General features: G+C 48.4%; 163 protein-coding genes and 2 tRNA genes. 74 read left to right on the plus strand and 91 right to left on the minus strand.

Features of this window, described 5'->3' with window-relative positions; genetic code table 11:
• The 14 genes from BMW93_RS35405 to BMW93_RS10235 all read left to right on the plus strand — a co-directional run.
• The coding region (locus BMW93_RS35405; protein WP_177194061.1) for a hypothetical protein at positions 1 to 182 on the plus strand (182 nt) is incomplete at its 5' end.
• A gap of 269 nt (positions 183 to 451) precedes the next feature.
• The gene (tnpA, locus tag BMW93_RS10175) at positions 452 to 925 is read left to right on the plus strand and encodes an IS200/IS605 family transposase (protein WP_090376201.1); all 474 of its coding nucleotides are present in this window, start codon (positions 452 to 454) and stop codon (positions 923 to 925) included.
• Between the two features lie 45 nt (positions 926 to 970).
• Positions 971 to 4,720, plus strand: coding sequence for a PVC-type heme-binding CxxCH protein (locus tag BMW93_RS10180; protein ID WP_090375133.1), 3,750 nt, complete (start codon positions 971 to 973; stop codon positions 4,718 to 4,720).
• A 277-nt stretch (positions 4,721 to 4,997) separates the two neighbouring features.
• Positions 4,998 to 8,195 (plus strand): TonB-dependent receptor, encoded by a 3,198-nt coding sequence (locus BMW93_RS10185; RefSeq protein WP_090375134.1) that lies wholly within the window; start codon positions 4,998 to 5,000, stop codon positions 8,193 to 8,195.
• Positions 8,196 to 8,204: 9 nt separating this feature from the next.
• Positions 8,205 to 10,088 carry a RagB/SusD family nutrient uptake outer membrane protein gene (locus BMW93_RS10190; RefSeq protein WP_090375135.1) on the plus strand — a complete coding sequence of 628 codons (1,884 nt, stop codon included), beginning with the start codon at positions 8,205 to 8,207 and terminating at the stop codon, positions 10,086 to 10,088.
• 5 nt (positions 10,089 to 10,093) lie between these two features.
• Complete coding sequence (locus BMW93_RS10195) at positions 10,094 to 10,783, plus strand: DUF3823 domain-containing protein (RefSeq protein ID WP_090375136.1); 690 nt, start codon at positions 10,094 to 10,096, stop codon at positions 10,781 to 10,783.
• Entirely contained in the window at positions 10,783 to 11,766 is a 984-nt protein-coding gene (locus BMW93_RS10200) for an arabinan endo-1,5-alpha-L-arabinosidase (protein WP_090375137.1), read from the plus strand. The genes BMW93_RS10195 and BMW93_RS10200 overlap by 1 nt, the downstream gene beginning before the upstream one ends.
• A 98-nt stretch (positions 11,767 to 11,864) precedes the next feature.
• On the plus strand, positions 11,865 to 12,737 hold the full coding sequence (locus BMW93_RS10205) for an AraC family transcriptional regulator (RefSeq protein ID WP_090375138.1): 873 nt from the start codon (positions 11,865 to 11,867) through the stop codon (positions 12,735 to 12,737).
• Between the two features lie 118 nt (positions 12,738 to 12,855).
• Positions 12,856 to 16,647, plus strand: coding sequence for a hydantoinase B/oxoprolinase family protein (locus tag BMW93_RS10210; protein ID WP_090375139.1), 3,792 nt, complete (start codon positions 12,856 to 12,858; stop codon positions 16,645 to 16,647).
• An 8-nt stretch (positions 16,648 to 16,655) separates the two neighbouring features.
• Positions 16,656 to 17,813: an NRAMP family divalent metal transporter gene (locus BMW93_RS10215; RefSeq protein ID WP_090375140.1), complete on the plus strand. Its 1,158-nt coding sequence runs from the start codon at positions 16,656 to 16,658 to the stop codon at positions 17,811 to 17,813.
• Positions 17,814 to 17,839: 26 nt separating this feature from the next.
• A complete protein-coding gene (locus BMW93_RS10220; protein WP_090375141.1) occupies positions 17,840 to 19,408 on the plus strand; it encodes a glycoside hydrolase in 1,569 nt (522 codons plus the stop codon).
• A 42-nt stretch (positions 19,409 to 19,450) separates the two neighbouring features.
• Positions 19,451 to 20,497: a hypothetical protein gene (locus BMW93_RS10225; RefSeq protein WP_090375142.1), complete on the plus strand. Its 1,047-nt coding sequence runs from the start codon at positions 19,451 to 19,453 to the stop codon at positions 20,495 to 20,497.
• 201 nt (positions 20,498 to 20,698) lie between these two features.
• Positions 20,699 to 21,025 carry a helix-turn-helix transcriptional regulator gene (locus tag BMW93_RS10230; RefSeq protein ID WP_090375143.1) on the plus strand — a complete coding sequence of 109 codons (327 nt, stop codon included), beginning with the start codon at positions 20,699 to 20,701 and terminating at the stop codon, positions 21,023 to 21,025.
• Positions 21,015 to 21,509, plus strand: a complete 495-nt coding sequence (locus tag BMW93_RS10235; protein WP_090375144.1) for an SRPBCC domain-containing protein — start codon at positions 21,015 to 21,017, stop codon at positions 21,507 to 21,509. The genes BMW93_RS10230 and BMW93_RS10235 overlap by 11 nt, the downstream gene beginning before the upstream one ends.
• Before the next feature lie 280 nt (positions 21,510 to 21,789).
• Here the strand turns inward: BMW93_RS10235 and BMW93_RS10240 are convergent, their stop codons facing one another.
• The 7 genes from BMW93_RS10240 to BMW93_RS10270 all read right to left on the minus strand — a co-directional run bounded on the left by BMW93_RS10240 (position 21,790) and on the right by BMW93_RS10270 (position 32,423).
• The gene (locus BMW93_RS10240) at positions 21,790 to 23,208 is read right to left on the minus strand and encodes an APC family permease (protein WP_090375145.1); all 1,419 of its coding nucleotides are present in this window, start codon (positions 23,206 to 23,208) and stop codon (positions 21,790 to 21,792) included.
• Between the two features lie 134 nt (positions 23,209 to 23,342).
• Positions 23,343 to 24,602, minus strand: a complete 1,260-nt coding sequence (locus BMW93_RS10245) for an FAD-binding oxidoreductase (RefSeq protein ID WP_090375146.1) — start codon at positions 24,600 to 24,602, stop codon at positions 23,343 to 23,345.
• 52 nt (positions 24,603 to 24,654) lie between these two features.
• Entirely contained in the window at positions 24,655 to 25,656 is a 1,002-nt protein-coding gene (locus tag BMW93_RS10250) for a 4-hydroxyproline epimerase (RefSeq protein WP_090375147.1), read from the minus strand.
• A gap of 19 nt (positions 25,657 to 25,675) precedes the next feature.
• Positions 25,676 to 27,145 (minus strand): aldehyde dehydrogenase (NADP(+)), encoded by a 1,470-nt coding sequence (locus tag BMW93_RS10255; RefSeq protein WP_090375148.1) that lies wholly within the window; start codon positions 27,143 to 27,145, stop codon positions 25,676 to 25,678.
• 230 nt (positions 27,146 to 27,375) lie between these two features.
• Positions 27,376 to 28,314, minus strand: a complete 939-nt coding sequence (locus BMW93_RS10260) for a dihydrodipicolinate synthase family protein (RefSeq protein WP_090375149.1) — start codon at positions 28,312 to 28,314, stop codon at positions 27,376 to 27,378.
• A gap of 109 nt (positions 28,315 to 28,423) precedes the next feature.
• Complete coding sequence (locus tag BMW93_RS10265; RefSeq protein WP_090375150.1) at positions 28,424 to 30,367, minus strand: DUF3857 domain-containing protein; 1,944 nt, start codon at positions 30,365 to 30,367, stop codon at positions 28,424 to 28,426.
• A 16-nt stretch (positions 30,368 to 30,383) separates the two neighbouring features.
• Positions 30,384 to 32,423 (minus strand): DUF3857 domain-containing protein, encoded by a 2,040-nt coding sequence (locus BMW93_RS10270; RefSeq protein WP_143061629.1) that lies wholly within the window; start codon positions 32,421 to 32,423, stop codon positions 30,384 to 30,386.
• A 216-nt stretch (positions 32,424 to 32,639) separates the two neighbouring features.
• Here BMW93_RS10270 and BMW93_RS10275 point away from each other — a divergent pair, with 216 nt between their 5' ends.
• The 5 genes from BMW93_RS10275 (at position 32,640) to BMW93_RS10300 (ending at position 42,515) form a co-directional block, all read left to right on the plus strand.
• Positions 32,640 to 33,731 carry a Gfo/Idh/MocA family protein gene (locus BMW93_RS10275; RefSeq protein ID WP_090375152.1) on the plus strand — a complete coding sequence of 364 codons (1,092 nt, stop codon included), beginning with the start codon at positions 32,640 to 32,642 and terminating at the stop codon, positions 33,729 to 33,731.
• 695 nt (positions 33,732 to 34,426) lie between these two features.
• The gene (locus tag BMW93_RS10285; RefSeq protein WP_090375154.1) at positions 34,427 to 37,657 is read left to right on the plus strand and encodes a TonB-dependent receptor; all 3,231 of its coding nucleotides are present in this window, start codon (positions 34,427 to 34,429) and stop codon (positions 37,655 to 37,657) included.
• A gap of 26 nt (positions 37,658 to 37,683) precedes the next feature.
• Positions 37,684 to 39,267, plus strand: a complete 1,584-nt coding sequence (locus BMW93_RS10290) for a RagB/SusD family nutrient uptake outer membrane protein (RefSeq protein WP_090375155.1) — start codon at positions 37,684 to 37,686, stop codon at positions 39,265 to 39,267.
• 100 nt (positions 39,268 to 39,367) lie between these two features.
• On the plus strand, positions 39,368 to 41,416 hold the full coding sequence (locus tag BMW93_RS10295; protein ID WP_090375156.1) for a T9SS type A sorting domain-containing protein: 2,049 nt from the start codon (positions 39,368 to 39,370) through the stop codon (positions 41,414 to 41,416).
• A 103-nt stretch (positions 41,417 to 41,519) separates the two neighbouring features.
• Positions 41,520 to 42,515 carry a two-component regulator propeller domain-containing protein gene (locus BMW93_RS10300; protein WP_090375157.1) on the plus strand — a complete coding sequence of 332 codons (996 nt, stop codon included), beginning with the start codon at positions 41,520 to 41,522 and terminating at the stop codon, positions 42,513 to 42,515.
• A 144-nt stretch (positions 42,516 to 42,659) separates the two neighbouring features.
• On the opposite strand, the gene BMW93_RS10305 is transcribed toward BMW93_RS10300, so the two are convergent.
• From BMW93_RS10305 to BMW93_RS10330, 6 genes are all read right to left on the minus strand, one after another.
• On the minus strand, positions 42,660 to 43,439 hold the full coding sequence (locus tag BMW93_RS10305) for a TIGR00266 family protein (protein WP_090375158.1): 780 nt from the start codon (positions 43,437 to 43,439) through the stop codon (positions 42,660 to 42,662).
• Between the two features lie 46 nt (positions 43,440 to 43,485).
• Positions 43,486 to 43,743, minus strand: a complete 258-nt coding sequence (locus BMW93_RS10310; RefSeq protein WP_090375159.1) for a hypothetical protein — start codon at positions 43,741 to 43,743, stop codon at positions 43,486 to 43,488.
• A gap of 106 nt (positions 43,744 to 43,849) precedes the next feature.
• Positions 43,850 to 45,400 carry a glutamate--tRNA ligase gene (gene gltX / locus BMW93_RS10315; protein ID WP_090375160.1) on the minus strand — a complete coding sequence of 517 codons (1,551 nt, stop codon included), beginning with the start codon at positions 45,398 to 45,400 and terminating at the stop codon, positions 43,850 to 43,852.
• 218 nt (positions 45,401 to 45,618) lie between these two features.
• On the minus strand, positions 45,619 to 45,987 hold the full coding sequence (locus tag BMW93_RS10320) for a Rid family detoxifying hydrolase (RefSeq protein WP_090375161.1): 369 nt from the start codon (positions 45,985 to 45,987) through the stop codon (positions 45,619 to 45,621).
• 53 nt (positions 45,988 to 46,040) lie between these two features.
• Positions 46,041 to 46,559 (minus strand): acyl-CoA thioesterase, encoded by a 519-nt coding sequence (locus BMW93_RS10325; protein ID WP_090375162.1) that lies wholly within the window; start codon positions 46,557 to 46,559, stop codon positions 46,041 to 46,043.
• Between the two features lie 19 nt (positions 46,560 to 46,578).
• On the minus strand, positions 46,579 to 47,424 hold the full coding sequence (locus tag BMW93_RS10330) for an outer membrane beta-barrel protein (RefSeq protein WP_090375163.1): 846 nt from the start codon (positions 47,422 to 47,424) through the stop codon (positions 46,579 to 46,581).
• A 126-nt stretch (positions 47,425 to 47,550) separates the two neighbouring features.
• Between BMW93_RS10330 and BMW93_RS10335 the strand changes: the two genes are divergently transcribed.
• Positions 47,551 to 48,660: a hypothetical protein gene (locus tag BMW93_RS10335; protein WP_143061630.1), complete on the plus strand. Its 1,110-nt coding sequence runs from the start codon at positions 47,551 to 47,553 to the stop codon at positions 48,658 to 48,660.
• Positions 48,661 to 48,749: 89 nt separating this feature from the next.
• Here BMW93_RS10335 and BMW93_RS10340 read toward each other — a convergent pair whose 3' ends face one another.
• The 3 genes from BMW93_RS10340 to BMW93_RS10350 form a co-directional block, all read right to left on the minus strand.
• Complete coding sequence (locus BMW93_RS10340) at positions 48,750 to 49,445, minus strand: head GIN domain-containing protein (RefSeq protein ID WP_090375165.1); 696 nt, start codon at positions 49,443 to 49,445, stop codon at positions 48,750 to 48,752.
• A gap of 69 nt (positions 49,446 to 49,514) precedes the next feature.
• Positions 49,515 to 52,049 (minus strand): PspC domain-containing protein, encoded by a 2,535-nt coding sequence (locus tag BMW93_RS10345; RefSeq protein WP_090375166.1) that lies wholly within the window; start codon positions 52,047 to 52,049, stop codon positions 49,515 to 49,517.
• Between the two features lie 29 nt (positions 52,050 to 52,078).
• Entirely contained in the window at positions 52,079 to 52,453 is a 375-nt protein-coding gene (locus BMW93_RS10350) for a PadR family transcriptional regulator (RefSeq protein ID WP_090151757.1), read from the minus strand.
• A gap of 382 nt (positions 52,454 to 52,835) precedes the next feature.
• On the opposite strand from BMW93_RS10350, the gene BMW93_RS10355 reads away from it, so the two are divergent.
• The 4 genes from BMW93_RS10355 to murA are packed head-to-tail and all read left to right on the plus strand — an operon-like array spanning position 52,836 to position 58,334.
• Complete coding sequence (locus tag BMW93_RS10355) at positions 52,836 to 53,339, plus strand: dihydrofolate reductase (RefSeq protein ID WP_229240327.1); 504 nt, start codon at positions 52,836 to 52,838, stop codon at positions 53,337 to 53,339.
• Between the two features lie 46 nt (positions 53,340 to 53,385).
• Entirely contained in the window at positions 53,386 to 56,163 is a 2,778-nt protein-coding gene (locus tag BMW93_RS10360; protein WP_229240329.1) for a C25 family cysteine peptidase, read from the plus strand.
• Between the two features lie 14 nt (positions 56,164 to 56,177).
• Positions 56,178 to 56,981 (plus strand): DUF4290 domain-containing protein, encoded by an 804-nt coding sequence (locus BMW93_RS10365; protein ID WP_090375169.1) that lies wholly within the window; start codon positions 56,178 to 56,180, stop codon positions 56,979 to 56,981.
• A 45-nt stretch (positions 56,982 to 57,026) separates the two neighbouring features.
• On the plus strand, positions 57,027 to 58,334 hold the full coding sequence (murA, locus tag BMW93_RS10370; RefSeq protein WP_090375170.1) for a UDP-N-acetylglucosamine 1-carboxyvinyltransferase: 1,308 nt from the start codon (positions 57,027 to 57,029) through the stop codon (positions 58,332 to 58,334).
• A 90-nt stretch (positions 58,335 to 58,424) separates the two neighbouring features.
• Here murA and BMW93_RS10375 read toward each other — a convergent pair whose 3' ends face one another.
• Complete coding sequence (locus BMW93_RS10375) at positions 58,425 to 59,291, minus strand: DUF1080 domain-containing protein (protein WP_090375171.1); 867 nt, start codon at positions 59,289 to 59,291, stop codon at positions 58,425 to 58,427.
• Between the two features lie 177 nt (positions 59,292 to 59,468).
• Here BMW93_RS10375 and BMW93_RS10380 point away from each other — a divergent pair, with 177 nt between their 5' ends.
• A complete protein-coding gene (locus BMW93_RS10380) occupies positions 59,469 to 60,797 on the plus strand; it encodes a deoxyribodipyrimidine photo-lyase (protein WP_090375172.1) in 1,329 nt (442 codons plus the stop codon).
• Position 60,798: 1 nt separating this feature from the next.
• On the opposite strand, the gene BMW93_RS10385 is transcribed toward BMW93_RS10380, so the two are convergent.
• The 13 genes from BMW93_RS10385 to hisH all read right to left on the minus strand — a co-directional run bounded on the left by BMW93_RS10385 (position 60,799) and on the right by hisH (position 72,655).
• Entirely contained in the window at positions 60,799 to 62,079 is a 1,281-nt protein-coding gene (locus tag BMW93_RS10385) for a pitrilysin family protein (protein WP_090375173.1), read from the minus strand.
• A 78-nt stretch (positions 62,080 to 62,157) separates the two neighbouring features.
• On the minus strand, positions 62,158 to 63,315 hold the full coding sequence (gene porV / locus BMW93_RS10390) for a type IX secretion system outer membrane channel protein PorV (RefSeq protein ID WP_090375174.1): 1,158 nt from the start codon (positions 63,313 to 63,315) through the stop codon (positions 62,158 to 62,160).
• 103 nt (positions 63,316 to 63,418) lie between these two features.
• A complete protein-coding gene (gene porU / locus BMW93_RS10395; RefSeq protein ID WP_229240333.1) occupies positions 63,419 to 66,796 on the minus strand; it encodes a type IX secretion system sortase PorU in 3,378 nt (1,125 codons plus the stop codon).
• Entirely contained in the window at positions 66,774 to 67,388 is a 615-nt protein-coding gene (locus tag BMW93_RS10400) for a hypothetical protein (RefSeq protein WP_229240335.1), read from the minus strand. The genes porU and BMW93_RS10400 overlap by 23 nt, the downstream gene beginning before the upstream one ends.
• A gap of 68 nt (positions 67,389 to 67,456) precedes the next feature.
• Positions 67,457 to 67,645 carry a hypothetical protein gene (locus tag BMW93_RS10405; RefSeq protein WP_090375175.1) on the minus strand — a complete coding sequence of 63 codons (189 nt, stop codon included), beginning with the start codon at positions 67,643 to 67,645 and terminating at the stop codon, positions 67,457 to 67,459.
• Between the two features lie 149 nt (positions 67,646 to 67,794).
• Positions 67,795 to 68,568 carry a geranylgeranylglyceryl/heptaprenylglyceryl phosphate synthase gene (locus BMW93_RS10410; protein ID WP_090375176.1) on the minus strand — a complete coding sequence of 258 codons (774 nt, stop codon included), beginning with the start codon at positions 68,566 to 68,568 and terminating at the stop codon, positions 67,795 to 67,797.
• A complete protein-coding gene (locus BMW93_RS10415) occupies positions 68,565 to 68,969 on the minus strand; it encodes a hypothetical protein (RefSeq protein ID WP_090375177.1) in 405 nt (134 codons plus the stop codon). Before BMW93_RS10415 ends, BMW93_RS10410 begins: the two co-directional genes overlap by 4 nt.
• 96 nt (positions 68,970 to 69,065) lie before the next feature.
• A complete protein-coding gene (locus tag BMW93_RS10420; protein ID WP_090375178.1) occupies positions 69,066 to 69,404 on the minus strand; it encodes a phage holin family protein in 339 nt (112 codons plus the stop codon).
• 60 nt (positions 69,405 to 69,464) lie between these two features.
• Complete coding sequence (locus BMW93_RS10425) at positions 69,465 to 69,800, minus strand: phage holin family protein (RefSeq protein ID WP_090375179.1); 336 nt, start codon at positions 69,798 to 69,800, stop codon at positions 69,465 to 69,467.
• Between the two features lie 13 nt (positions 69,801 to 69,813).
• Positions 69,814 to 70,455: a bifunctional phosphoribosyl-AMP cyclohydrolase/phosphoribosyl-ATP diphosphatase HisIE gene (hisIE, locus tag BMW93_RS10430; protein WP_090375180.1), complete on the minus strand. Its 642-nt coding sequence runs from the start codon at positions 70,453 to 70,455 to the stop codon at positions 69,814 to 69,816.
• A gap of 92 nt (positions 70,456 to 70,547) precedes the next feature.
• Positions 70,548 to 71,321, minus strand: coding sequence for an imidazole glycerol phosphate synthase subunit HisF (hisF, locus tag BMW93_RS10435; protein WP_090375181.1), 774 nt, complete (start codon positions 71,319 to 71,321; stop codon positions 70,548 to 70,550).
• Between the two features lie 3 nt (positions 71,322 to 71,324).
• Positions 71,325 to 72,047 carry a 1-(5-phosphoribosyl)-5-[(5-phosphoribosylamino)methylideneamino]imidazole-4-carboxamide isomerase gene (hisA, locus tag BMW93_RS10440; RefSeq protein WP_090375182.1) on the minus strand — a complete coding sequence of 241 codons (723 nt, stop codon included), beginning with the start codon at positions 72,045 to 72,047 and terminating at the stop codon, positions 71,325 to 71,327.
• A 17-nt stretch (positions 72,048 to 72,064) separates the two neighbouring features.
• Positions 72,065 to 72,655 (minus strand): imidazole glycerol phosphate synthase subunit HisH, encoded by a 591-nt coding sequence (gene hisH / locus BMW93_RS10445; protein WP_090375183.1) that lies wholly within the window; start codon positions 72,653 to 72,655, stop codon positions 72,065 to 72,067.
• Positions 72,656 to 72,936: 281 nt separating this feature from the next.
• Here hisH and BMW93_RS10450 point away from each other — a divergent pair, with 281 nt between their 5' ends.
• From BMW93_RS10450 to BMW93_RS10475, 6 genes are all read left to right on the plus strand, one after another.
• On the plus strand, positions 72,937 to 74,430 hold the full coding sequence (locus BMW93_RS10450) for a M14 family zinc carboxypeptidase (protein ID WP_090375184.1): 1,494 nt from the start codon (positions 72,937 to 72,939) through the stop codon (positions 74,428 to 74,430).
• Between the two features lie 220 nt (positions 74,431 to 74,650).
• Positions 74,651 to 75,277, plus strand: a complete 627-nt coding sequence (locus BMW93_RS10455; RefSeq protein WP_090375185.1) for a HupE/UreJ family protein — start codon at positions 74,651 to 74,653, stop codon at positions 75,275 to 75,277.
• A gap of 28 nt (positions 75,278 to 75,305) precedes the next feature.
• Positions 75,306 to 77,687: a M1 family metallopeptidase gene (locus BMW93_RS10460; protein WP_090375186.1), complete on the plus strand. Its 2,382-nt coding sequence runs from the start codon at positions 75,306 to 75,308 to the stop codon at positions 77,685 to 77,687.
• A 169-nt stretch (positions 77,688 to 77,856) separates the two neighbouring features.
• Positions 77,857 to 79,011, plus strand: a complete 1,155-nt coding sequence (locus BMW93_RS10465) for an ATP-binding protein (protein WP_090375187.1) — start codon at positions 77,857 to 77,859, stop codon at positions 79,009 to 79,011.
• 10 nt (positions 79,012 to 79,021) lie between these two features.
• Positions 79,022 to 79,969 carry a D-2-hydroxyacid dehydrogenase gene (locus BMW93_RS10470; RefSeq protein ID WP_090375188.1) on the plus strand — a complete coding sequence of 316 codons (948 nt, stop codon included), beginning with the start codon at positions 79,022 to 79,024 and terminating at the stop codon, positions 79,967 to 79,969.
• Between the two features lie 153 nt (positions 79,970 to 80,122).
• Positions 80,123 to 82,288, plus strand: coding sequence for a glycosyltransferase family 39 protein (locus tag BMW93_RS10475; protein ID WP_090375189.1), 2,166 nt, complete (start codon positions 80,123 to 80,125; stop codon positions 82,286 to 82,288).
• Between the two features lie 3 nt (positions 82,289 to 82,291).
• Here the strand turns inward: BMW93_RS10475 and BMW93_RS10480 are convergent, their stop codons facing one another.
• The gene (locus tag BMW93_RS10480) at positions 82,292 to 84,727 is read right to left on the minus strand and encodes an ABC transporter permease (RefSeq protein WP_090375190.1); all 2,436 of its coding nucleotides are present in this window, start codon (positions 84,725 to 84,727) and stop codon (positions 82,292 to 82,294) included.
• A 227-nt stretch (positions 84,728 to 84,954) separates the two neighbouring features.
• On the opposite strand from BMW93_RS10480, the gene BMW93_RS10485 reads away from it, so the two are divergent.
• Both BMW93_RS10485 and BMW93_RS10490 read left to right on the plus strand, forming a co-directional pair.
• Positions 84,955 to 86,289, plus strand: coding sequence for an alginate export family protein (locus tag BMW93_RS10485; protein ID WP_229240336.1), 1,335 nt, complete (start codon positions 84,955 to 84,957; stop codon positions 86,287 to 86,289).
• Between the two features lie 96 nt (positions 86,290 to 86,385).
• The gene (locus tag BMW93_RS10490; protein ID WP_090375191.1) at positions 86,386 to 87,528 is read left to right on the plus strand and encodes a glycosyltransferase family 1 protein; all 1,143 of its coding nucleotides are present in this window, start codon (positions 86,386 to 86,388) and stop codon (positions 87,526 to 87,528) included.
• Between the two features lie 13 nt (positions 87,529 to 87,541).
• Here the strand turns inward: BMW93_RS10490 and BMW93_RS10495 are convergent, their stop codons facing one another.
• The 6 genes from BMW93_RS10495 to BMW93_RS10525 form a co-directional block, all read right to left on the minus strand.
• Complete coding sequence (locus tag BMW93_RS10495) at positions 87,542 to 89,257, minus strand: GMC oxidoreductase (RefSeq protein WP_090375192.1); 1,716 nt, start codon at positions 89,255 to 89,257, stop codon at positions 87,542 to 87,544.
• A 13-nt stretch (positions 89,258 to 89,270) separates the two neighbouring features.
• Positions 89,271 to 89,879 carry a gluconate 2-dehydrogenase subunit 3 family protein gene (locus tag BMW93_RS10500; protein ID WP_090375193.1) on the minus strand — a complete coding sequence of 203 codons (609 nt, stop codon included), beginning with the start codon at positions 89,877 to 89,879 and terminating at the stop codon, positions 89,271 to 89,273.
• 276 nt (positions 89,880 to 90,155) lie between these two features.
• Positions 90,156 to 91,895 (minus strand): S41 family peptidase, encoded by a 1,740-nt coding sequence (locus tag BMW93_RS10505; RefSeq protein WP_090375194.1) that lies wholly within the window; start codon positions 91,893 to 91,895, stop codon positions 90,156 to 90,158.
• A gap of 983 nt (positions 91,896 to 92,878) precedes the next feature.
• Positions 92,879 to 93,247 carry a hypothetical protein gene (locus BMW93_RS10515; RefSeq protein ID WP_090375195.1) on the minus strand — a complete coding sequence of 123 codons (369 nt, stop codon included), beginning with the start codon at positions 93,245 to 93,247 and terminating at the stop codon, positions 92,879 to 92,881.
• On the minus strand, positions 93,244 to 94,104 hold the full coding sequence (locus BMW93_RS10520) for a nucleotidyl transferase AbiEii/AbiGii toxin family protein (RefSeq protein ID WP_090375196.1): 861 nt from the start codon (positions 94,102 to 94,104) through the stop codon (positions 93,244 to 93,246). Before BMW93_RS10520 ends, BMW93_RS10515 begins: the two co-directional genes overlap by 4 nt.
• Positions 94,101 to 94,742 carry a hypothetical protein gene (locus tag BMW93_RS10525; RefSeq protein ID WP_090375197.1) on the minus strand — a complete coding sequence of 214 codons (642 nt, stop codon included), beginning with the start codon at positions 94,740 to 94,742 and terminating at the stop codon, positions 94,101 to 94,103. Before BMW93_RS10525 ends, BMW93_RS10520 begins: the two co-directional genes overlap by 4 nt.
• Before the next feature lie 396 nt (positions 94,743 to 95,138).
• Between BMW93_RS10525 and BMW93_RS10530 the strand changes: the two genes are divergently transcribed.
• The 3 genes from BMW93_RS10530 (at position 95,139) to BMW93_RS10540 (ending at position 101,712) form a co-directional block, all read left to right on the plus strand.
• Positions 95,139 to 98,111 carry a DEAD/DEAH box helicase gene (locus BMW93_RS10530; RefSeq protein ID WP_090375198.1) on the plus strand — a complete coding sequence of 991 codons (2,973 nt, stop codon included), beginning with the start codon at positions 95,139 to 95,141 and terminating at the stop codon, positions 98,109 to 98,111.
• Positions 98,112 to 98,163: 52 nt separating this feature from the next.
• Positions 98,164 to 101,307 carry a DUF3427 domain-containing protein gene (locus BMW93_RS10535; protein WP_090375199.1) on the plus strand — a complete coding sequence of 1,048 codons (3,144 nt, stop codon included), beginning with the start codon at positions 98,164 to 98,166 and terminating at the stop codon, positions 101,305 to 101,307.
• 102 nt (positions 101,308 to 101,409) lie between these two features.
• Positions 101,410 to 101,712, plus strand: coding sequence for a helix-turn-helix domain-containing protein (locus BMW93_RS10540; RefSeq protein ID WP_090375200.1), 303 nt, complete (start codon positions 101,410 to 101,412; stop codon positions 101,710 to 101,712).
• 66 nt (positions 101,713 to 101,778) lie between these two features.
• On the opposite strand, the gene BMW93_RS10545 is transcribed toward BMW93_RS10540, so the two are convergent.
• The 3 genes from BMW93_RS10545 to BMW93_RS10555 form a co-directional block, all read right to left on the minus strand.
• Positions 101,779 to 102,171: a hypothetical protein gene (locus BMW93_RS10545; protein WP_090375201.1), complete on the minus strand. Its 393-nt coding sequence runs from the start codon at positions 102,169 to 102,171 to the stop codon at positions 101,779 to 101,781.
• Between the two features lie 282 nt (positions 102,172 to 102,453).
• Positions 102,454 to 103,053 (minus strand): Imm27 family immunity protein, encoded by a 600-nt coding sequence (locus BMW93_RS10550; protein ID WP_090375202.1) that lies wholly within the window; start codon positions 103,051 to 103,053, stop codon positions 102,454 to 102,456.
• A gap of 143 nt (positions 103,054 to 103,196) precedes the next feature.
• Positions 103,197 to 104,312 (minus strand): serine hydrolase, encoded by a 1,116-nt coding sequence (locus BMW93_RS10555; protein ID WP_090375203.1) that lies wholly within the window; start codon positions 104,310 to 104,312, stop codon positions 103,197 to 103,199.
• A gap of 422 nt (positions 104,313 to 104,734) precedes the next feature.
• Between BMW93_RS10555 and BMW93_RS10560 the strand changes: the two genes are divergently transcribed.
• Both BMW93_RS10560 and BMW93_RS36055 read left to right on the plus strand, forming a co-directional pair.
• The gene (locus tag BMW93_RS10560; RefSeq protein WP_255372345.1) at positions 104,735 to 105,127 is read left to right on the plus strand and encodes an antirestriction protein ArdA; all 393 of its coding nucleotides are present in this window, start codon (positions 104,735 to 104,737) and stop codon (positions 105,125 to 105,127) included.
• Entirely contained in the window at positions 105,022 to 105,291 is a 270-nt protein-coding gene (locus BMW93_RS36055; RefSeq protein WP_255372348.1) for an antirestriction protein ArdA, read from the plus strand. The genes BMW93_RS10560 and BMW93_RS36055 overlap by 106 nt, the downstream gene beginning before the upstream one ends.
• A 103-nt stretch (positions 105,292 to 105,394) precedes the next feature.
• Here BMW93_RS36055 and BMW93_RS10565 read toward each other — a convergent pair whose 3' ends face one another.
• From BMW93_RS10565 to BMW93_RS10580, 4 genes are all read right to left on the minus strand, one after another.
• Positions 105,395 to 106,609 carry a site-specific integrase gene (locus BMW93_RS10565; protein WP_090375204.1) on the minus strand — a complete coding sequence of 405 codons (1,215 nt, stop codon included), beginning with the start codon at positions 106,607 to 106,609 and terminating at the stop codon, positions 105,395 to 105,397.
• A 251-nt stretch (positions 106,610 to 106,860) separates the two neighbouring features.
• Positions 106,861 to 106,934: transfer RNA gene (locus BMW93_RS10570), tRNA-Arg, on the minus strand.
• A gap of 89 nt (positions 106,935 to 107,023) precedes the next feature.
• Positions 107,024 to 107,803, minus strand: a complete 780-nt coding sequence (locus BMW93_RS10575) for an enoyl-CoA hydratase/isomerase family protein (RefSeq protein WP_090375205.1) — start codon at positions 107,801 to 107,803, stop codon at positions 107,024 to 107,026.
• Between the two features lie 18 nt (positions 107,804 to 107,821).
• Positions 107,822 to 108,460: a hypothetical protein gene (locus BMW93_RS10580; RefSeq protein ID WP_229240337.1), complete on the minus strand. Its 639-nt coding sequence runs from the start codon at positions 108,458 to 108,460 to the stop codon at positions 107,822 to 107,824.
• A 192-nt stretch (positions 108,461 to 108,652) separates the two neighbouring features.
• On the opposite strand from BMW93_RS10580, the gene asnS reads away from it, so the two are divergent.
• The 5 genes from asnS to BMW93_RS10605 all read left to right on the plus strand — a co-directional run bounded on the left by asnS (position 108,653) and on the right by BMW93_RS10605 (position 116,349).
• Entirely contained in the window at positions 108,653 to 110,092 is a 1,440-nt protein-coding gene (gene asnS / locus BMW93_RS10585) for an asparagine--tRNA ligase (protein WP_090375207.1), read from the plus strand.
• A gap of 84 nt (positions 110,093 to 110,176) precedes the next feature.
• Positions 110,177 to 111,328: a T9SS type A sorting domain-containing protein gene (locus BMW93_RS10590; protein WP_090375208.1), complete on the plus strand. Its 1,152-nt coding sequence runs from the start codon at positions 110,177 to 110,179 to the stop codon at positions 111,326 to 111,328.
• Between the two features lie 96 nt (positions 111,329 to 111,424).
• Complete coding sequence (locus tag BMW93_RS10595) at positions 111,425 to 112,636, plus strand: serine hydrolase (protein ID WP_090375209.1); 1,212 nt, start codon at positions 111,425 to 111,427, stop codon at positions 112,634 to 112,636.
• A 33-nt stretch (positions 112,637 to 112,669) separates the two neighbouring features.
• Positions 112,670 to 114,652, plus strand: coding sequence for an NADH-quinone oxidoreductase subunit L (nuoL, locus tag BMW93_RS10600; protein ID WP_229240339.1), 1,983 nt, complete (start codon positions 112,670 to 112,672; stop codon positions 114,650 to 114,652).
• A gap of 29 nt (positions 114,653 to 114,681) precedes the next feature.
• Positions 114,682 to 116,349: a NuoM family protein gene (locus BMW93_RS10605; RefSeq protein WP_090375211.1), complete on the plus strand. Its 1,668-nt coding sequence runs from the start codon at positions 114,682 to 114,684 to the stop codon at positions 116,347 to 116,349.
• Positions 116,350 to 116,480: 131 nt separating this feature from the next.
• Here the strand turns inward: BMW93_RS10605 and BMW93_RS10610 are convergent, their stop codons facing one another.
• A complete protein-coding gene (locus tag BMW93_RS10610; RefSeq protein WP_090376211.1) occupies positions 116,481 to 116,927 on the minus strand; it encodes a hypothetical protein in 447 nt (148 codons plus the stop codon).
• Positions 116,928 to 117,159: 232 nt separating this feature from the next.
• On the opposite strand from BMW93_RS10610, the gene BMW93_RS10615 reads away from it, so the two are divergent.
• The 9 genes from BMW93_RS10615 (at position 117,160) to BMW93_RS10655 (ending at position 130,924) form a co-directional block, all read left to right on the plus strand.
• Entirely contained in the window at positions 117,160 to 118,275 is a 1,116-nt protein-coding gene (locus BMW93_RS10615) for an acyltransferase family protein (protein ID WP_090375212.1), read from the plus strand.
• Positions 118,276 to 118,423: 148 nt separating this feature from the next.
• Positions 118,424 to 119,134 carry an ATP-binding cassette domain-containing protein gene (locus BMW93_RS10620; protein WP_090375214.1) on the plus strand — a complete coding sequence of 237 codons (711 nt, stop codon included), beginning with the start codon at positions 118,424 to 118,426 and terminating at the stop codon, positions 119,132 to 119,134.
• Between the two features lie 183 nt (positions 119,135 to 119,317).
• On the plus strand, positions 119,318 to 122,377 hold the full coding sequence (locus BMW93_RS10625; RefSeq protein WP_090375216.1) for a glycoside hydrolase family 3 N-terminal domain-containing protein: 3,060 nt from the start codon (positions 119,318 to 119,320) through the stop codon (positions 122,375 to 122,377).
• A 77-nt stretch (positions 122,378 to 122,454) separates the two neighbouring features.
• Positions 122,455 to 127,098, plus strand: a complete 4,644-nt coding sequence (locus BMW93_RS10630) for a T9SS type A sorting domain-containing protein (RefSeq protein WP_090375218.1) — start codon at positions 122,455 to 122,457, stop codon at positions 127,096 to 127,098.
• Positions 127,099 to 127,169: 71 nt separating this feature from the next.
• Entirely contained in the window at positions 127,170 to 127,622 is a 453-nt protein-coding gene (locus BMW93_RS10635) for a nucleoside deaminase (RefSeq protein ID WP_177194062.1), read from the plus strand.
• Positions 127,623 to 127,687: 65 nt separating this feature from the next.
• Positions 127,688 to 128,296 carry a superoxide dismutase gene (locus BMW93_RS10640; protein WP_090375221.1) on the plus strand — a complete coding sequence of 203 codons (609 nt, stop codon included), beginning with the start codon at positions 127,688 to 127,690 and terminating at the stop codon, positions 128,294 to 128,296.
• Positions 128,297 to 128,410: 114 nt separating this feature from the next.
• Positions 128,411 to 128,486: transfer RNA gene (locus BMW93_RS10645), tRNA-His, on the plus strand.
• A 251-nt stretch (positions 128,487 to 128,737) separates the two neighbouring features.
• Positions 128,738 to 129,958, plus strand: a complete 1,221-nt coding sequence (locus BMW93_RS10650) for a site-specific integrase (protein ID WP_090375223.1) — start codon at positions 128,738 to 128,740, stop codon at positions 129,956 to 129,958.
• A 195-nt stretch (positions 129,959 to 130,153) separates the two neighbouring features.
• Entirely contained in the window at positions 130,154 to 130,924 is a 771-nt protein-coding gene (locus BMW93_RS10655; RefSeq protein ID WP_090375226.1) for a hypothetical protein, read from the plus strand.
• Positions 130,925 to 131,049: 125 nt separating this feature from the next.
• Here the strand turns inward: BMW93_RS10655 and BMW93_RS10660 are convergent, their stop codons facing one another.
• From BMW93_RS10660 to BMW93_RS36240, 5 genes are all read right to left on the minus strand, one after another.
• Positions 131,050 to 131,859, minus strand: a complete 810-nt coding sequence (locus BMW93_RS10660; protein WP_090375228.1) for a TIGR02391 family protein — start codon at positions 131,857 to 131,859, stop codon at positions 131,050 to 131,052.
• Between the two features lie 144 nt (positions 131,860 to 132,003).
• On the minus strand, positions 132,004 to 132,597 hold the full coding sequence (locus BMW93_RS10665) for a hypothetical protein (RefSeq protein WP_090375230.1): 594 nt from the start codon (positions 132,595 to 132,597) through the stop codon (positions 132,004 to 132,006).
• Positions 132,598 to 133,159: 562 nt separating this feature from the next.
• Positions 133,160 to 138,997 (minus strand): DUF3320 domain-containing protein, encoded by a 5,838-nt coding sequence (locus BMW93_RS10670; RefSeq protein WP_090375232.1) that lies wholly within the window; start codon positions 138,995 to 138,997, stop codon positions 133,160 to 133,162.
• Positions 138,998 to 139,050: 53 nt separating this feature from the next.
• Positions 139,051 to 140,529: a DNA recombination protein RmuC gene (gene rmuC / locus BMW93_RS10675; protein ID WP_090375234.1), complete on the minus strand. Its 1,479-nt coding sequence runs from the start codon at positions 140,527 to 140,529 to the stop codon at positions 139,051 to 139,053.
• Positions 140,530 to 141,150: 621 nt separating this feature from the next.
• Positions 141,151 to 141,381, minus strand: a complete 231-nt coding sequence (locus BMW93_RS36240) for a helix-turn-helix domain-containing protein (protein ID WP_090375236.1) — start codon at positions 141,379 to 141,381, stop codon at positions 141,151 to 141,153.
• 135 nt (positions 141,382 to 141,516) lie between these two features.
• Between BMW93_RS36240 and BMW93_RS10685 the strand changes: the two genes are divergently transcribed.
• Positions 141,517 to 142,308 (plus strand): RNA polymerase sigma factor, encoded by a 792-nt coding sequence (locus tag BMW93_RS10685; protein WP_143061631.1) that lies wholly within the window; start codon positions 141,517 to 141,519, stop codon positions 142,306 to 142,308.
• Positions 142,309 to 142,311: 3 nt separating this feature from the next.
• Positions 142,312 to 143,403, plus strand: a complete 1,092-nt coding sequence (locus BMW93_RS10690; RefSeq protein WP_090375240.1) for a hypothetical protein — start codon at positions 142,312 to 142,314, stop codon at positions 143,401 to 143,403.
• Between the two features lie 163 nt (positions 143,404 to 143,566).
• Here BMW93_RS10690 and BMW93_RS10695 read toward each other — a convergent pair whose 3' ends face one another.
• The 10 genes from BMW93_RS10695 to BMW93_RS10745 all read right to left on the minus strand — a co-directional run bounded on the left by BMW93_RS10695 (position 143,567) and on the right by BMW93_RS10745 (position 150,423).
• Positions 143,567 to 144,040 carry a hypothetical protein gene (locus BMW93_RS10695; RefSeq protein WP_090375242.1) on the minus strand — a complete coding sequence of 158 codons (474 nt, stop codon included), beginning with the start codon at positions 144,038 to 144,040 and terminating at the stop codon, positions 143,567 to 143,569.
• A gap of 55 nt (positions 144,041 to 144,095) precedes the next feature.
• Positions 144,096 to 144,941, minus strand: coding sequence for a relaxase/mobilization nuclease domain-containing protein (locus BMW93_RS10700; RefSeq protein WP_090375244.1), 846 nt, complete (start codon positions 144,939 to 144,941; stop codon positions 144,096 to 144,098).
• A complete protein-coding gene (locus tag BMW93_RS10705; RefSeq protein WP_143061632.1) occupies positions 144,938 to 145,597 on the minus strand; it encodes a plasmid mobilization protein in 660 nt (219 codons plus the stop codon). Before BMW93_RS10705 ends, BMW93_RS10700 begins: the two co-directional genes overlap by 4 nt.
• A gap of 262 nt (positions 145,598 to 145,859) precedes the next feature.
• Complete coding sequence (locus BMW93_RS10710) at positions 145,860 to 146,384, minus strand: hypothetical protein (RefSeq protein WP_090375248.1); 525 nt, start codon at positions 146,382 to 146,384, stop codon at positions 145,860 to 145,862.
• Entirely contained in the window at positions 146,377 to 147,075 is a 699-nt protein-coding gene (locus BMW93_RS10715) for a hypothetical protein (protein WP_090375250.1), read from the minus strand. The genes BMW93_RS10710 and BMW93_RS10715 overlap by 8 nt, the downstream gene beginning before the upstream one ends.
• Positions 147,072 to 147,443 (minus strand): hypothetical protein, encoded by a 372-nt coding sequence (locus BMW93_RS10720; RefSeq protein ID WP_090375252.1) that lies wholly within the window; start codon positions 147,441 to 147,443, stop codon positions 147,072 to 147,074. Before BMW93_RS10720 ends, BMW93_RS10715 begins: the two co-directional genes overlap by 4 nt.
• Positions 147,430 to 147,753, minus strand: a complete 324-nt coding sequence (locus BMW93_RS10725) for a hypothetical protein (RefSeq protein WP_090375254.1) — start codon at positions 147,751 to 147,753, stop codon at positions 147,430 to 147,432. The genes BMW93_RS10720 and BMW93_RS10725 overlap by 14 nt, the downstream gene beginning before the upstream one ends.
• Positions 147,750 to 148,019, minus strand: coding sequence for a helix-turn-helix domain-containing protein (locus BMW93_RS10730; RefSeq protein WP_090375255.1), 270 nt, complete (start codon positions 148,017 to 148,019; stop codon positions 147,750 to 147,752). Before BMW93_RS10730 ends, BMW93_RS10725 begins: the two co-directional genes overlap by 4 nt.
• A 106-nt stretch (positions 148,020 to 148,125) precedes the next feature.
• Positions 148,126 to 148,884: a hypothetical protein gene (locus BMW93_RS10735; RefSeq protein ID WP_090375257.1), complete on the minus strand. Its 759-nt coding sequence runs from the start codon at positions 148,882 to 148,884 to the stop codon at positions 148,126 to 148,128.
• A 1,032-nt stretch (positions 148,885 to 149,916) separates the two neighbouring features.
• The gene (locus BMW93_RS10745; protein WP_229240340.1) at positions 149,917 to 150,423 is read right to left on the minus strand and encodes a toll/interleukin-1 receptor domain-containing protein; all 507 of its coding nucleotides are present in this window, start codon (positions 150,421 to 150,423) and stop codon (positions 149,917 to 149,919) included.
• Positions 150,424 to 151,234: 811 nt separating this feature from the next.
• Here BMW93_RS10745 and BMW93_RS10750 point away from each other — a divergent pair.
• Complete coding sequence (locus BMW93_RS10750; RefSeq protein WP_090375262.1) at positions 151,235 to 151,783, plus strand: recombinase family protein; 549 nt, start codon at positions 151,235 to 151,237, stop codon at positions 151,781 to 151,783.
• 136 nt (positions 151,784 to 151,919) lie between these two features.
• Here BMW93_RS10750 and BMW93_RS10755 read toward each other — a convergent pair whose 3' ends face one another.
• The 7 genes from BMW93_RS10755 to BMW93_RS10790 form a co-directional block, all read right to left on the minus strand.
• On the minus strand, positions 151,920 to 153,350 hold the full coding sequence (locus tag BMW93_RS10755) for a hypothetical protein (RefSeq protein WP_143061633.1): 1,431 nt from the start codon (positions 153,348 to 153,350) through the stop codon (positions 151,920 to 151,922).
• Positions 153,351 to 153,354: 4 nt separating this feature from the next.
• A complete protein-coding gene (locus BMW93_RS10760) occupies positions 153,355 to 154,608 on the minus strand; it encodes an ATP-binding cassette domain-containing protein (RefSeq protein ID WP_090375267.1) in 1,254 nt (417 codons plus the stop codon).
• Positions 154,605 to 155,669 carry a caspase family protein gene (locus tag BMW93_RS10765; protein WP_090375269.1) on the minus strand — a complete coding sequence of 355 codons (1,065 nt, stop codon included), beginning with the start codon at positions 155,667 to 155,669 and terminating at the stop codon, positions 154,605 to 154,607. Before BMW93_RS10765 ends, BMW93_RS10760 begins: the two co-directional genes overlap by 4 nt.
• On the minus strand, positions 155,669 to 155,992 hold the full coding sequence (locus BMW93_RS10770) for a hypothetical protein (RefSeq protein ID WP_090375270.1): 324 nt from the start codon (positions 155,990 to 155,992) through the stop codon (positions 155,669 to 155,671). The genes BMW93_RS10765 and BMW93_RS10770 overlap by 1 nt, the downstream gene beginning before the upstream one ends.
• 335 nt (positions 155,993 to 156,327) lie before the next feature.
• Positions 156,328 to 156,945, minus strand: coding sequence for an SOS response-associated peptidase (locus BMW93_RS10780; protein ID WP_090375274.1), 618 nt, complete (start codon positions 156,943 to 156,945; stop codon positions 156,328 to 156,330).
• A 13-nt stretch (positions 156,946 to 156,958) separates the two neighbouring features.
• Positions 156,959 to 157,435: a hypothetical protein gene (locus BMW93_RS10785; RefSeq protein ID WP_090375276.1), complete on the minus strand. Its 477-nt coding sequence runs from the start codon at positions 157,433 to 157,435 to the stop codon at positions 156,959 to 156,961.
• Positions 157,436 to 157,448: 13 nt separating this feature from the next.
• Positions 157,449 to 158,285, minus strand: a complete 837-nt coding sequence (locus BMW93_RS10790; RefSeq protein WP_229240342.1) for an OB-fold nucleic acid binding domain-containing protein — start codon at positions 158,283 to 158,285, stop codon at positions 157,449 to 157,451.
• 220 nt (positions 158,286 to 158,505) lie between these two features.
• Between BMW93_RS10790 and BMW93_RS10795 the strand changes: the two genes are divergently transcribed.
• Both BMW93_RS10795 and BMW93_RS36245 read left to right on the plus strand, forming a co-directional pair.
• On the plus strand, positions 158,506 to 159,237 hold the full coding sequence (locus tag BMW93_RS10795) for a hypothetical protein (RefSeq protein ID WP_090375278.1): 732 nt from the start codon (positions 158,506 to 158,508) through the stop codon (positions 159,235 to 159,237).
• 66 nt (positions 159,238 to 159,303) lie between these two features.
• Entirely contained in the window at positions 159,304 to 159,525 is a 222-nt protein-coding gene (locus BMW93_RS36245; protein ID WP_090375280.1) for a hypothetical protein, read from the plus strand.
• Between the two features lie 1,021 nt (positions 159,526 to 160,546).
• Here BMW93_RS36245 and BMW93_RS10810 read toward each other — a convergent pair.
• Positions 160,547 to 161,458, minus strand: coding sequence for a formylglycine-generating enzyme family protein (locus tag BMW93_RS10810; RefSeq protein ID WP_090375284.1), 912 nt, complete (start codon positions 161,456 to 161,458; stop codon positions 160,547 to 160,549).
• A 363-nt stretch (positions 161,459 to 161,821) separates the two neighbouring features.
• Between BMW93_RS10810 and BMW93_RS10815 the strand changes: the two genes are divergently transcribed.
• Complete coding sequence (locus tag BMW93_RS10815) at positions 161,822 to 162,160, plus strand: hypothetical protein (RefSeq protein WP_090375285.1); 339 nt, start codon at positions 161,822 to 161,824, stop codon at positions 162,158 to 162,160.
• Positions 162,161 to 162,308: 148 nt separating this feature from the next.
• Positions 162,309 to 162,671, plus strand: coding sequence for a hypothetical protein (locus BMW93_RS10820; RefSeq protein ID WP_090375287.1), 363 nt, complete (start codon positions 162,309 to 162,311; stop codon positions 162,669 to 162,671).
• Between the two features lie 793 nt (positions 162,672 to 163,464).
• On the opposite strand, the gene BMW93_RS10830 is transcribed toward BMW93_RS10820, so the two are convergent.
• The 7 genes from BMW93_RS10830 to BMW93_RS10855 all read right to left on the minus strand — a co-directional run bounded on the left by BMW93_RS10830 (position 163,465) and on the right by BMW93_RS10855 (position 168,616).
• The gene (locus tag BMW93_RS10830; protein ID WP_090375291.1) at positions 163,465 to 164,661 is read right to left on the minus strand and encodes an IS256 family transposase; all 1,197 of its coding nucleotides are present in this window, start codon (positions 164,659 to 164,661) and stop codon (positions 163,465 to 163,467) included.
• Positions 164,662 to 164,711: 50 nt separating this feature from the next.
• Positions 164,712 to 165,317, minus strand: a complete 606-nt coding sequence (locus BMW93_RS10835) for a hypothetical protein (protein ID WP_090375293.1) — start codon at positions 165,315 to 165,317, stop codon at positions 164,712 to 164,714.
• Positions 165,314 to 165,472 (minus strand): hypothetical protein, encoded by a 159-nt coding sequence (locus BMW93_RS35410; RefSeq protein WP_177194063.1) that lies wholly within the window; start codon positions 165,470 to 165,472, stop codon positions 165,314 to 165,316. Before BMW93_RS35410 ends, BMW93_RS10835 begins: the two co-directional genes overlap by 4 nt.
• On the minus strand, positions 165,469 to 166,245 hold the full coding sequence (locus tag BMW93_RS10840; protein ID WP_090375295.1) for a relaxase/mobilization nuclease domain-containing protein: 777 nt from the start codon (positions 166,243 to 166,245) through the stop codon (positions 165,469 to 165,471). The genes BMW93_RS35410 and BMW93_RS10840 overlap by 4 nt, the downstream gene beginning before the upstream one ends.
• Complete coding sequence (locus BMW93_RS10845) at positions 166,235 to 166,612, minus strand: MobC family plasmid mobilization relaxosome protein (protein WP_177194064.1); 378 nt, start codon at positions 166,610 to 166,612, stop codon at positions 166,235 to 166,237. Before BMW93_RS10845 ends, BMW93_RS10840 begins: the two co-directional genes overlap by 11 nt.
• Positions 166,613 to 166,866: 254 nt before the next feature.
• Positions 166,867 to 167,679, minus strand: a complete 813-nt coding sequence (locus tag BMW93_RS10850; RefSeq protein ID WP_090375299.1) for a toprim domain-containing protein — start codon at positions 167,677 to 167,679, stop codon at positions 166,867 to 166,869.
• Between the two features lie 241 nt (positions 167,680 to 167,920).
• Positions 167,921 to 168,616, minus strand: coding sequence for a primase-helicase family protein (locus BMW93_RS10855; RefSeq protein ID WP_143061635.1), 696 nt, complete (start codon positions 168,614 to 168,616; stop codon positions 167,921 to 167,923).
• Between the two features lie 288 nt (positions 168,617 to 168,904).
• Between BMW93_RS10855 and BMW93_RS10865 the strand changes: the two genes are divergently transcribed.
• The 5 genes from BMW93_RS10865 (at position 168,905) to BMW93_RS10885 (ending at position 173,559) form a co-directional block, all read left to right on the plus strand.
• Complete coding sequence (locus BMW93_RS10865) at positions 168,905 to 169,429, plus strand: hypothetical protein (RefSeq protein WP_090375306.1); 525 nt, start codon at positions 168,905 to 168,907, stop codon at positions 169,427 to 169,429.
• An 844-nt stretch (positions 169,430 to 170,273) separates the two neighbouring features.
• Complete coding sequence (locus BMW93_RS36130) at positions 170,274 to 170,402, plus strand: SDR family NAD(P)-dependent oxidoreductase (protein ID WP_310590234.1); 129 nt, start codon at positions 170,274 to 170,276, stop codon at positions 170,400 to 170,402.
• 6 nt (positions 170,403 to 170,408) lie between these two features.
• Positions 170,409 to 170,573 carry a hypothetical protein gene (locus BMW93_RS36135; protein WP_310590235.1) on the plus strand — a complete coding sequence of 55 codons (165 nt, stop codon included), beginning with the start codon at positions 170,409 to 170,411 and terminating at the stop codon, positions 170,571 to 170,573.
• Between the two features lie 386 nt (positions 170,574 to 170,959).
• On the plus strand, positions 170,960 to 171,760 hold the full coding sequence (locus tag BMW93_RS10880; RefSeq protein ID WP_090375310.1) for a hypothetical protein: 801 nt from the start codon (positions 170,960 to 170,962) through the stop codon (positions 171,758 to 171,760).
• A complete protein-coding gene (locus BMW93_RS10885; protein WP_090375311.1) occupies positions 171,757 to 173,559 on the plus strand; it encodes a T9SS type A sorting domain-containing protein in 1,803 nt (600 codons plus the stop codon). Before BMW93_RS10880 ends, BMW93_RS10885 begins: the two co-directional genes overlap by 4 nt.
• Here the strand turns inward: BMW93_RS10885 and BMW93_RS10890 are convergent, their stop codons facing one another.
• The 5 genes from BMW93_RS10890 to BMW93_RS10910 all read right to left on the minus strand — a co-directional run bounded on the left by BMW93_RS10890 (position 173,560) and on the right by BMW93_RS10910 (position 178,683).
• Positions 173,560 to 175,272, minus strand: coding sequence for a tetratricopeptide repeat protein (locus BMW93_RS10890; RefSeq protein WP_090375313.1), 1,713 nt, complete (start codon positions 175,270 to 175,272; stop codon positions 173,560 to 173,562).
• A 104-nt stretch (positions 175,273 to 175,376) separates the two neighbouring features.
• Positions 175,377 to 175,664: a hypothetical protein gene (locus tag BMW93_RS10895; protein ID WP_143061636.1), complete on the minus strand. Its 288-nt coding sequence runs from the start codon at positions 175,662 to 175,664 to the stop codon at positions 175,377 to 175,379.
• A gap of 338 nt (positions 175,665 to 176,002) precedes the next feature.
• Complete coding sequence (locus BMW93_RS10900; protein WP_090375317.1) at positions 176,003 to 177,067, minus strand: hypothetical protein; 1,065 nt, start codon at positions 177,065 to 177,067, stop codon at positions 176,003 to 176,005.
• A complete protein-coding gene (locus BMW93_RS10905) occupies positions 177,057 to 178,079 on the minus strand; it encodes a nucleotidyl transferase AbiEii/AbiGii toxin family protein (RefSeq protein WP_090375319.1) in 1,023 nt (340 codons plus the stop codon). Before BMW93_RS10905 ends, BMW93_RS10900 begins: the two co-directional genes overlap by 11 nt.
• Complete coding sequence (locus BMW93_RS10910) at positions 178,072 to 178,683, minus strand: DUF6088 family protein (RefSeq protein WP_090375321.1); 612 nt, start codon at positions 178,681 to 178,683, stop codon at positions 178,072 to 178,074. The genes BMW93_RS10905 and BMW93_RS10910 overlap by 8 nt, the downstream gene beginning before the upstream one ends.
• 448 nt (positions 178,684 to 179,131) lie before the next feature.
• Here BMW93_RS10910 and BMW93_RS36250 point away from each other — a divergent pair, with 448 nt between their 5' ends.
• Positions 179,132 to 179,215 carry an HNH endonuclease signature motif containing protein gene (locus BMW93_RS36250; RefSeq protein WP_090376217.1) on the plus strand — a complete coding sequence of 28 codons (84 nt, stop codon included), beginning with the start codon at positions 179,132 to 179,134 and terminating at the stop codon, positions 179,213 to 179,215.
• Between the two features lie 133 nt (positions 179,216 to 179,348).
• Here BMW93_RS36250 and BMW93_RS10920 read toward each other — a convergent pair whose 3' ends face one another.
• Both BMW93_RS10920 and BMW93_RS10925 read right to left on the minus strand, forming a co-directional pair.
• Positions 179,349 to 179,588, minus strand: a complete 240-nt coding sequence (locus tag BMW93_RS10920; RefSeq protein ID WP_090375323.1) for a nucleotidyltransferase domain-containing protein — start codon at positions 179,586 to 179,588, stop codon at positions 179,349 to 179,351.
• 12 nt (positions 179,589 to 179,600) lie between these two features.
• Positions 179,601 to 180,710, minus strand: a complete 1,110-nt coding sequence (locus tag BMW93_RS10925) for an EVE domain-containing protein (RefSeq protein WP_090375324.1) — start codon at positions 180,708 to 180,710, stop codon at positions 179,601 to 179,603.
• A 91-nt stretch (positions 180,711 to 180,801) separates the two neighbouring features.
• Between BMW93_RS10925 and BMW93_RS10930 the strand changes: the two genes are divergently transcribed.
• Together BMW93_RS10930 and BMW93_RS10935 are read left to right on the plus strand one after the other, a co-directional pair.
• The gene (locus BMW93_RS10930) at positions 180,802 to 180,954 is read left to right on the plus strand and encodes a hypothetical protein (protein ID WP_229240344.1); all 153 of its coding nucleotides are present in this window, start codon (positions 180,802 to 180,804) and stop codon (positions 180,952 to 180,954) included.
• Between the two features lie 18 nt (positions 180,955 to 180,972).
• Positions 180,973 to 181,554 carry a bifunctional 2-polyprenyl-6-hydroxyphenol methylase/3-demethylubiquinol 3-O-methyltransferase UbiG gene (locus tag BMW93_RS10935; protein ID WP_090375325.1) on the plus strand — a complete coding sequence of 194 codons (582 nt, stop codon included), beginning with the start codon at positions 180,973 to 180,975 and terminating at the stop codon, positions 181,552 to 181,554.
• 45 nt (positions 181,555 to 181,599) lie between these two features.
• On the opposite strand, the gene BMW93_RS10940 is transcribed toward BMW93_RS10935, so the two are convergent.
• The gene (locus BMW93_RS10940; protein ID WP_143061638.1) at positions 181,600 to 182,199 is read right to left on the minus strand and encodes a hypothetical protein; all 600 of its coding nucleotides are present in this window, start codon (positions 182,197 to 182,199) and stop codon (positions 181,600 to 181,602) included.
• Positions 182,200 to 182,509: 310 nt separating this feature from the next.
• Between BMW93_RS10940 and BMW93_RS10950 the strand changes: the two genes are divergently transcribed.
• Entirely contained in the window at positions 182,510 to 182,881 is a 372-nt protein-coding gene (locus BMW93_RS10950) for a nucleotidyl transferase AbiEii/AbiGii toxin family protein (protein WP_229240346.1), read from the plus strand.
• A 36-nt stretch (positions 182,882 to 182,917) separates the two neighbouring features.
• Here BMW93_RS10950 and BMW93_RS10955 read toward each other — a convergent pair whose 3' ends face one another.
• On the minus strand, positions 182,918 to 183,403 hold the full coding sequence (locus BMW93_RS10955; RefSeq protein WP_090375331.1) for a cupin domain-containing protein: 486 nt from the start codon (positions 183,401 to 183,403) through the stop codon (positions 182,918 to 182,920).
• A gap of 97 nt (positions 183,404 to 183,500) precedes the next feature.
• Between BMW93_RS10955 and BMW93_RS10960 the strand changes: the two genes are divergently transcribed.
• The 5 genes from BMW93_RS10960 to BMW93_RS10980 all read left to right on the plus strand — a co-directional run bounded on the left by BMW93_RS10960 (position 183,501) and on the right by BMW93_RS10980 (position 189,206).
• A complete protein-coding gene (locus tag BMW93_RS10960; RefSeq protein WP_090375333.1) occupies positions 183,501 to 183,923 on the plus strand; it encodes a MarR family winged helix-turn-helix transcriptional regulator in 423 nt (140 codons plus the stop codon).
• A 197-nt stretch (positions 183,924 to 184,120) separates the two neighbouring features.
• The gene (locus BMW93_RS10965) at positions 184,121 to 185,365 is read left to right on the plus strand and encodes a hypothetical protein (protein ID WP_090375335.1); all 1,245 of its coding nucleotides are present in this window, start codon (positions 184,121 to 184,123) and stop codon (positions 185,363 to 185,365) included.
• A 39-nt stretch (positions 185,366 to 185,404) separates the two neighbouring features.
• Positions 185,405 to 186,706, plus strand: a complete 1,302-nt coding sequence (locus BMW93_RS10970; RefSeq protein WP_090375337.1) for a glycosyltransferase — start codon at positions 185,405 to 185,407, stop codon at positions 186,704 to 186,706.
• Between the two features lie 56 nt (positions 186,707 to 186,762).
• Positions 186,763 to 188,562: a 7TM diverse intracellular signaling domain-containing protein gene (locus BMW93_RS10975; RefSeq protein ID WP_177194065.1), complete on the plus strand. Its 1,800-nt coding sequence runs from the start codon at positions 186,763 to 186,765 to the stop codon at positions 188,560 to 188,562.
• Positions 188,563 to 188,564: 2 nt separating this feature from the next.
• Positions 188,565 to 189,206 carry a response regulator transcription factor gene (locus BMW93_RS10980; protein WP_090375340.1) on the plus strand — a complete coding sequence of 214 codons (642 nt, stop codon included), beginning with the start codon at positions 188,565 to 188,567 and terminating at the stop codon, positions 189,204 to 189,206.
• A 35-nt stretch (positions 189,207 to 189,241) separates the two neighbouring features.
• Here the strand turns inward: BMW93_RS10980 and BMW93_RS10985 are convergent, their stop codons facing one another.
• The 6 genes from BMW93_RS10985 to BMW93_RS11010 form a co-directional block, all read right to left on the minus strand.
• Positions 189,242 to 189,652: a nuclear transport factor 2 family protein gene (locus BMW93_RS10985; RefSeq protein WP_090375342.1), complete on the minus strand. Its 411-nt coding sequence runs from the start codon at positions 189,650 to 189,652 to the stop codon at positions 189,242 to 189,244.
• Positions 189,653 to 189,891: 239 nt separating this feature from the next.
• Positions 189,892 to 191,550, minus strand: a complete 1,659-nt coding sequence (locus BMW93_RS10990; protein ID WP_090375344.1) for a hypothetical protein — start codon at positions 191,548 to 191,550, stop codon at positions 189,892 to 189,894.
• 102 nt (positions 191,551 to 191,652) lie between these two features.
• A complete protein-coding gene (locus BMW93_RS10995; protein WP_229240348.1) occupies positions 191,653 to 192,693 on the minus strand; it encodes an SGNH/GDSL hydrolase family protein in 1,041 nt (346 codons plus the stop codon).
• A gap of 303 nt (positions 192,694 to 192,996) precedes the next feature.
• Positions 192,997 to 195,384, minus strand: a complete 2,388-nt coding sequence (locus BMW93_RS11000) for an ABC transporter permease (RefSeq protein ID WP_090375348.1) — start codon at positions 195,382 to 195,384, stop codon at positions 192,997 to 192,999.
• Between the two features lie 172 nt (positions 195,385 to 195,556).
• Positions 195,557 to 197,272 (minus strand): PQQ-dependent sugar dehydrogenase, encoded by a 1,716-nt coding sequence (locus tag BMW93_RS11005; RefSeq protein ID WP_090375350.1) that lies wholly within the window; start codon positions 197,270 to 197,272, stop codon positions 195,557 to 195,559.
• Positions 197,273 to 197,431: 159 nt separating this feature from the next.
• Positions 197,432 to 198,598: an AIR synthase related protein gene (locus tag BMW93_RS11010; RefSeq protein WP_090375352.1), complete on the minus strand. Its 1,167-nt coding sequence runs from the start codon at positions 198,596 to 198,598 to the stop codon at positions 197,432 to 197,434.
• A gap of 131 nt (positions 198,599 to 198,729) precedes the next feature.
• Here BMW93_RS11010 and BMW93_RS11015 point away from each other — a divergent pair, with 131 nt between their 5' ends.
• On the plus strand, positions 198,730 to 199,248 hold the full coding sequence (locus BMW93_RS11015; protein ID WP_090375354.1) for a C40 family peptidase: 519 nt from the start codon (positions 198,730 to 198,732) through the stop codon (positions 199,246 to 199,248).
• On the opposite strand, the gene BMW93_RS35685 is transcribed toward BMW93_RS11015, so the two are convergent.
• Positions 199,217 to 199,409 (minus strand): hypothetical protein (locus BMW93_RS35685; RefSeq protein WP_218147685.1); only part of this gene is annotated, 193 nt, incomplete at its 5' end. The two genes, BMW93_RS11015 and BMW93_RS35685, sit on opposite strands and share 32 nt — an antisense overlap.

The following is a 199,409-nucleotide window of genomic DNA, read 5'->3' on the forward strand; positions in this document are numbered from 1 at the left end:
GCACCGCAAGATTTGTAGAACAGAATGATTTACGTAACGCGAGGCAAAACAACAAAAACGCCAAAGTGCAGCGCACCGCAAGATTTGTAGAACAGAACGATTTGCGTAACGCGGCGCAAAACAACAAAAACGCCAAGGTGCAGCGCACCGCAAGATTTGTAGAACAGAATGAGTTTGTGTAACGCGAGGCAAAACAACAAAAACGCCAAGGTGCAGAGCACCGCAAGATTTGTAGAACAGAACGATTTGCATAACGCGACGCAAAACAACAAAAACGCCAAGGTGCAGAGCACCGCAAGATTTGTAGAACAGAATGATTTGTATAACGCGACGCGAATCAACAAAAACGCAAAGGTGCAGAGCACCGCAAGATTTGTAGAAAGCGGTTTATGGCGTAAACGAAATTCGCCGTATGCCGAATGATTTTTCCACCACAACACACATTATCAAAATGGCAAATACCTATACACAGCTATACATACATATTGTTTTTTCGGTGAAGGGCCGTGAAAGCCTGATCAGCAAAGCATGGAAAAACGATTTGTATGCATATATCGGAGGAATAATCCTCAACCATCGCTCGAAGCCACTGGCAATTAATGGAATGCCCGATCACATTCATATTCTGATCGGCTACAACCCATCCACGCCGTTGCCGACCCTGGTTGAAGAAATCAAGACCTCTTCCAATAAATGGATTAAGGAGCATTTTAATCTGATGAATTTCAATTGGCAAAAAGGCTACGGTGCGTTTTCATATTCCCGGAGCAGTATCGACCAAGTGATCCGTTACATTGTCAGCCAGGAGGAGCATCATAGAAAAAAGACGTTCCGCGAAGAATACCTTCAAATGTTGCGAGACTTTGAAGTTGAATACAAAAACGAATATCTGTTTGATTTCCAGGAAATTTATGCGTGGAATTGACAGATTTTACCTAGTCCCAAATACAACAAAGAAAAATTAACCTCAATGAAAACCAAAGCGTTATCCTTTATCTTAGGTATTGTCCTGCTGGGATGTGCCTCTCAGCAAAACTCCCAGAACGCGTCGGTTAAAACTGCTTCTTCCAAGGGTGAAGCGAAGGCCCGCCGACTGGAAATCCTGTTTCTGGGCGACAAGGGCCATCACAAGCCCGCCGAACGCGTTCCGCAGATCATGGCTGCATTGGGTCCCAAAGGCTTCAACTTTACCTATACGGATAACCTCAACGACCTGAACCCCGAAACGCTCAGCAAGTACGACGCATTGATGCTGTATGCCAACTGGGACTCGATCGCGCCGCAACAGGCGAAGTCGCTGCTCGACTATGTGGCCAGCGGCAAAGGCTTTATCCCCATTCACTGCGCTTCCTACTGCTTCCGCAACAATGCAGAAGTGGTGAAGCTGATCGGAGGGCAGTTCTGGCGCCATACCTGGGATACGATCCAGCCGGTATGGACGAAGCCCGACCACCCCGCCATCGCAGGCGTGAAACCATTCAAAACGGTGGATGAAACGTATTTGCACACGCTGCTGCAACCCGATAACATCGTGCTTACCGAGCGCCTGATCCAGAAAGACCAGGAAAAAGATCGTCCTGGACAGCAGAAAGAGCCTTATACCTGGGTGAGGACTCACGGCAAAGGCCGCATTTTCTACACCGCATATGGCCACGACGAGCGCACCTGGGGTACGCAAGGCTTCCAGGATATGATCGAAAAAGGTATTTTGTGGGCTGTGAACGACGATGCACGCAAAGCATTGGCCGCATTGGCACCTAAGCCATTCGAATACCGCGAGGCGAAGCTTCCTAACTACGAACAACGCCCGGGTGCCCAAATGCAGCAGTTGCCGCTTTCGCCGGAAGAATCTGTAAAGCATATTCAAATCCCCGTCGACTTTACATTGAGCGTCTTCGCGCACGAGCCGGACGTGATGCACCCGATCGCGATGACCTGGGATGAGCGCGGCAGACTATACGTGTTGATCACCAAAGATTATCCGAACGAACGCAAAGACACCGGCGGTAGCGACTACATCCTCATCTGCGAAGACACAAACAATGACGGCAAGGCCGACAAATTCACCAAATTCGCCGATGATCTGAGCATTCCTACCGGTATGGCTTTCGCAAACGGCGGTCTGGTTGTTTCACAGGCTCCGCACATGCTGTTTTTGCAGGATACCAACGGCGATGATAAGGCTGATGTAAAGAAAATTCTCTTCTCCGGCTTCGGTACGGGCGATACCCATGCCGGTCCTTCCAACCTGCATTACGGTTTCGACAACTGGGTTTACGGCTCGGTAGGTTACTCGGGCTTCAAAGGCAAGGTAGGCAACAGCGACCAACTCGATTTCGGTCAGGCATTGTTCCGTTTCAAACCGGATGGTTCGGACATGGAAATCGTTGCCAAAACTTCTAACAATACCTGGGGATTGGGCTTCAATGAGGCTGGTGATTTGTTCGGTTCCACTGCCAACAACTCGCACGGCTGGTACAGCGCCATTCCTAACCGCTATTTCGGAGCAAGCAAAGTCGATAACGGTAGCCGCAGCACCGATACCCACAAGGATATGCAGCCTATTACCCCAAAAGTGCGCCAGGTTGACGTTTTCGGTGGATTTACCGCCGCAGCAGGTCATAACTTTTACACCGCCCGCGCCTATCCGAAACAATACTGGAACAAAGTCGCATTCGTTTCCGAGCCTACCGGCCACATTCTGCACCAGAACGTGATGGTGAAAAAAGGCACCGATTATGAAGATCAGCTTGGTTTTAACCTCCTCGCGGGTGCCGATGAATGGGTTGCTCCCGTGTTCGCGGAAGTAGGCCCGGACGGTGCTGTGTGGGTGGCGGACTGGTACAGCTACATCATTCAGCACAACCCGACACCCAAGGGTTCCGAAAACGGAAAAGGTAACGCCTATGAAACGCCATTGCGCGATTTCACACACGGCCGTCTCTACCGCATCGGCTGGAAGAATGCGCCGAAATACACGCCGATCACGCTGAGCAAATCGCGCCCGGAAGAGCTGGTAGCAACGTTGAAAAACAACAATATGTTCTGGCGCCAGCACGCGCAACGCCTTTTGGTGGAACGCGGTAATAAAGATGTAGTAGGCAAACTGGTTGAACTCGTTAAAGACAAATCAGTCGACGAAATAGGCCTGAATACCGCTGTGATCCACGCATTGTGGACGCTGGAAGGCCTGAACGCGATCTCCGACCCGCAAGTACTGCCGGTCGTGGTGGAAGCATTGAAACACCCATCCAACGACGTACGCAAAACAGCTGTAAAAGTGCTCCCACGCACCGCCGCAACCGGCGAAGTATTGCTCACCGCCGATGCATTGCACGACAAAGAGCCATTGGTTGTGCTGAACACGCTCCTCGCTTTCTCGGAAATACCTTTCACGCCGCAGATCGAGACCGCTGTACTGGCATTGCTGGATAACTATTCCAACGCGGAAGACCGCTGGATGCCGGATGCATTTGCCGCTATCCTCAATTCGCACGACGGTGCATTGCGTACTAAATACCTTGCGCAGCGTGTTGCCAAAGCCGGTTCGGCCAATGCTTCTGCTCAGCAAACAGCGTCTGCTAACCATGCAGATCATTCGGCGATGAATCACGAAGGTCATGGCGCAAGCAAAGTCACCGTCCAGGGCGCTGCCGACCTTGCGATTACCAACATCGTGATCGAGCCGAAAACGCCTTACGTACGGGAATACGCACGCGTGGTGATCGAGATTACCAATATTGGCTCCGTACCTGTAACCAAGGACCAGGTGCCTGTCGTGAATGTGGGCATCCGCAGCCGTTCTTTGAATACCAACTACATCAGCCGCCAGCTCACCAACGGCATTGCGCCGGGAGAGACCGTAAAGCTAGTAGAAGGTAACAACGGCCCGTGGAAAACGGCATTCGGTTTCACTTCCGATGAAGCGGGTAAAGTGAATGTAACGGCGACTGTCGATGTGGATAATGTGGTCCCTGAAAAAGACGAGAACAAAAACAACACGATGAGCAAGTCGTTCGAAGTGCGTCGCCTAGACCGCCTTTCCGACTTCGCGCTGGAACGTACCGTACGCGGCTACACTTCCTATGCAAGCGGCGACGATGTGCTGAAACTCATCCAGACCTCGCAATCACTCGACCCGCAAGGCCGCAATGCGATCGTAAAAGGTATTCTCGGCGCATGGAACCCGAAACGCAAAGAAACCGCTAACGACGAAGGCAAAAAACTGCTGGCAAGCGTTAAAAGCACAATCCCCGACGATCTAAGCAGCCGCTACACCACCTTGCTGGAATCTTACGGCATTAAAGAGGAAGTGGCAGCCGATCCGAATGTACAGGTCGTGACGATCAAGGCGATCCGTGAAGAAATGAAATTCACCGTGACCGAATTCACCGCGATTGCCGGTAAAACGGTTGAAATCGTGTTCGAAAACCCGGATGCGATGCAGCATAACGTTGTGGTAGGACGTCCCAAGTCTACCGAGATCATCGGCGCTGCTGCCGACAAGATGATCACCGCCAAAGACGGCGCAGAGAAGAATTATGTACCCAATATCCCCCAGGTCCTGGCTGCTACACCGCTCGTAAACCCCGGCCAGACTTACCGCTTGAAGTTTGTAGTACCGGATCAGGTAGGAGACTATCCGTATGTATGTACGTTCCCTGGCCACTGGCGCCTGATGACCGGGGTCATGAAAGTTGTAAAGGAAAAAGGGTTATAATTCTAAACTGCTGAGCCTATGGTTTCAAAACCCATTTCAATTTAGCGTATAGTTGTCAACGTTCAGATTCGCAGAGCATTCAAAATGCCTTCTGCGAATCTGGATGGCTGGATTTTAAAGCACAAAATGTGCGACGGGTTGTCGAATCCGCCGGAGGGTTATTTTTTTACCATTTTTTAAATAGTATTTATTCAATAATTTTTATTAATAAATAATTAGAAATACCAATAAATAACATAATGCTGTAACAACTACTCACATCTAACCCAGGTTAACAATGAACAACCAAAACAGACGAAACCCCCTCTCGGGGCTTCGCAGGCCTCTTTTTGCCCTTTTGGCAGCAGGATGCCTGTCGCCCCAGGAGGTCTGGTCGGAAAAATTGCGTTTTGAGCCGGCCGTCACCTACCGAAAACCCGTCGACAAAACCATCACCGGAAAGGTCGTCGATGAAAAAAGCAACCCGCTTCCCGGTGTAAGCGTGGTCGTGAAAGGCACCACTACGGGAAGCATTACCGGTGCCGACGGTTCCTACTCACTCAACGTGGCCGACAATGCGACCACGCTCTCCTTCTCCTTCATCGGCTACACCTCGCAGGAAATCGCGATCGGTAACCAGTCGAATATCCAGGTAACCCTGCTCCCCAGCAGCGAGGAACTGACGGAAGTAGTCGTGGTAGGTTACGGCACGCAATCACAGGCGACGCTTACCGGCGCGGTGAGCAGCGTACAGGCCAAAGATCTGATCAGGACCCCCGCTATCGGAACGGCCGATGCATTGGTGGGCCGCGTGCAGGGTATCACCGCCCGGAAGGCCGATGCCCGTCCCGGTGCAGCCACTACCATCCAGATCCGGAACATGGGTACACCCTTGTTTGTCATCGACGGCGTGCCTTCCGATGTCGGCAGTTTCAACAACCTTGGGCAGAACGACATTGAATCCGTTTCAATCCTGAAAGATGCTTCGGCCGCCATTTACGGTCTGCGGGCTGCCAACGGGGTGGTTTTGGTTACTACCAAAAGAGGTAAGGCAGGCGATGGTACGAAGATCAGCCTGTCGGGATATTATGGTCTGCAAAATTTCACCCGCTACCCCAAGCCCGCTAATGCATACCAGCACATGCGCGGGCTCGTGGAATCGGACGTAAACCAGGGCCGCGTGCCTTCCATTACCCCCGTCGAACTGGAAAAATGGCGCGTGGGTACTGAAAAGGGTTACCAGAGCTACGACTATTACGATATGGTAATGCGCCCGAATGTGCCCCAGTACTTCGGTAATGCGAGCGTGCAGGGCGGCAGCGAGAAGATGAATTACTTCCTCTCGATCAGCCACCTCAACCAGGATGCATTGATCCGTGATTATAATTTTAAACGGACCAACATTCAGGCCAACCTCGAATCGAGCCTTACGAAAGGTTTGAAAGTAGGAACGCAGATCAGCGGCCGGATCGAGAACCGGTTCCAGATCGGTGTACCGGGTTTGGACGATTATTTCAACCCCTTCCTAAGTATTTTCACCATGTGGCCTACGGAACGTCCTTACGCCAACGACAATCCTAAATACATCAATCAAACACACAATGTGAACGTCAACCCGGCTACTTACAAGCGCGACGTGACGGGTTATATCGACGAAGTCTGGCGGAATGTGAAAGGTAACTTTTACGCGGAATATGACTTCAAATTTGGCCTGAAAGCGAAAGGAACCTACTCCTATGCATTCACCAATTTCGATTTCGACGGTTTCGAATATACGTACGACGCCTATACCTACGACGAAAAGAACGATGCGTACAACGTGGTGCCCGGCGGCGGTAACCAAAACCCGTGGCGTGAGCGCCGGAAACGCAATATCGTCGACCGGTTTGCCCAGTTCCAGCTCAGTTATGCAAAAGCATTCGGTAACCACGACATTTCGGCCGTTGCCGCTTACGAGCGCTCCGACAATGTGAATACCTACCTCGTTGTCCACACCGTACCACCGAACAACTACATCCCGCTGATGTCGTTCGCGAACCAGGATATCCTTATCGACGAGTGGAGCACCGAAGCGCGGGCGGGTTATGTGGGAAGGATCAATTATGATTTCAAACAAAAATACCTGCTTGAACTCGTGGGCCGCTATGACGGATCGTTCCTCTATGCGCCCGGCAAACGGTACGGTTTCTTCCCGGGCGTTTCGGCCGGATGGCGTATTTCGGAGGAGAATTTCTTCAAAGGCAAACTCGAAAATGTATTCAGCAACCTGAAACTCCGTGCTTCCTATGGCCGTACCGGTGCCGACCGCATCAACAATGCCAACAACGATTTCGTAGTAGCGCCTTTCAGTTACCTGCCGGGTTACAACTTCTTGCAGGGAAGCGCGATTTTTGATGGAAATTACAACATTGGTGTGCGCCCGAGAGGCTTGCCGATCACTACGCTCTCATGGATTACCAACATTTCCACCAACATTGGTCTGGACTTTGGATTAATGGACGGAAAGCTTTCCGGTCAGTTCGATATTTTTGAAAGAAAGCGTACCGGCCTGCCCGCTGCCCGCTATGACGTGTTGCTGCCGTCCGAAGTGGGTTATACCCTTCCCAACGAAAACCTGAACTCCGACGTTAACCGCGGTCTGGAAGGGGTATTGACGTACAAAAGCAATGTAGGACAAATTGACTACACATTGAGCGCCAATGCTACCCTTTCCCGCCGCCGCGACCTTGATTTCTACAAACCGCGCTTTGGTAACTCCTACAATGAATACCGCGACTCATTTGTAGACCGTTGGGGCAATATCAACTGGGGTTACGAGGTAGTAGGCCAGTTCCAATCCATGCAGCAGATCGAAAGCCATACCGTGGACAACGACGGCCAGGGCAACCGCAGCCAGCTTCCGGGTGACTTCATTTACAAGGATACCAACGGCGACGGCATCATCAACAGCCTCGACGAACGTCCTATCGGTTATGCGGAAGGTGCTAACCCGTACCTGAGCTTTGCATTGAACGGCAGTGTTTCCTACAAAGGTTTCTCGATGTTCTTCGACTTTGCGGGTGCGTCGCTGCAAAGTTTCCAGCGCAACTGGGAATTGAAAATCCCTTACCAGAACAACGGTACATCGCCGGGCTACATGCTCGAAGACCGCTGGCACCGCGAAGATCCGTTCGACCCGAACAGCAAATGGATCCCCGGCACGTACCCGGCCATCCGCAAGGACAATACAAGCCACGTGAACTTCCGCAAAAGCGATTTCTGGATCACCAACGTGCGCTACATCCGCCTGCGTAACATCGAGTTCGGCTATTCATTTGACCAAAAAATCTCCAAAAAGCTCGGCCTTTCCGCATTGCGCATTTACGTGAACGCTTCCAACCTCTTCTCGATCGACAATGTGAAGAAGTACCAGATCGACCCGGAAATTTCATCGGGTAATGCGCTCGTGTATCCGCAGCAGCGATTGTTCAATGCAGGCTTTAACCTCACTTTCTAAAAACTGGTTATGAAAAAATTATCACTGAAAATATGGGTCGGAGCTTCTATGCTGGTCTTTGCCGGTTGCAACGACTGGCTCGAACGTAAGCCGCAGAATATCATTCTTGAAGAACAGGTCTGGAACGACCCGAAGATGATCACCGGGCTTTTGGCCAACTATTACGATCGCCTGCCCTACCATACCGACCTCAGCCACGGCTCCAATGGCGATGTCAATGCGAACAACCGGGAAGGCTGGCAGGATTTTGCGGCGTATGACGAAGCAATGTGGTCCAACAACGACGACGCGCGGAACAATATCATCAATTATGGTTTCGATCGCTGGCGTCTTTGGGATTATAGCCTGATCCGCGACATTAACCTCGCTCTGGAAAACATCCAGACCTACGCCGTGAAGCTTTCGGATGCTCAAAAGACCCAGTTCTCGGCAGAACTTCGCTTTCTGCGTGCTTATGTGTATTTCGAGCACGTGAAGCGGATGGGCGGCGTTCCGCTGGTAACCAAGCAGCTGATCTACAATTTCGATGGTAACCCGTCGGCCTTGCAGCAGCCCCGCAACAAGGAAGAAGAAGTGTACGATTTCATCGCCAGCGAGCTGGATGCGGTGAAAGATGTGCTCGGCAATGGTACGAGCAACACCCGTGCGAACAAGTTTACGGCGCTGGCCGTGAAAAGCCGTGCGATGCTGTACGCGGCGTCCATTGCGAAGTATAATAACAAAATGGCGTCACCCATCACCACGCCCGGCGGCGAGGTAGGCATTCCGGCGGCCAGGGCTAATGATTATTATACCAAATCCCTGGCAGCAGCGGAGGAGATCATCAGCAGCGGCAGTTATGAGCTCTACAAAACCAATCCGGACAAGGGTACCAACTTCTACGAGGCCATTACCAAAAAGAGCGCCAACCGGGAGGTGATATGGGCACAGGATTTCCTGGTTAGTAAAGACAAACGCCACGGTTTCACGTACGACAACATCGCGCGTAATGTTCGCGAGGATAACCTTTCGTCCTCGTCCATTACCCCGTCGCTCAACCTTGTGGAAGATTACGAGTACCTCGACGGCTCTTCCGGTGAGCTCAAAAACCGCAACGCCGGCAACACCGACTATGTTTACTACGACAAGTTGCAGGACATTTTCGCCAACAAAGACGCGCGTCTTTACGGAACGATCATTTATCCGGGCACGAGTTTCCGCGGTTCGGAAGTACAGATCCAGGCGGGTGTAAAAGTGTGGGATAATGCGACCAATGCATTCAAAACCGTCGAATCCAACGTCCTGGGCTCTGCATATGACGACGGCGGCCTGCTTACGGGCGCTTCCGGCCCGCAGCGTTCGCAAACGGAGGTTTCCAACACGGGCTTCTATCTGCGCAAATATGTGGATCAGACGGCCATGTCGAGCACGCGCGGTATCCGCAGCGATATGTGGTGGGTGCGTTTTCGCCTGGGAGAAATGTACCTGAATGCGGCCGAAGCGGCTTTCGAGCTGGGGCAGAATGCCAATGCATTGAAATATGTAAACACCCTGCGCGAACGTGCCGGCTTCCCCGCGAACAGCCTGAAAACGCTGACGCTCGAAAAACTCCAGAACGAACGTCGCGTGGAACTTGCATTCGAAGACCACCGGGTATGGGATGTGAAAAGATGGCGTATCGCGCACGAAATATGGAACGGCAACGCCTCGAACCCCGACGCGGTGATGTATGCCCTGTACCCGTACCGTGTCGTGCGCCCGGGTCACGCGACGCACGGGAAGTATGTTTTTGACAAGCTTGTAGCGCCCCGTTTCAGAGCGCCAAGATTTTTCCAGATGGGCAATTACTATTCTTCCATTTTGCAGGCCATCATCGATAACAACCCGAAAATCATCCGTAACCCATTCCATTAATCGCAATGAAATCAAAAATCATCCAATGCATTCCCGCGTTGCTGCTGGCATTCATGGTCGGCCTGTCGGGTTGCGAAAAAGATAACCGCACCGAGCCGAAGTCGGTGCTGAAAGGCAGAGTCGTATTTGAAGGACAACCCATTGGCCTGCGCTCCAATGGCGTCCAGCTCGAACTCTGGCAGTATGGCTACCAGCTTTTTACCAAAATACCCGTGCATATCGATCAGGACGGTAAATTCTCGGCCTCGCTTTTCGATGGCAACTACAAACTCGTGCGGCTGCGCGGCAACGGTCCCTGGGCGGACAATACCGACTCCATCGACGTCGAACTGCGTGGTTCCAAGGAGATCGACGTGCCGGTTAACCCCTATTTTGTACTTAAAAATGATGTGTATGCCAAAGGAGAAGGCAAGGTTTCGGCCACTTTCAACGTACAGCAAGTTGCTACGGGCCGCACGATCGAGCGCGTGAACCTCTACATTGGCACCACTACTATTGTCGATCCGAATAACAATGTCGGTAATGCACAGGAAGTAGCCGCAAACCTGACCGATCTGTCGAAACCGGTTACGCTGACAGCCACCATTCCCGCTGGCCTCGCGTCACGCGAGTACGTTTATGCGCGTATAGGCGTGAAGACTTCGGGCGTCGGCGAAATGCTGTTCGGCATTCCGCAGAAGATTATGTTGAAATAATGAGGCACTTCATTTTCCTACTACTCATCCTGGGCGCGCAAACCGGTCGCGCCCAGGATTCTTTGCAAACGAATATCCCTGTCCACGATCCGGTGATGATCCGGCAGGACGGGGTTTATTACGTTTTCGCCACCGGTCGGGGTATCAGCATGTGGTCGTCGAAGGATATGCAAAACTGGAAAAAGGAGAAACCGGTTTTTGGCGCGCCGCCTGAATGGGCCGTCAAAGCCGTTCCCGGTTTCAAGGGGCATATCTGGGCACCGGATATTTCACATCACAACGGGTTGTATTACCTCTATTATTCGATTTCCACATTTGGCAAAAACCGCTCCTGCATTGGCCTAACGACCAACAAGACCCTGAATCCCGCCAGCCCCGACTACCTTTGGACAGATCACGGACAGGTAATCGAATCCGTTCCTGGCCGCGACGAATGGAACGCCATCGACCCTAATCTGATCGTCGACGAACAGCGGCAACCCTGGCTCGCATTCGGGTCGTTTTGGAACGGTATCAAACTCGTAAAACTGAATGCCGACGCCCGCGGCATTGCCCAACCACAAACCTGGTTCACGCTCGCAAGCGTCCCGCGCACGAGGCCGGGCAGCGATTCGACAGCCGGTAACGGGGCCATCGAGGCGCCATTTATTTTCAAAAAATTTGATTATTTCTACCTCTTTGCCTCCTATGATTATTGTTGCCGGGGCGAAAAAAGTACCTACAAAATGCGCGTAGGCCGCTCCAAAACACTCGCCGGCCCCTACCTCGACAAGAATGGCGTGCCGATGACACAAGGCGGCGGGACATTGGTTCTGGAAGGCGATGCAGATTGGCACGGAGTTGGGCATAATGCGGTCAGCACGTTCGACGGGGTGGATTACCTGGTTTTTCATGGGTATGATGCCAGGGATAAGGGTCGTTCCAAGTTGCGCGTGGAGCAGCTGGATTGGCAGGACGACTGGCCTGTGCTGCGTTCGCATTGATGTTACATCGCCAAGCGCAACCGAAAAAATGCAAATCTACTCCCAAAATCCAAACCCGCATAAGGCATTAACCAACCTTCCTGCGTATATTTAGTATTATGAAAGTCGTACAATTCACCATACCCGTTTCCCGCGAAAGTACAATTGTTGTTCAGGAAGAAAAGCTACCCCATTACTACCCGCATTTGCACCGCCACCGCGAGGTGCAGATCGAGTGGGTGGTGGAAGGTTCGGGTATCCTGGTCGCGGGGAATTATATGCAGCGATTCGAATCGGGCGACATTTACATTATCGGGGCCAACCAATCGCATATTTTCAAGAATGACGAATCTTATTTCAACCCCGACGAACCCAGACAAATCCACTCCGTTTCCATCTTTTTCGATCCTAATTATTTATCCCAGAATATCCTGAGCTTACCGGAAATGGTCAATATCCGGAAGTTTGTCCACGGGGTACACAACGGGTTCCAGATTCCGGAAGAAGCGCGGGAGGCGGTACAGAAAATCATTTCCGAAATTATTCATCATAAGGAGAGTCAGCGGGTCGCCGCATTTATCAAGCTGCTCTACCAATTTTCAACAACCCGCGACCTGAAACCGCTCGCGACGAGTAACAGCGAGCAGGTGATTTCCGAAGTCGAGGGTATCCGCATGGACCGCATTTTCCAATACCTCGTCACGAACTACAAACGCCACATTTCCCTCGCCGAGATCTCCGAAGTCGCCAACCTCACGCCCCAGGCTTTCTGCCGGTATTTCAAAAAGCATACCGACAAAACCTTCGTGAGTTTCCTGAACGAAGTGCGCATCAACGAGGCTTGCAAGATTATCCTTTCCGGTAAGTTCGATAGCTTTTCGGACATCTGCTACCAGACCGGCTTCGACCATGTGACGAATTTCAACCGGGTTTTCAAAAAAACGACCGGCATGTCGCCCGGAGAGTACCAGAAGGGGTTTAGGGATATTTAAGCGTCGTGGGGTTGTGAGGAATGGTCAGGAGTAGTCAGGCGTGGCCAGGCGTTGTAGGGCGATATGCCACGAATTGGCTAAATTGGGGACTGATTAGCTATTCTCTTAAACCGTTCTTTTGAAAACCACACCTGAAACCGCCTGGAAAATCTGGATCGACACCGGCGGGACTTTTACCGACTGCCTCGCCATTGATCCGGCCGGAAACAAAACGCGCATCAAAGTACTCAGTTCCAGCTGCCTTCGTGGCCGCATTACGGATAAATTGAGCCCCGGCACCTACCGTTTCGAAGCGTCATGGCAGTACGATAGCGCCATCTTCAAAAACTATACATTCAAACTGCGCGGCACCGAAACGCATAGCCGCATCGGAAGTGTCGACGCGCAGCAGCAAACCATTACGTTAACCGACGATCTTCCCTTCGGTCAACCCGTCGATTTTGAAATAACCACCGGTGAAGAAGCTCCTGTCCTCGCGGCGCGGTTGCTTACCGGAACTCCGCTCGATCAACCGCTTCCACCCATTAACATGAGATTGGGTACAACCAAAGGTACCAATGCATTGCTCGAACGAAAAGGCGCCAAAACACTGCTGGTTGTTACAAAGGGTTTTAAAGATTTGCTTTATATCGGCAATCAGCAACGTCCGTCGCTTTTTCAGCTTGATATTCCTGAACCGAAATTGCTTTACAGCGAAGTACTGGAAGTCGATGAAAGGCTCGATTCGGGCGGGAATGTGCTTGAAACACTGGATTTGACTGATTTTAAACCCAAAGAAGGACCTACTGATTACAAGTCAGTTGCTCTTTCCCTTTTGCATTCCTACCAAAACTCCGACCATGAAAAACAACTGGCAGATTGGTTTGCCGGAAATGGAGCCCGATATATTTCAACATCTTCCGAGCTGTTTCCCTTCTCTCATTACCTGCGAAGGACGCAAACTGCGGTCGTGAATGCCTACCTCGACCCTATTCTGGATCAGTATTTAACCAATATTCGTACAGTACTGGGTAGTGCCGCACAGGATAGTGCCGCACTGAACGGCGGCAGCCTGCAAGTCATGACCAGCACTGGCAGTCTCGCCGAAGCGAGCGGTTTCCGGGCGAAAGACAGTTTGCTGAGCGGCCCGGCCGGTGGGATGGTCGCAGCCACCAATTTTGCCCAAAAACTGGGCTTTTCGAAGGCCATTACCTTCGACATGGGCGGTACGAGTACGGATACCGCGCTGGTCGACGGCCAGCCTGAACTGAAATACATTACCGAAATCGACGGTATCGAATTCCATAACCCTACCCTGGCTATCGAAACCGTGGCGGCGGGCGGCGGTTCGGTGTGCTGGTTTGATGGTTTTTCGCTGCAAGTAGGCCCAGAAAGTGCGGGGGCATCGCCTGGCCCCGCCTGCTACGGTGCGGGCGGACCATTGACGGTAACCGACCTAAATCTGCTGCTTGGCAAGCTGGAAACATCGAAATTCAGCATTCCCATCGACGCCGGGGCTGCCATTTCAAGGCTAGACGAACTACGTGCCGATATTGAACGCAAAACCGGCAATCTGCTAGGCCATCACGAAATCCTTACCGGCCTCGAAAGCATTGCCAACGAAAAAATGGCCGACGCGATCCGTAAGATTTCGGTAGAAAAGGGCATTAATCCCAATGCATTTGCCCTGGTAACATTCGGCGGCGCGGGGGGCCTCCACGCATGCCAGCTAGCCGAACTGCTGGACATGGACACAGTGCTACTGCCCTACGACGGCGGGCTTTTCAGCGCGGCGGGCATCGGCGAGGCATTGATCAGCACCATTGTTTCGAAACAAATCCTGCTGCCGTGGAACGAAGCCTCGGGAAGCATTGGCGAATGGCAGGAGGTTTTGGAAAAACAGGCCACCGCTATTTTGGAAAAACAGGGCATCACGACCTTTGAAACAGTATTTTACCATGTTTACCTTCGGTTCGCAGGCCAGGAAAATACCGTTGAAATTCCTTATTCGGGCGATGCTACCCTATCCGTCTTTGAAGAAACTTACCGCGCGCAATTCGGTTATTTCCCTGCCAATGCGGTTGTGGAGCTGGAAAGCGTGAAACTGAAAATGCAGGAACAGGGCCCCCGTATTGAACCATTATCGGTTATTCAAACTGGACAGAGCGCACAGCATTTGGCTTACAGCAAGCCATTTTTAAGTGATTTACATTTGCCCGAAACTCCTGTCTTCGAATGGGACAACCTTCAACCCGGTGATGAGTTGACAGGACCTTCCATTTTGCTCAACAATACTTCCACAACCTATTTACCGAAAGGTTGGAAGCTGGTTATCCAACAAGGCCTGGACGCCATAGCCTGGAAAACGCAGACTGCCCAAACCCATGCCGAAGCGCAAAGCGAGGAAGTCGCATTGCAGCTTTTCACAAACCGCTTCAAGGCCATTGCCGATGAAATGGGTGTCCAATTACAGCGGACGGCCTTTTCCGTCAATGTTAAAGAGCGCCTCGATTTCTCCTGCGCCCTGCTCGACGCCCACGGCGAGCTCCTCGTCAACGCGCAACACATACCCGTACACCTGGGTAGCATGGGCATATGCGGGCGCCTGGTGCGCGAGGCCATCGCGATCGGCCCTGGCGATGTGGTGATTACCAACCATCCGCGCTACGGTGGCTCGCATTTGCCGGACATTACGTTGATTGCCGGGGTATTTACCGGGGATGGAACGTGTACAGGTTACGTGATCAACCGGGCACACCATGCCGAAGTCGGCGGTAAAACGCCGGGTTCGATGCCACCCGATGCGACCTGTCTGGCAGAGGAAGGCGTCGTAATCATACCGCAATACCTGGTGAAGGCGGGCGAGTTTCAATGGGAGGCGCTGCGGGCGCTCTTCCAGGGTGGCCCCTACCCTACGCGGTCGTTCCTTTCCAACGAGGCAGATATTATTGCCGCACTGTCGGCTTTAAAAAAAGGCAGTACGCAATTGCTGAAACTCGTGGAAAACCACGGACTGGAAACGGTGCAAAAATACATGGGTATGCTCAAACAAACCGCCGTTTTACAGCTTCGGAATGCATTGCGACCGTTGCAAGGACAGGTTTTCGCAGCTTCGGAATTGCTGGACGACGATCATCGGATTGCCGTAAAAATCAGCATATCCGATAATAAGCAAATATTCGACTTCACGGGAACATCCGGCGCTCATCCGAATAATCTGAATGCGAATATTTCGATTTTGTACAGCGCCATTTTGTACGTTTTAAGGCTTTTAGTCGATAAGGAGATTCCTTTGAATGATGGCTTAATGCAAGATGTGGAGATCCAATTGCCTGAAAACAGTTTCCTGCACCCCCAATTTTCCGACGACCCGTGGCAATGCCCGGCGGTGGTAGGCGGGAACACGGAGGTGAGCCAGCGGTTGGTCGATACTTTGTTGAAGGCATTCGGTCTGGCGGCTTGCAGCCAGGGAACGATGAACAACTTCCTGTTCGGCAACGAGCAGTTTGGGTATTATGAAACCATCAGCGGCGGCGTGGGTGCAGGCAATGGCTTCAATGGCCGTTCGGCGGTGCATCAGCATATGACCAATACGCGCATTACCGATCCCGAGCAACTGGAAAGGAAATATCCGGTGCGGTTACTGGAATTTGGTATTCGCCGTGGCTCCGGCGGCGCCGGGCGTTGGCGCGGCGGGGATGGGATTGTGCGGAAGCTCCAATTCCTGGCGCCGTTGCAGGTGACATTACTCGGACAGCACCGGCGGTATGCGCCTTATGGAATGCAGGGCGGTGCGGACGGCCTTTGCGGGCGGCATATGCTTTTTTCAAATGGATCTGACAGTGAACTGCCTGGAATTTGTAGTCTGAAAGTGAATGCGGGGGATGTTTTGACTATTGAAACTCCGGGAGGTGGTGGTTTTGGAGCTTAAACTTTAATATGTCAAAAAACAAAAACGCCCTGCTAGGCGCCGCATTCCTGATGGCCACCTCCGCGGTAGGCCCCGGCTTCCTGACCCAAACGACCGTTTTCACCGAAAAGCTGGCGACCAGCTTCGGCTTTGTCATTTTACTATCGATATTGATCGACCTGGCGGTCCAGTTCAACATCTGGCAAATCATTACCGTTTCCGGTAAACGCGCCCAGGACCTCGCCAACGACCTCTTCCCGGGCCTCGGTTACCTGCTTGCATTCCTCATCGTGTCGGGCGGGCTCGCATTCAACATCGGCAATGTGGCCGGCGCAGGCCTTGGCATCGAAGCCATGACGGGCGTCAGCGTCCAAACGGGCTCCGTCATCAGCGCAGCCATGGCTATCGGTATTTTCCTGTTCAAAGAAGCGGGTAAGGCCATGGACAGTTTTGCCAAAATACTGGGCTTTGTCATGATCGTACTCATTCTGTACGTCGCATTTACCTCGCACCCGCCGCTCGGCAGCGCCATTCAGCATACCTTTTTCCCCGAAAAATTTGATGCCATCGCCACCCTCACGCTCGTAGGCGGGACCGTGGGCGGGTACATTTCGTTCGCGGGCGCGCACCGCCTGCTCGACTCGGGCGTACGCGGCGAGAGCGCATTGCAGGAAGTGAACCGCGGCGCATCCACCGGCATCCTCATTACCGCTTTAATACGCTATTTACTCTTCCTCGCCACGCTTGGCATTATCCTTGCCGGTACGAGCATTAACCCTGACAACCCGGCCGCTTCGGTATTCGAAAATGCGGCCGGAACGTTCGGCAAGCAGCTTTTTGGATTGATGATCTGGGCGGCAGCCATCACGTCCGTCGTCGGCGCGGCTTATACCTCTATTTCCTTTTTGAGGTCGTTTCACCCTCTTATAGAGCAATATCAGTCCTACATTACCATTGCTTTTATCCTCATTTCGACTATCATTTTTCTGCTCGTCGGCCGGCCCGTGAGAGTACTGATTTTTGTAGGTACTTTAAATGGTTTTGTCCTGCCGATTGCCCTTGCCATTTTGCTTATCGCGAGCCGGAAACAGCGGTTAATGGGTGGTTATAAACATCCGGTACCGCTTCAAATCGCCGGCTGGGCTGTTGTGCTCATTCTGCTTGCGATGGGTTTTAATATATTCTAAAACCGGGCAATGCCCATCCTTTAACCATGAAGAAAATACTTCTCCTGACTCTTTCCTTAGTTGCAGTGCAAACGATCCACGCTCAGAAACCGCGGGAGCTGGTCATTCAAATTAATCCAAAAAATAAAGCACAAAAGATCGACAACTTCGGCGCCGCCGGGGCGTGGTTTACCGAAGGCATCGCTAAAAGCTGGCCTACCCAAAACCGCGAACAAATGGCCGAATGGCTTTTCAGCAAGGAACTCGACACTAATGGTAATCCCAAAGGCATCGGGCTTTCCGCCTGGCGCTTCAACATAGGCGGCGGCACGACCGAACAGGGCGACAGCAGCGGCATTACCGACTTCCGAAAACGTGTGGAATGCTTCCTGAGGCCGGATGGTACGTACGACTGGTCGAAACAAGCGGGTTATGTATGGTTTACCAAAAAAGCGAAGGAATACGGCGTCGAAAACCTGATCGCATTCTCCAACACCCCGCCGGTGCAATTCACGAAGAACGGCCGGGGCTATAAAACGGACAAAGACTACATTTCAAACCTCAAACCCGAGCATTACGGCGACTATGCCCAATTTTTGGCCACGGTTTTAAAGCATTTCGATGATGAAGGTTTGCATTTCAAATACATCAGCCCCGTCAACGAACCGCAATGGGACTGGTACCACGCTCCCGGCCAGGGCGCCAAGCAGGAAGGCAGTCCGTGGCGCAACGACGAGATCGCCCGCGTAGCCAGGTCCCTCGACAGCGCATTGACCGTCCATCGCTCGACCTCACAAATCCTTCTCTCCGAAGCTGCACAGCTCGATTTTCTGTACACCAGGAACGGCAACGCTACCCGACAAACGCAAGCTTTCTTTAACCCGAAAAGTAAGCTGGCATTAACCAACCTGAAACACCTCCCACCCCTCATAGGCGGCCACAGCTACTTCACCGACAAAGGCGACAGCGCCCGGATCGCCATCCGCCGCCACGTGGCCGACACCACCGCCAAATACGGCGTCACCTTCTGGCAAACTGAATATTCCATGCTCGCCGACGGCTACCGTGAGGGCAAAACCGGGCGCATCCCGGCCATCGACTGCGCGTTGTTCCTCTCCAAAGTCATCCACGACGACCTTGTATACGGCAACGCCTCCGCCTGGCAACTCTGGAACAGCTGGGAACCCGGCAACCCCGACTTCGACACGCGGTACTACCTCATCGCGCTCGCACCTTCCTCGCGCGAGTACGTGGACGGCAGCATTACTGCTACCAAAAATTTGTGGGCATTGGGCCATTACAGCCGCTTTATACGCCCCGGCATGCACCGCCTGAACGTCGAACGCGGCGACAAACTCAGCAAAGAGCAAATCGCGCAGGATATGATGGTTTCGGCTTATGCGAATGAGAAACAGGTTGTTTTGGTAGCCATTAACTATGGGAATGAAGAACGGGTTTTGAGGCCGGAGGTTAACGGGTTTAATGTGAAAGGCGCGGACGTTTATTTGACTACCGGGGAGAAGGGGGTGGATATGCGGAAGGGGAAGGTCGGGAGTTTGAAGGGCGGGGTGATGATCCCAGGGCGGGGGATCGTGACGATTGTCTTAAACAACTAATAGTGTGTATCTTAGCCTTGAATTCTTTCCAAAGGCAAGGCAATGGAGTATGAAAGCGTAAAATCCGATGATGGCCGAACATTGCTATTCAGTGTCGGGGAATTTTATGAAAAAATTGTACTCCAGAACCATTGCTTTATTTGTGGAGCGCCGCCTCATTCGAAAGAATTCAACAATGAGCACATTCTTCCCGATTGGCTTCTGGCAAAGTATCAGCTGCACAGCCAGATCATAAACCTGCCAAACCAGTTAGGTCAACTTTACGGCAAATACACCATTCCATGTTGTAAAGACTGCAATTCGGAACTTGGAGACAAAGTGGAGATTCCGATGAGCAGGCTATTAAAATTGCCATTTAATGAATTTACAGGCGCACTGGCTAATTCATATGAAACATTCGGTCTTCTGTTCCAATGGCTCAATCTGATCTTTTTCAAGACGCATCTTAAAGATATGCATTTTGATTGGACCATGGACAAAAGGCAAGAGAGTGCCAAAATTGGCGCATCTTATACATGGGAGGCTATGCATCATATTCACTGTATCGCCCGATCGAAATACACCCACGCATTCATCGCCCCGGAAGTTATGGGCTCTATTTTTATCCTGCCGGCCATTCGGCATGGTTCAATTCCGCAGTTTTATTTTCACGATAACACCGCCGCCCAGACAATCCTTATTCACCTGGATGAAATAGTCATAATAGGTGTTTTAAACGACTCATGTGCCGTTCTCAGCACCCTCAGCAACACGCTCGGCAGAATTACCGGGCCTTTGACGCCCTTCCAGATGTGCGAGTTATTTGCAATCGCGACCCATTGCAACCTGAGTTTAAAAAACAGGCCCGTGTTTTACTCCGAGATATCCGGAAAAGATGGCTATCAGATAAAAGCCGATCTTCCCACACTCGAATTTGATCAGGACAAGGCAGGTACCACTGTTGGAGAGTTGCTTTATTTTCAGGTGAAGGAAATGATTACCAAAACGCCCGACACGGAAAGGATACTGGCAGAAATAAAAGACAACAAACGGACCTATCTCTTCAACCGGAATGGCGAGTTTGCCGATCATCGAAGCGATTTACGATAATTTCCGAGCAAAGAATAAATGGCTGGTTTCGCTTATCAGGTAAGTTGACTTGGACTTCCGTAGCCGTTCCCACTCTCCGAAAACTTCCTCCCGAAATTTGAACGCCTAACTTTCTTTTCAAAAATTTTTCGAAAAAAAATTTGCGCAACTCAAAAGTTGCATATATATTTGCAACCATCAAGTTGCATATTTCGATCGTGTATGAAAGGAGATATATTTCAGGCTATTGCGGACCCTACGCGGAGGGCGATCCTCGTGTTGATCGCGACGCAGTCCATGACGCCTAATGCCCTGGCAGAACATTTTGATACTTCCAGGCAGGCGGTTTCGAAGCACATTAAGGTACTCGCCGATTGCGAACTGCTGACGCAGAACAAAGTCGGGAGGGAGATTCATTATTACTTCAATCCGGTTAAAATGAAAGAGTTCGACCACTGGTTGACACAGTTCAAAAAACACTGGGAAGACCGTTTTAATCAATTAGATCAACTTTTAATCAACCTAAATTCCGATTCCAATGAAAAGTAACCTGTTAATGAATTTTTCGGTAGACAAGGAGAACAACCGTGTCAATGTAGAACGTGAATTTGCCGCCCCAGTGGGGAAAGTATGGGCAGCCTGGACACAAAGTGAGCTGCTCGACCAATGGTGGGCGCCGCGCCCATGGAAGGCACGCACGAAATCGATGGATTTCCGCGAAGGCGGCACCTGGCTTTATGCGATGGTAGGTCCCGAGGGCGAAGAGCATTGGGCAAAACTCGATTACAAGACGATCAATCCGGAGAAAAACTTCTCGGGTATCGACGCATTCTGTGATGAGAACGGCAAGCTCAATGAGGAATTCGCGCGGTCGACCTGGACAAATACTTTCACAGAAGCCGATGGCAGCACAACAGTTTCCGTCGTGATTCAGTATGACAAATATGAAGACATCGAGCAGATTATGCAGATGGGCTTCAAGGAGGGTTTCACGATGGCCCTGGGTAACCTGGACGAGTTGCTGGAAAAGTAATTAATGCATTTCATCAACAAACAGAAGTTATAGGTTGGCGCTAAGTACGTCGGGAATATAACCGGCGTGGTTTAGAGAATAGTCTGGATAGTATGAAAAAAGTTGGGCGTAGTTTCTAACTACGTCTGAGCGAGTGCCGGCCTCCGACCGGCTGGTGCAATGTCGATTTTGATGTTGCCTACTGGTCAGAGACCAGTTGTCGCTCGGACGTAGTCGGAGACTACGCCTAACTTTTGCGACTACGTCCAACTTTTGGCTACGCCAACTCTTTTCTAAACCTTTATTCCTGGGCGGTTACTTCCTTCCTGGCCACCATGTAATAGACCGGGATCCCCAGTAACACAATGATCAATCCCGGCCAGGTGTATTCAGGTTTATAGATAATCAGCAGCACGCAGAATGCGATACCCATAATAATGTAAATGATAGGCAAAAACGGGTAGCCGAATGCCTTGTAAGGCCGCGGCGCGTCGGGGCGCTTTTTCCGGAGAATGAATATCCCGATGATGGTGAGCATATAAAACACCACTACCACGAAGGAAATCATATCCAGCAAGTTGCCATACTTGCCGCTCAGCGCCCACAATGAGGCGATCACGCATTGCAGCCAAAGGCCGATTTCCGGCACGGCATTCTTATTCAGCACACCTACTTTTTTGAAAAACAGTCCGTCTTTCGCCATCGAATAGTACACACGTGCGCCGGACATGATCAGGCCATTATCACAACCGAAGGTGGAAATCATGATCATAACCGCGATCACGATCGTGCCGGAATTACCGAAAATAACGTGTGAAGCGGAAACTGCTACGCGGTCTTTGTCCGATGCGGCGATTTCCTGCAACGAGAGCACGCCCGTGTACATGACGTTCGTGAGCACGTAAATGACCGTCACAATGATGGTTCCCAATGCCAGACTAAGGCCGATATTGCGCTGCGGATTTTTGATTTCACCGGCGATGAATGTCACGTTGTTCCAGGAATCACTGCTAAAAATAGACCCTACCATCGACGCGGCAATGGCGCCGAATGCAGCGATAGTAGTATAGGACTCGATGCTGCCGTCCGGAGCGAGTTTGTGCAGGTCCCACATCCCTTCACCCCAGTTGGCGGCCCATACTTCCGGTTTCATGTAAATCAATCCGAAAACAATGAGGCCGAGAAGGCTGAGAAGCTTCGTTAAGGTGAATGTGGTCTGAATGATCTTTCCGCTATTCACACCACGTGTATTCGTAAACGTCAGCACCACAATGACGACAATAGACAGTAACTGGGCGGGACTTATTTTGAGAAAACCGAGATCCAGCGCGACGAGGTCTTCACTGAATTGCGGGATCAGGTAAGCCGTGAATTTGGCAAATGCCACAGCTACGGCGGCGATTGTGGCGGTTTGAATGACCGTAAAGAAGCTCCAACCGTACAGGAAACCGATCAGCGGATTATATGCTTCTTTCAAATAGATATACTGACCACCGGCCTTAGGAAACATCGCGCTTAGCTCGCCGTAGCTCAATGCGGCTGTGAGCGTCATGAAACCGGTGATGAGCCACACGAACATCAGCCAGCCCACACTGCCCGTATTGCGCATGATGTCGGCGCTGACAATAAAAATGCCCGATCCGATCATACTGCCGGCAACGAGCATGGTGGCGTCAACAAGACCCAATGAGGGCTTGAAAGAGGTGTTTTCTTGTGGCATAAAGGGTAATAGGTTATTAGGTCAGGTTTTAAACTGTGTAAACTACGAAGTATTTGGACTACTCACAATATCCCGCCCTCTCCACTCGCTAAAATGGCCCTAAAATGCCTCTTTGTCCGACTTGGGCAACCCAATTACTGGTACCGCTCCGGATCGTAAAGCGCCACATCCACGGAAGGTTTCATACGTTCCGCCAGTTCGGCCACGATTTTACCGGTTCCCGGTCCAAGGCTTATACCCATCATTCCATGCCCGCCGGCGACAATCAGGTTGCTCAGTTTTTTGGAATAACCCAAATACGGCAAGCCATCAGGCGAGCATGGCCGGAAGCCATACCAGATGCGGTCCTTTTGCGGAACGGCTACATTCAACTCAGGGTAATATTGCGGGATGGAGTTAACAATCCCCTCTACCCTGTTCATATTGATCCGGTTGTTCAACGGCGCGAGCTCCATAGTACCGCCAAAGCGCACCTGCCCGTTCATAGGCGTCACGGCAACGCGGGCTTCGAGGAGCAATGCGGGGTGAATAACAGGATATGCTGAATTAGGCTCCATGAACGAGTAGCCTTTGCCTGGCATTACCGGAATGGACAATCCGGCTTGTTTGGCCAGTTGTGGAAGCCATGAACCGCCGGTCATCACCACCAGATCGCCTTTGAAGGTTTTGGCAGCCGTTTTGACTCTTTTGATTTCGCCATTTTGAATATCGAAACCTGTTACTTCTGTGTTTTTAACGATTTCAGCGCCGAGATTCTGAATGCTTTTGATCAGACCAGTCACCAATGCTGCCGGGTACAAATGTGCGTCGCAACGATAATGCACTGCGCCGGCAACGTCCAGTTTAATGCCCGGTTCCAATGCCTGTACCTGCTCGCGGTTGAGCATATCGATATCCAGGCCCAATTGCCGGCCCTGCTTGCCCACGTGAATCTCCTCTTCGCCGGTTTTGTCGGATTTATAGAGCATTAATATACCCTTCTCTTCAAGCCCGAAGTCGAGATTTTCGTCGCGGACGAGGTCCTCGTAAAGTTTTTTACTTAATAAATGATAATCCCTGAGATGCGGGGCCGCACGCTCGACATTGGCTTCGGTAGCGGCTTTCATGAATTTCAAGCCCCATGAAATCAGTGAAAAATCAAGGGATGGTTTTACATAAAAAGGGCTCCGGCTGTTGAACATCCATTTGATACCCTTCGAAACCATGCCCGGGGCAGCGAGCGGGATAAAATGGCTCGGCACGATCATACCCGCATTGCCGATAGAGCAATTGTCGAACAAATCGCCCTTGTCGAGCAATGTCACTTTCCATCCGCTTTTAAGCAAATAATAGGCCGAAGCCAAGCCCGAAATTCCGCCACCAATGATGACCGCGCTGCCTTTTTTTGTAGTCATTTTAACTTAAAACTTTCAACCACTCTAAACTTTCAACTCTGAACGCTCAACGCTATATCACCTGAAACCCGAATGCATAAGGATCTTCCTCGTCGTCAATGAAGATGGTATTGTGGCCGGTGATCACAGCCCAACCTTCGATGCCGGGGATCATTGCGGGTTTATCGCCGATGGTCGTTTCTTCTTCTACGGTGCCAATGAATTTGGAACCTATAATGCTTTCGTGCACGAAACGGTCGCCCTTTTTAAGCTTGCCCTTCGCGTGCCATTGCGCCATACGCGCGGACGTACCGGTACCGCACGGGGAACGGTCGATCGCCTTGTCGCCGTAGAATACTGCGTTGCGCGCGGTGGAGGTCGGGTCTAATGGCGCGCCGGTCCAGAGGAAGTGACTCAGGCCTTTGATATGCTCGTTTTCGGGGTGAACAAACTGGTATTGCTCGTTCATCCGCTGGCGGCACACGCGGCTCCAACTGATCAGTTGGTCTGCCGTGTGGTTTTCAATGCCTTTGAAATTCTCCTGTGGATCCACGATGGCGTAAAAGTTGCCCCCGTAGGAGACATCGACAGTCAAAGTTCCCAGGTCGGGACATTCCACCGTCAACTTTTCGGCTGCGAGGAATGATTTGATATTGATCAGCTTGACGGACTTCACCTTCCGGCCTTCTTGTACATATTCCACCAATACCAGGCCTGCCGGCGTTTCAAGGCGCAGCTTACCCGGAACTTTGGGCGTTACCAGCCCTTCTTCAATGGCAATCGTAACCGTACCAATCGTTCCGTGGCCACACATAGGCAGGCAACCGCTGGTTTCAATATACAATACACCAATGTCGTTCGCCGGATCGATGGGCGGGTAGAGAATGCTGCCACTCATCATATCATGACCACGTGGCTCGAACATCAGGCCCTTGCGGATCCAGTCGAATTCCCTCAAAAAATGGAGCCTGCGCTCCATCATGCTGTTGCCCTCAAGGAGCGGCCCGCCACCTGCGACTACGCGGACGGGGTTGCCGCAGGTGTGGGCGTCGATACAGAAAAAAGTTTTACGCATAAAAGCTCCCGGGCTGCATTTACAGCGCCGCTTTGGTTATTTCGTTATCCACCGTCCGCCAGATTCCAAGCGGGTTGGCGTTTTTCAATTCGTCAGGTAAAAATTCGTCGGGCCAGTTCTGGAAGCTCAACGGGCGGGTAAACCGCTTGATCGCGTCCGGACCCACCGATGTAAACTGGCTGTTGCTCGACGACGGGAATGGCCCGCCATGGTGCATCGATTTGCACACTTCGACGCCCGTCGGGAAGTTGTTGAAGATAATGCGGCCGCATTTGTTCTGAATGGCAGCCACCAACCCGCGGTGCGAAGCCAGATCTTCGCTGGTCGCCAGCAATGTAGCCGTCAGTTGACCGTGCAATTTTTCGGTAACCGCCAGCACTTCTTCCGCATTCCGGCATCTGACGATCAATGCAAATGGTCCGAAAACTTCGGTTTGCAGTTCATCATTAATCAAAAAGTCGACGCCCGAAACGGTTGCGACGGTCGCCGCACCCTGGCCGTCGGCAGCTTCGGTAGCAGCTACTGCAACCAACTCCACCCCTGACTGGCCGATCACTTTTTCGCGATTGCCACGGTAAGCAACTGCAATACCGGCATTCAGCATTGGCGCAGGGAGAATATTGACGATCTCCTGGTTTAATGCTTCGATGAAGTCATCCAATGCAGGATTGTCCTCTGTGATCAGCAAACCGGGATTTGTACAGAACTGTCCAACGCCCAATGTCAATGAGCCCGCATATTGTTTTGCAAGCTCAGCACTCGCAGTGCTTAGCTTGCCCGGTAAAAGGAACACAGGGTTAATGCTTCCCATTTCGGCAAATACCGGAATGGGCTCCATACGCTTACTAGCAACTTCTACCAACGCCAATCCGCCACGGTTCGAACCTGTGAAGCCAACGGCCTTGATATCGGGATGGGCCACCAACGCCTGCGCTTCTTCGATGGTATCCGTAAAAATATGCGCAAATGTTCCTTCCGGAAAACCGCTTTTCGCCACCCCGCGACTGATGGCATCTGCCATGATCTGCGACGTTTTCGGATGGCCGGGATGCGCCTTCACCACTACCGGACAACCTGCCGCGATCGCGCTGGCCGTGTCTCCGCCCGCAGTCGAGAATGCAAACGGAAAGTTACTCGCTCCGAAAACCGCCACAGGACCTAATCCTACATTCGTTTTGCGAATATCGGGCTTGGGCACAGCACGTTGCGGATTGGCGGTATCGATACTTGCGTCGAGCGAATACCCCTTTTCAACCGCATCGGCATAGCTTCTCCATTGGAACACCGTCCGTGCTTTTTCGCCGTTCAGACGTGCTTCGGGCAGGTTGGATTCCGCCATGGCCGTCTGTACGAGTTCCGGACCGAGTGCTTCAATCTCGTCGGCAATCGCGTTCATCAACGCAACCCGGCGGCGCAATGCGTAGGCGTTCATTGCTACGAATGCCTCCCGGGCTTTTTCAAGAATAAGGTCTAAATCGGACAATTTCATAATGAATGGTTTTGACAAAAACAGAACAATCCTAGCCTCGAAATCTAACGACCATCGAAGGCTTTTTTGTCAATATTACGGCATTTGGTCATGTTACGACCATCGTGGAGCCGTTAATTGCGATGCGTTACGCAAATGTTGCGGTGCGCTGCACCTACAATTATTACGGCGCTCTGCGTCTTTCGCGTATGGCGATGTGCAGAGCACCGTAATAATTGTGGAATGCGTAATTATGCCACCGAGGTATCGGCGGTCAGATTCAAATAATCGGGCAATTCAGGCTGCGTAGCAATGGCCTGATCGATGATCGCGAGCACTTTCTCGCGCTCGGCACCTTGAAGCGGCAGGCGCGGTGCGCGTACAAATTCTGAGCCGATACCCATTTTGGCGGCGGCCAGTTTGATGTTTTGTACCAGTTTGGGATGAATATCCAGTTCCAGTAAGGGCAGGTACCAGCGGTAAATCGCCAATGCTTCTTTATACTGACCTGCTTTTACCAGGTTGAAGATCGCTACGGTTTCTTTGGGGAATGCATCTACGAGGCCGCCGATCACACCGTCGGCACCGAGCATTACTTCTTCCATGATCAATGTGTCCACACCGCAGAATACACGGAAACGGTCGCCAAACTTGTTAAACAGGCGCGTAACATTGCTCACATCGCGGGTCGATTCCTTAATGGCGTGAACATTTGGAACTTTCGCGAGTTCTTCGAACATAGCCAGCGTTACCTCGATTTTGTAATCGTAAGGATTATTATAGATCATGATCGAAAGCGAGACGCTTCCGGCGATGGTCTTGAACCAGTTCACAGTTTCATCGTCGTCGGCCTTGTAACGCATCGGCGGGAGGATCATCAGACCGTCGGCGCCAATGCTTTCGGCTTCCTTCGCGATACTTATCGCTTCGGCAGTGGATTGTTCGGCGATACCGAGTACCACGGGCAGACCAGCAGGAAGTGCCTGTTTAGCATATTTCACCAGCTCCATTTTCTCGGCGCGGGTGAGTGTGCTGGCTTCCCCGAGCGAACCACCAACGATCACTCCGGTAATACCTGCTTCAACCTGCGCTTCGAGGTTCTTGCCGAACAGCTCAAAATCAATTGTATCATCTGATTTGAATGGCGTCACCAACGCTGGGAAAATGCCAGACCATGCTTCTTTGTTCATATCCTGCTTATGTTAAAATTTTAGTCCAAAATTAATCCATGCGTCCATGCGGATATTCACATGTTTTAATCAATTCCTTACATATTTTAACATACTCCCCAAAATCGTCTCAAAGCTTGTTTTCGACGAACACCACCTGCGCCCTGTCGGCCTTTCTGATCTTTTTCAGGAAATCGACCCAGGCCGCAAAATCCTTCGATCCGTAGCGTCCGCCGTTCATTACCACTTTCCTCGCGCAAATGAGCTTGTTGTTCTCATAGGTTGTTTTCAGTTCATAACTACCGAATGCGGAAGCAATCTGGAATGCGGGTAATGTGGTTTCCAATTTATAGCTGGCCGGAACTTCGTAAGATACGGTATCAAGATCGGTAAAGTTGTACTCCGAAACAGGCAGGTAGAAATCGGTCGTGCGGTCGGTGGTAGCCGGCAACTCGAATGGCCGACTCAGCAGGCTCGGCTTGATGAACAGGCGCGTACCCGTTTTGGTAGCACAGTTACGGACGTTCAATGTCAGCTTTTCGGTCACCGACGGTTCAGGTTCCGCACCTTCCGCAAGCTCGAAGTGGTTCAAATCCATACTCGGCAGGTTAATATGGCTTACCAGCCATTTCTCCTGCTCTTCCTTGGTGCGGTACTGGATCAGTTGCACCCGCGGCTCGTGCTGCAAGCCCGTGTACCGCGACCGTGCCTCGATCTGGCCGTCACCCGTTTCGGTCAGCTTCACACTCGCCCGGCTTTCCTTCACATTCTGCGGCGCTTTGTAATCCGGCGTCATCACCAGTTTTCCGCCGGTGGGCAATACCAGCAATGCCGGGCGGCTGCCGGTGAAGCTGCCCATGAAGTTGGGTTTCGTGTTGGGACTTGTGCATTCGAGCCACACGGTATCCTTTCCCGCAATTGCGCAGGCGATCACGTGGTTGAATTTGCTGCTCGGGAAATCCGGCTTGATCTTCGCTTCTTTCCCGGCGCGGATCAATGCGGCGCAGGCTGGCACACCGGCGACTTTCAGCGCGGCGAGGGTGAAGTTCGTCAACGCTTTGCAATCGCCGTAACCGGTTTTGGAGACCGTCATTGCGTCGATGGTCTGCCATCCTCCTATCCCCAGCTGAATGCTCACGTACCGCGATCGTCCCTGCATCCATTTGTAAATCCTATCTATTTTCTCCCGGTCGGACTTGGCACCTTTGATCAACGTTTTCACTTCCTCCTGCATATTAGGGGGCAAAATATCCCGGCCCGCATTCAATGTGTAGTAAAAGCGGCTCAGATCTTCCCAGGTGTTGAAATTCCCTTTGTAATCCTGCACCTCGAAATCCGAAGGCGCAGTAAATACCAATGGAATCCGGTCGTAATGCGGTAATGGGTACGCATCGTCTGACCGGGGTCTGGCGTAATCTTTCTGGGTCCATTCATAAATATCCGAACCTTCGGCGTCTTTCGATTTCTTCACCGCCGGCGCACCATTGCATTCCTGGTACCTGAATGCAAAACCGGCCGGTGTCTTAACCCTGAAATAGGAATATTCCACCGCCGAACCCTCGGCCGGGGCGGGCGTCCAGTCGGGGAAAGCCATCATATTCCGCGTGCGTACTTCGGTGATAAACTCGATGGTATAAGGATACGGGTAGCTCTTCTTGCCAAAACTGGCAGTCTTCACCCGGTTATCCGAAATATCGTCCCCGGCAGTGCCATCCCCGCGATCGTCGATATCGGAATTCTTAAGACGCTTCACCACCTTGCCGTTGGCATCGTACAAAGTCCCCGACAGCTCGGTCAGTTTCCTGAACTTGTCGTACCACTCCTGCGTCGATCCGTACTGGTCTTCTCCTTTTTCATTAAAAATAGTGACCACCAAACGGTTGCGCTGGACACCCTCGGCCTGTGATTTGATATCCCAGAACAATTCGTCGACGCGGATCACCGCATCGGCATCTTTCGCAAGCGCCGGGCTGATTTTCGCGACGCTGTAATCGGTCTGGGCCAAAACGGGCGCCGATCCCGACAGCGCGGTACATATTATAGTTTTCCAAAAAAGTGACTGAAACTTTTGCATGAAACGGGGGGTGGTATTAGATGGACTTCTTTTTGATCACCAGCGGCTGGGCATGCTTCTGTACGACACGCTCAAAAAATTCTTTCAGATCCGCATATTCTTCGGGCATGAAGCGCGTCCGGCTCACCTGTACCATGCTGTTGACCTGGATCACATTGCCCACCTGGCGTACCTGGTAGGAGAACTTACCGCCTTTGTCAGGCAGCATAATGATTTCCGCCTTGGGCATTTCTTCCAGTGCATATCCCTCGGGGAGCGTGAAATTCCCGATAAATGAGTTGGATATACCGGTGGCCAGATCGATCGGGTAAATGCGCTCCTTCGATTTCAGCGGGTTCTTGACCCACCGGCCGGCCATGATCGGGTTGAAATAGAATACGCCCGGCGACGCATTCTCGTCTTCGATCTCAAAATCGCAGCTCACATTCACGGTACCTTTGTAATCGTCGGCCTTGTTTTTGATCGCCAGGTTCTGGATTTTCCATTCGGGAACTGTTTTTTTCAATACATCCTGGTACACATTATCCGCCTGGGCAGCATAGGCCGAGCGCCAGTCGAGTGCCTCGTAGCCACCGTAGGAAATGCTGTAACTACCTTTGATCACGCCGTCCTCGGGCAAAATATTCGCAGTGATCATTTCCAGTTTGCTATCCGAGTCGACCGGGTTGATCTCCACAAACCGGCCCACGCCTTTCTTGGGGATCAGCCTTCCGTAACCATTCAATGCACGCTCCGGAAGCAACCCCGGCTTCGCAAACGGTTCCGACGCATCGAGGAAGTAGGTCTTCTCGCCGATTTTCGCGTGCGCGATCACATAATTGAACCCTTCGAGCATCGGGATATGCTGGTGCAGGTAACCGTGCGCGCGGGTACTGAGAAGGATCGGGTCGCATTCAAGGCCCAGCTCCCGCAGCAGCACCGTCAGCATGAGGTTAATGTCGCATGCATTACCCTTACGGTTGTCATAAGCTTTTTTAATACCGTCTCCCGAGTAAAGGCCCGAGGTGCCATCCCATTTCATATGTCCCTGCACGTGCTTGTAGGCGAGCGTCATACGTTCCAGCGGGTCGGTGGTTGTCTTCGCTATTTCATCCCGGACTTCCTTCAAAAAACCGCTCCGTCCCAGTTCGACGCCAAACCATTTGGCTTCGTCGAGCGTGCGGTCGACATTCTCCCAGGTCTGTGAATAATTCTTATGGATCTGCCCCGGCACATTCACGCTCGCCAGCTCGAAAGCGATTTTGGAAAGGTAATCCATTTCAGTGGTGATGAACGGCTCGTTCACGAATGCGGGCGCATCTTTCACGACAAACCGGTAGGATATTCCCGGACCATCGAAGCTCGCATGCCCTACACTCACATTCACCGGCTCCTGCTTGTTCATATGGAGCGCAAGAAATCCGCCCATCGTCATTTTATAGTCCAGGAAATTGGGAACGACGATATTGTAATCGCTCCATTTAATGGGGACCGAGCTCTGGAACGTCCACGTTTTCGGTTCGGTACGCACGTTGAACGGCGAGACCAATGAGTACGAGTACTCGATCACCGAACCTTTTTTGACGTTTGCAAGGTTAAACTTGGTAGTACTGTGGTAGTCGGTGGACTTCTCGCGACGGACGGCTTTACGTTCCAGCTCGGTTTTCACGATCTGGTTGTTTTCCAGGTTGTAGGTGTAGCCTTTCAGGTCTTCCACCCATTCCTGTTCCTTGTAGCTCTGGCCCTCGTAATAAGGAATGCCCACCGAAGCCCGATCGAGCGCCGATTCTTTAAGGATTTTAATCCTGACCCAGATATTGGTGGTCATGAGCAGGCCTTTGAGGTTGTCGTAGCTGAAAGTCACTTTACCATAATCGTAAAGTACCACGGCGTCGGCGGTACTGTCGCCGGGATAAGCAGTCATTTCAAGCGAAGCACGGTCGATCAGACCCAGTTTGGGTTTAAAATCATCTTGTGCGAAAGCATTAAAAGTGAAGAAAAATAACAGGAAATGGATGGACAAAACATTCCTGCGGCACAGACCGGACAGTCTGATAGGAAGTAAAGAGTTAGTCATGAACAAGTAGATGAGGAGTAACAAAATTCATGCATTATCGTACAGTTATTTCGATTTTCAAAGAAAATTTTATCACCGAAACGGGATTTTTTTTCACTTAGGTCGAAACGGGCCGAATACGGATTTTAATGCCTAATTTTGACACACAAAGCGGCATGCAGTGTTGCATGTCACTTGTTCCTGCTAACCCATAATCTTAACATTTATCTTTAATCTATGTCATCTTTTGAAAACGAAAGCCCCATCCGCGTACTGGTAGTCGGTTGCGGGAACATGGGTGCTTCCCATGCCTTTGCGTACCAGCTTCTGGATGGTTTCGAGATTTGCGGGATCGTTTCGACCGGCAAAAGCAAAGAAGTCCTGAATGAAAAACTCGGCGGCGGTTATGCCCTTTTCAATGACTACGAAACTGCATTGAAAGAAACGAAGCCCGACGCGGTTTGTATTTCCACCTACCCCGATACGCACGAGGATTTCGCGATCAAGGCCCTCGAAGCCGGAGCGCACGTGTTTATCGAAAAGCCGCTCGCCGACAGCGTTGAAGGTGCGAAGCGCGTGGTAGAAGCCGCCCAAAAAGCCAATAAAAAAGTAGTAGTGGGTTACATCCTGCGCGTACACCCCTCGTGGGAGCGCTTTGTGACCGAGGCGCAAGGCCTGGGCAAGCCGCTGGTTATGCGTATGAACCTCAACCAGCAAAGCCACGGCTATATGTGGGGCGTTCACCGCAACCTCATGAAAAGCCTCAGCCCGATCGTGGATTGCGGCGTGCATTATATCGACGTAATGTGCCAGATGACCCGCTCGAAACCGCTCCGCGTGAATGCGATCGGCGCCCGCCTTACCGAGGATATTCCGGCAGGAAACTACAACTATGGCCAGCTGCAAATCTGGTTTGAAGATGGTTCCGTAGGCTGGTACGAAGCCGGCTGGGGCCCGATGATCAGCGAAACGGCATTCTTTGTGAAGGATGTGATCGGGCCAAAGGGTTCGGCGTCGATTGTGGCCAAAGATGCGGGCGGTACCGGGAAATCATCTTCCGTGGAAGCACATACCAAGACCGAATCGATACGTGTACACCATGCCGATCTGAACGGCTCGGATGAATTTGTGAAAGAAGACACGTGGATCAACCTCGAAGACGAGCCGGACCACCAGGAACTTTGTAACCGCGAGCAGCGCTACTTCCTGCGCGCGATCACGGAGGACCTCGACCTGACCGACCATTTGTCGGACGCTGTGACGAGCTTACAGATCGCATTCGCGTGTGACGAGTCGGTGAAGACCGGCCGAACCGTGGATCTTGTCTGATCCTTCCACTTATTTTTCAAGCCCTGTTCCGGATTTTCGGAGCAGGGCTTTCTTATAGAATTTTAGCTCCAAACAGGTCACATTTTGCCAATACTTATAGGATTTTTGCAAAAAATAACCCTCTCCTATGAGGTTCATAATGGCCTCGTTTTTATCCGAAATTAACCTGTAACTGGTTGATATATCGTAAGAAAAGGGTAATTTCATATAATCAGAATGCAAACGTTTGCATAAATAATTCTGCATTTTTCCTCCCGCTTTATTCGAAATCTATTGTTAAATATTATAATATTGCAACGCGTTTTCTTAAAGACTTTTACGAATACAGCACTGACGCCACAGACTATTTGAAGCAAAATACCAGGCAGGTGATCGGTTGCAGTCCCGAACGTCCGCCTTCCATTCCATCCTCCGTCAGAGAAAACGTAACATTATCTTTTGCCTTTTGACATAGTGTCAGGACCTGTGATCATGATTTGATTTCAAAACCTTGGCGAGGATAGTTGCGGCCTTGATGGAATGTGATTTATTGAATACCAACTATAATTTTTTAACTACTCTACCGAAACATTTTAACTGTAAACCGCAAACTATGATTAAACAAAAAACGCAAAAGCCTAACGAACAGAGATCTAAGACTAAAATTCTACGTGTTTTCCAAGACTGCATGAAAAACGTTTAACAAGCCTTACTACATGAAAATTTCCGATACCACATCATGGTTGTTCCAAATGCGGAGCATCCGTAACTCTTTATTGCTCCTGCCCGCGCTCGCAAGCCCATTGCTCGTGAACGCAGCCCTCGCCAACTCCGGCATTGCCACTACAATCCGTGCTGATAAACCAATCAAAGGAAAAATTACCGACAAGGAAACCGGCGACGGTCTTCCAGGCGTAAACGTGGTAGTGAAAGGCACCAGCAGTGGTACTACCACCGACGGAGAAGGTAACTATTCGCTTTCAGTGCCTGATAATGCCACGCTGGTTTTCAGCTTTGTGGGTTATGTCAGCCAGGAAGCAGTGGTGGGCAACCGTACTTCCCTGGATATTTCACTTTCCCCCGACTCCAAGGCGCTTAGCGAAGTAGTCGTGATCGGGTACGGTACCGCGAAGAAATCCGACCTTACCGGTTCCGTGGGTTCCGTGAAAGAAGAACAGCTGAGAGAACGTCCGGCTCCGTCATTGAACCAGGCATTGCAGGGTAAAATCTCGGGTGTGCAGGTGAACGTAAACTCGGGTCGTCCGGGTGGCCGCGCCAACGTACGTATCCGTGGTTTCAGCTCCATCAACTCGTCCAACAACCCGTTGTACGTAGTGGATGGTGTAATGCTCCCGCAAGGTAACCAGAACCAGCAGAGCCAGGCGATCGACTTCATCAACCCGAACGACATCGTGTCTGTGGAGGTATTGAAAGACGCTTCGTCGACGGCGATCTATGGTGCGCGTGGTGCCAACGGGGTTATCATGATCACCACCAAAAAAGGTAAATCAGGTGAAAGCCAGATCACTTACGGTCTCGACCTGAGCGTACCGACCGTGGGTCCGAAAAGAGCGAAAGTTCTGAACGCCCAACAATATATGGACGTGGAAGACCTCTCTTACAAGAACATGGAGAAGTTCGACAAAGCAGGCTGGGATGCGGGTAAATACAAAACCCACGATCCGCTCGTACGTCGTGCGCAGTTGTTTGCAGCCCACCCGGAAGTTTTCACCAAACGCGCGGATGGTACTTTTGCCCCCAACTTCGACACCGACTGGTTTGACGAATCTACCCAAAACCGTGTCTCTCAAAACCACCAGCTTGGTTTCAGCGGCGGTAACGAGAGAACGACCTATTCATTGTCGCTCAATTACCGCGACGACCAGGGTCTGATCAAAACGTCTTACCTGAAACGCTATTCTACCCGTTTCAGCATCGACGACCAAGTGAAGAAATGGTTGCGCATTGGAGGTACTTTGAGCTACAACAACCAGGCTGAAAACCTTGTCGATATCAATGACGCCGTACCTCGCCAGATGGTGGAAGATTTCCCTTTCCTTCCAGTGAAATGGGCGGATGGTTCATACGCCAACAACCGCGACTATCCAGGTGCTGAGGGTTCTTTCAGCTCAGTACACCGTTTGATGGGACGTAAATTCAACCTGAACACGCAAACTACCCTGGGTAGCCTTTACGGAAACGTTACGCTTGCCAAAGGACTTGAATTCCGTTCGGTATTGGGTGTGAACGTCATCAACCAGGAAGTGAACCAGTCGCAAACGCGTACACTCACACCAGGTGAACTGGGTACAGCGAGAAAAGAAACCAGAAAAGAGACTTTCTGGTCGTGGGAGAACTTGTTAACCTATAACAAAACCTTCGGTATCCACTCGATCAATGCCCTTGCCGGTATTTCATGGCAGGAAACGAATGTAGCTACAACCGGTGTAGGTGCACAGAACTTCTCTACGGATTACTACACATTCGATAACCTCGGTGCAGGTTCAGTAGCCCCTTCATCCAGCCCGTACGTATCAGGTGCATCACGTTTTGCATTTAACTCGTACTTCGGTCGTTTGAACTATACCTTGCTCGACAAATATCTTGTGACCGTAACAGGACGTGCGGATGGTTCTTCCAAATTCGGTGATAACCACAAATTTGCATTCTTCCCGTCGGCGGCTTTGGCATGGAAAGTGTCTGATGAAGAGTTCCTGAAAGGCAACCCGATCATTTCAAGCTTGAAACTTCGTACCAGCTACGGTTTGACAGGTAACTCGGAAATTCCTCCGTACTCGTCACTCGGCTTGCTGCGGTCTAACTATGCTACGGTTTACAACGACACCCGCGCCGGTGGAACTGGTATCAACAGACTTGCAAACAACGATTTGCGTTGGGAAAAAACAGCTCAGACAGACGGTGGTTTGGAAATCAGCTTCCTGAAAGGCAGAATCTCACTCGAAGCGGATTACTACTATCGTAAAACTACCGACATGCTCCTCGATGCGCCCGTACCACGTACCAGCGGTTACGCGACGATCAGAAAGAACATAGGTTCGATGGAAAACAAAGGTTTCGAATTCGGTTTGAACACGACGAACATCGAAAAGGAGAACTTCTCATGGAACACCAGCTTCAATATCTCGTTCAACAGAAACAAAGTATTGTCATTGGCGACACCTGCGGACATCTTCGGAGTGGGCGGTCCTTCGATCACCAACCAAACCAGCGTTATCCGTATCGGCGAACCGGCAGGTGCATTCTGGGGATTGACCCGTCTGGGAACTTGGAGCGAAGCTGAGGCTGACCAGGCTGCCAAATTCACCAGCTACCGTGGTAACCTGAAAATGCTTCCGGGTGATATCAAGTACAAAGACGTAAACGGCGACAATGCGATCACCGACGCCGACCGCGGCATTATCGGTAACGGTTCTCCAAAAGGATGGGGATCTCTTTCGAACAGCGTCCGTTTCCATGGCTTCGACCTGACTTTGGACCTGCAATTCTCGTACGGAAACGACCTGATGGACATGAACCTGCACGCCAGCGAAGACCGCCAGGCATTGGCGAACAGCTACGCTACCGTATTGGATGCATGGACTCCTCAAAATCAGAACACGCCGATCGCACAAATCCGCGATACCAAGGCTGGTTACGTGACCAACGTGGATACCCGCTGGATCTTCGACGGTTCATTCATTCGTGGCCGCAACCTGTTGTTGGGATACAACTTCCCAGCGGAAATTGCCAGCAAGCTGAAAATGAGCAAACTGAGATTGTATGTTTCCGCTCAGAACTTCTTCCTTATCAGCAAATATCCGTTCGGCGATCCTGAGCAGACTCCAATCCGCGGTGGCGATGCCGACAACGTATTCTCGCAAGGTATGATCTGGCACAGCTATCCGAAACCAACCACATTCCTGGGAGGTATTCAGGTTGCATTCTAATCGACGGGACCGTTGTATCATTCAAAATGACATTCAGCATGAAACTTAATAACAAAAAATTCTATCAAATTTTGCTCTGCGGAGCGATCCTGCTGGGACCGACTGCTTGCTCCGACTTCCTCGACGAGCAAGATCCGTCGAACTTGCAACCGGATACATTCTATACCATCCCTGACCACGCGGAAGCGGCTATTGCAGCTACTTATGCAGAAATGCGTTTCTTCGGTGATGGTGCCGGTATCTTCTCGGCCAACTGGCAAATGCTCGAAGCTCCTACCGGTACCGCCACTACCGAAACAGGCCAAAACTCCGACCTGAACAACCTGTACGCCCTCATTTACGATGGCAACACAGGCCATATCAGCAACTGGTGGAACGGCTTGTACCGTGTGATCGCGAATGCGAACCTGGCGATCGAAAAGATCCCGGGCATTCAGTTCCCTGCTGCCAATGAGGCTCAGAAAGTGCGCCTGATGGGTGAAGCTCGTTTCCTTCGCGCATGGGCTTATTTCTATGCAGTGAGATTGTGGGGCGATGTACCTTTGGTTACCAAGCCGCAAACGACGGAATCCGAAGATTTCTTCGCTTCCAGAACACCGCAGGAAGAAGTTTACAAACTGATCGTGGAAGACCTTCAAGCTGCGGAAGCTGCCGGTTTTGCGGATTTCAACGCCAACGGACGCGTGTCTAAAATGGCTGTGAAAGCTTACCTGGCGAAAGTGTACCTGACCATGGCGGGTTTCCCACTGTCGAAAGGACAGTCGCATTATAAGCTGGCTGCCGACAAAGCACTTGAAGTGATCACTTACGCCAAGGCTAACCCTTCTACCGTAGGTTTGTTCCCAACTTACAAGGAGCTGCACGACGAGAAGCTGAAAAACCGTATGGAGCATTTGTTCCAGATCCAGTACAACACCGTCGTGGCAGGTTTCCCGCTGAACGACTTCTTCCCGAACTTCAAAGCGGTAACCTACTCAGGACCTAGCGGAACGGGTAGCACAGTGCCAACGAAATCGTTTTACGAGTCGTACGAAACAGGCGATCTTCGTACCAAAGATCAGGAAGGCTGGTTCTATACCACCTACTACACCAATGGTACCGGCGAGAAATTCGAGCTGGGCGCTCCTTACGTGTTCAAATACTTCAACATCGCGGCATTGGGCGGCCCAGGCATTACCCCTACGCGTTTGAACAACCTGAACGTAAACCAGATGCGCTATTCAGACGTGTTGCTGATGTACGCAGAAGCGCAAGCTGAACTGGGTACTGTGAACCAGGACGCTTACGACGCTTTCAAAGCCATCCGCGACCGTGCAAAATTGAAAACACCTGCAATCGGTACTTACACGCCTGCTACCTTCAAAGAAGCGGTATGGAAAGAGCGTTGGCATGAATTCGCTTACGAAGGCATTACCTGGTTCGACATGGTACGTCTGCGTAAAGTGTTCAATGAAGAAACCAAGAAGTTCGACAACTTCGTAGGCCACAGAAACCTGAACGTGAGCGGTGGTGCTCCACTGTTGGAAAAACACCTGTTGTTCCCGTTGGGTATCCAGGAAATGAGAAACAACCCGAACCTGAAACCTCAGAACCCGGGTTATCAACAATAATTTCTTATCTGTTTTGCAAAAGCCGGCCTTCATCTGAGGGTCGGCTTTTTTCGTTAGTTCCCTTATATTCACAACCTGAGTTTATCAAAGCCATTTGCAGATGTTGGAAAGGATATATTTTGCTGCCGGTCGCCGCGCATATGGATGGAAAATCCTGTTTTGTATGCTAATGGGCATCGTGCAGGCGAATGCGCAGTTGGTCATCACAAGCCCTGTTTCAAACCAGGTCATGCAACGCAACGCGACCGGTACCGCTTCCGTTTCGGTCACCGCCTACGCGCATTATCCGTACACACAGGTCAGCGCGGCGTTGATTCCCATCGAAGGCAATGCAAATGCCGCACAGGAACAGCGCTTCGACGCCAATGAGCTTACTCGGGGATTTTTGCACACTACATTCACCGCCCACACCGGTTGGTACCGTCTCAAACTCACCGGTACCGCCCCAAACGGCGTGACCGACTCGGCGATAGTCACCCGCGTGGGCATAGGCGAAGTTTTCCTCATTACCGGCAACTCCAATGCAATGGGCCTGCCCGGCCTCGGTGCCAAAGACGCTTCCGCCAATGTGATTTCCTTTCATGCATTGAACAAAACCCTCAATAGCGAAAACATTACCATTGCACCCGACGGCCCGATGCCCGCGCCCGTTTTCGAGCCACTCGAAAGCGGCAACAATATTTTTCCAAACGGCGAAACATCGTGGTACTGGGGCGAGTTGGGGGATTTACTATTTCAAAGGTGGAAAACGCCGGTACTGTTTTTCAATACCGCCTGGGCAGCCGCCAATGCAGAAAACTACCGCGACGCGGCTTCCGGAAAGGACGCATACAATTTATACGTAGGCAAATTCTGGCCCAACCGCCAGCCTTACAGCAATATCGTGAATACCATGCGTTACCTGACCTCACTCACGGGCGTCAGGGCGGTACTGTGGTCGCATGGGGAGAATGACGCGCAGCTGGGCTTCAACGAAACCCAATATTTCGATGGCATCCGAACGCTCATTCAGAACAGCCGCAAGGATACGGGCTACAACATTCCCTGGTACATCGCCCGCAATTCGGCCAGTAATCAATTAAAGGACCCTTACCTGCCCGTATTGAATGCTCAAAACCGGCTGATAGCATTACCCGGTTTCAATGCTTTCCAGGGACCTTACCTCGACACGATTCAGATTCCGCGCCCGGCTTCCGCGCATTTTGAAAATGTGCCCGGCGGCGTTCAAGGGCTTACGCTGGCCGCCGCAGCATGGAACAGAAGCCTGGCCGACACCGCCATTGCCAGAACTACTCCCCTGCAACCCGCATACGCATTACACACCGGCGTAACGCCCGCACGCGTATACCCGGGCGCGACGTTCGGGCTGCCATTTACGGTCACCGGCAGTGCGCCTTCCGCATTGCAGCTCACCGCGGAGCTGCTGGATGCGCAGGGGCAGTTCGTCGCCAATGTCGGTACAGGCAGCAGTAATCCATTCCCAATACAAATGCCCGCCGAACTCGCCGACGGGCCCTACCACATACGGCTCACAGGGCTAAATCCCGTGCTGCCGGGCAGCGTTTCCCAACCGGTTTACGTGGAGCGCTCTCCGCGTACGATCGAATATGTCAACACCATCGGCGTGCGAAATGCCGGCAGTAGCATCCATCTCGCCTGGGTCATCGCGCCGGTACCCCGACTCGCCTCTATGACTGTCCAGAAAACAACGGACGGCCTGCATTACAACGATCTCGAAAGTTTTCCTGCCCCGCCATCGGGCTCATCAGCCGTATTTGGCTTTACAGATAATAGCCCCGGTAGCGGGACGGTCTTTTACAGGATCAAAATGGTGTATAACAATAATATTATCGGCTATTCGACGATTGTCACATTGTTCCGCGACGGCGCTCCGGCTCCCTGGACGGTCTTCCCAAACCCGGTAACACAGCAGCAGTTTTACATTTTACCCGCAGCCGAAACCCCGGAAGCCGACCTTACCTGCCGCCTTTTCGACGCAGCAGGTCGCGAGCATCCTGTTCAAACTTCTGCGCGTGAAGCGGTAGGATTGCTCTCCGTTCGTCCGCGTTATCCGTTGCCAGCCGGAAAATATATCCTTCAAGTGACATCGGCTGGTCAAAGCAGGACACAAAGCGTTGTTTTCTATTAATACAACTTATATCTTGCTAACAATCAACAGCTTCCAACGATCACCTAACCCGGCGTGTCCACAGGAACGATACTCCGTTCCTTAAACCGCAATTTCTTACGCTATGAAAAGATTAATACCCATTCTGTTCTTTGCATTCCTGATGAATGCCTGCACATCGGGCGACAGCCCCGTCCCACTGGAAATTACGGACGCCAGGCTGAAAGACTACCACATCATTTCCATCGCTTTCGACAAATCGGGCACCGCGTGGCTCGGCACGCTGAGCCAGGGGCTTATCCGGCACAGCGGCACAAGCATCGCCGTTTTTGATTCTTCCAATTCCACTTTGAAAAAAGCACCGATCTGGGATATTGAGGTCGACAAAAAAGGCAACGTCTGGCTTGGAACCGACGCTTTGATCAAATACAATGGTTCGAAATTCACCCGGTACGAATCGGGCCTGTACAATCTGCCGCGTAATGCGGTGCGCGCGGTAGCCATAGACGGCGCCGACAATATCTGGTTTTCGGCAGGCGCTTCACGCCAGGGTGGATTGGTGAAATATGACGGGGAACGCTTCACTACCTTCACGCCCGAAAATTCCCAACTTCCTGGTAACCTGGTAGCAGGCATTGCCATCGATCAGAACAACACCGTCTGGGCGGCCCTCAACGACGGGGTCACCGCTACTTCGATGGTCCGTATTAAAAATGATCAATGGGATGTTTTCAGCGAAAAGGAACTTGGTTTCAGCCCTTACTACTACGGGAATATCGTCACCAACAAAGACAATGAATTGGTGGCTTCGATCAATTACGGGCTTTCGAGCAGCATTACACCCGGCCGGCCGCAGATATTCCGGTTCAACGGGCAATCGAGTCAGGTGATCAATCTCCCGGAGGACGACAAAAAGGTGTACATGACCCAAACCGTCTTCGTTGACCGCGACAACCGCATTTGGGCCGCATTTTGGTGCGACAAGGAATATGGCGTGTTTCGGAATGGTCAATGGGAGCTGAAAGACCTCGACGAGAGCGGGGGCGTATTCGCATTTGGCCAGAGCCCGACCGGTGAAATATGGCTGGGCGGCGGGAAGGGGATTTATATATTGAAGTAAAAACAAATGTCACGCAGAGCGCAGTCAAATGTCAAGCTGAGTGCAGTCAAATGTCAAGCTGAGCGCAGTCAAATGTCAAGCTGAGCGCAGTCGAAGCTCGGTATCGTACCGCACTTCGACTGCGCTCTGCGTGACATCAACATTTTAATCCTCGAACAAACTTCCCAAACCTCCGATCACCGAACCGCTTTCTTTTCTGGCATTAGGCCCGTAAGCGGAAAGACGCTGGATGAGTTTGGAAATCGGCATCGACTGGACCCAGCAGCGGCCTGTGCCACGCAACGTAGCCAGGAACATCCCTTCCCCACCAAATACCATCGATTTGAGGCCACCCGAACGCTGGATATCAAAGCTCAGCGATTGCTCGAATGCTACCACGCACCCGGTATCGATCCGCAAGGTCTCGTTGTTAAGCTGCTTTTCCATCACGACACCGCCCGCGTGCACGAATGCCATTCCGTCGCCTTTCAGTTTTTGGAGGATAAAACCTTCTCCGCCAAATAAACCCGATCCGAAACGCTGGTTGAAATGGATTTTCATGCTCGTGCCCATAGCCGCGCAAAGGAAACCGTCTTTCTGCACGATCAGCTCGTTGCCGTAGATTTTCGACAGGTCGATCGGCATGACCGTTCCGGGGTATGGCGCTGAAAAAGCGACTTTCTTCTTACCCACACCACGATTGGTAAAGTGCGTCATAAACAGCGATTCACCCGTAAGCAAGCGCGTTCCGGCCTGGAATATCTTGCCCATCATGCTCTGGTTCGCTTCGGAGCCGTCGCCCATTTTGGTTTCGAACTGAATGCCGTCTTCCATAAAAAGCATAGCACCCGCTTCGGCGATCACGGTTTCGTTCGGATCTAATTCGATTTCAACGACCTGAATGTCGTCGCCGATGATTTTGTAATCGATTTCGTGTGAGATCATTTTTTCGTAAAAGGTTTTATAGGTTGGTCAAAACGAATGCAGCCTGCTATTCTTCCTCCTCTTCTTCTTCCCCGGAACTCTTTTTCTTCGATTTCCGGGTTTTCCGACCAGGAATATCCTCCCGGTCGCGGAGTTTTTTGTCATCCACATTTTTATTCAAAAATTCATTGATACGGTCCATATCAAAGCTCGTGGTGATCTCACCGAACGAGTTGATCTGGATATCAAAACCTTCCAGGTCTTTGTGCACGCGAGGTTTTTCGGGCGTAGGCTTGGATGTTTCCGACTGTTTTTTCTTAGCCATGTGTTTGATGCCAATGGGCCGCCGTGCGGTCCGTTATTCACTTATTACGAAAATATGCAATGATCCCAACCATATCAATGGGATTTGATCCTGCGGTCGACCCGACCTACGCCAGCCTGATTTGCGCTGACAAACGGCTGAGCGCTGTTTCGAGCCTTTTCACGACTTCGTCTTTTCCAAGTATCTCCATGATGATCATCAGATCCGGCCCGGCGCCTGCTCCGGTCACTGCCAGGCGTAATGCCTGCATGATCTTGCCCATCTTGATACCCAGCGATTCCATCGTCGCCGAAAGTACTTCTTTAATATCGTGTGCCACGAAGTTTCCTTCAAAACCAGCCAGTGCCTCCTTAAATCCACCGATCGCATTCACCGCCTCCTCGTTCCACTTCTTCATCACCACATCCTGGTCATACTCTTCCGGGGCCGCAAACAAAAAGAGCGATTCCGAAACGATCTCCTTAATGAAATGCACGCGGTCTTTCAGCAAATGCACGATTTGCGCAAGCTGGTCGTGGTTAACATTAATGCCTTTCGCCGCGTACAAAGGTTTCAGTTCTTCGATGATCGCAGCGTCGTCCAGCTGTTTGAGATATTGTTGGTTAAACCAGTTTGCCTTCTGAATATCGAACCTCGCACCCGCCTTATGCACGCGCTCGAAGCTGAACGAGGCGATGAGTTCATCCATACTGAAAATCTCCTGCTCGGTACCTGCATTCCAGCCGAGTAATGCGAGGAAGTTGGCGGTAGCACCGGGCAAATAGCCTTCTTCGCGGAAACCACGTGCCTTATCGCCGGTATTCGGGTCTGTCCATTCCAACGGGAAGATCGGGAAACCGCCCAGGTCCGCGTCGCGTTTCGAAAGTTTTCCATTACCATCAGGTTTCAGGAGAAGCGGCAAATGCGCAAACTGCGGCATGGTACTTTCCCAACCCAGGTAACGGTATAGCAACACGTGCAACGGAGCCGATGGCAGCCATTCCTCCCCGCGGATCACGTGGGTAATGCCCATCAAGTGGTCGTCCACGATGTTCGCCAAATGGTAAGTCGGCATTCCATCCGATTTTAAAAGCACTTTATCATCGATCTGCGACGAATGCACCACCACCCAGCCGCGGATCAGGTCGTTGAAACGGACATCCTCTTTCGGCATGATTTTCATCCGGATCACGTAAGGATCGCCGCTTTCGAGTCGTGCATTGGTTTCCTCAGCCGACAGCGTCAACGAGTTAGTCATTTCAGTGCGCGTGATGGCATTGTATTGCACCGCGGCTACTTTCGCAGCTTCCAAACGCTTGCGCATTTCATCCAGCTGCTCGGGCGTATCGAAAGCATAATAGGCCTTCCCTTCCTGAACGAGCCTTTCCGCATATTCGCGGTACATTTCTTTTCTTTCCGATTGCCGGTAAGGCGCGTGCGGGCCGCCTTGCTGCGGGCCTTCGTCGATGCCGATACCCAGCCATTCCAACGCTTCCAGAATGTATGCCTCCGCTCCCGGAACGTAACGGTTCTGGTCGGTATCTTCTATGCGAAGCAGCATCTGGCCGCCTTGCTGACGTGCAAACAGGTAATTATACAGGGCCGTACGCACACCGCCCGCATGCAACGGACCGGTAGGACTAGGCGCAAAACGCACCCTGACAGGTTTGTTATTCATTTATTCAAAAAATTAAGTTCAATGGTTTTGTCAGAAGTAGTCATTGATAGTCAGGTATTGTCATTCGTTGCCAGGTACTGTTATTGAGAGCCAAGTGTTGTCATTGAGCGTCATTAATTGTCAGAAATCGTTCATCAGTTTTCCCTCAATACTTGACTCCTGACTACACTTGACCAAACATGACTATGAATGACTACATCTGACCATTTCCTACATCGTTACTCCACCGCAATAACCGATATTTCAACGTTAACGTCTTTCGGCAGGCGTGCTACCTGTACGGTCTCGCGTGCGGGAGGTTCTTTGGTGAAAAAGCTGCCGTAGATTTCGTTGACGGACGTGAAGTCGTTCATATCGCGAAGGAAAATACTGGCTTTCACCACATTCTGAAACCCAAGGCCGGCAGCTCCCAGGATATGCCCGATATTCTGCATCACCATCCCGGTTTCTGCCTTGATGTCCCCGGATTTCGCCAGCTCAGCGGCGATTTGTCCTGAAACATAAACAGTACCATCTACTTTAACAGCCTGGCTGTAAGGACCAATGGGGGCCGGTGCTTTATCTGAAAATATGATTTGCTTGGGCATAAGTGACAAGAGTTAATGCCGCAAAATTACCAAATTATGCCGTGCCTACCGCCTTATTCCACCTTAAAAAGCGCTTTCAACTCGGTGGCTTCGGCCGCATTCAATCGTCCGGCCAGTACAAGGCGCAGCTGACGGCGGCGAAGGGCACTCAGGTATAACTCGTTTTCCTCGTCGGTTTCCGGTTCAAGCGGCGGCACTTCGATGGGCCGGCCATTCTGATCGACGGCTACAAAAGTGTAGAATGCGCGGTTGGTACTCACCCGCTGGCCTGCCGGAATATCCTCCGCCCATACTTCGAGAAAAACCTCCATCGAAGAATTGAATGCGCGGGTAACCTTGGCGTGCATGGTGACGATGTTACCCAGGCGAATGGGCTCCGTAAACGACACATTATCCACGGAAGCGGTCACCACAATGCGGTTCGAATGCTTTTGCGCCGAAATCGCCGCGCAAATGTCCATCCAGTGCAGCAACCGTCCTCCCATCAGGTTATTGAGTGTATTGGTATCGTTGGGAAGCACCATTTCGGTCATGGTTACCTCGGATTGATGGGGCTTTTTCGGTTTCAGCATGTTGGTATGTTAATGTATTTTAAAACTTGGGGCAGCGGGTCTTTTTCCGTTCCTGGTTCTGGGCGCGGTTGCCGATCAGGTAGGTTCCGCGTACCTGAAAAAAGAGGTAACTGTCTTTGCTTTTCGCACTTCCGCGGTTCCATCCCGGCTGGCGCAGCGGTTCTCCGATTTCCGGCGCACGGTCCGAAAGCGCGCGGGCAATGTCGCTCGGCAGTTGGTCGGGATTGGGATAAACCGTGCTTACATCGTCCAGGTAATCGGACCTGACGAAGTTGTTGCAGAGTTCAAGGCCAAGGCTTAGCCTTTGTGTGGTTTTAATGGAAACGCCGATGCCTGCCGTGAATACCAAAGGCATTCGTTTGTATTTTACGCCTTCCGTCGTCAGCTCCGGCAGGCTGTACCAGGTGCCATTGAGTTTCGCTTTCGGGCTCAGATAGGTAACTCCGACCCCTCCGAAAAGGTAAGGATTAATGGGCGACTGCCGGTTATAGGCAAACAAATCCGCCTGCAAACCCAGGTTAATGTCCGGATTTAATGTCTTGAAAGAAAGGTTGTTCTGATAATTTTTGGAATACTTCTGATCTCCCGAAACCTGGTAGAAACGCAACTCTCCGCGCGCGCTCACATGCTCGGTAAGGCGGTACAATGCGCCCAGCGAGATCGAAGGCCCGAGACCGAGATGCTTCATATTGACGCCGTCATTCAAATCACCCATATAGTAAGCCACACCCACGCCGGCCGTCACGCTCAACACGCCGAAAGGATCGGTGTACCGGCCGCCGAACTTCGAGCGGCCCTGCGCAACGGCAAATTGCTGGCAGATCGTGAGGAGAAATACAATGGATAGTAGATATTTTCGGCCCATGTGTGATGTCAGGAATGCAGGTTGAGTGATGCAAGTTGTAAAAGAAACTGATTTATCCCAAATTAGTGAAGTTAATAGGAGTTACACCACACTTCTTATTTTAACCTTAATTAGCCACACATGTTTATGATGAAAAACTTACGGTTTTATTTGCAGGTCATCTTCACCGTTGCAACCGCAGCTTCCTGCTCGCTAGAAGATCATCCCCCCCAACCTTCCTGCACTTATCTCGGGTATTTCCTGGTTCAGCAAGCCCACAATGGCGCTGTTAAAAACGTATTCAACGACGACTATAACATCGATCAAACCAGCGACCACCACCCGAAGAAAACAACGGCCCTGCGAACCAACGTAACGCGTGACACCGTCAGAGGGGTTGACACGTACACCAGCGCGGATTCCGATCAGTCTCTGTACACCTATGATGACGGTTATCTCATCCAAATTGCTAGAACGGACATTACCGACCAGCAATCGGAAAAGGATAATATCTTTTTCTTGCAATCGCGGACTAAAAAGCTGCACACCGAAACCTCCGAAATAACCGACTTCAAATACGAAAACGGTATGTTACAGGAGGCCAACTTCAAGCAGACCATCACATATACGCCCAGTAATATAGCCGCCGCAACGACAATCCTAACAAATAAAAAGGAGTATCAATATGATTCGCAAGGGCATTTAAAGGCGGTTGTTTTTACGGAATCAGCCGGCGCCAATTCGATAACCTATTACGACAACGGGTTGATTACCTCCATAACTGGCGTGGATCAATATGGCCGTTCCTTTACCGAAACTTTTGAGTACAAAGACGGTGTAACAAAAAAGATAACAAACTCCGACGGTGGAGCTCAGGAATTTACCTATGATCAGAAAGGAAATATGACTTTGATCGAGATAACGTGGAACGGCGTTAAGAAATCGCAGTATCAGTTTTGGTACGACGACAGTCCAAAACCCGGCAGCTCCATTTCCATTACTTATAAAGGCATTCCGACACCTTTGTTCATAACCGGCATTCCTCAAAACCGGCAACGGTATGACGAAGTCAACAATACCGTGAAAAACGAGACAACAAGTTGGGAGACGCAGACAACCCTTATCGCAACCATCGATTTCACCTACACTTACAACGCCAATAAATACCCTGCAACTAGGATCGATAGCTGGAACAACGACAACGGCGTAAATCGCGGCTTTTCAAAGCTTGCCTATAAATATGGAGGTTGCCAGTAAATTAACAATCTTTAAAAAATGAGAAACTACAAAAAAGGCCCGCAATGCAGGCCTTTTTTGTAGTTCATGGTGTATATTAATGGTTCTCTTTAATCTCTTTTAACCGAACTGGCGCCGGAGGTGCTGGAATGGATGTCCTTCGCTCCGCCCGAATAACGGATGCTGCTGGCTCCGCTGGCTTCGGCATTGACTGTGTTGCTGGCCAGTACCGCGGCACTGCTGGCGCCTGAGGCGTCGATATTGACGGTTTTGGCGGAGAAGTCGCGGCCTTTGAGCGATGATGCGCCCGAAACGTCGCCGGTCAGGACGTCGCCTTCGCCGGTGAGCGTGAGCGACGATGCGCCGGAAAGATCAACGGTTACCTTCGGAGAAGCCAGGCTCATAGTCACCTGCGATGCGCCGGAAACTTCAATATCCATATTCTTCACACCGGTGAAACGGGCCACATTGGCTTTGGAAGCACCTGAAAAGTCGACGCCTTCGAGGGCCGGCATAGTAATGGCGATCTCGACGGTCTTGCGGTTTTTGTTCCAGCCATTGTTCTTATATCCCAAATGCAGGGTACCGCTTTTCACGGCCGATTCCATATCGTCGAGATCCTCGGAACGACCGGTTGCCGTTACGCTGAAACTGCCCCCCTGCTTCACATCTATTTTGAATGCGCTGCCCATCGATAGCTTGTCGAAGCCCGACACGGAGAATTTGCGGGATTCCTGTGCAGATACCTGGCACGACAATGCGGTGATTAAAAGGGCTGCAATAAGGAATAGTTGCGTTCTTTTCATGGTTTAACAAGTTAGATTTTTCGAAAAGATGAAAAGAATGCCGGCGATGTTGCACCGGCATTCAAAATTTTACTGCACATTGATTTTGCTCGCGCCGCTGGCGTGTTTGTTCAGGTTAGGCACGTGGCTTAGTTCCACTTTCGAAGCGCCCGACGCATTCACATCCGCATTCTGGATATTCATTTCGGTAGCCGTCAGCTTGCAGGCCCCGTGTGCATCCAGCTTGGCCGATTTGGCCGAACCGCGCAGCGTAGCTTTCGAAGCGCCCGATACATTCACCGATAATTGGTCCGCGAACACATTCAGCTCGGTTTTGGAAGCACCCGAAATATCCACATTCAGCTTCGGCACATCTTTAAACTCGGTTACCAATGTCTTGTTAGCTCCTGAAAGCGACAGACTTTCGATGGCCGGCATGGTGATCACGATGCCGACGCGCTGCCAATCCTGGTGGTCGAAGAGGTTGAAATCGCGGGTACGCTTCACACGCAGTACGCCGTCTTCCACCACTACATTGATATCGTCGATATGCTCCTGGTTATCCGAATCGGCGGTCACGCCATATTCGGTACCCTGGCGGATGATGATCGAGTAAGCACCGCCGATATCTACTTTTTTGAAGTCCGAAACCGGGAATTGCTTGCTGTAATTGCCCCGCTCGCCCAGTTCAAGGTCGCTATTGTCGTTGTATTCGAAAGAATAGCCATCCTGGTCGCCTTCGCTGCTTTCGCTGCGGATGTATTTCAAAGGAATATTAGTACAAACCAGGCCCGAATCGCGGCGCATGACCCATATCAGCTGGTTCCAGGTAATATCATCTGCATTGCCGAAGTCATACTTCTTAATATTCTGCTGATCTCTGTTCCAATCGTTCAACTGGTGGTAGAAGTCGCGTTTCATTTTAAACGGTTTATTATAAGGTATGCTCAGCGTCAGATCGATCTGCTGGTCGCGGAACCGTGAACGGGTTGAAAGCGTCGGACCTTCTGTGAGCACGAAAACCGAGTCGCGGAACTGCGGATCGTATTTGATCTCGCGGGCATTTTTCTGAGCGTCCTCACGGGACCGGCCTCTTGCGTGGAGTGTTTTTTCAAGCTTGATACTGTCGCCCGCATTTAACCCGGCCAGTCGTACATCTACATCAATATTCTCTTCATCATATATATAATTGTAATCCAAAGTCAGCGTCCCACGCGGCACCGCGTAGTAGGTGGTTTCAGTCACTTCCCCTCTTTTGGCAAAATTCCGCTGGTAGTTAACCCCGCCCACTGTAGCGCCGATCACACCTACGATCCAGAGACCGAGCAACGTCAGCCATACGCTTCCGCCCACGATCCTTTTATTCGAAACTAATGTAAGCCCCAGTAAAAGGAAGGTTACCAAAGGAATAGCGGCCACCAGAATACCTGAAAGAATCAATATTTCAGGCAATTCCTGGTAAATCAGCATCGGGATCGGCAGGTTATCGAATACCCCCGCGCTGGTGAGGCCCAACGCTACGCCCGCTGCGATCACAATCCCCAATAAGCCCATCGCCGACGTACCGATCAGGAATGCGCCGATCAGCACCCTCAGGACAGGCCCGAGGCCTTTAAGCAACTTCCCCAGCGCCGAGAAAACCAACCCGATCGCGCGAAAAGGCAATAACAATATCTTGGTAACAATGTGTTCTTCTCCCCCTCTTTCTTCCAAATTGAGACTCTGCTTGATGTTCGACTCAATATTGGAGAGGGTAATAGGCTCCCCCTGCATTTCCATTTTTTCGGTCAGCGTATTGGCAGTCGGCGCGATCACCCACAGCACGATGTAGATCAGAAAGCCCGTACCGAACAAAAGGATCGACAATACCCACAGAAAGCGTACCACACCCAGGTCAACCCCGAAATAGGAAGCCACACCCGCCGCCACACCGCCGACAACCTTGCGGTCCGGATCGCGGTAGAATTTCTTGATATGCGCGTCCTCTTCGAGTGTTACGGAGCCGGGGAATGCTACCCACATGGCAATGTAAACCAGCACGCTAAACCCTGAAATAGGTCCGAAGATTTCCTCCGCATTCATATCCAGCATTCCCGAGCCGGCAGGTAGTCCGACCACGGCGAACAGAAAGGCAAGCCTTACCCAAATCGCGTCGATCGTAAAATAATGCGCGAGACCTGCCGCTACGCCGCCCAGGAGCTTTCTGCGTAAGTCTCTGTAAAGTTTCCGGGGTGCGCCGGGCTTTGCAGGTTCTGTTTTGGGCGCATTCGGCGCCGAAGTATAGGTTTCTTGTCGTGGTGCGGAAGCTTGCGCAGAAGCCGTTTCCAGTGGGTCGGCCAGGATATCTTCAGCCTGCTCGATCGCCTCGAAATCGGCCACGGTACCCATTGCTGCGATCAGTTCGTCGACGTCCGAGAGCGAGATCACCTGCTTGTTCTCCACCTTCTGTTTGTTCAAAAACCGCTCCGCAATCCTGCCCTCAATGTCCGAAAGAATCTCTTTGCTATCCGCGAACGAAGAAAAATACTTCTGGATAGAGGCGAGATACGCTTTCAGTTTCTCGTAGCCATCCTCCTCGATGTGGAAGATAATGCCGCCTATATTTATGCTGATTGTCTTTTTCATGATTGAAATAATCGAATGTCTTTGAGTGGTCAGTTAGGGTCAGGAAGATTGCTTGAAGCCGTTTTGCTCAATTCCTCAGTGCGTTTGATCACGGTTTGTACCGAGTCGGCGAGCTCAAACCACGTAGCTTGCATTGCGTCCAGGAAGACCTTCCCCTCATCCGTCAAAACATAGTATTTCCTTGGAGGGCCCGAAGACGACTCCACCCATTTATAATCCAGCCAGCCCGAGTTTTTTAACCTGGTAAGAAGAGGGTATAAGGTTCCTTCCACCACCATGATGTGAGCGGAAGTGAGTTCATCCAACATATCCGAAGCATACACTTCGCCCCGGGATATGATGTGCAGGATGCAGAATTCCAAAATTCCCTTCCGCATCTGCACTTGGGCATTTTCAATATTCATGTGGTTTCATGAGTTAATTTTAAATGAATATGTTCATGGCTAATAGATAGAATTTAAACTTCTAACAATACAAAGGTATACACAGGTACTTTGCGATGCAAGGTACCATGTTAAAAAGATGGTGTTGTTGGGATGAATGGTTATTTTAAAGTGCCGATCGGCAAAAATTAAACTTGGTACCAAGAAAAACGGCGCTTAGCACTAGACCGCTTAATTTGCACTCCGCCACTAAACCGCTCAATCTCCACTCCCGTCGGTTAACAGACTATCTTTTGCCGTCGGTTTTAACCGACGGAGAAAGAGAAAGGGGATTGAATAGGAAAGAAAATTATTAATAGAATAGAATTGAGAAGAAATTATCAATTGAGAGAATAAAATCAATATGAAACCGAAATTATACATCATCGCTGCCATGGCTGAGAACCATGTGATTGGCCTGGATAACAGCTTGCCGTGGCATTTGCCCGATGAGTGGGCGCATTTTCGCAGCGTCACGGCGGGGAAGGCGTTTATAATGGGTAGGAAGAGTTTTGAGGCACCTGATGCGCTGCATTCCGAGCGGCGGAATGTGATTATTACTTCCCACCCGCCGGCGCAGGCGGAGCCTCATGTGGAATATGCCAGAGATATTTCCGAAGCGATCGCGTTACTTTCCGATGAAACCGACGTATTCATACTAGGCGGCGCGAGTATTTTTCAGCAAATGCTCCCGCTCGCCGACAGAATGTATCTGACCATTGTACACGCACAAGTAGCAGGCGACGCATATTTCCCGGCATTCGACCCGGACGACTGGCAGCTGGTGAGTTCAGCATTTCATGATAAGGATGACGATCATGAGTATTCGTTTTCCATGAACCTGTATATCCGAAAGCAGCCGGAGTAAGTCAAGCGATCCTTGCAGGCCGCACTTGTGCATCAAAATTTCAAAAATGATGACAAGGATTTTTACACACACCTTCTGCTGCTGCATTTTCTGGTATACCCAATGCCCAGCGCAGGAACATTACGGCAACGAATGGATCGACTACAAGCAAACTTACCTGCGCATTCCGGTCGTGGAAACCGGAATTTACAAAATCACTGCTGCGGATCTTTCGCGGACGGGTGTTCCGGTGGATTCGATACTGACCTCCGGCATCCAGCTGTTCGAACATGGTATCGAGGTGCCCATTGAAGTCTCAGGCGAATCATCGGGCAGGTTAGGCCGCGATGGGTACATTGTTTTTTCGGGTAAAAAGAATGATGGCTACGCCGATACCGCGCTTTACACAAAGCCTGAGGCGATGCCGCATCATTACTATAACCTCTATTCTGACACCACGGCCTACTTCCTGACCTGGCACACCGGCAAGTCCGGCCTCAGGACCAGCTTTCCAAAACCAGGTACGGTTACCGACAGTTCCGCCTTTCATTGGGAAGAAGTGCTACAACTTTTCACCTCGCATTACCTGCCCGGAAGGTTCTTTCCATCTGAAAGCAACTATGAAACCGGCTCACTGCTGACAGCCTACGACGAAGGCGAAGGCTGGACAGGCCCTGAAATAGCGGAACATACTCTTTTTGAAATTGTATTTAAAACCCATCAGCCCGTTACAGAAAGCCAGTCGGATATTGACTGTGAAATACTTCTCGCTGGCTGGGCGCCGGGTTTGCATTCGTTCGCATTATGGCTTGGTAATGTTAAAAATCCAAAAGGAAAATTGGTTGATGTAAATGTAGCCAACCGCGAAACCGGTCTCATCCACTTTAAAATACCCATTAAGGACCTGGATAAATCGGGAGAACTGGTTTTAACACTCCTGCCCGTGGGTGCCGGCGGGCACGTATCGCTCTCGTACGCACGCATGCGCTACCAGCAGGTGGGCCTGCGCATCACGCCCGGATACCTGAAAACCCCGCATCCGCGCATGGTGAGATTTAAAAAGATTAATCCTGAAACAGAGTATCTGATCATCACACACCCCCTCATGCGTGTACCGGTACGCGAGCGCGACCCGGTAGAAGAATACGCGCGTTACCGTGCTTCTGACGCCGGCGGCGCGTACAAAACGGTGGCCGTTTACAGCCATGAACTCTATGACCAGTTCAATGCAGGCCAACCCGGTCCGCAAGGCATCCGTAATGCGATTCGCTGGCTTCATGATAAAGGGAAATTGAAATTTATCTTGCTGGCCGGAAGATCTGTTGACCCTCAGAAAGCACGAAAAACGAAGGATTCGTGGCAAACAGATGGGGTACCCAATGCGGGCTGGCCAGGCTCCGACATTGCCCTGGTGACTTGCAAAGGCGATTTCAACCCGATTGTCCCGATCGGTCGTATTAATGCATTGAATTCCGGGCAATTGCTCCATTACCTCCGTAAAGTACAGGCAATGGAAGCCGAACACGCGTCGGCAGCGTGGCGGAAACGGATATTGCACCTCAGCGGCGGAAGATCCAGGGATGAGTTGAATGTATTTCAATCTTATGTTCGATCCTTTGAAAAGACACTTGAAAATACCGCCCTGGAAGGGAAAGTGACGACGATTTCAAAGCTTACGGATAGTGCGGTTGAGCAAGTAAGTATTGATAAACAGGTCAATGAGGGTGTCGGACTGATTACCCTGTTTGGTCATTCCTCGATTGATGTAACGGACATCGATATCGGTCGTGCTACCGATCCCGCGCGGAACTACCAGAACCATCCGCGCTATCCGGCGGTGATTGTGAATGGCTGTGCGGCGGGCAGCATTTTCTATTCGACCCAAACATTGAGTTCTGACTGGATTTTCGCGACCGAAAGTGGCGCAGTACTCTTTCTCGCTCACACGTTCAATGGCCCTTCCACCGCATTGAAACGTTACACAGGGCATTTTTACGAAGTACTGGCTGATTCCGCATTCACCACCAGGCCATTTGGTATCATCCAGCAGGAAGCGATCCGACGAAACCTGGCGCGCAATCCCGGCATCCTGGACAGTATTACCGTACAGCAGATGGTACTGCATGGCGACCCTGCCATCCGCATTTTCCCGTCCCTATTGCCCGATACAGTTTCCGGCAATAATCCCACTGATCTGCCGCCTCTCATTCAGGTTTACGTCGAAGGAAGGCAACTTGGCAATGGCGAAACCGTTTCAGGAAATCCGGTCATTCAAATACACATTTTCGATGAAGATCTTCCGGCTATTGACAACGATACCATCATCGTGGCTGTATGGTTAAAAAAGAATTGCACGGGCTGTACCGATGTGAGAATGCAGCTAGGCAGCGCCATCGGGAAAAATGTAGAGGGCCGTTTTTATGAATTTAATTTTCAACCCGCATTACCCCCCGGCAAATACCTGCTGACTATCCAATGCCGCGACAAAGCGGGCCATTCAGCGACTCCGTACCAGATTCATTTTGAAGTAGCTGAACACAACGGGCCGATCACGGCTACTGTTTCTCCCAACCCGTCGGGGCAATGGTTCAGGTTCACCATTCAAAATCTCAACCTCCGCCCTACCGACCTCGAATTAACTATCCGGAACCCGCTGGGAACGACCGTCTTCCGGAAAGCGTTATATTGTTTTGTCGGCCACAATGATTACTTCTGGGTTCCGACAATGCATTCCTCCGGAACTCCAGCGGGACTTTACTACTACACGATCGGTCCGCCGGAAGCCGCTCGCTCCGCGGCATTACCCCTGGAAGGTATACAGGGACATTTGCTTTACGCGCCCTGAGCCAGTGCCGCAGAATGCCTGTTTTACCGCTGGACCTCATTTTGTTTCCACAAAAACTTATTATTTTTGTCCATTATAAAAAAGATATCCCATTGAAAGAATACGGTAGTAACGTACAAAAATTGGCCGACCACATCGTCAGGATCGAGGATAAGGCTAAGCGCACCCTCTACGCGCACATCCTGGTCGAGCTCATGCGTCAGATACATCCCAACATGCGGGATAACCAGGACTATACCAACAAGTTGTGGGACGACCTGTACATTATTTCCGGTTTCGAGCTGGATGTCGACAGCCCTTTCCCTCCGCCATCCAAGGAAGCGCTGGGCAAAAAACCACTCAGGGTTGAGTACAACCAGCAAAATCTGCAATTCCGCCACTACGGCCGCAATATCGACCTGCTTCTGGAAAAGGCTTCACAAACGGAAAACCCGGAAGACCGTCTCGCATTTGTTTCTTACATTTTCCGCCTGATGCGGTCGTTCTTCAATGCGTGGAACAAGGATAATCCGGAAGACAGTGTGCTGCTGATCCAGCTCGAACAGCTCAGCAAAGGTCGTTTGAAAGAAGAAATCGATTACATCCGCAAATCGGGGCCGATCGACGCAGCTCCGAAAGACCGTAACAACAACCAGGAGCGGAACCGCGTGAACCAGACGGGCGGGAATAACTTCAAAGCCCAGTCACACAATTCCGACAGACAGGGCGGCAATAACCAGGGCAATCAGAACCGGAACCGGAACAACAAGTTCCAGAACCGGAACAACAACAACAATAACAACAACCGGAATAACAACCGCAAAAAACCTGGAATGTAACATCCAGGTTTCATTTTATACCGTCTCAATTGCCCAAATTCTTCTATGGCATCATTCAAAATTACCGGGGATCGACGTCTCAAGGGTGAAATCGTGCCGCAAGGCGCTAAAAACGAAGCATTGCAGATCATCTGCGCCGTGCTCCTGACCAAAGAGTCCGTTACCATCCACAACATCCCGAATATCCGCGACGTAAACCAGCTGATCAACCTCCTGGGCGATCTGGGCGTACGCCGCACACGGTTGAGCGAAACTTCCATCCGTTTCGAAGCCGACGATATCAACCTCGATTACCTCGAATCGGACTCGTTCCGCCAGAAAGCCGCTGCATTGCGCGGCTCGGTAATGTTGCTCGGCCCGATGCTGGCACGTTTCCGCAAAGGACGCATTCCTCGTCCCGGTGGCGACAAGATCGGCCGCAGGAGATTGGATACCCACTTCCTGGGTTTCGAGAAACTGGGTGCGGAATTCAGCTATGATGAAGAAGACGGTGGTTTCTACCGCGTCGACGCGGCTAACCTGAAAGGAACTTACATGCTTTTGGATGAGGCTTCGGTAACCGGTACGGCCAATGTTTTGATGGCGGCGGTAATGGCCGAAGGCACTACTACCATTTACAATGCGGCCTGTGAGCCTTATTTACAGCAGCTTTGTAAAATGCTGAACCGCATGGGTGCCAAAATCTCGGGTATCGCTTCCAATATGCTGATCGTGGAAGGCGTTAGCGAGCTGAAAGGAACAGAACACACGATGCTGCCGGATATGATCGAAATAGGCAGCTTCATCGGTCTTGCGGCGATGACGCAATCCGAGATCACCATCAAAGACTGCCAAATTCCCGAGTTGGGCATTATTCCCGATGTTTTCAAAAGATTGGGTATTCAAATGGAATTCCGTGGAGACGATATTTTCATCCCCGCACAGGAGCGCTACCGCATTGAAAACTACCTCGACGGCTCCACATTATCCGTTGCCGACGCCCCATGGCCCGGCTTCACGCCCGATTTGCTCAGCATCGTGCTCGTAACGGCCACACAGGCGCAAGGAACGGTATTAATCCACCAGAAAATGTTCGAAAGCCGCCTGTTCTTTGTGGATAAACTGATCGAAATGGGCGCTCAGATCATCCTTTGCGACCCGCACCGCGCAACCGTAATAGGTCACAACCGCGAGACGCAGCTCCGCGGTATCCGTATGACTTCCCCTGATATTCGCGCCGGGGTCGCATTGCTGATCGCAGCGATGTCGGCCAAAGGAGTAAGTATCATCGATAATATCGAACAGATCGACCGCGGTTACCAGAACATCGACACGCGCCTGAACGCGATCGGTGCGGAAATCGTGCGGTTGTAATTCAAATATCACACAAGGAGCGCAGTCGAAGCGCGTGCAGCACGTTCACCGTACTGACTGCCTTCGACTGCGCTCCTGATTGACGATCTGCTAATTACTTCTTTTCCCGTAAGTACATTTGCTATTGTCCGCCTTCACATAGTACGACTTGAAATTCGTCGCTTTCGGGTCCATACAGCCTTTCAAATCCAGAATTTCCACCTTTCTGAACTCGACAGGATGGCTTTCGCTTTGCAATGAGATCGAACCGTGATCGAGCAGCTTACCGGCGATTTTCACTTCGGGATCCGTAGCACCGCCCAGGTTACCTCCGCCGAGTTGCGGCTTGTTGTATTCGAGTACCATTTCACCATTGGCAAAATGCTGGATCAGCGAATCGCCCAGTACGAGTACTTCGGCGCGTACCCACTGATCGCCATTGTAGGTTTTCGATTTGGAATTAACACAATGCTGAGTAACCAGTTTGCCGTCGATCACCACGTTGGTACCCGGCGTGCAAAGGTTACAGGTCGTGCGGGTTTTGTCGTTACCGCCCAATAGTTGTACTTCGATCGACGCGGGAAAATCCTGGTCTTTGCCCATTGTAGCAGCGGGCTGCCCGTGCACCATTACACCCGAGTTGCGCCATGCCCAGCCTTCGCCTTTGGGTGCCTGCTCGCCTACGAAGCGGTATTCGACGGCGACGCGGTAGTAGGAAAAGTCGCCTTTATAGAAGATATGACCGTATTTCTGGGCGAAATCGTCGTATTTGTCGTACCGGACCACCATTTTGCCATCTTCCACGCGGAAAGTGTTGTTGTAGTTGTCGTTCAGTTCATAGCCTCGGATCTTGATATCCCAGCCATCCAGATTTTTTCCGTTGAAGAGCTGCTTCCATTCCTGCTTGTCGGCATTATTCTTTTGGCCGAAAACCGCAAGGCACAGAAAGCTGAACAGGATCGTGAGTTGTAATTTCATGAATACAGGTTAAGTTAAGATTGCTTCGAGCGCTTTGTATCAATTCCAGCGACGTTCCGCCATTGGGCGCTCATGCAGTAAATATATACGATTTGAAAATCCCCTTCATCCAAAAATAGACTTACTTCGTAGTTAAGTCATATTAAAATATCCTTCATCCCCTGTTAAAAATGCCGTATGGCCCTGATAACGAAAGATAAAATCACGCTATTCTGGTTTCGCCGCGACCTTCGGCTGCACGACAATGCGGGGCTTTACTATGCCCTTCGCTCCGGTTACCCGGTGGTCCCGCTATTTATTTTCGACCGCAACATCCTCGACGACGTCGAAGAAAAGAAAGATCCGCGACTGACATTTATTTATGACGCCATTTCCAATATCCGTAATGAACTGAAACAAAAAGAGGCCGATATCCTCGTCGAATATGGCTTCCCGGTTACAGTCTGGGAAAAGCTCGTCGATGAATACGACATTGCCGAAGTATATACCAACACCGACTACGAACCTTACGCCACCGACAGGGACAAGGAAGTTTACCGGGTTTTGAAGAAAAAAGGTATTGTTTTCAAAACCTGCAAAGACCAGGTCATTTTTGAAAAACAGGAAATATTGACGGGCCAGGGAACGCCGTACACCGTTTTTACTCCTTACAGCCGCGCGTGGAAAGAAAAACTGAATGATTTTTACCTCAAATCCTATCCTACAAAAAAGTATTTCAGGCATTTTCTCAAATGGCACGGCGCCGCATTGCCGTCGTTGAAGGATATGGGTTTTGAAAAAATCGATTATGAATTTCCTTCTGACCAGGTCAGCGATGCGCTGCTGAAAGATTATGCCAAAGACCGCGATTTCCCCGCCAAAGAAGGCACAAGCCGCATAGGCATTCACTTGCGCTTCGGGACCGTGAGCATCCGCGAGCTTGCACGCCAGGCACGCGGGCAAAGCGATACTTTCCTGAATGAGCTGATCTGGCGGGACTTCTACCAGCAAATCCTGTCCAACTTCCCGCACGTAGGCAAGGGCGAGGCATTCCGCAAAGCGTATGATTTCATCCAATGGCGCTACGACAAAGCTGATTTTGAGAAATGGTGTGAAGGAAAAACAGGCTACCCGCTGGTGGACGCCGGTATGCGGCAGCTCAATGCGATCGGTTTCATGCATAACCGCGTGCGGATGGTCACAGCCAGTTTCCTGTCCAAGCATTTGCTCATCGACTGGCGCTGGGGCGAGGCCTATTTTGCCGAAAAACTGCTGGATTACGACCTCGCAGCCAACAATGGAGGCTGGCAATGGGCTGCGGGCTCAGGTACTGACGCTGCACCTTATTTCCGGATATTCAATCCGGCGTCTCAGGCGGAGAAGTTTGATCCGAAAATGGAGTATATTAAAAAGTGGGTCCCCGAGTTTGGGACGGTTGATTATCCCGAACCGATGGTTGATCATAAGGAGGCTCGGGAGCGTTGCCTGAAAGCCTACAAAGATGCCCTCGACAAGGCCAATCAATAACCTACTTGCCGCCCGCGATCACCGTTACCATATCTTCGGGACGGAGGTACTTTTGGGCCATTTCCATCACATCCTCCGCCGTGGTGGCGTGAATGCGGTCGATGTATTGGTTGAAGAAATTAGCAGGCAGGCTGTCGAGCAGCAATATCTTACGCCGGTCGGCGACTTCGAATGCGGTATTCAATGAGCCGGCAAATTCACCGGCCATAAAACTTTTCACGGTTTGCAATTCCTCGGCCCCTACCGGTTCCGTTTGCAACCGGTGTATTTCCTTTTTGATCTCGTCGATGGTTTGCTGGGTAAATTCCTTTTTCACATCTGTACCGATCATCAGGTAACCCTCATTATGCAACGTTACCACGTGCGAGGAGATGCCGTAAGTAAGGCCTTTCTCTTCCCGGATATTCTTCATCAGACGTGACCCGAAATAACCTCCGAGAATCTCATTTGTGACCAGCATTTTGAAATAATCGGGATGGTGGCGGTTGAAAAGCACACGACCTATCCGAATCGAAGATTGTACACTCTCCGGCCGCTCCACAATGGCTTCGTCGCCATGGTAAGCTTCGGAAGCGTTGAAAGAGAATTTACCTGCTTCGGGATTGAACGAATTGTGGCCTAATGTTGCGTTCACATGCTGCACATCGGCCTCGGTAACCTGTCCGGCGAGCACGGCTGTAAATTTACCGTCGCGGATAAACCGTTCGTAATGCGCCTTCACGGCATCCATGCCCAGCGATTCGATGCCTTCCGCGCTCTGGCTGTGGCCGTATGGGTGGCCCTCGCCAAATAGCCGGGCCCTGAATTCCGTTGTGGCCAGGTAAGCCGTTTTTTCCCGGTTCACTTTCAGGTTCTGTACTGTGATATTTTTCAGTTCCTGAAACTCTTTTTCCGGGAAAGTAGCACTACGGATGAGCTTTTGTACCAGCGGCAGCACGTCCGGCAGGAAACGCGAAAGACAATACACCACGATACCGACGCGGTCGGATGTGTGGGTCATCTCCGTAAATGCACCAAGCTGGTCGAATGCCTCGCTGATTTCCTGCGATGTCATTCCCTCCACGCCTTCCGTCAACATCTTGACTGCAAAATAGGATGCGGCCGTTTCGCTTTCATACCAGTTGCCTGCTTCGAAAATACATTCCAGACGCACCACCGGCTGTTCCCCGATATTGATCACGTGCAACGCGATCCCGTTGTCGAGGGTGTAGGATTGAGGTTCCGGCAGGCTTACAGTTTGAATGACTTTGAAATCAGGTGCAATAGTACGGTCCAGTGACATGGGCGGCGGTGAGTATAAAAAAACGAATGACGTTGCAATAACGCCATTCGTTCTGAATAATTAAATTTATGTGAATGCTTAGTTTTCGTTATCGCTTACGTCAAGCTTCTCAGCCTTATTCAATCCAAGTGAAACGGTGATGCGCAATGTCTGTGCAAGCGGGCTTCCCTGTGTTGTAGGGAACATGTAAGCGAAGTCGGCACCCCATTTGTCGGCGAAACGAAGACCGGCACCAGCGGTAAAGAAGCGGCGGTCGCCTTTGTTTTTGTTCTCTCCGAAGTATCCTGCTCTCAAAGCGAAAATATTGTTGTACCAGTATTCCAGACCGGTCGCGATAGCCACTTCCTGAACTTCTTCTTTAAACCCGTCCGGTGCATCCGAGAATGAGCCGAATATGCCGTCCAGCAATGGTTTTTGATTAACATTGGTTTTTCCATCCGGGGTAGGCACCATCAGCTTGCTGAAATCGATGATGAAATTGAAGCGGTTTCTTCCGTCGCCGGTGTATGACAAACCGGTACCGATTTTCAGCGTGGTAGGAATGAAGTTTTCAGTATCCGTGCCCGAGCCGTAGTTGATTTTACCACCAAGGTTGGAAAGCACCCCACCCAACGACCAAACGAGCTCGCTTCCGGTATCTTCGTTCTTGAATTCTTTCTTATAGTAAGCGCTGATATCACCCGCCGCCACACGCGCAGGGCTCAATGAAACGTTGTTGATTACCGCATTGCCTGCAAGGTTGGAGGAGATGTATTTCAATGTCAGACCCATTGAGAAGTTTCTGCCCAGCTGGCGTGAGTAAGTACCATTGATAGCCACCTCACGTGAATTGAAATAACCGATATTGTTACCGGTCGCATCCCGCAAATCCAGCTCGCCGTTATTGAAATAGTTCGCAGAGAACGCTACTGCCTGGCGGTCGCCCAATTTCTTGTAGATTGAAAGATAACCGAGCCACATATCGTCAACCAGGTAACGGAGCCATGGTGTATAGGAGATCGTAGCGCCAAAATCTTTGGTATTGTAAGGAAGCTTCGCTGCGTTCCAGTAAGTTGAGTTTGCATCCGGGCTGAGTGCTACACCGGCTTCTCCCATCCCTGCACTTCTGGCATCAGGGGCAAACGTCAAAAAGGAAAGTGGGGATGCCGGTATCCTTCTTGTAGAATCCAGCTGAGCGAAAAGCGTACCTGTTGTTAAAAAGAATAGTGAGGATAATGTAACAAAAAAAAGTTTCATAGAAATTGGATTTGCGATAGGAAGTGCCTGTATCAGCTTCTTTAAAGGGTCAAAAATACAATGAAAGATAGTTATTACTAAAAATTTGATAAGTTTTATTATCTTAAGGAGACCTGATCAACTTACCGGCTTTGCGATCGGTAGAATTGTCTTTTAACGATCTGATCTGTAATTGGTAAACCAGCGATTGACGAACCGGTATCGTCCTCAGCCATTGCGTCACGTCCAGCATTTCCCTGATAACCGGTTCGCTGTTGTAATAAAGCTTTTTGTAAGTGCCCAAACGTTGCCCATTAACAAGCAATATATTAAAAATTAATTCTACGTCATCATTTACCCGGTTGTGGCCCAGCTCGACTGTAAGATCTTTCTGAAATGGATTAGGATAAATGTTAAGGGAGTTGAGTGCTATTCCTTTGGCAGGACCTACTAGAAACCCGAACGCTATTTCAGAAAAGTTAGTATACGCGTCCCATACTTTTACGCGGACAATATATTTTCCGGCGGGCAGATTATTTAGCGGATAATTGATGGTGCCCGATTGATAATTGTCCAGGTTCGCAACATAATAATCGTTCAAAACGACGGTCAATGTATCATTTAAAGTCATCGTAATGTCATGCCCGATGCCTGCGCGCGAAATGCTGATCCCGCTCGCATCGCTCATTTGCAGTACCAGTACCGACGACGGTTCCACAGTATCACCATCCCTGAACGCGGGCGTATTGAGGTAGCCGGCGAGCTTTGGCGGAATGGTATCCTTCTGCTGCACAGCACTTCCGCCCACAACCAGACTAAGCTGCGCCGAGGCATCCTCCGTACTGTCGGCACTCACCGCGTACACACTCGCACGCCCGAGCCCGATGCGATAATCGATATCTTTCGGCAGTTGCAAAGTGCATTGCAAGCGGCCGCTTTTCACCGACACATTCCCGTCGAAAAGCTTGCTGCGAAACTCGGTGTAATCTTCCGGAGTTCCTTCATTCCCCAGCGTGCGGAACCCGATCGGCTTGTCGTAGATCACCACTCTGGCCGTACCGCTGAAATCCGCATCCAACTTTCCGGTTTCGGGGTCAAAAATCTCCGCGTTAAGCGTTACTTTTTGCAATGCTTTTAATGTATCAACCGGCGAACTCCACCGGATTCCCTTTTTCCCGGGCGTCAATACCATCGATGGGTCGGCCAGAAGCGTGAAATTCCTATTCAGGCTTCCGGCAAGCGCATTGTTTTTAGTGTATTTGAAAAAATCCCCCAGCCGCTGGCCCGGTTTCGCATTCAGTAATGCTTCGTAAAATGCCTTGTTCAATGCAAAATTGGTGCTGGAATAAACCGGGCGGGTCGTGCTAATCGCCCCTACCGCTGCCCCTTTCGGACTCAGAACCATCAGTTCGGCACCGGATACCACTCCCGGATCATCATAACGGCCAAAATCGCACGTGGCCGTGATCAGCAAGGGCAAATTGTTTATCCCCCTGCTCGAAAGCATATCCGCTAATGTCAGCACCTGCTCTTCGGCCCAGCCGCTGGTGCCCCCGTGGCCGGTGTAATTCAATATCAATGTGCCATTATCGATCGCATTGCGAATGGCCTGGTTAATTGCAGGAGCTTTTTGGCCTGCATCGGTCGTAGTTTGCGACGCTTCGTCGATGAACAACCTCGAAGAGAACATCCGCCCCTGAATGAGGTTCGCAAGCTGATCGGCGTGACGCTGGTGGATATTCCCGTCGCCATCGTCGGCCACAAACCGCACCGTATTTTTCCAGATCCCGAACGACGATTCATAGCGCATCAGCTTGTCGACGACGATTTTCGCCTCCGCAATCGATTTCACAGGCAATCTTCCAATGCCAATATCTACGGTATGGTCACCGGCCGTATTCTCGCTCCAATCGCCTTCATTAGCATCCATAAAGCCGAAGTAGTCGTCGGAAGAATAGGTATAAACCGGGTTCAGCGACTCCCTGCTCTCGTACACGGGCACCCACGCAGCGTGCTGCGCCTGCGACTGGTTGCGGAGCCGATTTCGGTAATCATAGGTTGCATCGCCAAACAACAACAGGTATTTCAGCTTACCGGGCGATTGCTGGTAAAGCTGCCTGGTAAAATCGCGGATCGCGGTAATGTCCGGCCGGCCCGAAGCATATTCATTGTAGATCTGGTCGGTCGTCACGACGAGCACATCCAGGCCATCGCGAACATTCCTGTACCCGGCAAGGCGATTCGCCTCCTGTGCCCACGCGGCAGGAGTTACAATGAGCAGGTCGGGCGTCGTTGACGCGGCGATATTCTGGTTCGCGACGCGCTGCCAATGGGCGGGCTGGAATGCGTCGTTGGGTTGGAAACCTATGTATTTTTGAAGCGATTTGGCACCTGTGGCAGCCCAACGAAAAGCCCCGGTTGCATCTTTTTGAGATATGGATAGCGGCGCGGTGGGGTTTGTGATATTCCAAAGACTGAAACCTTCGGAAGAACCTGTAAACTGATAGGTAACGGTATCCGCCAACTGAGGCAAAAAACGATAGATTTGCTGACCTTCATAATTCCTCAACTCCCGCTTCACCTGCAAGCCTACATAATCGAGATAAGCTTCCGCCGAGCTCTGTCCGTTCTTATTATAGGATACATTAATTGTAAAATTACCGGAAGCGGGCGCATTCTTTACTATATACGTATTCCCGGTCTGCAAAGCTTTCACATCATAAGTACCGGTGCTAACAGTACCGATCGCTTCCTGCCCGACTTCGCCGTCGTTGACCTTCCATATAAAACGCGTGGGTATCTGCGCCGCGCCGATTGTAGAAGTCCGCAGCTTAAAATCCGAACCCGGCACTACACCGGGCATATTGACATTAATATTCCCCAATGGCGCTCCCAAATATTCGCCCCACCATTCACGACCCGATTTGAGCGTATTGGACGATTCTGTTTCGTGAAACCAGTAATCGTCAAACTGGCTGATGGTTGTTGAAGTCGTAACCGAAAGCGCCGCGGCAGGTTTTATCCTTAACCCATTGCCCTCAGTAAATGTGATGAAGTAATAGCTTGAATCGGAATAGTAATTGAGCTGATGCCGGAGTTCCGCCTTTGCCGCATTATATTGGATTACATGCGGGCCTTCCGCATAGAAGTAAATGGCATCGTTTTTATCAAACCTGCCATCCTCTTCCCCATTTACCCATATTGCATTCTCGGCCAAAGCATTCACGTAGCCCGATTTGTTGGATTGCGGCAGCATAGCCCCGCCGTTTCCATAAATGCGTATTCCCGACGGACGAATACCCGCAATGTCCACACCCATTTTGGAAAGCCAATCCGCATCTACCCGGTAAATGCCGGTTTCTGTCACAGCCAGCTTGAACCACTGCCCTTCCGACAATACCGATTTTTGTGCGTAGGAAATAAATGAAGCCAGCACCGCCAGACAGCCTAAAACTGTTCGGCAGGCCATTTTCGGAACATCAGCAGGCTTCAACCAATGCATGAGCAGGGATCGTGTAGAGACGTTGAGAGGCTTTGTCCGTGCATAGTACCCGCGTGCGCCGGAGCGTGCCGCGGGTGAATGTTCTGTTCTGGAAGACGAAGTTGGTCCCTTCGTCCAACTGAAACAGGCATACTTTGCCGGTATTCAATTCCTGCTCATCGTATTTTCTGAGCGCATTAAACAATTTCTGGTCGCCGCCGGTGGACGCGGCGGGGTTTTGAGCATAACGAAGCAAATGGACGAGAATGTCTTCCGGAAAGATACTTTCAAGCATGACCGGCAGCAACAGCTCCCGGAACTCGTGTTTCCATTCCGCACCATGCGGCGCAACCCTTTTGCGACCGCGCCCTTTATACTTGTAATGTACCACACAATGCGCCACCTCGTGCAGGTAGGTAATGAGAAAGCTGTAAGGATTCAGATTGACATTGACCGTGATCCGGGGCACGATGCCGGGCTTTACGGTAAAATCGCCCAGGCGGGTACGGCGCGGGCGCGAAAGGAAAAAATCAAAGCGGTGGGTGCGGTACAACTCCTGGCAATATTCAGCCGTTCCATCCGGCACATACGAACCCAAAGACACGTTTTTCATACCCCGAATAAAAAAAGAAAAGCCCTACTTTCATAGGGCTTTTCAAGATTTTCGACTTGTACGTCTGATTACTTCTTAGTAGTATCAGCAGCAGTAGTATCAACCGCAGCAGCAGCTGTGTCAACAGCAGTTGTATCAACCGCAGGAGTTTCAACAGTTACAGCAGTAGTATCAGCTGATTCGTCAGCAGGTTTGCTAGTACAAGCAGCGAAAGCTACCATCCCGGCAACAAACGCAAATGCAAAGAATTTTTTCATTTCTTGGGTGTAATTAAGGTTCGATGCAAAGGTAATAGGATCGAATTGAATATTCCTAAATTTTGAGTTTGTATTTTTCCAAGAACTTAAAATTTCCTTAGAAAATTCTTAATTCACTTTAATTTATCCTATTAATTCTCCTGATACCCCTAAACACTCTGCAACTTTTCGTTGTAAGCCCTCACGCAGGCAGCCACTTCGGGTAACAATTCCTGATTAGCTTCAATGCCATTGCCTACCACAATCACATCTGCACCCGCATGCAATGCCGCATCGGCTTTTTCATAGGAATCGATCCCGCCACCGACGATGATCGGCGTATCCACGGCCGCGCGTACCGCAGCAATGGTTTCGCCCGGTACGGGAAATAATGCACCGCTGCCTGCATCGAGGAAGATGTTTTTGAGGCCCAGATATTCTCCGGCCAATGCCGTACAAGCTGCAATGCCCGGCTTGTCGCGCGGGAGCGGGGTGGTATTGCTGATGTAGGATACTGTCGTGAGCTTGCCGCTCTCGATAAGCATATAGCCCGTAGGCAACACTTCGAGGCCGCTTCTTTTCAACAAAGGTGCGGAGATAACGTGCTGGCCGATCAGCAACTCGGGATTACGGCCGGAGATCAGCGAAAGCAACAGAATGGCATCGGCCGAGGGCTCGATATGCAGGCTGCTGCCAGGGAAAAGTATCGCAGGAATGTCGGTATATTCGTGAATGGCGGCGATCAGCTTGTCGATGGCGTAGTTGGTAATGAGGCTTCCACCTACAAAAAAGAAGTCAACGCCGTGCCCAGCCGCGTATTCGAGGAATTTCGGGAATGTGGAAAGGTTAATTTTATCCGGATCAAGGAGAACAGCAAACGATTTCCTTTTTTCTGCTTTACGTTCGGAAAGGAGGTCTGCGATTTGATGTTTCGCTGCTTTCATTCGGTTTTACGTTCGTCTTCAATTAAATGTTTCAGCTTCTGGCGCGCCCACCCCACAGCCAATGTCCAGGCTAAACTTTGAACGGCTTGTCCGACCGCAGACTGGGTTTTGATTTTGGTGACTTTCTTTTCGACAGGCTCAACCGGCTCGACCAAAATTTCCTTCTTCTTTTTCCCCTTCGGAAGCAATGCATTCATCACCACGAAAGTCGTCGCCATGACCCCGCCGATTACCAGCGCCTGCTTGCCGTAAGTCGTGGCCTCCTTTTTAAGCCCGCTCCATTGTGTTTCAAGCTTGTCGCGGTACAGATCGGCGTCCTGCAACAAACCTTCTTTCTCCTTGTCCGTATCGGATGAAAACGGCTTCGTGATTTTGACAGAAGAATCGATTGAAGAACTCATTTCAAATCTGTTTAAATAGCGTCAGAGAATTTTCAAAAGGAATCCAAAAATAGCAATTCAGAGAAACTTATTGCCAAATAAAGCAGCCAAAAAGCATTATTCCTCTTTCGTGCTGACAAAACGAACGATTATTTTCCGGATCAACGTGATCCAGGTTTCTTTCCAGATGATGGTAACGGCCAGCTTGATGATGAAAATACCGAGCAATATCACAAAGCCGAGGTAGTCGCTGTGCAGCCATTCGTTCAGGAAAGTCCCGAGCAATATGACCAGCAAAATCAGGATTGTAAGGCCAATGCATAGCAGTATGGCGGCATAAATCCCTATCACAACGGCCCGCTCGATTTTGTCACGGGTCTCGATTTTAAACAGATCGATCCTGGTTTCGAAATATTTAAAAAGGGTGTCCTTGATTTCTTCCAGTTGACTCAGCATAGCGGTATATTTCAAATCATGTGAAATGTATTAAGGCCTGAACAACAGACTTTTTTCACATTAATCCAAAAACATACCAAGAATTGCAGAGACCACCGAAACGATTAGCCCGAAGAACAATGCGGAAATGAAACCATCGACCCGGAATCCGTCCACGAGCGATGCCGCGAGGTAAATAATGAATACGTTAACGACGAAATAGAACAACCCCAGCGTCAGGATCGTAATGGGTAATGCGAGGAGTTGCAGGATGGGTTTGAGGAACGTGTTCAGGATACCCAACACGATGGCTACGATAATCGCCGTACCCGTACTCGCAACCACAACCCCGGGCACCAAATTTGCGGCGACGATGATCGCCAATGTACTGATTACAAGACGCAGGAGCAACTTCATAGAGATCTGGTTTTTATTGGTGACGGCTACGAAGTACGTCAATTACCTCATCTAAGTCAATGTTTTTTTGTTCCAGCAAAACAAGCAGGTGGAACAGCAAATCGGACACTTCGTTCTTGAAAAGATCGTCGTCATTATCCTTTGATTCGATGACAACTTCGACCGCTTCCTCCCCTACTTTCTGCGCGATTTTATTGATCCCCTTTTTAAAAAGGCTGGCTGTATAAGACGAATCCGACGGGTTCAATTTTCTTTCGCGGATTACATTTTTTTGCAGGTAATTCAGGAATGCAGCTTCGCCTGTACGTGTGTCGGCAATTTCCGGCTGGCTATTTTTTTCCCCAAAACAAGTATCCGCACCGGTGTGGCAAACGGGGCCCGCCGGGGTAGCCTTAATGAGTAATGTATCGCCATCGCAGTCGGCTGCAATTTCATTTACAAACAGAAAATTGCCCGACGTTTCCCCTTTTGTCCACAAGCGTTGCTTGCTGCGGCTGTAAAAAGTAACGGTTCCCTGCTGGCGGGTAACGTCCAGCGCTTCGGCGTTCATGTAGCCGAGCATCAGCACTTTACCGGTATTCACGTCCTGGATCACGGCCGGTACCAGGCCGTCGGCCGATTTATTAAAGTCAATGGATGAAAACGTCTCGCTCATTTTTGGTTGTGAATTAAAAGATTCCGCATGGTCCGCAGCATCGGGGCTCGCCGGCCAACCGGTTCAGTGATATTTAATAAAACTCCGCGCCACTACCGGGTCATCCGGATCGGCAGGTCTTTGTTTTTGAGGTACTCTTTCAAATCCGGAATGTCGATTTCACGGAAGTGGAAAATGCTCGCTGCCAGTCCGGCGTCGGCTTTCCCTTCTGTAAAAACATCGTAGAAGTGCGCCATATTGCCCGCACCGCCGGATGCGATCACCGGAATATTCGCATTGCCCGAGATGATCGAAGTCAGTTCCAATGCAAATCCGTTCTTCGTACCGTCGGTGTCCATAGAGGTCAGCAGGATTTCGCCTGCGCCGCGCTCTTCCACTTCCTTCGCCCAGGGTATCGAACGGATTTCCGTCGCTTTCCTGCCCCCGTGCGTGTGCACGATGTGCTCGTGACCGTTTTCCGTTTCGATATAACGCGTATCGATCGCGACCACAATGCACTGGCTTCCGAATTCGAGCGATAGCTCATTGATCAGGTCCGGGTTACGCACGGCAGCCGAGTTGATGGAAACCTTGTCCGCGCCCGCATGCAGGAGCGCCGACACGTCCGCGATCGAAGAAATGCCTCCGCCGACTGTAAAAGGTATATTAATGGTCTGCGCTACTCTGCGGACGAGGTCGATAAATGTCGAACGGCCGTCCACGGTGGCGGTAATGTCGAGGTACACCAGCTCGTCGGCACCTTGCGCGGCGTACATCGCGCCCAGTTCCACGGCATCGCCCGCATCGCGCAAATTCACAAAATTGACCCCTTTGACCGTCCGGCCGTCTTTCACATCCAGACAGGGAATGATTCGTTTTGTAAGCATATTTTAAACTGAAAAACGCTGTAACTCGGCCAGGCTGATCCGGTTTTCATAAATGGCTTTACCGATGATCACGCCGTAAATGTTCATTTCCGCCAGTTTCTCCACATCTTCGATACCCGCAATGCCGCCGCTGGCGATAATGTTCAGGTCGGGGCATTTGTCTTGGAGGTTTTTATATAAATCAAAAGAAGGGCCTTGCAGCAGGCCGTCCTTCGCTACATCGGTGCTAATGGTGTATTTAACTCCTTTCTCCACATATTCTTCCACAAAATCATACACCCAGATGCTGGTACCTTCTTCCCAGCCACTCACCGCAATCTTCTCGTTCTTCGCATCCGCACCGAGAATAATTTTCTCACCGCTGTAAGTTTTAAGCCAATGCTCGAACAGATCGGGCTGCTTTACGGCAATGCTGCCGCCAGTAACCTGCTTCGCACCGCTTTCAAAAGCAACTTTCAAGTCATCGTCCGATTGTACACCCCCGCCGAAATCAACATGTAACGAAGTTTTAGAAGCAATTTTTTCCAATACCTTCCAGTTGACGACCTTTTTGGCCTTCGCACCATCGAGGTCTACCAAATGCAGCCTTTTCAGCCCGGCATCTTCGAATTGCTGCGCTACTTCCAGCGGGTTTTCATTGTAAATCTTCTTCTGACCATAATCGCCCTGGGTGAGGCGGACACATTTGCCTTCAATCAGGTCGATAGCGGGAATAATCTGGATCATGGATTAGGGGCAGGCGGTTATTGGAGTTTGAGAAAATTTTCGAGGATCTGCTGGCCGGCATTTCCGCTGATCTCGCAGTGGAACTGGGCCGCGTAAAAGTTGTCCTTATGCAGCATCGCGCTGAAAGGCAATGCGTAATCGCACATGGCGACGGTGTATTCGCAAACCGGTGCCGCATAGCTGTGTACGAAATAGACGTACGCATTGTCGGGAAGCCCGGCCGTCAGCGGCGACTGGTAACCGGAGATGTTGTTCCAGCCCATATGCGGCACTTTCAGGCCCGCGTCTGCCGGAAACCGTTTCACATCCACATCGAAAATACCCATGCATTCGGTATTGTTCTCTTCCGAAAAGCGGCACATGAGCTGCATGCCCACGCAGGTCCCGAATACCGGTTGCTTAAGAGAAGGGATCACCTTGTCGAGGCCCACGTTACGGAGGTAACTCATGGTGGTGCTGGCCTCGCCTACGCCGGGAAAAATCACCTTGTCTGCGGAACGGATCTCGGCCTCATCGTCGGTGTAGAGGTAGCTCGCGCCAATGCGGTCGAGCGCGTACATGACCGACTGCACATTGCCTGCATTGTATTTGATAATGACGGTTTTCATTCCAATCTGTGCTTGAAATCGACAACAAAAAAGCCCGATCTTAACAATCGGGCTTCTGGGATACTATGTATTCAACCTTATTACAACACTACTTGCAAAAACACATCACCCTAGACGTCCGAAAGCCGAGAGGCTATGATGCAAATGATATGTTTCAGCTGTTAACATGCCACAAATGTAAGCATAAATTACAATAAGCAGGTAATATACGGCGTAAATATTACATTAAAATTTGCTTAGAGAAAACTTCGTACCTTGCGGTTAACAAATGGCCCTGAACCATGACTAAACCAACTATTCTGCCACTATTTTTCCTGCTCATTACCTTGATTACCGTTGATTCCCAGGCACAAACGCAAGCCCTTGCCGACCGTCTTTTCAAAGTCCACGAAACCTACCGCGAAAGCTCCCTTACCCAGCGCCGTTTCAAGCAAAAAGACATCCTTCCGCTGATTTCCAAACGTCAGGGCAATGCGATGTACCAGATCGAAAAGGTGGGAGATTCCTTTGAAGGCCGGACTATTCAAATGATCAAAATCGGGAATGGCAAGAAGAAGGTGCTGCTCTGGACGCAAATGCACGGCGACGAGCCTACCGCGACCATGGCGAGCTTCGATATCTTCAACTTTCTCGAAGGTAAAAACGACGGTTTCGACGACCTACGCAAGAAATTGCTCGACAATACCACCCTATATTTTGTCCCGATGCTGAATCCCGACGGGGCAGAACGCTACCAGCGCCGGACCGCTCAGGGCATCGACATGAACCGCGACGCCGCAGCACGCCAGACACCCGAAGCGCAAATCCTGAAAGGCCTTGTGGATCGCCTGAAACCCGATTATGGCTTCAACCTCCACGATCAGAGCCCGCGTTACTCGGCAGGCCGCAGCCCGAAAGTCGCCACGATCTCCTTCCTGGCGACTTCCTATGATTACGAGCTGTCCATCAACGACGTACGCGAGCGTTCGATGCAATTGATCGTGGGCATGAACAAGGTCCTTCAAAAGTATATTCCAGGCCAGGTAGCGCGCTATGCCGACGACCACGAGCCGCGCGGGTTCGGGGATAATGTGCAGAAATGGGGCACTACTTTGGTATTGATCGAATCGGGCGGGCGCGTAGGCGACCCCGAGAAGCAATATATCCGTCAGCTCAATTTTATGGCTATTCTGTCGGCGCTGGACAAGATTTCGGACAATTCGCTCACCAAAGAGAACCGCGAGGAATATTACAACATCCCGGAAAACGGCCGTTGGGTGTACGACCTCGTGGTACGCAATGCGACCGTTCGTCAATCCGGCAAATCATTTACGGCGGACCTCGGGATAAACCGTAACGAGGTCAGCTATTCCAATGCAACGAAGTTCTTCTATTACAGCAAAATCGAGGATTTCGGCGACCTCCACCCGCAATACGGCAGCCAGGAACTCGACGCGACGGGGCTTACCATCGAAAAGGGAAAACTTTATCCTACCGCATTCAAAAATGTGAGCGAGATCAGCAAGCTGAATGCATTGAACCTGCTTAAAGAAGGTTACACGTACGTACGCCTCGCGCCCGACGCGAATACGCGCGCCCTGGGCCTGTATTTCACCACTACGCCGCTACATATTCTCAGAAGCGGCCAAGCGGTACCCACCGGCACGCCGGGCCTGGGCGCCACGGCTACATTCATCCTGAAAAAGGCCGGAAAAGTGAAGTATGCCGTGATTAATGGCTTCGTGCATGATCTGGACGACTTCAATGCTGAAAAAGGACAAGGAATTGTGGAGTAGCAGCGGATTTTAGAAAAAATACAATTGTCAGAGTTTGAGAGGACCGGGAGCAAATGCCCCCGGTCTTTTTTGTAGTTGATTTATAGTAAAAATGTAAGGCCCTGTGTAGCATTTTCTTGACATTGTTGGTTTACACTATCGAAAGAAATATCTTCGGGTTTATCTATTTTTGTCTTGACAAGTAATTTGTCGGACGTCACATATTCCTAACCCTAGTTTAATGTCCGAGTTTCAGGCCTACCTTCAATTAGGATTCAACCACATCACTGATTCCAACGGCTATGATCATATTCTCTTCATCATGGCAATCTGCTCGGTCTACACGCTGGTAGACTGGAAAAAAGTAATCGTTCTGGTCACCGCATTCACCGCAGGGCACTCGGTTACGCTTGCATTATCTACATTAGGTTATGTTAATGTCAAACCGGATGTAATCGAGCTGCTGATACCCATTACCATACTTATCACGGCTTTTCTCAACTTTTTTTATCGGGTCCCGAAGAACTCCTATGCCCCCAAAGAGAAGGCGCCGGCATTCAGGTACCCGCTGGCATTAGGTTTCGGTTTAATCCACGGACTGGGCTTTTCGAATTATCTGAGGGCGCTGCTCGGCAATGAAGCGGATATCGTCAACCCGCTGCTCGGCTTTAATGTAGGGCTCGAATTGGGGCAACTCATTATCGTGTTTATTATATTAGTCATTGCATTTGCGATGATCGAGCTGCTGAGGGTTCAGAAATTGAGCTGGATACAGATACTATCCGGTATTATCTTTGGAATGGCGCTCTCGCTGATCCTGAATAACGAACTTTTCCGCACACTTGCAGGCATGCCTGCCGATACATAACAACCCAACTATCTATGACCAACCAATCATGAAAAAAAAGCTGCTCCCATTACTATTGCTGCTCGTGTCGCTATCCACCATGGCACAGCAGCTCCCAACCTCCCCCAATTACCAGGCCAACGACCGTTTTGAACAGCTGGGCACTACCCTGCCGACGCCCAACACCTACCGAACCGCTTCCGGAGCACCAGGCAAGGAATACTGGCAACAACGGGCCGACTACGACATCAAAGCCGAACTCGACGACGACAACCGCCGGATTATCGGTACCGAAACAATTACATTTTATAACCAGTCGCCGGATGACCTGAAATACATCTGGATGCAGCTCGACCAGAACCTGTTCAAAAATGACGGTATTGCCGCAAGGTCACGTACCGGTATGGTTAACGAAAAGGGCATGAGCACGACGCAGTTGCAGGACCTTAACAGTGCCCGTGGCGCCTCCCTCGACCCCAAGATCGAGTATGGTTATAAAATCACGGCAGTAAAGGACAAGGCCGGCAAGGCATTGCCATTCACCATCAACGGAACGATGATGCGCATCGACCTCCCCGTAGTGATGAAAACCGGTACCGCGTTCGTTTTCAGCGTGGATTGGAATTACAATATCACCGAATATTACGGGCGCAGCGGCTACGAGTATTTCCCGAAAGACGGCAATGCCAACTACTTCATCGCGCACTGGTTTCCACGCATGGCCCCGTACGACGACGTGAATGGCTGGAACCACAAGCAATTCCTCGGCCAGGGCGAGTTCGCATTGATTTTTGGTAAATACAAAGTAGCGATCACCGTTCCTTCCGACCACGTAGTAGCAGCCAGCGGCGAATGTCAGAACTACGCACAGGTATTGACCGCCACCCAAAAACAGCGTCTGAAACAGGCCGAAACCTCCAAAACGCCGGTGATGATTGTAACGCAGGCCGAAGCAGAAAAGGCAGAAAAGCGCGAAAACAAGAATCCGGGCAAGAAAACGTGGATTTACAAAGCTGATAATGTACGGGACTTTGCATTTGCGAGCAGCCGGAAGTTCATCTGGGACGCTATGCAGAGCGATGTTTACAAAAGCGGCCGCAAGATCTGGTGTATGTCGGTGTATCCCAAAGAAGGTAACCCGCTATGGGAGCAATACTCGACGCGTGCGGTAGCGCATACTTTGAAATCTTACGGTGCGCGTACATTTGAATATCCTTACCCGGTGGCGATCTCCTGCCATTCGGTAGCGGGCGGCGGGATGGAATACCCGATGATCAGCTTCAATGGCGGTCGTCCCGAGGAAGATGGCACTTACACCGAAGCCGTGAAATATGGCATGATCGGTGTGATTATCCACGAGGTGGGTCACAACTTCTTCCCGATGATCGTCAACTCCGACGAGCGCCAGTGGGCATGGATGGACGAAGGTTTGAACACATTCTGCCAATACCTGGCCGAAAAGGAATGGGACTACAACTTCCCGACCCGCCGCGGCGAGCCTAACCAGATCACGGAATATATGTCGTCGGACAAATCGGTGCTGAGCCCGATCATGGCTTCGGCCGAGAACGTGATCGGCCTCGGACCTAATGCGTACGGAAAGCCTGCCACTGCACTGAACATCCTTCGTGAAACCGTGATGGGCCGCGAGCTGTTCGACCATGCATTTAAGGAATATGCCACCCGCTGGCGTTTCAAAAGCCCTACTCCGGCCGATTTCTTCCGCACGATGGAAGATGCCTCGGGCGTAGACCTCGACTGGTTCTGGAAAGGCTGGTTCTACGGCACCGAGCCGGTTGATCAGGACCTGGTCACCGTGGACTGGTTCAGCGTCGACACGCAAAACCCGGCCATCGAAAAAGAAATTGCACGCAAGGAAGATGCGCGTAAAAAGACGACCATGAGCAAAATCCAGGACGCTAAAACCAAGGGCGAAACCGTAGTCGCCCAGGATTCGACCATGGCTGATTTCTATAACCGCTATGATCCGTTCAAGGTAACTGAAGCCGACAAGCAGAAATACGAACAATACCTGGCGACATTATCGGAAAGCGAGCGCCAGCTGATCCAGCAGAATACCAATTTTTACACGTTATCCATTAAAAACAAAGGCGGCGTACCGATGCCGGTGATCATAAAAATGGGTTTCGAGGACGGAACCGATTCCGTGGCTGTATATCCTGCTGAAATCTGGCGCTTCAACGATGCACAGATCAACAAGGTGATCTCGACGAAAAAGAAGGTCGTTCAATGGACGCTCGACCCGTACCAGCAGATCGCCGACATCGATACCGAGAACAACTCGTTCCCGCGCATCGCGCAACCAACCCGGTTCCAGATCTTCAAGCAGCAGCAACTGAAAAAAGCACCTAACCCGATGCAAATGCAAGGCGCAGGTGCCGGAAGGATCAGTACCGACCCCAAGAATTAGCGTTATATCCATAATATTGAAAGCCCTTCCGAGTATGATTTCGAAGGGCTTTTTTATGCAAATTCAAAATAGAGTCTATGTAATTTCAAAATAGAACTTATGTAATTTCAAAGTTTGATTCATGTAATTTCAAAATAAGAATATCTTTGTAGTTGAAAACAAGTAGCTTATGACATTCGTAGTACGCCATATCGAAACGGTAATCAGGCAACATGCAGGGAAGTACCCTGTCCTTGCTGTAACCGGCCCCAGGCAATCGGGTAAGACTACAATGCTTAAAACTATCTTTAAAGATTACCAGCATATATCCCTGGAAAATCCAGACAACCGGGCATTTGCTAGCGACGACCCAGTTGGCTTTTTGCGCGAATATCCTGAGAGGATGATATTTGACGAGGTTCAACAAGTCCCTGCCCTGTTTTCATACATTCAAACTCTCGTGGATGAGTCGCGGCAAATGGGACAATTCATACTATCCGGTTCACAGAATTTTCGACTGCTCAACAACATTACCCAAAGCCTGGCCGGTCGTGTGGCACTTTTTAAATTGCTTCCTTTTGATTTTTCAGAAATGAAATCCGCAGACCTGCTGGCAGAAACCTTTCCGGAAGTTTGTCTGAATGGATTTTACCCTGCCATTTATGACAGGAACATCGAACCAACGACATTTTACGCCAACTATATTCAAACTTACGTGGAACGCGACGTGACCGAACTCGCCAACATTCGCGACCTTAGGCAGTTTCGCACATTTCTGAGTCTTTGCGCGGCGCGGGTAGGGCAACTAATGAACCTTTCCTCGATTGCTAATGAATGCGGAATCACCCAACCCACTGCAAAAGCCTGGCTGTCGATCCTCGAAAGCAGTTACATTACCTTTCAATTGCAGCCGTTTTACCGGAATTTCAGCAAGCGCGTCGTAAAAACCCCGAAAATATACTTTTACGATACAGGCCTGCTTTGCCACCTGCTTGGAATCCGTAATACGACGACGTTCCAGGAGAACCCGTTACGCGGGAATATTTTCGAAAATATGGTCATCGCCGAAATTCAAAAACAAAACGAGCACCGCTACCTCCATCGCGACTATTGGTTCTGGCGCGATTCCAACGGCCATGAGGTTGATCTGCTAACCCAAAAAGGTAATCTGTACGATACTTTCGAAATCAAATCCTCGCAAACCATTATGACCGAGCATTTCGCAGGGCTTAACTATTTCAACGAAATTTCGGAAAATAACACTGGCGAAAAGACATTAATATACGGCGGTAGTACCAACCAGTCGCGCACACAGTACACCGTTAAAGGTTGGAGAAACATTTAAACACAAATACATGAACATCGTAATTCTCGACGGATATACCCTGAACCCAGGCGACCAGGACTGGGCGCCCATTAAAAAACTGGGAAATGTGACCATATATGATCGCTCGGCGAAGGAGGAGATTGTGGAGCGGGCCAAGAATGCGGAAATATTATTGGTTAATAAGGTGGTGCTTTCGGGGGAAACGCTGGCGAAACTGCCGAAAGTCCGGTATATCGGCGTGATGGCCACGGGTTTTAACAATATCGACATCGAAGCGGCGAAGAAGCACGGCATTACCGTGACCAATGTGAAAGCATACGGCCCGGCCTCCGTGGCGCAGCAGACTTTCGCATTGCTGCTGGCGATCGTGAACCGGGTAGAAACGCACAGCCAGAGCGTATTTGCCGGTGAATGGGCAGCTTCCGCCGATTTCTGTTACTGGAAAACACCCCTTACCGAGCTGGCAGGAAAAACGATGGGACTGATCGGCCTGGGCGATATCGGTTCGCAGGTCGCGAAAATTGCCGCGGCATTCGGAATGAATGTGATCGCATACCGGAAACACCCGGTGCCGACGGACGGCGTGGAAATGGTTTCACTGGACGAAATCTTCCGCCGAAGCGACGTCATAAGCCTCCACTGCCCACTTACCGACGAGACACGGGAGATTATCAACCGGGAAAGTCTTTCCAAAATGAAGCCGGGCGCTATTGTACTTAACACGGGCCGCGGACTGCTTATTCATGAACAGGATCTCGCCAATGCGCTTCAAAATGGCACCATAGCCGCGGCCGGGCTGGACGTCCTTTCCGTAGAACCACCAAAAGCTGACAATCCATTGTTTTCAGCGCCGAACTGCGTGATCACTCCGCATGTAGCATGGGCGACGTTCGAGGCGCGTCGGCGACTGCTGCAAATGGTGGCCGACAATCTGGAAGGTTTTCAATCGGGCAATCCGAGCAATGTGGTTTCCTGAGACGGAACAAAAAGTACGCTTATCAGGCACGTACACTAACAAATGCTGTTTCCGGCCCGAATAATCGCGTACCTTTGCAGCTCTAAAAGTCACAAACAGGACTGCACACGGAGCCTGTAATCTGATATTTTCCAGTTCGTTTTCACTTCGTTTATGGGTATTTGTTTACTCCTGATTTCGTTTGCCTGTATTTTTGCGATCTTTTTTCTGCGTTCTTCCGAAGCGGGCGTTTACACCAATCTCCGCCGGTCGTTCATCTTCTCGGTGATCGCCAACGCAGGAAAAAAAAAAATTTACAACGAAACAGCCTCGCTCTTCAACGCAATCAATACCACATCGGCGCTCGTTTTCTGGGCTATTGAAGCATTGGGAGTGTCCGGACTGGTTTACTACCTCCACCAGTCGGGGAAAATCGATCTGAAAAGGCTGAATGCATTGAAGGGTGCTTTCCGCCTGGCCGGTTTTGGAACGACCCATCAAATACTGATTGCCGCCGTGGCGCTGCTTTATATGCTGCCATTGCTGTTCCTGGCCTTTTACGCCGCCCCGAACAACTTCGATTCGCATATGTACCATTTGAACCGGATCCTGATCTGGATTTACAATGGGAACCTCGACCACTTCCCTACCATGCATTTGCAGCAGTTGTATCTCAATGTTTTTGCGGAATACCTCGTGCTCGATACCGTTCTGCTGTCGGGCTCCGATCAGTTCGCAGGCCTGATCCAGTTCAGTGCATTCATCGGTTCGATCTGCGGGATCGGCCTGATCGCGCGAAAATTCGGGCTCGGCAAGGACGGACAACTGCTGGCAACGATCTGCTTCCTGACGCTCCCGATCGTGCTTTTCGAGAGTACCAGCACGCAGGTTGACCTTTGCGCGTGCTTTTTCTTCATTTCCTTCGTGTATTTCGGTTTTGAATTACTGGAAAAGAAATCGGTGCTGGCGCTGGTGGTCATGATGCAATCGCTGGCATTCGGAGGATTCTCGAAATATACGATCCTGATCTTCGCCATACCGTTTGTGCTCTATTTCGGCGTCCGCATTCTCCTGCAATACCGGTTCGCGTACGCTGTGAAAGTGCTCGTGGTAGCGCTGGGTTTAATGGCCATCACATTTTCACCATTCTTTTGTAGGAATTACACCCTCTTCGGACACGTGATGAGCCCGCTGCAAAATACGCCGTTCGCTTCCGAAGAACTACCGGCCAAAAAGCATTCGCCGGTTTATACGCTTTCCAATGTCATCAAAAACGCGGGGCTGAACATCGGGCTGCCCATTACGAGCTTCAATCAGGCGCTGGATAGCAAGATCAGGGCTTTTCACGAAACCATCGGCGTCAGTATCGACGATGCCGATCTGAGTATCGACCCGTTTTCCGTCAAATATTCGGTTCACGAAGATATGATCCCGAATACGATCCATTTCTGGCTGATCGCCGGCATGGGTATTCTGTTATTTTTCCTGCCTTTAAAACAGGATGTAAAGTGGTTCTGGGCCTGCTCGGCGCTGGGTTTCCTGCTGTTTTGTACATTAATGAAATTCCAGTTGTGGAGCACGCGTACGCAGATGCCCCTGTTCGCGATGGGCGCGGTCATGATCGCCTGCGTGTACTCGCTGAAATTCCGCTGGAAAGCCGTCTTCCTCATCATTCCATTGCTGCTTTCTTCGCTGCCATTCGTGTACGGAAACCCCAGTAAGGAGCTTGTTTCGATCAATTTTGTGACCCGAAAAGCATTAGGACATATTCCGATCGCTATTTGCGAAAGCAGCGCCGAAGTAGGGAAGGTTTATGAGAAATACCTGAGCGGGTATTACGTGTTCCCGGGCAAGGATAACTGTCATCCGTTGAAACGTTGGCCCGATTACGTCGAAAGGACGAAGGTGTTTGCATTGCTGGAAAAAGCGGGATATTATGATCAGGACCGCACTTCCAATATCCTCTCCATGAACCGCGACAGGGCCTATTTCCTGAGTAATCCCGACAATTACCTCAGCTTTAAACAACTCAGCCCGCACATTCCCGCCGACCGCAATGTAGGTGTCATGTTCCGCAGAAATGTAGGTTACTACTATTTCTGGAGTGCGACTGATAACAAGGTACAACGCCCCGGCCAAATGGATTACATCCGCTACATGAAAGAACTGGCCCCGCTGAAAAACGCGAAAAGGAAGTTCTGTTACGACTACATCCTGACAGACGACCCGACGCTGATCGAATCGCTCATTCCCAAAGAAAACATCGCCCACGTCTATTCCAGCGAACTGTTGCATTTGGTGGAACTCAGAAAGTCCAGCTGCGAGAAGTATCTTTTTTGAGCGTTACTCGCTCCGCAAACTCTTCACCGGATTCGCCAATGCGGCTTTGATGCTCTGGAAGCCAACCGTCGCCAGCGCAATCGCAATGGCCAGAAGCCCCGACAGTACAAAGACCCACCATTCGATATCGACCTTATAGGCAAACTCCTGCAACCACCGGTTCATGCCATACCACGCTATCGGGGACGCAATAAGGATAGCTATCAAAACGGGTTTCAGGAAATCCCTCGTGAGCAATGCTGTGATACCCGCTACCGACGCGCCCATTACTTTTCGTACACCGATTTCCTTGGTACGTTGCTCCGCCGCGAATACGCTTAGCCCGAACAAGCCCAGGCACGCAATGAGAACCGCCACCACGGCAAAACCTGTAAACAGCCGCCCGATACGCTGCTCGGTACGGTAGAGCGCATCGAATTCATCGCTTAAAAACGCGTATTCAAATGGTTTTCCCGGCGCCGTTTTCTTCCAGGTCGCTTGCATTGAACGAATGGTAGTGCCAATATCCGAGGCATTCAGCCGGAATGAAACGGCTTCGAGCGACATTTTCTCGACACTGCTTCCCAGCATCTTCGCGTCGATCATCAAAGCGACAGGCTCGATCATACTTCGCAGTGATTCGTAATGAAAATCCTGCACCACGCCTATGATCGTCAGTTCTTCTCCACCCGATTTGTGAATGGTTTTTCCAACCGGCTGTGCATAACCCAGCCGTTTGGCGGCGCTTTCGTTGATAATGACGGCGGTACTATCGGCAACACGGCCCTGCGCAAAGTTTCGGCCTTGCATCAGTTTCAATTCGAGCGTCGGGATATAATCGGGGTCGACTTTCCATTCCTGCATGTTAACCGACTGCTTTTGGTCCGTCGTTCCGGCGGGATACCACATATCGTTCCAGCGGTTGGACGCCACGGGCAGAAAACCGCTTACCGTGCCCATTTTTACCGCTGCATTGCGCATTACTTCCTGCTTGAAGGCCAGGATGTCCGAGGCCGGGGTTTCATTGGTTTTCACCACTACTACCTGCTCTTTGGTAAACCCTATTTTTTTGGTTTGAATATAATGCAACTGTCTATGAATGAGCAGCGTGCCGATAATGAGCAATACCGAGAGCGCAAATTGGAATACTACTAAAAAACCACGCAGGTTGTAGCGGCCGGGAACCATCCAGAATTTACTTTTCAATACTTCCACAGGCTGGAAAGACGATAAATAAAAAGCCGGATAAAGTCCCGCCAACACGCCTACCAGCACCGTTCCCAAAATCAGGAAACCAATGGAATGCCTGTTTACCACTTCGTTGATGGACAAGGATTTACCGGACAGCATATTAAAATCGGGCAAGAGCAGGTACACCAATCCGACACCGGCCAGCAGTGCCAGAAAAGTAAACAGCAGGGACTCGGCCAGGAATTGACCGATGAGATCGGTCCGGTTGGAACCCATTACTTTGCGAACCCCGACCTCCCTGGCCCTTTTGGCCGACCGGGCCGTCGACAAATTGATAAAATTGAAAACGGCGATCAGCAGGATGAAGAAGGCAATGCCCAGGAAAAGGTAGATGTACTCGATACTGTTGTTCGGTAACAACTCTCCCGCCCTGTCGGAATGCAAATGGATGTCCACCAACGGCATAAGCGAATAGCTGAAATTGTTGCCTGCTTTCCGGGTTTCAGCCAGGGTTGTCTGAAAAAACCGCCGCAATGCCGGGTCCATGTAGGTTTGAAGAATCTGCTCGAATTTCGCCTCCACCGATTTCGGATCGGTTCCGGGCCGGAGCAACAGGTAGGTATTAAAAACGTGGTTACCCCATTTGTTGACCTTCGCCTCTTCGGTTTCGTGCAAGGGTAGCAGAAAATCGGCCTGGAAATGCGACTGAGCGGGAATATCGGCGATAACGGCCGTTATGCGTCTGATTTGTCCGGTGTCGAAGGTAAGCGTCCGGTTCAAGGCATTCGAAGTGCCAAAGTACTTCCGCGCTATCCTTTCTGTGATAACAACCGAATTGGGCTCGGCCAATGCTTTTTTCGGGTTACCGTGGATAAGCGGCAGCGTAAACACATTGAAAACAGTCGAGTCCGCGTATAGCACGCGTCGCTCGCGGATCGCACCTTTATCACCTTTGACCAAATGGCTTCCATACTTTCCCAAACGTGCCGCATCTTCCACTTCCGGAAAGTCCCGTTTCAGCGTTTCCGCCATCGGAGTAGGCGCAACGGCTGTTTTAGATTCTTTCAGTGAATAGGTAATGGAGCCGTTGACCCGGTAAATCCGGTCGGCTTTCCGATTGAACCGGTCGTAGCGCAGCTCGTCCGCTACATAAAGAATGCTGAGCAAACTAACCGCCAGGCCCAGAGCAAGGCCGAAAATGGTGATAGCCGAATAGACCTTACTTTGCGTGAGGTTCCGGTAGGCAATTTTGATATATTTCTGATACATGGTTGAATGTGTAATAAAAATACCTGGCCAGACTCCGGAAGCAGGCCAGGATTTGTTAAAATAGCTATTTCACACATTCAAAGGCTCATCGCCTGTCCATTTACGGACAGGGTTATAACGTAAGCGGACGAGGCCCCTTTAAATCAGCCGAATAATCTATTTAAACTATATAGATAATATCGCTTAATTTTCAGTTGTTTGCACAGCGAAACCCCATATTTCAATATTTGCTAAAATTATTTATCTCGGTGTCCGGGCTTAGCCTTACAAAATCAGTCGTGCCCTTTCTCGCTGCATTGGCCATCCCTGCATTCCTCTCCAAGGATTTGAAGGCGCAGTCGATCGATAGCACACGCCGGGAATTGACGATCGATTTCGAAGTCAGGCCGCGGGCCGAATACCGGGATCATTTTATGTGGACGCCTGCTGACACCGTCATGCCCGACTTATACGTGACGCAGCGGAACAGGCTCAGCATTACCTACAAGACCGATCGTCTGCGCCTCCACGCATCCCCGCAGGAAATTCACGTTTGGGGGGACTCAAAGCACTTTTCCTCGATAGGTAGTCTCAATTTTTTCGAGCTTTACGCCGAACCTGTGATCACCAGACATTTCTCCATAAGGGCGGGAAGGCAGGCACTATCCCTCGACAACGGGAGGATATTCTCGGCCGCGCCCTGGGGACAGCAAAGCCGCGCGCATGAAGGAATACGGTTTCTTTACAAGCGAAAATGGGAGACAGATCTTACTATCGCGTTCACCCGGCCGTATGCGAAGCATTTCGAGCCAGCCTATTCGCCTGTCGCTTCGCATACCTACAAATACCTGTTGGTACACCATCTCAAACATCAATTCGCCAATCAGGTAACCCTCACGACCATCAATGCCGTGGATGTGTTCCGCAGGGTAAATGGCGACAGGCGATATTACCAGCGGATTACGAACGGCGGACGGCTGGAATACACCCGCAACTGGTTTTATGCGACGGTGAATGCATATTATCAATACGGCCAAAATGCGGCAGCGAGGAAGGTGCGTGCCTATTACATCCAGCCTGAAATCAGCGCCAACACTGGTAAAACGGTATTCAGGCTAGGGGCAGAAATCCTGAGCGGCAACAAAAGCACGACCCCAAAAGAAATATCTGCATCATTTGTACCGCTTTACGGTGTCGCGTGGAAGTTCATGGGCAATATGAATCTCTTTACAAAGTTTCCGGCCGATGTGAATGAAAAAGGGCTGATCAACCCGTACCTCTTTGTCATTTATCAGGCAGGCAAAAAGCTTTCACTACGGGGCGACGCCCACCTGTTCTACTCACAATATCCCCTACTCACCGAAGGCATGGAGATCGACGGCACTTACCTGGGCTTCGAGAGTGACCTCTCTTTGAACTACAAGCCAATCAAAGGCATCGAAATCATTTACGGGCTTTCCTTCACCATTGCGGATAAACGAATGGAGCTGTTAGGCAAGGTACCCGATTCGGGACAGGTACCGGTGTGGAGCTATCTGATGGTGTCTTACACGCCGCGTTTGCTTGCCCGAAAGTGGCCCTAAATTCCCTTGTATTGCAGCTAATTTCCGGGATATGTGCTTTCTTTGCAGGAAATAGATCGACCGGGCACGCTTAAAAACGTCACACTAGAAAACAATATGAAAAAGAGAATACTGATTGATGCGACAACGGTTGTGGAGAAGATTGACGGACTATCGCGATACATAATTAACCTACTTGCCCACATTCCAAAGGAAGCATTCGACAAATACGATTTTTCAGTATTGATTAGTAAAGGCGTAAAACGGGAGGAATTCTGGAAAGTTTTGAATGAAGGAAACTTCAAAATCATCGAAACCGACATTGCCCCGATAGGCCCGAAACGTGACTGGGGAATGTTTTGGTTTTTAAGAAAAAACCAAAATACATTTGACCTTTTTCACAGCACTTCAAATCAATATCCCTTATACTTAAAAGGCGGAGTTGCGACCGTTCACGATCTGATTTTCAGAAAGTATCTGGATACTCGCTGGTGGACATTCAACCTGGCCGTAGCTTATTTGAACCGTGTTTTAAAAAACTCATTAATTAAATCCTCCGCTGTAATAGCAGTGTCCAATGCAACCAAACAGGACCTCCTGGACAGCTACGGCAAGGAATTCCGGGATAAAATTCACGTCATTTACGAGGGCTGGGAGCACTCGATAGCAGAAAATGGCTCCCCGAAAGCGCTTTCAGACGAGTTCAATTTTAAGAATTACATTTTCTTTATCGGTACCACCCGCAAGCATAAGAATATCAAAAACTTGTTGAAGGCATTTGATATTGCTTTAAAAAAACTACCAGGCCATGTGCAATTGGTACTTACCGGCAGAACGGATTACCTGGACAAAGACGATGCAGCCGTCGTTGAAAAGATAAACGAACATGGAGAGCGGGTTGTATTTACGGGATATGTGAAGGACGAAGCGCTTGTGTCGCTGTTTAGCAATGCCGACGCCTTTATCTATCCTTCACTTTGGGAAGGATTCGGCATCCCGATTCTGGAAGCTTTTTATTATAATGTCCCAGTCCTTTGCTCCAATACCGCATCCCTGCCGGAAGTCGCCGGCGATGCAGGCATATATTTCGATCCCTACAACCCGGAAAGTATCGCAGAAGCAATCGTTGGCTTCTATGCGGACGAATCCAAACGCATTGCCTACATTGAAAAAGGCAAGGAGCAACTCGCGAAGTTTTCGTCGACGAAAGCTGCGATTGAGACCATCGAATTGTATGAAAAATGCCTTAGCAACAACTAACTGCGCTTCCGGCTTACAAATTTTGCCTCTTTAATTCCGCCACCGCATGGTCGGCAGCCCGCGCTGTCATGGCCATGTAAGTAATGGACGGGTTTACACAGGACGAAGAAACCATGGCTGCTCCGTCGGTTACGAACACATTTTTGCAGGCATGCACCTGATTGAATTTGTTCAGAACAGAATTTTTCGGGTCTTTTCCCATGCGCGCCGTGCCCATGTCGTGAATGCCGAGGCCCGGGTGTGTATCCTGCCGATTGAAACCGGTAACGTTCTTAAAACCGGCAACTTCCAGCATTTCCACCGCCGAAGCCATCATATCTTTTCGCATAGCCAGTTCATTTTCACCGAAAGCGGCGTCGAAAACGATCATCGGAATGCCCCATTTGTCTTTCTTGTCTTTGTCGAGGAACATCCGGTTCGATGGATCAGGCAGGATTTCTCCAAAGCCGCCGAAACCCATCGTCCAAGTGCCGGGATGCGACATATCCTCCTTGAAACCGGCGCCAAACCCGTTTATTGTGATCCCCCGTTTCCAATCCGACTTGCTTGCGCCGCCCTGATACCCGTACCCGCGTAAAAAGTCCTTTTTGTCGGTTCCCCAGTTTCTGAAACGCGGTATGTACAATGCATTTGGCCTTTGACCAAAAATGTAGTCGTTTTCAAAACCCTCGACCGTCGCATTCGCACCAACGCCCAGGTGATGGTCCATGATATTCCTGCCTACCTGATCGCTATCGTTGCCAAACCCCGTGGGAAAGCGGCTGGATTTCGAGTTGAGTAAAAGTGCCGCTGTATTCATCGAACCGGCATTCAGAAATACAATCTTGGCAAAAAACTCCTCCACGGCCATCGTATGCTGGTTGATTACCCGAACACCTTTGGCCTTCTGCGTTTTTTCGTCGTAAATGACCTCGCTGGCAATGGTATCGTGCAGCACCGTGAGTTTGTTGGTCTTCCGCGCTGCCGGTATCGAACCCGACAATGAGCTGTAATAACCACCATACGGGCATCCACGGGCACATTTGCTGCGATACTGGCACGACGCCCGTCCAAGATCCGTATGCCAGGGCTGCGGCTTGGTGAGATTAGCCACGCGCCCGATCGTAACGGGCCGGTTCAACTTCTTCATCATCGTCTCCCTGAAATACCGCTCAGGAGCGCTCATTGGCATTGCCGGCAGGTAGTGGCCGTCCGGCAACACTTCCCAACCTTCCGCCTGTCCGCTGATGCCGACAAACTTCTCCACATGCGTGTACCAGGGTTCGAGGTCTTCATACCGGATCGGCCAGTCTATTGCGATGCCTTCTTTGGCGTTCGCTTCAAAATCCTTCTTGTTCATCCGGTACGACTGCCTGCCCCAATGCATCGACTTCCCACCTGTATGATATGCCCTGATCCAGTCGAAAGGGCGTTTTTCTATGTACGGGTTCTTTTTATCATCGGTGAAGAACGGGCCGGTTTCCTCATTCGCAAGCGTTCCGAAGCGGTTGTTGGCCCAATATTCCTCGACCGAATGGATCGAAACCCTTCCTCTGTGCTCGAACTCCCAAGGGCCTTTCATAGCCGTGTCGTAGTCTTCGATGTGCTTCACTTCCCGTCCGCGCTCGATCATAAGCACCTGCAAGCCTCTTTCGGTCAATTCTTTTGCAGCCATACCGCCCGTCATCCCCGAGCCGACCACGATCGCGTCGAATGTATGTGCCTTATCTGATTTCAAATTCAAGTTCATGGTGGAGTTGCGACTAGTATGCGAAAGATTTCTGATCAGGCTTCATCTGGATCATTTCCAGCTTTCCGGGAATCGGCACGTATTCAAACGACGATTTAATCCCCTGCTCGGAGGTAAAGTAACCCAGCATCGTGAGTTCTTTGATCAATCGCCAGAACGGCAATCCCTTTGCCTGGGCTGCCATTTGTTCCCGGTCCTCGTTGTCGCCCATTTTTGTTTGCTGCACCTGATAAGCCTTCATTTCCTCAACCGAATCGGTTTCGACCTGCGTCAGCAATGCATTTCTTTGTTCAGCATTCAAGCTTAGAAATTGCTTCTTTTCTAGGCTATTCAGTCCTTCCACAAAACTCTTATGCTCAGGCGTTTTGTAACAATCCTGCAACATCATTACAATGAATGCAGGTACGCCCACATCTTTCGCGCCCGGTGTCGCCGTCTTCGGAATGATCATTTCCGCGACTTCCGCGACGATCCGTTTTTGGTTTTCGGTCAAAGTAAACTCCGCCAGAGACCTCTCCGATGGCAAGCGGTCTTCATACTGCTTCATGGCCATCAAAGTCGGTACTGAAAACGCCCCTCCGAGCAGGGTTGCGACGTGGGTAATGGCGGTTCTTCTGTTCATGGATCGATGCTGGATGGTAGAATGAGGCAATTGCGCATGATAAGGGCAACGAGGCCGAACTTAAAAGCCTTCACCTTTTCGCCTTTACCTATATTCCTCCCTGCTAACCTACAATCGTTGCAGCAAGTCATCTCAGAGCTCCTGAAAACAAAGCAATGCTGACTGTGGCAGGAGGAGAGCTTACCGCGATGCAAAAGGGTAAGAAAATCGAGTTGACCGACGCAAAATTTTCGTGAACAGCCCCGGCTGGATCGGGATGGTTGATTTCTAAAATAGCTATTTGCCGTTGATAATTTCAATGGCCTTTTCTATTAATTCATCACGATCTTCCGTGATTCCTTTAATGGTAGTGCTGATTTCAATGTCGGGAATGATGCCGACTCGCTGGGTTTGACGGCCATCCGGGTAAAACACTCCGAGACCACTGATGTATGTCATTATATTGCCCGGCAAATAGATAGCGGATGTATTACCGTCCGCACCGGCAGTGGTACTTCCGATCACTTTGACTTTTGGAGCGGTTTGGAATGCCATTGCGGTATATTCGGCAGCACTCTGGGTGAGTTCGTTGATCAGGATTACAACCTGTCCCTTAAAATAGTCCCCATTCTCGGCCCCGGTCTGAATGGGACTTGTGAATTCAAAAAGGCCGGGCTCCGTCAGTTTCGCAACGGAATATTTTACAAATTTCCGCGGAGAGGGAAGTAGTATATGGGAGAAAGTATCCACCAGATCGTCACTGGGATAGCACCGCAGATCTATGATCAGGCCCCTGGATTTAAGAATCTCCGGCCTTATTTTCGGCAAGTAGCGGTTTTTGAATGAGCCCGGATATAAATATGAAATATCGGACCGGATCATTCGGAAGCAAGTGTCTTTCCGCTGATTTTTCCGCGGTATCTGCATGGTTTTCAGATCATAACTTTTGAGCGCTAATCTTCCGGTTTCAAGGCCGCGTTTGTAATCCACCACAATCAGAGAATCGTTGGTCCGCAAAAGCCTGGTCGCTATTTTGCGCAGCTGCGTTGGATAGTTAGAAGCCGGCGTAATCGGAAGGGACTCGCGGATAATTTCCGCAACAGCTTTCCCGTTGATTTTTTGGAGTATATCCCCCTTCTTCAAACCCGACTTCTCTCCCAGCACTTTATGGTGATAGCCCGTTACAATAGCTTTATTCTCTATGAATGATACATCGAGCGCTGCATTTCTATCACCGAAATAGTTATTCAGCACCGAATCGCCCTGCATATCCGCATGCGTGTCGTTGATCTGCGCAATGAGTTTTAATGCTGTTAATTTGTAATCTATCTCATCGGCCGCATTGAGGAATTGCGGGATAAATTCAACGAGAACATCGTTCCAGCTTCCGTCTGTCAGATTTCTGTATGGGAAATAATACTGGATCATATTCCAGTAGCGAAAGAGGGCCAACAAACGAAACCCGGCGTCCGGGTAATGCATTGACTCGTAAGGATTCTCGTTTTTGAACTCCGGATTTTCATCCGGCATTGCTCCCACGTAGTAATGCTCCGCCGTCCTTTCAGCGTTTTTAACCGCCATGAGCCGGGATTTTAGCTTCTCATGAAGACCGGAAGACTGAATCCAGCTTAAATCAGGATGGAGCGCAATTTTGCCGGATTGTGTGTAGGCATATTTTCGTTCTTCGAAAGGACCCAGGCTGTCGATCCAGGACATTAATAGCGTCTGCTTCGCCTGCTTGTTTCCCGCGTCCTTATATTTAAGCAAGATCCTGAAAAGTTCGTAATCCCAATTGTACTTACCGCTGCCAACAGCCGGGTGGTGGTACTTCAAAAATCCCCAGATTTTACCAAGTTCGGCCAGCTCATTGCCCGGGATTTTCAGCAATTGTTCCCGGGTAAGCGTCGAGCCGTTATCAAACTCCTTATCGTCTTCGGCTTTTGCCAAATGCCTGGATTCTAATGTTTTGCCTGTATTGATCTGCGAGAATGAAAAGTTGCTCACCAGCACGAAAACGACAAATATCAACTGCTTCATAATGATTTTCGATTTATAACTGGCTTCTTTTCGCTATCCGGGTTAAGCTGTTTTGAAGTAGCAACTCTTATCATCTATCAAAACCGTTAAGCTCACAAAACTTACCCTGCCTTACACCGATGGAATGCACAGCGGCTATAAAAGGATGAAGTACGTCAAGTACGCCGACGATTGCCAATACGTTCAATGATAACTCCTATTACCACGGCACTATTTACTTGAATTCTCTTGAAAAGATTATTCAGCTTCATGAGGAGAAGATTGCTTTGTATGATCGGACGTTGAAGGAGAAAGATGAGATGATGGGGCGTTTGGAGGCGTTATCTAGTGGAGGGTAGGATACGGGATACAAGGTTCGATTCTGGATAGCCGTCTTCTTTAGAGTGCCTTACTACATCGGATCCGACGATAATTCAAGGAACCCAAGACTCAAACTCATTGCTCGGTATCGATTCCCAATCTGTGCCAATTCCTATATTACCGACAGAAATATTGATTCAGTAAAAAACAGCTTTTTTCTTCGCTCTCAAGTTTTTCGGACTGATCCCTGATCCCCAATTTTTTGCACTTTTTGATATGATCTGAAAAACAAAAATGCCCGCAAATCATTGATTTACAGGCATTTTGTTTGACTTTGAACTTATTTCAAGGGAGGGAGACGGGTCTCGAACTTTGCCTTTAATTGGCTTGTAATCAAGCGTTTGTCTCCTTAATTTGAAGTGAACTACACGAATGACTCACTATTTTTTATACATATAGTACAGCAGTATATTTGTTATGTATAATTCTTTTGGCGAAAATTGACGTGTTTGATTGATGATTTTCGCTGGTTTTGGGGTGAGTTTTCGGGTGGTTTTGGTGTTCAAAGTTTGGAAAATGCCTGTGGTTTTTGGCGGTGGTAACTGCGACTTGTTATCGGGTAAAACTACGAACTTTCAATTCCTTTGACAATGGTTTTTTATATGTGTACTCAATAACGACAGCTACTTTCTGATTCCCATTTCAAAATAGGCGTGCCTTTCGCAAAAGGCAAGTCCCATAAGACTTGGTTTTCCACATTCCTGCCATACACACGGCGTTGTTGTAGCACCCCTCGTTTTTCGTAATAACTCGATTTCCATCTCCTGCGAATTGTAGTTAGCCCAATCATCCGTGAAGGGAAGTTTGACGAAAAATTGCTCTTGCAGCTTATCGAATCTGTCTAGTCTCCAAAAGCTTTGATCATAGTTATACTGATAAAGCTCATACCAGCCAGCACCTTCGATAAAATTGAAATCGGCATCAATCGTTGCCAAAATGGAAGCGTCGACATAGTAAATAGTCTTTGTTAATATGCTCTCTTCGAATTTCATCGCTCTGAGTTGATTTTCAATTTCGCCGACAGATCATGAAAATACTGTGGACTCCAAATGTCCAAAACACCGGCATTCGGTATAAATCTCCGAATATCATCCTTGATCCGCTGGAAGTTAACTGAATCTATTTTTGCATCCAGCAACTCCCGAAACTCGGCTTCACTGATATTTTCCTGCACCCAATCGCCGCTGTCTTTCGCACGTAGCGCGAAGTGTTTAAGATTCAAGACCACGCCTTTACGGATATACCATTCCATATCATACCAGTCGCGGCCCTTAACATTGTCTTTCCATTTCCTGAACAGCAGCGCATGCATTTTCCCGGCGAAGAGGTCGGAAATGCTGAAACACTTCACATAAAAAGAGAATGGTTGGAGTAGGAGCTTTTCTTCGGTATCAAATCCCGGAGGCGGCATGGTATCGACTTCCAGTTTGATTTTGATGCTAGCTATTTGTTCAAGCCCTTGCTGAGGCACAACACCTTCCAGAACCAGTTCCCGCCAGATCGTTTCCGATTTCAGAAATGCGGAATCAATGTTGGTCTTTACGGCCTTCTGTTTTTCCTTGACCGATACATGCATTCCCAGCGCTTCGAATTCATCGATGATGCCAGGTATATACGTATTGATCGAAAAATTGGGGTTCATTTCGAGCAACGAGAAGTCGAGATCCTCGGAAAAGCGGTCGAGTCCGTAAAAGATGCGAAGTGCGGTGCCGCCATAGAATGCAGCCTTTTCGAAGAAGCCCTTGCGATAGAGCCCAGCCAACGCAACTTCCTGCATGATTTCACGCAGCGCCTGCGTTGCATCATCTTTGTTGGCAGGATTGTAACTTGCCAGCCATTCCTTAATCATAGTTCGTTGATGAGTTTAATGACCTGCGCCAGGCTCTCGCGTTTTTTTGGCGAATCGCTTAGCCACGTCTCCATTACTTGTACGTCCAGCTGTTTCAATTGGTCTTCGTCCATTCTCAGATTTTCAATCAGGTATTCGCTGGCTGTGGTTTTACTTCGGAGGTTTAAACCCGCTGTATTGATTATTTTGTCGAATAAAGCTTTCTCTGGGGACGCGATAAGCGCATTCTGATCTTTTCCGACCGCGACTTGCCGTATCCCGAAGCTGTAATAGGGTAGCGGGATTCGTGTAAAACTGAATGCACCAGTTGGCGTGTCGAACCGGCGGGAAGCTTTTGTCGTTGCGGAGGAAACTTCGAATACCCGCTCGGGGATCAATCCGTAGTACGATAGCGCACTGTCGAACGACACATAACTCGGGCCGAGCATGTGGTTTGCGAGAAGGAATGGCTCTGTACGTGTTTCTGAAAGTCTTATGGATGGTAAGTACAGGCCTTTCTTAACAGGCTCAATAATGCCAGCGGAGATTAGCTCATGGATTTTATCGTTGGGGCGTTTGTAGTCTTTCAACAGCGAGGTGAGTAGCTGATGCGTTAATGGCTGGCTGGAAAGATTTCGTATGCTTTGGGATAAATCCATGCGTAAATTTAGCAAGATAATCGGAAAATTTCCGATTATCTTGCTAAGAATTAACGTTTTTCGTTGCCTGTCAACGTGTGTCGCCAGAAAGCAAGTCACAGAAAAGATCGGTTAGAAGTGGCATTCGCTTCAATCGACATAGGTTTTATTTCCGTTGGAGGTTGAAACAGAGATGGGTGGAATTGTAGATTAGATAAAATCATCCGTGGTTCCATGGCAGAAGTTGGCGAGTGAAATCGGAATTGTAAGGGGCGAGCAAACAGTAACGGTACCGCGTTTGGGTATAGTATTACACCTGCTATGTAGTTGAAATTTGAAGAGAGGAAGATTGTGTATTTCACTTTTTATCAGTTTACTCGCTCCATTGGAAAATTAGGCTAATATCCGAAACGATAAATGAACGACACATTTGATTTGGGACTATTTAAATCCCTTTTTCGAGGACGTAGTGACGTATTTGCTACGCGTTGGGAAAAGGACGGAAAGAGCGGCTACATGCCTGTGTACAGTTTTGACCCCTACCGTTTGATGGCTCATAAAAGAAATGGCGGCACGTTCCAGAATTATCCCGACAAATCCTACCTGGCACTCAGCGATGAACAGTACAGCAAACATCTTAATGGGGAGCAGCTTGTCGGTCTTTACCCGTTGCTTGAAGATAATACCTCTTGGTTTATCGTAGCGGATTTTGATGAAAAGGACTGGATTATTGAAAGTGTCGAGTTTATAAAGGTTTGTAGGGAATTGTCCATTCCAGCTTATCTGGAACGATCGCGTTCAGGAAATGGCGGCCATGTTTGGATTTTCTTCGACCGGCCATATCCTGCTCATAAAAGCCGTAACGTAATTACATCGTTGCTAACGCAGTCCGGCGCTTTTTCGAGTTTTGATAAAAACTCGAGTTTTGATCGCCTGTTCCCAAACCAGGATAGATTGACAGGGAAAGGCTTGGGAAATTTAATCGCATTGCCATTATACAAATCCACGCTAATTGCTGGCAACAGCTGTTTTATTGATCTTATAACCCATGCACCCTTTCGAGATCAGTGGCAGTTTTTGAGAGGGATTGAACGCACCTCAACAAAAACTTTGGACAACATCTTCTCAAAATTGTCAGAGGACGGGAGTAAAAGTGTTCCGCTGCATGAAGATTTGGAAATCGTACTAGCTAACAAGCTAACTCTAAATGTAAGTCATCTCCCCCTTGCCGTAAGTAATTTCCTGAAAGAGAAGCTGAATATTTTCAACACAGCATTTATTGTCAAAAAGAATAGCGGAAGAAATACCTATCAGACCAAACGCTTTTTCAACCTCATTGAACAGTCGGAGAACCTGCTATCGCTTCCGCGAGGTTTCGCCGGAAAGCTAATTCGTTTTTTTAGAGATAATGGCATTGTTTATCGCTTTACTGATAGGCGGAAGCGACACGCAGATATAGTATTTACCTTCAACGCCGCTTTGCGAGACTATCAGCTACCTGCTTTAAATGCGTCAGAGAAAAAGGATATGGGTGTTATCGTAGCTCCGCCTGGGGCAGGTAAGACCGTGATTGCATTGAAAATAGTGGCAGATAAGCACCAGCCAACACTTATTATTGTCCATCGGAAACAGCTTGCTGAGCAATGGGCCGAAAGAATAGAGGCATTTCTTGGTATTCCCAAAAAGGAAATCGGAAAGATTGTAAGTGGAAAGGTCACTATTGGGCAGAAAATCACGATTGCCACGATTCAGAGCTTATCGAAATCTGATTCGCCGGATATTTTCCAAGCCTTTGGCTTGATAATCGTTGACGAGTGCCACCATGTGCCAGCTGAGACTTTTCAGGATACGCTGAGTAAATTCCATCCCTACTATTGCTACGGTTTGACCGCCACTCCTTTTCGGAAGTATAGTGATGGGAAATTAATATTCGTTCATTTGGGTGAAGTCATAGCTGAGATAAAGTCCGAAGATATTGGTCATGCGAAGCATCCTGAGATCATTATCAGAAACACAAGTCTGGACGTTCCCTTCAACGAAAAAACAGACCGATTCGAAACGTTGTCAAAAATGCTGGTGCATGATTCAGCGCGAAATAGGATGATTCTAGCTGATGTAAGCACAGAGGTCGGGAAAGGCAAAAGAGTAGTGATTCTTACCGAAAGAAAGGAACATATTGATTCTTTATACCACTATCTAAAACAGACGTTCGATGTGCTAACGCTAAGCGGAGACGACACCGAAAGCGACCGAGCTAGCAAATGGAAACAGTTGAAAGCGAAGAACTATCAGATATTAATCACAACAGGTCAGTATTTTGGTGAAGGAACAGATCTGGACAATGCGCACTGTTTGTTTCTGGTATATCCGTTTTCCTTCGAAGGTAAATTAATTCAGTACATGGGCAGGGTTCAACGGTCTGAGACTACTCCTACCATTTATGACTACCGGGATATCAATGTAGAATATCTCAATCGGATGTTCCTAAAAAGGAATATTTATTATCGCAGGCTGGCAAAACAAACAACATTGTTTGATCTGCCGGTAGATTCAGCGCCGGAAATATCATCTTCGCAAGAAGTCAGCATTCAGAGAACCGTCAGAGTGCCAATTCAATCCCTTGAATTTCTTTTTGGAGGCATTCAATTCACTTTTCAGCCGCGGGAATTGGAACAAAAGCTGACCTTCGACATTGAAAATCTAAACATCCGACCGGAGTTTGAGGTTTTGAAGCCCTACTTCGAACGATATCTAAAATCTAAGACGGTCGAAATTGATATACACTTCATAGTCGAAAAGGGGGTAGTAATTGCTCAATCTGCCGAATCGGAAGATATAAACAAGTTCAACCGTGAAGTGGTAGAGGCTGTAAGGTTTCGCTTCTCCGACAAAATGATCTTTAAAGGAAATCGCTTCATAAAGAGTCAAATACAACTGAATCAGGTGATTAGCAACGGTCAGGATGGTCAGTTGCTATACCAGTCAGCCGAGGATCTGCTTGCCGATGCGCTTACAAAAGGCAATTACAAACATCAACGCCAGCTAAGGTACCTTTCCGAGCAGCATGAAGGTAGCATTCTCAAAATTCGTTTCGTACTGAGTCCCTTTGCCTTTGTATTCTTACTGGCCGGTGTATACCAATACCACATCGTTATGGAAACGCTTGACACCGAAGAAGCAACCTACATTTGGCATGTTTCTAAAAGTATTGCCGAACTAAAAAATGCCCTTCAAGCGTTGGAGAGCGACCTTAATAAAATCCGGAACGAAGGTCGTCAGGAATTTTTAAAGTCATCTCCTAGTCATTTCAGTCGGATAGTTCATGACTATTCAGATAATCGAAAGGGGTTTGTAATTTGGAAGGACGATTTAGAGGAGCGGTTGGTTTGATTTGCGACACTATTTTGCAATTTTATCCGAATACTATTTCCAAACCCTACCCATGCAGCAAGGCCTTTACGAGAATTTGATCACTAAGCTTATCGCTTCAAAAATAGGCTCCCTCGATAAACAGCAATTCTATGTAAAGGAGACACTCGTCGAGAAGAGCGATGTTGCGCGCGTCCTTAGCCAGCATGTAAGTCGACTTTTAAACTACGCTCTGAGCTTAATCACGGGAGATGACAGTATTGAACATCAAATTGCACTGTCAAACAAGATCATCAGAGTACTTCGAGCGGAGTTGGATCATGCTGATTTTGAAGAGGATCTGGTTTCGGTAAATGGTAAAATCTTGAATGCGGTATTCACGAAGATGGATGCGCCATTTTCCGATTTTGAGAAGCATATCAAGGAAATTACTCCATTTACCGGTTTAGGTCAAAGCGAGTTGTTTACGGGTTCTAATGTAGGGCTTTCGCTGGAAAGTGAGCTGAAAAAAGAGATCCTGTCTTCTGATAAGATATACTTTTTAGTTTCCTTCATTAAATGGTCAGGCATCAGAATTTTTCAGAAGCAGCTGGAAGAATTCGCGCGGCGGGGTAGCTCCCTTAAAATCATCACGACCTCCTATATGGGCGCGACGGATTTGAAGGCCGTGGAATTTTTAGCTGGCCTGCCGAACAGTGAGGTGAAGGTGTCCTACAATACGGAGAATGAGCGCTTACATGCAAAATCGTATCTCTTCTTTCGAGATACAGGCTTTCATACTGGCTATATCGGTTCATCCAACATTTCAAGGAGCGCGCTTACCAGCGGTCTGGAATGGAACCTGAAAGTGACAACTCAGGAGGTTGGCCATATCATAGACAAGTTCGGAAAGACTTTCGAAACCTATTGGCAAGACGGCGAGTTTCAGCACTTCAAGCCTGGCGAGCATTCAGAGAAGCTGAAATTGGCGCTAGGAAGAGAACGAAGCAGAGGGCAGCTCGATGGGACTTCGTTCTTTGATATTAAGCCTTTGCCGTTCCAGGAGGAAATTTTGGAAAAACTCTTAGCGGAGCGCCAAATCCACAACAGGACTAGAAACTTGATTGTAGCCGCGACCGGCACGGGTAAAACGGTAGTCTCGGCATTTGATTTCAAAAACTTCCTTAGGACCAATCCCAATGCAAAACTGCTGTTCGTCGCGCACAGGAAAGAGATCCTAATGCAGGCAAGGGCAACCTTTGCAGGCATTTTACGCGATAACAACTTTGGTGACCTCTGGGTAGATGGCATCGAGCCAGATAAGTACGATGTCGTATTCGCGTCCGTCATGACACTGGCTAACCGAATTCAGGAGCTTCCGCTCTTGGAAAGTTATTACGACTTCATTATTGTCGATGAAGTGCACCACATTGCTGCAAATAGTTACCGCCCAATTTTAGATAAGTTCAAGCCGAAGGTGCTCCTTGGCTTAACCGCGACTCCCGAGCGTACTGACGGGGCTGATATTCTGGCGGATTTTTGTGATACGATTGCAGCCGAAATCAGATTGCCTGAGGCGATGAACAGGAAACTGCTTTGTCCTTTTCAATATTTTGGGATTAGTGATAGTGCTGATTTGTCTAATGCCATCTGGCAGAATGGACGGTACCTCCCTAGCGAGTTAACGAAGATTTACACTCGCAACGACCTCAGGGTGGGAGAAATAATTAACCATTGCAAAAAGTATCTCACCGACTTTGAGGATGTTAGAGCTCTCGGATTTTGCGTTACTCGCGAACATGCGGAATACATGGCGCAGAAATTCTTGCTAGCTGGACTAAAAGCAGATTACTTGATTAGCGGAGGCGACAGGGAGGCGTTGAGATCCAGCATCAAGTTGAGGCTACAAAAAAAGGAGATAAATTATCTCTTCGTGGTCGACATCTTCAACGAAGGTGTTGATATTCCGGAAATAGATACGGTTTTATTTTTGCGGCCTACTGAAAGTTTGACTGTATTTCTCCAACAATTGGGTAGGGGCTTGCGATTGTCAGAAGGGAAGGAGTGCCTGACCGTTCTTGACTTCGTGGGCAACGCCCGGCCGGAATATGACTTTGAGGGGAAATTCCGCGCATTGATAGGCAAGACCAATACCTCGACGTTGGAAGAGGTCGAACGGGATTTTCCACATCTGCCGCTGGGATGCTCCATTGTGCTGGAAAAGAAGGCCAAGGATGTTATTCTGAAAAATATACGGTCGGCGACGCAGCTCAATAGAAATCAGCTTGTTACCAAAATCGCCAATTTCCGGCATCAAACGAACCTGCCGTTATCGCTCAAAAACTTTGTTACGTTTCATAACATCCCGCTACAAGCAATTTACAGGCGAGGCACTTGGAGCAGACTCTGCCAGTTGGCGAAGCGGCTGGATGATCTATCGCCAATCAACGAGGAGGAAACGAAGCGCACGATACTGAAAAAGTGGCTTTGTTGTAACTCGTTCAGCTATCTATCTTTCATTTTGAGATTGGCAAGGCGCAATTTTAAAATAGAAGTAAATGCATTGTCCGATCAAGAAAAGCTGATGCTTACCATGCTGCATTACGATTTCTGGCAAAGCCCAGGCGGGGCAGAGGACCTATCGGCAAGTATTGCAAAAATTGGAAGAAATGAACAGCTAGTGAGTGAAGTGATCGAGCTGCTCGAACTTGTTGTCGACAGGATCGCGCACATCGAAATGGACGTTGATCTACCTTTCGTTCAACCGCTCAAAGTACACAGCCGATATTCGAGAGAACAAATCTTGGCCGCTTTTGGTGAAAGTACATTCGAAAAGAAATCTAGCAACCGCGAAGGCGTGGTAAACCTTGAAGCGAAGAATGCTGAACTGCTGCTCATAACGCTTGAAAAGACCGAGGCCAATTACTCTCCAACAACATTGTACGACGACTATGCTGTCAGTGAAAAGATATTTCACTGGCAGTCTCAGAACACAGCTCGGCCTGAAACAGGCAAAGGGTTGTCCTACATCACTCAGAAGCAGACGGGAAAATCGATTCTGCTTTTCGTCAGGGAAAGAAATAATGATGAATTCAATAATACGATTGCCTATGTCTTCCTAGGCCTGGCGGATTATATCGAACATTATGGAGCGAAGCCGATGAGTATCAATTGGGCATTGCAAAAGCCGGCTCCGCATTATGTTTGGAAAGATATGGCAAAGATGGCGGTCGGGTAATTGCCAGGATCACGGGTGCCAAATTTCGCTAAAATGATAGAATGACTAATGATGTTGCGTATTTTCAACATTACGTTTGTTTGTGTTTGAAATAAACAACATATGAAAAGTAAGAAGCAAATTGTTTTGCCGAAATTTTTGAAGATGTTTGGGCAATTGGGCGAAAACATAAAACTGGCTCGCAAGCGGCGCAAACTTACGACCATTCAAGTATCTGAACGGGCGGGAATTGACCGTACTACACTTTATCACATCGAAAAAGGCAGCCCTAGCGTATCTATAGGGGCGTATTTTAATGTTTTGAGGGTTCTAAATCTGCACGAAGATTTCCTTAAACTGGCCGCGGATGACGAGCTTGGAAGAAAGTTGCAGGATTTGAAGTTGCTTGGTAAACCGAGCGAATAGACTTCAATAGGTAAGTGTCTTCTGACACTCGATTCCATGACAGGCAGCAATCTATCAGTAAAAGCGTTACTTGTGCGTGTCACGATCCAATAAATCTATCACAACGCGATTTAATAGAAATATCACGATTTGTCCTTTGCTGTTGACCCTGAATTTAAATAACCCCCAAGACGGTTTACAGTCGACCGTTTCTGCACTTACCCCGACTTCCAGTCGATCATTTAAGCTTTTGCCTGATGCTTGGGGAAATTGAAAATTTTCTGGTTTAAAGTTTGAATTATCTCGAACCCGTGGTTTATGGAGTTCGAGCGGCTCAAATCCTGGCTTGAGGAATAAGCCAATATTCTCCGGTGTTGTTGCCGGTTTGGGGATTTGAGAAAATAACGAAAATCCGCATGAAACTATAAAGCAGAGAACTAGTATCCAGTTGTTATGGGCGACTCGTTCAATTAGTTCCATGCTACAAATTCGTTAATTCTTTTCTTACTTACAGTCAGTTGCAAAAGGAGCCGAGCTAATGTCGGGTCGTTCAGAGTGATCGCGGCTTGGCACACTCCAAATTAACAATGATCATTCAAGAATTTCGTATTAAGTTAAATATTATCTACTACGGTCTGACGTCATCTAATCCGGTCGTATTTCTGTAAGTTGCTAGCCGATTGTGATTTGGTAGCTTTCTGTGAAATTCAATATTAACCTGCCTCGAAATTGCGGAATAACATTGCATTCATCACCCATTTCTCATTCATCTGGAAATTGTGCAACTCTGGTTAGGATAGGTAATCCGCCTCCGTGATATCCGGAATCAGGGTAACTTTTGATCCATTTTGATCCGTCAGAATCCAAATAGTAGGCATTCCAATCACTATCACCTCGCACTTTGACAAGAGTTTCCAGTTTAAGCTCGAGTCTTCTGCCCGTTAATACGATGTCAGGGGATCTGTTGTAGATGACAGAAAAGTTTGTTGCAAATGCCGGTAGGCAAATGTCTATGTACCAGTCCTTTGGGATGTCTGGAAACGTCTCGTGGAGTTTCTCTAGAAATTCAGACCACCCAGGCAGATCCTCATTGATAGATAGAACCATATCCTCATGGACGATATCCATGTCAATTCTATCTATTGTGATTAAGTCTAACTTGAAAACGCTGACTTGAGAAATAGCACTCCATTCCACTCTCGACGAAAATTCTTTATAGATAATTGTAAAGCCGTCAGAATCATAACGGAATGCACTGCTTTCACTATTTTTCAGTTCTGTTGGATCTACCAAAGTCCGATTCTCTCTATTGCCAAAAGAGCGAGCAATTCTCGACAGAGTCCCTTTAAACCATTTCAGCATAAGACGCGAGCTAAACTATAACTGAGAAAATACCAGATTCAGATGAAATCTTGTACGCTTATACTGCCAGAATATTGACGCCATTGATGTAAATAGTTGGCCGTTAGACGTGTATAGAAATCTTCACATAAGAATAGCAAGCACTAGTGCCTGGTATCATTATATAAAGTTGCGATCAACGTTCTCCACTTGAAATAGTCGGACAACTCTCCGTTCATGAGAATAACCAATCCTTTTTTCGAAAACGGATCAAAAAGCATGTAGGTGGATATGCCCGGGCCATGCCCGCTGTGGCTGTACATGGGTGTCTCGGTATTGAGCAAATACATAAACCAGGTATGAAATCCCAAGCTCATATCTTTGGGTGTAAGCGCCTGAACTGCTTTCGGTGGAATGATTTGCCTACCATTAAAATTTCCGTCGTTAGACCAGCAGGCCAAAAAGGTGGCAAGATCCTTCAAAGTGCATCTGAGCTGGCCTGCTGGATAGTCAGGATATTTCCCTTGCGGATGTTTTATGAAGGTTTTAAGCGAATCTGAATAGGAGTATGGCGTCGCCAGTTGTAAGTGAGGGAGTTGGTGCGGAAACCAGCTTGTTTGGCTCATCCCCAATGGATCAAACAGGTGGGTTTTGCAGTATCTGTCAAACGGCATTTTTGAGATCCTCTCTACCAAATATCCTAACAACGCATAGCCAACTTTAGAGTATACGAACTGATCGCCTGGCGCTGTAGTGATGAAGTTTTTGTTTGAATGATATTTTTTGCCGCCCCACATGAGGTATTCTCGCAGGAAGACGTACAACGGAATATCCGTCTGCTGGTATTTATTTTCCCAAAATGGCAAAAGGTAATCCAAATTATCCGCGATCGAGGAGCGGTGCCGCAGTAACTGCCTAAATGTAATGGAAGCTTGTGGGAACGACGGGTTCAAGATCCGAAACGGTAGAAACCGGTTAATGTCGTCATCCAGATTGAAGTAGCCTTTTGCATTAAGTTGTATGATGGCGGCTGCGGTGACTGTTTTTGATAAGGAAGCGATATGAAAGATAGTTTCGGCAGTCACAGGTTTTTTTTGATCGATGTCTTGAAAGCCATAATGACGCATCCAGGAAATGTTACCGTTCTCAATTTTTGCCGCGGCAAGTCCGGGAATATGCAATTCCTTCATCTGCGTTTCGATCAGGGAGTCCACCTCTATCTGGGCCTGTAAGGTGTGACTTAGCAAAAGAAACACGCAGAAAAGTACACAATGCTTCATGAAGATTTTTAGAAGTGAGGCGTTATCAAAAGCTGAAATTAAACTGAGATCAATTCAAACGAAAGTTACAATTCAAAATATGACGGTTGGAAGCCTTCGCTTACAATATCTTTCTATTATTGGTGCATGTACTACCAAACGTTACTTGCGAGAGTACTTATAGCTATCGTGGAAACTGATGCGAAGTTTTGCTTAATTTAAATACTGCGCTCAGTGCAAGCGAAAATTACAAAGCAAAAAATGACGATTGCAAGTCTGCACTGCGTCATCCGGCTTTTTAGCTGATCCGTCAGTTACACGCACCTTAAATCGCCGGATGGGCTTGCAACCAAGGGGCAAGCCCGTCATTTTTTCTTCGAGTGAGAGGCAGCGATTGCCCTGAGCACAAAGCCAGGGGCAAGCTACTTAGACGCCTTTCAATCATGAGAAATCTCGAAAATGCTCCAAGAATCTATGTAGGAACGTATGGTCAGTACAATAGTGGATCACTGTTCGGCAAATGGTTTGACCTGACGGAATATGCTGACCTTAAGGAATTCCTGCAAGACTGTTTTGAGTTTCATCGTAATGAACTGGATCCGGAGTTGATGTTTCAGGACTGGGAGAACATTCTAGATTTTTGGTATCAGAATGCAGCCTTCACAAAGAAGCTTTCGGCTACTTTGAGGCTACTTGTGAAATGGACGACGAAACTGTCGAAGCATTCGAGATTTACTGTAGACAGACTAACTACTGGCCATCCAATGGGTACGAATTGGATGACCAACTCGAAGGATTCCGGGAAAGCTACCGCGGATTCTTTGGAGGATCAATGAAAGATCCTGAGCTTGAATATACTTACCAATATGCGGAAGAGACAGGGCTGCTGTCGAGTGTGCCATCCACGCTAGAAAAATACCTTGATTATGAGGCTTTTGCGAGAGACTTGTTTTTGGAAGGATACAGTGAATATGATGGTCATGTCTTCTCGGACCACTAGAAAGGCGAAGCACTGCATTGACGAACGTCTATGCAGTGCTTTTTAATAAATTGGGGAGCGTGTCGGCCACCCATTTGCATGTTTCCTGGGCGTTATCACAAATCTACGAATACCGTTTCTTTAACTTTCGCATGTCGCCCGAGATTTTGCTATCTACGATCTTAGCGTAAATCTGAGTCGTTCTGATGTTCGAATGGCCAAGCATTTTAGAAACGCTCTCAATGGGAATCCCATTTGAAAGAGTGACCGTTGTTGCGAACGTGTGGCGAGCTATATGGAATGAGATGTTGCGGTCAATACCGCAGACATCAGCAATTTCCTTTAAGTATGCGTTCATTTTCTGATTACTCAGGATGGGCAGCAGCTTCCCAGTCGCATGGCATTGCACTTCATTCTCATATTTTGCTATGATTTTTAACGCTGCTGGAAGCAACAGAACGCGAAACTGTGAACCGGTCTTTTGTCTATTGATTATTACCCACTGTTCGCCATCCTGGCCTGTCTTGATGTCAGATCGCGACAGCTTCTGCACATCTACGTAAGCCAAGCCGGTGTAGCAACTAAACAGAAAAATGTCTCGCACCTGGGTAAGGCGCGCGGACGGAAATTTCTTTGAATCGATAGCTTTCAGCTCTTTCTCTGTGAGTGCAGCGCGATTCACTTCCTTTTTCCGGATTTTGAAACCGAAGAACGGGTCTTTTTGTAAAAGTCCGAGTTTTATTAAGCTTAATACAATCTTCTTACAATAGGCTATGTACCGCATTGTCGTATTATGGCCGCACTTTTTGTTGGATTTAAGCCAGAATTCGAAATCTGCGATAAATTCATAGTTGAGCTTCTGTATCTCGATATCTGCGCTGCCGTACTTCCAAGAGATGAATTCTCTCGCGTGCTTGTACGAAGCGGCATACCGCAGAATCGTACCCCTTGCATATTCCTGGTCTTTCAGTTCGATGAGTCGATTATTATGCTTTTCAAACTCTTGAAGGAACATCGTCCTTTTTTCTGACTGGCCAGTCAATTTTGCCTTGATTGTCTCGACGGTCACTTCCTGTTCGTCGGCGATTAGTTGACGATGTATTTCATACACTTTGGACTGCAGGGTGTCCAAGTAAACATTGAGTTGCCGTGTATCCTCTTTGGTTCCGCTTTTGCGGCCTGCCGCGGAATTCCACTTTTCGGGCTCGCAGGTCCTCTTTGTTGCTAATTCGATGCGATGGCCGCTGGCGGTTATCCGTAGGTAAATGGGAAGATCTCCTGAAACATAATTGCTCCTTCTTTTCAGGTAAAAGAGCACAGAGAAACTGTTTGTGAACATAGCAATCTGGTTTTAATGAATAATAAAACTAGGATTGCGACAGTCAGAAAATCAAGATGTTTAATGCTTGAACATGCTGAAATAAAGTGAGTTACAGGCATTCTGGTGAGCACTTTTTATCAAAACTGCTGCTCACCAGATGCTCACCAGAATTTTGGCAAAACATGCATATTTTGGCATTTTCAAGCAAAGAAAAAAGCCTGCAAATCGTTGATTTACAGGCTTTTGTTGTCTTTTGTTATTGAACTAAGTGGTCACGTAGGGATTCGAACCCCAAACCTCCTGATCCGTAGTCAGGTGCTCTATCCAATTGAGCTACGCAACCGTTTCCGAATTGGACTGCAAATGTAGGAGATGAATTTCGTAGTCGCAAATCCTGGCAAATAAATTTATGAAGAATTTTTGCAAAATCTGCTAATTACCCTGAAAATCAGGCTTCCTTTTTTCGAGAAATGCGGATATGCCTTCCTGCAAATCCCGGGTTCCAAACAGCATTTCCTGACTCTCCCGCTCTTTTTCCAGCATTTGTGGGAGGTTGGAGTGCATCGATTGGTTAAATGCATGCTTCATCGCTCCGATGGCGCCGGTTGGGGCATGTCGATAGTACTTAACGAGCTTTTCAGTCTCTTCGTCGAGCGCTTCGCGGGCTACGGAATGAGCGATCATACCTATTTGCCTGGCTTCGGAAGCTGGGATGCGCCTGCCCGTAGAGGCCAGTTCGAAAGCGCGGGCAACGCCGATGAGCCTTGGTAACATAAACGTCGCACCCGCATCAGGCATGAGGCCTATTTGGACGAATGCGAGGCTCAGATAGGTGTCTTCGGCGGCAATCACCACGTCACAGGCCAGCACCAGTGAGCAACCGGCGCCTACGGCAAGGCCGTTCATGCGGCATACCACCGGTTTTGGAATGTCGCGGATGGCGGTGATCATCGGCTCGTAGTATTCTTTCAGGATTTCGCCGGCGCCTTTGCCCGATGCAGAGGCTTCTTTCAGGTCGGCGCCAGAGCAGAACGCCTTTTCGCCGGTAGCAGTGAGGAGTACCACGCGAATGGAATCGTCGTCTGCGGCGGTTTGGACGGCATTGGTGATTTCGGCGATGAGTGCGGGGCTCAATGCGTGGAATACTTCCGGGCGGTTGAGCGCAATGCGGGCGACACCGTCGCGGCTCTCGTAAATGAGGTTTTGATACATGCTGTGAAGTGCTTTCTATCAAAAGTAGAAATACACCGTGCCGCTACTGACGAGCAGTCCGCAAAATACGCCGGCGAGGATTTGCTGGGGCGTATGGGCATTCAGTTGCAGGCGCGCGCTCATGAGCCAGCCGCCGATGAGTATCGCGAGCAGCAACGGCAGCAGCAATGCGCTTTCGTCGAAACGGATCATCAGTCCCGACAGCATGCCTATCGCCCCGCCGATACCGGTCGCGTGGGCACTGATTTTCCAGAAATAGCTCACCATCGCCACGACTACGAGCGAAAGCGTCACGCTGGCCAGGATGACGGATATTTGCGGGGCAAGCTCACCGATCGGTTGCAGCTGCCAGCCGAACAGGTAGGTAGCTAACCCGTAAATGATCACACATGCTAGGTAGGGAATCCGACGCTCTGCGGCATCTTCCACGTACAGCGAGGTGATCATGCCCATCTTTTTGAAATAAAACATCATAATGGCCGGCGCAATGAAGGTGTTCAGCCACAGCAGAAGTAGCAGGCTCCCCAGCGCGGGCCACTCGAACGCACTTACGCCCACGAGATCGGGCACAAGGAAAAAGAGCAATGCAAACAGGTATGTGGTAAGTATCAGCGGATGGAAAACCACCGATAGTATGATGGCAAGTCGGTTATTCAAGGTAATTAGGTCTTTAATCAGGATGATGCAAACAAAATTACGTTGAAAACCAGACTGTACAATGATTGGGTTCCACAGAAAAGTAAGTTGCAGCGCTACAATAGGTTTTCGGGGCCGAATTTGTAATTTTGCGCCTCATTCGTAAAAAACCGGGCATTCCCGGCTGACATTTTAAAGATTGAATTGAACAAAATGGGACCGTTGCAAATCAAAGACATTTTACAAACTGCGCCTGAAAACCAATCGGTTGTTGTAAAGGGCTGGGTAAGAACAAAAAGAGAAAGCAAAAACGCGATTTTCATCGCGTTGAATGACGGGTCGACCATAAATAATATCCAGGCAGTGGCTGAACCCGGTCAGTTTTCTGCCGAGCTGCTGTTGACAGTAACCACCGGGTCTTGCCTTAAAGTAACCGGCCAACTGGTCGCCTCGCAAGGTGCGGGACAGACGGTGGAGGTAAAAATCACCGACATCGAAGTTTACGGAACGGCTGATCCTGAGCAATATCCATTGCAACCCAAAAAGCATTCGCTGGAATTTCTGCGCGAGATCGCTCACCTGCGCCCGCGTACGAACACGTTCAGCGCGATCCTGCGTATCCGTCACGCGCTGGCATTCGCGGTGCACCAGTATTTCAACGAAAAGGGCTTTTTCTACCTGCACACGCCGGTAATTACGGCTTCGGATGCGGAAGGCGCGGGCGAGATGTTCCGTGTAACGACGCTCGATCTGAACAACCTGCCTCGTACGGAAGAAGGGGCGATCAACTTTAAAGAAGATTTTTTCGGTCGCGAGGCTAACCTCACCGTTTCCGGCCAGCTGGAAGGCGAGCTGGGTGCGATGGCGCTTTCGAAAATTTATACGTTTGGCCCGACATTCCGCGCCGAAAACTCCAACACGACGCGCCACCTCGCCGAATTCTGGATGATCGAACCGGAAATGGCGTTTTTTGAGCTGGAAGACAATATGGACCTGGCGGAGGATTTTGTCAAAAAGGTGATCACTTATGCATTGGAGAACTGCAAGGACGATCTGAATTTCCTTCAAAACCGCCTGGCAGAAGAAGAAAAGAACAAACCGCAGAACGAACGTTATCTGCCATTGCTGGAAAAGCTGGCATTTGTGGTGGATAACCCGTTCGAAAGATTGACCTATACCCAGGCAATCGAGATTTTGCTAAAATCAAAACCACAAAAAGAAGGCAAATTCCAGTTCCCGGTGACGGGCTGGGGTATCGATTTGTCGAGCGAGCACGAGCGTTACCTGGTGGAGAAGCATTTCAAGAAACCGGTAATCCTGACCAACTATCCCCGCGAGATCAAATCATTCTATATGAAACTCGACGAGGATGGTAAAACCGTTCGCGCAATGGATGTTCTCTTCCCCGGCATCGGCGAGATCATCGGCGGTAGCCAACGTGAAGAGGATTATGAGAAACTCCTCGGCCGCGTGCATGAAGTAGGCATCGATCCCGAAAACGTATGGTGGTACCTCGAAACGCGCAAGTTCGGAACGGCACCGCATTCGGGCTTCGGACTGGGTTTCGAGCGTCTGGTGCAGTTTGTGACCGGCATGGGCAACATCCGCGACGTGATTCCGTTCCCACGCTATCCTAAGAGCGCGGAATTTTAATTATTCTACAAGCTGTTACCTTTTTCATGGCTTTACGTAAAAAGTAAAGCAGTTAGTGTAAGTTTTACTTTAAACAACACGCACATGAAAAAGAACAGATCATTCTTGAAGAGCAGTATTGCGGCCGCGGCTGCGGTACTGCTCTTCGTTTTTAATGCAAATGCCAACGAGCCGTTCCATGTCAAATGGACGATGGATTACACCCAGGCCGGGGTTTCGGACCATGCCAATTTTGCGCCGTCGGACGCCATACTCGCGGGCGGGCCCAACACATTTACATTGCCCACGGTTTACAGCACGGGAGGCGGCGCGTTCATCGCCGGTTACACGATCAGGCCCTGGCCGGCCGCTTTCTCCGCCTCCCGGTACACGGAGTTCACTTTTGCGGCCAATTCATTCAAATACAACATTACTTCCCTGTCATTTCGCCTGCGCCACTCGCCAAACGGGCCTAATAACATTAAAATCCGAACGAGTTACGATGGTTTCGCGGCAGACCTGAATGCATTTGTCATCACAGACAACAGTGTTTACAAAACTTATACGGTTCCCGTCAGCTACACAAACCTGTCGGGTAACCAGTTTTCCGTCAGGATTTATGCCTTCAATTCCGTCGATATCTACGGGACACTGGGGCTTGATGAAATATCTGTAAATGGCGAGGTACTGGCCATTGTGCTGCCGGTCGACCTGAATTATTTCAAGGGCGTTCCAGTGTATGGCAATGCAGAAAATGGACAAGTAGCATTGGAATGGGAAACCAGCTGGGAAAAGAACAGCAAGGAATTTATTGTTGAAAGAAGCATTGATATGAAAGCATTCGCTCCGATCGGAACAGTCGCAGCCTCCGGCGAGACGATGGGACGGACTTACTATACGTTTATCGACAATGATCCTTCGGTAGGGAACAATTATTACAGGTTAAGATTGGTGGGCAAAGACGCGGGCTTCGCGACCTGCAAACCGATTGTGGTTTTCAATCCTGAACCATTCTCCGGCGTGCAGGTAGCGCCTAACCCGCTGACGTCACGCATGATCGCATTAACCGCCGCCGACAGCCACGAAGCGTTACTCACTTTGTACAACAAATCGGGCGTTTCGGTACCATTCCGCCGCGAAAACGGCCCTGGCGGACGTATATTCCTCACTCCTTCCGGGCCACTACCCTCTGGCATCTATTTTGTAGTATACGTAAAGAATGGTGTAAAAGAACATTTAAAAGTGCTGGTTCCGTAAAGCATTCTGCGCTTAATTTGTAATGGTAAAATATAGAAAATGCTTTCGACCCGTCGTTAGCATGGCAACGTTCCTATTATTAAAGGCCAAAAGCCTATGTTGAAAAAAGTGCAGCCGAAAGTGTGGTGGATGGCCGTTGCCGTCCTGGTTATTTTATTGATTTCCTGGGGATTAGTAAGAAAAAACAAGACCGATTCCCCGGACGTGGCCGTGTCTGGCAAATCCGTCAAAAACCTCGATCCCGTGCGGGTAACGAACCCTGATGCCAAAACGGCAGAGAAAATCGCGAAGATCGAAGACATTTTCAGGCGTAAAAGGAACGCGGGCTTCAATGGCAATGTGCTCATTGTTCAGAAAGGCCAGATACTTTACCAAAATTCGTTCGGCTTCGCCCATATGCGCGCGAAGGACACGCTCACTACCGATTCGCGTTTCCAGCTGGCATCACTTTCAAAGCCATTTACCGCGGTAGCGGTTTTAAAACTCATCCAGGAAGGCCGCGTGGCGCTCGATGACTCGGTGCAACGCTTTTTCCCCGATTTCCCTTACCACGGCGTGAAGGTCGATATGCTGCTGAGCCACCGCAGCGGGTTGCCTAATTACATTTACTCATTCAACGACAGCGTCCGTCACGGCCGGAAATATCCTGATAACCTCGATATTCTCGATTGGTATGCCAAAGTGGTCCCCACCCCGACACCCTACAACCGTCCGGGCCGCTCGTTCAACTATTGCAATACCAACTACTGCGTATTGGCCGCCATTGTCGAAAAAGTGACCGGTGACTCGTTCGGCAAATACCTGAACAGCCAGATTTTCACGCCGCTGGGCATGCAGAATACCTACCTTGTTACCGATACGACCATCGCCGCCACGAAAAACCGCACCGACGGTCACCAGTACGGCCGCAGGCTGGAAAAGGATTATTATGACGAAGTCGTCGGCGACAAAGGACTGTATTCCACTACAATGGATATTTACCGGTTCTACAACGGCCTCACCAAAGGGCTTATCCTCGAAAAGAAGATGCTCGACGAAGCATTCAAGCCCCGCAGTTTCGAACGCGATGGTATCCGCAATTATGGCTACGGCTTCCGTATGCACATCAAGGACGACCATACACCGCGGTTTATCTACCATGGCGGCTGGTGGAAAGGTTACAACACCATGCTATGGGTATGCCCCGAAGACGATGCGGTGATCATTGTCCTCGGCAATACGTATAATCGCTCTACGTACGACTTGCGCGAACTGCTGGAAGTTGTACATGGTTCGGTGAAGATCGATGATATTGAGAAAGACATCTAGCATTGTTTGAATTCGGCCGCGAATTCAGGATATTTGCCGAAATTAAACGCATTCCCGCACCTTATGCCCGACACCGCATTCCACTTACCTGCTTATTTGCTGTTGGGCTTGCCGTTTTCGTGCTTTTTGTTGCTGTGGCTCGGTGGAACAAGTCTAAATAAATTTGCAGGATGGATCGGGGTTCTGGTGACCGCAGCGGGACTGTTCACAAGCCTGACTTTTGCCGATCCCGGAACCGACCATTACATTCGTTTTCAATGGCTTACAATAGGTAGCCATTCGATTGAACTCGCCTTTCGTTTCGATAGCCTTTCGGCGATGATGCTCGTTATCGTGCATTTTGTGGCATTGCTCGTGCAGCTGTTTTCGACCGCCTACATGCACGACGACCGGAATGTGAACCGCTATTTCGCATTCATTCAGCTCTTCCTCTTCTCCATGCTCGGCATTGTGCTTTCGGGCAGTTTGCTGGTGATGTACATTTTCTGGGAGCTTGTCGGACTGTCGTCCTACCTGCTGATTGGTTTTTGGTATACTAAAAAACGACCCGTTTGGGCAGCGCAGAAGGCATTTGTCCTCAACCGCATTGGCGACGCTGCGTTCCTTACGGGCATATTAATGCTCTTCTACTATATCGGTTCTACGGACTTTGAAGTGCTTTCGCTCCAAATCGGCTCCATTCCGCCCGGCATTCTGACTGCCATCGGTATTTGTCTTTTTGGTGGTTGCGTAGGTAAATCGGCGCAATTCCCGCTCTCCGGCTGGCTCCCGGATGCGATGGAAGGCCCGACGCCCGTTTCGGCATTGATCCACGCCGCCACGATGGTAGCGGCAGGTATTTTCCTGTTGGCCAGAATATCCTTTTTGCTTACGATCGACGCCCGGTTGGTAATACTCGTTATCGGGGCGATTACCATGGTTACCGGTGCCGTAAAGGCGTTGAAAGGCTGGGATATTAAAAAGGTTCTCGCTTATTCGACGATGTCGCAACTGGGGCTGATGGTCATGGCGGTCGGTTTCGGAAGCTGGCAGACTGCATTGTTCCATTTGGCGACGCACGCATTCTTTAAGGCAGGATTGTTCCTTTCGGCAGGTTCGGTGATCCACGCGGTGACTCCGGACGATGAATTGCCTGGTTATGACCCGCAGGATATGCGCACCATGGGCGGCTTGCGTAAGGCATTACCTGTTACATTCATTTGTTACCTGATTTGCGCGGCCGCATTGGCAGGATTACCGTTCTTTTCGGGCTTCCTTTCCAAAGACGCGATCATTACCGAAGGTTTCCTCTGGGCTTCGGAATTCGGCGTGGTGGGCTACTTGTTCCCTGTACTGGTCATTCTTTCGGCCGGGTTAACAGCATTTTACATGACGCGTCAGGTTTGGCTGGTCTTCTTTGGAGAAAAACGATTTCCCGCAAGCGTACACCCGCATGAGTCGCCGGTGGCGATGTGGTTGCCTATGGCATTGCTTTCGGCATTGTCGCTGTTCTTCTGGTTTTCCATTAACCCATTCAATGCTGAGGGCTGGTTCCTGCACTGGATCGGGAAGGAGCACGGCGAGCATTTGGTATGGGTGCCTTTTGTGGCGAGCGCCGTTACATTCGTCTCGATTTTCCTGGCTTACCGTGAAACGAGTGCGGACAATCCATTCAAAGTGAACGACCCGATACCGGTTGGCGAGCCTGCTCAAAGCCCGTGGAACTGGCTGCGCGGTTATTCCAATGAGCAATACTTCCTCATTCCCTTCGATTTTATTACGAAGTACCTCAAAGCCTTCGAAAAAAATATTGTCGACGCCCTCGTCGATCTGGTTGCCAAAGGCAGCCTGGTGTTCGGACACTTCATTGCCTGGTTCGACAGAATGTTTGTCGACGGTGCGGTACATCTGACAGTTTTCTCGATCCGCTCCGCCGGGCAGGCTGCGCGGAACATGCAAAGCGGCCGGATACAGTCGTACTACATCGTGACGGTAATGGGCGTCTTTTTATTGATATTGTGGCTGGTTGCATTTTGATGCAGCCCGGCCGGTTAAATTAATGCTTGATGATTGATCATATACTCACCTTCTTAATTGCCATACCATTACTGGGCGCCGCCGCCGTCGCATTCTGGCCGGTCGACAGCCAGCACAATTTCCGCCTCATCGCGCTGGTGGCATTGTTGCTCGAAGTGCTGGTTACGGCTGTCAGTTATTTGTCATTTAGCAGTCAGGATGCGGCACTTCAATTATCCGAAGTAAGGGATTGGATTACATTGCCTATCGGATCTCTCGGTGTTGTTTCGATTGATTATGCATTGGCGGTGGACGGGATCAGCTTCCCGCTGGTGCTGCTGGCCGTGGTGGTGTTGCTGGTGGGCGTGGTGAGTTCCTGGAACGTTAATCACAAGTCGCGGGCGTATTTTGGCCTCTATTTACTGCTGAGCGGCAGCGTAATGGGCTGTTTTCTCGCGCAGGATTTCTTCCTCTTCTATTTATTCTTCGAATTCATGCTCTTGCCGATGTACTTTCTCATCGGCCTCTGGGGCGGCCCGCGGCGGGAATATGCTGCATTGAAATTCTTTATTTACACATTCCTGGGCTCGTTGCTGATCCTGATCGTCATGATCGGCCTCTACCTGTCGGTGATCGACCCGGTGGAAACGGCACGCGTCGTTGGTCTCATCGGCCCTGAAGACGCAGTCCATCCCGATTTGATCCCCCAGATCCAGCAATGGCTTTTCGACGGTAAAATCGCACCCGAGCAGTTGATCCATACATTCCGTTTCACCTACCTGGCCGATCCCGGTAATTACATTCCCGGCTCGATCATGAACGCCGCTTCCGAGTTTTTCATCGCCGACATTCCGGTGCGTCTGCTCGCATTCTGGTTCCTGTTCATCGGTTTTGCCGTGAAACTGCCCGTCGTGCCCGTACATACGTGGCTGCCCGACGCCCACGTGGAAGCGCCTACGCCGATATCCGTCGTGCTAGCAGGTATTTTGCTGAAAATCGGGGGTTACGGTTTCATCCGGATTGTCGATGGTTTCTTCCCTGCCGAAGCATTATACAGCGCCATCCCCCTGGCCGTTCTGGGTATGATCTCGATCGTTTATGGCGGTTTCAATGCATTGGGCCAGAACGACCTGAAGAAAATGATCGCCTACTCGTCGGTATCGCACATGGGCTTCGTGCTGCTCGGTATCGCCGCATTCACGCCCGAAGGTTTCAATGGTGCTATCTACCAAATGGTAAGTCACGGCATATTATCGGCGATGCTCTTCTTGCTCACCGGCGTCCTCTACGACCGCACCCACGACCGCCGTATCGACCATTACCGCGGGTTGATCACCGTCATGCCCCAATACACCGTCATCACCGGCATTGCATTCTTCGCATCGCTCGGCTTACCCGGCTTCTCGGGTTTCGTCGGCGAGCTATTCACGCTCATGGGCGCATTCCAGTCCGACGCCCTGCCCGTATGGATTCCGGCATTGTCGACATTAGGCATCGTCCTCGCCGCCGGCTACTTCCTATGGACCTTTCAGCGCATGTTTTTCAGTTCATTCTGGTACAAAAACGCCACCACGCAAGTCCTCACCGACCTCACACGCCGCGAAAAGGCTATGCTGGTGCCGTTAGTTATCCTTACTATTTTGGTCGGGATATTGCCGGGACTGCTGTTTGACCTGTCGGGGCCGACGGTTGAGGCTTGGTTGGAAGGGTTAAAGTAGTGGTCAGGAATGGTCAGGCGATTGTTATTAAGTAACCGGCATTCCTAATATTTAAGGATTCAAATCCAAAAATATTATGATTATTTTGGATTTGAATCCCAAATAATCATGTTTTAGAACTTCGGGCTGTCTTACCGTCCAAACAGCTGGTCCAGGCTGAACCGTCCCTTTTTCGACAATGCTTCCAGCGTATGCTGCTGATCGGGAGTTAGTATTTCAATGATTTCAATGCGCTTTTCTTCGGCCAGGCGCTTGCGGTCGCTTCTTTTATTATCGCCGCGGCGCTTCATTTTCCTTTCCATTCTCGCGTAACGGCGGTCGATCTTTTTGAGCTGTTTATGCTGCCGCTTCGTCAGTTGGAGCTGGTCGGCGTACTTGTCCATGTTCTTTTCGAGGCGCCGGTTGTTCAATTTACTGTTGGTAACCGCGTCGTCGTTCTGGAAATCATCGCTACGCCGGTCGTCATTACGAACGTCGCTACGCCGATCGGTACGGCGTGACTGGGCAAATGAGTCGGAAGTGGCCAGACCGCCCAGTAACAGGCCGAGGGCGAAAATCAGCGTCAGGATTCTTTTCATGGGTTGATAATGGGTTAAAAATTCGATGCTTATAACGGCGTTTGGAACCGGTAGTATATAAAGCCGCCGTTTTTTCATTATCTCCCAGAGTTTTAGGCTTATTTAAATAAATATGGTTTTGTGCAGGAGCACAGATGGTATTTTTTACAATCTTTACAGTAGTTGCTATTGGTTTTATTTCAAACTCCGTTCTATTTCCCAAATTTTATTCTCCTACACCCTGTTTTGTCAGATGAAAGATAGTGCTCCTTCACAAAGGTTATTGTCCCTGGATACGTTGCGTGGTTTTGATATGTTCTGGATTTCGGGTGGCGAAGAGATTTTCCATGTGCTCGCCAAAGTGACCGGCTGGTCGTGGGCGATTGTCCTGGCCCACCAGTTTACCCACCCCGATTGGAACGGTTTTCGTGCCTACGACCTCATTTTTCCCACATTTCTCTTCATGGCCGGCGTTTCGACGCCGTTCTCGCTTGGAAGCCGCCTCGAAAAAGGGGTACCGCCATCGCAGCTGATCCGCAAGGTGATCCAGCGCGGCATTATCCTCGTCATTTTAGGGATCATTTATAACAACGGCCTGTTCGAAACGGAATGGTCGCAGATGCGTTACCCGAGCGTACTCGCGCGTATCGGGCTCGCGGGCATGTTCGCGCAGATCATCTACCTTTATTTCGGTTACCGCGCGCGCTGGATCTGGTTCGGCGGGCTGCTGATCGGCTATTACCTGTTCATGATGTTCTATCCCGTGCCCGGCTGCGGTGCCGGCCTGCTGACGATCGATTGCAACCCGGCCAGCTATATCGATAAAATGATCATCCCCGGCCGCCTCCACCTCACTATTCACGATCCGGAAGGGCTCGTTTCGACGATCCCCGCCATCGCGACCGGCCTCATGGGCATCTTCGCGGGCGAGCTGCTGCGCACGAGCCACGAGATACTTTCTCAAAAAAGCAAAGTCGTTTACCTGGTTTTTGCCGGGGTAGTCAGTTTGCTGGTCTGCCTTGTGTGGGATTACTTTTTCCCGATTAACAAAAATCTCTGGACGAGTTCGTTCGTACTCTGCGCGGGTGGGTTTAGTACATTGCTACTGGCGCTGTTCTATTGGCTCGTCGACGTGCTCAACTACCGCAAATGGACGCTGTTTTTTGTCGTAATAGGCATGAATTCGATTGTGATTTACATGGTAGGCCGCTTCATCGACTTCGGTTACACGGCCCGCGCATTGTTTGGCGGAGTACTGAGCTATTTCCCGCACGGCGTAGAAGCGGTAGGTGAAGTAATTGCATTTATCGCCGTACAATGGGCGTTTATGTATTTACTTTACAGAAACAAATTATTCCTGAAAGTCTGACCGGTGGCATGGAATGGTCAAATGTTGTCAGGAATAGTCAAGAGTAGTTAGGGTTAGTCACTGTGTAAGGATAAAAGAGACAACACATGACCATACATGACATTTCCTGACTTCTTTATTTAATCATTCAGTCATTCAAAATTAATACATGATCGAAGTCACCAATCTGACGAAGGTTTACGGAACGCAGCGCGCGGTCGACGGGATTTCATTTACCCTCAAAAAAGGTGAAATCGTAGGTTTTCTCGGTCCGAATGGCGCGGGGAAATCCACGACGATGAAAATTCTGACGGGTTATCTCAAACCGACCGAGGGCCTTGCCAAAGTTTCGGACTTCGATGTGATACAGCAGCCTATGCCTGCTCGGCGGGCCATTGGTTACCTGCCCGAGCATAACCCGCTGTACCTGGATATGTACGTGACGGAGTTCCTGCTTTTTTCCGGAAAACTGTACGGAATGAACGGCGCCGCATTGAAAACCCGGGTGAACGAGGTGATCGCGATGTGCGGACTGGAGCCGGAGCGCAAAAAAAAGATCGGTCAACTTTCCAAAGGTTACCGGCAACGCGTGGGATTGGCGCAGTCGTTTTTGCATAATCCGGATGTGCTCATCCTCGACGAACCGACGACCGGCCTCGATCCTAACCAGATCCAGGAGATCCGTGAGGTGATACGTACCGCCGGAAAGGACAAAACCGTGCTTTTTTCCACGCACATTATGCAGGAAGTAGAGGCATTGTGCGACCGTGTGATCATCATCAACAAAGGAAAAGTGGTGAGTGACAGCTCGTTGCAGGCGCTTCGCGAAACGGGCGATTCACTGGAAGATATTTTCAAGAAGCTTACGCAGCAGGCTTGATGTTCCGACAGTAATTACCATGACCATATTCGGTTAAGCAAATATTAGAATTGCATTAAAACAGTATTTAGCAGGATTTAAAGCAATAGAAAATTGTTATTATTGTAGCTTTTGTTAAGCGCCAATGTCAGTTGTTGAAGTTGTAAAACCTAACATTCCCTCGTTAAGTCAGTGTTTTCAGGTATGAAAAATTGGTGGTTCAGCCGGTTTCGTGTAGTAGTGATTGTAGTGGCGCTGGTGGTGCTTACCTCCGTGGCATCTGTGGCGTGGAAAATGATGGCTGTCAAAACGGTGGCGATCAAAACCGCACCTGTTGCCGTTACCAAAGCGAAGCATAAAGCTCCCAAAAAGCGTCTTGACCCGGTCATTGTCCTTCCTGAAAACGAATGGGTGGACAGTACCCTCAAATCCCTGAGTATTGAACAAAAGATCGGCCAGCTTTTCATGGTCGCTACCTTCTCGAACCGCGACGAATCTCATTACAAATACATCGATAAGCTGATCAACGATTACCAGATCGGCGGCCTGATATTCTTCCAGGGAGGCCCGGTGGGGCAGGCGCAGCTCACGAACCGTTATCAATCGCATTCCAACATCCCGCTTTTCATCGGCATCGACGGCGAATGGGGGCTCGGTATGCGTCTCGACAGCACTATTTCTTTCCCGAAACAAATGGTACTCGGCTCGATCCAGGACGATCGGCTGATTTACCGCATGGGCGACGATATTGCCCGCCAGTGCAAGCGCCTCGGCATTCAGATCAACTTCGCGCCGGTTTCGGATATCAACAACAATCCGGCCAATCCGGTGATCGGTATACGTTCGTTCGGCGAAGACCGCGAGAATGTGGCACGGAAGTCGGTCGCCTATATGAAAGGTTTGCAACACAACCGCATTATCGCCACCGCCAAGCACTTCCCCGGCCATGGCGACACCGATGCGGATTCGCATTTCACGCTGCCCGTGCTGACGCATTCATTGGAACAACTCAACAATACGGACCTCTACCCTTACCGCGAGATGATTGCGGATAGCCTTATGGGCGTTCTGAATGCCCATTTGTACATTCCTGCGCTGGACAATACCCCTAACCAGGCCAGCTCGCTTTCCGACAAGGTAGTGAACGGCCTGCTGCGCAAAGACCTCGGTTTCCGCGGGCTCGTATTTACCGATGCTATGAACATGCGTGGCGTGCTTAAAAACGGCAAAGCTGCCGATGTGAACCTCAAAGCGCTGGTAGCAGGCAACGACGTGCTCCTTTACCCTGAAAGCATTGCCGAAACCGTAGCGCGCATTAAGGATGCGATTAATCAGAAGCAGATCAGCGAGAAGATCATTGATGATAAGGTAAAACGCATTTTGCAAGCCAAATACTGGGCCGGACTGAGCAAGTACCAGCCCGTCGACATCAATAATCTGTATGCCGACCTGAATAGCGAGAAGAGCAAGGAACTGTACCGCGAGTTGTGCGAGGCTTCGGTGACCGTCGTGAAAAACGACAACGACCTGCTCCCGATCGGTTCGGTCATGGACAACAATATCGCGTCGGTAAGCATTGGCGAGGGCAGCAGCACGGCATTCCAGAAAATGCTTTCGACCTACAAACCGATGCGGAGCTACTCGTTTTACGACGGGCCTTCATCACAAGAGCAAATCACCGAAATGCTCGGTTATCTGCAACCTTACAATACGGTCATCGTCGACATTCACGGCATCAGCTCCAAGCCGGGCCGGAACTACGGCGTTACCACAGGCATGGTCGATTTTGTGAACCAACTCAAACAGCAGAACAAAAAGGTGATCCTTTGCCTTTTCGGCACGCCTTACAGCATTCAGTACTTCCCTGCCACCGACGCGATGATTTGCGCCAGTCAGGACGGAAAGGACCAGCAGGAGATTGTGCCGCAGATCATTTTTGGCGCATTGAGTTCGAAAGGCCGTCTGCCGGTTTCGGTATTGGCCTACAAAACGGGTACCGGCGTGAACACGACCAGCATTAACCGAATTGCATTCGGAACACCGGAAAGTGTGGGTATGGATGGTATTTCACTTAAAAAAATCGATGAAATCGCTACTGCGGCGGTAAATGACCACATTTTTCCCGGCTGCGAGGTGCTCGTGGCGCGGCAGGGCAAGATCATTTATGAAAAACAATTCGGCGGGCTGAGCTACCGCACCAACGACCGCGTGACGCCCGAAACGATTTACGACCTGGCTTCGCTCACCAAAGTTTCGGCCACATTGCAGGCTGTCATGCTGCTTTACGACCGGAAACAGATCAGCCTGGATGAAAAAGCATCGAAATACCTCCCGGAACTCGTAGGTACTACCAAGCAGAACTTCACTGTCCGCGACCTGCTCTTGCACCGCTCGGGACTTATTTCTTTCTACCCGTCGCTTTGGGACCGGACCAAAACCAGTGCCGGCGGCCTGCTGCCTGAATATTACAGCTCGAAACAGGACACCGCCTACTATTTGCAGGTAGCACCCAAGCTCTTTGCCAAAGGCGCATTGCGGGATTCCGTGTGGAAATGGGTCGTGGAATCGCCCATGAACAACCGTCGCGATCGGGCCGGAAACTACGGTTATCTGTACAGCGACCTTGGTTTTCTTACACTTCAAAAAATCGTAGAGCGAATCACCGGCCAGCCGTTGGATATTTTCGTGGCTGCCAACATTTACGAGCCGCTGGGACTGGGCTATCTCGGTTTCAATCCATTACGCCGTTTTTCTGAAAAACAGATTGCCCCTACCGAGCAGGATTATCGTTTTCGCGGACAGCTGCTCCAAGGAACGGTCCACGACCAAATGGCGGCGATTGTCGGCGGCGTTTCGGGGCACGCAGGCCTGTTCGGCACCGCCCGCGACCTGGCCGTTTTATTGCAAATGAACCTTTGGAAAGGCAACTACGCAGGAAAACGCTATTACGAGCAGGCTACCGTGCCGTTCTTCTCGCGCATGTACGACGAGTCGCACCACCGCGGGCTGGGCTGGGACAAGGCCCCGGCCGATGGCAACAGCTCCTACGTGTCACCGTTGGCTTCTGTCAACTCGTTCGGCCACACGGGTTTCACCGGCACGATGGTGTGGGTAGATCCGGAAGAAGACCTCGTGTTTGTATTTCTTTCCAACCGCGTAAATCCCGATGCGGAAAACACCGCGATCACCACCCAGCATACACGGCGAAAAATCCAGGATGTAGTATACAGTTCATTGATTAAACGGAAAAGCCAGCTTCCTTAAATCACCTTCAGCGTATTTGAAAAATATCTCTAACTTTACCAGTCAAAAGGTTAGCGGAAAGATATTTAGACAGATACATGAAAAGAACATTTATTAAAGAAAGTTTCCTTACCATTTTCGCCACGGTATTCTGCCTGGCAGCTTCATTCGGACAGACTAGTATTACCACAGGGACAGTGAGCCCATCAACGGCCTGCGCCGGTAGCGATGTTTCCGTCCCGTTTACAACCGCCGGTACTGTGCTTCCTACTGTGACATTTCATGCGCAGTTATCAGATGCCGCCGGTGCATTCAGCGCAACACCCGTCGAGATCGGTAATGCCGCTACTTCGCCGATTTCTGCCACCATTCCAGCGGGCACCACAGCAGGCGCTGGCTATAAGATCCGTGTTGTATCAAAATTGGCAGGCGTGATTGCCATCACCGGGTCGGAAAGCGTTGCGGTGACGGTCAATGCTGTACCTGCCGCTCCAACGGTGACTTCACCTGTGAATTATACGCAAAATGCCGTCGCCAGCGCATTGTCGGCTACGCCGGGGACTGGCGGTGCACTTAATTGGTATGGGACCAATGAAACAGGCGGCACGGGTTCTTCCACAGCGCCAACACCAGCTACAACAGCGGCCGGTACAACGATCTATTATGTTTCCCAAACTGTTGCCGGATGCGAAAGTAACCGGGCTAAAATCGATGTGATTGTAGCTGCATGTACGCCTCCTGCGAAACCAACTGTTACTACACCCGTAACTTATACTGTTGGCGATGCGCCTGCCCCTTTGACGGTTACTGCTGCTACTGGCGCTACAATCAACTGGTATGGCACCAATGCATCGGGAGGAACAGCTTCCGCGACAGCACCTACACCGTCTACTGCGACCGCCGGCTCCACTACCTACTATGTTTCTCAAACTGTGGCTGCTTGTGAAAGTGAAAGGGCGCAAATTGTCGTTAACGTTAATGCATGTACGCCGCCAGCTGCGCCAACCGTCGTTAACAAATCTTATACGGTCGGCGATGTTGCAGTTCCATTAACCGCAACTGGAACCGGCCTGAAATGGTATGGAACCGATGCAACAGGCGGAACTGCATCTACGACGGCACCAACACCATCTACCGCAGCAGCCGGAACTACCTCATACTATGTTTCTCAAACCGTTGGTGGATGCGAAAGCTCAAGAGTACAACTAGTCGTGACGGTAAATGCATGTACGCCACCAGCAGCACCGACAGTTTCTAACAAATCTTATACAGTAGGCGACGCTGCGGCGCAATTAACGGCGACAGGTAGCAACCTTAAATGGTACGGAACCGATGCAACGGGCGGAACTGCATCTGCAACTGCCCCAACACCTTCCACGACAGCTCCTGGAATTACATCCTATTACGTTTCGCAAACCGTGGGCGGATGCGAAAGTGCAAGAGCGCAAATCGTCGTGACGGTAACTGCCTGTACACCACCAGCCGCGCCGACAGTCGCTAATAAATCTTATACCGTCGGCGATGCCGCGGTTCCGTTGACTGCAACAGGGTCGAATTTGAAATGGTACGGAACCGACGCAACAGGCGGAACCGCATCTGCGACTGCCCCAACACCTTCGACGGCAGCTCCCGGAACCACATCGTATTATGTTTCACAAACCGTGGGCGGATGCGAAAGTGCAAGAGCACAAATCGTCGTGACCGTCAATGCATGTACACCACCGGCTGCGCCGACAGTTGCCAACAAATCTTACACGATAGGCGATGCTGCAACTCCGCTAACCGCAACTGGAACCAACCTGAAATGGTACGGAACCAATGCGACAGGTGGAACAGGATCTGCAACTGCCCCAACCCCGTCGACAGCTACGCCGGGAACTACATCTTACTACGTTTCGCAAACCGTGGGCGGATGTGAAAGTGCGAGAGCGCAAATTGTCGTGACCGTCAATGCATGTATACCTCCGGCAGCACCAGGCGTAAGTAACATTTCCTATTGCATTGGTTCCGCAGCCGCAAAACTTAATGCCACGGGAAGCAATTTGAAATGGTATACAGATGCAACCGGCGGAACCGGCTCGGCTACTGCCCCAACTCCATCGACTTCGGAAGCTGGCGTTAAAAGTTACTTTGTCTCTCAAACGGTAGGTGCCTGCGAGAGTGCACGCGCCGAAATTAAAGTAACCATCAACGAAACCCCGGCTCCCACTGCTACATCCCCGATCGAATACTGCTTAAATGAAGCCGCATCACCACTCACCGCCACCGGTACAGGCCTGAAATGGTATATGTCGTCTACCGGCGGAACTGCATTGACCGGTACACCGACGCCTGTTACCACCGCAGCAGGAACAACCCGCTATTATGTTTCCCAAACTGTCAATGGCTGCGAAAGCCAGCAGAGAAAAGAAGTAGCTGTTGTCGTTAAAAATCCGTCAACTGCTCCTACCGTAACTGCAACTGTAAACCTTTGCCAGAATTCGTCACCCGCGGCCTTAACAGCAAACGGCAGCCGTCTTAAATGGTACACCAGCGCAAGCGGCGGCACAGCATTGGATGGTGCTCCTGTACCGGTTACTACCGCCGTGGGCACTACAAACTATTATGTTAGTCAGACAGCGGAAGGATTGTGCGAAGGCCCGCGTGCAAAAATCGAGGTAATAATTAAAGATACGCCTGCGGCGCCTGCCGTAACGCCTGTCGACTACTGCGTTGGTGCAAAACCCGTTGCATTAACACCCTCCGGCGCTGCTTACAAATGGTACAATGGGCCAACCGGCGGCACGGGAACAACCGCTCCTCCAACGCCGACCGCAACAACCGTTGGAACCACTTCCTATTATGTTACCCAAGCCAACACCTACGGCAGCCTTACCTGCGAAAGCCCGCGCGCGAAGCTCGATGTAAATGTCAATGCCACCCCGGGCAACGTAAGCGCATTGTCGCAAGAATTCTGCCAGGAACGCGGCGATAAAAACTACACATTCCCCACGCAAGCACAGCCAGGCAATACTTTGAACTGGTATACGGCTGCAACGAACGGAACTCCCAGCACCGCGACGCCTTCAATTAACTTGAAAGACGCGAAGGAAACCACTTTCTTCGTAACCCAGGTGAGCAATAAGGGTTGCGAAAGCGCTACCCGCGTTGCCCAAAAAGTACTGGTTAAACCTCTCCCTGGCCAGCCAGGCATTGCACAGTCGCTCATCGAATATTGCCAGTTTATCCCTGCAAAACCGTTGGAAGCAACAGCCGTTACCAATGCATCCCTGAACTGGTTCGGTACAGACGCGACAGGAGGAACATCGAGCCCTAATGCGCCGACTCCTTCCACAGCCGAAGGCGGAACGACTTCCTATTACGTTGCGCAAACATTGGCAGGATGTATCGGCGACCGCGCTAAAATCGACATCAAAGTAAATACCACGCCGAAGCCTGTTACCAAAACATTCCTCGAATACTGCCAGAATGCCGTGGCGCCGGCGCTCGATGCAACCGGAACTGTTTTGAAGTGGTACCGCGAAGCGAACGGCGTCGACTGGCAGGGCATTCCTTTCATTCCGTTTACGGCTAAGGTTGAAGATTACTCTTTCTACGTAACGCAAACCGGTTCTAACGGTTGTGAGAGCCCGAAAGAGGAGATTAAAATCCATATCAAAGCATTGCCTTCCGCTACGATCTCCGGTAACTCCACGATCGATCTGGGGCAGACGGCAACCGTCAATATCAGGTTTACCGGCGACGGACCATGGATTTATGCATTGTCGAACGGCCTCACCGATACCACCGACCAGGCAAACCATCAGGTGCAGGTGAAGCCAAGCACTACCACCAGCTACCTCCTTGCAGAAGTTTCCAATGCCTGCGGTAAAGGAACGATCAACGGTCTGGCGGTCGTGACGGTGAAAGTGCCGACCATCAACTCGGGAAATGCTTCCGTGTCGGAAGTTTGTGCGGGTAAGGCGTTCAACGTTCCTTTCCAGCAGTCGGGCGATTTCCCTGCGGGTAATACCTTTAAATTGCAGGTGTCCAAGGAAAATACGGATGCCAAATTCTATACGATCCCGTCAACAGCCACTGCGAATTCCGTATCGGCTACCTTCCCGGATACCACCAAAGGAGGGACCTACTTCCTGCGTGTGATCAGCTCGGGCGCGAACCCGGACTTTACCGTAAAAGGAAGCGTAAGCTCGATCACGATCAATGCTACGCCGCTACCGGTTGCTACATTGACAGGTACGCAAACCATTCTCGTAGGCGAAACCGCCGACCTGAAAGCAGAGATCACCGGAAAAGGTCCATGGACGATCACATTGAACAATGGGACAAAGGATACGCTCATCACCGCGAACGCTACTCCCTATACTTTCAAGCTCGCACCTAAAACAACGACGACCTACGCCATTACCAAGGTAACCAACGGTTGCGGTATCGGTACGGGTGTGGGTACGGCGAGGGTGCAGGTGGACCCGATCCTGGGCGTAGAACCACCAGCTCCGGCGGATTGGGCGAAGGTTTACCCGACGGTGATCAATGGTAAATGTACGGTTGAAGTAACCGGTACCATTTCGCCGAAACAAGCACAAATCGAAGTAGTAGACCTGAACGGTCGTGCGCGTTCGACACAGGTTATCAAACAGCAAAAAACAGAGGTTGATTTTGCCAATTATCCTTCCGGACTTTACCTGTTGCGGATCCGGAATGGCAATTTGACCACCGTTCAGCGCGTGATGAAACCCTGATAATTAATTCAAGAAATACCACGGGACATTTGTTGCAATGCAATGAATGTCCCGTTTTCTTTACCGCCCATATGGATATACAGGCAGATATTACGGACCATTACTTTATGGAAGAAGCCCTCGCGCTCGCCCATAAGGCGTACGAAGAAGGCGAAATTCCCGTCGGTGCAATCGTTGTGGCCAAAGACAGGATCATCGGCAGGGGCTATAACCAGACCGAGCGGCTCAACGACGTCACGGCCCACGCCGAAATGATCGCCATCACCGCGGCCGCCGACCACCTCGGCTCCAAGTACCTCACCGATTGTACCCTGTACGTCACCCTCGAACCTTGCGTGATGTGCGCGGGCGCCCTCTACTGGACGCAGGTGAAGCGGGTGGTTGTAGGTGCTATGGACGAGAAGCGCGGATTTTCGAAGATCGGGCAGCCATTGCTGCATCCTAAAACCAAGCTCGTAACCGGCATTCTGGCGGCGGAATCGCAGCAGTTGTTACTCAAATTTTTCAGGGAGTTAAGAACATAAAGGGGCGTTCTGCTGTTAGCCTATCTGTTGATACAATTTTTTTAATCATTTAAACTACACTGAAAATGGCATTTACACTTGATCCCTTACCTTACGCAAACAATGCTTTGGAGCCGCACTTCGATGCATTGACCATGGAGATACATCACGACCGTCACCACCAGGCATATGTTACCAATTTGAATGCAGCAGTAGCAGGCACTGAACTGGAAGGCAAAACCATAGAAGAACTTTTAGCTGGCATCAGCAAAGCACCGGCACCCGTACGCAACAACGGCGGCGGCCACTGGAACCACTCATTTTTCTGGAAATCACTTTCATCCAACGGCGGCGGCGAACCTACCGGCAAACTGGGCGAAGCGATCACCGCTAAATTCGGCTCGTTCGCAGCATTCAAAGACGAGTTCAAAAAAGCAGCCACGGGCCGTTTCGGCTCGGGCTGGGCATGGCTGATCGTGAAAGAAGGTGGCGAAGTAGCCATCACTTCAACCCCCAACCAGGACAACCCATTGATGGACATCGCCGAAGTTAAAGGCACTCCGGTAATCGGCCTCGACGTATGGGAGCACGCATACTACCTGAAATACCAAAACAAGCGCCCCGACTACATCGACGCCTACTGGAACGTTGTAGACTGGAAAGCGGCTGACGCACTGTACACTGCGGCTAAATAATCAGGCTTCGGCTTCTGAAAGGGTTTGCAGTTTGTAAAAATTTTGTGAAAAAATCTTGCACGCTGTAAACCTTTTCCTAATTTTGTGTCCTCGAAAGGGGTTTCCCTTAGAAACGGAGGTTGTAGCTCAGTCGGTTAGAGCGCTAGATTGTGGTTCTAGAGGTCGCGGGTTCGAGACCCGTCTCCCTCCCTTGAAATAAGTTCAAAGTCAAACAAAATGCCTGTAAATCAATGATTTGCGGGCATTTTTGTTTTTCAGACTATGTCAAAAAATGCAAAAATTCCCATGTTTTCAGTGAGTCTTTCGTGTAGTTCACTCACTTTGAGAAAAAGACTCACTGGAAACGGCATAACAAATTGATAGACAACATGTTCACCGCATGGACATCTTGACTGGCAAGCGTGGTAGCTCGATATTTAACCACTTTTAAACGCTTGTGTTATGTTGGAGAAAACATTCGGCCTGCTTTTCTATTTAAAGCCCGCCAGAAATCAGAAGGGAACAGTTCGCTACGTTTACCTGAGAATCACCGTCGACGGCAAGGTTGCGGAGCTATCAACCAAGAAGCTATGGAACACCGAAAGGTGGAATTCCTCTGTCGGACGTCCCGCCGGAAACAAGGAAGATGCCAAAACGCTCAATGCGTACCTGGATATGCTCACCGCAAAAGTTTACCAGGCCAAGAAGATTCTCACCGAGGACGACAAAGAAATTTCCGCAGAAGGCTTGAAAAACATTCTGCTTGGCAAAAGCAATGAAACCCGCACAATCCTTGAAGTCTTTGAGCGCCATAATGAGCAGATGGAGGCATTGGTCGGCCAGGAGTTCGCGCCGCTCACTTTGAAGCGGTACAAGACCGCTAAGGAGCATACTGCCTCCTTTATCAAGTGGAAGTACAAGAAGTACGATATGGAGATCAAAGACTTGAATTTCGAATTCATTACTGAATTCAATTTCTGGCTGCGTAGTGCGCGAGGCTGCAACCATAACTCGGCGATCAAGTACATGAGCAATCTGAAAAAGGTTGTGCTGATTTGTGTTAATAACAAATGGTTGAAGAAAGATCCGTTTCAGGGATTTAAGCTGACCAAGAAGGAAGTCGTAAAAAATCCGCTATCTCGGGATGAGTTGAAACGACTCACTGAGAAAACCTTTGAAGTCGAAAGGATCAACCAGGTGCGAGACATCTTTCTATTCTGCTGCTATACAGGGCTCGCTTATGTAGATGTGAAGCAGTTGAAGACGACAGATATTGTTGTCGGCATGGACGGCGAGCCGTGGATTGACACCACGCGCCAGAAAACGGATGCGCCTACACGTATTCCGCTGCTGGACACGGCGCTGGAAATTATCGAGAAGTATAGGGATCACCCGCAATGCTGCGCGGCTGGAGTTGTGCTGCCGGTGCTAAGCAATCAGAAGATGAATGCTTATTTGAAGGAGATTGCGAATCTGTGCGGGATTTCCAAGACGCTTACTTTTCATATCGCGCGGCATACGTTTGCCACTACGGTAACGCTTAGTAATAAGGTGCCGATTGAGACGGTTTCCAAAATGCTGGGACACCGGTCTTTGAAACAGACAATGATTTATGCGAAAATATTGGATGTGAAGATTAGTGAGGATATGAAGGGGTTAAGGGAGCGGTTGAAGGGGATTTAGTATACTTAAATGGAAGCGCCAGGTTTAGACTTGGCGCTTTGCTTGATCTCAACCGAAGCATTTAATATCTTAGGTCTTTGCACTGTTGAAGACCATTTGGCAATGACTTTAACAAGCTCATTGACTTACATATCGCATAGGGTTTTATGGCCCAACAACTAGCACTACGAATCACGTAATTCAGATTTATTTGACATGGAAACATTTATCGCATTTTTTGATGTACTAGGTTTTAAGGAGTTTATTTTCAACAATGACTTTGCCGAAACAAAACGGTTGTTTGATCACTTGTTGCGAGACACTCAGACCTCACTTAGTGGAGATAAATTGATCGATGGGCATGGCGTATACATGGCTGACCTAGAACAGCAAAGGGTTAATTGTTTACATGTGTCCGATAGTATTATCTTCTGGACAAACTCAGACAACGAGGAAGATTTTATTGATTTGGTGAACGTTTGTTACTCCTTCTACTGGAAAAGTCTTCAGGCAACCTTTCCAGTAAGAGGCTGCCTAACATTTGGCGAAATCGATTTCCAGCCAGATTCGTTAACAAACAAAATGGGCATAACCTTTTTTAACTATTCATTAATTGGGAAAGGGTTAGTCGATGCCTACTTAAAAGCTGAATCAATCGACTATGCAGGTTGCTTATTGGATAAGCTTGCCATTGACAAAGTGCCTGATAAGCTTATAAATGATTTAATATACGATCACAAAATATGCATGTACAAAGTGCCTTTCAAATCAGGAGCCAGTTATGAACATGTCTTCAAACCTATTCAAGGGAATCACAATGATGTATCTTTTAGAAATACCGTGAATAGAATTAAAAATTTGTTTACTTATGCTTCAAAAGCTGACATCAACAATTTGTCCAACAGTGTGCGGACTAAGCTAAATAATACTATCGATTTTATTAGCAATTTCAGAGAGACAGAGGCGGAATCCAAACGACCAGAGTAGTAAAACATAATCACCGGCTATAAACCCGTAGGAAGCATCATCTGCACAAAATCTGCCACATATGAAAAGGTAATCAATCTGATAACTTGCTTACTTCTTGATATTTAGGTCCAAAAGACACTATTTCAAACAATGACTCTTGTGGACTGGTCTAATCGTCGGTGGCAAAGCGAAGCCAACGACATAATATCTAGTGCATCCTCCTCCTTAATCTCCCACTGTACACGAGGTGCGTGAGCCGTTGTATTTCGAAACATCCCAAAAAACCCTTTAAGTAAATTGGCAAACCCCTTGTGCTCACTCCTTTCGGTCTCCGTCTGAAGAGTATTAATAGCTAATTTGGGGTTATTAATTGCAAATGCGCCATCAACTAACTCGTTCCCGTCTCCAGTGAGACCAGACAATACTCGAATTTTGTCAGCGACACTCTTAGTGGTTTCAAATACAGCATGGAAATAGTTGTCAGCCAAAAGCTCGGCACGACAGAATCTTAGGACATCCTGATGGACACTACGTGAACTCAGTTTTCTCCGAAGTTCATCCGCTCGCTGCTCCGCCTCTTTAATCGTTGTCGCCGCCTTAGGAAGTCGACCTATTTTACCCGTTTCTAAAATAATTAATCCAACAAAGACTAGCCTTTTATTTAACTCCGTCCTGCGCCACTCAAAAGCTTCGATGCTACCCATATAGCTGACGGGATTCATCACGCGCGATATAAAATCATAAATATTGTTTGAACATTGATTCTGATTTTGCCAGTTTGCAAACGCGTTAAAAAGCCGTCTCCATTTTGTAAGTGTCGGATCCGTGTCAGCTATCTTTGCATTTGCCAAAAGATGCCCTATCTCTGAACCGCTTAATCCAGCGTTAGTGTCCCCTATCACCTGACTGATACCACGTAAGACCTCTTCGGAAATTGGTGGCTGTTTTGTCATTTCAATATAAGTTTAATTGTAATTATAGCCCGGCACGTATAGCTGCTATTGTTCTGCCAATAGGATTACTTCGTTAGCAAATTCCAAAGTAAAAGGAAGTGTAAATACTATTGGATGATTGCTCGTAATTAGCATCGAGGGGTATTAAAATCCACTCTTCGAGACTTGAATAAAGAGCGTTGATAGCTGGCTAAGAATATATTCTACACTTTTTTCAAGAACAACCTTTACGACTGGCCCTCCCAATAGCGGCAATCGTCTTTTACCAGTTTTATTCGCATTTTCGGCATCAAGCTCAGAAACATTCTCTGTCACGGCATCGTAGAGTTCCTGAAATGCAAAAATCTTGTTATCCTCATACAACTGAACAATCTGGACATCTGTCGGTTCCTGAGATTTCATTTTAAAAAAGATGATCAATGGAGGAGTAATTTTAGGCGCGACACCAAACGCACCTAATAGTATTTTGTTGAAATCCTCAATTCTTCTACTCGTGTTCGAATGTAAGTAGAAAATTGAAAGGTTTTCCCCAGAGAGTCTATCCAACTTTGCGAAGCCACCTTGGCTCTTCAAAATATCTCTGATGACTGTATCATGGAAGTCGTATAGAATCAACGCGAATCCTTTCGCTCGACCATCCGATAGATGTGATTCACATATATCTATGAGCCGTTTTAAAAAATGTGGGTATGAGTATCCGATGCCCTGCCCCTTCCCCTGCTCGAATATAGGAACCATATATATGAATTTTTCTTGGCTGAGACAGCCCTTCATTTAAGTAATTGGCAATGATCATCAATACACATTATGCCTAGCCGTTACAGACAATTGAACTGAGCCAAGGAGATTCAATTTCATTATCCCCGATAAAATACGATCCCCGCTCGTGACCAATATTATACCGACATTCTTCACACATACTTGGGGCAGCGTAGGAACGTCCAACGTTCGGCCCTCCTCTAAAAAACCTTTGCTTAAGTGGACAGTCGATAATATAACGAACTATCTCACCATCCTTATTTTTAAACGAATTTACAATTCGCTTGACCGCAGCAGGTTGCATAAATATGAATTTAGAAATCAGCAAACACGTGTGTACATTCACCCAGCCTACAATATGAGTAGATCAGTCTCCCGGCTTATGCTTGTGAGGCTTAAGATCAGGATACTTTTCACGCTTTTCGGGCGCAACTCTCCTTCTCTGATCTCGTGAACCATCTTCCTTCTTGGGTTTTGGTCCAGGCTTTATAGCAGTGATTTCCATGTTGTGAACACTGATTATAGGATTTAACAAAAATTACTATTTCAGGACAATCCGACCATCCTCATCGACACAGTACCCCTTCGATACCGCCGCTTCAATTCCGAAGCTCATTGCCATTTCCACATTAGATCCTGCTCGTGCATAACCCATAAGTTTCGAAGTTTCTCGCACCAACTCTGCTTTAGGCAGGCTTATTTGATTCACTAATACCTCCTTCACAGCATTTGCAACTTCTTCGGGTGGAAGGTCATCGGCGTCCCTCTTGTGAATTTCCAGCTCGCTGAGGCGATAGATTGCGTACTCGCTAGGATTGTGTTGCGTTTTCCAGAAGATTACATTCTTACCTTTCTGCGTAGTTTGCAATGAGAGTGTAGGAAGAATGTTGTCAATATGTGCAGCTGTCCTAGAACCGTTCCGAGCAATTCCCCAAGCTGCTAGAAGGCGTTTTGAAAGCAAATTTTTGCTAATTGGAGATTCGCTTTCCAGGATCGTCATGATCTGATGTGAGATCTTTTGCCTATTGAAAGGTTGCAAGAAGTCGTCAGATGACTTTGCCAATATGGTCTCGACCAAAGCAACCTCGTATTTCTTTGCACTTGACGCGGTTAATTGCGGCTGTGGCGCAGCATTGAAAATTGTACTGGGTACCGTTTCTATCTTTGGCTGATAGGTTTCTGCTTCTCCCATGACCTGCTCAATCTCAACTTTCTCCTTTTTAACATTGTAGTTAGTCCTGGCCGCCTCTATCGCGTCTACAATTCCATCGAGAGTTCTCTGAGAATTCTCCCACCAATCCATTGACCACACCCGGTGAGTCGTCCATCCCAGACTATGAAGGACGTCCTTCTGGACGATTTCTCTGTCTCTCGAATTCTTGGCCTTGTTATAGTTGTAACCGTCACACAACACCCCGATCAAATATTCGCCCTCATTTAGTGGATTGACAATTCCAATGTCGATCTTAAAGTCAGAACATCCGATGTTCGTGTGCACGGCATATCCAAGCTCTTCAAGTTGTCGCGCAAGTTCGCGTTCAAAGCCAGATTCTGATTTGCCATGACTAACCGTCCTCACAGGTAGTGCCGTCTTACCCCGTTCGGCGTATGCCAAAAACGATTTCAACCCTGCAACTCCTTCCGATTTGGTTCGGGTCAGGTCAATTTGATCAGAAGCCATTGTAGCAAAGACCTTCATCTCATAACGTGCCCTGGAAACGGCTACGTTTAAACGGCGCCATCCACCCTCCCGGTTAATCGGGCCAAAGTTTACACTCGGTTTACCCTCTTCATTGGGCCCGTAACAGATTGAGAAAAGGATTACATCACGCTCGTCGCCCTGAACATTTTCGAGGTTTTTAACGAAAAGTGGCTCTTTCGATTCATATGCGACTTTCTCTAACTCTGGACGTTTCTTAAATTCTTCTGATAGCAGGTCCTCAATCAAGTTTTGTTGTACGGAACTGAATGTAACAACACCGACGCTTCTTTTAGAAAGTGAAGGGCTGGATAACCTGGATACAACTTCTGCCACGATTGCCTTGGCTTCCGCCTGGTTTTGTCTTGTTTTTCCTTTATCGTAGAAACCTCGAACAGGCACGTGTTTTACCATGCTGTGGATGTCGTCCGTAGATGGGAAAGTCAGCAGTTTGTTATCATAGTACTTAGAGTTACTGAAAGCAATCAAGCTCTCGTGTTTGCTTCGATAATGCCAGAGCAAGTGGTGCGATGGCATCGATATCGCTAAGCAGTCATCGAGAATGCTTTCCATATCTTCGATGTCGATATTCTCTTCATCCACGTTATTGGAAGAAAAGAAGCTAGTTGGAGGCATTTGTTTGGGGTCTCCCACAACAATAACACTGGCTCCTCTTGCAATGGCTCCGACTGCCTCGCAGGTTTGGAGCTGAGAGGCTTCGTCAAAAATAACCAGGTCGAATTTTACTCGATCAGCATCAAAATATTGCGCGACTGAAATCGGGCTCATCAACATACATGGTGTCAGACGTGGCAACAGATTTGGAATTGAGTCAAACAGCTTTCGGATCGAAGTCGCGCGACCATTATTCCGGATATTGCGTTGCAAGATCCCCATTTCCGACGTCTGTGAAGCCTCCTGTGGAGCCGATGGGATTCTCGAAGCAAGTCGTGCATAAAGTTCTTGCTTCGTTAACGTATCGAAATGCTGGCTAAGCTGTCTGAACTTCTTAACTTTCTCTTCAAACATCCTTCCATTGAATGCCGCCAAAACGGGATTCTTGTCAATGATGTAGATTGCTGCTGCACGGTAAAAACCCTTTTTGAAATGGCCAACTACATCATTGCCCTCTACCTGGCCATCACGATATGCCCTCACTATGGTTGATATCCCAAGAGCGTCCGCTTTCTCAACACAGTTATTCCACGCGACCCAATCCCTCAATTCACCCAAAGCTGACTGCCACCTTTTAACATAGACCAAATTGTTCTCAGACCAACTAGATTCCAAAACAGGTAAGCTTGAAAAATCGATTGACAACAGTTGACTTAGGCTCAGCTCAGCGTCGTTCATCGATCGGATCACCGTCTGAGCCTGTGAAAGCACTTGTTCTTGCCGTGTAAAGAAAACTTTGCTACCATCTCCAAATGAGATGGATAAATCTTTGCGCCATGCATTTGAAGATTGGTCAGAATTGAGCTCAATAAATTTTCGATGGATAGCAATCAGGTCCTCACAAATCCCGCTGATTTGGCTCCAATCTCCTTCCCCTCCTTTCCACAAAAAGCCTAACATCTCGGGCAAATAAACTGCTTTATCTATCCGCCCCTGCTGAGCCTTATAGTTGATGATTTTTTGTAAAATATCCTGAATTTGCTCGTTAGATACCTTTCCAGTTGTACCATAGCTTTGCATCGTTTTCAGGACTTTGCGCTGTCCCAAAAAGCGAGGTAAGAACCACTGATTACTCGCGGTTTGCCAGCTAGCTAAAAGCAGTTCTGCATCAAGCCCCAGCACACTGCTAGTAAATGTTCTTAGTAAATCTTCCTTAATTCGATCTCTGGTCTGCCCGCATTTTGAAATCTCGATGACACCAGGTAAAGTCTGCTCAATCTGATCAACTGCGAACAGTTGCGAAGGAACATCAGGTAGCTTTTTCAGTAATCCAATTAGATCATCAAAGACTTTGTCCTGAGACTTACTCGCCGAATTTGTATTGATCTTCAAAGCGGTCTGCGCTGCTCCGAGATACTTCTGATAATTTTCAAGCAATTGACGGTAGGTATCTAGCTCCTTGTCCGCCTCATCCTTCACCGAATGGGAAAACTCCCTAATTCGAATGCCTTCGAGCGGATGTTTCCTGGGCATACCGCAAATGGAGCCTAAAAGCTGGATCTGTTCGACAGCTTCTTCAATTTCCCTGACCTTAGGAGCAGTAAGCCCATTAAAGAAGTTCGCAGGGAAGGGAAGCTTGTCCGATTTATGTGCAATTTGGACGTAGTTGTTGAAAGCATCAAAAAGGGAGAATCCAAATTCATGCTGATGATGAAGTGCCTTCACGTATTCACCAAGTTCCGTCCTGGACTTTAAAAGTCTTTGAGATTCGTCTTGAAAAAATGGTGGTGACTGTGTTTTGGTGACTTCCGTTGCCTTCTTCAATTGTTCCAAAATCGCTGACTTCTTGGATTTGTTTGAATGAAGTTCGAGACAAAACGGGCCAATACCTATCGACTCCAGACGACTTTCTACTACGTCGAGCGCAGCCTTTTTAGCTGCAACAAAAAGTACCTTTTTGCCAGCATAGACTGCATTGGCAATGATATTCGTGATCGTCTGAGACTTACCCGTACCCGGAGGGCCATGCAATACGAAGCTTTTGCCATTAGAAGAACTTAATATTGCCTGCAACTGAGACGAATCCGTGCTAATTGGAAGCGAAAGCGAGGCCGGGTCAAACTCAATGGATTCAGATTCGAGTTCCGTTTCCTGATCGTGCCATTCCAGCTTACCTGAAATTAGGCTCTTTACGATCGGATTGGCAGTGAGCTTATCAACGTTGTTATGGATGTCGTTCCAAAGAACAAATTTGTTGAATGAAAAAGTACCGAGAAATGCTTGCTCTTCAACATCCCAGCGTTGTTTAGCCATGATCGCCTTTCTGATCAAAGTAAAAACCAGCTTAACGTCAACTCCACTTTCATCTTTGGGCAGGTTGTCAAGACCGGTGATATTGATGTCGAAATCCTGCCGGAGCATTTCCAGCAGCGTAATGTTCAGCAAAGTTTCCTCTTCCCGACTTCTGATAACAAATCCCTTTTGGGCAGACTTCTTGACGATTTCAATGGGCAGCAACAGAATTGGGGCATAGCGAGGCCGTTCGCTGGTAGCGGTTTCGTACCATCTCAATAAACCCAAGGCGATATAGAGGGTGTTGGCCCCATTCTCTTCCAAAGACTGCCTCGATGAGCGATAAATACTTGTTAGTGTCTGGGTTAGCTCACCCTCAGTCAGGTAAGATCTCAACCTTTTATAACCAAGTTCCTTCTTAACCAAATCATTAATTGGATCCGACTGATTGATTGCCTGATATACACCAGAGTTTTTCAATGGATTATCCCAATCCGTCGGCTTGGATAATATCTGCACTTCGTCCCCATCGGCAAGCACATCTTCGAGTTTGCCCAAGTCAACCGAAATGAATTGAACTGTTCCCTTGGTTATTCTGAGATTCAAAAGACTATTTCGGAGCGTCAAATCCAAGAGTTTCCGCTCCCATAGCATTCGCTTGGAAATTTTAGCACTTCCATTTCCAGTCACATCGACAACCTGGCCGAGTGTCTCAGGCATGACACTTTTACGTTCGGGAACAATTTCTTCAACGATCGTGAATCCTTCGCTGGTTAGAACTCTTAGGGGAAGCGGTCGAATCCCGCCGTGACGCGCCCGTTTGATATCAACGAACGAGTTAAATTCATCCAGGCGCACCATTTTGAAGTTAGCTGCACGTACCGCATCTTCAAAGGAGGCATTGTTTCCGGCGCTCATGCACGTAGCCTCAACCAATATAATTTCGCTTATGCCACTGGCTGTTCTCTTTGTTAATAATGCTGGGTCATCATTTACAGGGTCCGAAAAGCATTCATCGATTAACCATGCGCCAACAAATGCATGTCCTTGGGTAAAAACAATTAGCGGGTGGATACCAGCAGCTTCTAAACATGCAGCATACAGAAGTGACAAGTCTAAGCAATTTCCAAGCTTGTGAGAAAGTACTGTTTCGCAGAGTCTCACCCTTTGACCTGCATCTTCAAAACTTGCTGGTGCAGTGACGTAGACAATTTGGCGCGCTGCTATGGCTTCATAAATCGCTGCGGCCTGCCGTAGCACACGATCTGGATTGCGACTCTGGTATTCATCGAAAGATGGACTTCCTGTCCATTTCTCCAATATTTCAGAAGCGGCACCAATAATCTTTGAAATCTCCGAGTGATTGGGCGTGACAAATGCGGCTATCAATTCAGGTAATGTTGCTACACCATTCCATTGATCATAAGCCAGAACAGTGACTGGATATAGCTTTTTGGCAACAATAGCACCGCCAGCAAACACAGTGACGCTGAATTGCCCCGAAACACGTTCGGTGAGACTCGATAAGAAGTTGAAAGAAATGACTGGATTGACAGCATCGAAAGCAAAAGTCTGTCCAGCCGTCAAATAATCAACCCTCGATGTCCAAACAGCCATAAAATCTGGCTCCGAGGCTATCTCAACCACGATGTCAGCCAGATCTTCGGTGCCATTATTCTGAATTTGTAATGTTCTTACAACCGGTATGTGGTTTTGCTGCATGGCAAAATTGATAAACGGCATGTAAATGAATTCAGTAGAGATATTTTCCATTAGAGGGAAGTTATTGACTTATAAACACATTGCCTTCGGCACCCATTTCACTATTAATCCTGTTGCGTTACATTGATCGTCTCGCCTGCCGCAGGATGCTTTTCCGATAGCGGCGATACAGAATCGTCCTCGTCGTCATCCAAATCATCGGTAGATACAAAGATGTCAGGAAGCGATTTTTTTGAAGAAACTCCTAAGCTCCGTAGCTTCTGCGCCCTGCTGATTAGGTTACCTCTTCCATTCGAAAGGTTATTGACGGCGGCATTGTACGAATCCTGAGTTTTACCAATGTGGCGACCAATGTCTTCGATGTGTTTGACGAAGCCAACGAACTTGTCGTAGAGGCCTGCTCCGACTTCGGCTATTTTCTGGGCATGCCGACTTTGATTTTCTCGGTTCCACAGGTCAACGATTAGCTTCAAGGCCGCAACCAGGTTAGTAGGGCTGATTAGCAAAACTTTGCGAGAATAGGCATAATGCCAAAGCTCGTTGTCTGCTTGAAGTGCAAGAATGTATGCCGGCTCGATCGGAATAAACATCATAACAAAGTCCAGCGACTCTGTCAATTCATCATACTTCTTATTCCCTAGCTGGTCGATGTGCTGGCGCAACGACCTTAAGTGTTCCTTGATGAATATGTCTTGATCTGCCTTTTCATCAGCTGCGCAAAATCTCTCATATGCATTCAACGACACTTTCGAGTCGACAATGATATTGCGGTTTTCCGGGAGCTTGACAAGCACATCCGGGCGGTAGCTCTTGCCTTCGTCGTCCTTAAAAGTTTCCTGAACAAAATATTCCCTTCCTTTTACCAAGCCCGACTTGTCCAAAATACTTTCGAGGATCATCTCTCCCCAGTTACCCTGTTTCTTCGACTGCCCCTTCAAAGCAGAAGTCAAATCGTTCGCCTCCTTCCCCAGCTTCTGACTTGTTTCAACCAGCTCCTTCACCCGGTCAGCTAGTGTATGCCTATCTTTTGATTCTTTCTCGTAAGTCTCTTCCACCTGCTTTTTGAACGTCGCCAAATTCTCACTCAGTGGTTTGAGGATACTTTCAATATTGGTTTTGTTAGTTTCGGTAAACCTCTTGGTTTTTTCTTCGAGGATTGTAGTCGCAAGTTCCTTGAATTCAAACAGAGACTTCCTCCTAAACTCTTCGATTTCCTGCTTTTGAGTTTCGAGCTTTTCGTTGAGCGACTTGTTCACAGCGGAGTATTCTGCTTTCTCTCTATTAAGGTCTGCAATGATCTCCATGTGATCCTTCGCATCGTTATCCATGCTAGCTATTTTCGCTTCATAGTGTGCCGACCTTTCCCTCATCTCTGTACCCGCGCTGGATACCTGATCGGTCAAATACTTGGTGCGTTCCTGAGCTATCGTGAGTGCTACCTGGCTATCACCAAGTTTTGAGCGAAGCTCGTTGTAGAGATCAATAGAAATGAGTTTGGTCTTCTGGATAGCAAAGAGAACAAGGTACGACAGAAGCGAACCTACGGCTAAACCGATGAGTACGGAGGAAATTTCAATAGACATTTTAAGCAACAAGAGTTTATTGTGAGGGAGATGTTTCGAAAGGACATCGGCTTATTCTTCGGCTATGATTCTTGTTTTGAACTAGGTCATTCGATAGCGACCCAGGAATGCAAAATAAGCAAACTGGCATTGGGTGGAGCAGGTAACTGAACAGCCAATTTTGGGTAGAGATAAGACGGTAGGCTAGCCATTTCTAATGAAGGGATATCGAGGGTGGTACGTTAGGTAAATGTAATTCTACAATTATTCAGATCTAAATGCAAGGCAACTTATTATTCGGTTTTCACGGAAAGGATTTTGTGTTTATGATGTGGGCTAATGGCATTTGATTGGCCTTTTGAATGAATCGCAATGAGAGTCCAAGACAAATAGCCAGACAATAGGTTGACAATGCACAATAAGAAATCGCTGCTTTAACCGGGTTTCGTGTTAACCAGACACAAGCTGCCCGTTGCGGATGTAATATCCGATATTAGCATTACTCTTCAGAAGTAAGATGTGATCTGTCCAACGATGTAATTGTCAAGACTAGTCAGACATAAAGTGACGTCTTCGGGGGGAGAAAAAGCTATAGCTTAGAATGAGGCCTACTATGCTATTGGAGTTTATATGCACTCTTTGCTATACCTGATCAGGCATTAAGTCTCTTGGAGAGCAGTTCATTTCTCGCGCGAGTATTCCAATATGTTCAATATTGTACTTGCTTGGAAATTTGGGACTTTCGATTTGTCCAATAAATCCCCTTGTCAAATTTAGAAACATAGCGAGATCGTCCTGAGTATAGCCCTTAGCTTTTCGGACTTTCCTCACTTGATTTATCACCGCAATTTCGAAATCTGTTTTTTCGGGCATGGGTTGCAAGAACCAAAAACATCGTTATTTTTGTGCTTAGTTATAACTAAGCAAATGTTTCCGCGTGTCTGCTTTCCGCAGTTTTAGGCACCTAAATAGATGAAGTGACGTAATACTAGGTCAATAATGTATGATATGGGAATTCGAAATCTACATGCCAAGTCTGGCGGAAACGTCGATCTGTTAGACAGGTTTAAGGATGGTGATGAACGCGCATTTACAGGCTTTTACGACAAGTCATTTTCTAGCCTTTTATATATTGGCAAGAGCTTAGTTAATGACGAGTTTCTGGTAAGCTGCGTCTTGCACGAATGTTACCTGAAAGTCTGGGCACATCGCGATAAGATTGAAAGCCTCCCTCATGCGTACCGGTTTATCCGTCTTAACCTCCGTTGGCAGCTCCTGAAACAGATCCAAAAACCGGCATACCAGATATACCGGAAAATGACGGAAATAGACCATTTGGAGCCTTTCCTCGGTGAGAAGCCAAATGTGGAGAGCTATTTCAAGGATGGTACCGAAGGAAAAAGATGGGATGAAATCTCGAAAGCGATCTCATTTCTACCCAAACGGCGCCAGTTAATAGCCAGCCTTCATTTCGGGGACGGACACAGCGCGCGCGAGGTGGCGAAAAGAATAGGAGCCAGTACGCTGCATGTGACCAGCGAAATCCAAAAGGCCGTAGAGGAGCTTAAAAGAATGGTAGCGCCCCGCGCGCCTGTGCCTATAAGGCAAGCGAAGCAGCCGTACCCTTACGATCATATACTCAGCAGTGAGCAGGCCGCGGTTTTCGAGCTCAGGCAAGATCAGAAGAAGTCTTTTGCGGACATAGCGTCCATGCTAGGCTATCCGCAAACCCAGGTACAGCAGCATTACATCAAAGCATATCAGCTTGTCAAAAATCATTGGAAGCAAAATGGGCGTTAGGTTATGGAAAAGCTTTTCACTACCCGGAAGATCCGGCTTTTGATCGATTCGGACGACATCGATCAGAAGAACAAGATTATCGATACGCTCTACCAATGGCGCTACATCTGCTTCAAAGCCGCTAATCAGATCTATACGCATCAGTACGTCCAACAGCAACTCAGGGAAATGCTTTATCTGACTGAGGGTGTGAGGGCCAGGCTTTCTGACATCAAAAAGGACGAGTACGGGATGCTATCGACATCGAGAATGAACACCAGCTACCAGGTGCTTGCTCAAAATTACAAAGGAAGTATCCCGATGCACGTCATGAGCGCCTTGAATGGTAATCTGGTCGCCAGTTTCAACAAGATGAGCAAAGCGTTAGCTAGCGGCGAAAGCGGAATGCCCAGTTTTAGAAAAGAAATCCCGATCCCGTTTAAAGGAACCGATGTCAAGAGGCTAAGAAGCAGCAAAGAAGGGGCTGTGTTTCACTTTTCGTTATTCGATTTTCCGTTCAGGACATACCTTGGAAAAACAGGCCATGACAAGCGGGAAATGCTTCAAAGACTACTAGCTGGTCAGGTAAAGCTTTGTACCAGTTCACTGGTGCTTGACAAAGGAAAGATTTTCATGCTTGCCGTTTTTCAAACAGAACGGCAACAGCAACCGCTTGACCAGGATATCATTGCAGAGGCGAGTTTGTCGCTGGATTACCCGATCATCGTTTCAGTTGGCACCAAGCGTTATACTATCGGAAGCAAAGACGAGTATTTATACAAGAGGCTCGCTATCCAGGCTGCCATCCGGCGGAAAAGAAAAGCGATGGCCTTTATGAATCAAACCAGCCGAAGGAAGCTCAGGAAAACGAGCATCGATCAACTGATACACTCAGAGAAGCGGTATGTGTCGCACAAGCAACACGTATACAGTAAGAGGTTAATTGACATATGCCTTAGGAATAACGCAGCGACGCTGCTGCTCGTAGACCAGACCGAGAAGGAGCAGCAAGCGAAGGAAGACCCTTTCCTTTTCCGGAACTGGGGTTATTACGGCCTCAAACAAAAGATAGAGCGCAAAGCCGAGAAGGTGGGAATTGCTGTGCTGGTAGAATGATCTTTCACAGAGGCTGCTTGTACAGCCGCAGGGTGAAACCACTGGCGGTTTCATTAAGTGCCTAGGGGCACATACAACTGGGTTAGCTTAATTATCAGTAAGCAAACGTGACCCGATATTGAGCAGGTAACCGGTCTCGGTTACCTGCATTTTAAAATTATGTTTATTCTGCTTCAACCGCAGTCTTAGGCTTTCTGCCACGGGGCTTTCCGGTATATTCAGGTTTTGGCACTTCGTTTTCGATGGCCAGCTCATAGCCTTTGTTATTTTGATCAAAATCAAATGTGGAAATCTTGAAAATCAGCTTTTCGCTTTCGAAGTTGACGTTGCCTTTTTTAAGAATAACGGCTAATGGAATTACGTGGCCTCTGCCACTTTTTTCGAAGGAAAAAGTTTGATCCGAACTTGCTGCCGGAACAAGATATACGGTTTTAATTTTTCGCTTGCCTTCCTGGGTTCCAATTTTGAAATGGGTAGATTCCGGATCAATTCCCAGGTCGCGTAGCGCGGATGCCGGGAAAACAAGCTTGCCGGAATTAGATATGTAACCTTTCGGAAGCGGTGCGGCCTTTTCGACCACTTTGGTTTTGGAAATGTTTTCCTCCGGAGAAAAGAATTTAATTGCTTTCAATTTCATGGGTGTAATGGGTTATTTTTGGCTAAAATAGGATATTCTTTACGAAAGCCTGCATCTATAAACCCAAACCGCGTTTTTTCTGCTTTTTTAAATCCGGTTTTAGCTCTTTTTTAAGGCCAATTTCCAAATTTTGAGCCAACCGCTTTTCAAGAGAAGAAAGCGAATAGTCACGCCCCAAATCAGAGCCCTTGATCTTAATTTTCTTCTGTATATTAAAGAATGCGATGCCGCGCCCGATGTAAGATTTATATCCCACACTTACCAGCTCTTTTTTAAGCTCATCAATAGATTTTACACTATCTAATAGCTTGTCAATCGTCTGTCTTAGCTTCAAATGTGCGTTGTCTGTAACTGATAGTTCCTGCGCCTTTCGCTGGTTGATGCGCATATCAGGTGCTTGAACTAACCCCAGTTTATGCTCCATTTTGCGAGAGAAAGTCCCGATCCGGGCGTAGTTCTTAAAGTGATCGGCTGTATTTTTTCCATTATGGTTGAGCCGGTTTCCAACGATATGAAAATGGTGATTGTTTGTGTCCTCATGCTTGAAGACAAGCATTTGGTTCTGTTCAAACCCAAACTCCTTGGCAAACTCGGCAGTGATGCTGGTGATGGTCTCGTTGTTAGGCCTTTCGCCTGGCGCGAAGCTAAACGATTGATGCCAGATGTATTTGGTCAGCTGCGTATTCCGCGAATGGTTATCCTCAAATTGTTTGATCAGGTAATCCAGGTCCAGTTTTCCATCTGGCTGTATTTTAATTCCCAGGTTCTGTATGTAGACCAGTTCTCCACGTACTTCTTCCGTATCCAGCTTTCTTTGCATTTTCGCCGAAACCTGTTTGTCGTAGTAGCAGTACTCGATAAGCCTTTTGGCGTTACTGCCCAAACTTGCTTTCCCAATCATACCTTCATCGTTTTAAGTAATGTAAAAAGGGCACTTTCAATCTCGTGGTGCACGGAGCTGGCGTCAGCGGTTACTGCTTTCCAAGCTGGTTCCAACTCTGATAATGCGGCCTGATAGTGGGCCTGGTACTTATCGCACAGGCCACTTGCAAGCCTGGCGTTCGACCGGCACTCTTCAATAAGCTGCTGCTTGCTTTCGAGCTCATCAGGAAATAGCGACAAAAAGTTGGTCAACCCACCTAACCATGAGCACAGGCTATCAAGCGTCTGCTTTATGCTACGGATCTCAAAGGATTCAAATACCCACAAGGTGATGAGCTCAGCAAGTAACCTGACACGCTGACTGCTCTGTTGCCATTGAGCGGAAAGCATCTGTTGATCTTTGGTTTTCAGAACCGCCAGCGACAGGATTCCCGAAAGCTGTTCCAGTATTCGGATCGTGTCAGCGGTCGCCTTTGGGAGCGATCTTTTTTGCGGTTTTTTAAAAGGGACATTCAGCGCTAATGTCAAGAAATACTGACTGGCGGAAAGCCCGCTTTTTTCGATCATCTGATTGATCTGGGTTTTCTGTTCAGCGCTCACCCAGACTGAAAAGTGGTCTCTTTTGGCGGTGCCCTTTTCCTTGGGCGGTCTGCCTTTCGTTTTCTGATTTTGCATATGTCTTTCGGGATTAGCTATGAGCCGGAGGCGAATAGCAGGGGTCCAGGGGTTTCTCCTGGCCAGCTCCGCCGGGAAGTCGCATTTTGCGACGTACCGGCGATAGCTGGCTAGGGAGAAAACCACAGCCCACGTTCGAAACTGTTCGAAAGCGTTCGCTTCCGTTTTAAAAAAATCGGATTTGTTTGAAAGTGTTTGAATTCGTTCGAAAGCGTTTGAAGTTGTTCGCTTTTGTTCGAAATCGTTTGAAAAACAAGCTGTACTACTCGGCCCCTAGCGGAACCAGCACGCGTTTACCCTGGGAGTCATAAACGTAGTGCTCACCGATCTGGACTTTTCCCTTTTTAGGTAAAGGTGTTAGTTGCAGGTAAAGCATTTTATCGTACTCGACGATTTTTCCTTGCTCGATGATCTGTTTGTAAGCCGGTGCATTTCGGTACTCGTCCAAAATCCTCTGCCGCTCCACATACTGCTGCCCATGGCGTATCAATACATAGAACAAGACGGCAATGGCAATCCCTGCAATGGAGTAAGGGGCGCTTACCCCTAAGCCATAAAATAGCGCCTGGTTACGGTCTTGAAACTGCAAGAACCGTTTCCTGCCTTTCAGCTCCAATGCAGCCCGGTCGATAGCTGCAATGGACTTACCTACGCTGGCTTCTAGATTTTGGAAATGCTCTTGGGTTTCAGTCAGAAACATGGCTGACCAGTCATCGATCTCGTGTCCATACTTGGCCGCATACTTACCCCTGGTCTGGGTAAGGCGGTTGGGCTCCGGGCTATTCATCGCTGAAATTCTCTTTAAGTTCCTTTTTCAGCCTGAGCCTTGCGCCCGGTGGATAGTCTTTCAGCGAATAGCCATTACGGATGCCATCGAGGATCTGTCCGCCTAAAAGTGAGGCTGGCTCAAAATCGCCGAAGCGTCTCAGGTCAAGTCCGAGTGCGGTGCAGTTATCTTCAAGCTCTTGGGATAAACCTGGAAACTGGTTAAAACCGAAGAGGTTTTGCCATATCACCATCTTGAATTTTGACTTTAATGCTGCCCTCATCTTTTCCAAAAACTGTATGCTGGCCAGATATGCTCCACCACCCCCGATGATGATATGAAATATGGCTTCAATGCCAAGCTCGTCACACCATTCCTTTAAATCGATATCACGAGTGATCAATGCCGGTAACTGCTCGCTTTCCGGAGCTCCGAAATCCATAAATACTTTGTCGAAAGGGCTATCTACCAGGCTTTCCACATAACCGATGAAAAGATCACGCATTAACCTTTCGCGGCCGTCAAGCAGGGAGAAAGCTTCAAACCGGTCTTGTCCGAGAAAAGCCAGTTGCCTGGAAGAAGTTTTTGTGGAACTGTCCAAGTCTACAAAAAGGGAAAAACTGTCCGCTTCGGAAAGTGCCCTCAGATAGGTGTGCAGGCTTTTGCCCACACCACCTTTGGCCTGCACGATGAAATGAAATTGCTTTTTCATTGTTTGGTTGAATGTTTTGATTTAAACTTAAATTGGTCTTCCAGTTTGATTTCATCCGGATCGGTCACCTTGAAAGCGCCGGGTTGACTGCTTTCAGCGTCTTGCGGTTGATCCGGCTTACGTATTGTCTTTTCCACAGTTCTGGGAATCCGCCTAGTTTTTTTGTCCTTGAAGTAAAACCGGCAGTAGCGCACATCTTCCGCCTTGATAAGTCCTGGCCTGCCTAATTTGATATTAATCATATCGGCAATCCTGGCACGTGTCAGGCTAGCAAAAAGGTCCTCTCGGAAAAGCCCGACCAAGGCCTCTCTGCGTTTCCGGTCTTTCTGTTCGAAGAGCTCGATTAACAGCTGCTCATCGATCAGCATCGGAGTCGACAGCTGTTCCGGTCAATACTATACGACTACCTTGTTGCGGGTGAAAAGAAGGATGATAGTCCAGGTAGCCGTAGCTGACCAGCTCCCGCAGGCATTTGTGATAAGTCGCTCCGGATTTAATCCTGGAAAACCCCATCAACTTCCGGCGCCTGGCATGAAACGGGATTTGCCTGATCCCTTTGCCGTAGTAAAGAAGCGCGGTGTAAAGGCTGATGTGATAGCAGCTGAGCCGGTCGTCAGATTTGACGGCTTCAAGCAGAGCCATGTCCATGGCGGCGCTTGCGTCGTTAAGCCTTTTCATCGCTTAAAACCGTTTTGGTTGAGCATGGCAGCGATGTCCCGCTGACTGTAAAAGAAGCATCCTCCGATCTTGGTGAACCGGAGGTGTCCCTGGATGCGAAGGTTCTGCAAGGTGCCCGGTGAAATGCTTAGCATCTTCCTTACCTGGGCGCTTCTGAGCCAGGTGCCCTCCGAGGGCTTCTCGTGCGAAAGGATTGATTTGAGCTCTGCAACGATTTCATTTTTCAGGTTTTGCAGATCCTCCCTGGTGATCATCTCTACATTCATTGTTCTGCAAGTTTATTGTGAAACATCCCGGCGTGAAGGCTGCCGGCTGCTTGCAAAAGTGAACGAGAGAGTGCTGATTTCAATGACCAAACTTGGCAGCTGGTCATCAGCAGCCTGGCTCTGAGCTGGTCAGGATAATTTTAAAGAGCCGCAAATGGTCCGGGACCTCAATTTCTTTGCTCGTCTTCTCTTTATGGACGGGGAAATAGTTGCGGGCCGTTTCGATAGGGATTGGCTTGCGATCATGTGTAAAATATTTACTTACCAGCTTGTACCACCCGCTCTGTTCCTGAAAGTTGAAAAGCCTGCGCTCGTCAGGAAGCATCAACACTTGTAGTTGATGGATGAGGTGAACGAAAGTGGGAAGGTGCTTGTCACGAATATCGATCTTGGTCTTTGTTTCATAACGACGAAGTGCGTCGAGTTGATCTTTGAGCTCAGTGATTTGCTGTTTAAGTCCAACGATTTCTCTGTTGTTTTCTGTAATAACGGCTTCTAGGGTTTGTGAGGAGCTCCACTTGTCGATCGAGCGGAGAAAGGTCTGGAAGGTTCTTAGCCGCTCAGTCTGTTGTTTCGCGTGTAGTGCCTTGCGGGAAAATGGATCGATGAGCTTTAGTTGTGCAATCCGTGTTGAAACGATATCAGAAACGTAGCTGTGAAAATCGCTCTCAATGCCTGAGGCATTTTGAAGGTAGTGGCGAAGATGGAAATCGTAAAAGTCAGAGAAATCGTCTTTTCTGAGCTCGTAAAGCTTTAAAAAGAAATGATTGTCGTGGAAAGAGCTCCTGATGAACGGCGGGCCGATTTCGAATTGATGCGCTCTGAAATTCCACGGATCACGGATCTTAAAATAGGAGTGTAGCATATTTTTTAACCATAAGTTACATGTCACTTTGGGAAAACGCAAGTGGGATTGGCCGTTGCACCCGTCCTCTTGAACAGGCCGTGAATATATCAGTTTGATTATGCGGTCGTTAAAGTGAAATTCAGGCGCCCACTAAAACTAGTCATCTGTTGTTTGGAAGCACGTTTTTCTTCTTGAATAAATTGAATTCGACTTCTTCTTCGCGCCGGAAATGCATTTCGTCGAATGGAGGCTGCGAGATGTCTTCTCCCTGATATTGTTTGAACGCCAAAAATTGTAATACTTCGAATGGAACCAGAACGCCCTCCTCAAAAAATGACGATCTAGCGCACCAAACCAATATCGTGAACATCAGTACTTGGCCTAACCAGAGAAATATATGGAATTTCAAACTTTGTTAGGTCCTTCTGCCGACCCCTAGAAAGCGGTTTTTCCTAGGCTTGTTATATGTATGCATCATCTCAATATCGGCGCAATCGAAGCCGAAGCGTTCTAATTCTGCTTTTAACATTGTCGCCTAACTCATATACATCAGAAAGGGCTAGCCGTATTTCCTTGCGGATCCACCGGATCCCGTCGCCTTTTATAAACAGTTTACTGAGCGCTGCTCTCTCACTTTCAGGATATATTACCTTTTGCCAGTTTCTTTTTCAAAAAGTGCCGTGAGAAGGCGGTCTCGGTAGAAAGTCTATAATGATCAAAGCGTCATAGTGACCAAACTGAAAGTAGAGTTATTCGTTTGGAAAGTTCATTGTTCAGTCTCATTTTGAGGGGAAAAAAGAAAACTTAATAGTATAGTAGTATTCATGTCATAAAAAGTCCCCATTGTCTGAACAATGAGGACCTCTATTACCAATCTCATAGAATAACAGCAATGGAACTCATTGCTCGGCGCCAGAAGCCAAAGTCGACTATGTGGCCGACATTCGTCGGAAATTCAACTAAGTTTAGTAGCAGTGGGATTGCGCATTCTAGAAGGTGCTTGTTGGACATTTTGCTCAATAAATACCCATCATGACTGCGGGGACATGCTCACATTTCGACCTTTTGCTTGGTCGCGACACATGATGATTCGCCGTCGGGAGTTACCAGCTCGGCCAGCTTGGCTGCGATAATTTCCATTGTATCTTCCGCAGTGCTCATGCCGCTTCTTGAGCCGAGCAAAGGGCTAACATCACGGAGAGCATCATACGTTGTGTTGTGTACGATTGGAACAAGCAGGTCACGCGCGAGAAGTGCGGAAAGCTCTTTGTCGGCAATTCCCGCTCCTTGAATACGAAGTAATAATGCAGGAGTTACTAGTACGATTCCGACTTTTGATTTTGCTAAACCTTTGTCAATTTCGCGAAGCAATGGCGTGCCAAGTAGAACGTCCTTTTCGCTAAACCAAACCGAAACACCGCTTGACTCAAGCAAATCATGTAACTCCTTGGCGGCTCCCTTCCTGTCGTCCCAAGCATGGCAGAGAAATATGTCACGAAGATCAGGTATGGTATCTCTTTTCTCAAAGCTCTCTCGAACTGGTGTTAGAGTGCGCACCTCAGCTGGAGTATAAACCAGAGATGAGCCTGATCGCGACCAGCGCGGCCTAGCACTACTGCCGGATCCGCCGCTACTGCTTCGACTACTTCCAGAAGAAGAACTATTAGATGTATATGAGTACGAATTTGATACGTAGCTATTGTAACTGCTGTATCGACTGTACCTACTACTGCACGCCGGGCAGGCTGCCGCGGCACTTGCTGTGCGATGACCATTTACTGGTGCTGTGCATCTTGACATAACAAAAAAATTACAGTGTGTTAAAAAAACATTTGAATCTCACGTGTACCTGATGTCGGCGGTTGCTGTATGCATCCAAAAAACAAAGACGCAAATGTTGCGCACCAAACTAGATCATTGCAAGAAGGTAATCTATCGATTACTTGTGAGCAAATTAGAGAATTCTGTAAAAAGAAACAATAATTTTTGTTTACTTTTCATAATTGCTGTAATTTCAATATCTTGTTTATCAATGCATTACACGTATTTTTTTGTAAACTTTTTTTAAAATTATTCCTCATCACTCTAAAAATTTTATCCCGGAAGTAATTTTTAGACATAGATTAAGGGGTCGTAAGAGGGCTTCACCTACAAGAGAAACCGCGAATGGTATGCAGCACATCACTGTATCGAGATATTTTGCATGTAGGGGCTGATGCTTATTATAATCGGTCTTTTTTATGTATTCGGATAACGTTTGTATAAACGATCCCTCTTACGCCGAAATCCGCCGATATAGAGTTCATTTTAGTGGTACATGAAATCTAATTACAGTATATTGCCATCATAGAATGAACAGAATCAGGACCTGCAATTCGATGCCCTCCGAAAGGCGGGGTGCGAGAAGATTTTTCATGAGAAAGTGTCGGGTGCTTCCAAGGATAGACCGGAGTATGCAAGGATGGTTTGCGAATTGCGAAAGGGAGATGTTATCGTTGTCTGGAGAATTGATCGCCTTGGCCGGGCCACTTATGAGCTGATCAAGCTGATGGTAGAGTGGAAGGAGATGGGAGTGGACTTCCGTAGTATTTCCGAAGGTATCGATACATCGACTAAGATGGGTCGGCTTTGGTATATGCTCAGCTCTGTATTTGCCGAAAATGAACGGGAGATTTTGTTAGAAAGGACATTTGCAGGGCTCGAAGCTGCGCGAGCACGGGGCAGAGTTGGTGGTAGGCCTAAAGGATTGACAAAAAAGTCAAAGGAAATCGCAAGCCTTGCTGCTACTCTCTATGAAAGTAAGAAGCACACAACTACGCAAATTTGTGAACAGTTGAAAATTGGAAGCAAAGCAACCCTATATAAATATCTTCGTCACGAGGGAATTCAAGCGCAAGGTTGGGAAAAGGAAAAATAGCGAAACAAAATTAATGCGAATAACTAAATTTCAGAAAGAAATATGTCGGTTGATCGCTTAAACTAATTCCAGTGGTTTGAAGAGCAACACATCTTGAAAGATTCTATTTCGATTGTGCAACGATGAATTGCACGATTTAGCTTCTTGGTAGCCATTCAAAAATTCTCAATCTATTTAGTAAGAACGCATTGCTTATCCATAAAATAAAGAAAATTAAAAACAGTCTAAGTGAAGTAGGTAGAAGCTCGACATTAAACAGGTATTGACAAAGTATAAACTGGATATATATCGAGAAAAGAAATGCAAAGAAAATTTTTCTTGTACTTTCTGGAGTACACTCATTGATTCGAAGCAAAATAAACCACAAATACAGTGATATTATAATTAAAAGAAGTACAATAATAATTGGCAGGATTGATTTGCCAATTAAAAATGCTCTGCTAACTATGCTTAAATTGTATAAATAGCTTATTCCAAAAATTAAGACGACAGCTAGTAATGACAATGTAAAATTAACACTTAGGTCACCATCTGGCAAATGTTTAACTAGTAAAAGATAGTATCCAATTCCTAGAAAGAAAAATATATAGAAATTTGACAAATGAAAATCTTGATCTTCTGTGGGAAAAAGACTAAAAGTGAAAATAAAATCAAATTTTTCAAGCTCGCTTCTGATGTATGCCGTTGAAACAGAAGATTCAATTCCTGATAATTTGTTTCGAAGTTTTGAGTAAATTATGTTTGGTATAATCATATTTTCATAGCAGTATACGCGGTAATTACTTTCATCGTCATAATAGCAATAGTCGTAGCTTTTATTCGACTCGAGTTGCTTTCCCTTGATATCAAACTTGGCGATAGTCAATGAATTTTTGAAAATTTTGTATGGAGCGTCAGAATTGTAGAGAATTTCATGGAAATCAAGTTTAGCAAAGATTCTGTGCTTCATGATTCGGCCTTGTTTATATACATCACCATCAAACACATTTAAGATGAACGAAGAGGTCGATTTGGTTTCATCAACCTCATAGTATAAATCTTGATTTTCTAAATGCATCAAGCTTGCTACAACTCTGGCAACGCTAGAATCGGTAGATACGTCTAAAATTGGGTCTATTGAATGGTGCGGATATGGTATTTTGTTGTGGCTGTAAACCCCAAGGGTATAGGTATCCCACTTTGTAGGCTCCGCTGATATATTACCAAATAAAGGTTTGAGTCTCGCCTTTGCAACTGATTGAGGGAGGAAAGTTACCAGAAGAAATAAAACTATATTTGATGTTAATATTAATGATACTATCAAAGATTTTTTAAATGTTTGACAAAAATCAAGCAGCCATCGCCCCTTCACGTAGATGAAGCTTAAATGGTAAGCTAGAATGATAATTAACTCTGCATAGATGATTGGTGAAATATTTGGCGCAGAAGTAATTGACAAACTTAATGTTAAAGAAAGTATGATATTAAATAACAGTATAATGAATAAAAGCGGCACAAAAGCCGTAAGACCTGATGTCCAAAGCAATGGATGATTTAGAAGAAAGTATCGTTCGATCCTTTGTATCATATTTTTAGTCAACAAATAATAACTTAGAGGAATTTGTGATATTTTTAAAATAACTTAATTCAATATTATTCTTAATTAAAACCGTTAATAGTCTCTCACTTGTAATATTATTATGTGTTAATATTTGTGTTCCGCTGATTTTTGACATATTTACCTCAATAATGTTTTGTTCTAATTCTGCTAGTGCTGAAATGACTTCCCATTTTGAACAAATAGTTTCGATAGTGAATGTGTTAACTCCAGGAGTGCCGATATTTATTTTGTCACCGTAATATGCCATTTCGCCGTCTTTCAAATAAATTATTTTGTCAGAAATGCGTTCGAGTTCTTCAACATTTTGCGAACTCAGAATGATGCACATTGGATCTGATATGGAGTCCGCTAGGCTACGTAGATCTAATAGTAACTGTTGCTGGGAAATAAGATCCAGGTTTGCGAGTGGTTCGTCCAATATGAGTATTTTAGGTTTCCACACCAATTCTCGTGCAATCGCGAACCGCAGTTTATATCCGGTGGAAAGTTCACGCCATCGCTTCTGTTTATATTTCTCTAGACCGAACCTGCTTATGATGTACGACACTCGCGCTAAATTTGCTTCTCCATAAATACCTTTTCGAGACGCAGCAAAATGTAACATATCATCTAATGAGCCGTTCCAGTCATTTTCTTCATGATCTTGTTTTACGAAGGCAATTTGGTCTTTTATCTTTGACCAGTCAAGGTTATTTGGCGATATTTCAGGATACGAAATGAAGCCTTCCGTTGGATAAAGCATGCCTGAAATCAGTTTTAGAAGTGTGGTTTTCCCATTTGCATTTCTTCCAATTAGTCCATGTATTTCGCCGAAATGCATTTTGAATTCGATATTTCTAAGTGCGAAATCTTTGTATTTTTTTGTAAGATTACTGCATTCGAACACGACATTTCGGTTTTTTGATTTTATGAAGTATGACCTCAATGCTTCATTATCTATTTCTTTGAATGTTTTAAAATTCAATATTTCATATATTAATTCATCAATCGCATTCTGAATTTTTAACACCAACTCATTACTTATGTAATTAAACTCAGCTAATGTTTTTGACTCCAATAGAAGGTCATTCAGGTCGGTTCCAAGTAGGATAATTTTGTTTTTTATTTCATCATCGAAGTTATGCTTCTCAGTTATATTATATAGTTCTTGAATTCCAACGACAGGGGATAACTTTATTTTATCCTGCAATGATTTCAGGTCTGAGATTAGTTGTTCGCTTTTCACACCGCTTGTCGTTTAATTTCTCGAATTGAAGTTAGTATTTCCGTATATACTATCTTTCTGGTTTCTTTATATGTGGTTGGATTTTTTTCTTTTTCTTCGTATAAGTCTTTACACGATGTTGCTAGAAGAACGGCCTCAATTAAGTAATCGTCTCGCTTATCAAAGTTTTTAACGTAGTCTAAGTACATGGTGGCCACACTATTAAAGTCTACGTTGGTCATGGCGTTTATAATTCGATCTGCTTGTATATTGATATCTGCACTCCGATCCCTGAAAGCATAGTTTAGAAAAAGTGGTATGTCTGCAATGTCTCCTTCGTTCTGTCTTGGGGAGATTATTATTGGATATACGCTGTTGTCAGGTCTTAGTTGTCGTATTTTACTATCGGTAATTGTTTTAATTTCTCTTAGACTTAATACTGGCTTAGAGATTGTTACGTCTCCTTGGTTTAACGCTGTTACTAATCCTTCCGTGAATAACGTGGTGCTTTTTTCTTCCAGTTTAAAGGATGGGAAATCTTTAGATGATGATGCAATTAAGGAAATGCCTTTTTGGGGATAGTTTTGCTCAAACTCATTTTGTAAAGTGTTATCAATTGGTGACATCAACGAAGTTATTGCTGCTCCGGAATAGCAGCAATCGAAAATTAGTATTAAGTTACGATTGCTGCTTAATGCTTTTAAAGTTGATCCGAAGCTTGACAATCTTATGCTTGATACGGTTAGGTTTTCTTCTCTTGTCGTTTTTATGGTTAGGACGAGACAATTTTCATTTTTGGAGTATTGCCCGTGACCCACGTAGTAGACAAACAGGGTTTTTATATCTTCGTTCTTTTTTAAGAATTCTCTAATTTTTATATCTGTTTGATCTTCATTTATATTTTCATTAAAGAGATCCAAGATTGCCAAATTTGGCAATGACCCATTTGACTGATTTGTAAAATAGGTTTTGATTGATTCTTTTGCATTTGTGAACTCTATGCCCCCGTCCATGTTGGTGTATAGCGGGTATGTTTCGCTTCCGATTATAATTAAACCCGTTTTTTCATTATGCCAACTCACTACTTCAATTCATTTAGGATTTTTTCGATATCTTTACTGCTTAGGTTTTTTCCTTCTATTTTTTTTTGGGTTATACCATTACTTGCAACAATTGATTTTCCTTGTAATCTCCCTATGTAGTTGGCAAGACCTATTGCAATTGTTGGGGCCATCACCAGTCCAATTTGTAATACGGTTCCAAGATCCATTGTATTTGGATTCTCTTTTATTATTTTTGAATCAATGTCATAGTTTATTTTAAGATATTCTTTCAGGTGTTCGATTTCTTGATTTGCTTCGCTTCCTTTCAGATCAGGTATGGTAAGTTGTAGCTCGTTTGTCATATTGTATGTTTTTTTGTTATTGGTTTCTTCAGCTCTAGAAGACTATATTGCTTCGATTCTAATCTTTTCTGTATCGGTTTTGAGTTCTATCGTGGTTAGTGCCCGTTGCTTATGGCTGTATTCATTCAAAATTTAATGTCGAGTTGTATCTGACCTGGCTCGTCTTTTCCTAGCGGCGGCAAATTCTCATACCGCCAAAACTCAAACTTAGGCTTTCCATCCGGCCGCGGTTTCGTTCCCCTAATGCTAAAAACGGTCCGGTAGTCCAGCGCTTCGGAAGGCAGCATGTACTCAAACACGGCCTTCATGTCCGCATCCGTAAAATGCTCAGACATCTAAAATTCGTCGAGCTCAGGGGTTAGAAACAATGGCATCCGGTGTCGAAACTCGCCGTCATTATGAATGTTAGCCATCAGCTCATTAGCCGTCCGGGTCAGCATCCCAAAGCTGGAACTTTGTCTTTTTTCACCAGCTGTTCCGATTGATTCTATTACCTGGAAAAGCCCAGGCAGGAACTGTATCTCGCGTTCTTTTGGCCAGATGTAGTAGGCTACGTTCCTAGCCCAGCCCTGGATCGCGCGATGCTCATAAGTGCCTGTTACTGGAATAAGACAGCGGTTCTGCCGGATTCGATGCGCGTAAGAGCGTGTGTCGCCCAGCACGCGCTCGGACTGGATATCAGCCATATTGGTGCGGCGCTTCCGGCGCTCGACAGGATTTTTCTCGTAGACAGGATCCAGCGACCATTCCATTTCTGAGAGGACGAGTTCGGTGCCCTGGCGAGTGATCACCGGGTATTCTGGAAAAGTAAAGGGGCTGATGTGGTCATACACCGGCGAATCCTGTATGATCCGTTTGTCTTTGATTTTGGGAAAAACCTCTTTGGTCAGCTCTGTATCGCTGTGAAGGGATATATCGTAACAAAGCTGACGCCGGGGCGGGTAGGAAATCATATAAAAGGGGTGCTTATTTTATCATCTCATACAGGTCAAATTCATGCTCAGGCCCGTTGGCTGTGACCGTCGCTTTGAGCCGGCCGAATTTCAAATCGATCTGAATGACGATTGCGTCATTGGAAGCAGTCGGCATATGTGATTTGATGTAAGATATCATATTCCGCTGATATAATTTGATCATTTTTTTGTTCCAGGATTCTTCCCGGAAGGTGCAAAGGAAAAGGCTGTATTTCGGGTCGTTGATCAGGGCGGTGATCTTTTCAATATCAGCGGAGAGATTCAATAGCTTACCTTCGTTTGCAGCAAGCTGGGCCGCATGCGCCTTACCGGACTTCTCATCCTTGTAGGGTGTGGCCATAAAGCCTAAGCCCTCCTTGATCCCTGGCCAATTGAAGCGTTGCAGCACGATAAAGTGATTGCCGTGCTGGGTGATGCGGCGGATCATGGGCAGGTTCAGGATTTCAAATGGGTTGTAGGCTGCTACCATGCGGAGATACGGGTTAACGGAAGTTACGGCCGGAAGGAAAGATTTCCAATTGCACTGCCTTCTTTCTGACCTGGGTTTTTCGATTAACAGCCTGGGAGATATATTCATCTTTTTCATCGGCGCGCGAAAGCGTGAGCACATCCGGATCTTCTTCGGTCTGGTTGAGTTTACGCAGCAGCGGCGAGGCATCATAGCAGCGACGAACAACCACGTGGATTACTTCGCCTTCGATTTGCAATTTTCCTTCCACCATCAAAAGCCGGGAGCGCAGGATCTCTTTGCGATACTTTTCAAAAAGGCTTTGAAAGACGACCAGGTTGGCCACGCCGGATTCGTCTTCGATGGTGATAAAGCACACGCCCCCGGCAGTACCTGGCCGCTGGCGGACGAGCACCAGGCCCGCGACCCGGACAAACTGCTTGTCGCGTAGCTTTGAAAGATCGGCCGTGCGGATGGCTCGTTTTGCCGTGAGCTGATCCCGGACAAAAGAAACCGGATGCGCTTTTAAGGAAAGCGAGGTAGATATATAATCCTGGACGACATGCTCGGAAAGCGAGAGTTTAGGCAGCTCGACGGGTGCTTCGAATTCGCTGGCTGACTTATGGCCTTTAAAAGCACCCGTCGGCCGGTCGGAGAGAGCAGAGGCCTCCCACATCGCCTGGCGTCGGTCCATCCCCATCGAGCGGAAAGCGTCTGCATCAGCCAGTCTTTCGAGCGCTCCTTGCGAGACGCCGGCATCCCGCATCAGGTGAATGCCCGTGTAAGGCGCGCTGCGGCTCTTACCCGCGCCAGACACAGTGTTGCTATTGTGGCCGACGTTCTTTTGAATGAATCGATTGAAGGAGCCCAAAGTTGGCACCTATAAAAATTCATCTTGAATATTAACATAGCAACTAGTCAACAAAATTTCATTATCCAACTTTCTATTTAGTATAGATAACTTATAGAAATTTTTAGATCAGAAATGCGAAACCGATAATGGTAGCCTAATTTACCTCATATGCCTGCAACCAACCGCGTTGCAAATTTGTCTTGTGTTAATTCGAGTCTAAAATTACACCGTCCCGACGATGAAACTCATCATTTCTATTCTCTTCTTGATCCTTTTTGTTTCTTGCGAGAAAAAGGTCGACCCCGAGATTCCGGCTGGCGCATTGTTTGAAATAACGAGCAATGGGTTGCTTCACCAGAAACTGGAGTATGGCAACGGGAAGGTGTCGCGTTTGATGGCTTATAATAGTTGCGAGTCTCCCTACTCGATAGCCGAATTTGGCTATGATGATGGTCAAATTGATTTTATCAGGAAAGGTGACCGGGGCCTTGTGTCGTCCTGGAGCGGCGCGATGTGCGATCCGAACCTGCCGTTCGATTACAATAACTACTCCTTTGAGCGCGACAAGCAGGGCCGCATCAGCAAAGTAACCAGCAAATACATGACCGCGATTTATTCCTATGACGGCCAAAAAGCGACCGTGCAGATCAACCGTGAATCGGGTCATCCGGCCGGGCACATTTACCTGAAATTCGACAGCAACGGCAACATCATCGAAAGGCGCAATTCAGAAACGGACACAGTGGGCCTGACCCGCTTTGAATACGATAACCACCCCAACCCGTTGCGCGGCCTCGGTTCCTTAGGCGTCCCGGATCCATTCACATGCCCCAATAACGTATTGCGCTCGCTGGACTCAGGCGGGCAAGTACACTGGGAAAGGACGTTCACTTACAGCAGCGCCGGCCTACCCGAAAAGCTCAATGAGGGAACGAGCGTCGAATATATTTATCATTATCAGGACAACTGAAGGACTCGTCGACACAGGTTGGCCTGTCCGACAGTTGTTAGAGTTTAATATAAAGGGCCTTGTAACATGAAAAAAAATGGATGGATATCAATTCTATTGCTACTCGGCTGCAAAGACTCTAAAACTCCCCTTTCTTCATGCCAGGAACATCCCAGAGACTCGTCGGGATGTTATGCGAATTATGCCCCGGTCTGTGGTTGTAATGAGAAAACTTACTCTAATGAATGTGAAGCAAGGTCTCATGGCATAACTTCTTTCTCGCCAGGTAAGTGTGCTTCCGATAATTGATAGAAGCCTCAGTGATCATATGCTGCCTAAGCATTATTTGTGAACCATTCAGATTGATTTAGATATGACCGCCGAATTGCGTCTAACAGAATCCCAAAAGCTGGAAGTTGGCAATATTGTTAGAAAGCTTAACAGAAATGGTGGTTTTGTTATAGCATTTCACAGGCTCGTTATTGCGGGTGCCGGGTACTTTGCGCGTTGGAGCACATTCAAAGCGATTGAAAGAAATAGAGCAGAATATATGTCTGAGGGACGAATGCTAAGAACGGAGAATAATGGCTATACGATAACTTTTTCCAACCCAAGGTCATAAGGTATGTGAGAAAACGGTGTGAAATTTGGTACTAAATTGATCAGTTAAATCAACCCTTAGAACGGATCTATAAAATCCTTTTTTCTTCATTTTGAACCATAAAGTGTTATTGATAATCAAATAGTTATGATGTTGGAGACTACTAAAACATAAACGTCCGAGAGACTCGAACCCTGAATCCTTCGTAAATTATTTTTATGTAACTGGTTGTTTATTAACAATTTATAATTTATTTTTAACACGGAATGTGACGGTATAAGAAATCGAGTGAGCATATCGAGAGCACAGCTTTTGGGTGTTATATAAGGTATTGAATATTAGTGTGTTATATATTAGGTTCGAATCCCTACGTGACCACTTGAAAATCAAAGACTTAGCAAATTTTGTTAAGTCTTTTTTGTTTTTGTTGCAATAAAAGTTGCAATAGTTTTTACGTTAGGAACGGACCTGCAATTCGCCGAACAAAGTCATTGATGAGCATCCATTTTATTGCAAGCGATTTCAATTTAGAGGCTGGTGATCCCTGATAATGAGACTTTGATTAGTGATACGACAATTTGAGATCGCTTCTTTCAGATTTTGCCCACTCTTTGAGTCGTCAACCTGCATGCAGAAACGGGCGTTTCATGAGGCAGTGTGGGAGCAACGCAAAAAAAGAGATTACCACGATGGGTGGCAAATTCTGGCCTCCTGAGCTGACATTTTCTATTAGGGCTCCAGAACAACCCGAAAGCCGGTGTAACTGTATCGCCCCTCCGGTCGAGAAAAACCCCGGTACGCGCAGCGAGTCGTTTGAATCGACAGATTGTAAGACCCTCCCCGAAGGACTCGCTTCCCATCAGTCAATTCATCGGCACACCATTGAAATATATTACCCAGCATATCCTGCAACCCCCAGGGATTTGCTTTAAATCGGCCCACAGGGGCGGTGAATGGGTACTCATCGTTAAACGGAAACATATTCTCCGCCTGGCGTAAGTTCAAGCGCAGCGCTTCGTCGGGAACATTGGCATACCCTCGCAGGCTCACCGCCTCATTGCCGGTAAAGAAAATGGTCGTTGTGCCCGCTCGGCAAGCATATTCCCATTCGGCTTCCGCGGGTAATCGAAAGCGTTTCCCGGTTTTCTTGCTCAACCATTGGCAAAAATGCATCGCATCATTCCAACTGACATTGCCGACGGGATGATCGTTAGACTGAGGCCAACCGGAGTTACGCCACGTATACTGAGGAAACAGCCCTTCGAATTTTTGCTTTTCACTATTGTAACCATGCCCTCCACGCCAAGCCGGCCTTACTTCTTTTTCCGCATCGGTCCGATACTCCTCCGAGTCCAGGATGAATTCCTGAAATTGGCCAAAGGTGACCGTGGTTCGCCCCAGGTAGAATCCCCGCTCAATTTTTCTATCCTTTTGTGGTTTTTCGACCTCGTCCGCCAACGAGTCTGAAGCGGGAGAACCCATCCGAAATTGTCCTGGCTGAATGTAGATCAACTCAATATGCTGGTTGTTTCCCAGCGGGATCGTCTGCGTTTGCGCCGGTAAAGGGTTGTTTTGAGCCGAAACCAGGCTTGCAGGAGCTACTCCAATCAAGAGGAAGAAATGGTTCAGGATGGTTCTCATCAGGCGTAGGAGTTAGCACGAATGGGATAAGCGGTAAGTCCGACCAAAGGGTTTCGTTCATTAGCTGGATGTAGCCATTCGAGTCAAAATTTCACCATAAATTCTTAAAGATGCAATCTCACAAAACGCTCACTGTTGAGACGGTTGGCCTCTGTCTCAGGTATGCGCTACCACGAGTCGTGTGGATGGAAAGTTTTATGATACTGACTCAGCATAAGTTTGAACTTGTCAGTCTTTCGAAATTTTTTCTATATTACACCAAGAGGACTATAGCTGACCCTTCCAAGGTTTTCATACCGTCATATTACATGAGTTATGAGGTTTACTGCAATTTTTTATTCGGTGTTTACATCGCTCACATTAATGATTGCCCTCTTTCAAGAGAGAGGCGAGATGGTCGGATTTGCGGTTTATGCTATCCTTCTATATGCGCTAGCTGGCGGAATTGGGTGGCTGTTGACGGATAGATTTATTGGCATTAATACATTATTTAGATCGGTAATTAGTTTTTTATCAGGGTTGATAATCTTAAATGTCATTGCATATGCCGCCAGTGACGAAATTCTTACGTTGAGTTTGTTTGAAACAAATAGTAATGCTGGCTCTTCTATGCCAAGCCTAGTTGTACACATTGTATTTCTTCTCTCATTTGTCGCAGCGTTGATTGATAAAAACAGTTTTCGATCGCTGGCTAAGGAATAGTACTGGGATGCCATTAATTCCAAATCGGTCGGGGTTTTGAATTGCTTCGTTTAATCCCCTGCCCTAATACCTATTTCACTCGATGGATCATGACTGTCACGTTCTTTGGCAGCACGATCTGAGGTCCTATCTCAGGAAACGCTCGAACATGAGACTGCATTATATCTTCTACGTGCAAAACCCTGCTGCCTTTTTCTGGAGTTATTTGCGACCAAAACGTTTAGTGGAAGGCTTCGCTCAACTGCTTGAAAGAATGGGGGTGGATACGGAAGTGATTAGGGGACCAAAAGATGGAATTGTATCTGCTAGCAAGACGCCACCCGGCAATTTAACCAGGCTAAGAAATGGTCAAGGATGGAGAGATAGTGAGGGTAATGAATGGAAATTAGACAAATTACACGAAGATCATTGGGATGTAACAGATCCGAAGACAAGAAAAAAAGTGAATGAGGTAGACTTTGAGGGTAAACAAATTTGGCCAGATGGTGCTAAGAACAAAAACAAACGTTGAAATCACGATGAAATCAAACCATTCTTACACAGAATTCGAGAACACTCAATTATGGAGAGTAATTGAAGAAAGTTTAAATGACTTGATCGAGAATCGAGATATTGTCCTAACAACGCGAAGGGAAAACGTAGTTGGATATATCTGCAAAAATCTTAAAAGTAATTTTAAATCACTTAAGGAACAGAAATGACAATTTGGAAAACGTTTCTAGACACTAAATAGCCTGATAATTAATGAGTGATAAAGGTTACAAATCGAGTTTCTTTATCTCTACACCACATTTCATAGTAGGCTCTAAAATTCCTTAAAGGCAATATTTATATCGTGGGGTGCATGCCGGTAACCCCGACTATCAGAACGCGTTAAAGGGGAGGGCTGTGCCATGGGGTATCAACGAATGACCTCTATCAGGCAAACGAGACAGCTGAAAATTAGAGATTTTCGGTGGCAAAAACAGACCAAACTTGTAATTTGCCACTATGAAAAGTCGAAATTTACCGGGGCGCAGCCGGGTGGACGGTGCCATCGCTTTTGCCCTTAGACAATCGGAGACCGGCACACATCAGTATTAAACACATTTTTAGAAACATTGCCGGGCATGTGAATCCGGGCACTACAACATCTGAAGAAAGACTCAAAAAGCTTTTCGAATCTGTCGCAAAAAATCCAGCCAATTTGAGAGCTGATGCCGTCAAGGCAGGAATTATCCCTGCTCAGCATCAGATATTATTATTCCTTTGTGAGGGGACTATCGCATTAACTGTGTAAACTTCCAATCGGGGCTGGGCAGAGCTTAAAGCCTGACCCTGTCTTCAAAAATAGTTAAAAACTGATTTAGGATCATGCCCCAATTCCGAATGGGCATGGTCCACTTTTTAGAGGCCTCTCTGAGCGCCAGATAAACAGACTTCAGTACCGCATCATCATTGGGGAAGGAGAGTTTATTTTTGGTGTATTTTCTGATCTTTCCATTCAGGTTTTCTATCAAATTCGTGGTGTAAATGATCTGTCTGATCTCCAATGGAAAATCAAAAAATACGGTCAGCTCATCCCAATTCTGTCGCCAGCTTTTGATGGCGTAAGAGTATTTGCTATTCCATTTTGATTCAAGGGCTTCCAGCGCCGCCAGGGCAGCTTGCCTGGTAGGAGCTGCATAGATGTCTTTCATATCGCGGCTAAACTCCTTTTTGTCCTTCCAGACCACGTAGCGGCAACTGTTGCGGATTTGATGAACGACGCAGATCTGGGTAGCAGATTCCGGAAATACTGACCGGATCGTTTGGGTAAAGCCGTTTAGATTGTCGGTGGCTGTGATCAGAATATCCTGTAATCCACGGGCTTTCATATCCGTCAGTACGCTCATCCAGTAGGCGGCAGATTCATTTTTGCCCAGCCACATACCCAGAACTTCTTTGTAGCCATCACGTTTAAGTCCGACGGCGATGTATATTGTTTTGTTAATGACCTTGCTGTTTTCGCGCACTTTGAAAACGATTCCGTCCATCCAAACAATGAGATAGACCGGTTCCAGAGGTCGGTTTTGCCAACTGATGATATCTTCGGCTATCCGGGAGGTTATGCGGCTGATCGTAGAGGCAGAAACGTCAAAATTATAAACGTCCTTGATCTGCTCTTCGATGTCAGAAAAACTCATTCCTTTGGCATACAATGAGACAATCACCTCTTCAATGCCATCGACCATGTTTTCCCGCTTTGGGACGATCATTGGATTAAAGCTTGCATCGCGGTCGCGCGGCACACTAATCTCTGATTCACCATAGCTAGTCCTAATCTTCTTCTTGCCGTATCCGTTACGCGAATTACTGTTGACTGACGGCTCGTGCTTGTCGTAGCCCAAATGCCCATCCAGCTCGCCTTCAAGCATTTTTTCGATGCCACGCTTTTGCAACTGCCCAAGAAAGCCGTTAAGCGCCTCGCGGCTTTTGAACTGTTTTAAAAAATCATCGGTCAATAAGTCTTCTGGTCTCATAAACTGTGCTTTGTTAAAAGTAAAAAATCGGGATCATAAACCCCGATTCTTTACTTACACAGTTTTTGAGATAGTGTCTTTGTGAGCATTTTAAGAGTCTTTTCCGCTTGATCAATCTCCTTTTGCTTCTGTTTTAAAAGCACCTCTGCCTCCTTGATCGACAACTTACGCGCTTCAAGCCTTTGTGTTTCCAATTCCGCCTGGTCGGGGTCTTTGTAATAAATACTATCAACCCTCGCTGTTAGAACCGGACTGAGCTGCCTGGCGATCCGGAATTTCAAATCGCTTTCGCGCAATCGGCTAGTTTCCCGGTAACTGCTGATCGCCACCGCGACGCTTAAAGCCGTAACGATCAGAAGCAATGCGGCTGAAATAATAAAACCTTTCGAGCGAAGGTCGAAGTAATGATGGTTTTTGACTTGTAATGTTGCCGGAATACCTTCAATCCGTTTTTGGATTATTGAAAGCCGGGATTCCAATAGCTGGCCTGACGAGTATTGTTTCAATGCGCCTTTGACCTCCGACACCGCATTTGCCAGAATGTTGCTTTGTGATTCCGCTGATTTTTGGATCAGCTCCACTATGGATGCATTTTCCCTGATCATGACCGAAAGAAGCTCTTCGATCGATTCAAGCTGCTCTTCTATCTTTTTCATAGGTGAAGTGATTGATCTTGTTTGCGTTTTTTCTTTCTGAGTTGATAGGGGACGGCTTCATAGTCATGCACCGGCTTGAACAGTTCGGCAAGCAAATCGTTTTCCTGGCACTGCTGTTTTGCCCTGATTGCAGGCACTTGCAAATTGTTTTTCATTGGCTCATGCACTGTCCGGTGGTATGAATGAGCTTGAAGCTGTTGCTGCCGGTTTTGGTTGATCTTTTCCTGATCCTGGCAAAGCTCAGGCTACGGTCTATTTTCGATCCTTTCAAGGTGATACCGTCCTTAATAAAACTGACCCCCTGCACCTGGTTGGTACCTGATTTGTATTTGAAAATAGTCCAGATGCCTTGCTTTTTAAGCGTTGCTTCAAGCTCAGCCCAACTTTGAGCAGTCCTGCTGGCGGGTGTAATGGCATCATAGAGCTCGTATTTGATCTTGTCCGCTCCGGTCAACTGCTGACGGTTGACCAGGCTCTTGCCTTTGCCCAAGTGATAGCCATACTTCTGAGTGATGTCCTTGCAGACTTTACAGTTCTGCTTTTTTTGAAAACGGTCTGAAATTGTCTTGCCCTGGTTGTTGACCCGGTTGTAAATGATATGCACATGTGGATGGCTTTTATCCCGGTGCTCGGTGATCAGATACTGGGTGTCACTGATTTTCATCTTGTGCAGGTACTCTTTGGCACATGCTACCATTTTCTCGGGAGACAGTTTTGCTTTGTCATTCGCGCTCCAGCTCAGCACGATATGGCCCACCGGTTTACCGAGCTCCGGGTTCATTTTGCGCTGCATATTAAAATCATCGGCCGCTGACTGGATGCTTATTTCCCTGACACCCTCGGCATAAAGAATGCTGGCTTCTGGTCGTTGTAACACGTACCGGAGAACGCCGGAAAAGCTACTGCCAATTCCTACTTTACCGATCATCGTTTCTTAGCTTTTTAAGGATGTCATCAATGTCTGATAAAAGCTCTCTACACCTTTTCTGTACAGTCACCAGTCCCTCCCTGTGCGCAGCGCGCGTGAGCTGGTTCAGGTTATTGGCCATGCCCGAAAGCATCCGTAGAAACGTGAGGTCACCAGGCGTGAACCTGGCCAATACTTTCGCTTTCTTAGCAGCTTGCCTAAACCATGCGCTTGGTTTCATCCCTGCACCCCTGGCTTTTTCTTCAATCAGAAAACGCTCGTTTTCTGTCAGCCTGACCATGAGTTGGCTCTGCCGTTTTACCTTCTTAGGTGGCCTGCCAACTTTCGGGTTGTAGGGCTTTTGGTCTTTGGTTTCTGTCTTTTCCATCTCACATTCCATTATCTGTTTTAAACCTTTTGCGACCACCGGGAGAAAAAGGCAAGTTTCAGTCACGCGTGGCCGGAACGAGTTTTTGCGAAGCGAAAACACAAACTTGCTCCCTGAAGACACTTACATGCCCAGTCCCTGCGACTTCTTATAATCCTGCCGCTGTTTCACTTCCTTTTGAACCGGTTTCCGATTGATCAGATATTCATTGAGGTCCTTGTAGCCTTGGTAGATCCCGGACGAATTGACCGTTTTCAGCCCGGCCAGTTGGTACTTTCTTCGACCCTTTTTCCGGCATCATCTTGGTCCAGATACAGGAAAACATTCCGGTAGCCTGCCAAAATATCCAGGCTTCTATCAGCAAGACTTACCGAGTTCAGTACCAAGAAATCACTGTGGACCGGGCGCGTGTTTTTCTGCAAGGTCAATAGGGAAAGAAAATCCATGAAGCCTTCCAGCACACAAATCGACTTGCCCCCATTTTCAATGTGGGTGATATCCTTGGGGCTGGATGAGCCCTTGAAGTAGCGGCTTCTGAGCTCATAGCCGCCGGAGCGGTTTGCAAAGCCGGCCGCGAAATAGTTTTTATCGCCTATCTGATAGTAAACTTCCTTGCAGTAACGCCGGGCTAGATCGACAGCAATTCCTCGGTTTTGAAGGTAGCTTGAAATTGCCGGATTGTTCCCTAATGGCTTAATCTCATTGATGATGACAGCAGGCGGTTTGCCGCTTTCAATGGTAACGCTTGGCTGTATAGGTAGGCTAAAAATCCGGGCACCTGGGTTTTGCTGTTCAAAGAAAAAAAGGCCGTTGATCTTTTCAATAAGCCTGCTGACGTCCAGGTTTGGGTCGAGCCTTTGGGCCAGGTCAAATAATTTCCCTCCCTGCATAAGACCGTAGTCATACCAGCGGTTCAGGGCCGTATTTACTTTAAAAGACGGCGATTGTTCACGGCCCCTGATGGGCGAAATGTACCAATAGCTTTCCCCTTTCTGATAGCTGGCGGCAATGCCGATTTTGTCCAGGAACTCTTTGATCGGGAGCTGATTTAACTGCTTGATATTCATGTTTTTGTTTTTTGATAAGCAAACACTGGTTTTAAGCAGACTGGTAACAGCTGTTTTTACGATGAGATGATGAGAATTACACTTAAATAATTGATAATGATATAAGTTAAGGGCTCATCAAAGCCTCATCAAGCATATTTACAATGATGAGTTTTCTCATCGTGCTCATCAAACCTCATCGTAAAATAAGATACTTTGATGAGCATGTTATCGACTGATAATTAGTTGGTTAGGCGAGGATTTAGAGCCCCTCATCAAACTTTTGGCTGATCCAGTCCATTGAAATACTGTAATACCTGCCGGTTGAATGCACTGCGGTAAGGTCATTGCAGGTGTTGTATAAATAGGTCTGGTAGTTCAGGCTGTTGGCAACCGGCTTTAACCCCCATTCAGCTTGCAGCACATTGGAAACCTGCTGACGCGTCAGCCTTGGCATGTTCCGCTTCAACAGTTCGAGCATGTCCCTATTGGTGAATTCGAGCTTACTGTTGCCCGTATTCTCAAAGATCTCACGAAGGATAAAGAGCATCTCCGTTTCCAACCGGTTGCGGTTGTTTCGGATGACGCGCATGAGTGCTTCGGTGCGAATCTGCCTTTCCGAAAACCACATCCTGGTTTGCGCTATCGGGACTGACAGGTTCCGGCAGAGCAGGTAATTCAGAAACGCAGGAAGCTCGCTGGCCATCAAATCCAGAAGATGAATGTTTTCCGATGACAACACCGGTACCTTCCGTATCCAATACCGGGTTTCAGCAGGGTCAATGACAATGAAGTTTTCCTCGTTGTTGGAGCAGAGTACAAACTTACCGAAGAACTCGGTTTCCTTCCGGTCCTTTCCTTTGGCTTCAATCTTGGAATTTCGGGCAGTGCTCAGGTTCTTGATCTTTTCTGAGTCTTCTCTTCTTAGGCAACTCCCTGGACAGTGTAGTGATATCAACTTTTATCGTGATAATCATATCTTCACCAGGTATAATTTTGATTTCACGCAGAGTGACATCTTCAAGTGGTGGGATACTATCGCGGCAAATCACTTGTAATGCTTCGCTTCCTTCAATAAGTGATAGCCACATCTTCGCCGGTTTTAATGAGCTCCGGGTAATGTACATCAATTCGTAATACAATACCAAAAACATGGTAAATTACCCGTGTCAAAACTAAAGTTGATTTCAAGAAGTAAACGAGAGCCCTATTTGTGTTGAAAATTCTACCCTTACTATTCGTCCTTTTGTCTTCCATCAGCACTGTCGCACAGTCGGAGAACTCATTTTCCTATGAACAGCAGCCTGTCTTAAAATGGGATGACTTCAAGGTGGTTTTCACCACTGAAAGTGATTCCGTAGACGCGTTCGTATCGATTTCATTGCAAATGCGCCAGGTGGGAACGAGTTATAAAATGGGCTACGCCCGATCCGGGATATATGAAGCTCACGCCGTAGTAAATAGAAACTCCTCTTGGGTTAAGGCGGGAACACGGGATTCGTCTACCCTCAGGCATCTCCAGTATGCTTTTAACCTCGCTGAACTCATTGCTAAAAAACTGGTATGGGAAGTCTCCGAGGCAAAGATCAGACCTAGGCAGAAAAAGGTTGATGAGATTTTTGCTGTGTATGTTAAGTTTTGCAAGCAGTGTCTGAGAGGCTATTATGATGACACTGATCATGGCCGAAATAAGGTAAGACAAGCCAAATGGGAAGCAATGATCGACAACAGTCAGTTAAACTCTGAAATTACCATTGATAAGGCAAACTGATGGCAGATTGACGACTTGACATATCCCACCAACTCAACTTATGAATGATAACATTCGCTAGAACTCTCCCATGACAGGAACGCGAGGCTGTTCACAGAAAAGGATGAGGCGAGACGAATTACAATTATCAATCGTAAAAGATAAAATTACCCGACAAACCGGGATGACTCCACGACGGCAAAACCAAATGCCCCCTTCGAATAATTGAGGATCATTTTCCGGGAACGCTTTATTGTGTCTTCTTTATCGCAGTAAAAGATTAACTGTTTCATCTCGCCATGAAAATCGACCATCACGTAAGGCTGAGAACACCTTGCGCTCTTTCCCCTTGCCAACGATCCTCTTTCCACAATCTCGAATTCTTCCGCAAGAATGATCTTACTGCGAAATTGTTGATTCAAAAAAAGTAGCGCGAAATAGAAAAATCCAGCACCAATAATTGATCTGGTAAGAACAGCTAATGTTCGCGAATAAGTAGTGGCCACAAAAAGAGGTAGTAACAAGTTCGCCGCTACTATGCCAAAAATGCATGCTCCGAGTAGGTACTTTGCGTCGATAATTGTCTGCCTATACATACTAATCCCCCAGATCATTAACAGTAAGGAGACAAAAAACAGAAAATTCACGATTCTGTTGCCGTTAGTCGATGGAGGTCTTCGTTCCGATTTTCTGCTTTTATTTGTCATTATCGTCACTCGCGGTAGATCGCTTGTAATTTCAAATATAGACAAACGATATAACGCCATCAACAAACCGTAAAAGTATACAACAACCCTGAATTCGTATTCATACCAGCCTCGTTTTCACGCCGACCTTTGACACATCACTTTAACAATCAGAGATCATGAAAACCATTTTAATTACAGGGGCAAGTATCGGTAAAGAAACTGCCAAATTATTTCACGCCAAAGGCTGGAACGTCATTGCAACCATGCGGAATCCGGAAAACGAAGCTGAGTTCGGAGAATTGTAAAATATATTGGTTACCAACCTGGACGTGCTCGATTCTTTCTCCATTGATCATGCAGTGAACGAAGGCATTGCCAGGTTCAGGCAGATTGACGTTTTGTTGAACAATGCCGGATATGGCGGAACCACATCAAGTACGGCCGGAAGCTGGTCGATTTTACAAATGGAAGTCTGATCTGTCTGTCGCCCAACCAAGGTGCTGCCAAAACTCAGCTCGGGATTGTGTCAGCGGATCTCCGACATTTGATGCCTGACGTGCATCGACCGCGGGGTTGACTGAATGTACTTTTGAGTCAACACGTTTTCCTTTCGACGTTTGCAATGTTTAAAATGGATTTGCATGAAAAGAAAGGAGAAGTATGTTCATATGAATTTCTCAATTATCGGGGGAATTCAAAGATGAAGGAGAGAGCCCATTCCTCCCAAGGCCTTGATTTTAGCCCCTGCGAATAATTGTGACGTTTTTGTGACACCCTTTTTAGACGTCCCATTGGTACGGATGACTTTATTTGCTCATTCTCAGCAAGTCCGTTCCATCTCACTTTAACTAATCCTGGCCCAATGCAAAAACTTCTACTTCTTCTATTTTTCACATGTGCTGCAAGTTCTACACTCTTTGCTCAGAAAACCTGGACAGGAGCCTCAGACACTAATTGGACAACAGATGACAACTGGGCGCCCTGGGGTGTACCAACTTCTACTGATTCCATTACTATTCCTGCTGGCACCATTAATAGTCCCATTATTCCGGCTGGTCCGGACGTTGAATTCTTGAAAATTACGATTGACTCAGGAGCTTCTTTAACTGTGGAAGCTAATGCCTATGTGGTGTCGTCCGCCTCCCCCTATCATTCGCTGTCAGTCTATGGAAAATTAACCAACTACGGAATAATAGTGGCGACAAATGACTGGCCTGGGGATGAACCATACGCATCCGCGGTGGAGATCCGCAATGGTGTTGTTGATAACTACGGAACATTGGCCGCTCGCGGCGCTATAAATATTGGAATTATGGTTTTTTCCGGTGATTTAAACAATTTCCCGGGTGGGCTTGTCTATGCTGATAACAGTATTGGAATGTTTGTCTTTCCCGACGGGACAGTTAAAAATGAGTCCGGAAGTGAAATTCAGATTAAAGGCGTTTCTGCGGGCATCATAATCGCCGGTAACTTTACCAATGCGGGAAAGATTACTTGCGAGGGTGATGTAAAGACCTTTGATGTTAAGACGGAGAACCTGGCCTGTGCTTCTTTTACAATTCAGGGTTCTCTCGAGGTTGAAGGAAACACGACTCAGGGGTTCGAAAATGCCGGACTTACTGTCATTACAGAGACCCTGACATTGCAGGAGGGTTTTTTATGAACAGGGGAATTCTAAAATATAAAACACTGGACGCGGCTGCTCCGCAATTTCTCCAAAAACTGTCCGATGGGGCAACGCATACAGGTTCGGCGGTCATCTCCGACCAATCCGGGCTGACGATCACGGAATCGGGAGTTGGGACCGGACTGGAGGTTTTAGGTGTCTTTCGAAATGCGGAATTAACCCAGTCAGCCGGCACCTATGGAGGTGACGTTTTTCAGCCCGACCCAACTTTGCCCATCGGCGATAATGCGTTATTCCTGCAGATGACAATAAATCATACGGAGTGCAAATATTTGGTGCCTTTTAACTACAAGATCGTGGCAGGTCCGGGAACCTGGCTCGGAGGGATCAGCACAGACTGGAACCTTCCGGCAAACTGGTCCGATGGTGTGGTTCCCGGCTCAACTACGGATGTCAGTATTCCTGAAAATTCCCCGAATCAACCCGTCATCAACTCTCCCGATGCCACTGCTCATGACATTTTGATAGGCATCGGTGCAAGCTTGACCCTGGCTGAATTTGCTTCGATCGAAATAAAAGGGAACGTAACGAATAGCGGACTTTTCAATGCGGGTGCTGGCGGCGCATTTGCATATTTTTCGGGAACCGACCAGCAAACCATTCCCGGCGGAGAATATTATGTCCTTTCCATTGGCGGCGCCAATAAGATATTAACTGGCAATGCCACTGTCAGCGCTTATCTGAATTTTTCAGGTACTGCTAAAATAGCCCTGGGAAATAGCAATTTAACCCTGGCCGATGGTATCACAATGAGTGGTGCCGGCGCGGGGACGTACTTCATTACAAACGGCACCGGCGGACTCAAAAAAAACAATGTCGGTTTCGACGAATTCACCTTTCCGGTGGGTACCGAAACCAGCTATACGCCGGTGGTATTCGCTAATCAGGGCAGCGCGGACAATTTTACTGTGCGTGTCGGCGAAGGCGCTTTTTCATCCTATCTGGATAACAATCCCCAGGGTAGCCCGGTGAGCAGCATGGTGGTAAATAAAACCTGGTATATCAGTGAAGATGTGCCTGGCGGGTCAAGTGCGATACTCCAGTTATACTGGAATGCTACCGATGAACTGTCCTCATTTGACCGCAACCTTTGCTTTATTTCGCATTATAAAAGCACGGGCTGGGATCCGACAGCCGCCAGTCAGGCATTCGGGGCTGACCCCTATTACAAAAGACGCGCTAGCATTACCAGTTTTTCACCTTTTGTAGTGACCAATCCAGGTAGCCCGCTTCCCGTCACGCTGACACGTTTCGACGCCGCCCGGGAGGGAAGCACAGCCCTGCTCAGCTGGTCAACTTCGTCTGAAACGAACAGCGACCGCTTCGAAATAGAACGGAGTGTCAATGGTAAGGATTGGCTGCAGATCGGGTCGGTAAGGTCTCATGGTGAGAGCAAGGAGTTGGTTGATTATCAATTTGCAGATCTAAATCCGATTTTTTCAGCGGAGAATCTCTACCGTCTGCGCATGGTAGATCGCTCAGCGATCGGTACAGACGCCACATTTGCATACAGCAGGATCAGGAGTCTTAATTTTAAAGACTTTGACCGCAGGATTGTTTATCCAAATCCCGCTAATGATCAATTATTTATCAATGACCCAGGCCATGTTTCGCACGTACGCATACTTGATTTGAAAGGAAAAGCGGTTCTCGATTTTGGCAAGATAGATGGTCACGGGATCCGGGTAAACCAACTCACGCCAGGTATACACGTCGTGGAGGTTGACTGGTTTGATGGTAGTAAAACAACCCAGAAAGTTTTGATCAACAGATAATCAGATATCCATCACGACCTCTTCCAGGCTGCGGTCGTCGGGAACTTCGATCTTTTTCAGCAGCCGGTATTTGGTCGTGCGCACGGCGTGGCTGCTGATCCCGAGCGTGGCCGACATTTCCGGGTAGCCCAATCCCAGCTTGGTGAGCGCGATGAAGCGTATTTCGGCCTGGGTGAGCTCGGGGAATTTTTCGCGGAGCCGGCGGAGGTAATCGCCATGCACTTTGCCGAAGAGTTTTTTGAAATAATCCCAATCATCCTGTGTCAGGATGGTACTTTGACGCAATTGCGACAGGGCCTCGGCATCGGGGCCCTGTCTACTTTCCAATGCCTCGATTTGCTTGCTTTTTTCGGAAATGTTGCGGGCAAATTCATTCAGTTGCAGGGTCGCGTTTTCGAGTTCCTGCTCTTTCTGCCTGATTTGCAATTCTTTCAATTGCTGGGCCTGTTGATGACGTTTGCGCTGAGTGCGGTACACGTAAACAGCCCCTGCGGCAACCAGCAGGACAAGCATTAATAAAAGATTGCGCTCGATCAATTTCAATTTCTGATCCGACTCCGCCTTTTCCATTTTAGAACGGAGTTCCCGCAACTCGATTTTCTGCTGCGCCCGCAGCATCAGCCGGGCATTGTACATGCGGGTCAGGCTATCCTTTGCGATCAAGGCCGAATCCAGGTATGTCTCGGCGAGCCGCGCCTTGCCCCGCGAAGCTGATACTTTTACGAGGACAGAGTAGAGTTCAGGAAAATGTTTGTACCGATCTGCGGGAGAAAGATTCAGGTAGCGTCGTGCAGTTTCGGCCAGTTGTGCTGCCTGATCGAAAGCATTGTTTTTCAAACAGATATCGGCCCGGATAATCAGCAATTCCGCCGCCCGCCCGAAATCATTTTGTGACACGGCATGATCAATATTATACTGCAAAAGGGGAACTGCCTCCGCGTAATTGCCTCTTAAATAAGCATTTTCACCCAATCCGCCCTTCGCGATAGCCTCCCAAACCGCAAAGTTGCCGGGAGATTCCTTTCGGATGATCCTTCGAAAGTAATGGTCCGACGAATCCAGGTTGCTTTGCTGCCGGTAAATGTTGCCAATCGCACAAAGTGCCGAATTGTATCCGGCGTATTGATCGGGGTTGTATTTCAAAGTCAGGATCTCCCGGTAGAGTGACAGCGCCTTTTTGTAATCCGAAAAATGGTGGTAAGCACTGGCCATATTGATGAGGCAATAACCCTTGTCAGGCAGTACGTCAGAGCTCACCTGGTTCAAAAAATGTTCTTCCCGGATAAAGGTTTCAAATGCCAGTTCATAATTCTTTTCATCGTCCCAGTAATAATCGGCAAGTACCTTATTCGACCGCACACTGATCTGAAGATTCCCCTGCTCGGCAGCCCTTGCCGCAAGGTCATGCAGCGCGGCGACGATCCGTTCGGTCTGCGTTTTGTTCCAGACGGTCAGGTAAAACGCTTTCAAAAGGTCCGATTCCAGTTCCAGGTCTTTATCATGGTGCGCAATCGCAAAATTTCTGATGGAATCCATCGAAGCGAATGCAGTCGTTGAATCACGGTTGGGCATGATTCGAAGATAGATCTTACCGACATCGCGATAGCGCTGCGCATAAGTTTTGTGCAGCAAATGATCCCATTGCGCAAAAGCATTGCCCGCATACAATGCTACCAGGAATATTGCAAGAAAAGCGCTGTGCAGCAGTTTCATAGTGGCGAAGCGTTGGCTTGCAAATATAGCCTGGTGCTACAAGATTTTTTAATAGCAATATTTTAACAAAACAAAAAGGACTGTCGCCAACAGTCCCCCAGTTCCTACACTTTCGCCCCCATCTTCTCGAAGCCTTCCCAAAGCGCTTTCAGATCAAAAAGCGCCGACTTTTCGGCCGTATCAAACGGAATATCCGAATGATAAAGCGCCAGATCATGTACCATTTTGAGCGAATGCGCCAGCTCCTTACAGCCCTGACATTCCACGAGATACCAAAACTCGGCTTGTGATTGCGTCAGCGGATCGCTGGCGTTTGATGCGTGACGTGCATCATTCGTTGAGTTGACTGGGTTTTCGTTCAAGTCAACTCCGGGACCATTTGAAGTTCGCATTTCCTAAATGGATTGTGGTGAATAGATGAGGAGAGGTCACTGCGAACTTCATCAAAGCTGGTGCTAAGATAGGTCTCGGGACTCGCACCCGTATGCCTCTCCAAGACGATATTTTAAACCCAAGTTTTAACATAGGCACCATAAAAATTTAATAAAGTTCGCGGGGCAAATATAGGGGAAAGTTTGGATGCATTGTGATCGGATGAACTAACGGTAGTTCGTGCAAGCATTGAGAAGATTGCTATGTATTTAGACGATTGAGGGGATTTTACGAGGCAAGCGACATATCTAAGAAAATACGCAGACAAACTATATTCATATTCCGAGCTGAATTGTCTTCACATCATAATCCAATCATCTGGCAGCTCAAATATTTCTGAAATCATCCGTCCCTGACGAAAGCTAGGTTTACCATCAACAATTGAAAAGTAGGACATTTCACAATGCTCGAGATCGATATCGAGTCTAGCGTTCGGGCATTTCACCAACCAATATTTAGCAACGTGAACATTGAACTCATGAACTTTTGTGATAAAAAGTGCGCTAATTTTCTCGCTTCCCAAGGTTTTGGCCTGACGTAAAAGATTGATCACATCATCCTCATAGAGGGTCTTTTTCCCGAGATAGTTCAAAAAAAGAATTAGTGGTTTGTCGAGCGGCCCGTACTTCTTCGACTTTTTTCGGATAGAGCTAAGTAATGCGTTCTCAGGGCCGCCCCAAATTGTTTGAAACGGACGAATGCCAACAATTTCATCTTTTTCGCTGGGTATATCGACAGGCAACAGCCGCACAGCCATATACACATCGTTATCCGAATACTCTAGCGTTGGAAGTTCATCAAAGCGATTCGTATGCGCCAGAGCTAACACGCCTTGATAGTCAAAATCGTTTAGTTTTTTTGAAAGATTACTAACAATGTTTGTAGTTCGCGGCTGCCGATCGCTCAGAAATTCTAGATTTTGAATCTGAAGATAGTAGTGAGCAGATTTTAAACGATTTAGACCTTCGAAAAAACGTTCCTCTTTATTCGCACGGGCTTTCTCGTCGTCACTAAGATCTTTTACCTCCACTGCTTCGACATAAAACTCCCAATCCCCTTGTTTAACTAAAAAGTCTGGTCGATGCGGAGAGTTAGGTAAAGGAGGATGCAGCTGCAAGTCAAAACCTTGACGGATTAGCAGCTCATGAATAAACAATTCAAAGAATGCCGATGAAAAATCGGCTTTCAAAAAGCGCGATACTATCTCCTGCCTTCCGTCTGGTGGATAATTCTGAAACCAAGCATTGAGTAACCCTCTTACTGTGGATACTTCCTGTCGACAAGATCTATCGTAATATTTATAGCTTCCTTCACCGGAAGTGATGAACCCCGCATACGTTCTTTGTTTTTCGTCAAAAAGCATCTGCAATCTTATTGATTCTGATTTGCAAAATCGTCAATGTTTCTATAAGTGCTTTAAAACTTGATGCTTCTCCAAAAATCATATTTTCCCGCATCTGTTTGTAGTCCGCTTCCCAGGCAGGTAGAAGATCAGGAGGCGGCACGAAAGCAATTTTATCAGGACTGTGATTGTCATAGTTTACTTCCGCAAGTGCAGTGAACATTTTGCGGTGGTTAACGATCATATTATACAGATCAAGGTCGGAGAGCGCTATTTCTGCAAACTCTGTTTGACTTAGCTTTTCAATATCATACAAATGCCTGCTTAATCGGTCGACGCGAACCCTCTCCGGCGCTTTTTGAAACTCCTCGTGAAGAAGAAATATCTTCTCTAATAATGTTCGTTCCGGATTAACAATGGGAATGGTAATAGGTTTGTCGGCAAACGGTCGATCATTAAAATTTTCGGCTACTAATGTCTTAAATGTCCTCGGAGTAGTTGGCTCTTTGAGTGAACGGCAACCTACTTCCACCAAAACACCTGGTCGAAGATAGTTTTCCTTCTCAGTTAGTTTGGGATAGTAAATCTCAACTATGATCGGGTCTTGATCTGATTGACCGGTGTTTGTAAAGGCAATATTTACATCTTTGAAACCTACGGCCGCAAAAGTGGCTTTAAGTTCTTCAATAAAGGTTGTGGTCATGAAGGCATATGATGCCTTTCTTAACTTCTTAATTTGCTGTCGGTTCAACTCACCTGCAAAACCCAGATACTCCCGGTCAATGGCCAAATCGATATCTTCAGAAAACCTTTGGATCAGATTCCAGCCTTTACTTAATGATGTTCCTCCTTTAAAAATAAGTGCGGGTGCGCATTTCATGGAGAAGGTCAGGGCGAGGGTATGTACAACCCACCAATCTTTTTCTACGGCCATAGCAGGCAGACCAATCCTGCGTCCCGTTTCATTATATATATTTATTTTGGTTGCATCAGAGAGTTGCAACCACGATTTTAAGCTAGGTAAATCAATCATTAGTGTTAGGGTGTTGATATGGTCGCATTAATTGTCTGATCCATTCGGGAGCTACCTTAATGTCGTGTTGCAAATGATAAGGTTTCTCGTTTTTAAGTTTTTCCCCAATAATCTGCATTTCTTCACTCGTGACATTTTCTTTGCCTATCGATCGAAGTGCCTGAATTACCAGCCGGCTAATTTCACCGATAGCTGAAACATTTTTGGCACTTGCCTTCTTGAAAGTAATAGTCTGTTTTCCAATCTTTACCTGTCTTGAAGATGAATCTGTGTAATAGACAATGTTCATAGGAACTTGTGTAGAAAGCCCAAGTTTGTAAAGCGCATAACTGCCTGTCGGAACTGCGCGTGCTTTGTCTCGCTTTATGATTGCTTCTGCAATCTCTTCGATTCCTGGAAGCATAACGCCGACAACTTCATCTTCGACAGGCCGCAGGTAAATCCCGGTAGCAGCGCGATGCAGCTTACCAGCTTGAACGAGCCGTTCCAGCACTTTTGATACCGTTTTTGCATTTGAAATGCCTAAAAAACTATCTGGAAAGAATAAAGTACCCCTTGGAGAACGGTGTATTTTTTCAAGTATTTGATCATCAGTGCTTTCCATTTAAATAAAAGTATACGTTTTGTCGCAAATTTAGTTAATATTTGCGACACGGGAAGACTCATTTTGACTTTTGTGTACATGTCTATCCTTCATCATTCCAGTAGCAGGAAACTCCTCGGGGATCAACTCCGCATTCTTATGCATCAGCGTCATAGCATAGAGAAGTCGGAAATATGGGTTCACTCCTTAGACCTCAGCGCATACCTATTCTAAGAGATTATTGCCGAATAGTAAAAAGATTCGTTGTATCATCACTTTGTAAACTTGCAGGCGCGTCCGTGCTGTTGCCTACAGTATTAGGAAAAATTTTGCAAATGGTAAGCATACTTCAATTCAGTGGTTACAGAAGCTTTCTAGTTACGATTCGTGTCCTGGCTGTCAAAGGATATGGGAACAAATACCACCAAGGCCCGATAAAAGGTATCGATACGTCTAGACAAAAGACCATATCACACCTCTAAATCGTGGTGGCACAGATTCTATCGACAATATCCAGCCGTTATGCTACCAATGTAATTTTGGGAAGAGATAGGTTGCAGGCTATAACGTCTAGCGTAGACCTGCGAGATCAACTCGCGGATATTTCACGATAACGAGCTCGAAGAAATTTCAGTTACTCGAAATTTTCGAATAACTGAATGTTTCAAAAGTTAGCAATGCCAGACTCAATCTATCATCGCGGCCCTCTCAAAGAAAACCACGCCAACCCGATCAATATGCTCAACCAATTCCTGATTTTCAATCTGATGATAAGCCGCCAAATCAATTTCATAAGGAAGCATCATATCATCCAGTTCCAGCTCGATTTTGAATATCAGAGGTAAATCCATGTGCGAGCCGACTAATAGCAGGTCAATGTCGGAGCCGTTTCGGTAATTTCCTTTTGCACTGGATCCGTATAGAATGGCGGCAGCTTTTCAATCCAAATCCCCCGCCCGCTCCTGATACTCATCCAGCACCTTATCATTCATATATTCAAGCCTCTTCTCCAACGACAATTCTGTAACTGCCTCATAAGAAATAAAAGTACAAGACTCTTTCAAAGGCCCTTTCTCTAAAAGCGCGAAAACGGGTCGGGAGATTTCTTGCAGCACTTTTTCGCGCCGCTCGGCTGGGGCTACGATGTGGGCGCTGATGTCAAGATTGGGTTGCAGGGCCATGAGATCGGCCATTCGGAGGATGCCGGAGTAGATGGAAGTCGTATGCTCCACTTCAAAAGCACGAACGATCGATCTACCCTTAATCCAGAGTACATCGATATTTTCAATGGTTCGAAGCGTGATGGTATCGTAATTCAATGGCAGCGTGGTAAGGAGTGAGTCGGTTTCAGGTTTCCAAACTGCCAGGACTCTTTGCCTGTCACTTTTCGGCAACCAGATTTTCAACTTCATTCTTTCGCCAATTCTCGATAGCATTGCCTGAACCCGGATCGACTCGCGAACATCCTCTTTTTCAGACTTCGGAGAAAATTCCTGCTCTTCCTTCGTCGGTACCGACACTTCGACTTCCTTACTTTCCTGCGTTTTGACGGTCAATGTGACCAGCTTACGATTGTCGCTTTCACTGAGCGGAAAACGCTTGGGAGTTGACAGTTGTCTTTTTAAATAGGATTCAATCCAATTCCCGTCTTCCTCTTCAAAACGGCGTAAGTTTCCCCGCACCATATTGGTCCATGCAACGCTCTTTTTGGGTAAGTTTTTGGTAAAAGAAAGGCTAGTCCAACATTCCTCATCATCCACTGGAAGCGCCTGATCGAGCGGGAGCCACACAATTTCTTTAACCGGGAACCGCAGTGTGTAAATATCCTCTGAGCTATAAACTGGCGTATTGCTGATGAAGTAGTCGCCTGTAACTTCCAGGATACCAACCCAGCGGGATAATTTGGTCACATAAGCAATGAGCTTGTCACCTTTTTTGATGGCATTTGCCTGCGTTTTTTGCGACTCACGAAAACCGGAAATCGATCGCTCGGTTTCAGTGAATGTCTGGTAGGTATCCGGAGAGAATAGGGTGATGTAGTAAGCCATTTGCGTTTTCAAAGCAACAAGATAGCAGCAAATGCGCGATTTGACAACTGGCATCGAATATGCTTTCTTTACCATCATATCTTAAACGAACATGCCCATCCACGTAGCCATCACCCGCAAAGTCCTCCCCGGAAAAGAAGAAGAGTTCAAAGAAGCGCTTCGCCGTTTTCCGGGAGATTCATTGCTACATGGCGGTGTGCATGGCGCGGCCCGGATGAGCGTTCTGACACATCTCCATCTCTAATCCTAACCCAACCACCCCATGGACAAATCAAACGGATACGAAACCAACGCGACAACATTCATTCGCTGTCGCTCTAAGGGCATCGACGGGGTCGGCGCGCCATCGGTTCGGCACTGGGCAAGGTCGCTACCTCTGAATGCGACAGTGCTGGATGTAGGTTGTGGTACGGGCAACCCTATTTCGCAGGCTTTGGTAGATGAAGGTTTGACCGTTTATGGGATTGACGCGTCACCTTCGATGATTCAGGGCTTCAAGCAGAACTTCCCAGGTATTCCCGTCGCCTGTGAAGCCGCAGAAGATTCCTCATTTTTCAACCGGCAGTTCGATGCCATCATTGCCTGGGGGCTCATGTTCCTTTTGCCGGAAGAAACACAGGAAGTGGTGATTCAAAAAATGGCAAATGCGCTGAACGCTGGCGGGAAACTTTTGTTTACGGCCCCATCTCGAAAAATGAAATGGGAAGATGCCATTACAGAAATAGAATCGGTATCGCTTGGAGCGGAGAGATATAAAGAGTTGCTAACAGCATCGGGGCTATCGCTTATTGAGGAATTTGAAGACGAGGGGGAAAACCATTACTATCATGCAGAAAAGCTTTAAATCTGCTTTTCAGTGACAAGGCTACTCCCTCGCCTTCCATCAATATTAGATATCACCAGACTTTTGCTTCTTTCGTTTTGGAGGTTTACAAGTTTTACAAAAATCCACCAGTTCGCCTATTTCCTTTTTTACCTGCTGATGCAGCAAATCCAGTTTCTCCTGATCTCGCCCAAGATCCGTTTCTTGATGCGCAGTGGTACTGCGGTCAACATATTCCGTTTCCAGTCTGGTAAAAATGGGTTGAAAGAAATTGACATCTGAAAAGGTTCCTTTGTTTTCGTAGAGACCCTGACGGACTTTTCGGGTATATAATTCACACAAGTCGAAGTCGTAACGTGCCAGGGCGAGAAGAGATAATGCTATTTCCTGATTTGGCGCAACAATTAGTCCAGCGCTTCTGTTAAAATTACAAACCGCTTTTGAATTGAAGTTCTTTGTAAACATGAATTCATACGAACTCATATGAAATGAAAAATTCATATGAGCGGGTACCGATAGACTATACATATCCCCTGAACCAATACTTGTTTTTGCTGACTGAAAATCAGACAATTCTAATTGATAATTATCATCCCAATCAATAATATTCTGGCAACTGGCGGAAAGAGAACAAATTAACAAAACGACTAGATAGAGGTATTTCATTTTCGAAATTTGGTAAACTGAGTCCAAATATATTAAACAACGTCATGTAAATTTTTAAGAACTGAGCATCGAGAGAACGTGAAATGTTCTTTTTTAACAAGATAATCGGAATTCTTCCGATTATCTTGTTAAATATGTACATGGACTTATATACGAATGTCACTACCCTATTACAGCTTCGGGATTCGGCAGGTTGAGGTCAGGAAAGACCAGAATGCTTATCGCATCACCGGAGAGAGCTTTGTTTGACAAAATAGTCAACACGGCGGCCTAAAACTTCGTAGCAAAATTGCGGCAGGCGAGTACTTGATTGAAAAAGTGTTTCAGCATTTCCGACCTGTTCGCCGGAAAAATGCATGCATTGCTTTTCAGAAAGTGGAAAGATAATGTAAAGGGACGCGACTGGTACGACATGGAGTGGTACATAAGAAAAGGCTTCCCTTTGAACCTTAAACACTTCACGCTTAGAGCGCAGGACAGCGGTGATTGGGACCAGGAGCATATCAGTGAAGTTGAATTCCGAGAGCTGCTGAATGCGAAAATTGAAATGGTTAATTTCGAGCGGATCAAGGATGATATTCGGAGATTTATACCAAATGCCAGTGTTTTGGATATTTGGAGTCCCCAGTATTTCTATGATCTTGTGTCAAAACTGAAAGTTGATCCCTGGTTATCTCTTTAAAATCGTGGTCAAAATCATAGGCCGCGTTTCATCATCCTAACTCATCTCGACACCATACTCCCGCAGAGAACTCACAAAATGTTCTATCACATGTGCCGGTGGCGGACCTGCCGGGCTTGGCAGCGCAGCGCCATCCGGTGCCGGCGTGCTGTTATCCCAAAACCATTGATCCAATCCGGCCGGACTTAGCCACATCAGCACTTCCGCCTGCTCGGTTTGTATTTCAAACTTATGTGGTACATCTTTTGGAAGGTATACAAACTCCCCTTCGTTGACAGTCAATATCTGATCTCCGACCGTGTAACGGATACTTCCTTTGATAATAAAATACGACTCGCCCTCTCGCGAATGTGTATGTGCGGGCGGCTCCGAGCCACGGTTTACCACAATCCGCATCAGCGCCTGCCGACCTTCCGTTTCGTGGCCCATTGAAAGAAAATTAAATACCGCGCCGGGAATTGCCCGGGTGTTTTCAGCATTCGCTGAGGCTTTAAACCCATTTTTTGATTGCATCGTTTTCATGTTAATTTAATTTTAGTCAGTTTAACTGACCAAAATTAAATAATGTTTTTGAATATTAGTCAGTTTAACTGATTATTTTTGAAAAAATATTTTACACATGTCAGAATCGAATACAGGAGTTTACTTGCGGCAATTATATGATTCATTGGTGACCAACCTTCATCAAGAGCTTGCTTTACAGGGATATGCGGAAATTACACCTTCTCATGGTTTGATTTTTCAGTATCTGGATGAAAAGGGTTCCCGCATAACTTCTCTTGCAAGCCTGGCGGGAATGACAAAGCAGTCCATGAGCGCGTTGGTTTATCAACTGGAAAACCTGGGATACTTAAATCGCACTCCGGATCCGGATGATGGCCGGGCAGCCCTTTTTATCCTGACTCCCAAGGGCGAGCAACTGAAAAAAATAGCCCAAAAAATAAACCGCAGTTTTGAACAACGATGGGAAGAAGCAGTAGGCGTAGAAAATTATTCACTGCTCAGGGAATTACTGCTAAAAATGATTGAATCTGGTTCTTAAGGGCAATCGCACCCATTCAGCAAACCGCTATATACCAAACAGTTACCCCTTCTCAAAACCCATATACTTTCCTGAAATATGAGCATTACTACCTATGAAAATGGGTGGTAACCTCCATTTTATGCGGGTTGTGAGGCTGGTAATTTTGTGATGTCGAAAGACAAAGACACTTTCTTAAATCACAAAATCTATCAGCTATGAAAGCATCTTTCCAATCCATCCTGCGTATATCGCTGGCCGTCCTGATCCTCTCCTGCGAAACAGAAAAAGAATCCGCTACTCCCGGGCCCGGACCTTCCGGGCAGTCTGCCGGGGCGGTAACACCCGTAGGCGTTCCGGAAGGAGCGATCACTACCGCACAAATCGGCCCTGCGGGCGGTGTGATCGCCTCCCCCGACAATCGTATTAGCGTGGTCATCCCTGCCGGTGCTTTGAGTGCTACCCAGGCGTTTTCAGTTCAGAGCATTACCAACAATTGCCCTGCGGGCGAAGGCCAGGCCTTTCGTTTGCTCCCACATGGTGTCAATTTTGCGAAACCTGTCATCGTCACGTTCCGGTACGACCAGAGCGACATCGAGGGTTCAACCCCGGCATTGATGCGTATAGCCAGTCAGAATGAAAAGGGAATCTGGAAATCTCCGCTCACGAAAAGCCTGGACACCACGGCCCGAACTCTATCCGTTGAGACGACGCATTTCAGTGACTGGGCGCTATTCCTGACCATGCAGATTGACCCTGTAAATGTGTTTTTGAATCCGGGCGAAAACGTGCACCTCAGCGGCACCTACATTGCCGGGACGCCGGAAGAGCTGGGTGTCCTGAGCCTGGGACTTCCGGAGGCTATCCCCGCTAACCTCATCGACAAATGGACTTTGGACGGCGAGGGCACTTTAAAGGGCAACAACAATGTCGCAGACTATTCGGCGCCCCAGACAATCCCGGCCACCAACCCAGCTGCCGTCACTTTAATCCTCAACAAACCTGTGAAGAACGGCTCCCAGGAATACAAAGATGTCCGTCTGGTAAGTAACATTTTTGTAGCTCCCGAAGGCCTCTCCGTGCAGATCGATAACGGTGCGTGGCATACGTACACCGCCGGCGTAAACGGCTCGGGCGGACGGTATATGGTGGTTGGGAAAGATGGCGGCGAAAGCGCTTCCGTTAGCTGGAAAGGCGCCCCATCCGGCACATTTCACTGGACGAAAAGCGCCGACGTGGCATTCAATCTTAACAAATCTAAACTGATTTATCAGCAAATCTACGGTAAAGCGCTGAACGTTAGCGGCGGATCTGTACGCGTCGATCAGTCGGACGCAATGTGGGTGACCGGCACCTTCGTCGTTCAACCGGCCGGATGGCTGAATACGGCTACCCAACCCATTTCGATAGGTACTGCGGCCATCAGAGGGGTTTTCCGCGTCAAACGGGTCGGCCAGTTGTGAGCATTTTAGTATTAACCATCATATCAATCCCTATTAGTCATGAAAAAAATACTTTTTGCCAATATGCCTTATGAAGGTCACTTCAATCCACTGACCGGCATTGCCATGCACCTGAAATCGCTCGGCCACGACGTGAGATGGTATTCGGGAAGCATCTTCAAAGAAAAGATCGATCGCCTCTTCATTCCCTACTACCCTTTCAAAAAGGCGCTTGACTTCAATCAGCATAATGTGCACATCCTTTTCCCCGAGCGCGACAAAATCTCCGGGGCAATTGGCAAACTGAAATATGACCTGAAAACGGCATTCATATTAAGATCAACCGAATTCTACGAAGATATCAGCGAGATTAACAATTCCTGGTCATTCGACCTGCTTATCAGCGATATCGCATTCACCGGCATGCCTTTCGTGAAGGAAAAACTGAACAAAAAAGTGGTGTCAATAGGCGTCCTCCCGTTGATCGAAACTTCCCGGGACCTGCCTCCTACCGGACTGGCCATGACGCCTTCCAACAGCTTTTTCGGACGAAGAAAACAAGACCTGCTTCGCTTTTTTGCCGATAAGGTCATATTCAGGGAGGCCGCCAACCTGTTCGCAAAGCTTTTCCGCGAGCATGGACTGGCTCCGGTGAAGGGCAATATTTTCGATGTATTAGGCAAAACAACGGACCTCATTCTCCAAAGCGGCACACCCGGATTCGAATATACCCGCTCCGATCTAAGTAAAAAGGTACGTTTCGTCGGACCATTGCTGCCGTTCACAAAAGGCGGCAAAGGCCTTACCGATCTTGGGGAACAACTTGGAAAATATGGAAAGGTAATCCTGGTGACGCAGGGCACGATGGAAAAAGACCCAGAGAAAATTCTCGTTCCTACGCTTGAAGCATTTAAAGACACCTCCTTGCTGGTGATCGCCACGACGGGCGGGATGGGCACGGTGGAGTTGCAGGCGCGGTATCCGCAGGAGAACATCGTGATCCGCGACTTTATCCCTTTCAATGACATTATGCCGCATTGCGATGTGTACGTCACCAACGGCGGGTATGGCGGTGTGATGCTGGGTATACAAAATCACCTGCCGTTGGTTGCGGCGGGTATTCACGAGGGTAAAAACGAAATCAATGCCAGGATCGGCTATTTTAAGTTAGGGATTGATCTTAAAACTGAATTTCCGACACCTGCACAAATCAGGGCCGGTGTGGAAAAGGTGCTGGCCGACGGTTCCTATAAAAACAATGTAAAAAAACTCAGCCGGGAATTCAAAGATTATAACCCTCATTCGCTTTGTACACAATACATTAATGACCTTCTCGATATCAAAACACCTGAGCTGATATAATGTTACCCGCCGGTCGATTCGTAGTCATTTTATATTTGCTGTCGTCAATGACCGTAATGGGCCAGACAACGGAACCGCCTGTAATCGAGCTCGGTTACGGGCGATCCAACTATGTTATCGGGCGAAATATGCTGGTACTGGAAGACCCTGCAAACACATTGAAGCTTAGCGATGTAGAGGCAAAACCGGAGTTATTTCAGCCAATAACCCAGGAAACCCTGAACGTAGGGCCCAGTGCTTCCACTTTCTGGTTGAAATGGCGCGTGGTTAGCAAAATGCCACGGGAATGGTTTCTGCATGTGAGAGCACCATTTCTAAAACAGGTTGACCTGTATATAGAGACGCGACCTACGTATGACGTAATAATGCAGCACGTCACGAAAGTCGGTTCTGCATTGCCTTATCACGACCGGCCAGTCCTCGTCAATCAGACAATCCTACCGCTGAACCTGGTTAGAAACGATACCGCAACGATCTATCTGCGTGTGCGCAGCAACTCTATCATCCGGGTGCCGCTTGAAATCTCGACCATTCAGCACATCTATGAAAACAGCCAGCAGAATGACGTCGCTCACGGGTTTTATTTCGGATTGATCGCTGCGCTGATCATTTACAATCTGTTCGTTTTTATTTCAATACGGGAGCGTGCTTATCTGTATTACGTATTTTATATCTTCTTCGTAGCATTGAACATCAGTTATATCAAAGGTCATTTCCTCCAATTTATCGCTCCCCATTTCCCTCAGGCCAACCATTCTAATTACACCGGCAGCCTCGCTTTTATATTCGCATTGTTTTTCACTAATTCATTCCTGAACACAAGCTACTATTGCCCGCGGCTGAAAAAATCAGGCTGGCTGATCCTGGTGTCATGCGTCGCGATCATTGCGCTTTCACTTTCCGGCTATTTATTACTGGGCTTTCAGCTTAACTGGGTCACCGTGGGGCTCTTCCTGATCTACTCCAACCTGACAGGTTATGTTGTGCTAAGACAGGGGTTCAAGCCAGCCAGGTATTACCTCATGGGCTTTACTATATTACTGCTCGGCATTTTTATTTTTATGTTAAAGGACATGGCTATTCTCCCGGAGAACTGGTTCACGGAGGGCGCCTATCAGATCGGCTCCGCCCTGGAAGCGATTATCCTTTCCTTCGCGCTGGCCAACAAGCTTAATACGTATAAAAAAGAGAAGGAAGTAACCCAGGCGGAGGCCCTGGCGCAGGCCACGCTTTTTTCGCAGCAGCTGATCGGTTCACAGGAAAGCGAGCGCAAGCGGGTAGCAGCGGAGTTGCACGACAGCCTGGGACAAAGCCTTGGGATGGTCAAAAACAAGGTCCTGATGATCAAAAGAGATGCAGAAAAACCTGAACTGCGCGAAAAACAGGTGAGAGACCTGGAAGAAATGGTCGCGGAAGCCATTCAGGAGGTCCGCAATATTTCCTACAACCTGCGTCCGCTGCATCTGGAACTGCTGGGAATCACGCAATCTTTAAATAGCTTGCTGGAAGACGTCATAGAAACAGGCCTGATCGGGGTGGAAACGGATATTGAGAACTTTGATAACCTGCTCACCAAATCGAATGAGATGAATGTTTTCAGAATCGTCCAGGAGTGTTTTAACAACATTCTCAAACACGCCCACGCCACCGCTGCGCGCATTCACATACACACGGAAGACGCCATGATAACCATACGTATAGAAGACAACGGTGTAGGTATTCAACCTGCCGCAACGGAAAAGGGAGGCTTCGGGATGATCGGAATCCGGGAACGGCTCAATATCCTCAACGGCCGGATCCAGATCCTCGAAAACAAACCGTCCGGTACTATTATCCATATCCAAATTCCGTTCTGACCATGGAAATCAGGTTGCTGATTGCTGACGACCACCCTATATTTTTGAAAGGGCTTAAAGAAGTGATCGAAATGGATGACGATCTGAAAGTGATCGTCAGCGCGAAAAACGGTCAGGAAGCGCTGCTTTCATTTCAATCGCACAGCGTGGATGTCGTCGTGCTGGACATCGACATGCCTCGTATGACCGGATTGGAGGCAGCCGAAAAAATGCTTCAGATCCAACCAGACCTTCCGATCATTATCCTCACGATGCACAAGGAAAAGGCCCCGTTTCTGAAAGCACTCGAAATAGGTGTGCTGGGTTACGTCCTCAAAGAAAACGCCGTTTCAGACATTGTACATGCCATTTACAAGGCCAAGGACGGCGACCTTTACCTGAGCCCGGAAATTTCGGCCTACCTCCTCAAAAAGACATCGACGCTGCAACGACAATCAAAAAACGACCTGAAATCGTTGCTTACGCCCTCTGAAACGCACATTATGAAAATGATCTCTGAGTACAAATCCAGCAAGGAAATCGCCGATGAGCTGTTTATTAGTGAAAAAACAGTGTCCAACCACCGGATGAACATCGCCAAAAAGCTGAATTTGACGGGAAAGAACAGTTTGTTACGGTTTGCTTTGGATCATAGCTGGGAGTGATCTGATAATTTACAAACCAGTCCTAAACATGCCCGTCAAAGACGACGCTCCCCTTCTGTGATTTCCAGGTCGTTGATACTCGCGTATCTTTTTTGCATTAAACCATTCTCGTCGAATTCCCAGTTTTCGTTCCCATACGCCCGGAACCATTGGCCTGCGGCATTGTGATATTCATATTCAAAGCGAACGGCGATCCGGTTGTCGGTGAAGGCCCATAACTCCTTTTTGAGCTTGTAACTTAGCTCCTTCCGCCATTTTTCGGTCAGGAAAGCCACTACTTCGTCACGGCCGTTGATGAAAAGGTTCCTGTTCCGCCATTCCGTATCGACGGTATAAGCTTTTGCCACGCGTTCGGGGTCCTGCGTATTCCAGGCATCTTCCGCAAGCTGAACTTTCAACGCGGCGGTTTCTGCGGTAAAGGGCGGCAATGGGAGTCTTTGTTCCATGAGTGAAAGAGGTATTGTTAATGCAATTCAAAATTAGGAATAATGAGCCGCTGCCAATGGTCCTTTTTAAGGCACTTGTGGCACTTTTGATCATTTAGCATTCTGGCAACCATCGCTTAGCTGTCGCCTTTTAAACTCTTCACCGTGTCGAGCAATGCCGCCCGAGCCGCCTGATAACTCACGATAACGACCATGATCACCAGAAGCCATCTCGAAAAGTCCAGGGCAGCTGGCCCTGGTTACTTAGGCTCACCACCCACCTTCACATGTTTAAACATAAATGCATTATCACTAACCCGCACCGCCTTCCCGCTGGCCGTCGTCACCTTTTTCAAAACAACTTCCTTAGTCTTAACATAAGGATACTTCTCCTGGTAGGATGCATCTTTCATTTCCGGATTGAAATTGGCGAATATCGCAGGGCCCTCATAGTTTTCCGGATGACCGGAATCGTCGATCCGCAGGTTTTCGATCGTAATCCGTTCGGGCATGTAGCAGGTGTAGCCAAAGTCGTGCTGGCCTGAGTATGACCCGCTGATCAGCGCCGCATTTACCGGCTTGCCGTTTGCCGGGACGAACACGCAATTGCGGATCACGACCTCGCCTTGCCAGGTACTGCCGTAGTCGGGGCGCAGGTTCACAATGCTTCTGCCGCGAATGGTGGAGTTCTCGATCAGCAACAGCCCGCTCCCGATCGCATTGATCCCCATATGGCCAAGGGTCGAGTTACGGATGGTGGCATTGGCCACGCCCTGGTGCGCATCGAACCGGGATAGCGTGCAATGGTCGTAAAGCAGGTTTTTGCAGAAATTGGAGCCCAGAATGCCCCAGTAGGTATTGTCGTTAATGTCGTTGATCTGGGTGCAATTCACAAAGGAAACGTTGAGCGCACGATTGGCCGACAGGTCGTAAGTACCCATGGAAACAGGCTTGCCTGCATTGCCGATAGTACTGTAAGTCTTGTGGCCCGTCAGCACGGTGTTTTTCACTGTCACGTAGGAGCAGTCGCCGATATTGATAAAGCCCCCATAAGGCGCGCCGTGGTCACCCTCGCCGGTAATGCGGTGTTCCAGCCCTTCGATCACCACATTCGACCGCCTGATCGCGATGTTGCGGTTGTAATAAGTGTATTTGGATTCCGCTTTGTTGGCAATGGTCGTGAAACGGCCGCCGGTGATTTTCAGCACCTTTTCGTCGATTGGCAGGGCGGTAATGTCTGTGATCTGGTCGAAATCCCAGATAATCGGCGCATTCATATCTACCTTACCGTTTTTATCCACTACAAAAATATCGGTCTGTGACGAACCATTATTTTGGTTAAGCCCAAACCGTATGTACTGTTTTACATTGGAATTCGTGACGGTGATCAGGCAGGGACCGGGCAGGGACGCGTCGATCTTTTCCTGGTTCCTTTTGAGTGAAGTGATTTTTTCCAGTTTAAATGGTTTGAGTCCCGAGCTCACCGTGAAAACGGACGCATTGCGGTTCTGCACCTCGGTATCGTCGATCATGAATGCCGCCTTGCCGAAATCGGTGTTAGTCCCGATGATCGCCGTACGCTCCTTTCCTCCAATGTAATAGGTCGCTCCGTCGTCGGCTTTTACCGGTAGCCCATGGATATTGGCAAAAGCGTGGGCCGCGGCGATCGCGTCGGCGTCGTCGGTTTGGCCATCGCCGCGTGCGCCGAAGCTACCATAGCGCACCACACCGGCAGCCTTAAACTTACGGGCATCCCCGGGCGTTACATTTACCCGCAGTTCACCTTTGTCATTGGTATAAACCCCGGTTTTCGTATTCTCGGAAGTCACCACTATACTTTCGGCCGAACCTGCGTTCTGTGCAAGAGTCAGAAACGGGGGGGTCAACAGAAGCAATATCAGGAGCGTGTATTTAGTCATGAGCGTTGGTTTAGTGGTATTTAAACTCAAAAGACGCCTTCATGAAAAAATACTTTCACACATAAACTACTTAAAATACCCCACTCCCGTCCCCGCCGACGATCAATACTTCAAATCCTTGATTTTTTTAATAATCCTGTTTGCTACAATGCGGTAACCGAAGTTATTGAGGTGTATTTCGTCAGTAAAGTCGGGCGCGCGCATACGGGAAGGAAAATTTCCCCTTTCGATATCCTGCAAGTCTCCGGCGGTCGGTGTAAACCCGATGTCCTTCATCTCTGATTCGGTGGGCGGCGTCATCGGAACGTAAGAATTACGATATAGCAATGCCAGTTCGTCGTTGAGTGCGGTAACCCTGGCATAATTGGTGGTTCCCTTGTATTCGTTAGAGGCCAGCAATATCCCCAAAACCAGGTAGCGCCGGGGTTCTGCAATATAGTTTACCGAGCTTTTGATGGAAGTGAAAATGTCGTCCGTAGACTTCCCCCTCGTTACGTCGTTTCGACCGTACCAGAGAACTTGTGTGGCCGTCCGCATACGAACCGCATCTTCTAGCTCAAAAACGGAATCATCGGGAATCTCGGTTTCGATGGGTGCTCCCGTATTCGCTTCCGCAAGCGGCTGCACGGTGTAGCGTTCCCCCGCTTCGGACGAATACTTACCTGTAATCGTGCTAGGCACGCCTGCAAGCGTACCCTTGCGGGTGTAAACCTTCGAATCCAGTGTGACGGGCAGGAACTCGTTGCTGAGCTTGATGACCGCCACCGGGTTATCGCCGTTGAATTTACGCCCAACCACCGACAGGGTCACGGGAATGCCTCCCTGCCGCACGGCGATCGACGCGGCAAGCTGCCCGTTGACTCCGTCGCTAAATATGGGCCGTTCGGAAAAAGCTTCGCCCACCCATTCCCCTAGCGGTTTGCTGCCGCCGACGCCGACCGTAAGGCTGTCGCCAAAAAATGCGAGCGTTTTGTCGCGGGTATCCTTTTCGGATTTGGAAGGAAAGATTTTGTCGAACAGGTTATCGCACGACGACAGGAGCATTGTGGATATGGCAGCCGCCCCAGATTGACGAAAAAAACGTCTGCGACTCATACTCCCGCCGACGGTCCAGCCGGGATTAATGCGCGGAAATGACTTCATTTTCATGGATCGAACGTAGTAATAAAGGTGCTTACGGGTATACACTATACGTGTGCACACCCATTCTTGCAATAATCGTTCCATTTATACGCGCGCAGTGCCCTCTATATTGTCAGGGAATTTCTACAAGTTTTACTTCAAAAACAATTAGGATTAATTCCAATAATATGGATTAATTCCATTATCTTTGATCATCCAATATTGCCATACATAAATTGGGTTTTAGGGTTGTATAATGATCACATTCCGGAAGTATTGCTTCCGGAATGTTTGCTTTTGGATGTTTGCTTTGAGAAGAACAACCTATTCGGCGCGCAAGCTTTTTACCGGGTTCATCAATGCTGCCTTAATGCTCTGAAAGCTGATGGTTAGTAACGCTACTCCTACCGAAAGTGCCGCAGCCAGCACGAAAACCCAGACCTCGATATCGATTTTATAGGTGTATTCCTTCAAAAACGACTGCATGGCATACCAGGCAGTGGGCGCTGCGATGACGAATGCGATGAGCATCAGTTTCAAAAAGTCGCGCGAGATGAGCTGCACAATGCTGTAAACCGTGGCGCCAAGCACTTTGCGGACGCCTATTTCCTTGGTGCGCTGGGTTACTACAAACGAAACAAGCCCGAAAAGCCCCAACGAGCCGATAAGCACGCCCAGCACGGCGAATATTTGAAGAAAATTGGAAAGCTTGCGTTCGCTTTCGTAGAAGCTTTTGATATCGTCTTCCAGGAATTTAGGTTCGTAATAATTGTTGGGGAACATGGCCTTCCAATGCTCGCCGATGTGCGCGATCGCCTCGGCTTTTTTAGTATTGTCGATCCGGATGCTCGCCAGTTGGAAGTTCCAGCCCGCATACACGTACACGTGCGGCATCAGTTTGGATTTAAGGTCCTCGGAATGATAATCTTTCACTACACCTACCACATTTAGTTTCATTCCCCAGAATTCCATCTGCTGTCCTAAAACCTTTTCCGTATTCCTGAAACCCAGGTCGCGGGCGGCTTTTTCGTTGATCACCACATCGGCAAAATGCGTACCCTTTCTCTCACGCGTAGTATCACTGGCCGTGAGCATCCGACCGGCAAGCAGCGGAATGCGGAAGAAGTGGAAGTAGTTGGTATCGATATGCTGAAGGCGGAAGGTTTCCTCTCCATCAGGCAGGCCCGCATGCTTCATCGTTCCCCACCAGTGGTTTCGCTTGCTCGCCGGGGTCGTCAGGCCGAAAGCGACCTCGCGGATCTCGGGATGCTGTTTCAGCTGCTGCCGGAAACGCTCGCGCAGCACGGAACTCCGGTCGGGCATGTTGACGGTCACAATGCCACTTTTCTCGAACCCGAGGTCTTTTTCATAGAAATACCGGATCTGTTTCATCGCCAGCAAAGTGCAGATCACCAGCACCTGCGCGATCACAAATTGCAAAACCACCAGCGACGACCGCAGCGAAATGCCGCCAGTGGGCAACATCACGCGGTTTTGTAAAGCCTTCACCGGCTGAAAACCCGAGAGGATGAGCGCCGGATACAGCCCCGCCAGCAACGTTACCACCACCACAAGAGCGCCCAGGAAAAGGAATGTGCCGGTATTCCAAACCATAGAACCGTCGATCCGCGTGTTCAGAAGTTCCGAAGAGTAAGCAACCAGCTTCCCGGCCAGCAATACGCCCAGGCAGGTCGCCAGCAATACCAGCAGCCCGGTTTCACCAAAAAACTGGTAGATCAGTTGCTTCCTGCCGCTGCCCAGCACCTTGCGCACAGCCACCTCGCGCCCCCGCTGAATGGCCTGGACGGTAGCGAGGTTGACGAAATTAATGCATGCGATAAATATGAGGAACACGCCGATGCTCGTGAGCGTGTAAAGCATCCATTTGGGCATCGAATAGACGAACGGATCTTTGCTGGTGTCAAAATGCATTTCGGAAAGAGGCTGCAATTCCATCATGGTTACCGTTGTTTCGTCCGACCGGCTTTTAGAGAAGCGGCTAAGCCCGGCACTGATCGGCGCGGGGGAGGCGCCCGGTTTCAGCAATGCAAAGCCCTGGTGCATGGAATCGCCGCCACTGAGCTTATCCTCCTGGGCCAGGTCTGGTTGCATTTTTTTCATCGTTTCCCACGAAATGATCATTTCCATGGGGAATTCGGTGTTAATGGGCAGATTACCGATAATGCCGGTAACGGTCAGATCGGTGCGGTTGTCGTAGCGGAGCCGCTTGCCCATTGCATTGCCTTTGAAGAGTTTCCTGGCAGTTTGTTCGTCGAGTACCACCTGCCCGGGAGCACTGAGCGAGTGCTTCGGATTTCCGGCGATCCAGCGGACATCCAGCATGTCGAACATGGCCGGTTCGGTAAAAAAGATATTGTTCTGGTTAAAAATAGCTGTTCCTACCTGCACCGCCGCGGGGTTCATGCCGTAGAAGTTGGCGGCCGTTTCAATCCCTGGAAATTGTGTTTTTAGTACTTTAATAATAGTTTGATGCACGTGCGACTGCTTTTCTCCAAACTTATCGGTACCCTTGACACGATATATGCGGTCGGCTTTCGCGTGAAAGCGGTCGAAGCTGTATTCAAACCGGACGATCCAGAAAAGTGTAATGGCGACGCCCAGGCCCAACGTAAGGCCGGTCAGGTTGATGGCGGTGTACAACCTGTTCTTTTGCAGGCTCCGGTAGGCAGTTTTGAAGTAGTTGCCGATCATATTTCAAGCAGGTTACATTGAAGGAAACGCGTTCGGGACACATTTCAAAAATAGCCTGCCAACGAAAAGAGGCCGTCGAAAACGGCCTCTATAAGCTGATATTGAAGATGTTAAAAAATCCGGCTGTCCGTAACCGGACAAAATCCGTTCAGCATTGGACATCCTCAAAGCACTACCTCCAAACCAGAACCTTTTGCTGTACAACCCTGTCGTGCCCCGCCATTCGCACTACATAAATACCGGAGGCCGTATTACCGAGCGGGATATTCACCGGCCCGCTCCTGCCGCCGATTTTTTCCGTCAGCACCACCTTCCCGCCAGCATTCACTATTTCTACTGTTTGAAAAGCCTCTTCGACCAACAGGTTCATTTCGTTGCTACTGATCAGCGACGGCCGCACAAAAAGATCTCCCGGGCGCTCGCCGTCGCGGTTTACAGTGATTATTTTGGAATACCTGAAACTCTCGTCGGTATCCGTCATTTTGAGGCGATAGTAAAGATCCCCGTTTTCAACAGTACTGTGTGTGAACGAATACAGGTTCCCCGCAGGCGCATTGGCGCCCTGGATCGAGCCGATAGCTTCAAATTGACGGGCATCGCGGCTGAATTGAATATCGAAAGATTTGAAATCTTTCTCCATGGAAGTCTGCCACGCCAGGCGCACCCCTTCGGCGCTGGGTGCTCCTGTAAAATCAACCAATGTTACGGGTAATGGGTCCTCGGCTTCGATGCGGTAGACCGCAGTAGCGGTTACCGCATAAATTTCGCCCGCCTCGTCTTCCCCGATATCCCGCACGCCGGTGACTGTCGAGGTTTGGTATTCCTTCACGGACCCGTCGGAATTGATTTTATGGATATCGCCTGAAAAGTAGTCCATTCCGATGTAGTATCCCTTCATGACCGGCCAGGCATTTCCCCGGTACACCACGCCGCCAATGACTGAGCGCCCGCGTGCGTTTCCGGTAGGGTAAGTATAGATCGGTTTCACGAAACTCGCCGAATCGGGACATTCGTTTATCGCGATTCCGGGCGTGTAGCCGTTGCCTTCAAAACATCTCCATCCGAAGTTAGCACCCGAAGCATTGCCCGCTGTCCGGAAATTGACTTCTTCAAAACTGCCCTGTCCCACGTCCCCGATCCACATGGCGTATGTTTCGCGGTCGAAACTCCAACGGAACGGGTTCCGTAAGCCCAGTGCATATATGGCGTTTCCAAAGGGATTGCTCGGCGGGATCACATAAGGAAGGCCCGAGCCTATCGGCGGATTAACATCGATACGCAAAATTTTTCCCAATAAGCTGTTAGTGTTTTGCCCGTTGGCATTTGGGTCGTAGCCGGATCCTCCATCGCCCGTCGACAAGTAGAGATAGCCATCCTCGTAGCCAAAATGCAGCTCCCCGCCATTATGGTTGCTCTCGATCGGGTGCGGGATTTTGAGGATTTCAACCCGCGTATTGGCGGGTACGACATTTCCCAAAGGATTGGCCGAAGTATACCGGGCCAATACCAGGTCACCATTCGTGTCGGTGTAATAGGTGTAGATAAATCCATTGACGGAAAAATCCGGATGGAAAGCGACGCTGAGCAAACCACCTTCCCCCGTGGCGTCGACGACCTGTCCGCCGCTGTTCATATTCAGGAATTGGATGGGTGTCGTTAATGCTCCCGGATTGAACACCGTAATTACACCGGAACGCTCCGCGATGAAAATCCGGTTGGAATTGTCACCCGCATGCACGATCTCCATGGCGGAAGTCAGCCCGGTGATAACAGGCGTTGAATTAAGGTACACATCGGGAATTTGAGCGAAAATGCGCGTGGCGGCAAGAATGAAGCAGAATACCAGAGCATGGCCTCGGAGTATCTGATAGTGGTTGATATGTTTCATATTTAACGTAGTTAATAGACAACAAAACTTCTACTATTTATTTAGAAACAATACTACAATTCCCATGCCCGCTGCAATCCCGGAAAGTATGGACAAACAAAAAGCCCCCGGAAGCATAACTACCGGAGGCTCAATATCTTGTGTTGATCAAACAGGCGATCAGTAATAGAATGTGCCGTATTCGCTGCTAATGGTGAGTTTTTTCTCGTCGGAAGCTTCCACACGCCCGATCACCTGCGCGTCGATCCCGAACGATTTCGAGATTTCGATCACACGTGCCGCATAGGTTTCGGGCAGGTAAATTTCCAGCCTGTGCCCCATATTGAACACCTTGTACATCTCCTGCCAGCTGGTGCCGCTTTCTTCCTGAATGAGCCTGAATAATGGTGGTACGGGCAGCAGGTTGTCTTTGATAATGTGAAGGTTATCAACAAAATGTAGAATTTTTGTCTGAGCGCCGCCACTGCAATGTACCATGCCATGGATTTGCGGACGCATTTCGTCGAGCAGCGCTTTCGCTACGGGGGCATATGTACGCGTGGGCGAGAGGATTAGTTTACCTACATTCAAAGGAGCGTCCGCTACTTCGTCAGTCAGTTTTTTACTGCCGCTGTAAACGAGATCCTCGCTCACTTCGGGGTCGAAGCTCTCGGAATATTTGGCCAGGTATTTACCCAGAATATCATGTCTTGCGGAAGTAAGGCCGTTGCTGCCCATGCCGCCGTTGTATTCACTTTCATAAGTAGCCTGTCCGTAGGAAGCAAGGCCCACAATCACGTCGCCCGCCTGGATATTGGCGTTATCCACCACTTCCGAACGCTTCATACGGGCGATTACCGTGCTGTTGACGGTCACCGTGCGCACGAGGTCGCCCACGTCGGCCGTTTCGCCGCCCGTGCTGTAAATCTCGACGCCGTAGCTACGGAGCATATCCAGCACTTCTTCCGCGCCGTTGATCACCTCCGCGATCACTTCACCCGGAATGCGGTTCTTGTTCCGGTCGATTGTTGAGGAATAGAGCATCGGGCCCGTTGCGCCCACGCACAGGAGGTCGTCGGTATTCATCACGATTGCATCCTGAGCAATGCCTTTCCAGACGGAAATATCGCCGGTTTCTTTCCAATACAGGTACGCCAGGGAAGTTTTGGTACCGGCACCGTCGGCGTGCATGATCGTGCAGTACTCCGGATCGCCCGCGAGGGTATCCGGTACTATTTTACAAAAAGCCTTTGGAAAAAGCCCTTTGTCGATCTTTTCGATGGCCTTATGCACATCTTCCTTTGAAGCCGATACACCGCGCTGGAGATAACGGTCGGTAGTTTTCATCTGAGCGTATTAATTAGTAAGCTATCCTGATTCTGCCACAAAAGTACGCAAAAAGGGGGCTTGAACCTTTACTTTCATGAAAGTAGTGGTTAATATTGGCCTTTTAAAGTCCTGAGCCCACTTTCGATTTCATGCATCTTTTGATTCGTTCAGTCATTGTAACAGCCTTTTTATTTGCCGTCAGTTCGTTTACCAACCGTTCTTTCGCACAGGCCCCGAAGTCGCAGGAAGTCGCCGCCGACACGTTGAACCCGATCCAGTCGCTGGTATCGTTCGCCACAACGCATTTACATATCCCCTACCGTTCCGGCGGCTCGTCCAAAAGAGGTTTCGACTGCTCCGGCTTCGTAAGGTATTGTTTCAACCAATGGAACATCACGCTCCCGCATTCCAGTGCCGCGCAAGCAGAGCATGGTGAAACCGTGGAGCTCGACGACGCCAAACCCGGCGATTTGATCTTCTTCAAAGGCAACAGCACCAAAAGCAAACACATCGGGCACGTCGGCATCATTACCGAAGTAGCGCCGGGTTATGTGAAATTCATCCATTCCGCCTGGAAAGGTGGCATCCGGTATGATTTGCTCAATGCGGCTTATTATAGCAAGCGCTTTGTGGCGGTTAAAAGAATGATCCGCCTTGGAACGGAATGAATGAATGATTGAATGATTGAATGATTGAATGATTGAATGATTGAATGATTGAATGATTTTTAATCAAAAAATAAACTTTCTCTTTCTCTTTTGTTCCGTCGACTAAAGTCGGCGGCAAGGGGATTTTTAGCTTATGAATGCTGGCTTGGCTGCGCTTGCCT

The organism is Dyadobacter sp. SG02 (genome assembly GCF_900109045.1).
In the GTDB taxonomy this organism is placed as follows: Bacteria; Bacteroidota; Bacteroidia; order Cytophagales; family Spirosomataceae; genus Dyadobacter.

Coding starts and splice junctions, on each gene's coding strand:
- BMW93_RS10970 (WP_090375337.1), top strand. CDS start 185,405: ATGAAAAAAATACTTTTTGCCAATATGCCTTATGAAGGTCACTTCAAT.
- hisH (WP_090375183.1), bottom strand. CDS start 72,655: ATGAAAACCGTCATTATCAAATACAATGCAGGCAATGTGCAGTCGGTC.
- BMW93_RS10535 (WP_090375199.1), top strand. CDS start 98,164: ATGCAGCAAGGCCTTTACGAGAATTTGATCACTAAGCTTATCGCTTCA.
- BMW93_RS10900 (WP_090375317.1), bottom strand. CDS start 177,067: ATGCTTTTTGACGAAAAACAAAGAACGTATGCGGGGTTCATCACTTCC.
- BMW93_RS10255 (WP_090375148.1), bottom strand. CDS start 27,145: ATGAAATTGTCCGATTTAGACCTTATTCTTGAAAAAGCCCGGGAGGCA.
- BMW93_RS10810 (WP_090375284.1), bottom strand. CDS start 161,458: ATGAGAACCATCCTGAACCATTTCTTCCTCTTGATTGGAGTAGCTCCT.
- BMW93_RS10850 (WP_090375299.1), bottom strand. CDS start 167,679: ATGAATATCAAGCAGTTAAATCAGCTCCCGATCAAAGAGTTCCTGGAC.
- BMW93_RS10220 (WP_090375141.1), top strand. CDS start 17,840: ATGAAGAAAATACTTCTCCTGACTCTTTCCTTAGTTGCAGTGCAAACG.
- BMW93_RS10240 (WP_090375145.1), bottom strand. CDS start 23,208: ATGCCACAAGAAAACACCTCTTTCAAGCCCTCATTGGGTCTTGTTGAC.
- BMW93_RS36240 (WP_090375236.1), bottom strand. CDS start 141,381: ATGCCCGAAAAAACAGATTTCGAAATTGCGGTGATAAATCAAGTGAGG.
- BMW93_RS10335 (WP_143061630.1), top strand. CDS start 47,551: ATGATGAAAAACTTACGGTTTTATTTGCAGGTCATCTTCACCGTTGCA.
- BMW93_RS10845 (WP_177194064.1), bottom strand. CDS start 166,612: ATGGAAAAGACAGAAACCAAAGACCAAAAGCCCTACAACCCGAAAGTT.
- BMW93_RS11010 (WP_090375352.1), bottom strand. CDS start 198,598: ATGAAAACTACCGACCGTTATCTCCAGCGCGGTGTATCGGCTTCAAAG.
- BMW93_RS10365 (WP_090375169.1), top strand. CDS start 56,178: ATGCCTGTTTTACCGCTGGACCTCATTTTGTTTCCACAAAAACTTATT.
- BMW93_RS10640 (WP_090375221.1), top strand. CDS start 127,688: ATGGCATTTACACTTGATCCCTTACCTTACGCAAACAATGCTTTGGAG.
- BMW93_RS10555 (WP_090375203.1), bottom strand. CDS start 104,312: ATGAAGCATTGTGTACTTTTCTGCGTGTTTCTTTTGCTAAGTCACACC.
- BMW93_RS10460 (WP_090375186.1), top strand. CDS start 75,306: ATGAAAAAAAAGCTGCTCCCATTACTATTGCTGCTCGTGTCGCTATCC.
- BMW93_RS10995 (WP_229240348.1), bottom strand. CDS start 192,693: ATGAAGTCATTTCCGCGCATTAATCCCGGCTGGACCGTCGGCGGGAGT.
- BMW93_RS10590 (WP_090375208.1), top strand. CDS start 110,177: ATGAAAAAGAACAGATCATTCTTGAAGAGCAGTATTGCGGCCGCGGCT.
- BMW93_RS10410 (WP_090375176.1), bottom strand. CDS start 68,568: ATGAAAGCAGCGAAACATCAAATCGCAGACCTCCTTTCCGAACGTAAA.
- BMW93_RS10730 (WP_090375255.1), bottom strand. CDS start 148,019: ATGAATGTAGAGATGATCACCAGGGAGGATCTGCAAAACCTGAAAAAT.
- BMW93_RS10225 (WP_090375142.1), top strand. CDS start 19,451: ATGGAGTATGAAAGCGTAAAATCCGATGATGGCCGAACATTGCTATTC.
- BMW93_RS10725 (WP_090375254.1), bottom strand. CDS start 147,753: ATGAAAAGGCTTAACGACGCAAGCGCCGCCATGGACATGGCTCTGCTT.
- BMW93_RS10615 (WP_090375212.1), top strand. CDS start 117,160: ATGAAAGATAGTGCTCCTTCACAAAGGTTATTGTCCCTGGATACGTTG.
- murA (WP_090375170.1), top strand. CDS start 57,027: ATGGCATCATTCAAAATTACCGGGGATCGACGTCTCAAGGGTGAAATC.
- BMW93_RS10940 (WP_143061638.1), bottom strand. CDS start 182,199: ATGAAATACCTCTATCTAGTCGTTTTGTTAATTTGTTCTCTTTCCGCC.
- BMW93_RS10345 (WP_090375166.1), bottom strand. CDS start 52,049: ATGAAAAAGACAATCAGCATAAATATAGGCGGCATTATCTTCCACATC.
- BMW93_RS10300 (WP_090375157.1), top strand. CDS start 41,520: ATGAAAAGATTAATACCCATTCTGTTCTTTGCATTCCTGATGAATGCC.
- BMW93_RS10830 (WP_090375291.1), bottom strand. CDS start 164,661: ATGAGACCAGAAGACTTATTGACCGATGATTTTTTAAAACAGTTCAAA.
- BMW93_RS10610 (WP_090376211.1), bottom strand. CDS start 116,927: ATGAAAAGAATCCTGACGCTGATTTTCGCCCTCGGCCTGTTACTGGGC.
- hisF (WP_090375181.1), bottom strand. CDS start 71,321: ATGCTTACAAAACGAATCATTCCCTGTCTGGATGTGAAAGACGGCCGG.
- BMW93_RS10375 (WP_090375171.1), bottom strand. CDS start 59,291: ATGAAATTACAACTCACGATCCTGTTCAGCTTTCTGTGCCTTGCGGTT.
- BMW93_RS10190 (WP_090375135.1), top strand. CDS start 8,205: ATGAAAAAATTATCACTGAAAATATGGGTCGGAGCTTCTATGCTGGTC.
- BMW93_RS10420 (WP_090375178.1), bottom strand. CDS start 69,404: ATGCTGAGTCAACTGGAAGAAATCAAGGACACCCTTTTTAAATATTTC.
- BMW93_RS10880 (WP_090375310.1), top strand. CDS start 170,960: ATGCAAAAACTTCTACTTCTTCTATTTTTCACATGTGCTGCAAGTTCT.
- BMW93_RS10715 (WP_090375250.1), bottom strand. CDS start 147,075: ATGAAAAAGCAATTTCATTTCATCGTGCAGGCCAAAGGTGGTGTGGGC.
- BMW93_RS10200 (WP_090375137.1), top strand. CDS start 10,783: ATGAGGCACTTCATTTTCCTACTACTCATCCTGGGCGCGCAAACCGGT.
- BMW93_RS10690 (WP_090375240.1), top strand. CDS start 142,312: ATGGAAAAGCTTTTCACTACCCGGAAGATCCGGCTTTTGATCGATTCG.
- BMW93_RS10480 (WP_090375190.1), bottom strand. CDS start 84,727: ATGTATCAGAAATATATCAAAATTGCCTACCGGAACCTCACGCAAAGT.
- BMW93_RS10980 (WP_090375340.1), top strand. CDS start 188,565: ATGGAAATCAGGTTGCTGATTGCTGACGACCACCCTATATTTTTGAAA.
- BMW93_RS10905 (WP_090375319.1), bottom strand. CDS start 178,079: ATGATTGATTTACCTAGCTTAAAATCGTGGTTGCAACTCTCTGATGCA.
- BMW93_RS10455 (WP_090375185.1), top strand. CDS start 74,651: ATGTCCGAGTTTCAGGCCTACCTTCAATTAGGATTCAACCACATCACT.
- BMW93_RS10270 (WP_143061629.1), bottom strand. CDS start 32,423: ATGACTAACTCTTTACTTCCTATCAGACTGTCCGGTCTGTGCCGCAGG.
- BMW93_RS10235 (WP_090375144.1), top strand. CDS start 21,015: ATGAAAAGTAACCTGTTAATGAATTTTTCGGTAGACAAGGAGAACAAC.
- BMW93_RS10215 (WP_090375140.1), top strand. CDS start 16,656: ATGTCAAAAAACAAAAACGCCCTGCTAGGCGCCGCATTCCTGATGGCC.
- BMW93_RS10965 (WP_090375335.1), top strand. CDS start 184,121: ATGAAAGCATCTTTCCAATCCATCCTGCGTATATCGCTGGCCGTCCTG.
- BMW93_RS10450 (WP_090375184.1), top strand. CDS start 72,937: ATGACTAAACCAACTATTCTGCCACTATTTTTCCTGCTCATTACCTTG.
- BMW93_RS10285 (WP_090375154.1), top strand. CDS start 34,427: ATGAAAATTTCCGATACCACATCATGGTTGTTCCAAATGCGGAGCATC.
- BMW93_RS10245 (WP_090375146.1), bottom strand. CDS start 24,602: ATGACTACAAAAAAAGGCAGCGCGGTCATCATTGGTGGCGGAATTTCG.
- BMW93_RS10230 (WP_090375143.1), top strand. CDS start 20,699: ATGAAAGGAGATATATTTCAGGCTATTGCGGACCCTACGCGGAGGGCG.
- BMW93_RS11005 (WP_090375350.1), bottom strand. CDS start 197,272: ATGAAACATATCAACCACTATCAGATACTCCGAGGCCATGCTCTGGTA.
- tnpA (WP_090376201.1), top strand. CDS start 452: ATGGCAAATACCTATACACAGCTATACATACATATTGTTTTTTCGGTG.
- BMW93_RS10340 (WP_090375165.1), bottom strand. CDS start 49,445: ATGAAAAGAACGCAACTATTCCTTATTGCAGCCCTTTTAATCACCGCA.
- BMW93_RS10890 (WP_090375313.1), bottom strand. CDS start 175,272: ATGAAACTGCTGCACAGCGCTTTTCTTGCAATATTCCTGGTAGCATTG.
- BMW93_RS10665 (WP_090375230.1), bottom strand. CDS start 132,597: ATGGTTCCTATATTCGAGCAGGGGAAGGGGCAGGGCATCGGATACTCA.
- BMW93_RS10205 (WP_090375138.1), top strand. CDS start 11,865: ATGAAAGTCGTACAATTCACCATACCCGTTTCCCGCGAAAGTACAATT.
- BMW93_RS10985 (WP_090375342.1), bottom strand. CDS start 189,652: ATGGAACAAAGACTCCCATTGCCGCCCTTTACCGCAGAAACCGCCGCG.
- BMW93_RS10835 (WP_090375293.1), bottom strand. CDS start 165,317: ATGAAAAAGATAGAAGAGCAGCTTGAATCGATCGAAGAGCTTCTTTCG.
- hisIE (WP_090375180.1), bottom strand. CDS start 70,455: ATGAGCGAGACGTTTTCATCCATTGACTTTAATAAATCGGCCGACGGC.
- BMW93_RS10195 (WP_090375136.1), top strand. CDS start 10,094: ATGAAATCAAAAATCATCCAATGCATTCCCGCGTTGCTGCTGGCATTC.
- BMW93_RS10355 (WP_229240327.1), top strand. CDS start 52,836: ATGAAACCGAAATTATACATCATCGCTGCCATGGCTGAGAACCATGTG.
- BMW93_RS10530 (WP_090375198.1), top strand. CDS start 95,139: ATGAACGACACATTTGATTTGGGACTATTTAAATCCCTTTTTCGAGGA.
- asnS (WP_090375207.1), top strand. CDS start 108,653: ATGGGACCGTTGCAAATCAAAGACATTTTACAAACTGCGCCTGAAAAC.
- BMW93_RS11015 (WP_090375354.1), top strand. CDS start 198,730: ATGCATCTTTTGATTCGTTCAGTCATTGTAACAGCCTTTTTATTTGCC.
- BMW93_RS10525 (WP_090375197.1), bottom strand. CDS start 94,742: ATGGATTTATCCCAAAGCATACGAAATCTTTCCAGCCAGCCATTAACG.
- BMW93_RS10710 (WP_090375248.1), bottom strand. CDS start 146,384: ATGAATAGCCCGGAGCCCAACCGCCTTACCCAGACCAGGGGTAAGTAT.
- BMW93_RS10385 (WP_090375173.1), bottom strand. CDS start 62,079: ATGTCACTGGACCGTACTATTGCACCTGATTTCAAAGTCATTCAAACT.
- BMW93_RS10470 (WP_090375188.1), top strand. CDS start 79,022: ATGAACATCGTAATTCTCGACGGATATACCCTGAACCCAGGCGACCAG.
- BMW93_RS10815 (WP_090375285.1), top strand. CDS start 161,822: ATGATTGCCCTCTTTCAAGAGAGAGGCGAGATGGTCGGATTTGCGGTT.
- BMW93_RS10520 (WP_090375196.1), bottom strand. CDS start 94,104: ATGATTAAGGAATGGCTGGCAAGTTACAATCCTGCCAACAAAGATGAT.
- BMW93_RS36130 (WP_310590234.1), top strand. CDS start 170,274: ATGAAAACCATTTTAATTACAGGGGCAAGTATCGGTAAAGAAACTGCC.
- BMW93_RS10265 (WP_090375150.1), bottom strand. CDS start 30,367: ATGCAAAAGTTTCAGTCACTTTTTTGGAAAACTATAATATGTACCGCG.
- BMW93_RS10295 (WP_090375156.1), top strand. CDS start 39,368: ATGTTGGAAAGGATATATTTTGCTGCCGGTCGCCGCGCATATGGATGG.
- BMW93_RS10695 (WP_090375242.1), bottom strand. CDS start 144,040: ATGAAATTGAAAGCAATTAAATTCTTTTCTCCGGAGGAAAACATTTCC.
- BMW93_RS10910 (WP_090375321.1), bottom strand. CDS start 178,683: ATGGAAAGCACTGATGATCAAATACTTGAAAAAATACACCGTTCTCCA.
- BMW93_RS10360 (WP_229240329.1), top strand. CDS start 53,386: ATGATGACAAGGATTTTTACACACACCTTCTGCTGCTGCATTTTCTGG.
- BMW93_RS11000 (WP_090375348.1), bottom strand. CDS start 195,384: ATGATCGGCAACTACTTCAAAACTGCCTACCGGAGCCTGCAAAAGAAC.
- BMW93_RS10490 (WP_090375191.1), top strand. CDS start 86,386: ATGAAAAAGAGAATACTGATTGATGCGACAACGGTTGTGGAGAAGATT.
- BMW93_RS10250 (WP_090375147.1), bottom strand. CDS start 25,656: ATGCGTAAAACTTTTTTCTGTATCGACGCCCACACCTGCGGCAACCCC.
- BMW93_RS10260 (WP_090375149.1), bottom strand. CDS start 28,314: ATGAACAAAGAAGCATGGTCTGGCATTTTCCCAGCGTTGGTGACGCCA.
- BMW93_RS10755 (WP_143061633.1), bottom strand. CDS start 153,350: ATGATACAAAGGATCGAACGATACTTTCTTCTAAATCATCCATTGCTT.
- BMW93_RS10840 (WP_090375295.1), bottom strand. CDS start 166,245: ATGATCGGTAAAGTAGGAATTGGCAGTAGCTTTTCCGGCGTTCTCCGG.
- BMW93_RS10685 (WP_143061631.1), top strand. CDS start 141,517: ATGGGAATTCGAAATCTACATGCCAAGTCTGGCGGAAACGTCGATCTG.
- BMW93_RS10895 (WP_143061636.1), bottom strand. CDS start 175,664: ATGCGAACTTCAAATGGTCCCGGAGTTGACTTGAACGAAAACCCAGTC.
- BMW93_RS10575 (WP_090375205.1), bottom strand. CDS start 107,803: ATGTATCAAAACCTCATTTACGAGAGCCGCGACGGTGTCGCCCGCATT.
- BMW93_RS10655 (WP_090375226.1), top strand. CDS start 130,154: ATGGAAACATTTATCGCATTTTTTGATGTACTAGGTTTTAAGGAGTTT.
- BMW93_RS10960 (WP_090375333.1), top strand. CDS start 183,501: ATGTCAGAATCGAATACAGGAGTTTACTTGCGGCAATTATATGATTCA.
- BMW93_RS10955 (WP_090375331.1), bottom strand. CDS start 183,403: ATGAAAACGATGCAATCAAAAAATGGGTTTAAAGCCTCAGCGAATGCT.
- BMW93_RS10380 (WP_090375172.1), top strand. CDS start 59,469: ATGGCCCTGATAACGAAAGATAAAATCACGCTATTCTGGTTTCGCCGC.
- BMW93_RS10515 (WP_090375195.1), bottom strand. CDS start 93,247: ATGAAATTCGAAGAGAGCATATTAACAAAGACTATTTACTATGTCGAC.
- BMW93_RS10290 (WP_090375155.1), top strand. CDS start 37,684: ATGACATTCAGCATGAAACTTAATAACAAAAAATTCTATCAAATTTTG.
- BMW93_RS10925 (WP_090375324.1), bottom strand. CDS start 180,710: ATGGCTTACTACATCACCCTATTCTCTCCGGATACCTACCAGACATTC.
- BMW93_RS10670 (WP_090375232.1), bottom strand. CDS start 138,997: ATGGAAAATATCTCTACTGAATTCATTTACATGCCGTTTATCAATTTT.
- BMW93_RS10650 (WP_090375223.1), top strand. CDS start 128,738: ATGTTGGAGAAAACATTCGGCCTGCTTTTCTATTTAAAGCCCGCCAGA.
- BMW93_RS36245 (WP_090375280.1), top strand. CDS start 159,304: ATGAAAAAAAATGGATGGATATCAATTCTATTGCTACTCGGCTGCAAA.
- BMW93_RS10180 (WP_090375133.1), top strand. CDS start 971: ATGAAAACCAAAGCGTTATCCTTTATCTTAGGTATTGTCCTGCTGGGA.
- BMW93_RS10545 (WP_090375201.1), bottom strand. CDS start 102,171: ATGGAACTAATTGAACGAGTCGCCCATAACAACTGGATACTAGTTCTC.
- BMW93_RS10620 (WP_090375214.1), top strand. CDS start 118,424: ATGATCGAAGTCACCAATCTGACGAAGGTTTACGGAACGCAGCGCGCG.
- BMW93_RS10495 (WP_090375192.1), bottom strand. CDS start 89,257: ATGAACTTGAATTTGAAATCAGATAAGGCACATACATTCGACGCGATC.
- BMW93_RS10565 (WP_090375204.1), bottom strand. CDS start 106,609: ATGTTCACAAACAGTTTCTCTGTGCTCTTTTACCTGAAAAGAAGGAGC.
- BMW93_RS10795 (WP_090375278.1), top strand. CDS start 158,506: ATGAAACTCATCATTTCTATTCTCTTCTTGATCCTTTTTGTTTCTTGC.
- BMW93_RS10930 (WP_229240344.1), top strand. CDS start 180,802: ATGCCCATCCACGTAGCCATCACCCGCAAAGTCCTCCCCGGAAAAGAA.
- BMW93_RS10505 (WP_090375194.1), bottom strand. CDS start 91,895: ATGAAGCAGTTGATATTTGTCGTTTTCGTGCTGGTGAGCAACTTTTCA.
- BMW93_RS10990 (WP_090375344.1), bottom strand. CDS start 191,550: ATGACTAAATACACGCTCCTGATATTGCTTCTGTTGACCCCCCCGTTT.
- BMW93_RS10720 (WP_090375252.1), bottom strand. CDS start 147,443: ATGCTGATCGATGAGCAGCTGTTAATCGAGCTCTTCGAACAGAAAGAC.
- BMW93_RS10305 (WP_090375158.1), bottom strand. CDS start 43,439: ATGATCTCACACGAAATCGATTACAAAATCATCGGCGACGACATTCAG.
- BMW93_RS10605 (WP_090375211.1), top strand. CDS start 114,682: ATGATTGATCATATACTCACCTTCTTAATTGCCATACCATTACTGGGC.
- BMW93_RS10475 (WP_090375189.1), top strand. CDS start 80,123: ATGGGTATTTGTTTACTCCTGATTTCGTTTGCCTGTATTTTTGCGATC.
- BMW93_RS10320 (WP_090375161.1), bottom strand. CDS start 45,987: ATGCCCAAGCAAATCATATTTTCAGATAAAGCACCGGCCCCCATTGGT.
- BMW93_RS10550 (WP_090375202.1), bottom strand. CDS start 103,053: ATGCTGAAATGGTTTAAAGGGACTCTGTCGAGAATTGCTCGCTCTTTT.
- BMW93_RS10275 (WP_090375152.1), top strand. CDS start 32,640: ATGTCATCTTTTGAAAACGAAAGCCCCATCCGCGTACTGGTAGTCGGT.
- BMW93_RS10310 (WP_090375159.1), bottom strand. CDS start 43,743: ATGGCTAAGAAAAAACAGTCGGAAACATCCAAGCCTACGCCCGAAAAA.
- BMW93_RS10700 (WP_090375244.1), bottom strand. CDS start 144,941: ATGATTGGGAAAGCAAGTTTGGGCAGTAACGCCAAAAGGCTTATCGAG.
- BMW93_RS10975 (WP_177194065.1), top strand. CDS start 186,763: ATGGGCCAGACAACGGAACCGCCTGTAATCGAGCTCGGTTACGGGCGA.
- BMW93_RS10625 (WP_090375216.1), top strand. CDS start 119,318: ATGAAAAATTGGTGGTTCAGCCGGTTTCGTGTAGTAGTGATTGTAGTG.
- BMW93_RS10820 (WP_090375287.1), top strand. CDS start 162,309: ATGAGACTGCATTATATCTTCTACGTGCAAAACCCTGCTGCCTTTTTC.
- BMW93_RS10735 (WP_090375257.1), bottom strand. CDS start 148,884: ATGCTACACTCCTATTTTAAGATCCGTGATCCGTGGAATTTCAGAGCG.
- BMW93_RS10780 (WP_090375274.1), bottom strand. CDS start 156,945: ATGATTTCCTACCCGCCCCGGCGTCAGCTTTGTTACGATATATCCCTT.
- BMW93_RS35410 (WP_177194063.1), bottom strand. CDS start 165,472: ATGAAAAACAATTTGCAAGTGCCTGCAATCAGGGCAAAACAGCAGTGC.
- BMW93_RS10350 (WP_090151757.1), bottom strand. CDS start 52,453: ATGAATATTGAAAATGCCCAAGTGCAGATGCGGAAGGGAATTTTGGAA.
- BMW93_RS10540 (WP_090375200.1), top strand. CDS start 101,410: ATGAAAAGTAAGAAGCAAATTGTTTTGCCGAAATTTTTGAAGATGTTT.
- BMW93_RS10785 (WP_090375276.1), bottom strand. CDS start 157,435: ATGGTAGCAGCCTACAACCCATTTGAAATCCTGAACCTGCCCATGATC.
- BMW93_RS10935 (WP_090375325.1), top strand. CDS start 180,973: ATGGACAAATCAAACGGATACGAAACCAACGCGACAACATTCATTCGC.
- BMW93_RS10465 (WP_090375187.1), top strand. CDS start 77,857: ATGACATTCGTAGTACGCCATATCGAAACGGTAATCAGGCAACATGCA.
- BMW93_RS10185 (WP_090375134.1), top strand. CDS start 4,998: ATGAACAACCAAAACAGACGAAACCCCCTCTCGGGGCTTCGCAGGCCT.
- BMW93_RS10885 (WP_090375311.1), top strand. CDS start 171,757: ATGAACAGGGGAATTCTAAAATATAAAACACTGGACGCGGCTGCTCCG.
- BMW93_RS10630 (WP_090375218.1), top strand. CDS start 122,455: ATGAAAAGAACATTTATTAAAGAAAGTTTCCTTACCATTTTCGCCACG.
- rmuC (WP_090375234.1), bottom strand. CDS start 140,529: ATGTCTATTGAAATTTCCTCCGTACTCATCGGTTTAGCCGTAGGTTCG.
- BMW93_RS10500 (WP_090375193.1), bottom strand. CDS start 89,879: ATGAACAGAAGAACCGCCATTACCCACGTCGCAACCCTGCTCGGAGGG.
- BMW93_RS10595 (WP_090375209.1), top strand. CDS start 111,425: ATGTTGAAAAAAGTGCAGCCGAAAGTGTGGTGGATGGCCGTTGCCGTC.
- BMW93_RS10400 (WP_229240335.1), bottom strand. CDS start 67,388: ATGAAAAACGTGTCTTTGGGTTCGTATGTGCCGGATGGAACGGCTGAA.
- BMW93_RS10425 (WP_090375179.1), bottom strand. CDS start 69,800: ATGAAGTTGCTCCTGCGTCTTGTAATCAGTACATTGGCGATCATCGTC.
- BMW93_RS10560 (WP_255372345.1), top strand. CDS start 104,735: ATGAGAAATCTCGAAAATGCTCCAAGAATCTATGTAGGAACGTATGGT.
- BMW93_RS10330 (WP_090375163.1), bottom strand. CDS start 47,424: ATGGGCCGAAAATATCTACTATCCATTGTATTTCTCCTCACGATCTGC.
- porV (WP_090375174.1), bottom strand. CDS start 63,315: ATGAAACTTTTTTTTGTTACATTATCCTCACTATTCTTTTTAACAACA.
- BMW93_RS10660 (WP_090375228.1), bottom strand. CDS start 131,859: ATGACAAAACAGCCACCAATTTCCGAAGAGGTCTTACGTGGTATCAGT.
- BMW93_RS10325 (WP_090375162.1), bottom strand. CDS start 46,559: ATGCTGAAACCGAAAAAGCCCCATCAATCCGAGGTAACCATGACCGAA.
- BMW93_RS10405 (WP_090375175.1), bottom strand. CDS start 67,645: ATGAAAAAATTCTTTGCATTTGCGTTTGTTGCCGGGATGGTAGCTTTC.
- porU (WP_229240333.1), bottom strand. CDS start 66,796: ATGCATTGGTTGAAGCCTGCTGATGTTCCGAAAATGGCCTGCCGAACA.
- gltX (WP_090375160.1), bottom strand. CDS start 45,400: ATGAATAACAAACCTGTCAGGGTGCGTTTTGCGCCTAGTCCTACCGGT.
- BMW93_RS10415 (WP_090375177.1), bottom strand. CDS start 68,969: ATGAGTTCTTCAATCGATTCTTCTGTCAAAATCACGAAGCCGTTTTCA.
- BMW93_RS10705 (WP_143061632.1), bottom strand. CDS start 145,597: ATGCAAAATCAGAAAACGAAAGGCAGACCGCCCAAGGAAAAGGGCACC.
- BMW93_RS10635 (WP_177194062.1), top strand. CDS start 127,170: ATGGATATACAGGCAGATATTACGGACCATTACTTTATGGAAGAAGCC.
- hisA (WP_090375182.1), bottom strand. CDS start 72,047: ATGATCCAGATTATTCCCGCTATCGACCTGATTGAAGGCAAATGTGTC.
- BMW93_RS10770 (WP_090375270.1), bottom strand. CDS start 155,992: ATGACAAACGAGCTACAACTTACCATACCTGATCTGAAAGGAAGCGAA.